Here is a 180,095-nt window from a genome sequence, read left to right as displayed (position 1 = left end):
GTCTAGGCTCCGTCCTTGCATGTTTGGTCCGCCTCCTGCCTGGCGGCAGATGCGTGATGGAACGGCGTAAAGCAGCCGAGCCCGAAATGGCAGCCGAAGCCCAGTGCCAGGGGGCCGTTCACCGGTTCGGGGAAGTTCAGATGAACGAACTGGCCACGGGTGTCCGGCTGGCGTATGCGCTTGCGGCTGTTCCGGAAGCGATGGAAATGCACGGGCCGCCGGGGGTGTTGATCCGGGCCTTCAAACGGGCTTTCCAAGAGGGTGACTTCCGGTTCTGGTATACCCCGTTCCCGGCACTCGCGCCGAATCTGATCTTCCACACCGAAGCGCTTCTTGCGAAACCAGGGATGCAGATAAGGCGTCACCGAGGACCATTCGCGTGCTCGCCCCAGCCAGGAGGAACCGGCAAGCTGGTCGACCGGGCCGAACTGCTCCAGCGTCACCTGCCATTCCTTGCCGTCATCGGTCCATAAGCGGGTCAGTTCTCCCAGGGCGCGCAGCGGCGCACCGGACAAGCCGTTTTCCGCGTAGACCAGGATGTGGTCGATCCGCCCGTCCCGGTCCGCATCCTCGGGCAAATAGAAGGCATGACCGTGGCGGTGGTTATGTTCCATGCCATGGCCGGATAACACGGGTGGCACATTATCCTTGCCCAGCAGCCGACCCGCCCGGCTGATGGCCGCGATCCGGCAAAGTTCCCCAATGCGGATTGCATCCTCTATCCGGGGCTGAGGCTTGCCCCATAGGACCAGGCGGGCGGCCGTAATCCGCTTGTCATCGTCCTGCCGCTGGCGCCGGGCCCGGGGCTGCGGCCGGAAAATACCGTAGGGTCGCTGGTAGGTCATGAACCGCGCCCCCGGCGGGCTGCTCCAGCCGGCTGCCTGCAGATCGCCGGTCTCGCATTGAAGGGCATGGAGGAACTGTTCCGGCAGGGTGGCAAGCAGTTGCTTTTCCGCCTTCTTGTGCTTGGGCCGATCAAGGCCGTGCTCGGCAATCATTCGTGGCCGCCAGACCTGGTATTCGGCCGCGGTGGTTGGCGTGATCAGGCGCACCGGTTCCAGTGCCTCGCCGCTTTCCATGTCCACGGACAGCTCCGAGGGCCGGCAATTGATCTCGCCCGGGAAGTCCGTTACGCGAACCGCCTCCACCCAGCTTTCGGCCCGCCCCAGAAAACCCAGGCGCGGTAGCAGGTGATCAAGCAGTTCTGTCTCCGGCGGCTCCAGCTCAAGATCCGGCCAGGCAATGATCAGCGCTGACTTGGGGTCCAGACGGACGAAAGCATCAAAGATCAGGACTGGCTTGTCTTTCTTGCCGTCCCGAACCGGCATGTAGTGGCGGCTGTGGGCGCGAACCGCCTCTGGCAGGGAGTAGACCGGCGGCTGTTCGGCCAGCCGCTCGACCAGTCGGGCCAAGCGGTCGTCGGGGAATGCTTCCTTGTCGCCCTTGCGATGCCAGGTGGCAATCAATGAACGAATGACACGCCAGGGCGATGGCGGCCATTCCACATTGGCCTCGTTTACATGCCGGCCCCAGGGCGTGGCGTGGTAACGGCCGACCGGAAATGTCAGTTTGATAGCCAGCATGGTTATTTCCTGTAGGTCACCGTTGTCACTCGGGGATCATTGAACAGTCCCGCGGAGGCAGCGGACTCAATTAGTCCGGGCATGGCATCTTCAATGGTCTTGGATTCGGGAATCTCGAAGCCATCCGGGCGGGTCACGCGCAGGTCCCGGCATTCCAGGTCACAGGCGGTGCGCAGACGCAGCCCCTGGTCGAGAAAGCGGCGAATCTTGAACAGGGACAGGCCGATCAGCAGATTCTCGGCGGCCTCGCCCAGGCCGAAGGCCCGAATCTGTGCCAGATCCAGGTTGAAGTAGGCGGTGATTTTAGGGGCCACGAATTCGTCGCGCGCATAGGGCACATTGCCGAAGCCCTTGCTGCTGTCACCGCTGGGGTTGACGCTGTCCAGCTTGACGCCGCCGCTGGCAGCAACCTTTACATCCTCTGCTTCAATGAAGCCTGACAACGCCCTTGGTAGGCGCAGTCGGCCACCGGCCAGATCCTTCTTCGCCAGGAACACGCCGTGCAGTACCGCATTGGTATCGATCTTCATGAGAGTGGCGGCCAGTTTGCGAATATCTACCCGGCCATCTTCCATATGAGCCAGTTCCTCCTTGAGCATGTTGAAGACTGTCTTGTCCTTGCCTTCCAGAATATAGGGTGAGTTGAGGCGATGGGCTGCCAGGACGGAATTGATCAATGGCTCGCCGTTTTCATCCGTGACCTTGACCAACGGCAAGCCTTTGAGCGGCTCTGCCCAGTCATCGGACGGTTCATCCCAACAGACTGCCTCCAGGCGGTTGGCCACGCTTTGAGCGGACTCCACCAGCAACATTCGAGTGGTACCGTCCGGACCGGTGTACTCGGCGGCACCCAGGTCGGGAAAGCCCGTGGGCTGGAAGCGGGTGCCCTGAATGGGGGCCAGGTCGGCCTCCATGAGAAGGCGTTGACTGTCCTTGAGGGCCTTGAAATCAATGCTCATGATGCTCTCCTTTATGCAATCTCTTCGGTTTGTTCAGTGAGGTGTTGTTGTTTCGGCAACAGTTGCTTGAGTGCCGGGTCGGAAATGGGTGTCATCAGCGCGGCCAGCAATCGAGGGCCATTCACGCCGCTGGTGTCCACGGACTTCGGAAGATTCCCGATTCCCGCGATACGAAGCCGACGCATGGCCATGGAAACGGCTCCATTGGTATCGCCTCGCATCAGCCGTCTTGGAATCTCCCGCGACAGCGGCAGATGCGTACCTTTCTCAATTAGCTTGCAGTCCGATAACTGTTCGTCTGTCGTGAACAATGGCTTGAGCAGTCGGTAGGCGACAGGTAGCGGGGGTATTTCAGGTTCGCCCCTGAAGTCGTACCGTGGTGGCAGGCGCACGAGTGCCAGTCCACGCATGAGTTCATCGAGGCGTCTTTCGTCAACATCACCCGCGAGCCAGACGCTGATGGCTGCCAGAGACGCGCTGCATTGCCCCCGCAGCGGCTTGTCGTGGTGGTCTTCCTGTTCGGCAACGATCAGGCGCTGAAGCAGCGTACGAGTCAGTCCCTGTATCAGCCCGCCGTGGCCCAGGGTCACATCCCGGGCGCCGTCGTTATCCCACTTCGGCCAGGTGTCATCCTTTTCTGGAGCCATGTGTCTCCGAAATGCCTGGCGGTCAACCTCGTGGCCTTCCTTCGACAGGACGCGAGCGTGCAATCCGGCCAATGCGGCGGCCAGTTGAAATTCAGGGCTGGCATCGTTGGCCTTTGTGAACCAGTCACGCCTTAGGGGCGGTATGGTTGGGCAGTTATCCCGGGCCTTGGGACTGGCAGCCATCTGTTTCTGGATATTTCCAAGCAGCCTGAGCAGGGTCTGTGTGCTGGGGCCGGGGTCATCCGCCGAGAGGTTCAGCGAGAAAATCGCATCCTCGAGCTGGCGTGTGAGCGAAGCAAGTTGTTGGCTGGCCGTGTCCGAACGCCCCAGTCGCCTAAATCGACTCAGCCAGGGCCAACTCCCCTTGTCCAGGTCCTCAATCAGCGAGCCAGCCGGATTCTGCTTTACGGGAACACGGTTCAGGGGGGTGGCAAGATAGGCCTTGCCGGAGCGCATCATGAAGGCATAGCGCTGAAATTCCCTGATGCCCCGGTCAACACCCAGGCTGGAGACGGCCCTGACAAAATCCAGGCCATCTCGGGCCGGTCTGCGCCCGAGGGTCACACGCCCTTCCGACAGAATCCCTTGCAGCTCGCCCAGGGTGCAGCCGTTCGTCCAAAGTGGCACCCAGATTTCTGCCCTGGCATTGCCCTCGTCACCAAGGGCAGCATTGCCCGCACCGGCCCCGGTGGGACGCACGGTAAAGGGATAACTGAGAGTGCCCGGTTCACTGCTGCCGAAGCGCCGGCTTGTGCTGGCTGCAAACAGCAGGGCGCCTTCAATCATCAGGTTGAAATCCCAGGGGTTGATCAGGGCGTCACTGCTGAATCCGCTTTGCTGATTGGCACCGCCGGCGTTACCCGGAGAGAACTGGCCGATGGCAGCCTTTTTCAGGCCGGGTTCCGCTTCTCCAAAAAGTGCCTGGCGCAGCTGACCGGTGGCCTGCGGTTGTGCATGACCGGTTTCGGGGTCAATCAGCTCGGTGATCCGCTGCATGAAATTGTTAGTGAAATCCAGACGGCCGTCATTACCGCCGGTGCCTAGCAGTGGTGGATATTTCGGACTGTCCTCGGTAAGAACGACCGCAGCATCCAGCCACTCGAGGACGATGTCCGCTAGCTCATTGCGCAATGCTGAAAGCAGCGCGTGCTTTCGATCCCCTTCAGGCTTCTTGTTGATGCCCATGTACGTGAGAGTCTTGCTGGCGGCATCGATCGCCTCGCGGTAGTTGGCGAATCTCTGAGTTTTCGACTCACGCAGGGCGGCAATCCCTGTCTGGTTGTCCCCGGCAAAGAAGCCACTGCCCCCGTTCCAGGGCGCAATGATCGGTGTCGGCTGATAGTCATCGCGAAAGTAGGACTGAATTGCTTCTTCGCTCAAGGAGGAATCAAGGACGAAAACTTCATTCTCCCAGCAGGCGGTAGCCCGTGTATCAAGATGGGTGGCAATGAGGCGAAAAATACCCAGCGCCTTGAGATAGGCAGACAGTGGCGTCGGTGTGCAGCCAGAGAGTATGACTGAATGCTTCATGATGATTTTTCCTCCTCCCGGCTGGCTCGCCAGTCGGCGATGCGTACCAGGGCTTCGAACCAGGCGAGCTTGAATGGGCCGTGTTCATCAAGCAGTTGGCGTGTCCGTTCGGTCCATGACGGGCCCTGGGGACCGCGGCCCAGTTTCATCAGGTCCAGTCGAAGTTCGGTTTCCGGGACGCTTTGGCCATTGAGGCGAAGTGGGGGCAGGCGGTCCCCTTCCCAGACCCCGCGGGCAAACAGGCGTTGACCGCCCGGCGGGGCGTTTTCATTGGGCAGCGCCCGCAGGCCAAGCCGTACCTTGCCGTGATGGGCGGCGATCAGATAGGCGATCAGGTCGCGCTGGGGATGGTCGCTCTGGTGTTCCAGCCAGGCCAGTGCCGAGGCGAGCTCATGGCGAAAGCCCCGGCGTTGCTGTTTCGTGCCGTCCTCATTGCGAACGTGAAAATTCGGACGGCCCCCGCGAGGCGACTTGGCCCAGGGGCCGCCGTCACCCGGGGCGTCGTCACCGGTGATGGCGTTCTGGAAGGCTTCATGGGCCTTGCCTACATCATGCCAGCGGCCGGCGGTGGCGATGATCTCGGCGAGGGCTTCGTCCTGTTCGAGCTTTTCGGCCAGGTCGGCGCCAGCGGCATCCACATCCTGCAAGTGTTCTGATAGCGGCACATAGCGCTTCATGACCGTCATGTCGTCACTGCCCTGGGATTCGGCTAGGATCGCGGTATCCATTTGGATGGGCTCGACGAAGCTCTTGCTGTCCGTGGCGTCGAAGCCGGCCGTGGCGGTGTAGCCACCGGCTCGGCTTTGCAGTAGGAGCTGCTGGCCGGGACGAATCCGATCTTTTCTGACGGGCTCCCATCGTTCGGAAATCGGATCCCATATCCAGGCCTTGCGTTTGCTCAAATAATCCTTGAGCTGGCCCAGGCCCACCGGGCAGAGTTCTTCCCGGGTTGGTGCCGGCTGTTCGCCGGGGTCGTCCTCGAAATCCCGCCAGAAGACCTGGGACTGGGCCTGGCCCGGGTCACGAATGTAGGCGGAGATGTCCACATCAAAGCCGCTCAGGTCCGGGTCCGTGTTGAACAAATCGATCAGATCCCGGCGGCGGATTACGCGGCGAATGCCTGTTGCGGCATCCACCGCTGGCAGGTCGCCGGGGCTGGCGGATTCGATGGCGGACAACTGCTCTCTAGCGGCCAGTAGATCCTCCATCTCGTAAGGCAGGGCCTCCTTGCTCTCTTCTTCGATGTCGATCCAGTAAATCGTCGCTTCTGGATGTTCTCCGCCCCGGTTGCAGCGGCCGAAGCGTTGGACCAGGGAAGACCAGGGGGCAAGTTCGGTGAATAGGACCCGGCTGGAGATGTCCACACCGGCCTCCACCGCCTGGGTGGCCACGATGATTCGCCCCTCCGCCGGAGTTTCCGCGCGGATGGCCGACTCGATCTCGTCCCTTTCCGGGGGCCTGAAGCGGGCGTGCAGGAGCAGCGGTGCTGTCTCCATTTGCTTGGCCAGGGCGGCATGGAGTGCCTGGGCGCGTTCAACCCGATTAAGGATTACCAATGTCTGGGAACCGGGCTGATGCTCTTCCAGGATTTCCTGTGCCAGCCCCTTGATATAGGCGGCGGCTTTCGATTTGTGGTTGTCCGCCGTCAGCCGTGTCCGGGCGGGCTGAAGTTTCTTTTTCGCTGTAAGACGCTGGGTGACCTGATCATGCCGGCGGTCCTCGTCGTTGAGCGATAGCCAGCCCAGCGTTTCCAGGTGTGGCCGAAAGTCCACGGTATCCAGCCAGTTGCGATGCAGGGTGGCAGAGGCCCACAGGCTGCGGGTGGACCGTTGGGTCCGCAGCGTGCGGCGAAAGGCTTCCAGCTGGGTGGAGGTGGGCAGGGCGGCGCCCATGAGCTGGATTTCGTCATACACCCACAGCGCATCGTTGTGGAGCAGTCCGAAATGCACAGGCCACTGGTAGCGACTCATGCCATAGCCGCGCATCAGACCGCGGGACAGCAGCATGTCCTGTGTACCGATCAGAATGGATTCTTCCTCGGGGTAGGATGCCCAAGTGGCGGTCCGAAGCGAGGGTTCCCCACCCATCAACAGGTGTGTGGAGACCTTGCCATCACCCGGCTCGCCCAGCAGGTCGAGTGCGGCCAGCCACTCGCGGATATTTCGGTGGGTTTGTTCCACTAGTACACGCATGGGCAGACACCAGACGAGCCGCCGGGGCATGTCCGTTTCCCCCTTTTCACGCCGGCGGTACAGCCAGCCCAGCGTGACCGCCGCCGTTTTGCCCAGACCGGTGGGGATGTCCAGGACCTCCGGCCAGTCGTCCTCCGCTAAACGGCTCTGGTAAGGGTAGGGTGTGGGTAGTCCCGTTGCTTGCCGGAAGAAGGATTCGAAATCTTTCACGGCGTTCTCCGAAAGTCTGTTTTCAGTTCAGTGTATTTGCTCAGGTGTCTCACCGAATGACACAGCGGGTATGAGTCCGCGATTGGCGTTATCACCAGGTTTGTGGCTACAATTGAGAAATGTGGCCACAAAGAGAGCTGGGTGATGGATGTATCAATCCGTGAGCTGAAGAACCATTTGTCCGAGTACCTGCGGCGTGTCCAGGCCGGCGAGGAGATTACCGTGACCTCGCGGGGGCGCGCCGTGGCACGGCTGTCGGCGGTTATCGGCCGGGAGGGCCGGGCGGAAAGCGATGAGGCGCTGGCGGCTCGGGTGCGGGCGCTTCCGGGTGTCAGGGCGGCCCTTGGTAAGAGGGTGAAGCTCCCCGAAAGACCGCTGGATTGGCCCGGCGGCGGACCATCTCTTTCCGAGCTGATATTGGAGGATCGGGATTGATTCTCTATCTGGATACCTCCGCTCTGGTAAAGCTGTACGTTAAGGAGCCGCATTCCGATGAAGTGCGGTCCTTGGTTCAGAAGGCGTCTCTGGTGGCCACGCATGTTATTGCCTATCCCGAGGCACGAGCCGGATTTGCAAAGGCGTGGCGGATGGGGCGGATAAGTGACGATGTATTGACGCAGCTCGTGGTTTGGTTGGACGAAGGTTGGGGGGGCTTCGATGTCATCAGTGTCGATGAGCCACTGGCGCGTCGTGCGGGGGTGCTGGCCGATACCTTTGGCTTGCGAGGCTACGATAGTGTTCATCTGGCCGCTGCGGAGAAACTCGCGGCAGGGGCTGGCGACGGGCGTCTGTGTTTTGTGTGTTTTGATACGTCTCTGACGCGGGCTGCGGAAGGCCTTGGATTGAAGACTCCGTGGTGACGAAAGAGCGGGTTCGGGGTGTTTCATGCTGTGCCTCCCTTGGCCCTGCTCCATTTACCGCTCCCCGCCGAGTATCTGTCTGCCGCACTGACCAGTCTTTCACGTACCCGCTTGCGCAGTAATTCGGGGGCAAGTACTTCCACTTCCGCGCTCCAAGCCAGGATTTCCCGAATCAGCTCGGTGGGGTCGCCATAGGGAATCTGCAGCTCGTAGTGCCCATCCTTCCATTGCCCGATCTGGTCGGGGGTGCCAGCGCTGCTCGGCGGCCCAGCGGGCCGCTTCCGGCGTGAAGCGCAGCACCGCCCAATGGTCTGCGGGCCGGTGAAGATGCCGAAATTGGCTTCCAGTTGCCGGTCCAGGGTGGCCGGGTCGATATCCAGGGCCGGCGTCTTGTCGGGCCTCGGGTCGCGGATGCGGTCCAGGGAGAACAGGCGCAGGTCGTCGGCATCGTGGCAGTGAGCGGCCAGGTACCAGTTATTGCGGTAGTGGATGAGGCGCTGCGGGCTGACATGGCGCTGCCTCATTTCGTCCCGGCTGCGTGAGCGGTAATCGAAGTGAAGCCGTTTGCGGTGGAGCACGGCTTCGGCGGCCTGGCCGAAGGCTTCGGTTTCCAGATGGCGGTGGGCGATGGGGCGGACCTGGATGCGCTGGTCGAGGGTTTCGGGGTCGAGGCCACCCTGGCCGAGGAGCTGGCGGATGCGGGTCTTTAAGGGGCCGATGTAGGGTTTGAGCAGGCCGGGCTGGATGGATTCCAATAGCTGCTCGGTGGCCAGCAGGCCGTGGAGTTCGCTGGGATTGAGCCAGAGACCGGGTAGTTCGAAGCGGTTCATCAGCATCCATGCTTTTGGGGGCTACCTTGTCCAGCATAGACGATGGGCGTGGTGTTTCAAGGTGGGTGAGACAGCGCGGGTGTTACGGTTTTTTTCGGGTGAGGGTTACTCTGGCTTTATGCTGCGCTGGCCGCGCTTGTTCCGGTTCTGGGCAAGCCGTTCGGCCAATTCCCCCATTTCCTCAACGGCCCGCATCTTTTCGTACAGGCTCAGTTTGCGCCAGCGACGCAATTGTTCCCGCCGTGCACCTTCCCAGGTAGTCTTGCTCCAGTCGATCTCATCCTCAAGCCGCGACATGATCGTTACTCCTTATTGTCACGCTGCTCGTGAAGAATGCGTAGGTGTTCAACATCGTCCAGGTCTCGCGGGCGGCCTACTGCCTCCTTCATAGTGATCAATGTCTCCAGGGAGACCAAGGGAGCTTCGATTCCGGGTGTCAGCGTTTCCCGGAGTGCTCGATTGTATTCTTGTGAGAAATCAAAGGGATGTTCGACAAAGATATCGATGGGTGTTTCCGGGTGGGCATCACTGAACAGCTGGAAGACTTTCATGCCCTTGTCCCTTGCCCAGCTTTCGCGGGTTTCACGGTCGGCGAAATCTTCGGCCTTCACCGGGATGGTGGGGCGATAGCCCAGGTCTTCCAGTGCTTTTATGGCGGCAAGGATGTTGTCCGGGGCCAATTCGATGACCAGGTCCGCGTCCTTGGTATAGCGAAGATAGCCATGGGCATTTACCGCCAGGCCGCCGGCGACCAGGTAGCGGACTCCCGCCTCGTTGAGGGCGGCAATGATGGCTTCGAGGCTGTGAACGCGCATGGTCCAAGCATACAACAAAAAAGGCCGGTCACTGGGACCGGCCTTTTTGGTCTAGCTGTGCGCGGGACTGGCTCAGGAAGCCATGTCCTTCAGGCGGGCATTGAGGCGGCTCTTGTGGCGAGCGGCCTTGTTCTTGCTGATGATGCCCCGGGTGGCCATGCGATCCAGATAGGGCACGGCAGCCTTGTAGGCTTGTTCGGCCTTGGCCTTGTCACCGGCTTCAATGGCCTTGATGATTTGCTTGATGCCGGTGCGCATGCGAGAACGCATGCTGGCATTGTGCTTGCGGCGCTCTTCGGCCTGACGGGCGCGCTTCTTTGCGGACTTGATGTTAGCCAAGACTAGCTCCTGATAATTCTGCTGACGCTCGGGGTTGTCGCGGCGCACGCGCGCGCGGTTTCGGTGACAGGGTCGCCGAAAGCCGCGTATCATGCGGAAAAACCGCGCGCCTGTCAAGGCCGGCAGGTGGCGTGAACGGTTCCCAGTGAACAGTGAACAGAGGGTGCCGGCCGGGGCCGAGTGCCATTGTCTGAACGAAGGGGTCAAGTTGCAGCGTTTGACTAGAAAAAACAATAACCTAGCCAGGTTTTCGGTAGCCCACTGCGCTGTGAGGTGGTCGCCGCGCCTGCCATTTGGCACGGCCCCCGCTGTTCACTGGGAACTGGGAACTGTTCACTCCAGGCCCGGCGAGGGCAGGGCATGAGTCTGCTGCGCTCCACCGGTCTGGTCGGCGGCATGACCCTGCTCTCCCGGGTACTGGGATTCGTCCGCGATGTGGTCTTTGCCCGCTTCTTCGGGGCCGGGCCGGTCATGGACGCCTTTTTCGTGGCCTTCAAGATCCCCAATTTCATGCGGCGGCTGTTTGCCGAGGGGGGATTTTCCCAGGCCTTTGTGCCGGTGATCGGCGAGTATCGCAGCCAGCGTGAACATGCCGAGGTGCAGGCGCTGGTGGACCGGGTGGCGGGTATCCTGGGGGCGGTACTGGTGCTGATTACCCTGATCGGGGTGGTGGCAGCGCCGGTATTGATTCTGATTTTCGCCCCCGGTTTCGACGGCGAGGACGGCCGCCGGGAGCTGGCCACGGCCATGCTGCGCTGGACCTTTCCCTATCTGCTGTTCATCTCCCTGGTGTCCCTGGCGGCCGGGATTCTTAATACCTACAACCGCTTCGGGGTGCCGGCCTTTACACCGGTCCTGCTTAACGTTTGCCTGATCGGGGCGGCGGTCTGGCTGGCCCCCTATTTCGACGAACCGGGCATGGCCCTGGCGGTCGGTGTGTTTGCGGCGGGGGTGGCTCAGTTACTGTTTCAGATTCCCTTTCTCAAGCATTTGCGCCTGCTGCCCCGGCCGCGCTGGGATCCGAAACATGAGGGTGTCAGGCGCATCATGCGCCTGATGGCGCCGGCCCTGTTTGGCTCCTCGGTGGCCCAGATCAATCTGGTGATCGACACCATCATCGCCTCCTTTCTGGTGGCCGGCAGTGTGAGTTGGCTGTATTACTCCGACCGCCTGATGGAGTTTCCGCTGGGGGTGTTCGGCATTGCCCTGGCCACGGTAATCCTTCCCGGCCTGTCGGCGCGATACGCGGAAAAAGACCCCAAGGCCTTTTCCGATACCCTCGACTGGGCCCTGCGTCTGGTCTGGCTGGTGGCGGTGCCGGCGGCGGTGGGGTTGTTCTGTCTGGCCGGCCCCATGCTCTCGACCCTGTTCCAGTATGGCGAATTTACGGCCCATGACACTCGCATGGCGGCCTGGAGCCTGATGGCCTATGCCTTCGGTCTGGTGGGCTTCACGCTGGTTAAGGTGCTGGCCCCCGGCTATTTCGCCCGCCAGGACACCAAGACACCGGTCAAGGCCGGGGTGGTGGCCATGGTCTCGAACATGGTGCTGAATCTCGCGTTCGTGCTGCCGATGGTGATGACCGGATTCGTCGCCCCGCACATGGGCCTTGCCCTGGCAACGGCGATCGCCGCCTTCATCAATGCCGGTCTCCTGTATATGGGGCTGCGCCGTCGCGGCGTATACCGGCCCGGGCCGGGCTGGGCCTCGTTGTTCTTCAAGGGGCTGGTGGCCAATGGGGTAATGGCCGCGGTGGTGCTGTGGCTTGCCGGCCCACTGGCGGATTGGCTGGATGCGGGCGTCTGGGAGCGGGTGGGGCTGCTGGCGGTCTGCATTGGCACCGGGGCCCTGGTTTATGGACTGGTACTCTTGCTGCTGGGGCTCCGGCGGCGGCATGTGATGGCCTGACGGCGGCCGATAGTTGATATAATGCCCCGTTTTGCATTACGGGAAGCCTGGACTTGCGGCTGATACGCGGACGGCAACATTTGAGCCACGCCCGTCGGGGCGGAGCGGTGACCATCGGCAATTTCGATGGCGTGCATCGCGGTCATCGGGCCATGCTGGAACGGGCGCGGGCTACCGAGCCTGCCGGTCCGCTGACGGTGATCAGTTTCGAACCGCGGCCGCTGGATTATTTCCTGGGTGAGCGGGCGCCAAGCCGGGTGGTCGGCTTCCGTGATCGCCATGAGCTGTTGGCCGAGGCCGGGGTGGATCAGTTGCTGCTTCTGCGCTTTGATGCCGCCCTGGCCGGAATGAGCCCCCGGGCCTTCGAACAGGATGTCCTGCAGCAGGGTCTGGCCCCGGCCTATCTCCTGATCGGGGATGATTTCCGCTATGGCCGGGACCGGGCCGGCGATGCAGACAGTCTGGCCGCGACGGCCGCGGATCAGGGTTTTCGCCTGGAGGTGATGCCCACGGTGGAAGGGCAGGGTGCCCGGGTGTCCAGTACCCGCATCCGCCGTCACCTGGAGCTGGGTGAGACCCGTCAGGCCGCGGCCTTGCTGGGTCAGTGGCCGCGAGTCACGGCGCGGGTGCGCCGGGGGCGGCAACTGGGGCGAACGCTGGGTTATCCCACCGCCAATCTCGCCGTCCACGAGCGGCTGGCGGCTCGGGACGGGGTTTACGCCGTGCAGGTCGAGGGGCTGGACAAGGCCGAACCCCTGCCGGCGGTGGCCAGTCTGGGGCGGCGACCCACGGTGGATGGTCGCAGGCGATTGCTGGAGGTTCATCTCTTCGATTGGCAAGGTGATCTCTACGGACGCCATCTGCGGGTCCGCCTGATTCGCCACTTGCGCGACGAGGAACGATTCGAGGATCTGTCGGCCCTGCGCCGCCAGATGGATGAGGACAGCCGGGCGGCGCGAGCCGTTTTGGCGGAAGAACAAGTGCCGGTGACATGACCGGCGAATTCACAGTTGATTGTTAGGGTGAAACGGTGACCGACTACAAGTCCACGCTCAATCTGCCCAAGACCGACTTCCCCATGCGCGGCAACCTGGCCAAGCGCGAGCCGGACATGCTGCGGGAATGGGAAGACAGTGGTCTCTATCAGAAGATTCGGGAGCGTTTTCGCGGGCGGCCCAAGTTCATCCTTCCGGATGGCCCGCCCTATGCCAACGGCGACATCCACATCGGTCATGCCGTCAATAAGATTCTCAAGGACATGGTGGTCAAGTCCCGCACCCTGGAGGGCTTTGACGCCCCGTATGTGCCGGGTTGGGACTGCCACGGCCTGCCCATTGAACTGAAGGTCGAGGCCAAGGTGGGCAAGGTCGGTGACAAGGTCGATGCCCGCGACTTTCGCCAGGCCTGCCGGGATTACGCTCATGAGCAGATCGACCGTCAACGCACGGATTTCAAGCGCCTGGGCGTGCTCGGTGACTGGGACCGGCCCTATCTGACCATGAACCCGCAGTACGAGGCCGACCAATTGCGGGCTTTCGGCAAGATGATTGAGCGCGGCCATCTCTACAAGGGCTACAAGCCGGTGCACTGGTGCATGGACTGCCGCTCGGCCATGGCCGAGGCCGAGGTCGAATACCAGGAGCACACCTCGCCGGCGGTGGATGTCCGCTTCCCGGTGACCGACAAGGCCGAGCTGGCCAAGCGTTTCGGCCTCGCGGCCGAGGCCGTCGATGCCCCGGCCTTCCTGCCCATCTGGACCACCACGCCCTGGACCATTCCGGCCAACCGGGCCGTGGCCCTGAGTCCGAAGCTGGAATATGGCCTCTATGCGGCCACCGGCCCCAATGGTCGCGAGATCACCGTGCTGCCGGTGGAAATGGTGGATACCGTGCTTGAGCGCTGGGGCTTTGGTGGTGCGGAGCGTCTGGCGGTCGCCGCCGGCAGTGAGCTGTTGCGCTTGTCCTTGCAACACCCCTATCTGGATCGCCAGGTGCCGGTGGTGCTTGGCGATCACGTCACCACCGAGTCCGGTACCGGGGCTGTGCACACCGCCCCCGGCCACGGCCAGGAAGACTATCTCATGGGCCTGGAGTACGACCTGCCCATGGACCATCAGGTCAATGAAAACGGCGTGTTCACCGACGAGGCCGAGCACATCGCCGGCGAGCATGTCTTCAAGGCCAACCCCAAGCTGGTGGCCCTGCTGGAAGAGCGCGGCATGCTGCTGCACCATGAAAAATACCAGCACAGCTACCCCCACTGCTGGCGGCACAAGACGCCGGTGATCTTCCGGGGGACACCCCAATGGTTCGTGAGCATGGATCGCGGCGGCATGCGTCAGGCGGCGCTGGATGAAATTGGCAAGGTGAAGTTCACTCCCGACTGGGGCGAAGGCCGTATCCGCGCCATGGTGGAAAACCGTCCCGATTGGTGTATTTCCCGTCAGCGTAGCTGGGGGGTTCCCATTGCCCTGTTCCTGCATCGGGAAACGGGTGAATTGCACCCCAAGACGCCGGAATTGCTGGAAGCGGTTGCCAAACGGGTCGAGAAGGAAAGCATTGATGCCTGGTTCGAGCTGGACCCGGCCGAGCTGTTGGGCGATGAAGCCGACAATTACGAAAAGGTCACCGACATTCTCGATGTCTGGTTTGATTCCGGCATGGTGCATTTCTGTGTACTGGACCGTCACGAGGATCTGCAGGTGCCGGCCGATCTTTTCCTGGAAGGCTCCGATCAGCACCGTGGCTGGTTCCAGTCCTCGCTTCTGACCTCCGTGGCCATCCGCGACACCGCCCCCTACAAGGGTGTGCTCACCCACGGTTTCACCGTGGATGAGAAGGGCCGCAAGATGTCCAAGTCCATGGGCAATGTGGTCGCCCCGCAAAAGGTCTTCAATCAGATGGGGGCCGATGTGCTGCGCCTGTGGGTGGCGGCCAGCGACTATCGCGGCGAGATCGCCGTCTCCGATCAGATTCTCAAGCGGGTGGCGGACAGCTATCGACGCATGCGCAATACCCTGCGTTTCCTGCTGGCCAACATGGCCGGTTTCGATCCGGCGAAGGACGCGGTGGAACCGTCGCAGATGCTGGCCCTGGACCGCTGGGCGGTGGCACGCGCTGCAGCCCTGCAGGAAGAAGTGCGTGGCGCCTACGATCGATACGAGTTCCACCATATCTATCAGCGCGTCCACAATTTCTGCGTCAACGATATGGGTGGCTTCTACCTGGACGTGATCAAGGATCGCCAGTACACCACCCAGGCCGACAGCCATGCACGGCGGTCCTGTCAGACGGCGCTGTATCATATCGCCGAGGCCATGGTGCGCTGGCTGGCGCCCATTCTCTCCTTCACCAGTGAGGAAATCTGGCGTCATCTGCCGGGTGAGCATCCGGACAGTGTCTTCCTGGAGACCTGGTATGAGCTTCCGACGGTGAAAGCCGAGGATGTGGACTGGGAAGCGGTCATAGCCGTCCGCGACGAGGTCAAGCGGGTCCTGGAACGCCTGCGTAATGAAGAAAAAATCGGTGCGTCCCTGGACGCCGACGTGACCCTGTTCTGCGAGCGCTCGCTCAAGGACAAGCTCGATGTGCTGGGTGATGAGCTGCGTTTTGCGCTGATCACCAGTGACGCCCGCACCGCAGCCGCGGACGGTCGTCCTGATGCGGCCGAGGCAGGACAGGAAGCCAAGGGTCTCTGGATCCTGGCCGAGCGCAGCGAGCATGAAAAATGCGTGCGCTGCTGGCATCGTCGCGCCGATGTGGGTGACAACGCCGAGCACCCGGACATCTGCGGGCGTTGCGTCAGCAATGTCGAAGGCGACGGCGAAGTTCGTCGTTTCGCTTGAGGAAAATAACAAGGCAAGCGGAGAAGCCACCGAATTCAGCGGACTCATTGCACTGCGTCAATGAGTCTGCGCTTTTCGGCGGCTTCGGTGCTTGAAGGGTTTTGTCTTTAAGGCCGGGAGAGCTGGCATGCTGGGTGTGGAGATCAAGAAACCGAAGGGCAGCGGGGCGCTGATCTGGCTGGCACCGGCCGCCGTGATCGTCCTGCTGGACCAGATCACCAAGATCTGGGTGAGTCGCAGCATGGAGCTCTATGACTCCATTGCCGTCATGCCTTTTCTCAACATTCGTCTGCTTCACAATCCAGGCGCGGCCTTCAGTTTCCTGGCCGATGCCGGTGGCTGGCAACGCTGGTTCCTCACCATTCTGGCCAGCCTGGTTAGTCTGGGCATCATTGCCTGGCTTTGGTACCTGCCTCGTTATGGTGAACGCCGTCTGGCTTGTGGTCTCGCCTTCATCCTCGGCGGTGCAGTAGGCAACCTCATCGACCGCATTGCCTACGGCTATGTGGTGGACTTCATCGACTTCTATGTGGGGGACTGGCACTGGCCGGCCTTCAACATTGCCGACGCCGCCATCACCATCGGTGCTGCCCTGGTCATCATCGACAGCTTCTGGCCACGGCGTCAGGGTTCCTAGGCGGCAAAAAGACGGAAAAGCGATCTCGCGCCAAGACGCCAAGACGCAAAGAAATTCAAAAGAATGCCTCGCGCAGAGGGCGCCAAGAACGCAAAGGAAAACCGTTTGTTTTTTAGTGTGCTGATCCCATTGCGGAACCAATGGTCCTTATCCGTGATCTTCGCCAAAGCCTCTCGCGGCGACAGCATCAACCCTTAGCGCTCTTAGCGATCTTTGCGCGAGGCCAAATCTTTTTCTTTTGAATTTCTCCGCGTCTTTGCGTCACTGCGCGAGGCATTCTTTTGAATTTTTTCCGTCTTGGCGCGGGACCCGTTTTGGGGTCTTTCGCTGAGCGCCGGATTTTCTCCCAGCGGCCCCCCTGCGGTACAATTGAGCCCTGATCGAAGCCCCCACCCCCTTGAGGTAAGCCATGGATATTCTGCTCTCCAATCCCCGTGGATTCTGCGCCGGCGTGGACCGGGCCATCGAGATTGTCGAGCGGGCCCTCGAGTTGTACGGCGCGCCTATCTATGTCCGCCACGAGGTGGTTCACAACCGCTACGTGGTCAATCGTCTGCGGGGCCTGGGGGCGGTATTCGTCGAGGAACTGGACGAGGTGCCGGATGACGCCATTGTCATTTTCAGCGCCCACGGGGTTTCCCGGGCCGTGGAAGAGGAGGCCGAGCGCCGTGGCCTGAAGGTTTTTGACGCCACCTGTCCGCTGGTTACCAAGGTCCATTTGGAGGTTCATCGCTACGCCCGCGAGGGCAGGGATGTGATCCTGATCGGTCATGCCGGCCATCCGGAGGTCGAGGGGACCATGGGGCGTTTTGATACCCAGTGGGGTGGGCAGATCCATCTGGTGGAAGTGCCGGAGGATGTGGCCGGGCTGGATGTGAAGGATCCGGAGAGCGTGGCCTTCGTCACCCAGACGACCCTTTCCATGGACGACACCGCCCGGGTGATCGAGGCGGTGCGTGCCCGTTTCCCGGCCGTGGCCAGTCCGCGCAAGGAAGACATCTGCTACGCCACCCAGAATCGCCAGGATGCCGTCCGGGGGTTGGCCAGCGAGGTGGAAGTGATGCTGGTGGTGGGTTCGCCCAACAGCTCCAACTCCAACCGTCTGCGCGAGATGGCCGAGCGGGAAGGGGCTCGGGCCTGGCTGGTGGATGGGCCCGGCGATCTGGACCGGAACTGGTTTGAGGGCGTGAACAAGGTGGGGGTCACCGCCGGCGCCTCGGCACCCGAGGTGCTGGTCCAGCAGGTGGTCCAGCAGCTTCGCGACTGGGGCGGTGAGACCGTCCAGGAAACCGAAGGCCGCGCCGAAACCGTCACCTTCTCCCTGCCACGCCTGCTGCGCACCCGACCGTCTGAGCAAGCTACTTAGGCTTTTTCGCCAGCTCTCTGGCGAGGAATACCTGGACCCCATTTCAGTCCCGGCCTAAGCGGCTTCGATCCGGTGGCTCCCGCAGGAGCCGGGGAGGCTTTTCCAGGAACGCCGTAGATACATCCCTGTAGGCTTTGGGGGCGACCGAAAGGCTGCGCTTTCCTGCTCCGCCTTCCGGTCCGGCCCGCACATCCTCGTGCGGGCGTTCGCCATGCTGCGATGGTCCACTGGACCATCGGTCTTGGCTCACCCTGTCGCCCACAATCCTGGAAAAGCCTCCCCGGCCCCTGCTACGCCACCTCACGCCGTGGCTCGCATTGTGTGGACTTGGCCTTATTGGGTAGGACAGGCAACTGAGCGCCGTCGTTAGCGCTCTTTAGCACTCAGGCGAAGGCATCCTCTGCGGGTCGCGGGTGCTGCGTGCGCGGCCGTTCACGTTGATGATGATCGCCCGGGCCGCCAGCGCCTCTCCCTCCCGGCAGACCAGAATGGAGCCATTGGTGCTGCGCCGCCCGTCCGTGCGCATGGTGAAGCGCTGGCGGTTGGCGCGCAGGCCCGGCACGCCCGCAGACTGCACACGCAGGATCTGATCCGGGTGGCTGAGACGGTTATTACCATGACTTTGCTGGTGGCGGTAGATCAGCCATCCCTCTGACCAGGCCTGTTGATCGGCCGCACAATGTCGTCCGTCCCGGCTTGGGCAGAGGCTGACCGGCACGCCCACGCGCAGGGATTCGCTGCGGGCGAATTGCAGGCTGCCGATCATCATATTGGTGCCGGTGGTGGCGCGGGTCTCCTGGACCCAGCGGTCAACCGCCGGGGTGGCAATCCCCATCAGCAGGCCGACCACCGCCAGGGCGATCAGCAGTTCCAGCAGCGTCAGGCCCCTTTCCCCCTTTTTCATGTTGATTAACCCTCCCTGATTGAATGACTCCCCCAGATTCATTGTTTTGCGGAGCTTATTCAGGCTCCGGTCGGAGGCTCAAGGCGGGGACAGACGGTGCCGGAATTTTCCGACAGGGATGTTCCAGAATGCTTTACGGGCAGGATTTCTTGGGAGGAAAAGAAAAGGCCGGGCGTGAGCCCGGCCTTTTCCGTGATCATTGCCGAATGGCGATGATCAGAGACCGCTGGCGTCGAGGAAATCCTCGTCGTGCGGGTTGCCGCTGGTGTTGGAAAAGCCGCTGCTGTCCTCGGCACTGTTCAACAAGCCAGTGCGGATATTGTGGAAGGCACTGGCATCCGCGGACTGCGGGTTGGAGCGAAGCAGCAGGGCTGCGGCACCGGCCGCATGCGGGGCTGCCATGGAAGTGCCGCTCAGGCTCTCGGTCCCACCGCCCATGGCAGTGGACTCAATCGCGGCACCGGGTGCGGCAATGGCGACGGGTGCGGACTGATTGCTGGTCCAGTCGGCACTGTCGTCACCCCAGTTGGACCAGCTGGTCCAGTCGTCGCTGGAGTCGGTGGCGCTCACCGTAATCACGGCATCGTCATAGGCCGCCGGCACGGACCCGGCCGCATCGGCGCCCTCGTTGCCGGCAGCGACGACGAAGACGACGCCCACGTTGGTGGCGTTGCAGATGGCTTCATGCATGGCATCATCGCCGACGAAACCATTCTCGGTGCACTCACCGCTCTTGGAACCGCCACCGCCCAGGCTCATGTTGGCAATGGCGGGTTCACCGCTGGCCTGGACCTGCTCGGCTACCCAGTCGATGCCGTCGATGATGCCGGCAAAGCTGCCGCCACCGCCACTATCGAGCACCTTGACCGAGTGCAGGGTGACATCCGGGGCAACACCCACGACATCAATATCATTGTCGATGGCGCCCACGGTACCGGCGACATGCGTGCCGTGGCCCTGGTCATCATCCCAGTCGGTTTCGCAGGTCCGACGGCTGTTGGGCGGACCACTGCTTTGGTCCTGGCAGGGCTCGGAGGCAAAGCCATTGCCCAGATTGCCGGCCAGGTCGTCGTGACTCGCGTCAATGCCGGTGTCCAGTACATAGACGCTGATGCCGTCACCGGTGTTGTTGTTCTGGTCGGCACCGACGCGTTCAATGCCCCAGGGCAAGGTCTGATTGCCCTGATCGTCATCATCATCGTCGTCGTCACCACCGCCACCGCAGTGGGGGCAGTTGCCCTGGGCAATGGAAACCCGGCCGTTCATGGTGACACTGGAAACACGCGGGTGATTGCGCAGGGCGTCCAGGCGAGCCTCGGGTACGGAGGCGGCGAAGCCGGTCAGGGCTGCGCCATAGACGCGCTCGGCGCGAACACCGAACTCGGCGGCGAAGTTGGCGGCATCTGCCCGGTTGGCTGCAGCTTCGGCTGCGGGACCGCCGTCATTCAGACTGACAATGACATCCACATGTCGATTGTTGGCATTGGCGGTGGAAAGGCCCAGAACCAGAACGGCCCCGAGCAACAGAGAGGTATAACGCATAAGTGACACTCCAGTTGAGGTTTATTTTTGGTAAACCTTCGCGCCTGCAAGCAGAAACCCCCCCGGCTTCTGTGCACCGTCCTGTGGTTAACTGCCTGCGCTGTCCCTGGGTGTCGAAACGCAAAGCGACGTCCGCGGACGCCAGTCAATAGGTTTAGTCGATCTTGCTGTGGATGCAACCCGAATTCGTGAATCCGGCTCCTGGGCACTGGGGTGGAGTTCCGGAGAGCCTTTTATGACGGGCCTTCCAGGTGAAGTTACCGTTCGTCGGGGAATGACATAATCCGGGGGTCAGATTGTTGTTGCGGTGCAACGATCAGCGGGGGGGGGTAAAAACCGAATGGGAATTGCGCGGATTTTTAACTCAGGTCGTAGGCGGACCGCGATTGTCCGCCCGGGGTGAATACCGCTATAATCTCCGCCTTGCGCCGGAGTAGCTCAGTCGGTAGAGCAGCGCATTCGTAATGCGAAGGTCGTAGGTTCAATTCCTATCTCCGGCACCAGTTTTTCGATTTCGGGGCCGCTCAGCAATGAGCGGCCCCTTTTTCGTTGAGTCACTTTTCGCCACCGCTCTTTGATTTGATCCGGTTTTGGTGGGTGGCTGTGTGGGGTATTCTGGGGTTGTCTCAGGGAGATTTTTTGGGGGGAGTGAGCAATGATGAATACGGCTTCCGGCCTCAAGGTTGAGTTTCGTAACAAGGTTTCCATGTTTATCGGGGCCTTTTTCGTGGTGCTGGGCTCCGGTATCTATTGGGTCTTTTCCCAGGCTGCGGTGGATCTGGTCTGTGAGCGGGCCAGTGGGGAGTGTGTTTACCAGTCGGTGGGGCCCTTTTCCAGCACCCATGATGTCTTCGCACTGTCGGACCTGCGCGGTGCTGAAGTAAGGTCTCGGCGCAGTCGCAATAGCGACGGGGGGACAAGCACCAATTACTGGGCCGTGCTCGATACAGCCTCTGGGTCCCGGGATCTGTCGGCCTTTCGCAGTTCCTCCCGGACTGCCCACGAGCGCATGGCCCAAGAGGTCAATGCGTTTGTGAACAATCCGGACCAGCCGCGTCTGGAGTTGAGTCATGCCGCGGGTGGCATGCTGAGCCTGTTCATTCTGCTGTTTCCGGCCATCGGCCTGTACATGCTTCTGGGTGTGCGAAATGTGGCCGAGGTCGAGGCCCTGCCGGGTAGCGGCTGGCTGATGCTCCGCCGCCGCCGCTGGTGGCAGTCCTCCGGTCGGGAGGAACGTCTGCCCCTGGCCGAGGTCGATGAGGTGGACGTGGAGACCAGTTACTCCAGCTCCCGGGGCGGCCGAAGTCGGCCCACGCATCGGGCGGTGATTCGGATGAAGAATGGTGAGACCAAGCCGCTGTTCGGCTTTTCCACCAGTGGCAACGGGGCCTTTAAACGGGCCTCTCAGATTCGCGATCTGATTGAGCGAGCGAGGACCGAATGAATCGATATGGTTTGCGCCCGGGCCTGGCGATCATCGCATTGCTGTTGCCTGGGTTGATGGCCTGCCAGGCGGATGAGATATCGCCTCCCGCACAGCAGGGCGAGGCGGACGACAATGGTTTCTATCTACAGCCGGCCTGGACCGATTACCGCCAGCGAGCTGCAGACAGTCCCTTCCAGCCCGCTCGCAGCGAATGGGTCCATGTGGAGGCCCTGGAGGACACCAGCCAGTTGCCCGAGGAGGCCCTCTGCGGCGAGATTGAGGATGTCGTGGAGGCCTGGGCCCGGGGGCGCGGTCTGCTGGGGGCAGCCCAGGATGATCGCATCGATGTGGACATTCGCGCCCGGGCGCTGTCGGAGGACAGTCATGAGGGCCTGTTGCAGCGTTGGGGGTTCAAGGACGATTCCCTGGCCGGCATCGACCATCGCCTGCGGTTCGAGCGTGACAATGAATGCTGGCAATTGACCCGGGTCGAGGCCCGGCATTATTGCCGGCGCGGTATTGAGCGCGGCGCGCGGTGCCTCTGAAGCTCGCGCTTGCCGGCAGCATTCTGCTGGCCGTGCTGCTTCTGGCTTCCTGGCTGTTGCGTCCCGCTGTGCCGGACGGGCCGGCCCTGGATGGCAGCCAGCCCCGCCCGCCGCTTGCCAGCGAGGATCTGCAATGGCGGGATTGCCAATTCCGCCTGCCCGCCGGCGTCACTGCCCGTTGCAGCGATTACGATACCGGTGTCCGGACAGAGGGCGGCGAGCCGATTCAGCTGCCCCTTGTCGAGTTGCGCCGGGACGGTGAGCCTCCCTACGCCCCTCTGACCATTCATCTGCCGGGCGGGCCCGGTGCCCCCGGCGGGACGGATGCGGACAGTGCCTGGCTGTGGGCAGCCTGGATGCAGGCCCATCGTTTTCCGGGGCGGCTATTGATTTTCGACCCCCGCGGCACCGGCAATGCCCGGCCCGGCACCGCCTGCCCGGACCGGGCCGCGCTGGTGAGCGATATCATGGCCCGGCCACTGACGCCTGAGGAGGAGGCGGTGGCCAGTCGCGAGATGCTGGCGGCGTGCCGGAACAGGCTGCAGGCCGACGGTCTGGATCCGGCCGACTTCGCCGCCCGTCACATGCTTGGTGATGTGCCCGGCATGCTCGCGGCGGTCGGTGATCAGCAGGCTCGTCTGCTGGGCCTTTCCCATGGTTCGCGCATGGCGCTGGCCCTGTTGCGGCAACGGCCCGAGCGCTTCTCGGCTGCCGTACTGGATGGTGTCTTTCCCACCGACCGGGATCCCATCATTACATTGCCGACGGTTTATGCCGATGCCTGGGATCGTCTTTTGGATCGTTGCCAGGCAGAGCCGGATTGCCCCGGCCCGGCCTTGGCTGAGGCCCATGAACAGCTCCAGTCGCGACTTGACCGGGAACCCGAGCTGCTGTTGCTGGAGCTGAACGGACGCCCGCCACAGCCGCTCTGGCTCGACGGCAAGCGCTATGCCGATCTCGTCTTCGCGGCCCAGGTATTTGACGACAGCCTGGCAGCCCTGCCGGCGGCCATCGTGGCTGCTGCCGGCGACGATTTCAGGGATCTTGCCGGCCTGCTGAGCCAGGTCGTGGGGCCGGCCCTGGATCCGGACCGACGGGATGCAGTTTATTGGGCATCGATCTGCGAGGAATCGGCGGTTTCGGATCCGGCGCGCATGGATCAGGCAGTCCAGGCTCTTGGGCTTGAGGCGAGCTTTCCCGAGTCCATCTGGCGCCATCATCCCTGCGTCAATGGCTGGGATAGCGGTCAATTCGATGGCGAGGCCTTTCGCCAGCCTGTGCAGGCCGATCTGCCGGTGTTGCTGTTGGCCGGCGAGTTGGATCCTGTCACCCCCAAGGAGTGGGCGCGTCACCAGCAGTCACATCTGTCCCAGAGTCATTTGCTGCTTGCCGAGGGTCGGACTCATGGTCTGGTTTTCGATAACGATTGTATTGCCGATGCGGTCGTCGATTTTCTACGGGCACCAGGACGGGCGCGGCTGCCTGACCGTTGCGTGGGCCCGGAGCAGGTCTTCAGGAACCTCTAGCGCTTTCCTTCGTCAGCCCCTGAGTGGGTCCTTGCTATCAGGATCGACCGCTTCCCCGCACTGGAAATCCAGCCGCCTTGCCTCGGCTAGGCTGTCACGGATCAGCCCTTCGTAGTCGTCAAAGGCGTCCTTTTCCTCCCGGCTCAGGCGCCCATGTTCGGAGCGTGTCTTGGGTGACTGTTCAATCAGTGCGCAACAGTCCTTGTAGGGCTGGATGGCATTCTCAAAAGTGCCGATCCGTCGAGCGATATCGATTATCTCCTGCTTGTCCATACCTACCAGGGGGCGGAGGATGGGCAGGGTCACCGCCCGCGACTTGCTCACCATGTTCTCCAGCGTCTGGGAGGCCACCTGCCCCAGACTGTCGCCGTTGAGCAGAGCCAGTCCACCGGTCTCCTGGCAGAGGCTTTCCGCCACCCGAGCCATGAAGCGGCGAAACAGAATGACGCCATAGGGGCTGGGAGAGGCCAGCATGGCCAGATCGAAATGGGTATAGGGCACCAGATAGAGTCGAGAGCGGATGGTAAAACGACTCAGGTGACGGACCATGTCCACCACCTTGTTGCTGGCCGGGTCGTTCTGTTGTTGGTGGGTCGCGGTGAAATGGATGAAATCCTGGCTACAGCCGCGTTTGGCCATCATCCAGGCCGCGACCGGAGAGTCTATGCCTCCGCTCAGCATGGTCATCAGCCGACCACCGCTGCCTACCGGCAGCCCGCCCATCCCCGGCAGCCGCTCACAGAACAGGTAGCAGCCCTCGGGATAGATATTGAGCTGAAAATTGCGCTCCGGGCGGCGCAGGCTGACCTGATCCCAATCGGTCTCCTGGATGAGGCGTGCGCCCCACTCCTGTTCCAGGGCGTTGGAGCGGCCCGGGAAACGCTTGTCGGCCCGATTGACCGTGACCCGGAAGCGATCACCCGGGCGGTAACTCGCCCGGGCCATTTCCAGCAACCAGGATTCCAGTTGAGGGAGGTGCTCCGTGCTGGGGCGCGGGTCGCCCGGCAACCAGCGGCAGGGATGAATCCAGGCCAGGCCCGCTACCTCCTGCAGCGCCGTCAGCACCGCAGGCAACTGTTCCCGCCCCTGTTCAGGGACTTCCACGAACAGGCGCTTATGTCGCCAGCGGACCGTCCAGCCGGGGCCCGCGAACGCCAGACGAAGACGCAGATTGTCCTGCAGACGGCGCTTGAAGTCGTCCAGGTTGCGGCCCTTGAGGGCCAGTTCACCATAGGTCAGCAGAATTCGGTTTATCTTGTCCTGAAGAATGGCCACGACGTTGACGGATCCGGTTGCTTGGGTCGCCACGCAGCATGCGTGGAAAGCCGCCCATGATAACATTCCCTTCCACCCAAGCGCGCGAGCAGGCCGTGAGCGAAACCCCGTACCAGCATCCCGCCGGGTCGGTGGAAACCGAGCTGGAGATCAAGCGCAGCCGTTTCATCACCCGCCTCGGCCGGGCCGACAGTCGAGCAGCGGCGATGGCCTTTGTCGAGGATTGCCGCCGCCGCTATCCCGATGCCCGCCATGTCTGCTGGGCCTTTGTGGCCGGCAATCCCCTGGGCGGTGCGGAGATGGGCAGCCACGATGCGGGCGAGCCAGCCGGCACCGCCGGCCGTCCCATGTTGTCGGTGCTGGAACACAAGGGGCTGGGTGACACGGTAGTAGTGGTGATTCGGTATTTCGGTGGTATCAAGCTGGGCGCGGGAGGCCTGGTCAGAGCCTACGGGGCCGCAGTGCAACGGGCTTTGGACGCCACTGAACTGAGCTGGCGGGAGCCCAGCCGGGAGCTGCAGCTGGTCCTGGATTTCGAGCACGAAAGTCTGGTGCGCCGCCAGCTGCTGGCTCACGAGGCTCAGGCGCTTGAGGTGGACTACGGTGAGCGGGTGCACATCCGCGCCCAGTTACCCGCACGCTGCCTGTCAGCCCTGGATAATGAATTGACCCAGGCCAGCAGCGGCCGCATTGAAATCAAACTGGAGGACGAAAGCCGGCATGAATGAGACCCCCACAAGTGCGCCAGATTCTCTGCGACTGGCTTCCGGTGAGTACCGGCTGGTCGTAGCGCCAGCGCTGGCGGCAGCGGCGGAGACCGCTGCCGAGCGCGGTGATCCTCACCTTTTCAATGACATGGCCTCCATGCTGGCCCTGGTCTGGATGGTTGAAGGTCTGGTGGCGCGTTATCGGCACAGCGTGCCCCTCGATCAGCAAACCTCCGAGGACCGGGCCCTGGATGCGGCGCCCCTGGGGGCCTGTGCTCTGGTTTTTACGGAATCCGAGCTGGATGAGGCCAGTGTGGATGAGTGCCTGGGTGCCTTGCGCCGTGCAGCACAGATGCTGGAAGACGACGGTATCGCGAGGACAGGTGAGGAATACCTGGATCAAGCCTGGGAAGCCCTGCGCACCGAGGCCAATGAAGACGCAATTGCGCATTTGCGGGCTTGTGCGCGTCGTCTTGGCACTGCTGTCGATGAGTGGGAGGCATCCCGGGGCTAGACGCTGGCTCCCTGTGCTTAATTGGGATACACACCACACTCAATCCACTCGGTTTCTTCCCAGCGGCGTTTTTCGCAGCGGAAATCACCCCTTTCGCTCGACGGGCGGTGGAAGGGGTCACGAACGCCGGCGCCCATGGGCTCTGGCTCCAGTATCTCCAGGGCGCGCAACTGACGCCACTCCCGTTGATCCTGTAAGGATTGCCGGCAGCGGGTGTAGGCGGTAGAGGGGAATTCACGGCCTTGCTGGCGGCAGGTGGCATCATCCTGAATGGCCCGTTCGATTCTCGCCTGGCGATCCCTGGTTTGTCGATCTTGAATGAAGCCCGCGCAGGCGGTCGTGAAAGCCAGAAGGCAGGTCAAGCCAATCAGCGTGATGCCGCGTCGCTGTTCCATCTCCTACCTCCTGATTTGCCCAACGGGCCGTTTTTGGGCATGTTGTTTACCTGACGGCAGTCTACCGCATGGACCTGGTGGACCAATAGGGGATTTCCGAAACCGGTTTCCCTGCATGGTCACGGCAAAGGATGGGTTCTCGGGTTGGCAATAGGTGGGACCAGATGGAAGCCAAGAAGGTCACCGTAACTGACAGGGATGTTAATGCGCGGGTCCAATCGGAGATGGTCCGGCGCTTGTTCAGCTATTCCCTGCCGGTCCACGTGGTCAGCATTCCTGCGGCATTCCTGCTTGCGGCCCTGTTCCGGGAAGTGGTCGAGACCGGTGTGGCGATGGCGTGGGCTATCACCCTGTGTCTGGTGGAGTTCTGCCGTCTGGCCCTGGCCCTGGCCTTTTTTCATTATCGCGGCCATATCAACCGACCACGAACCTGGCTGATCGCCTTTGGCGTGGGCCTGGCAGTTGCCGCGCCGATCTGGGGGGTAGCCGGCGCCCTGTTTTTCCCGCTGGATGAGCCAGAGTTCCAGGTCATAATTGCCCTGTCCATGGTGGCTATCTCCGGTGTTGCATTGCCTCTTCTGGCTCCGGCTCTGTGGATGTTTCAGTTGGCCCTGGCATGTTTTCTCTTGCCTGTTTTCCTTCGATTGGTTTTTGTGGGCGAGCCCTTGAGCCAGATTACCGCCGGCCTGGTGGCATTGGCGGCGGTGGTTTTGGGGCTGGCGGCGCCGCGCATCAACAGAGATCAGGTTGAAGCGACTAGTGCGCGTTTTTCTTATGCATCGGTGGCCGAGTCCTTGCGTACCGAAGTGGAGGAGCGGCGACGGGTGGAGTCGGAGCTGCGGCGGCGTGAGACCACCAACCATCGCCGAAAACTCATTCTCATGGAATTGGCGCGTAACCCGGTTATTGCCGAGGGTGACCTGGAAGCCGCTATTGTCGGGGTGGCTCGCGGGGTGGCACGGGGACTGGCGGTGACAAGGGTCTCGGTCTGGGATCTGAATCTGGACCAGGAGCTGTTTCGGGCCAGAATGATTCTGGACGGGGACCAGGCCAGGCAGCAGCCTGATGAAAGCTTCGATATCCGAATCGATGCCGAAAGCCGACGGGAATTGGAGAAGACCAGGACACTAGTGCTCTCCGACGTCAACGCTGATCCGAGAGCCGCCCTGTATCGAGAAGACTATTTTCGACCCAATGGGGTCTATTCTGCCCTGGTGACCCCCTTCCGGCGTGGTGGCCGCATTCGCGGTTTTCTCATGGCCGAGTCCCGGATTCAACGCTTCTGGACGGAAGACGATGACAACTTCATCAGTTCCGCCGTTGACTTCATTTCCCTGGCACTTGCCGCTGCCGACCGACGACAGGCTCAGCATCGCCTGCGGGAAATGGCAACCCTGGATGGTCTGACCCGGCTGCCCAATCGAAATGCCTTCCACGAATTCTTCCAGCGGTCCCTGCAATCGGCAGCCAGGGAAGGGGAGAGGGTGGGACTGCTGTTTGTGGACCTGGATCGCTTCAAGGCCGTGAATGACTCTCTGGGGCACCATGCCGGCGATGTGGTGCTGCAGGAGATTGCCCAGCGTCTACTGGACAGTACCCGGGAGGGTGATTGGGTAGCCCGCCTGGCCGGTGATGAGTTCACGGTGATTGTCCACGGGGTGGAAAGCCTGGAGACCCTGCGTGGCATTGCCAACCGCATCCGCAAGGGCCTGGTGAGACCGGTCATGTTGGGCAATACCGAAGTGACCCTGACCTGCAGTATCGGTATCTCCCTCTTTCCCGATCATGCCGAGGAAGCCGAACGGCTGCTGCAGAATGCGGATGCGGCCATGTATGAAGCCAAGAAGCAGGGGCGAAACCGCTACGCCTTCTTCACTCCTGAGCTTCGGGAGCGAGCGGTGCGTCGCCTGTCAATGGACAATGAATTGCGGCGAGCCGTGGAGGAGCAGGATTTCGTACTCCATTATCAGCCTATCGTGCAATCGGAAACCGGCAGCCTCATGGGAGTTGAGGCCCTGGTTCGCTGGCAACGCCCTGATGGCACCATGGTGTCGCCGGGTGAATTCATTCCCTTGGCCGAGGAAACCGGTTTGATTGTGCCCATCGGGGAATGGGTGTTGGACCGGGCCTTGGCTCAGTTGGGTGAGTGGGATCAGCTTGAGGGTGAAGACCTCACCATGAGCGTCAATTTTTCCATGGTGCAATGTCGTCATGGTGGCCTGCCCGGCATGGTGGATCGCAGTCTGAGTCGCAATGGCATTGATGCAAACCGCCTGGTTGCGGAGGTGACCGAGAGTGATGTGCTGATTGGTCAACAACAGTATCAGGCAGTTTTTGATCGCCTGCGGGAGCATGGGGTGCGGGTGGCCATGGATGATTTCGGCACCGGTAGTTCTTCCCTGGGTCAGCTGAAACGCCTGCCGGTGGATATTCTCAAACTGGACCGCTCCTTCGTTCGGGACATTGCGAGCTCAAGTGAGGACGAGGCCATTACCGGTGCGGCCATCAGCATGGCCAGCGCCCTTGGTCTTAAGGTGATTGCCGAGGGTATCGAACAGTCGGTCCAACGAGACCTGTTGATCGAAGCGGGCTGTCGTCTGATGCAGGGCTTTTACTTTAGCCGCCCCTTAATGGCCGAGGATGTGGCTGATCTGATTCGAACGGGAGAGCGCTTGCCCCGGGATGATTCGTGAATCCCTGAATCAGCATTTCCTTGGGGTTTTTCCTGAATGTTTAACGATAAAAAAGGCCCCACCGCAAGGTGGGGCCTTTGTGCTTGCAGCATGGTGGCAATCAATTAGCCGGTGGCTTTGGCTGCCTCACCCTGGCGGGCCGAGCTGCCATGGGCCTCCGGTTCCCGCTCGGCCGGCAGCTCATCCACGGCAATCGCGGCGGCCATCGCCTTGGCGGCTTCGAGGATGATTGCGCCCTCCTGTTCGGAGATAACGTCCTCGGCCACGCCGCGCTTGACGGTATCTTCCAGATTGGCTGCCGACAGCCGCACGCCCAGGCCTTTCTGAAGACGGGCCTCCAGCGGTTCGGCGGTAATCATGCGATCCATGGCATATTCCACCCTGCCTACCGGGTCCTCGGGGTCCTTGCTGCTCCAGACGCCACGAGTCAGGCGGTCGCGTGCCGCGGAGGGGGTCAGCAGCAGGGAAGCCACCTCGTGACCGAGACGGTCACTGGGACGACGGAAACTGCGTCCGGTGGGCATGACTACCAGCTTCACCAGCCGACCCAGCAGCGGGGACGGGAAGTTGCGGAAGATCTCGTTCAGCCGGTCTTCGATGATGTACAGCGATTCCTGACAGGCCCAGTGGAGCATGGGCAGGTCCGAAGCAGGACGACCCTGGTCTTCGAACTGCTTGAGCATGCTCGAGCCCATGTAAAGGTGGCTGAGGACATCACCGAAGCGGGCGGAGAGTTTCTCCTTGCGCTTGAGTTCGCCGCCAAGCAACAGCAGCGTCACATCGGCGGAGAAGGCGAAGGCCGCACTCATGCGAGAGAACTGACGATAATAACGGCTGACCTCACCCGCTTCAGGCGTGCGGATGAACAGACCCCGGGTCAGGCCGGTGACGAAGGCACGAACCGCATTGCTGATGGTGAAGCCCACGTGGGAGAAGAGGGCGCGGTCAAACTTGCGCACCGCCTGCTCCTCATCTTCCATGCCCACACACTCCATCTCCTTGAGGAGATAGGGGTGGCAGCGGATGGCGCCCTGGCCAAAGATCATCAGGCTGCGGGTGAGGATATTGGCACCCTCCACCGTGATACTGATGGGAATGGACTGGTAGGTGCGGGCCAGGTAGTTGCCTGGGCCCATCATCACGCCCTTGCCACCGTGGATATCCATGGCGTCACCCACGACCTGGCGCATGCCCTCGGTGCAGTGGTACTTGAGAATGGCCGAGAGCACTGATGGTTTTTCACCCAGATCCAGGGCGCCGGCAGTCATGCGCCGCATGGCTTCCATGCGGTAGGTGTAGGCCCCGATACGGGCTAGACCTTCTTCAACACCCTCGAACTTGCCAATGGGGGTCTTGAACTGCTTGCGAACCCGGGCATAGGCGCCCGTCGCTCGGCTGGACAGCTTGCCGGCACCGGTGCCCAGGGCCGGGAGGGAGATGGCCCGGCCTACCGACAGGCAGTTCATGAGCATGCGCCAGCCCTCACCGATGTACTCCTGATCCCCGATCAGGTATTCCATAGGTATGAACACATCCTTGCCGCGGGTAGGTCCGTTCTGGAAGGAGGCATTGAGGGGGAAATGGCGGTCGCCAATCTCCACGCCCGGCGTGTCGGTGGGGATCAGGGCCAGGGTAATGCCCAGGCTCTTCTTGTCACCCAACAGTCCATCCGGGTCATAGGCCTTGAAGGCCACGCCCAGCAAGGTGGCCACCGGGGCCAGGGTGATATAGCGCTTATCCCAGTTGAGCCGGAAGCCCAGCACTTCCTTGCCGTTGTGCTCACCCTTGCAGACGATCCCGGTATCGGGGATGGCGCCCGCGTCGGAGCCGGCATGGGGGCCGGTCAGGGCGAAACAGGGGATTTCCTCGCCCTTGGCCAGCCGCGGCAGATAGTAGTCCTTCTGTTTGTCAGTACCGTAATGGAGCAAGAGCTCACCCGGCCCGAGGGAATTGGGCACCATCACGGTCACACCGGCGGAAGGACTGCGACTGGCAACCTTCATCACCACCGAGGAGTGGGCCAGGGCGGAGAAGCCGAGGCCACCGTATTCCTTGGGAATGATCATGCCGAAGAAACGGTTGTCGCGCAGGAAATCCCACACCGGTGCGGGCAGATCGTTGAGCTCATGAGTGATCTGCCAGTCATCGATCATCTTGCAAAGCTCTTCGGTGGGTCCGTCCACGAAGGCCTGTTCCTCGTCAGTCAGCTGCGGCGAGGGATAGCTCAGGAGCTTGTTCCAGTCCGGCTGGCCGGTAAACAGGTCAGCGTCCCACCAGGTGTTGCCCGCATCCAGGGCCACCCTCTCGGTCTGAGAAATAGGGGGCATGACCGAACGGAACCAGTTCAGCAGCCGGCTGCTGAACACTGCCCGCCGCAGGGACAGGACGTTCAGGGGAATGGCCACAGCCAGGAAAACAATGGTGGCCACCAGCGGCAGGCTGCCGGAGATAAGCCAGTTGGCCCCGATCAGGGCGGCGAAGGCGCCGGTCCATACGGGGAGGCTCGCCCGGATATAGGCCAGGGAAAGGGCCAGGGCGATGGTGACGAGAAACCAGACAAGGCCGGACATGGTCGTCCTCCTGTTCGAGATGTCGAAATGAAGCTGTTGAGTGCCCGGAAGGGCAAAATTCAAACGCTTGTTTCACGGGCCGCTCAGCATACCATATTGGGCGGCGAGCGAAATCTGATTTGGGTCAAGCTGTGCCGGAATATCTCGCTGCCCCAGCGGCTCAGGGATCCAGCCGCATGGACAGGTCGATGGCGCGAATGTGCTTGGTGAGCGCGCCGACGGAAATGAAATCCACCCCGGTATCAGCGACTCCGCGCAGCGCCTCCTCAGTGAGCCCTCCGGAGGCTTCCAGCTTGGCGCGCCCGGCGTTGATTTTCACTGCCTCGCGCAGGCCGGGGAGGTCAAAATTGTCCAGCATCAGGATGTCGGCACCCGCTGTCAGGGCCGCATCCAGCTCGCTCAGGTCTTCCACTTCCACTTCCACCGCGACCCCGGGGTGGTGTCGCCTGGCTTCCGCCACTGCCGCACCAATCCCGCCGCAGGCAGCGATGTGGTTCTCCTTGATCAGGATACCGTCGAACAGGCCCACACGGTGGTTATGGCCACCACCGCAGCGTACGGCATATTTTTGCGCGGTGCGCAGGCCGGGGAGGGTCTTGCGGGTATCCAGAATACGGGTGTTGCTGCCAGCCACCAGGGCGACATAGCGGGCGGTTTCGGTGGCGGTGGCGGACAGAGTCTGGAGGAAATTGAGGGCAGTCCGTTCAGCGGTCAACAGACTTCGTGCCGGGCCGTAGAGACGGGCAAAGCGGGTATCCGCCGCCAACTGCTGGCCTTCCCGGGCAAGCCATTCCACCCTGATCTGGGGATCAATGCGGGAAAACACGGCCTCGGCCCAGGGCGTGCCGCAGAGAACCGCCGCCTCGCGGGTGAGAATGTAGCCCTGGGCCTGGCGGTCAGCCGGAATCAGAGCGGCAGTGAGATCGCCGTCGCCCAGATCCTCCTCAATGGCGCGGTCAACCTGTTTGTCCAGATCCTTGGGTAAGGGCAGCACAGCGGTCTCCTGGGAGAAATCGGGCGCGGAATTATACCGCCGATGGGCGTTCAGTGTCGGGCGGGTTGCCGGATCACCAGGGTGCCGTCGCGCTGCTCCATTTCCAGCGGGCCGAGAAAGCTCATGCCCAGCAGGACTTCATCCAGGTCCATATGGGGGTTGATGGTAGCGCGCACATCGTCCTGGCGGATGCCGCCCAGGCTGACACTCTCGAGCTGGGTGAGGTAGCTGTTCACCCGACCGCCGGCAGTGCGGGTGGGGATGGCGGCGCCACGTTCCAGTCCCAGCTTCCGGGCCAGGTGTCCGGGGACGGAAATGCCGGTGGCACCGGTATCGATGAGAAAGCGGACCGGCTCGCCGTTGATGTGACCACTGGCCAGATAATGACCCTGGGGATTTCGGTCGAGACGAATCTCCAGGCTGCCATCCTGCAGGGCCTGGGCGCTGACGGCCTGGTTGGGGTGCTGGCGTTGGTCCAGAATCCGCTCAAAGGCCAGGGTAAGCACGCCCAGGGCCAGCAACAGGCCCACCAGGAGCATGATGAATTCGGGGCGGCCACGGCCGGTTTGCAAGCGGATTGGCTTCATGGGGCCAGTATAGGGTGCCCGGGTTGGTGCGACAAAGAAGATCTGGTGAAGGGGGGGGATTTTGGTCGTGTTGGTGGGTGGCTTAGGTTTTGTCGAGAGCCCTTCGATGACGGATAGCCAAAAAAACGGCCCGCCGAAGCGGGCCGTTGCGCTTGATGGTCGGGGGTGCTCCGTTCAGAGGGCGAGCACCGAGACGCCACCCCTGGCGGCGACCATGAACATGAGCATGGGAATGGACAGGACCACATTGGTGCGCGAGGCCATCTTGGCGATCTGCTTGGCCTTGGTCTTTTCCTCGTCACTGGCCTCGACAATACCCAGAACCTTCTTCTGGTTCGGCCAGATCAGTGCCCAGACATTGATCAGCATGATGGTCCCGAGCCAGACGCCGATGCCCATGGGCAGGCCGTAGGCGGCGTCGAACCCGCCAGCAAAGCCCAGGGTGAAGACATTGGCGAACTGCTGGATGATGGCGAGATAGATGGCGCCGGACACCCAGGTAGCGACGGCGGCCCAGCGGAACCAGAGCAGTGCCGTGGGGGCCACGAAGCGGTTGATGGGGGCTGCCTCACTGCCGGCCTGGGCCACCGCCGGAATCTGGACGAAGTTGAAATAGTAGAGCAGGCCAATCCAGACAATGCCGGCAATGACGTGAATCCAGCGCCAGAACTCGGCGTGATTGAAGTCAAACCAGCTACCGGTGGCGGTGAGGTTGACCACCACGCCCAGAATCACCGCGAGCACAAAGCCCAGGATCCAGACACCCTTGATGGAATTGAGTGGATTCATTCTTGTGTACCTCTCGTTGGTTTCGAGACTTGACAGATGGTGGATAATGGAAACGCGTTCCAGGAGAGCGCTGGAACGTACCCCCTAAACCCTAGGACAGAACCGGTGGATTACAAGGCCTGCCCGGATTGCGGGCGCGGCCGGCCGGTATTATCCCAATGAGCCACACTAAGGAGGCCCGAGTGAGTCACGAGTTGATGCAGCTGCCCTATGCCATGGATGCCCTGGAGCCCCATATCAGCCGGGAAACCCTGGAATATCACTACGGCAAGCACCACCAGACCTACGTCAATACCCTCAATGGCCTGGTGGAGGGCACGCCCGATGCCGAGCTGAGTCTGGAAGACTTGGTGAAAAAGGCCAGCGGCAAACTGTTCAACCAGGCCGCCCAGGTCTGGAACCACAACTTCTACTGGCAGTCTCTCAGCCCCAATGGCGGCGGTGAGCCGGACGGTGAGCTGAAAGCCGCCATCGAGAAGCGCTGGGGCTCGGTGGATGCCTTCCGCAAGGAGTTCACCGAACAGACCGTGGCCAATTTTGCCTCCGGTTGGGGCTGGCTGGTGAAGAAAGCCGATGGCAGCCTGGATATCGTGCAGACGGATGATGCTGAAACTCCGCTGAGCGATGACAGTCTCACGCCGCTGCTCACCTGCGATATCTGGGAGCATGCCTATTACATCGACTATCGCAACGCCCGCCCCAAGTACATGGAGGCGTTCTGGAAGCTGGTGAACTGGGAGTTCGCCGCGGCCAATCTGGCCAAATAATGTACAATGCGAGGCCCGCGCAGCCCGCGCGGGCCTTCATTTGAGTGACCGAGACATCAGCCATGAGCAAGGCAGTCGTACGCCAGTACCTCAAATCCCCGGCCGACCACGAGCCTGACCGGCAGTCGCCGCGCGCCATGCCGGCCAGTCCCGAACCGCCGGAATCCCCCTGTGTGGGTGTCTGCACAATGGATGACGAGGGCTATTGCATGGGCTGCTTTCGCTCACTGACGGAAATTGCTCAATGGAGTCAGTTGAGTCCCGAAGAGCAGTGGGAAGTGGTGCGCCAGTTGCCCGAGAGGGACCCTGCCGGCTAGACAATCCATGGCCTCATCCTTGGCCGTTTGTTTCCCGCCCCCCGGCCAAGTACCCTTGAGGTCCATTCATCGGATGGGGGGTCAGCTTGGATCCGGTTCGACTGTCCGTTTTCATCAATCGCATCAACAGCATTTGTGAGCAGATGGGCGCAGTGCTGCGCCGGGCCGCCTTTTCCCCGAATATCCGTGACCGGCTGGATTTTTCCTGTGCCCTTTTTGATGCCCGTGGTGAACTCTGCGCCCAGGCGGCCCATATTCCCGTCCATCTGGGCAGCATGGCCCATGCCATGCGAGATGTGGTGGATGTCCGCGACTGGGCGGCAGGTGACATCCTCGCCCTCAATGACCCCTATCTCGGCGGAACCCATCTGCCGGATGTAACCGTGATCATGCCGGTTTTCGAGGCGGGGCGGCTGCTCGGCTTTGTCGCCAACCGCGCCCACCACTCCGACATTGGTTCCAGCAGCCCCGGTTCCCTGCCGCTGTCCCGGGACCTGGATGACGAGGGCGTCATCATTCCGCCGACCTTGATTGGTCGCCATGGTGATCTGGATCAGACGGTGATGGCTACCCTGACAGGGCGAATGAACAACCCCGCCCTGGTGGCGGGCGATTTTGCTGCCCAGGTCGCCTCGGTTCGCGCCGGGGTCGAACAACTCCGATTGCTGGCGGCCGATCATCAGGGGGCGCAATGGGATCAGGCCCTTGCCGCCATAAACGATTATGCCGAACGCATGGCCAGGACCACCCTGTCTCGCATCCCTTCGGGTCGGTATTGTTTTACCGATTACATGGATGATGATGGCTTTGGTGCCGAGGATATTCCCATCCGGGTATGCCTGAAGGTGGAGCGGGGCGATGTGACGGTGGACTTTGATGGCACTGCCGATCAGGTGGCGGGAAACATCAACTGTCCTCTGTCGGTGACCGCGGCTGCGGTACTGTACGTCTTCCGTTGTCTGATGCCGGCGGAGATGCCGGCCTCGGCAGGCGCCTTTCGAGGTGTCAGCATCCAGGCGCCGGTCGGCAGCCTGGTCAATGCCCGTCCCCCCGCAGCAGTGGCGGCGGGCAATGTGGAAACCAGCAGCCGCGTGGTGGATACACTCATTGGCGCACTGGCTCAGGCCATACCGGATGAAATGCCCGCGGCCAGTCAGGGCAGCATGAACAACCTTGCCATGGGGTCGCTCAGCGGTCGGCGATGGGATTACTACGAGACCCTGGGCGGTGGCGGCGGGGCCCATCGGGCCGGGCCGGGCCTGGATGGGGTGCATACCCATATGACCAACACCCTCAATACCCCGGTGGAGGTAGTGGAAATGAACTGGCCACTGCGGGTTCTGCGCTATGCCTACCGGCCGGATTCCGGTGGGCGGGGCCGCCATCGGGGCGGTTGGGGCCTGGCCCGTGAGTATCAGTTTCTCGACAAGGCAGAGGTCAGCATCATCAGCGAACGTCGACGCCGTGGTCCCTGGGGCCTCGCCGGCGGGCGCGAGGGCCAGGCCGGGCGTAATCATCTCAATGGCCGGGCATTACCGGGCAAGGCGAGTTTTTCCGTCGTCGACGGTGATCGACTGTTGCTGGAGACACCGGGCGGGGGCGCTTGGGGGGACCCCGGTCCGGCATGATAAAATGCCCCATTAGATTCCCCGCAACCATTGGGACGCCGACCATGAATCCTTGGAAATCGCTGTTGCCTGCCATGCTCCTGGGAATGCTAATGGCCCTGTCCGCTTGCGCCATGATGGGCCCGGGAGAGGTGGATCCGGATGACGACCGCTCCATCCAGCGGGCCGTGCAGTCGGAAATCCGTAATGCCCCGGTCCGTGGCGCAGGGACCGTGCGAGTCGCGGTGGAAGAGGGTGTGGTCACCCTGACCGGTTCCGTGCCCGAGCCGCAAGCCATTGGCGATATTGTGATGCGTGTCGAGGGCGTGCCCGGTGTGCGCCGTGTCATCACCGATGTGGATTTTGACGGCAGTGACGAGCGCCGGGATATGGAGCCCGTCAACGGCGGCTGACGAAACGCCCAACCATTTTCATTCATGCAGGACTTGCCATTATGACTATTGAAGACAAGATCAAGGAACAGCTGGACAGCAACGACATCCTTCTCTACATGAAGGGAACGCCGGACTTTCCCCAGTGTGGGTTTTCCGCCCAGACCGCGCAGGTACTCAAGCAGGTCGGTGTGCCTTTTTCCTATTTCAACATCCTGGAGGATCAGGAACTTCGGGAGCGTCTGAAGGAGTATTCCAACTGGCCTACCTACCCTCAGCTCTACATCAAGGGTGAGCTGATCGGTGGTTGCGACATCATCATGGAGATGTTCCAGTCCGGCGAGCTAGAGAAGGAACTCAAGGCAGTCGCCAGCGACTAAGCCCTTGTGTAAAGGGCATTGAAAAAGGCCGCAGCCCGAGTGCTGCGGCCTTTTTTATTCCCTGTTGCCGATGGCTTCCTGATAGACGGGCTTGAGGCGATTGATGATGTCGCAGAATAGTTCCGCGGTCTGCTCCGCGTCATAGGCGGCCGAATGGGCGGCCTTGTCATCCCATCGTAGCCCCGCTGCCTTGGCTGCCCGGTGGAGTACGGTCTGGCCGAAGGCAGCGCCGCCCAGAGTGGCGGTATCGAAGCTTGAGAAGGGATGGAAGGGGTTCCGTTTGATGCCACAACGTTCCACTGCGGCATTGAGGAACTGGAGGTCGAACCAGCTGTTGTGGCCAACCAGTATTGCTCGGGTACAGCCAGTGTTGCGGACTTCCGCGCGGATCGGCTTGAAAAGCCGGCCCAGGGCGTCCGCTTCCTTCATTGACGGGCGCAGGGGATGATCCGGGTCGATGCCCGTGACTTCCAGTGCCGCCGCCTCGATGTTGGCGCCCTCGAAAGGCGCAACATGAAAACGATAGGTCTCACCGCGATAGAGCTCGCCGCGATCATCCATGTGCACCAGTACGGCAGCAATTTCCAGCAGGGCATCGGTGGCCGGGTTGAAACCACCTGTCTCCACATCCACCACTACCGGTAGAAAACTCCGGAAGCGGTCAACAATCCGGGGATCCTGGTTCTGGTAGTCCTTCTCGCAATCCTCTTTCATGCCTGCTCCAGCTCTGCGGTCCAGGCGACTGTTTCGCCGGCCCGAAATGGTACGACCACATCCGGCCCCATGGGCAGGTCAGCCGGGACTTGCCGAGGCTGCCGTGAAAGCCTGACCTTGCCCTGGTTTCGTGGCAGGCCATAGAAGTCAGCCCCGAAATGGCTGGCAAACCCTTCCAGTCTGTCCAGGCGTCCCACGGCCTCAAAGGCCTCTGCATAGAGCTCCAGGGCGGTGTGAGCCGAGTAAATGCCGGCGCAGCCGCAGGCCGATTCCTTGGCGCCACGGGGGTGGGGGGCGCTGTCCGTGCCGAGGAAGAATGAGGGTGAGCCGCTGGTGGCCGCTTCCAGTAGGGCATGACGGTCTTCCTCCCGCTTCAGGACGGGGAGGCAGAAATGGTGGGGGCGCAGGCCACCGCGAAACAGGGCGTTGCGATTTTCCAAAAGGTGCTGGGGAGTGATGGTGGCCGCCACCCGTGCCGGCGCCTGGTGCACGAAGTCCACTGCTTCCTGAGTGGTGATGTGTTCGAAGACCACCCGCAATGGAGCATGGTCCTCCACCACCTGCATGAGTACTTCGTCGATGAAGCGCTTCTCCCGGTCGAAGAAGTCCACTTCCGGCCGGGTTACCTCGCCATGAACCAGCAGGGGAATGTCATGTTCCGCCATGGCCTCCAGGGCGCCTCGGACATTGCGGATGTCGGTGACGCCCGAGGCCGAGTTGGTGGTGGCGCCCGCCGGATAGAGTTTGAAGGCGTGGATGTCATCATGCTCGGCGGCGGCCTTGATGGTGTCTTCGTCCGTATTGTCCGTCAGGTACAGGGTCATGAGCGGCCGAAAGTCACTACCTTCAGGGATCGCAGCCTGAATGCGGTCCCGGTAGGCTTCCGCCTCAGCGACGGTGGTCACCGGGGGGTTCAGATTGGGCATGATGATGGCGCGGGCAAAGATGCGGGCCGTCTCCGGGACCACGGCCTGCATGGCGGCCCCATCGCGCACATGCAAATGCCAGTCATCGGGGCGAGAGATTACGAAGGTGTCCATGAGCTTCCTGATTTGCATCGGATACGGCGGCCATTGTACCAGCCCCCGTTCCGACTACTTTTCTCCGATCAGGGAGTTGTCCAGGAAACTGAGCCATTCCACGCCGAAACGGACACCAAAACCGGTCACATCGCCGGGGACGTGGGCCAGGCCGCCCTCCCGTTTGCCGGCGGAGAGGTCTATATGTACCCAGCCGATATCCTCAGCGACGAAACGGCCAAGAAAGCGGGCCGCATAGAGGTGATCGGCCTCGGCCGGGGGGCGACACTGGATGACGTCGGCCACGGACGATTCCAGATCTTCGTCGTAATCCGCTTCCCAGGGCAGCGGCCAGACCCGCTCACCGCTACGCTCCCCGGCGCGAATCAGGGCTTCGACCCAGTCGCGGCGGTTGCTCATGGCACCGCTCATGCGTTGCCCGAGGGCGGCTACACAGCTGCCGGTGAGGGTGGCGTAATCCAGGATTGCCCTGGGTTGCTGGCGACTGGCCAGGGCCAATGTATCGGCCAGCACCATGCGGCCCTCGGCATCGGTGTTGACGATCTCGATGGTGGTCCCGTCAAGGGCGGTGACCACGTCATTCGGTCGCGTGGCACGGGACCCAATGTGGTTTTCCGCCAGGGCGAGCCAGCAGTCCACGGCATGGGGGAATTTCAGGCGGCTAAGGGCAAGCAGGGTGCCCAGCGCTACCGCACTGCCCTGCATGTCACCATGCATGCCGTACATGCCGCTGGCATTTTTCAGGTTTGTGCCGCCGGTATCGAAACAGATTCCCTTGCCCACCAGGGCCAGAGGTGCGCTGGTCCCGCCAGCCGGGCGGTAGCTGAGGCGGAGGATGCCGGCGTCCCGGTTTGGACTGGCGGCGGTGACCGAGAGAAAGGCACCGGCGCCCAAACGGTCCAGCTCCTGCTCATCGTAAAAGTGGCTGTCCCAACCTTCCTGGCGCGCCAGGCTTTCGGCCAGTTCCCGATATTGACCGGGAGAGAGGTGATTGCCCGGTAGCTGGGTCAGCCATCGGGCCAGCTGATTGCCTTCCGCCGTGGCCTCTGCCCGACTGATGTCGGGCGCCCGGTGGGGACCAAACAGGTCAAGGCTCTCCACGCTAAGCGCTTCCAGGGTAGTGCGGCCGCTGCGGGGCGGCTGGTAGAGGGCAGCGTAGAGGCCCGCAATGATGGCTTCGGTCATCCTCTCGCCCTGGTGGATGTCGGCGGCAAGATCAATCACCGCCAGTTTCCGGGGCCGGTCCGAGAGCAGCAATTCCAGGGTCTTGCGGGCCAATGACAGGGCCTGGAAGGCATTCAGCCCCTTGTCCACGCGCAGCCGGGCGATGCGGCAGCCGCCGCGGCTGCCAACGGCGGGATTGCTGCTCTCTGGATGCTGTTGGAAACAGTCCGCCTCTATCCCGCCGAGCCAGGCGGGTTGCCGCGTTTGAATGCCGGCCGTCTCCTCCGCCCCGTCAATGATCAGGATCATGGCATCGAATTGCTGCTCCGGGCTTTCATCCGGGAGCCTTGTGTCCTGTTTTATCTGGATTTTCGGCAAATCGGGCAGTTTCAGGGGCATGGTGTTGTCCTTGACCTTGGCAGTGCAAAAAACGATCATACTCGCTGTTTGAACGGTGGGTGGCGGCGGTCAGCCCAATGTGTCGCGTGGCCGTCGATGCGCCCGACCTTCCTCGGCCCGGGGCATGTCGGCGCCGCAATCCACGCCCGCCCCACCGGGCCCAGCCTTCCTTCGCGTCTTCGTCACGCTGTTCAAACGGCTTCGGCGAAGGCTGCAACCCGGCATCCTACGACAGATGCCGGAAAGATGAATAAAAATTCCTGCTGATTAAGGATTCAACATGGCGGACAACGAACGCTTCAAAGATGTGGACCCGGACGAGACCCGGGAGTGGATCGAGTCCCTGGAATCCGCCCTGGCCGTGCACGGCCCGGAGCGTGCCCACTTCCTCCTGGAACAACTGATCGATCACGCCCGGCGCTCTGGTGCCTATTTGCCCTATCGGCCCAACACGGCCTATCTCAATACCATTTCAACCGCTCGCGAACCGGGTTATCCAGGCGACCGGGAGCTGGAGAAGCGTATCGAGGCCATGATCCGCTGGAATGCCATGGCCATGGTCGTGCACGCCAACCGCAAGGGCACCGAACTGGGCGGTCATATTGCCAGTTACGCCTCCTCGGCCATTCTCTATGAAGTCGGTTTCAATCACTTCTGGCGCGCCCCCAGCGATGACCATCCTGGTGACAAGGTCTATATCCAGGGCCATTCCTCTCCCGGTATCTATGCTCGGAGCTACCTGGAAGGCCGCCTGAGTGAGGAGCAGTTGCTGCATTTCCGAGAAGATGTGGATGGCAAGGGGATTACGTCCTACCCCCATCCCTGGTTGATGCCCGATTACTGGCAATTCCCCACCGTTTCGATGGGGCTGGGCCCCATCATGGGCATCTATCATGCCCGCTATATGCGCTACCTGGAGCATCGCGGTCTGATCGATCCCAAGGACGCCAAGGTCTGGTGTTTCCTGGGTGATGGGGAGATGGACGAGCCGGAATCCCTGGGTGCCATCAGCCTGGCTGCCCGGGAAGGCCTGGATAACCTGATCTTCGTGGTCAACTGCAACCTGCAGCGCCTGGATGGCCCGGTGCGGGGCAACGGCAAGATCATCCAGGAGCTGGAAGCCGATTTCCTCGGCTCCGGCTGGAATGTGATCAAGTTGATCTGGGGTAACCGTTGGGATCCGCTGCTGGAAAAGGACACCAAGGGTCTGCTGCGTCGTCGCATGGAAGAAGCCGTGGATGGCGAGTACCAGAACTTCAAGGCCAAGGGCGGCGCCTACACGCGGGAATATTTCTTCGGCAAGTATCCCGAGCTCAAGGAAATGGTCGCCAACATGTCCGACGAGGAGATCTGGCGCCTCAACCGAGGTGGCCATGATGCCCGCAAGGTCTACGCGGCCTACCACCATGCGGTGAATCACAAGGGGCAGCCCACCGTCATTCTGGCAAAGACCGTCAAGGGCTTCGGCATGGGCAAGGCTGCCGAGGCGAAGAACATTGCTCACCAGCAGAAGAAGCTGGGCGAGGAAGACCTCAAGTACTATCGGGATCGGCTCAACCTGCCCATATCGGATGAGAAGATCAATGACGTGCCGATCTATCGTCCCAAGGAAGACAGTCCCGAAATCAAGTACATGAAGTCCCGGCGCGAGAAGCTGGGTGGGTACCTGCCGGCCCGGGAAGATAAATCACCGAAGCTGGAAATCCCGGCCATTGATATCTTCAAGCAGCACCTCAATGGCACGGATCGGGAAATCTCCACCACCATGGCCTTTGTGCGGATGCTGACCGCGCTCACCAAGGACAAGCAGATCGGTAAGTACATTGTGCCGATCATTCCGGATGAGGCCCGCACCTTCGGCATGGACGGGCTGTTCCGTCAGTTGGGGATCTACAGTTCCGTGGGCCAGCTCTACAAGCCCCAGGATGCCGACCAGCTGATGTTCTACAAGGAAGACAAGAAAGGTCAGATTCTGCAAGAAGGCATTACCGAGGCGGGTGCCATGTCCTCATGGGTGGCGGCGGCCACGGCCCCGGCCAACTGGGGTGTGCCCACCATTCCCTTCTACAGCTACTACTCCATGTTCGGCTTCCAGCGCATCGGTGATTTCGCCTGGGCCGCCGGTGACATGCAGGCCCGCGGCTTCCTCATGGGCGGCACCGCCGGTCGAACCACCCTGAATGGGGAAGGGTTGCAGCACCAGGATGGCCACAGCCATATCCTGAGTTCCACTATCCCCAATTGTGTGGCCTATGATCCGGCTTTTGCCTACGAAATGGCGGTCGTGGTGCACGATGGCCTCAAGCGCATGTACGAAGACAAGGAAAATGTCTTCTACTACATCACCATGATGAACGAGAACTACACCCACCCGGCCATGCCGGAAGGCGCCGAAGAGGGCATCCGCAAGGGCTTGTATCTCTTCCGTCAGGGTGACAAGCGCAAGAAAAAGCGGGTGCAGCTGCTAGGTTCCGGCACCATCTTCCGCGAAGTCATTGCGGCGGCCGAGTTGCTGGAGAAGGACTTTGGCGTCAGCGCCGACATCTGGAGCGCCACCAGCTTCACCGAGCTGCGTCGGGACGGCATGGATGTGGATCGCTGGAATCGCCTGCATCCGGATGCCAAAAAGCCGCGCCGTAGCTGGGTGGAAAAACAGATGGAAGGCTTCGATGGCCCGGCCGTGGCGGCCACGGATTACATTCGCGCCTTCCCGGATCAGATTCGCCCCTGGATGGATCGCCATTATCTGACCCTGGGCACCGATGGCTACGGCCGCAGCGACAGCCGCGACAATCTGCGTCGTTTCTTCGAAGTGAACCGCTATCACATCGCCGTGACCGCATTGAAGGCGCTGGCCGATGAGGGCGGGTTCGACAAGAAGAAAGTGGCCGAAGCCATCAAGAAATACGGCATCGATCCGGATGCGCCGAATCCCGTCACCGTGTGACGGAGAGCTCCGAGCCACGAGTAACGAGCTTCGAGCAGCCGGCTCGTCGATCGTTGCTAGTGGCTCGTAGCCCGGTACTCGAAGCCAGTACAAGAGAAACCTGAACAAAACCTGAAGAAGGCAACCCCATGGCGGACAAAATCCAAGTCAAGGTCCCGGATATCGGTGATTTCGATGAAGTGGAAGTCATTGATGTGCTGGTGGCAGAGGGGGACAGCGTCGAGGCTGAGGATGGCCTGATTACCCTGGAAACGGACAAGGCAGCGATGGATGTGCCGGCGCCCCAGGCGGGCAAGGTGCTTAGCCTCAAGGTGGCCAGTGGAGACAAGGTCTCTGAGGGCACGGTAATTGCCGAGCTTGAGGCAGTGGAAGGTTCAGAATCGGCTCAGGACAAGGGTTCTGATGAGCCATCTGGATCCGATGATTCTGATACCGATGAGGATCAGTCCCAGCCTGCCAGCGATGCGACGGAAGAGGCGACGCCGGCCGGCGAAAAGCAGGAAGTGGAGGTCACGGTCCCTGATATCGGTGACTTCGATGAAGTGGAATTGATTGATGTTCTGGTGGCTGAAGGGGACGAAGTCGAAGAAGAGCAGGGCATCGTTACCCTGGAAACGGACAAGGCGGCCATGGATGTGCCTGCGCCCCATGCCGGCACTATCAAGTCATTGAAGGTCAAGGCCGGAGACAAAGTGTCTCAGGGCAGTGTGGTTGCCGTGATGGAAGCGGTGGTGGGTGGTGTTGAGCCTGAACATTCCGCCTCCGAAAGTGAGCCGAAAAAGGCAGACAAGCCTGAATCTCCGAAGCCCGGTCAAGACAAGAAAAGCGAGCCCACCGGTGATGCAGGCGGTGGTACGGATAAGGGGCTGGATAGAGGCTCCCTCCAGGCCATTGACGAATCTGGCTTCGCCAAGGCCCATGCCAGCCCCTCGGTACGCAAGTTCGCCCGGGAACTGGGTGCGGATCTGGTCAAGATTCACGGCTCCGGCTATAAGGGCCGGATCACCCATGATGATGTGAAAAAGTGGGTCAAATCTCAGCTTCGTGGTGCCGGTGGCGGTGCTGGTTTGCCCCAGGTGCCGGATATTGATCATTCCAAGTTTGGTGATGTGGAGCGGGTGCCGCTGGGCCGAATCAAGAAGATCTCCGGTCCCCGTCTCCAGGCCAGCTGGGTCAATGCGCCTCATGTGACGCAGCATGATGAGGCTGACATCACCAAGATGGATGCGGTACGCAAGGCCCTGAAGTCTGACGCCGAAGCCATGGGCACCAAGATGACGCCCCTGGCCTTCATCATGAAAGCCTGTGTGCATGCCTTGCGGGAATTCCCGGATTTCAACAGCTCCCTGGATCCGGATGGCGAGCACCTGGTGATGAAGAAATACTTCCACCTGGGTTTTGCCGCCGACACGCCCAACGGTCTGGTGGTGCCCGTCATTCGCGACGTGGATGATAAGTCCGTCTTTGATGTGGCCCGTGAACTGGGCGAGCTGGCCGAGAAGGCCCGCAATGGCAAGCTTCAGCAGAAGCATATGCAAGGCGCCTGTTTCACGGTCTCCAGTCTGGGCGGTATCGGTGGCACGGCCTTCACCCCCATTGTCAACGCCCCGGAGGTGGCTATCCTCGGCGTCTCCAAGGCCGAGATGAAGCCGGTATGGAACGGCCAGGATTTCGAGCCAAGGCTCACGCTGCCTCTGTCCCTGTCCTATGACCACCGAGTCATCGACGGCGCCGCCGCCGCCCGCTTCACCCGCTACCTGGCGGATGTGCTGGGCGAATGCAGGAATCTCGTTATGTGAGCAGCGAGCACGAGCAACGAGCCAAGAGCAATCGGCTCGCCGCTCGCTGCTCGTAGCTCGCCGCCCGGCGATCGAAGTCCGTACAACAGAAACTTGAAGAGAACCCGAAGAAGGCAAACTCATGGCGGATAACATCCAAGTCAAAGTCCCAGACATCGGCGATTTCGATGAAGTGGAAGTCATTGATGTGCTGGTGGCGGAAGGCGACAGCGTGGAGGCGGAAGACGGGCTGATTACGCTGGAGACGGACAAGGCGGCCATGGATGTTCCTGCGCCTCAGGCGGGCCGGATCATCAGCCTGAAGGTGAGTACCGGCGACAAGGTTGCCGAGGGCTCGGTGATTGCCGAGCTGGAAGCCGAGGAAGAAGACACCAAGAGAGATGCCGGAACGGCTGCCCAGGAGAAAGCGGAAAGCCGGGCGTCCGGGTCCGAGAAAAAATCTGAAAAGGCCGAGAAACCGGCGCCGGCAACCGCCCAATATTCCGGCGATGCCGACAAGCATTGCGATCTACTGGTGATCGGCTCCGGGCCAGGCGGCTATACCGCCGCCTTCCGTGCAGCCGATCTGGGTCTGAAAGTCATTCTGGTTGAGCGTTATGAGTCCATTGGCGGTGTCTGTCTTAATGTGGGCTGTATTCCCTCCAAGGCCTTGTTGCACGCGGGCAAGGTCATCGACGAAGCGGGCGCCATGGCCAATCATGGGGTGGATTTCGGCAAGCCGAAGATTGACCGGGACAAGCTACGGGAATGGAAGAACCAGGTAATTGGAAAGCTCACGGGCGGTCTGGCGGGGCTTGCGAAAAAGCGTAATGTGGAAACGGTCACCGGCCTGGGTCGTTTTGCCGATGATCGCCACCTCGTGGTGGATAAGGACGGAAAGGAAACTGTCATTCATTTCGACAAGGCCATCATTGCCGTTGGATCTCAGCCGGTGAAGTTGCCCTTCATCCCGCACGATGATCCGCGAGTCATGGATTCCACCGATGCCCTGGAGCTGGAAGAGCTGCCCAAGAAGATGCTGGTGGTGGGCGGCGGCATCATTGGTCTTGAAATGGCCAATGTCTATTCTGCTCTGGGGGTGGTGATCGATGTGGTCGAGCTCACTGACCAGCTTATGCCGGGGGCCGACAAGGACATCGTCAAGCCCTATGAAAAGTATGTCTCCAAGCGCTACGCGCGCATCATGACCGGCACCAAGGCCAGCAAGTTCGAAGCTCACAAGAAGGGCATCAAGGTGACCTTTGAAGGCAAGGACGTTCCCGGGCCTACCTATTACGGGCGGGTTCTGGTAGCTGTGGGCCGTGCTCCCAATGGCGGCAAGATCGATGCCGAGAAGGCCGGTGTGCAGGTGGATGATCGTGGCTTCATTGCCGTGGATCGTCAGATGCGAACCAATGTGGACCACATCTTTGCCATCGGCGATGTGGTAGGACAGCCCATGCTGGCCCACAAGGCCACCCATGAGGGCAAGGTGGCGGCCGAAGTGGCGGCGGGGGAAAAATCCTATTTTGACGCTCGCGTCATCCCCTCTGTCGCCTATACCGATCCGGAAGTGGCCTGGGTTGGCCTGACGGAACAGCAGGCGAAGTCGGAGGGGATCGATTACGAAGTCGGCAGTTTTCCCTGGGCCGCCAGCGGCCGAGCGCTGTCATTGGGGCGCGATGAGGGGCTGACCAAGCTCTTGTTTGATCCCAGGACGGACAAGATCTTGGGGGGTGCCGCAGTGGGCCCCAACGCGGGCGAGTTGGTAGCAGAGATGGCGCTGGCCATAGAGATGGGGGCGGATGCCGCCGACATCGGACTCACCGTTCATCCTCACCCAACCCTGAGTGAAACCGTGGCATTCAGCGCCGAGGCCTTCGAGGGCAATCTGACCGATCTGTACGTGCCAAAGCGGAAAGCCAAGCGCGAATGAATTAATCAGAGGTTCCCTAAGACACGCTCCGCCCCTGAGTCAGGCAGCCAGAAGTCGATGCGTGATGTGGGCCAGCAGCTCTCCCTGTTTCGGGTGTGCGGGGAGTGGCCGTTCAATTCGATGGCGGCAGCCTGGCATGGACAGATCGGTCAATGCCATGCTCTCCGGCGCCTGGCCTGCAGCCTTTTCGTGGATGACCACGGTTGGGCGGAGTCGGGTCTGCGGCTGGCTCATGATTACCACGGCCTTGTCCCCGCTGGTTAGCAATACCTGGGTGCCTGGTGGGTAAACGCCCAGAGCACGACGCAGGCCTTCCATGCATTCCCGGCCCCAGCGATCGGCTTGAATACGGTTAAGCCGTACCGCCGCTTCATGACCCGATAGGGCAGGTCTGCGGGGCCAGTCAGCGGTCATCGCATCGTAAGCATTGGCCAGACCAAGTATGCGGGTCTCCAGTGACAGCTCACGGGTGCCGCGGAGCTGTCTGGGAAAGCCGTCGCCATTCAGGTGTTCCTGGTGGCGGTGGACCATCTCAATGACCATTTCGGACAGTCCGCAGCGTTTGAGTCGTTCAGCGCCCCTTACCGGCATGGCGTGAATCTGTTCCCAATCGTCCATCCGCAATTGCAATGGCTCAAAGACGATTCGGTCGGGCAGGCCGAGTTTGCCCACGTCATGCAGAAGCGCCGCCATGCCCAGGGCTGTACGGTTTTCCATGGACAGGTTCAATTGCTCGGCCATGAGCAGCGACAGGGTGCAGACGTTGAGCGAGTGCGATATCAGCCGTTGGTCCGGCTCATACAGGGCATTCAGCCACAGCATGGCATCCGGATGATTGATCAGTTCCCGGTTGAGGTTGTTGAGGCTTTCACCCAGCGTCTCCACCGAGGCGGCCGTGTCCTCACTGAGTTGCTCAAAGACGGGTCGCAGGATGGCTTTGGCCTGTTGTCTTCGTTGTTGGCAGCGGCTCAAGCCGGCACCGAAGCCCGGGGGTTGTTGTGAGGTGGTCGATACTGGCTTGCTGGCTGCGGGAATGGGCACCCGGCTGCGGGCCGCGTCCACCCAGACATAGCGGCAATAATCTCTAAGGATGCCAAGTTCCTGCTCGTCGCGGAGTTCGAAACCCTGAAACAGGAAGGGGGTTTCCGTCCACGGCCGGTCAAGCTGGCTTATGTATAATCCAGGGACCAGATCGTGAACGGCCACCCGGACTTGTCCCGCGCTCGGCATGAGAGTCCCCTCGCCAATTTTATCCTCCCGGAATGGGTTGGCGGGCCCAATTCTACCCGGAATGCTGCTTGAATACTCTTACTTGAGACTAGCAGGCTGCTCGGGTATTGCCGTCGTCGAGTGACGGGCGGGCCAGATTGGCGACGGACGGGGGGATTCCGGTGCCGGGCGGTGACTTCCGGTAGAATAAGACGCCCATTTTTCAGGAATTCTGAGAGATCCATGAAGCAGCAGCAGGCCGCCTCCGGCAGGGGAACCGTCAGCCATTCCAGTGAGTGCGACATGCCGACCGCCCATGGTTGTTTTCGTATGCATGTCTTTGCCGAAGCGGGGAGTGGCCGTGAGCATGTGGCCTTGGTAATGGGGGATCTGGGCGGCGAGCCGGCACCGCTCTGCCGGGTTCATTCGGAGTGCCTGACCGGTGAGGTGTTGGGCAGCCTGCGCTGTGATTGCGGCAGCCAGCTTGATGATGCCCTGGCCCGCATCGCCGCCCTGGGCCGCGGGATTCTGATTTATCTTCGCCAGGAGGGGCGTGGCATCGGCCTGACCGAGAAAATCCGGGCCTATGCCCTCCAGGACCAGGGTCTGGACACGGTGGAAGCGAACGAGCGCCTCGGTTTTGATGCCGATCTGCGCAATTATCGTCCCGCCGTTGATATTCTGGCCTGGTTTGGGCTTCCGCAGGTCCGGTTGATGACCAATAATCCGAGCAAACTCTCGGCGCTTCGTGCGGAGGGCGTGGAGGTGGTGAACCGTGAGCCCATCATTGCCGATCCCACTGCTCATAACGAAGCCTACCTGCGCACCAAGCGAGACCGCATGGGCCACCTGTTTGACCCCCTGGACGGCGGCGAAGACTGAGGTCATAATGGTTCAAACATTCGTTTGAATCAGGAGGCAGTATGACCGGGCTTCGCCAGTCACCGGAGGAACTGGCCAATGTGGCAACCCATGGCCTGGGCGTATTGGTAAGCCTGGTGGCCGGCACGGTGCTGATTACCCTGGCCGCGATTTACACAGGGCCGCTGGAAGTGGTGACTGCGTCGGTTTTCGTCACTGCCCTGGTCCTGCTGTATCTGGCTTCCACTCTCTATCATGCCGCCAGCCGTCCGGCACTGCGTCGCCGCCTCAAGGTTTTGGATCACTGCGCCATCTTCCTTCTGATCGCCGGTACCTATACGCCGTTCACCCTGGTGGGGCTGAACGGCGGCTGGGGGTGGAGTCTATTCGCTGTTATCTGGGGGTTGGCGGCGTTCGGCATCGTGCTCAAACTGTTTTTCACCGGACGCTACCGACTGTTATCCACGGCCACCTACGTCACCATGGGCTGGCTGGCAATGGTGGCTTTCGTGCCCATGACCCGGGAACTGCCGCCGGCGGCGCTCAGCTGGCTGATCATAGGTGGCGTCACCTACACCGCCGGCACGGTTTTCTATCACAATGAAAGAGTGCCTTACTCCCACGCCATTTGGCACCTTTTCGTTCTGGGCGGGAGTATCTGCCATTTCACTGCTGTCAGTTTCCAGCTGTTTGGGTAGGCTTACGGAAGGGCAGTGATTGAGCGCCTAGTAGATGTTGGGAGAGCGCCGCTCCAGCAATAGGGTGTCTCGCCAGATGCCGTTCATGCGGGCGATATTCTCCCGTCGGCCTACGAGCCGAAAATCCCGGGATTGAAACAGGCCAAGACTTGCCTGATTTTCCGGGAACACGATTGCCTGCAGGGTCCAAAGAGACCTGGCTTCGGCATAGTCGATAAGGGCATCCAGCAAGCGTTGGCCCAGGCCTTGGCCACGGCAGCTTTCCGCGACATACAACTGCACTTCCGCCACCCCCTGATAGCACCGTCGTTGGCTGGTTGGGGCCAGTGCAGCCCAGGCAGTCACACCCTTTGTGCTCTCATGAACCAGGATCGAATCCGGATGCTTGTAGGATCGCCACTCGGACCAGTCCCTGGGAATACTGTTTTCCGTTTCGAAGCTGGCCTGGCCGGTCGCTACACCTTGCAGGAAAATGGACCGCATAAGCGGCCAATCGCTTTCCTTCGCCGCTCGTATCCCCCCTGCTGAATTTCTATCCCGCGCATTCATGAGGCTGCAGCCCGTGGGGTCAGTTGTTCCAGGGCCTCCTGCGGGCTGTGAGCGACCACCAGCATGTCGCGATGCTCGGGGTCCATGAACCCTTGTCGGCAGGCATGGTCCATCCAGCTGCGGATCCCGGTGAAATCCTCGAAGGGGTCGAGCAGGATAATGGGCTCATCAATCAAGCCCAACTGGCGCCAGGTGAGCACCTCGAACAGCTCATCCAGCGTACCGAGGCCGCCGGCTAGGGCAATGAATGCGTCTGATAGCTCGATCATCCGTTGCTTGCGGCTGAGCATGTCAGACACAACTTCCAGTCGCGTGATGTTGCGGTGGCCAACTTCGCGACTCTCCAGAGACTCGGGGATGACGCCGAGCACTTTGCCCCCGGCTGCCATTGCGGCGTCGGCCATGACGCCCATCAGGCCCACACGACCGCCACCATAAACCAGGCCATGGCCTTGCTCTGCCAGCGCCGCGCCCAGATTGTGAGCGAGGCGGGTGTAGTCAGGATTCCGGCCATGCCGCGATCCGCAGAAGACGCAAACATTGCTCAATTGCTGCACTCCATCGGCTTTTTACACTGATCCGCAGTGTAACCGACTGCAGGCCGTTGGAAGAATTCAGCCTTGGCCAGCACCGAGTTGCCGGCATGAAAAGTCTGCGCCCTTGTACGCAGCGGGTCTTGGGCAATATGACCATTTTCCATGCCTGTTTCCGACGAATGGCCAGCTGAATTGGATGGCCGTTGGGTCAACGGGCTGTTGTCTCAGGTCTTCTTGCTGATAGACTTTTTAGGGCGTCCCAAGGGACGGTTGGGGAAGCCGGCGGCATCATAGCGCTCGGGCCAGATCTGCTGTGGCTTGAGTCCGATAGCCTCGGCAATTGCTCTTTCCATGCGTGGGTAAGGTTTTCGCAAGGCCAGGATCGCTGCATCACGGCTTACGCCATGCCGCCGGGCCACGTCGGCAAGCGAGGAGCCGCGCAAACGAAGCTGGTATTTGATCCATTCCCGTCGCTGCCGCGGCTCGCTGGGGATATCTGGGGCGTGGCTTTTGGTCATTGGCGGTTACGTAGCAGAGTACTGCTCCAGTAGAGCGCAACATCTTGCCAAGACTGGGCGGCAATTACCAGTTTCGACAGTGAAAGATGAGGAATGTCCCATTCGGCCATCCGCCGGGCGGGCAAATAAGCAGGGCAGCTCGGAGTCAATGGATATGCTCAAACAACGATTAAGGCGATGTGCGGAATTGGCGGGTAATGGTGCCTGCCTGGCCCGCGAGACGGGGATTCCCCGGCGTACTCTGGAGACCTACCTGTCCGGTAATGCCGAGCCCAAGGCATCCCGCCTGGCCAGTATTGCCCGCGCCGCCGGGGTGTCTGCGCATTGGTTGTTGACTGGTGAAGGCCCGGAACGGGAAGGGGATCTTGGGCCGGCGGTGGATTTTGTCGCCCTGGAGCAACCTGCCGTGGCTGATCCGGCGGAGTCCAATCAGGATCTCCAGGGCGGACGGAGCGAGCCGCTATGGATTGCATTTCAGCCGGATTGGCTGCGTGAGCGTGGCTGGAACGAGAAGCACTTGCGCTTGCTTGAGAGCCGTAGCGACTGCATGACCCCGACCGTGCAGGATGGGGCACTCCTGTTGGTGGATGCTTCTCACGATGAGTTGAGTGAAGACGGTCTCTACGTACTCGAGGTGGATGGCGCCCTGCTTGTCAGGCGCATCCAGCTTGATGTTGAGGGTGGTGTCCTCGCCACCAATGACAATCCCGCCTACCGGGAACAGTATTTGCGCCAGGAACGCAAATCGGACCTGTCCGTTTTCGGCAAAGTTGTCTGGGTGGGTAATCCCCTCGACTGAGCCTTCCCGTCCCCCTTTGTAATCCAGGCACCCCCTTGCTTCGGTCATTCGCTGCCGGTATACGCCCGTGGTTGACGATGATCGATCCATAATAAGTTAAAAAGTGATATAAAATCGATACAGAAAATTCCCAGGCAGCGTAACGCTTTGTCAAAAAAGCCTTAAATGTTGTTGACTTCATGTACAAAGCATGTACATTTGGGGCGTGGGCACGTGGGTGTCTACGCACGCCAAACGAACATGGGTACCAACGTGGGGCGGCTGCGCTTCGCTTCCAGGAGGTCAAATCATGAAGAAACGGCAGTTTTTGCTTAGTTTGTTGCTGGCTGCGTTTTTTGCGCTTGCCGGCTGCTTCAGCTCCAGCAGTTCCAGCGATGATGACGACGATGCTGGCAATGGTAATGGCGATGCCGGTGAGGTTGCCGAGCTTCGCGCCTACCACGCCTCGCCCGATGCGGGGCCGGTGGACATCTACGTAGGTGGTGAGCTGGTGCTGGAAGAGGTTGGCTTTCCCCTGGCGAGCCCTTACCTGGAGGTGCCGGCCGATGAGCTCACCGTTCAGGTGGTCCCTGCGGGCGGCGAGCTGGAAGATGCTGTTATCGATCAGGCAGTGACACCCTCGGCTGACGGTCGATACAGCTTTATCGTCTGGGGTTCGGTTGAAGCCGGCAATCTGGACGTGGCCATCATCAGCGATCTCAATGATGGTGTGGCTGATGGCTTCGTGAAGCTGCGACCGGCTCACCTGGCTGTCGGCGCGCCCGCGGTGGATCTCTATCTGACGACCGTGGATGCCGATCTGGACGATGCCGAGCCGGCGGCGACCGATCTGGCTTTCGGCGATATTGCCGACGAGTTTCTCGAAGTGGCTGCCGAGACCAGTCGTATTCGGGTTACGGTCAGCGGGACAACCGACGTGGTCTATGACTATGTGGCTGAGCTCGGCGATTTCCCGGGCGTCTCCATGCTGGCCGCCGCGGTGAACACCGATCAGGGCTTTTCCCCGATTCTCATCGGTGCTGCCACTGATGTGGGTGCCGCCCCCTTCCTGCCGCTCATTGATCAGCAATCGGAGGTGCGCGTTGCCCATGGTAGCCCGGATGCCGGTCCGGTGGATGTGGAAGTAAGCACGGATGAGGGTGATTCCTGGATTCCCCTGGTTGAGGGCTTGTCCTACTTCGAACACACCGGCTATGTCCGCGTGCTGGGCGAGCTGGATTATCTCGCCAGAGTGCTGGATGCAGACGGCAATGTTGTCGGTGAGCTTGATCTGTCCCCTGAGCCGGGCAATGCCTATTCCGTCTTTGCCCTGGGTGAAGCGGGTGCTGGAAGTCTGACCTTCCTGCCTACCCTGGACCGTTCCGGGCCGGTGTCCGGAGATGATTTCGCCATCCGCGCCGTCCACGGCATTATTCCCGGGCCCACGGTGGATGTGGAGGCCGACGGTGGAGCGCTGATCGAGGAATTGTCGGAAGGCGAGGCCAGTGATTTCGCCGAAGCCGCGGCCGGCACCTATTCGGTGGCTGTGGTTACCTCGGACGGTGGCGATCCTGTTATCGGCCCGCTTGATCTCGAGTTCGATGCAGGCAGTGTGTATACCGTGGTTGCGCTGCCGGAAAGCGAGGAGGGCGACGAAGAGCCGACGCCGTGGCTGATTGTTGACCGCGAAGCAGATTGATTTGATCTGATTGTGGAGGAATCCAGGGCCCGGCCGTGAAGGTCGGGCCCTTTTTTGCTGTGATTGCCGGTCGTCCCCCATGGCGCGCCACCCGTCAATCCGGCTTTTCATTTACCGCATTCAGCGCCATACTTTGGGTGGATCGGCAGGGGCGATAAACACTCTCCATTGTCGATACGGGGGATTTTCTCAAGTTTTAGTCAGGGGGAGCCCATGTCTAGATCACGCACTGCCCTGGTCGCTGGTATCGCCGTTTTTTCTCTGCCGGCGATCCTGATCGCCGATCCCTTCCTGCCGGCGGAGCCGCGGGCCTTGGGGATGGGGGGGGCCGCCGTGGCCACTGCCGATGGGCCGAATTCAGTGATGTATAACGCCGCTCTGGCAGCACCCTCCATGCGCCGTTACCGGACCGGGCTGACTTTTCCCTCCTTCGGGGTCTCCCTGGCGGATCAGGAGGAATTCATTGATGCCTTCGATGAGTTCGATGACTCCAATGTCATTGATCGGGCTGAAATCGATATCAGGGCCTTCAATGACACCTTCAGCCTGATCCAGCAGCGAATCGATAACGAGGAATATGACAGCAACGAAGCCCTGGAGCAGGACATCAGTCTTTTGTCCGCCGACCTCAATACCCTGGATGGCACCCGCGAGGAATTAAAGCAGCGTATCGAGGCCATGTCCGATAAGCCGATTACCTTTGAAGCCAGGGCCTCCGGTGCTTTCGGTACCCGCCTGGGTGCCTGGGGAACGGGCCTCCATTACCAGGTGCGGGGTCTGGGGGGCGGTCTCTTCCTGCTTGATGAGCAGGATTTCGGCTTGATCGATGGCAGTTTCGGGCTTGCGGCGAATGTGGTCTCCTGTCTGGAGGAGGCCGCTTCCGGCGATGAGCCGGACCAGGATCGTCTGGAAGAATGTCGTGATGCGGACCTGCCCGACGAGGACACTACCGACGATTTCGTTTCCGAGTTCCAGTTCCAGGGTGCGGTAATGCAGGAGCTTGGTTTCACCCTGGCGCGGGACTTTCATGTCGGTGGCCGTACTCTGGCGGTCGGTGTAACCCCCAAGCTGGTGGACGTTGATACCTTCGATTACATCGTCACGGTCCAGGACGAAGACGATGTGGATTTTGATGACCGGCGAGACAGTCATAGCAACATGAATGTGGATATTGGTGTTGCCATGGCTATCCGGGACGACATGCGGGTCGGTGCCAGCCTTCGTAATCTCTTCCCTCAATCCTATGGGACCGTGGAGGGCCGTGACATCGATCTGGATCCACAGCTTCGAGTGGGATTCAGCTGGGATCGCCGCATGTTTACATTGGCCGCTGATCTGGATATTACCGAGAACAAGCCTCTGGGCTTTGGGCCGGATACCCGCTTCCTGTCCTTCGGCGGTGAGTTGCGGCCTCTCTCCTGGATCCAGCTGCGTGCCGGCTACCGGATCAATCTCGCCTCTGACAGTTTGATCGAAGACGTGGCCTCTGTTGGTGTCGGTCTTTCCCCCGGCCCCATACACGTGGACATCGGCGCAGCCGGGAACAGCAATGAAGTCAGCGGCTATTTTCAGTTCGGTTTCCGCTTCGGCAGTTGATGCAGGTGACAGACCGCGGTGAGCCATCTGCCGGTGTCGGCATCCTCGTCTTTGACGGGGTAGAGGTGCTGGATTTTGCCGGGCCCTTCGAGGTTTTCTCCGTCACCCGGCGGTCGGGTGAGAGTCGCCTTGACGGGCAGTCACCCATGCCACCCAGGCTGCTCTCGTCGGGCCGCCGCGAAATCACGGCTACCGGGGGCCTGCGCGTGACTGCCGACGCTTCGCTGGAGGACGCGGCGGGCCTGGACGCATTGGTGATTCCAGGCGGATACGGCGTCCGCGCTCTGATGGCCGACGAGGCCTTCCTTGCCCGTCTTCTGCAGTTGTCCCGCGATGTCGAGCTGGTGATGTCGGTCTGCACTGGTGCCGGCGTCCTGGCCCGCGCGGGCCTGCTTCGCCAACGGCGGGTCACCACTCACCACGCCTACCTGGAGTGGTTGGCCGAGCTGGCGCCGGACTGTGAGGTGGTCGGGGATTGTCGAGTGGTGGACGAGGGGGATCTGGTAACCGCCGGTGGTATTTCAGCCGGCATCGATGCGGCTCTGCACCTGGTCGAGCGTTGGCAGGGGCGCGCTGTCGCGGATGAGACCGCGGCTTACATGGAATATCGGCGTCAGCCCGTCGGGCCCGGTGCCGCTTGAGTTGGCATGGCTGAAAAAGAAAGCCGCTGCCGGCTGCGGCCGGTAGCGGCTTGTCGATTGCGCATCGTGTTTGGGCTCAGCGCTCCAGCATCTCCAGCTTGCCTGACTTGCCGTCCCAGTCGTCGGCGTCTTCCGGCGGATCCTTCTTTTCGGTCAGCACCGGCCAGTCCTGTGATAATTCTTCATTGAGCTCAAGGAAATGCTCCTGCCCCTCCGGCAGGTCATCTTCCGAAAAGATCGCTTCTGCCGGACATTCCGGTTCGCACAGCGTGCAGTCGATGCATTCTTCCGGATCAATGACCAGCATATTGGGGCCTTCGTGGAAGCAGTCCACGGGGCATACTTCGACGCAGTCGGTGTACTTGCACTTGATGCAGTTTTCGGTGACGACGTAGGTCATGAGGTCTGGCTCCCCTGACTGGGTGATTGCTGTTCTGAGTAAAAGCCTATTGTGCCACAGCTGACAAGGGTCTAGCTGCCCGGACGACGGACATCCTGGATGTGAAAACCCTCAGTGCCCCGGTCCAGGTCCTGGTAGTAGCGTTCCAGGCAGAAGCGAACGCTCGGGAAGGCGAGTTCCTCCCAGGGGATATCCTCACGTCGGAACAAGGCCACTTCCAGGCTCTCGCTGCCGGCAGCATAACGCTCATTCACCAGCCGTGCCCGGTACATCAGATGGACCTGGTTTACATGCACCACATGGGTCATTGAGACGGCGCTGCCGATCTCCACTTCGGCGCAGGCTTCCTCGCGGGTTTCCCGGGCCGCGCCCTCGCGGGTGGTTTCGTCGTTCTCCAGAAAGCCCGCCGGCACGGTCCAGTAGCCCAGCCGCGGTTCGATGGCTCGCCGGCAGAGCAGGATGCGGTCGCCCCAGGTCGGCACGCAGCCCACCACCAGCAGGGGGTTGCGGTAATGGATGGTACCGCACTGCTCACAGACATAACGGGGCAGGCTATCCCCTTCGGGGACTTGTACGCTAATGGGCTGGGCGCACTCGGAGCAGAAATTCATGGAGTCATCACTGGCTTGGCGGTTGGCGACGGCATTGGATGGGCGGGAGAAAATGGTGCCCGGGGTCGGACTCGAACCGACACGGCCTCGCGGCCGGGGGATTTTGAATCCCCTGCGTCTACCAATTTCGCCACCCGGGCGGGTGAGCGCGAAAGATACCATGAATCCCCGGTGATCCGCAGCCCCCGACTGCGGGTCGGGCCGTATACACGGCTCGCCCGGGGGTGAGCTGGCCTTCCCTTACGCCCGGCGGGGGTGGGTGGTAATATCCGCCCGCCATGAAGAAGCGTACTGACTATCATTTCGAGCTTCCCGAAGCGCTGATCGCCCAGACACCGCTGGCGGAGCGGTCGGCCAGCCGTCTGTTGTGCCTGGATGGTGCCACCGGCCGGCTTGCTGACCGGCAATTCCGTCAATTGCCCCAGCTCCTGGAGCCCGGTGATCTGCTGGTCTTCAATGACACGCGGGTGGTACCCGCACGCCTTCACGGCCGAAAGGAAACGGGTGGTCGCGTGGAAGTGATGGTGGAGCGGGTGATTGGTCCGCGTCACTGTCTGGCCCATGTGCGTGCCAGCAAGACGCCTGGGCCGGGTACGCGCATCCAGGTGGGGGATACGCATTGGCTGACGGTGGTCGGGCGTGAGGAGGGTCTGTTCGAGCTGAGTCTGGCCGCAGGCAGCCTCACCGAGCTGATGGATGCCCAGGGGCATATGCCGCTTCCACCCTATATTCGCCGCGAGGACGGCGCCGATGACCGGACTCGCTACCAGACCGTGTATGCCCGCGAACCCGGGGCGGTGGCCGCGCCCACTGCCGGTCTCCATTTCGATGATGCGGTAATGAGCGCCCTGGCCGAACGGGGTATCGCTCAGGCGCGCGTCACTCTGCATGTGGGCGCCGGCACTTTCCAGCCAGTGAGGGTCGATGACCTGGATCAGCATCGCATGCACAGCGAGTGGCTGCGGGTGGATGCGGACTGTTGTCGCCAGATCGCCGAGACCCGGGCCCGTGGCGGACGGGTTGTCGCCGTGGGCACCACCGCCGTGCGCTCCCTGGAGACTGCGGCCGCAGGTGGGGAGCTGGAGCCCTTTGAGGGCGAGACGCGGCTGTTCATCCGTCCCGGTTATCGCTTTCGGGTGGTGGATCGACTGATTACCAATTTTCACCTGCCGGAGTCGACCCTCCTGATGCTGGTCTGCGCCTTTGCCGGTTACGAGCAGACCCTGGCGGCCTATCGCCACGCGGTTGAGCAGGCGTATCGTTTTTTTAGCTATGGCGATGCGATGTTGATTGATCCTGCTCCGGGGGCCCGGCAGACAAGGAGAGAGGCGTGAAATTCGAACTATTCAGCCGTGAGGGCAGGGCGCGGGCCGGCCGCCTGCGATTTGAGCGGGGCGAGATCGACACCCCGGCATTCATGCCGGTGGGGACCTATGGCACCGTCAAGGCCATGCTGCCCGAGGAGCTCCGGGATCTCGGTGCCCAGATCATTCTGGGTAATACCTTTCACCTGATGCTGCGCCCCGGGACCGAGATCATCAGCCGACACGGGGATCTGCATGACTTCATGAACTGGCAGGGGCCGATTCTCACCGATTCCGGGGGCTTTCAGGTCTTCAGCCTGGCCGAGCGACGCAAGATTACCGAGGCCGGGGTGGAGTTCGCCTCGCCCGTGGACGGGGCGCGGGTTTTCCTGGGCCCGGAAGAATCCATGCAGGTGCAGCGGGAGTTGGGCTCGGACATCGTCATGATCTTTGACGAGTGCACGCCTTATCCCGCCAGTGAGGAACAGGCCCGGGAGTCCATGGAGCTGTCGCTGCGCTGGGCCCGGCGCTCCAGGACCGCCCACGGCGACAACCCCGCCGCCCTCTTCGGTATCGTGCAGGGCGGCATGTATCCGGATTTGCGGGCCCGTTCCCTGGAAGGTCTGCTGGAGATCGGCTTTGACGGCTACGCCGTCGGCGGACTGTCGGTGGGGGAGACCAAGGAGGAACGGGACCGGGTGCTGGATGCCCTGGACCCGCTGTTGCCGGCGGACCGGCCCCGCTATCTCATGGGTGTGGGCACCCCCGAAGACCTGGTGGAGTGCGTGCGTCGGGGTATCGACATGTTTGACTGCGTCATGCCGACCCGCAATGCCCGTACCGGTTTCCTGTTCACCCACGAGGGCATCGTCAAGATTCGCAATGCCCGTCATCGGGATGATATCGGGCCGCTGGATCCGGAATGCGGCTGCTATACCTGCCGCCATTACAGCCGGGCCTACCTCCGCCACCTGGATAAATGCGGTGAGGTGCTCTCCGCCCGGCTCAATACCATCCACAATCTGCACTACTACCAGAAACTGATGCAGGGAATGCGGGAAGCGATCAAGTCTGGTACCTTTGGGGATTTTGTCGCGGACTTCTACGAGAAGCGGGGGAAAACCGTGCCGCCGTTGCGGGAGAATCCCGTCTGACTGGCGAAAAATTCCCTAATTTTCAAGTGACTTAATCGAGGATTCAAACATGGATTTCTTCATTGCCAGTGCCTATGCCCAAGAGGCGGGCGCCGCCGAGGGCAACCCCTGGGTCAGCCTGATGTTCATGGGCCTGATCATTGTGCTTTTCTATTTTCTGCTAATCCGTCCCCAGACCAAGCGCCAGAAGGAACACCGCCAGATGGTGGACGGTCTCAAGGAAGGCGATGAGGTGGTGACCCAGGGCGGCATCCTCGGCAAGATCGAGAAGGTCGACGACCAGTTTGTGACCCTCAATGTGGGTGGCGGCCAGAAGCTGTATATCCAGCGCCACGCCGTGGGCTCACTGGTGCCCAACGGGACTTTTGAAGACAAGTAATGCGGCCTCGGTCGCCGATGCGGACAGCAAGCCATGATCAATAAATTTCCCGCCTGGAAAAATCTGCTCGTCGTCGTCGTGCTGGCGGTGGGCTGCGCCCTGGCCATGCCCAATCTGTTTGGCGAGGATCCCTCGGTTCAGGTTTCCGGCACCGACCGGGCCGAACTCAACGAGCAGGCCGTAGAGCGCATCCTCTCCATCCTGGAAGAATACGATGAGCCCATGCCTCATCGCTATGGCATGGAGGAAGGCCAGCTTGTGCTGCGCTTTGCCAACAGCGATGAGCAGGATCGGGTTCAGCTCAGACTTCGTGCCGAGCTGGGCCGGGATTTCGTCGTCGCGGTTCATCAGGCGCCGGCCATGCCGGACTGGATGCGGGAGCTGGGGTTCAAGACGCTGAACCTGGGCCTGGATTTGCGTGGTGGTGTGCACTTCCTCTTGCAGGTGGACATGGACGCAGTCCGTGAGCAGGAGGTGGAACGTGTGGACGGCAATGTCCGCAACCTGCTTCGAGATGCCCGTCTGCGCTTCACGGGCACGGAGCACGAGGATCAGGGCGTCGTGGTGCGGCTGCGGGACGCCGGGGAACGTGAGTCGGCCATCCGCCGCATCCGCAGTGAATTCCCCGAGCTGGAAGTCACGGCAATGGATGCGGAAGACGCCATCCGCGTCCGCATCAGTGACGATGAGTTGGAAGAGGCCAAGCGCAACGCCCTGGAGCAGAACCGGACCACCCTGAGAAATCGTGTGGACGAACTGGGTGTGGCGGAGCCCCTGGTGCAGCGCCAGAACCCGGATCGCATCGTGGTTCAATTGCCGGGTGTCCAGGACACCACCCGAGCCAAGGACATCCTGGGGGCCACGGCCCAGCTGGAATTCCGTCTGGTGGACGAGGACAACGATCCCTATCTTGCCCAGGAAACCGGGCGTGTGCCGGTGGGCTCGCGGTTGTATCAGCATCGCGATGGCTTCCCCGTATTGGCCAAGCGCGATGTCATCGCCACGGGTGATCAGCTGACCGGCGCCAGTTCCGGCTTCGACACGGAAACGGGTGCGCCCCAGGTCAATGTGACCCTTGATTCCCAGGGTGGTCGCCGCATGACGGATGTGACCCGCCAGAACGTGGGGCGTGGCATGGCGGTGGTCTTCCGGGAGCGAGTCACCGAGACCCGCATCGAGAACGGCGAGGAAGTCCGCGAAAGCACCGAGGTGGAAGAGATCATCAGTATCGCCACCATCCAGACCACCCTGGGCAGCCGCTTCCGCATCACCAATCTGGAAAGCAGCGAGATGGCCCGCAATCTGGCACTGTTGCTCCGGGCCGGTGCCCTCGCTGCACCGGTGGATATCATCGAGGAGCGCACCGTGGGCGCCAGCCTCGGGGCCGATAACATCCAGGCCGGGATCATGGCCATCAGCTTCGGTTTCCTGCTGGTGGTTCTGTTCATGCTGATCTACTACAAGGTCTTCGGTCTGGTGGCCAACCTCGCCCTGTTCTTCAACCTGGTCATGGTGGTGGGGCTGCTATCTGCCTTGCAGGCCACCCTGACCCTGCCGGGCATCGCCGGGATCGTGCTGACCGTGGGCATGGCGGTGGACGCCAATGTGCTGATCTTCGAGCGAATACGAGAGGAGATCAAAGCGGGTAATACACCCCAGGCGGCGATCCACGCCGGTTACGAGAAGGCCTTCTCGACCATTGCCGATGCCAACATCACCACCCTGATTGCGGCGGTGGTCTTGTTCAGCTTCGGCACCGGCCCCATTGCAGGTTTCGCCGTGACACTGTCGCTGGGCATCATCTGCTCCATGTTCACTGCCATTCTGGGCACCCGCGCCGTGATCAATCTGATTTACGGCGGCCGGAAAGTGCAGTCGCTCGCCATTTAGAGGTCAGTCATGGATATCATCAAGAAAGACACAAAGATCGATTTCGTTGGCCGTGGCAAGCGCATACCCGCATTGGTGCTCTCGGCTGTGCTGATCCTGCTGTCCATTGGGGCGCTGGCCACCAAGGGGCTGAATTTCGGCATCGATTTCACCGGCGGCTTCGTCGTTGAGGTGGGTTATCCCGAGGCCAAGGACGTTGCCACTGTTCGGGAAACCCTGGTGGCTGCCGGCTACGAGGAAGTCGTGGTCACCACCTTCGGTACCGAACGGGAGATCCTCATTCGTCTGGGACCGGAAGCCGGGGGCGTGGATGATCCGCAGGCCGATGATGCCGTGGAGGCTCAGGCCATGGTCAGTGATCATGTCCTTTCGGTGCTGCGGGATCAGAACCCGGAAGTGGATATGCGCCGGGTGGAGTTCGTTGGGCCTCAGGTGGGTGCCGAGCTGGTGGAGCAGGGTGCGCTGGCGGTACTGTTTGCCCTCATTGGCATCCTGATCTATGTCGCCTTCCGCTTCCAGTACAAGATGGCGCCGGGCGCCATTGCCTGTCTGGTTCATGATGTCATTATCGTGCTCGGCATCTTTTCCGTGACCCAGATCCAGTTTGATCTCAGCGTGCTGGCGGCCATCCTGGCGGTGATTGGCTACTCGCTCAATGACACCATCGTGCTCTTCGACCGCGTGCGAGAGAACTTCCCCAAGATGCGCAAGGCCGATGCGGTTGATGTGGTCAACCGTTCCGTCAACCAAATGCTCTCACGGACCGTGGTGACCAGTGGTACCACCCTGCTGGTATTGCTCTCACTGCTCAATTTCGGCGGCGAGGTGATCTATGGCTTTGCCCTGGCCCTGACTGTCGGCGTGATCGTGGGTACTTACTCATCCATTTACATCGCCGGTACGACCCTGATTGTCACCAATCTCAATCGCGAGGATCTCCTGCCGCCCAAGAAGGAAGGCGAGGATCACGAGAACACGGAAAGCGTGCCCTTCCAGCCGTGAAGACAAGTACCGAGTACTGAGTTCTGAGTACGAAGTGCAAAGAAAAAAAGCCCGGTTCCGCCAGGAACCGGGCTTTTTTCACTCAGCACTCAGCACTCAGCACTACTTTTTCATCTCCGCCGGCAGATGCGGTTGAATCAAGCGGCCGAGGGCGGCAAAGACCTTGGGATTGCCGGCGAGGATGTGGCCGGTCTTGAGGTAATCCGTACCGCCGGAGAGGGTGCCGACAATGCCACCCGCCTCGCGGATGAGCAGGGCGCCGGCGGCCATGTCCCAGGGCTTCAGGCCCATTTCCCAGAAGCCGTCGATGCGCCCGGCTGCAAGCCAGGCCAGGTCGATGGCGGCGGCCCCGGGCCGGCGGATGCCCGCGGTTTTCTCGACCACGGCGCGGAACATGGCCATGTACTCGTCCAGATAGCGGTGGTCGGTGAAGGGGAATCCGGTGCCGATCAGGGCGCCGTTCAGATCCTTGCGCCCGGAGACACGAATCCGCCGGTCATCCAGGAAGGCCCCCGAGCCGCGGCTGGCGGTGAACAGTTCCTGTCGGATGGGATCGTAGATGACCCCGTGCTCCAGCCGACCCTTGTACTGGTGAGCAATGGAGACAGCAAAAACCGGCAGTCCGTGGAGGTAGTTGGTGGTCCCGTCCAGGGGATCGATGATCCAGACATGGTCCGAATCACCTTCCTGGCCTCGCTCTTCGGCGAGAAAGGCATGGTCCCGATGGTGACGGCGGATGCTGTTGATGATGATCTCTTCCGCCTCATGGTCCACTTCGCTGACGAAGTCATTGCGCTTCTTGCTGGCCACGTTCAGGGAATCCCGGTCCGCCATCCGGCGGATGATCTGGTCGCCAGCGCTGCGAGCGGCACGGACGGCAATATTCAGAAACGGGTGCATGGGCTCCCGGCCTCCATCTTGGACTTGTTAATACCCCAGATCGGACGGCTTGCTGGGGTCAGGAAGCCGGGTAGGATACCATAGGCCGCGCCGCCATCCCGGTATTCCCGTCGCTGAGAGGAAAAGACGCTTGCAATTGAATACGCGCATCGTACTGGTGGGAACCACGCATCCCGGCAATATCGGTTCGGCCGCCCGGGCCATGAAAACCATGGGCCTGCACGATCTGGTGCTGGTCTCGCCCCGCCATCCCCCGGATGATGAGGCCCGCGCCCGGGCCTCCGGTGCCGACGATGTGCTTGCCGGGGCCCGCATAGTGGACAGCCTGGACGAGGCCATTGCCGATTGCGAGCTTGTCGTGGGCGCAAGTGCCCGCACCCGGCGCCTCGGCGCGGAGCCGGTGGGGCCTCGGGAGGCGGTGAATCAGGTCATGGCCCTGCCCGACGGGGCCAGGGCCGCGCTGCTGTTTGGCCGTGAGCGGACCGGACTGACCAATGAGGAGCTGGACCGCTGCCATCGCCTGCTGCATATCCCGGCCAATCCGGACTACAGTTCACTGAATATTGCCGCGGCGGTTCAGGTGATGTGCTACGAATTGCGCATGGCTGCCATTGACGGCGCCTTGCCGGAAACGGGCGGTCGCAATCAGCCCTACGCCACGGCCGGGGAGCTGGAGCAGCTCTACGACCACTTCGAGCAGGTCTTGCTGGAGATTGGCTTTCTGGACCCGAACAATCCCCGTCAGTTGATGCGCCGCATCCGCCGCTTCTTTGCCCGCGCCACGCCTGACCGCAACGAGGTCAATATTTTCCGCGGCATCCTCAGCGCCGTCGAAGGCCGCGGCTCCGCGCCTCGTCGGCGGCGGGATCGGGAGTAGGCTTTTGGGAGTTGGTGTTTGTTCGGGTTGCTTCGGCGGCTGGCTTCGATTGGGTTAGTGCCCTTCGATGTCGGTGACGGGTGGCGTTCCGGCCTAGGTGGCGACAGGCCTTTCCAAGAACGCCGTTAATACATCCATGTAGGCTCTGGGTTCGCCCGGAAGGCTGCGCATTCCTGCTCCGCCTCCCGGTCCAGTCCGCACATCCCTTTGCGGGCGTTCGGCAAGCTGCGATGGTCCACCGGACCATCGGTCTTGCCTCACCCTGGCTCACACAGTTTTGGAAAGGCCTGTCGCCACCTAGGCCTACCGTTGGTTGAGGTCACCTCGGCCGTGCTCGCTGAGGATGCTTTCAAAGGGATGAGCTGATTGCCTTCGATTTGGCCGCTGAAATCGCGGATATATTCGCGATCAAAAGCCTCCGGATGGCACCAAGGCATAAGACTGAACCAATCCCTCCGCTAGCACGGCCCAGGTGATCACCACCCAAGGTAGGCTCCGGACCGGGTGGGTTTGCTCATGTCTGAACTCTTCACGCCGTCTCGAAATAACGCCGAACGTAGGTTTCGAAATCCACGTCATCCTCGGCTTCTCGCCGGGCCTGAGCCGCCAGGGACTCTTCCGCCAAGCGTGTCAGCTCCGCCTCCCGTTCGCGGCTCAAGGGCTGTGCCAGGTGATGTTCCATGGCCTGGCGGCTGAGACGGTGGGCATAGTCGAAAAAGCCCTCCCCATGTTCACGCATCTCCCGCAGCATCCTCGCTGACGGGGTCAGATCGGGGTTGGCCAGCTTGTCTTGCTGGGCCTTGAGCGCCGCCTGGTATCGGCCCTGTCCGTGATTGGCATCCAGCAGCTCACAGACCCCGATCATGCCGTCCAGAATCTCCCGGGTCCATTCGCTCAGGCGCACCGCTCGACCATCCCGGAGCAGCTCCAGCCCCGGTTGGCGACCCCGGCAGGCCACTCGCTGCTGGTTGACGTCGATCTCTCGTTCTTCTTCCTCGCTCAGCGGTGGGCTCTCCTGCAGTAGGCAATAGATCAGAAAGGCCTCCACGAAACGGAGCTGGCTCTCGTCTACTCCCAAAGGGTCGAAGGCACTCACGTCCAGGGCACGGACCTCGATATATTCCACCCCTCGTTCACGCAAGGCCGTCACCGGCCGTTCCCCGGGCCGGGCATTCTGCTTGGGCCGGATGAAGGAGTAGTATTCGTTCTCGATCTGCAGCAGGTTGCAATTGAGCTGCCGCCATTGCCCATTGTCCTTGGTGCCGACCCGCTCGTATTCCGGGTCCGGGGTTCGTGTGGCCCGCTCAAGCGAGCGGGTGTAGCTCTCCAGGTCGCTGTAGGAGATGCCCAGTCCGGCCTGGTTCTTGTTCTTGTAACCGATGTCGCTCATCCGCAGCGCGGTGCCCCAGGGTTCGAACAGGGTGTGGTCGTCGAACTCCTCGAAGTGACTGCTGCGGCCTTGCAGGAAAGACTTGCACACCGCCGGTGAGACACCGAACAGGAAGGGGATCAGCCAGCCGGAGCGCTGGAAGTTGCGGATCAGACCGAAATAATAGATGTCACGATGGTTCCGCAAGACCCCGGCATCATCGGAGTTGGCAAAAAGCTGCCAGAATCGCTGTGGCAGAGAGAAGTTGTAGTGCACGCCCGAGATCACCTGCATCGCCCGCCCGTAGCGATAGGCCAGACCCCGCCGATAGACATGGCGCATCCATCCACCGTTCGAACGGCCGTACTCGGCAATGGGGATGCCCTCATCACCGCCGATGGCGCAGGGCATGCTGGTGGCCCACAGCATCTCTTCCTGGCGGGCCAGGACGCGGGCGGTGAAGCTGTGCAAATCCTGAAGATGGGCCAGGGTTTCGCTGACATCCGCAAACGGGGGCGTGACGAATTCCAGCAGAGCCTCGCTGTAGTCCGTGGTAATGTAGGGGTGGGTAAGCGCGGCACCCAGGGAATTCGGGTGGGGAGACAGCGCGATCCGGCCCTCGCCGGTGACACGGAGGCTTTCCTTTTCTATCCCGTGACGGCCATTTCGCAGGCAGCTGATGCAGCCTTGTTTTCGCAGGCGGGACAGGCGTTTCTCGACGCGATCAGGCACCACGGTCTCCTCGGTAGCGGGCTTAGGGGCCTGCAATGATCGGGCGCGCGAAACGGGCCGTCAAGCGCCGACGGACGGCGACCGTGGGAGTGTTGACCCACTTGTCGGGATTTTCGTCCCGCCCGTTGAGGCAGGTGCTGAAAACCGCTGGCCATTGAATAGAGTAGGTCTCATGAAACAAAACGGCTTTACATTGCTGGAACTGATTATCACCGTGGCAGTGGCGGCGACCGTGATTGCCCTGGCGACGCCCAGCTTTATCGCCATGGTCCAGAATAATCGCGTCACAGCGCAGGTCAACGACTTCGTTACCGCCGTGACCATGGCCCGTTCCGAGGCCATTCGCCGCGGTGGGCTTGTGACCCTCTGCCGCAGTACCGACGAAGATACCTGTGCAGGCAGTGGCAATGACTGGGCCAGCGGCTGGATCCTGATCGAAGGCGAGCCAGGCGATTATGGCAATGTGTTGCGGGTCTGGTCGGCGCCGACCGGTGAGCCCAACATGATCGAAGATGACGGGAAGAGCCTTGTAACCTTTCTCGGTAATGGCGCGGTCACTGATAGCCTGAATATCGAGCATCGGATCCCAAATTGTACGGGGGACCAGGTCAGGCAAATCCGGCTCAATCGCACCGGCCGGACCAGCGTTACGCGCGAGGAGTGCAATCCATGAATCTTTGCGTCGCATTCCGTGATCGAGTCTCCTCTCGCAAGGAAGAAGGCTTCAGCATGCTGGAGATTCTCATCTCCCTGCTGATATTGAGTATCGGCCTGTTGGGTTTGGCAAGCCTGCAGGTAGTCGGTCTGCAGAACAACCACAGCGCCTACCTGCGTTCCCAGGCCACGATCTTGAGCTACGAGATTGTCGATTCCATGCGAGCGAATCGTCAGGCAGCTCTTGAGGGTGCCTACAATATCGACAGCTATGGCGATCCGCCGGGCGGGCATTCCAATCAGGCGGTGGAGATGGATCTGCAGGATTGGTGGACCAATCTCCGCAATGCCTTGCCGGATGGGCAGGCCCGGGTCAGGGTGGATGGCCAGGGCAATGTGATCGTCCGGGTTCGCTGGTTGGATGAACGCCGGCCGGAGGATGTAGATGGCGAGCAGGACTGGACAGCGGAAGATCAGAGGCGGGAATTCCGTTATGCGACGCAACTCTAGAGCAATCAAACCGCGCACCTTGCGTAGCCAAGCCGGCCTGACCCTGGTTGAGCTGATGATCGCGGTGGCTATCGGCACCATATTGATGATTGGCGTGATCCAGCTGTTCTCGGGCATGCGGGGTGCCTATACCCTCAACGAGAGTATGTCTCGCGTTCAGGAAAGTGGCCGCTTCGCAATCGATTATATGACGAGTGATCTGCGGATGGCCGGCCACATGGGGTGCATGTCGAATCCCGAACGCATCGATTTTTATTCGCATATCGATGGCGAAGACGATTTTTTCACCCGGTTCATGCAGGGAATCGAAGGTTTTGAGGCAGTGGGGACCGGGCCGGGAGACAATCTCCCGATTACGGCCCTGACGCCCGAGACGCCAAACGATGGTGATCAGTGGTCTCCAGCCTTGCCCTCCGTCCTGGCGGGTCAGGTCGTTGAAGGAAGCGACGTGCTCGTTGTCCGCTATATGTCGAACGATGGCGTAGATCTCGTCCCTCCCGTTACCAATGGTTCTCAATGGCATACGGATGGTGGTGGAGTTTTTCCCAAGGGGACCATGCTATTGACGACCGATTGTGCGGGTCGGGCTTTTCTCTTCCGCCGCAATAACAATTGTGGCAGCTGTGATAGTGGTGGGAACTCCAATATCCAGCCCGGTGGTTCTATCCCTGGTCGGTTTCGGAATATGGGCGAAGAGGGTGAGGTGGCACGAGCAATGCAAGCTGCCTACTTCATTGGCGTCCCTGCAAGCACCGGTGTACCAACCTTAATGCGTCAGGTCTTTGCCGACGAATTGGATGATGATGACGATGCTGACGACGATGAGCTTGGCGTGCGGGCGGTAGAGCTAGTGCCGGGAGTTGAAAGCATGCAGGTGTTGTACGGCATCGATACCACCGGGACGCGTGATGCCAGTGGTAGTTTCAATGTCAATCGTTATGTTACCGCGGATGAGGTAACGGATTGGGGTAGTGTGCGGGCGGTTCGCATCAGCTTGCTGGTTCGCTCTGAGGAAAATCTTCGTGAGATTGACGAGCCGATTCGGGATTTCTCGCTTCAGCGCACCAATGTGAATGTGGATATTCAGGATGAGTTCGACCGCAGGAATCGGCGCACCTTTAGTACAACGATTCGGCTGAGGAATCGCTAATGGATTGGCAGAGAGCACAATCTGTCCCCGACGGGCTACCGGTTCGCCAGCGTGGCGCAGTGCTGTTGTTCAGCTTGATCGTGTTGCTTCTGCTTACGGTCCTGGGGGTCACTGCAATGCAAACGACCACCCTGCAAGAACGCATGGCGGGTGGGCAACGGGATCGTCACCTGGCGGTCCAGGGTGCCGAAGCAGCGATTCGCGAGGCGGAGAACTTTCTTTCGGAGTCAGCGACCCTTCCGCCATTTGACAGTTTGAATTGGCTCTATCATCACGCTGATTCACCAGCACCGCACTGGCGGGACTTCAATTGGGCTGGTGGAGTGAGGCCCTATGCCGGGGGCGATATGGACGGCCTGTTGGCCGAAGCGCCCGCTTTTTACATCGAGCGTCTGCCGCCTGTTGCGGACCCCAGCGGGTCATTGGCAGCAGACGAATCGCTCGAGGATACTCAGTATTATAGGATCGTCGCCCGTTCGACGGGCGCCAGCGGGCAATCGGAAGTCATTCTTCAGGTGGTTTATCGTCGATAGTGCCACCAAAGATTCTCTTGGCCGATACGGCGAGGGCATCAGATATGCAACAACCAGGCTTGCGGGTCGGTTGGCTGCAGGATACCGGGAGCAGGACCATGAAGAAAAATCCATCTAGAATGATGAAGCGTCTTACCGCAGTTATCTCAGCGGTGCTGTTTTCCCTGTTGACCGTTCCGCTGGTAACGGCGGATATCGCACGGGTTCCACTTTTTGTTACCGAAGGTGGACTGCCCCCCAATATCCTCTTTATTCCTGATACTTCCGAAAGTATGCAGGAAGGTCTCAGCGCCGGGCGTGTGGCTCTGGACTGGGATAACTGCAATCCTGGGGAGGATCTGGATCCGGATGAGTGTCCCGCAGGTGCCCGCTACGAAAACAGCAAGGCCAGTATAGTCAAGAGAGTGACCCAGTCCGTAGTAGATGATTACGGTAGAACCGGGCAAATCAGAATGGGCTTGCTTTCCTATCAGCAGTATCCGCCCAGTACTGATCGTGATGACGTGTTTGATGACAATAATCCCAGAACCGTTCAATGGCGGTTGACACACCGACCGGCAGACCTGCGTTATGCGGAGGAGAAATGTCCTTCGTTCTACCGTCCCTACGAGCCTGACCCAGACTGTCCGCTGGCAACTGCCTGGGATTCGGATTTGCCCTGGTACTCGGAAAATAAACGCTTCCGGGAGGAACATCCGACACTGGACGACGTTTGGGTCTTCTATAATGTGGCCGTTCCCGGTTATTACCGGAATACTGGTGATACTCATCCCCCGACCACTGACCGTAATACCTTCGCCCATGAGGAGCGCGATCACGAGACCCACAGCTACCGCATATATCAGGATATGAGTAAGTCCAATCCCGGCCAGGGCAATGCGGAACAGGACGATGATAGTGGTCTCTGGTTCTTTAACCGAGAAGGTGCGTGGTGGTGGATTACACTGACCGACAGTATGCGTCAGAGGGGCGTTGACAGTTGGGGCGACCGTGTCGGATTCTTCTCACTGAATCAACCGGAGTGGCGCGCCAACGCTTCTCCGGGCCTGGGTTATCTTCATGTTCCCATTGGTGGCAGGGATGAGGACGGCAATGTCGATGATGATCACTGGGCACTGATTGAAAATAAACTTAAGCCCCAGCGCCATGACTGGGGGCCGGGTGACGGCAATATCATGATTGATGAGACCTGGCCTCTCATTTCTTCAGGGTTGACCCCCCTGGAAGGAACGATTCTGACAGCTCGCGATTACTTTCTTGGAGAAAACGATTATTTCGGCTCTGATCAGGGTCGGCAAGGCAATATGTCCGTTCCAGAGAGCTGTGATGCCAATGCAGCGATCTGGGTGACTGACGGACTGCCTTCAGTTGACAAGGATGGCGATGCCCTGGGTGAAGATCCAGTGGAAGCCATGCGTAGTGCGCGTGAGGCCCTTGAAAAGTTTTCTGTGGATACCGGTGTAAGGACTTTTATCGTGGGGTTTGCCATGCCGCCGGGTGTCGCAGAGCTTTTTGAGGATGAAGACGATTTCGAGACGGATAATCCACTTGATTTTCTGGCAGAGGCTGGTGGTACCGGAACCGCATTTGATGCCCAGGATGAGGATGATCTGGACGAAATCATGGACGCAATTTTCGAGCAGATTGTCCGTGATGCTCGTTCAAGTGCGGCATCCATTGCAACTAATTCAACCCGCCTGGATACCGATACCCTGGCATTCCTGGCCAGTTTTGACACGACAGACTGGGCTGGTGAGCTTCGGGCCTATCGTATTACCGACGAGGCCACTTTGGGAGACCTGCATTGGGACGCCGAAGAAATGCTCCCGGGGCCCTTTCAAAGGCACATCATCACCTGGGACCCTGAATCAGAGAATACGCGACGATTTCGGTGGGATGTGGCCGATGGATTGACAGATGATCAAAAGGAATTGCTGAACGTCAACCCGGACACGGGTGATGTGGACGGCTTGGGCATGGAGCGGCTTTGGTGGCTCCGTGGTGATCAAAGCGACGAAGGCGCTGGTGAGGGTGAGCTCCGGCAGCGGGAGCGGTTGCTAGGGGATATCGTCAATTCGGATCCACTTTTCGTGCATGCCCAGGATTTCGGTTACCGGAACGACGAAGATTTTGATGGTGGTGGCAGCTACAGCCAGCATGTTCATGACATGCGCGAGAACCGCCCCATGCTTTATGTGGCGGCCAATGACGGCAAGCTACATGGGTTTGACGCTGAAACCGGGGAGGAGGTTTTCTCCTATGTTCCGGATGCAATCATGCACAAGTTGAATCGCCTCACATCCCAGGATTATCAGCGCGAGTACTTTTTCGACGGCTCACCCAGGGTGAATGATGTCTGGGATGGTAGTAACTGGCGGCGGATTCTTGTGGGCTCCTTTGGTGCTGGTGAGCGCGGGGTTTATGCGCTGGATATTTCTAACCCGGAGGATCCGGAAGTGCTGTGGGAGCGTGTTGGCGGCCCTACAACGGGTCCGAATGCTGTGGACCATGCCCACGAAGACATCGGCTATGTCCTTGGTCAGCCCTCTGTCGGTAAAACGGCCAGTGGTGACTGGGTGGTGATGGTGCCCTCGGGTTACCAGAGTGAGAATGATCGTGCTGCCCTGGTCTTCCTGGATCCCCTGAACGGTGAGGAAGTGGATGACCCCTTTCTGCCTGATGATGACGATAATCCGGCGGGTAACGGCATGGCTACGCCGATCCCGGTGGACATCGAGGGTGATCGCTTGATCGATAGAATCTATATGGGCGATCTCCAGGGTCAGCTATGGCGTGTGGATGTGAGTGGCAACAACTGGCGTGCGCCAGGTGGCTTGCGTTCCGGTAATACGCCAGTCCCGCTCTTCACCGCGGAAGGGCCCAATGGCGAGGTACAGCCCATCACCGTTCGGCCACAGGTGGCGCGCTCGCCGGATGGGGATGTCTTCGTCTTCTTTGGGACAGGAAAGTACTTTGAGAATGATGATAACCTTGTTGTCAGTAATCCCGATGTCCAGTCCTTTTACGGTATCAGGGACCAGGAGTCGGAAATTGAGCGGGATGATCTGCTGCAGCAGGAAATTATCGATGAGCTTGAGGATTTCGATTTCGAGCTTCGAGTCACGACCGATCACGAGCTGACAACGGAAGATGGTTGGTATCTGGATTTGATTTCTCCTCTTTCACATCGTGGCCGAGAGGGTGAGCGAGTAATCTTCAACCCGATTTTCCGAAATGGCCGTATCATCTTCCCAACCATGATCCCGAGTGAGGACCCCTGTGCCGCCGGCGGTGACGGTTGGCTCATGGAGATGGAAGCCTTCAGTGGTTCACGCCTGGATTTCTCGCCCTTCGATCTGGCCGGAGACGGTGAGTTTGGTGAGGAAAGCTATGTCGAAACCACAATCGACGGCGAAACCGTCAAGGTGCCGGTGAGTGGCATTCGCTCCAGAGTCGGTATTCCCACGACACCGGCAATTATTTCTTCAGGACCGGGCATCGAAGGCAAGATGATGATGGGGTCCGAGGCGGAAATGGAAGAGCTGCCCATGGAGAAAGGGGATGATTCATTGGGCCGGCAGAGCTGGCGTCAGAATAGATAAGGACGGAAAGGATGAGCATGAATAGGCAGCGTCAAGCTGGGTTCACACTGATTGAAGTCATGATTGTGGTTGCCATACTTGGCATCATTTCTGCTCTCGCCTATAACAGCTATCAGCGTCATGTGGTGACCACCTATCGGGCAGATGCGCAGCGCAGTCTAGTGGAGATAGCCCAACGGCTGGAGCGCTGCTTTACCCAGCGCAATGATTACAGGGAGTGCGTGGATGATGGTGGCGGTACCACCTGGGATTCGCAGGATGGGCATTATGAAATCTTCATCGGCGATCTCGAGAGAACCACCTTTACGCTGACAGCCCGTCCGCAAGGCGTTCAGGCGGAGCGTGACGGTGATCGCTGCAGCACGCTGACACTGACACATACTGGTCGGCGAGACTCTACCGGATCGGAAGAGCGTGACGATTGCTGGGGGCTCTAGTCCCACGTCTCTGCTATAGATCGAAGGGGAACAGGCCCTGCCGAGGCGACTTGGCAGGGCTTGTTCGTTTTCAGTGGGAGTAAGGCAGTAAAGCCCCTGATATCTTTTTGATGGAATTGAGTTGCTGCGCCGAGTGGGGCAATGTGGTCACGGTGGATTGCTTGATGGCAGGAGAGGCGCATGAGCAGTTTCTTTCAGCAAGGTCCGGTCCTTGACGGCGACTTGCTGGCGGACAGGGCCCTGGCAGATTATCTCCAGCTTCGTTTGCCCGTGGACTGTAAGAGTCGCTGGGAACCGGGCCTGCGACAGTTATGGCGTCGGGCTCGCGATGAGATGCCCACACTGGCGGCGGAGGCCGAACGCGATCCCCCCGAGCATGTCCCTTATGACCCCTGGGGGCGGCGCATCGACCGGATTCGCGTCAGCGAGGCCTGGCGGCAATTGGAAGCGATTGCCGCCGAGGAGGGGGTGGTGGCAACCGCCTTTGAGCGGGCTGACGGTGCCTGGTCCCGGGTTCATCAATTCCTGCGGCTTTATCTTTACCACCCCAGCTCCGCCATCGCCTCCTGCCCCATGGCCATGACCGATGGGGCCGCGCGGGTGATCGAGCTCTATGGTGATGGGGATCTGCGTGAGCGGGTCCTGCCCCGTCTGTTGAGTTGCGAGCCTGAGTCCTTCTGGACGGCAGGGCAGTGGATGACCGAGCGCAGTGGGGGCTCGGATGTCTCACGCTCGGAAACCGTGGCCCTGCCGGAGGAGCAGGGCTACCGCCTTCACGGGGTAAAGTGGTTCACTTCCGCCACCACCTCCCAGGTGGCCATGACGCTCGCCCGGGTCAAAGAGCGGGGGGGGGAAGACGAAAAGCTGAGCCTGTTTTTTGTCGAGCTGCGAGACGCCGACGGGGCGCTGCGCAACATCCAGGTCAATCGGCTCAAGGACAAGCTCGGTACCCGGGCCCTGCCCACTGCCGAGCTGACCCTGGCGGGTACCCCGGCCCGCATGGTGGGTGAGCGGGGCCGGGGCGTGGCCACGATCAGCAGTATTCTCAATATCACCCGTCTCTACAATGCCTGCTGCGCGGCCGGCTATATTGGCCGAGGACTGATGCTGGCCACCGACTATGCCCGCAAGCGCCAGGCCTTCGGCCGTGCCCTGATCGACCAGCCTCTGCACCGGGAAACCCTGGCGGATTTGACCGTTGAACATCAGGCCGCCTTTCAACTGGTGTTCGAGGCGGCCCGGCTGCTGGGCCGTGATGAATGCGGAGCAATCAGCGAGGACGAGGCCGCGGTGTTACGCCTGCTGACGCCGGTGGTGAAGCTCTATACCGGCAAGCAGGCGGTGGCCGCCTGCAGCGAGGTGCTGGAGGCTTTCGGCGGGGCCGGCTATGTGGAAGACACCGGCCTGCCTTCCCTGCTGCGTGACGCCCAGGTTCTGTCCATCTGGGAGGGCACCACCAATGTGCTCAGCCTGGATCTGCTTCGGGCCATGGGGGACGGTGAGGCCTGGCAGACTTTCACGGGCTTCTGGCAGGCGCGCCTGAGTGCCCTGGGGGCCGGAGACGAATCCCTGAATGCCCTGGCCGATGAGCTGGAAGCACTTGCCCGCTGGCCACAGGCCTTACTGGCCGAAGGCGAAGCCCGGCTGCAGGCCAATGCCCGCCAGCTTGCCTACCGGATCGCCAGGCTGGTGGCCGGCATCCTGCTTGCCGAGCAGGCTCGGGCGGGAGACGAGGGGCCTGCCCGATCACGCCGAGAGGCCATTGCCGGGCGTTGGATACGGCAACATGTAATGCGGGGCCCGGCCGGCTACCCAGCCGACGAGGCCGAGCGGATTCTTTCACTTTGAGAGGTTGACTATGTGGCCAGTGCTGGTGGCCCTGGGTGGATTTCTGTGCTTTTTTCTCGGCTGGCGGTTCTATTCCCGTTTCATTGCCGAGCGCCTGTTCCGGCTGGAAGCCGATTTCCGGACACCCGCCCATGAATACAATGACGGCCTGGATTTCGTGCCCACCAACCGCTTCGTCCTCTGGGGGCATCATTTCACCTCGGTGGCGGGGGCCGCCCCCATCATCGGCCCGGCCATCGCCGTGATCTGGGGCTGGGGCCCAGCCCTGGCCTGGATCGTGCTCGGCACGGTACTGATTGCCGGCATGCATGACTTCGGCACCCTCTGGGCCTCGGTGCGCCACCGGGCCCGTTCCATCGGCAGTATCGCCGCCGAAGTCCTGGGGCCACGAGCCCGCAGCCTCTTTCTCTTGATCATCTTTTTCCTGCTGTTGATGGTGAACGCGGTCTTCGCCGTTTCCATCGGCACGCTCTTCGTCAATTTCCCGGAAGCGGTTCTGCCCTACTGGTTCCAGCTGCCCATTGCCATGGTCATCGGCTTTCTGGCCTACCGTAGCCGCATGCCGCTGCTCCTGCCCTGTCTCATCGGCCTGGCGCTGATGATCGGTCTGGTCTTCGTGGGCGCGCAAGTGCCCCTGAGTCTACCGGAGGAGCCGGGTGGGGTGCCGGACATCGCCTGGTGGGTACTGATCATGCTGGGCTACGGGGCACTGGCCTCGCGTCTGCCGGTCTGGTTGCTGTTGCAGCCGCGGGATTTCATCAATGCCCACCTGCTGTTCCTGGGGCTGTTCGTCATCTATCTAAGCCTGTTCGTGGGCCGGCCCGAGTTCGCCGCGCCCTTCATCAACCAGGATCTGCCGGCCGATACCCCGTCCATCATTCCCCTGCTGTTTGTCACCATCGCCTGCGGCGCCATTTCCGGTTTCCACGGCCTGGTCAGCTCCGGCACCAGTGCCCGGCAGCTGAACAAGGAGACCGATGCCCGCTTCGTCGGCTACCTTGGGGCCACCGGCGAGGGCCTGCTGGCACTGGCCGCCCTGCTGGCGGTCTCCGCCGGCTTTGCCGGTCTGGCCGAGTGGCAGGGCCATTACGATTCCTGGGCGGCGGCCAGCGCCGGGGGCATTGCCGCCTTCGTCACCGGCGGAGGCAATCTGCTTGGCAATCTGGGCATCCCGGCGGTGATCGGCACCACCATGATCGCCATCATGGTGGTGGCCTTCGCCGCCACCACCCTGGACACCAGCATGCGCCTGCAGCGCTTCATCCTGGCCGAGATCGGTCGCCAGTATCGACTGCCGGCTTTGAGCAACGTCAACCTGGCCACCCTGATCACCTTCCTGGCCTGCGCCGGGCTCGCCTTCGGCGCCGACCCGGATAATCCCGGTGCTGGCGGGATGGTGCTCTGGCCCCTGTTCGGGACCACCAATCAGCTCACCGCCGGCCTGTCCCTCCTTGTCCTGAGCCTGATCCTGGCACGCCTGGGCCGAGCGGTGATCTTTACCGCCATACCCTTTCTGTTCGTCGCCAGCATGACCACCTGGGCGATGTTGGTGAATCTGTCCCGCTATCTGTCCGACGGCAATTGGTTGCTGTTGGTGATTGGCGGGCTGATTTTCGCCCTCAACATCTGGCTGATCCTGGAAGGGGCCCTGGCGGCCCGGCGACTGCAAAAGACCAGATCCGATGTCCCTGAGTGATCGCCTGCGCCAACTGGCCCGGGCCTACCGGGACTTCTACGAACTCCCCATGCGTCGGGCCGTGGCCCTGGAACAACGCCGACGCGAGGACTTTCTGCGTCTGCTGCTCATGTCCGAAAGCCTGGGCCTGCCCAACCCGGCCGCCTGGTATTGCCTGGAACTCATGCCCTTCGTGATCGAGGACTACCACGCCTGGCACCGGCGCATGGGCATGGAGCACGCACCGCCGGGGGGGATTGGGTGTTGTTGAGCAGCGAGCTACGAGCTACGAGCAGCGAGCTGGCCGTGCAAGATCGATGGCCAACTGTTTTCTGCAGAACCCGAGCTTTCCGCAGGCCCTTGGCCGGTACAACCTTTCCGGAGGGGCAGGGCGATATCGTTGGCACGCCCAGCTCGCCGCTCGCCGCTCGTAGCTCGCTGCTTTCTCCTAAGGAGCACTCCCATTGATCTTCCGACCCGATACACCGCAAGCCATCTCCCTGCCTCCCATCGTCCTCCTCGGCGGCAAAGGTGGCGTGGGCAAGACAACCTTGTCGGCGGCTTTGGGCCTGGCGCTGGCCGAGCGGGGAAAGCGGGTGTTGCTGGTGTCGACGGATCCGGCCCATTCCCTGGCGGATTTGCTGGAGCAGCCGCTGGGGGATGCGCCCCGGCGGGTACAGGGTGGTTTGTTTGCCCGTGAGATTGATCCGGAAGCGGCCCGGGCGGCTTATCTCGATACCGTTCGGGACAATATCCGACGCTTCGCCCAGCCCGAGTTTCTGCAGGAAGCCGAGCGCCAGGTCATGTTCGCCGGCCAGCACCCCGGGGTGATGGAGTCGGCCCTGTTCGAGGCCCTCTGCCGCTGTCTTGATCAGATCGGGCAATGGGATCACATCATCGTCGATACCGCGCCCACCGGTCATACCCTGCACCTGCTCACCCTGCCCCAGGCCATGGGTGCCTGGACCGAGGCCCTGCTGGCGCGTCAGGGTGAAGGGCAGGGTGGGCCCGAGGAGGAGCGCTGGCAGAAGGCACGCGAGGTATTGCAGGCCCGCCGGGCCCTGTTCGAACGCACCCGTGACAGGCTCCAGAATCCGGCCACCACCGCCTTCCTGCTGGTTGCCAACGACGATCGCCTCAGTTTGCTGGAGGCCGAACGTGCCCGTCAGACCCTGGAGCAGGCCGCCGTCAGCATTCCCTATCTGCTCATCAACCGCAGCCAGGATGACGCCGACAGCCTGCGCCAACGCCTCCAGCACCACTTCCCCGGGCAAACCATCCACCCCCTCCCGAACGCCACCCCGCCCCCCCTCGGCCTGACTAGCCTGGGTGACTTTGCCAGGCAGTTGGCAGACGTTATGGACTGGTTATGAGAAACAGGACAAGGTCTGCCCAATTCCCCTCGCCCCTCGCCCTTAACTTCTTGCCCCTTGCCACCTCACCTAAAATCAATGACGACCGGATCATGATCGGAACTCCGCCAGGGGCCGGGTTGTTGGAACTGCAGGAAACGGGGTTCATCGGCGTTGATGTGCCAGAAGCGGACGGCTTCGATGTCTTCTGCCAACGCCGGAGAGGTAATGGCGGTATCCAGATAGCCGGACTCGCCGTGAAAGACATAGCTGTAGCGCTGTTCGGGCTCGAGTCGTTTGGCAACCATGTCCCTATAACCGGCCTCGACCAATGCCATGACCGGATCCTCGCCACCGTAGCTGTTGATATCGCCCATGATCAGTACCCGCTCGGTGCCGGTCTGTTCCTGCTTCTTCGCGAGAAACTCGGCCAGTGCCTCGGCCTGGCGGGTGCGCCGCTGGTTCCAGCAGCCCTGGCCTCGGTCGATATCCCCTTCCTCAGGGCAGCCCGTCTTGGCCTTGAAGTGGACGACTGCCACCAGTTTCCCGGGCCCGTCCTCACCAAATCGGAAATGGCCGGCAATGATCGGGCGATGATGAACCCGGCGCTTGTCAATGAAGGGGCCAGCCTTCAGTGTGACGGTATCCTCCCGCCACAGTAGGGCCGTGCGAATGGCATCGGTGCCGACCGGTTGATCAATATTGAAATGGGTATAGGCCGGCCCGGCACCGGCCAGGCGTATCGCCAGGTCGTCCACTACCTTGGGCTGATTCTCCAGCTCGATCAGACTCAGGAGGTCGGCATCCAGGCCCTCGGCGACCGCGGTCAGGGCTGATTGTTGGGCGTCCAGCGCCGAGGAGGTGTCGGCACCGCGCTCGCCGAGGGTGAGAAAGTAGTTCTCCACATTGAAGGCAGCGATCCTTGGACCTGCCCCACGCGAGGGCAGGCTTGGTCGCGGGTTGCTGGCCTCGAATGCCAGCTCGACCGGGTCCAGGGGATGGATTCGCCAGTTGCCGAAGGCGTGTGTGAGGACGCCGGTCAGACCCGGCAGTCGGTCGCCCACTCGCCGGGTACCGTTTTCATCCAGGTAGGGGATGGGTTGGGGGTCACGGCGATAGTGGGCATCATCAAGAATGATGCGCCGAGCCGCATTGCGGTCTGCCTCGTGTTGCTCGGCTTCCTCGCCAGTGAAATTACTGGGTCGGAACAGGCGTCCGTCGACGGCCAGGCCCAGGCTGCCATAACGGGCCAGATCATGATTGTCGATCACCGTGAGTGGCTGCTCGATTTCAACCAGCCGGCCTTCCAGTGCTTGCCAGCGCTCACGCTCGGTTTCGGGCAGATTGAGAGTGTAGGGCTCGGGCAGGCCGGGATGACCGCACTGCATCAACTGGCTCACCCGGCTGATCTGGCGCTGGCCACGAAACTCTCCGGCACGGCCGGCCACAACCACTTCCCGGCCCGACTCTATAATGCTCTCGTCGGCATCCAGGCCCGGGGCGTAAACAAAGATGCCCGCAGCGGGTGCCTCGCTGTTCGTCAAGCTCTGCAGGTAGAAGCCGTTGAGCCGGTCTTCACCCAGGTAATTCGCGGTGACCACGCCCCGGGCGAGCACCCGCTGGCCCTCCAGGCGGCCGTCGGTCTTGAGTTGATGAATGTCGGTGAGGCCGTCACTGGGGCAGTCGGCCAGGACCATGCCGGGCGGTGCCAGGAAGACAAGTACTACGATGCCGGTGAGAAGATGGTGCTTCATCTGGTAGTTCCCCAATTCATTTTCCGCTTCAATCATCCGGTTTCAGTGCGACAGGTTCTGTCGGACAATACTGATATCATTTGTGGGAAATTGGCAGAGGGAATCAAGTTAATGCCGCAACGACTGGATAACCGACTCGTGATCGGCATCTCCTCCAGGACCCTGTTTGACCTGGAGGACAGCCATAGACGCTTCGAGGAAGAGGGCGTGGAGGCCTATTCGGCCTTCCAGATTCGGCATGAGAATGATGTGCTCAAGCCGGGGGTCGCCTTTCCCCTGGTGCGCAAGCTGTTGCGCCTGAATCAGGGGCGGGACGAGCCCCTGGTGGAAGTGATTCTGCTGTCGAGAAACAGCGCTGATACGGGGCTGCGGGTATTCAACTCCATCGAGCACCACGAGCTGGGGATCACTCGGGCAGCCTTCACCAACGGTGAATCCCCCTGGCGCTATATCGGCCCTTTTGGCGCCGATCTCTTTCTCTCGGCCCACGGCGAGGATGTGGGCGCCGCCCTGCAGGCCGGCTGTGCCGCCGCTACCCTGGTACCGGCAGCGGCCGAGGCCAATGACAGTGATCAGATCCGAATCGCTTTTGATGGTGATGCGGTGCTGTTCTCCGACGAGGCCGAGCGGATTTTTCGTGAAAAGGGTCTGGACGCTTTCCGGGAATCGGAAAAAAGCGCCGCCCGCCGGGCCCTGTCCGGCGGTCCCTTCCGCAATTTCCTCTCCGCTCTGCATCGCATCCAGCAGGCCTTCCCGGCTGAATCCAGCCCCATCCGCACGGCCCTGGTCACCGCCCGGGATGCGCCCGCCCATGAACGGGTGATTCGTACCCTGCGGGAATGGGAAATCCGCATTGACGAGGCCCTGTTCCTCGGCGGCATGGACAAGACCGCCTTTTTGCAGGCCTTTGGTGCCGATATCTTTTTTGATGACCAGCGTGCCCATGTGGAACGGGCCAACGGCAAGGTGGCCACCGGCCATGTCCCCCACGGCATTGCCAATGAAGGAGGTGGGGCCAGCGGGCAGGGCAGCGCCTAGCTTCTAGCCCCTGACCCCTAGCCCCTGGGCTGCAACAGGCAGCGCCTGAGTAGGGCCAGACGCTGTTTCGGCACGCCCAGATAGTGCCCCAAGAGGACCAGGCGGTGGGCGAGAAAGACCCGCCAGAAGCCCGCCTGTTCCCAGTTTCGGGGCGAGCTGGTGGCGGCCAGCGGGAGCATGGCGAGCCGGCCCAGGCGGCGCAGGCGGCCGACGAAGACAAAATCCTCCATGACCGGCTCGTCCGGAAACCCGCCCAGGCGCAGAAAGCTTTCGTTGCGACAGAACAGGCCCTGATCTCCGTAGGGGCGGCGCAAAAGACGGCAGCGAAGGGCCACCAGGGCCTCGGTCAAGCGGTAACGCCAGCGCGGGCTGTCCAGACGAAAGCGAAAGGCGCCGCCGACGACCCGGGGTTCGGCCAAAGCGTTCATGAGGGCATCGTGCCAGCCGGGCCCCAGTTGGGTGTCCGCGTGAAGGAAGAGCAGGGCGGGAAAACGGGCGGCGCGGGCGCCACGGTTCATCTGGCGGGCCCGGCCCGGCTGACTTTCCAGCACGCGGGCACCGGCCTCTGCCGCGAGCGCCCGACTGGCGTCCCGGCTGCCGCCATCGACGACGATGACTTCCTCCGCACCTTCATCCAGCAGTGCCCGTACGCGCCGGCCGATTCGGTCGGCCTCGTTGAGTACGGGCATAACCACCGAGACCCCATCCCGGGGCCGCAGGCGCGGCCAGCGGCGGGCTCGTTGATACCAGTGGCGGAGCTCATGGGGCTCGTCGACATCATCCAGGGCGGGTAGCCGATGCACGGAAAGTCCCGCCGCACTGGCCCGCGCGAGGGTCTGATCAAGAACTGCCGACCCGCCCCAGGGCATATTGCGGAACAGGCTCGCGGGTGGCGGCACCGACAGACCAATGAGGTAATAGCCGCCGTCATGGGCCGGGCCGAGGACCAGCGCCTTGTCCCGAAGCGCCTCCAGCGCCTGCTGTATGAGCGCGGCATCGAGACCGGGGGCGTCGGTGCCGATGATCAGATGGCGCTGAATGCCATCCTGGTGCCCGGCCCGAAAACAGGCCAGCATCCGCTCGCCCAGGTCGCCCTCGGGCTGGGCCTTGGCGGGTAGCAGTTGGCCGAACCAGTCCTGGGCCTCGTCGACCGCCTTGGTCACCGCCAGGCGGGTTTCCAGGCCGGGACGACGGCACCCGGCCAGGGCGGCCTCGGTGATGGCCCGCAAGGCCATCTGGTGATGCAGGGCGGCAGCCCGCTCGGCGCCCACGCCGGGAATCAGCCGGGTCTTGCTGACCCCGGCCTGGGGCAGACGGCAGAATACCGTCAGCCGCTCGCTGGCGGGCGTCTCAGCCGGCACCCGGCAGCTCGCCGGATTCAAGCAGTTGGCGCACCTCGTCTTCCAGCCCGGTCATGCCGTGCTTGCGGCCAATGTCCAGGGCAACCTCGACTGGCTGGTCCTGCAGAATCCCGGCGCGCAGGGCAAACATGGCCCCCACCCGGTTGCCGCTGGCACAGTGGAATAGGGCCGGTTCGTCATTGGTCGCCTTCACGGCTCGATCGAAGGCTTCAACGGCGGGGCGGGTGAGCCCGTTTGCGCCATCGACGGGGATATGGATGTAGAGCATGCCCAGATCGGTGACTACCTCGCTTTGGGCCCAGTCATCGAATTCACCCACGCCCCGGAGGTTGACCACCGTGCGAATGCCGGCCTCCTTTGCCTGATAAAGGTCTCTCTGGTCAGGCTGGCCGCCAATCAGGGTTTTTTCGTCAGGCTGTGTCTTGTCGGGGATGTCGGGCATCATTGATTCGTTCTCCGGGCTGGCAGCCACCTGGCCGCCAGCAGCGAGGAATAGCAAGGTTGCAGTAATGGCAAGGATTCGCATGCTTGTTACTCCCGCCGCACTCGCGGCTGTCTGTAGTATTCGGACTTACTGTATATCAGTATAATCTAATACTCAATCCCCTGTCCCGAGAATGCTCTGTTATCCTCCCAAATGATGACCCACGGATAACAGAAGGAGCCCGGCTTGCCCAGCATACAATTCCATGGTGCCGCCGGTGGCGTGACTGGAGCCTGTTTTCTGGTCGAAGCGGCCGGTCGCCGCGTCTTGCTGGACTGCGGCATGGTTCAGGGCAACGCGGAGGAAGAAGGCCGTAACCGCCAGCCCTTTCCCTTCGATCCGGCCGAACTGGACGCCGTGGTCCTGAGTCATGCCCATCTTGACCATTCCGGACGCCTGCCCCAGTTGATTCGTTACGGTTTTCGGGGCTGGATTCATGTCCATAGTGCCGGCCGGGACATCACCGAGATTCTCCTGGAGGATGCGGCGTGGCTGGCCGAGAAGGAGGCCGAGCAGGCATCCCGTGACAGCAATAATAGGGATGAGCCGCCGGTGGAGCCCCTGTTTACGCGGGAGGACGTGGCCCAGTGCCTGGCGCAGATGAGCCCGCTCGACTACGGCAAGCTTTACGAAATCCTGCCGGATATTCACCTCAAGCTCCACGATGCTGGCCATATTCTGGGGTCGGCGGTAGTTGAATTGCGCAGCCAGGAGGGTGGTGCGGAGAAGCGATTGGTCTTCACCGGGGATCTGGGTCAGCGCGGGGGCGCATTGCTGCCGGACTGGAAGCCCCTGGAGCAGGCCGATCTGGTGTTGATGGAAAGCACTTATGGCGACCGCCTTCATCGTAGTCGGAAAGACACCGAACAGGAGATCAAGGAGATCTTGCAGTCTGCCGCCAAGGGGCGTGGCAATGTCCTCATTCCGGCTTTCGCGGTGGGGCGTACCCAGGAGCTGTTATATCTTCTGGGCAACCATTATCAGGATTGGGGCCTGGAGAAATGGCATGTATTTCTCGACAGCCCACTGGGCATTCGCGCCACTGAAGTGCATGCGCGACACCATCGTTATCTGCGCTCGAAGGCAGCTGACTGGGTCCGCCAGACCCGCTTTCGTTTTCCCAATCTGCGCATTACCGAAACCGCCGAGCAGTCCATGGCAATCAATCGGATCCAGAGCGGGGCGATCATCATCGCCGGCAGCGGCATGTGCACGGGCGGCCGCATTCGTCACCACCTCAAACACCAGCTGAGCCGTTCGGTGACACAGATCATGATCACCGGTTTCCAGGCTCAGGGCACACCGGGTCGTCAGCTGGTGGACGGTGCTGATTCCATCAACATCTGGGGTGAGGACATCCGTGTCGGTGCCCAGATTCATACTGTCGGCGGCATTTCCGCCCATGCCGATCGTGACGAGCTCTGTGCCTGGCTGGAGGGTTTTCGCCTGCCGCCGGCCGTGGCTCTGGTGCATGGCGAGGACGAGCCCCGTCAGGCCCTGGCAGCTACCCTCAAGGAGCGTTTTGCCATTGATGCAGCCATACCGGCATTGGGTGATCGGCTCGAGTATTAGCGAACTTCGGACTGGATGTCCTGAGATTGATCCGAATCAAGAAAGTCTTTGAGTTATCTTCTAAGCTATCGTAAGTATTTCAGGGAAGGGGATTCGGGAACATGCTGGCAATCGTATTGCTGTTGTCCGGTGCCTACGCCGCCGAGGATTTTCCAGCAGAGGCCGGTTATGCCCCAGGGGGGGAGCGGGCCTGTGTCATGTGCCACATGCCGGATGATGAGCATCCCCTGGCTGCCATTCGGCATACACCCCATGGCATGTCGGGGGATCCGCGCAGTCCGGCGGCGGGCTTGCAATGTCAATCCTGCCACGGTCCCAGTGCCGCCCACCTCGAAGTGAAGGACGGGGTAAGGCCGCAGACCGCCGTTCCCTTCGACCAGGATACCCCCGCCAAGACAGCCAACCGCGCCTGCCTCGACTGCCATGACGATTACAGTCAGCGTCACTGGCACGGCAGTGGCCACGAATTCGCCGAGGTCACCTGTGCGGACTGTCACCAGTCTCACACGGCCGTGGATCCCATGATGCGCCCCGGGCCTGCTCGCGAGGCGGTTTGTCTTGAATGCCACAGCAATGTCCGCAGCGAGATTCACCGGCCCTCCACCCATCCCATGCGGGCGGGGCAAATGAGCTGCATGGACTGCCATGCAGCTCACGGCAGTCCCAGCGAAGGGGAGCTGGTGGCGGCCTCTCTGAACGAAACCTGCTACGGCTGCCATGCCGAGTTCCGTGGCCCGGTCCTTTGGGAGCATCCGCCGGTTCGAGAGAGTTGCAGTAACTGCCATGAACCCCATGGTTCGGTACATGACAATCTGCTCAAGACGCGGGCGCCTCAACTCTGTCAGCAGTGCCACTCGGCCGCTTTCCATCCCAGCACGGCGCCGGATGGCAGTGGCGTTCCGCCCCAGGGCGCATCGGCTTCCATGCTGCAGCGCAATTGCATGAACTGTCATACCGATGTTCATGGCTCCAACCATCCCTCGGGTGCGGGGCAGACCCGATGAGTCGGCGACGGTTTGCCGCCAAGGGCCTGGTTCCCTTCTGCCTGTTGGCGGCAGGGGTCGCGATGGCCGAGACCGGTGAGCAGACGGAAGAGGCCGAAACCGGTCAGTGGCATGAACTCCATCTGGACCTGGGCCTCGGTGTTCAGACAGGGCAGGTCGATGGCATGGGGCGCAGTGACAATCTGAGCGGTGAGGGTCTGCGTGGTATTGGTGGTTTTCGCATGGACTGGCGTACCCTGACGGATGCCAAAGAGCCTGCGTCCCTGTTCCTGGCGGCGGAACAGCCCGGGCCGGGTATCACCCGACTGGACCTGGATTACAACCGCCAGGGTGAACATCGCACGCGTTTCAATTTCCGCGAACTGCCGCGCCGGCTGGGGGACGGTCGGACCCCCTTTCTGGGCGCGGGCGGCTATCAACTGGGATTGCCCGAGGACTGGGTCGGTGCGCCGGGAACCGGCGGCATGGAGCGATTGACCGAGTCCCTACGTCCGACAGCCTATGAACAGCTACGGCGCAGCATGCAGCTGGCTCATGAACGTCGCCTGTCCCGGCACTGGCAGCTGCACGGTGAAGTCCGTGAGCATCGCCGTACCGGCACCCGGCCGGTGGCGGCGGTGATTGGCAGTACCGGTGGCAACTCCCGCGCGGCACTGGTGCCCGCCCCGGTTGACTACACCACCCGGGAGGCCGAGCTGGGGCTTCGTTATCAGCGTGATGCCTTTCACCTGGAGGCCAGCTACTTTCTGTCCCTGTTCGACGGCGGCAATAACATGCTGCGTTTCGACAACCCCTTCGCCGGCGTCGGCGGCTGGGCGCCGGGGGTCTCCTATCCGGATGGGCAGGGACACCTGGGCCTGATGCCGGACAATGAGAGTCACCAGTGGCGCGTCGGCCTGGGCTATGTCTTCTCGCCCACCCTGCGACTGTCCAGCGACCTGCAGATCGGGCGCAGTGAGCAGGACGAGGACTTCCTCGGCTACACCATCAACCCCAACCTCGACGTGGATGAGGCCCTGCCGAGAGACAGCCTGGAAGGGCGGATTGACCTGCTTCGTGTCGCCACGCGCCTGAATTGGCGGCCCATGAATCGACTGCGGGTGGATATCCGTCATCGCTACGAAGATCGTGACAATCGCACACCGGTGGATGTGTTCAATTACATCGGCGGTGACGCGGTCAATCAGAACAGTGGTGAGGCCCATTCCCGGGCTCGTCTGAATCTGCCGGTGAGTTTTACCGAGCAGCATCTGGAAACACGCATGGCCTGGCGTCTTGATGGCGGTGGACAGGTGCACGGGGCCTGGCGGCGTGAGCGTATTGACCGTGATTTTTCCGAGGTGGGTCGAACCGAGGAAGATCGCTTCACCCTGGGTCTGCGCCAGCGCCTGGGTGACAACCATGCCTTGTCCATGGAGGCCCAGCGGGCACGGCGCAGCGTGGATGACTACGATGCCACCGCCGTCTACTTTCTCACCCGGACCGAGGTCTATACCGACGGTGTGGCTGAGGCGGTTCGTTTCGACAACCACCCCCTGCTCCGTCGCTACAATCTCGCCGACCGCAATCAGACCCGAGCAAGAATGCGCTGGGACTGGACCCTGAGTGACAGTGTTCACTTTGGCAGTGACGCGGCCTGGTCACGGGATAATTACCGCAACTCCCCACTGGGCCTGGAAAAGGGCAGCAGTCTGGGGCTGGCCTCGGATCTGGTCTGGCAGTTCAGCTCGGCCTGGAGTACCGACACCTTCCTGTCCCTTGACCGCATTCGCGCCCGTCAACGCAGTCGCAGCTTCCGTGGCTTTGCCAAGGAGGTGGAGTCCCAGGATCCGGATCGTGATTGGTGGATGGACAATGAAGATCGCATTGCCACTCTCGGGGGCGGCCTGGAGTGGGAGCCGGACGAGGGTGATTTCAAGTTGCGCTTTGAGTGGGCGGAAAGTGCCAGCCGCAGCGAGTTCGCCATCGCCTCGGGCCCAGCCCTGGATCTTGAGCCAATCCCCTCGGTTCGCAGCCGGGGCCGTACCCTGTCACTCAACGGTCAGCATCGTCTCGGAGACGGCCTCAGCCTGCAGTGGAACTGGTACCACGACCGCTTCCGCAGCAATGACTGGGCCTGGGATGACGTGGAAGTGGATACGATCAACTCCGTCATCGGTTCCGCCCAGGACTTCGGCAATGAAAGCGTTAACTGGTATAGCCTGAGTCTGCGCTGGGACCTGCGGCCGGGCTGAGTGGTAGGACTCTCTATTCAGAGGGTCCTTAGGGGTGAGGAGTCAGGGGCTCCCTGGTCCCCACCCAAACATTTCCTCCGCGTCTATGCGTCTCCGCGCGAGGCCCCGCTTTTCCTCACCCCTGACTCCTTACCCCTCACTCCTCACTGTCTTCCAGCCGTCCCACCAGCATATCCTCAAGCATCGCTTCGGCGGCCTTGGTATGGGGGCGGCCATAACCCTTGGTGTCCCAGCCCTCTGTGCTTTCCTTGCCACACCACTCATACATGACTGAGGGCGGGGTGGGGTGGTCGGGGATGTAGTCGGTGACGTCATAGACCTTGCCGTGGATGGCCTTCCAGCAGCTATCCGGGTTGTCGTGCTTGGCCAGTTCTTCCTTGCTGATCACGGGCAGTTCATCGTCGTTTCCTTCGGCACCGGCATCAGGTGCCATCAGCCCGACGACCAGAAGCGTGCCGATGACGCTCCAGAAAGCAACGAATGCGGTGTAGGCAAGTTTGTTCATAGGAAATCAAACTCCTCTGAATGAAATGAAGTTTTGGGAACACCCAGTTCACGAGCAATATCGCGAGCTATGCGGACCAGCGGAGTCGGCCCGCAGACGAACCACTCACGCTCTGCCGCATCCGGACAATGTTCGACAACAAAGGCACGATTCAGTGCACCGTGTGTCTCGAAGAAATGATCCAGGCAACGAAGATTGCTGGAAGCCTCCGCGGCAGCCTGAAGCTGGTCGTGATAATAGGCCCGCGAGGGGTCATTGGTGCAGTTGATCAGGAAGCTGTCACCCCAGTGGCCGCCCATGCGGATATGTTCGGCGGCGCTGACGAATGGGGTGATACCAATGCCGCCGCCGATCCAGAGTTGAGGGCGTTCGCGGCTGGCGGGTGGGAAAAACAGGCCGTAAGGCCCTTCCACGTCCGCCTCGGTGTCGGTCTGCAGGGACTGCAGGGCGCGGCTGGCGTCGCCCAGGTCCTTGACCGCGATTCTCAGCACTTCCTCCTCTGGCGCCGAGCTGATCGTGAAGGGGTGTTCCTCGCCGCGACCGTTGGCCAGCGTTGAATCATGGGGCGTGAAGTAAATGAACTGGCCGGGTTCAAAAGCCAGGCGGCGACCACGCAGCGGGAGCAGGCTGATTTCCACCACGCGATCAGCCAGGGTTTCCACTCGGCTGACCCGGTAGGGCCGGCGCTGGACTCGTCGGGCAATGGTAGCCCGCCAGGCAAAGACCAGCACCGCCAGGCCGCCCAGTCCGCCCCAAACCGTGAGACTGAGATGGGTCGGCAGGCTGCGGGTCAGTGGCAGGGTGTGGACCAGGCCTGCTACCAGTGCCAGACCGGCGAGAAAGTGGAGCGCCTTCCAGCGCTGGTAGTTGGGCCGGCCAAAGAACTGAAAACTGGGCGCGAGGAAGATCATCATGGCCATCAGGCCCAGCCAGCCGGCCCACATGGCCCAGTCGGCCGCCGGTGGCAGTAGCACTTCCAGCATGGCCGGCTTGCCATAGGGCAGCCGTGACAGGGCCATCAGCGGTGGATGCAGCAGGAGCAGCAGAAAGGCGCCCAGGCCGAGATAATGATGCTGCTGCCACAAGCGGGTCAGGCCACCGAAGGGGCGGTCGAAGCCGGGAATACGCACACTGAGAATGGCGGCGGCCAGCAGGCAGGCGAGGCCGGCCACCCCCGCCAGGCGCCCGAGATAGGCCAGCCATTGGCCGGCATCGGCCGCCCCCGGCCAGGCAAGCAGTCCGGCCAGCAGGGTGGGGATGAGAACAAGCGCCAGGCTCAACCAGTCTCCGGGATAGCGCACTGCCTTGCTCCTTGGGTTTCCTCAAACTCCCAGTCTAGTCACTCCACAGGGCTGGGGATTGATCTTGATCAAGCCGCCTTGCACTCTGCTGCCTGAGACAGACGCCAGCGCATGATTATCTTTTCGGCCTCGACGATGAACAGAATGGGTAGACTGACCGCCAGGATCAGCGCCCAGCTCTGCCAGGGCAGGGCCTGGGTTCCAAACAGCACCTGCATGGGCGGCAGAAAGGTGAAGGCCGCCTGCAACAGAATCACTAGGCCGATGGCCGCTGGCACCCAGGGGTTGCCCAGCAGCCCGCCCTTGCGAAAGATGGATTCATGTAGCTGGCGGCAGTTGTAGAGGTAGAAGATCTCGCAGGCCACCACCGTGTTGACTGCCGCCGTGCGCGCGGCCTCCAGGCCCAGCCCCGTGCTCATGTGCCAGTTGAACACCCACAGGGTGGCGGCCAGGATGAGCCCGGAGACGAAGACTACCCGCCAGACGATCATGGGGGTGAGCACCGGCTCGCCGGGTGGTCGCGGCGGTCGTTCCATGATCCGCGCCTCCGCCGGTTCGAATGCCAGCGCCAGTGCCAGGGTGACCGCAGTGACCATGTTCACCCACAAGACCTGCACCGGCGTCACCGGCAGCACCATGCCCAGCATGACCGCGGCCAGAATCAGCAGGGACTGGCCGCCATTGGTGGGGAGGATAAACAGCAGGGATTTTCGTATGTTGTCGAATATGGCACGGCCGGTGCGAACTGCCGTGGCAATGGTGGCGAAATTGTCGTCTGCCAGCACGATCTCCGATGCCTCGCGGGCGGCGGCCGTGCCCTTCTGTCCCATGGCTACACCCACGTCCGCGCTGCGCAGGGCCGGCGCGTCATTGACCCCATCCCCGGTCATGGCAGTGACCTGCTCCCGGGACCGCAGGCCCCGGACCAGGCGCAGCTTGTCGTCGGGGCTGAAGCGGGCGAAGACATCCGTGTTCATGGCGGCCTCGGCGACCGCGTCGTCATCCAGGGACTGGAAGTCCTTGCCGTTCATGCCGCTTTGGCCATCGCCGATGCCGAGCTGGCGACCGATGGCCAGGGCGGTACCCAGGTGGTCGCCGGTGATCATCTTGACCCGGATCCCGGCCCGGTGACAGTCGGCTACCGCCTGGATGGCCTCGTCCCGGGGTGGGTCCTCCAGGGCGATAAGACCGAGCAGAATCAGCTCTTCATCAATATCCGATTCGTCCAGGGTGGTCATGTCCGAAGCAACCGATTTCATCGCCAGTGCCAGGGTGCGTTGACCCCGCTCGGCAAAGGCGTCCTGTCGAGCTTGCCAGTCCCGGACGTCGAGGGCCTGCCGGCTGCCATCGGCGGCCAGGGCCTGGCCGCAGCGTTCAAGCAAGAGTTCCGGGGCCCCCTTGACCAGGATCAGGCCCTTGCCGTGGTGATCGTGGTTGAGCGTGGCCATGTAGCGGCGCTCGGACTCGAAGGGGATGGCATCGGTACGGGGCCACTCGCGCTTGCAGTGACTGCGATCCAGTTGCGCCTTTTCCGCCAGCACCAGCAGGGCCGCTTCCATGGGGTCGCCGCTGATCCGCGTCCCTTCTTCGGTGCGCTCCAGGCCGGCTTCATTGCACAGACATCCCCCCAGCAGGAGCTTGTCCAGGGCCTGGTCATCCTCCCCGGGGCGCTCCAGCCGACCCTCGGCGGTATAGCCGGAGCCGCTGACCGGATATTCGCCCCCCAGCGTGGCCAGTGCCCGCACGGTCATTTCATTGCGGGTCAGGGTACCGGTCTTGTCGGAGCAGATGACGGTGACCGAGCCCAGGGTTTCCACCGCCGGCAGCCGCCGCACAATGGCCTGGCGGCGGGCCATGATCTGGACTCCCATGGCCAGGGTGATGGTGATGATGGCGGGCAGGCCTTCCGGGATGGCGGCCACCGCCAGGCTGACGGCGGCGAGAAACATTTCGGCGGCGGCCATGTCCCGCCAGAATACACCCAGGATGAAGACCAGCGCCGCGAGTGTCAGGATTACTACCGTCAGTTGATGCCCGAACTGGTCGATTTTTTTCAGCAGCGGTGTGCTGATCGATTCCACATCCTCGGTGGCCTGACGAATCCGGCCCAGTTCGGTGTTTTCACCGGTGGCCACCACCACGGCGCGGACCTGACCGGAGGCTACCAGGGTGCCGGACCAGAGCATGCTGCTGCGATCCGCCAATACCGCGTCGCCTTCCACCGAGTCGCTTCCCTTGTCCACGGGGACTGACTCACCGGTGAGGCTGGATTCATCTGCCCGCAGTCCCCGGGCCTTGAGGATGCGCAGGTCGGCGGGGATTCGGTCACCGCTTTCCAGCAGCACCACATCTCCCGGCACCAGTTCGGCGGCGTCGATCTCACGGCTCTCGCCCTGGCGTATCACCCGTACGCGGGTCACCAGCAGCTTGCGGATACTGTCCATGGCGCGTTCGGCGCGCCCTTCCTGTATGAAGCCGATCAGGGCGTTGATTACCACCACGCTGAAGATGACGGCTGCATCCAGCCAATGGCCCAGCAGCACGGTGATGACACCGGCTGCCAGCAGGACGTATATGAGGACGTTGTTGAACTGGCGCAGGAAACGGCGCAGGGGGCTCGGCCGCTGAGATTCCCGAAGGCGGTTTTCGCCATATTGATCGAGCCGTCGAGCGGCCTCGTCGGGACTCAGGCCTTCGTTGCCTGAGGCCAAGGCCTCGAGTACCTGCTCCTTGGTCTCGGCGTGGGGACGGGCAATGGACTGTTCCTGCATGAACGGCCTTGTCCTTCGTTGGGTTTTATCAGCTTGTGATTATGTCCGATGGAGAAGGCAAGAGAAAGGTGGCCCGGGAATCAATCGATGGTTCCCAGGGAATGATCTACAGTGGCTCAGGCCTGTGCAGCGCAAAGCCCTGGGCACGATGGATGCCGATTTCCCGCAAGGGCGCCAGCAGTTCAGGGCGTTCCACGAACTCGGCCACCGTCTGCATGCCCATGGTCTGGCCGATGCGCTGCATGGCTTCCACCATCGCCCGGTCCTCGGGGTTCTTGTCCAGCTTGCGAATGAAGCTGCCATCGATCTTGAGGCAATCGAATTGCATGTTCCGCAGATAGCCGAATGAGGACAGACCACTGCCAAAGTCATCCAGGTGAATTTCGCAACCAAGCTGGCGGAGCTCCCGGAACAGGGCATTGGCTCTTGCATAATGGGTCATGGCGGCGGTTTCGGTGATTTCGAAGGCGAGCCGCTCGCCCTTGATACCGTAGTGACGACAAGACTGGCGAATGAAGCTGAACAGCTCGGAATCATCCAGGGTAAGACCTGACAGGTTGATGGAGAGCATTTCACCTGTGCAGAGACCATCGGCCAGGTGCCGGAGAACCCGGTCGATTACCCATCGATCCAGATCTGGCATGATTTCGTAACGTTCCGCGGTGAGGATGAAGTCTCGCGGCAGGATCAGTTCACCCTCCTCATTACGCATTCTGAGCAACACTTCTCGCCGGGCTTGACCTTCTTTGTTCAGGGGGATGATTCGTTGCCCGAAGAGCAGGAAGCGGTCTTCCTTTAGTGCATGGCGCAGACGTTCGAACCAGCCGATCTCCTGATGCCGCACTCGCAGCAGCTGATCGTCTGCATCATAAACCCTGACCTGGTTCCGTCCGCTTTCCTTGGCGGCATAGCAGGCCAGGTCCGCCTGCCGCAGCAGCTCCGCGCTGGACTCTTCGCCACCGGAAAAATGGACCAGTCCAATGCTGGCCCCGACATCGAAGTGGCGGTCCCCGACCCGGAATTGAAAATGGCGCAGTGCCTCCATAATCTTGCTTGACAGGTGCAATCCCTTGTCTCGACTGCAGTTCTGCAGCAAGACGCCGAACTCGTCTCCCCCAAGCCGGGCCAGATAATCGCTGCCACGGACGCATTGGCTCATGACACCCGCCACCTGCCGCAGCATGTCGTCCCCGGCCACATGGCCGCAGCTGTCGTTCACAATCTTGAAACGGTCCAGGTCAATGTAGAGCAGGGCATGTTCCGTGCCGGCCTGCTCGGCTCGGGTCAGCGCCCGCAGGCGTCGGTCGAATGCGCGCCGGTTGAGCAGGTTGGTCAGGTGATCATGGCTGGCTTCATAACTGAGCGCTTCCTGCGCCCGAATTCGTTCCAGTTCGGTCTCCACCCTGGCAGCAAAAATGCTCAGGATGTTGCGAATCTCACCGGATTGTTCTTCCGCCATGGGGCGGTCATCAATCACCACCAGGAAACCGAGCACATTGTCGTCAGGATCGCATAGCGGCAGCGCGGTATAGCTTTCTGCGGACAGTGTTTGCAGCAGCGCATCTTCGGGGTAATGCCGTGCCACTTCTCGGCCAATATGAACGGTCTCCCTGCCGGTATTCATTGCCAGGGGGGAGTGACTCAGTTCGTAGGTGATGGTGGACCTGAATTCCCGACCGTCCCAGAAGGCCAGAGACTTGAGCTGGGGGCGGGTGCCCTCGAAGAGCTCGCCGACCAGGGCGTAGCGGGCCCCCAGGGCGGTTGCCAGCTGACGGGCGATCAGGCGAAAGAAATCCTCGCCACTGCCGGAGGCTGTTCCGGTGGCAATGGCCTGGAGTGCGTCCTGGGCCCGTTTTTTCTCAGTGATGTCCCGTAGTACAAGGCTTGTGCGCTCACGGCCCGACGAATCCAGATAACGAGTACAGACCACATCACCGGGGAAGGACTCGCCGTTGCGGCGTCTCAGCGGCAGCTCTCCGCGCCAGAATCCACGCTCTCGACGAGCGTCCAGGGCTTTCAGAAAATTCTCGTCATCCTCGATGAATACGAGGCTCCGGCCGCCAGCGCAGAGCTCCGCTTCGCTGTAACCGAAGAGCGTTTCCGCCGCGGGATTGGCATGGAGGATGCTGCCGCCCGGCTCGGTAATCAGGGCCGCGTCCATGCTGTTTTCGAAGAAGGCCCGGAATCGGGCCTCGCTTTCCTGCACAGCCCGTTCGGCGGCTCGTAGCGGTGCCAGATCCTGAATCGTGGTGACCAGGCAGGGGCCGCTGCCAGCCAGCTCGACGCGAGCATATGTCACCCAGACCGGAAGGAGCCTGCCCTGGGTTGTCCGTACGACCTGCTCGGAGGGGAGGTGCTTGCGATTGATCGCGCCATCAAGATAGGCACGCAACTGGCGTTGGACCGGGCCGGGTGTCTCCTGGGGAAGTAGAAGCTCGATGCCCTGGCCGCTCAGCTCATCGACAGAGTAACCGGTCATTTCCGCCAGTTTGCGATTGCTCCGAAGTATCCGGCCCGAGTAGTCCAGTACCAGCAGGCCGGTCTCGGCCGAGTTCAGGACCGCCTCCAGCAGCGACTCCTTGTTGAGCGACAGGCCCAGTCGGGTGCTGAGCTCGAGTTCGCGGTCGAGCAGCCTTGTCAGGCCCCGGATCAGGGTTTCCGCTTCCGGGCTCCATTCCTCCGGGGTGCTGCTGTGTAGCAGTCGCAGGCGTCCAAGGCCCTGGGCCAGTTGAAAACGGCGCTCAAAGCAATTGCCGCTTGCCTGTTCGGAATCAGTGCCCAGGCAGGCCGTGCCGGGTGGGCGGCCTTCTTCGATCCGCAGGGGCGCGGCACCCGGGCGCTGAAGGCGCAGGCTGAGCCATTGGCAACCCGATTGCTGGCGAATAATCGTGCACAGCAGTTCCACCGCCGCCGTTTCAGCAGCGTCATAGGCTTTGCCGTGCAGATCCACGACCTTGTTCACCGTCCCTGATTCAATGGCGAGTCCTCCTGCTGCCGACCTTGGGGCCGGGCCAGGGATGCCTGGAATCCTTGCTCCTAGAGTGATTCAAATACGGATACCATGGGGGATCAAGGAGGAAAGGAATGAAAGGCGCTTTTTGGGAGGGGTTGCCGTAATTTAGTGGGTAATTGGTTTAGAATCGCCTTTCTCTGATCCTCACTGTCGATAAAATCCGACAGGCGGAGGGCCGCCAGGCCGTCCGCTTTGCGGTAGGATGCAGCCCCATTCCATCAAGCAGGGCAGATCAGGCAGCGGTATGAGCGAATCCCCCCACGAGGTATTGCGGTCGGTATTCGGTTATCAGGCCTTCCGTGGCCATCAGCAATCGGTGATTGAGCAGGTCCTCTCCGGCGGTAACGCCCTGGTGCTCATGCCCACCGGCGGTGGCAAATCCCTCTGCTACCAGATTCCGGCCCTGATTCGACCCGGCACCGCCGTGGTGGTCTCGCCCCTGATCGCACTGATGCGCGATCAGGTGGAAGCCCTCCGTCATAGCGGCGTGAAGGCGGCCTGCCTCAATTCCTCCTTGCCCCCCGACGAGCGCCGGGCGACCGAACAGGCCCTGCAGGCCGGGGAACTGGACCTGCTCTATGTTGCCCCGGAGCGTCTGCTGCAGGGCGCCTTTCTGGCCCGTCTCAGCCAGTTGCGGATCGCTCTTTTTGCCATCGATGAGGCCCATTGTGTATCTCAGTGGGGACACGATTTCCGTCCTGAGTACATGCAACTGGATTGCCTCAAGGAGCGCTTCCCGGGGGTGCCCCGGATTGCCCTGACTGCCACCGCCGATGCCCGAACCCGGCGCGAAATCGAGGCACAGCTCTTTCCCGACGGGGTGGAAACCTGGATCAGCAGCTTTGACCGGCCCAATATTCGCTACGGTGTTGGGTCCAAGCAGAATGCCCGTGACCAACTGCTGGGGTTCATCCGTGAGCGTCACGCCGGCCAGTCCGGCATCGTTTATTGTCTGAGTCGGAAGAAAACCGAAAGTCTGGCCGCCTGGCTGGCCGATCAGGGTGTCAATGCCCTGCCGTATCATGCCGGCATGTTGGCCGAAGAGCGCCAGTACCACCAGCGTCGTTTCATCCAGGAAGAGGACCTGGTGATTGTCGCCACCGTTGCCTTCGGCATGGGTATCGACAAACCGGATGTACGGTTCGTGGCCCATATGGACCTGCCCCGGAGCATCGAGAGCTACTATCAGGAGACCGGCCGGGCCGGTCGGGATGGTCTGCCGGCCGATGCCTGGATGGTCTATGGGCTTCAGGACGTGGTCCAGATTCGCCAGATGCTGGCCCAGTCAACTGCCCCCGAGGCTCAGAAACAGGCTGAACGTCGGCGCCTGGAGGCTTTGCTGGGCTTTTGCGAGTCCACCGACTGTCGCCGCCAGACGCTGTTGGCCTATTTCGGTGAGGACCATGCCGGTCAGTGCGGGAACTGTGACAATTGTCTGCAACCGCCTGATACCCGTGATGTCACCGAGCAGGCTCGCATGCTGCTGTCCTGTGTCTATCGCACCGGGCAGCGCTTCGGCGCCCACTACGTCATTGATGTCTTGCGCGGCAAGGATGATGAGCGGATTCGGCGCAATGGTCATCACCGCCTCAGCACGTTCGGGATCGGCGAAAAACTGTCCCGCCGTCAGTGGTTCACCGTCACCCGCCAGCTATTGGCTCGTGGTTATCTGGAAGCGGACGCGGAGGGGCACGGCAGTCTCTTTCTAAGTGAAGCCTGCCGGCCTTTGTTGCGGGGTGAAGAAAGCCTTCGGGTAAGGGAGGATAAGGCCAGTCAGCGTCGCAGCAGAAGTCGGGCGACGGGGGAGGCCGCACCGGCTGGCTGGGAGGCCCTGCGCCGCTGCCGCCGGGAGCAGGCAGAGGCCGAGGGCGTGCCGCCCTATGTGATCTTTCACGATGCGACGCTCATGGAGATGCTGCGCATGCGTCCCCGTAGCCTGTCGGACATGGCCCGTGTCCCCGGTGTCGGCCAGGCCAAGCTGGAGCGTTACGGGCAGCAGTTTCTCGATGTCATTCGCGGCCTGATGGAGGCCGAGGCGGGCGGTACGGCGAGCCACCATCAGACCTTGACCCTGTTCCGTGAAGGCCACAGTGTGGATGCCATCGCTGCCCGCCGCGAACTTGCCGTGGTCACCATCCAGGATCATCTGGCCCGCTGCGTGGAAGAGGGCAGCCTGGAGTTGCAGGATGTGATTACACTCGAAGCAGCGGAACTGGAGACCATTCGTGATGCCCTCATGCAGGAGGGCGAACCCGCGTCCAGACTAAGGCCCGTGCACGAAGCCTTGGACGAAGTCTATGACTTCAAGACGCTTAAGTTGGTGCGCGCCGCCCTGATCAGGGAAACCTCGGAGCAGGCTGCTGTGGAGACCGTTTCAATCGGGTAGAATGCTGCTTTCGGAAGGGGGGAATCCTATGCAAGCTTGGCATCTTTGGGCTGTCGTGGCTCTGCTCTTGGCGCTGGCCGAACTCATGGGCGGGCAGTTTATTCTGCTGGGCCTGGGCCTGGCCGCCGCTCTGGTCGCTTTGGTCTTGGCCTTTCTGCCTGGCATGGGACTGGCGGGGCAGCTTCTGATCTTCGGTGTTGCCGCCGCGGTGATCGTGCCCGTGATCGTCATGATCTTCCGTCACTATTTTCCCGAAGGTGGCGTGTCGGTCATGAACGAGCCGGGCGGCAAGGCGGGACAACCACGCACCGTGGTGGAACGCGACGGGCGTGTGGGCGTGGAGATCTATGGTGATTTTTATCCGGCGGAGTTTCCCAGTGGTCTGAAGCCGGAGCCCGGCATGGAAGTGGTGGTAACCCGTTTCCGAGGAATTGTCGCCATGGTTCGTGCAGTCAGCGCTGATTGAGTTGTTTTGTCGTTACTGAATCCTTAAAGGGGTAAGCAATGGAAGCAAGTATTATTGTCATTGGCCTTTTGGCCGTTGTCATCGCCATCTTTCTGGCCCAGGGTCTGCGGATCGTCCAGCAGTCCGAGTGCATGGTCATTGAGCGGCTCGGCAGTTTTCATCGGGTCCTGAATCCCGGCATCAATCTGATCATTCCCTTTATTGATCAGCCGCGCCAGGTGACGGTCCAGGCCTATACCCGCAGCGGCCAGCGGATCATGAGCAACACCAACCGTATCGATCAGCGTGAGACGGTGCTGGACTTTCCGGGGCAGCCCATGATCACCAAAGACAACGTGGCCGTGCGGGTTAACGGCGCCATCTATTACCAGGTGGTGGATCCCAAGTCCGTGGTTTATACCGTGGAGAACTTCGTCCTCGCCGTGGAAACCCTGACCCGCACCACCCTGCGTTCCGTGGTGGGTAACCGGGAACTGGATGACCTTCTGGAAAACCGGGACGAGGTCAACCAGCGTCTGCTGGAGATCCTGGACGAGGCTGGTGAGAAGTGGGGGGTCAAGGTGACCCGTGTGGAGATCCAGGATATCGATCTGCCGGTTGAGATCGAAGAGGCCATGCGGGCCCAGATGACCGCCGAGCGTAAGCGCCGCGCCACCGTCACCGAGGCCAATGGTCATCGTGAAGCGGAAATCAAACAGGCCGAGGGTGACAAGGAGGCTGCCGTGCTGCGGGCCGAGGGTGATCGGGAAGCGGCCATCCGCCGGGCGGAAGGTGAGCGCAAGGCGATTGAAACCATTCTCGCCGCCGGCGGCGATCGTGGTCTGGATGCAGAACGGGTGACCGGTTACCTGCTGGGCCTGGAGTATCTGCGTACCCTGCCGGACATCGCCAAAGAGGGCGACCGGGTCTTCCTGCCCACGGAGTTCAGCCAACTCGGCAGCACCATCGGTGCCTTCAGCGATCTGGCCGGCAAGTTGCGTCAGCAGGGCTGAACCGCTCTTCTCTGAGAGTCATAAAACGGCGCCCCAAAAGGGGCGCCGTTTTTTTTGGAACCTCTGGTCGGAGGTTCCTTAGTCGAATTCCGGGAAATTGCCCGGGCTGTTCAGGTTCCAGTCGTAGTCGATGTAGCGGATACGATTGGTCCCATCAAGCTTGTCCGCCACTCGCTCATCGCCGTGCTTGCGAATCCAGTCACGGACCGACCCTTCTTCCCGCTCATAGTCTTGCTCATACCAATCGAAAAGACTGGAAAGCATCAGGGTGTTACCGTCCACATGCAGTTGGCGGTCAGTGTTAAGGGCACGGCGGGTATTTTCCGCATACAGGTCATCGACATTATCCGTCGTGTACATCTGGGCACGGAGCGGGGGACAGCCCACAGAGGCGCAGTTGACCGCGAAGTGGACACGGGCATCCGCCCAGCCTTTGTCCCAGGCTTCTTCACCGAGCAGGATGCCCTTCTCCATCTGGTCCAGACTGTATTTCTTGCCGCCGATATCGAACAGTTCACGCTCAAAGACATTTTTCCGGAAGGGGTTTACCCGGCCGCCATAATCCCAGACCGACTCCACCACTTCGCCGTCCGGGCGCTCTTCCAGAATGTGGGCGATCATGAAGAAGTTGTAGGCGTTCAACCAGAAGGCATTGAAGCTCTCCCGGTCGTCTATCCGTGAAGGGTCAAAGTCTGCAAGCGCCGCCCTTTGCTGCTGGACAAGCGCCATGGTCTCGTCCTTGGCCAGTGCCTGATGATAATCGAAAGCCGTCACCAGGCCGTCATGGTCCAGGTCTTTCTCCGTCAAGTGTCGATCCAGGATCTGCTGGAAGTCATTGAACACCTTTTCCAGGGAGGTCGCACTGGCGGGCGCAGCCACAATGGCCAGTGCCAAAACAATCACGCCGGCCCAGGGGGTGGTTCTTGCTGATTTCATCGTATGCTCCATTTCCAGTCGGCCAGGATTTGCTTAGACGGGGCAGACGCGGGGCTTGTTACAGAGAGCGCTGACGAAGTTTCCATTTCACCAGTCCGGCGATGAGCAACAGAACAGCAAGGATGAACAACGGCAGCAGTTCTCGGCCACCCAGCGCCTCATCGCCCCGGGCTGCGGTGGCAAGGCCATGGATGGCGCTGGCATACACCCACCATTTGACCCCCAGCCCCACCAGGGCTGCGGCGATGAAGCCGGGCAGGGGCAGACGGAGGATGCCGCCGGCATAGTTGACGATGGAATGGGGAAAGCCGGGCAGAGCCCGAAGGGCTGTCTGGGTCAGGAAGTCTCCGCGTTGTTCCAGCAGCCCGATCACCCGTCGGGAGGCAGGGCCGACACGCCAATCCCGGCTGAGCCGGCCGGAGAGAAAATAGGCCCCGACGGCCCCAGCGGTCGCACCGGATACCAGAACGGGGACGGCGATCCAGGGGGGCAGAAAGGGCGCGATTGCCCAGATGACGGTGCTCCCCGGCAGGGCAAAGGTGAACAAGAGGATCTGCACCACAACCAGTAGGGCCAGAGTCAGGGGGTTGCCCGCCAGCCTCTCTCCCCAGGCAAAGACCGTGTCCACCTCCACCGGTTGCCATACAGCGAAGATCAGGCCAACGGCAACAATCAGAATCAGCAGCAGTGGGCCGGCAGTGGTGCGTCGATCCATTGTCAGGTATCCGGGTTGGCCCGGATGACGGCGCCATCGGCCGAGTCGGTCAGGATATAAATCGCGCCTTCCGGGCCGGTTTGCACGGCCCGGATACGGGCGCCGATGTCTTCAAAATGACGGTGGGTCGCAACCACCTCCTCACCCTCCAGTTCCACCCGAATCACCGCCCGGGCCACCAGACCGGCAATCAACAGATTGCCTTGCCAGCGGTGAAAGGCTTCGCCGCGATACTGGCTCATGCCGGCCGGGGCAATGGCCGGTGTCCAGACGTGAATCGGATCCTCCATTTCCGGAAGGGATTTGTGGGGCGTGATGCGGGCGCCTGAATAATCCACCCCGTGGGTCGCCGCGGGCCAGCCGTAGTTCGCCCCGGGCCGGATGATATTGAGCTCGTCACCGCCCCGGGGACCATGCTCGTGTGACCAGATGAGGCCGGTCTCCGGGTCGTGGATGATGCCCTGAATATTGCGATGGCCGTAGCTGTAGATCGCAGGAAGACTATCCTGATCGTCCACGAAGGGATTGTCGGAGGGGATGCTGCCGTCGGCATTGAGGCGGATCAGGCTACCCAGGTGACTGCCCCTGTCCTGGGCGGCTTCGCGGTAGTCGAATCCATCGCCCAGGCCCAGCAGCAGGGTTTCGTCGGGGAGGAAGGTCATCCGTCCACCGTAATGGACGGGGGTATCCTTGCTTGGCTCACTGTCGAAAAGTACGTCCAGATCCGTCAGTGCGTGGTCTTCCAGACGGGCACGCACAACCCGGGTGGTGTTGGCCTTGGGGGTGCCATGGGCCAGGCTCAGATAGATCCAGCCGTTATGCTCATAATCAGGATGGAGCATGACCTCGAACAGCCCACCCTGGCTGGCCACATAGGCTTCGGGTACCTCGGCGATGGGCTCCGGGTGCAGGATCCCGTCCTCGATCAGACGCAGGCGGCCGGCACGCTCGGTCACCAGAATGCGGCCATCAGGCAGAAAGGCGATGGACCAGGGGTGCTCAAGGCCCTCGGCCACCGTTTCCAGATCATAGTCATGGGCCGTGGCCGTGGACAGGGGAAGCAGGCAGATGAAGAGAATTGCTGGCAGAATGCCTTTCATGGTCGCATCATCCGGTTAAGCCAGATTTGGGAACCGCTGTACGGAGGTTCCGTTAACTTATCAGAAAGGAAGGATTGGATGAATCGGCAACGCCTGCTTGTTCCCATTGCCTGGCTGGCCCGCTGGCTGGCGGCCACCGCGGTGACCGCAGCGCTGGGTTCGCTGGTCCAGACCCAGTTCAACATGAATGCCATCGCCGCCCTGGGCGCACCTGTGGACATGTGGACACGGGTGGTGGTCAGCGTCCAGGATCTGACCGGGTTTGCCCCGTTGTGGGGGGTGCTGGTGGGGATCAGCCTGTTGCTGGCCTTTGCCGTGGCCGCTGGCATCAGCCGTCTGAAGCCGGACGTGGCAGGATGGCTGTATCCCATCGGCGGTCTGGCGGCGCTGCTGACCCTGCTGGGCCTTTTGCACGGCCTGCTGCCCATGACTCCCATCGCGGCGACCCGCAGCCTGAGCGGCACCCTGCTGATGGCTCTGCCGGGTTTGGTGGGCGGATGGCTTTTTCTTTATTTGAAACAGCCGTCGGCCGAGCAAGTCCAATCCACAAGCAGCTGACAGGAGAGTGCGTGATGGCCGATGAGAAACAGCCCCTGTTCGCCCGGGAGGTCAAGGAGGCGGCGGAAGAGGATGAACTGGTCTCGGAATTCAAGGCCGGCAACCGCTACCTCGCCGTGCCGCCAGAGATGGCCGGCTGCAGCTTCGGCCCGGACATGAACGCGATCCAGGCTGAAAAGCCGGAGGTGAATGGAGACGATTTCCCCCTCACCCCCGGCAGTTCAGAGGGCACCGGCCTGGAATAGCCCGCTGGCCTAAAAGTTCGGCGGTCGTGCCTGATGATGCTCGGTGGCGACCTGCCAGGCGCTGACCACTTCCAGCAGGCGATCGTCTTCAAACAGGCCGCCGGTGAAGGTGATGCTGGTCGGGCGCTCCCCTTCGTCAAGGCCGTTGGGGACGGTCACGGCCGGGTGGCCGCTGAGATTGGTGGTCAGCAGGTTGAGATTGCCATGTGAGGGCGCGACATAGACGTCCACCTCGGCCACCATCTCATGCATTTCCTCGATCAGCCGCTGGCGTAGACGATTGGCCTGCAGGTATTCCACCGCGGGAATGAAGCGCGCTGCCCGGAACACATTGGGCCAGGCGAATTCCTCCTGGCGGACCAGCTCGTCTGCCTGACTGTCTCGAGTGAAGGCATCAAAAGCGGTGGCCGCTTCCACATCGAGGATGAGTTGCATGGCCCCCAGGGGTAGATTGGGCAGGGCAACGGGGCGCAGTTCCGCGCCGAGCGCCTCCAGATCGTCCAGAACCGCTTTATCCTGTTCGCTGGCGCCTTCGAAGGTGTTTTCCAGATAGCCGATGACCACCCCCTCCAGGCCTTCCCGGGGCTGATAGTCGAAAGCCACCGGGTGCAGGCTGACATCCTTCCCATCCGGTCCGTCGATGACGGCAAAGACCCGGGCGGCATCATCCACACTGCGGGTCATGGGCCCGACCTTGTCCATGCTCCAGCTCAGGGCCATGGCCCCATGCCGGCTGACCCGGCCGAAGCTGGGACGTAGTGCAGTGGTGCCGGTCCGGGTGGCGGGGGAGACCAGCGAGCCCAGGGTTTCGGTGCCCAGTGCAAAGGGCACCAGCCCTGCCGCGGTTGCAGCACCCGAGCCTGCAGAGGATCCGCTGGCACCCTGTTCCAGCTCCGGGTCCCAGGGATTGCGGGTGGTGCCGCCATACCAGACATCCCCCCAAGCCAGCGCCCCGAGAGTCAGCTTGGCGATCAGCACGGCGCCGGATTCATCCAGCTTGCGGATCACCGTGGCGGTTTCATCAATCACCTGCTCTTCGAAGGGTGCCGCGCCCCAGGTGGTGCGGGTCCCCTCCACGGCAAAGAGGTCCTTGGCGCCATAGGGGATGCCATGCAAGGGGCCCCGGTCGATGCCGGCCGCCAGTTCCCGGTCGGCGGTCTCGGCCTGAGCCAGGGCACGGTCCTCGGTGAGGCTGATGACCGCTTCCAGGCGGTCGCCGTGCTCGCGCAGGCGGCCGAGAAAGAATTCGGTCAGTTCCACCGAGCTGATTTCGCCGTTGCGCAGCAGCGCGCCAAGCTCCGACAGCGACAGCCAAGCCAGCTCGGCATCGTCCGCCGGGCGGCTGAAGTCTTCCGGATAGGACCATTCCGGTTCCACCGGGTCTGAGCGATAGTCATAGCCGATGGGCCGCGGATCGAAGACCAGCGCCGGTGCCTGCGGGTTGGGAATGAGCGTCTCGCGCATCTGCTGGTAGCGGCTGCGGTGGCTTTCCAGGGTGTTCTGCATCAGCTCACGGTCCTCGGGCCGGAAGGCCAGGTCCATCAACTGTTCCGCGGCAGCGGCATTGGCTTTGGAGACGCCTTCATCCGGGGCGGGGTCGGGGGCAAGCCAGTAAGCACCCAGCCCGCCAAGGGCCAGGCCAAGGAAAAACAGCAGGGGCGCCAGTAGTCGCATCGCTCACTCACCTTGTTAGCATCAACAGGAGCCTGAGTGTGCCACAGACGGGGCGAAGGAATCCCAGGGCAAAGGGAGAAAAGACGCCCCGGGGCCGAAGCCGCCGGGGCGCTTGTGTTACCGGGCCAGCTTTATTGCCTAGCGGGCCGGTTCCGCATACTCACCAATCCAGTCACGCACTTCCTTGTACCAGCGAATGGAGTTGTTGGGCTTGAGAATCCAGTGGTTCTCATCCGGGTAGTAAAGCATGCGGCTGTCGATGCCCTGATGACGCAGGGTTCGGAAGATCTCGAAACCCTGCCCCACCGGCACCCGGTAGTCTTTCTGGCCGTGGATGACCAGTGCCGGTGTGTGGAAGTCGCCGGCCAGGTAATGGGGCGAGATCTGCTCATAAATATCATGCTCCCAGAAGTCGCCGAAGCGCTCACTGTGGACGGCAAAGTCCGCCGACATTTGCGAGTACAGGTTGTACACCGGGGCATGAATCACCAGGGCATTGAAGGGGTGCTCCTTGGCCAGCAGCACGCTGGACAGATAGCCACCGTAACTGCCGCCACCGGCCACCATGCGATCGGCGTCAATCCAGGGCTGCTCGGCAAACCACTCCGCTGCCTTGACCGTATCGGTGTAGGGTTTGGTCATCCAGTCCGGGTTGATGGCATCGGTAAACTCCTGGCCAAAGCCGGAGGATCCATGGAAGTTGTGCCAGGCGGTAACATAGCCCCAGGAGGCGAAGGTCTGGGCATTCCAGCGGAAATGGAAGCCGTCGGTGATGCCGTTGTGGGGACCACCGTGGATGAGCAGGAAGAGCGGGTACTCCTTGCTCTCATCGAAACCCGGCGGGTAGTGGACCCACATCTGGATTTCCTGGCCGCCGTAGCCCTCATAGGTCACCGACTCATAGCTGCCCAGATCCACGTCGGCCAGAACCTCATCATTGAAGTCGTCCAGTCGGCTGGCTTCGCCTCTGTCGCCGTCCACCCGAACGGTACGAGGCGGGTAAAGGAAGCTCTGGTTGCTGGCCACCAGAACGCCGTCGTCGGAGATGGACAGGCCGCTGAAGTTGGTATCACCGGTCACCGCGCGCGGCTCACCGCTCTCGCCGTCAATGAAGTAGATGCGGTTGGTCCCGGCATCGTCGATGGCGCCGTACAGGCCGCTGCCGTCCGGGGCCCAGATCAGACCGGACACCGAACGGTCCCAGTCCTCGGTCATCATCCGCTGCTCGCCACTGTCCACATCGTGGAACATGAGCTGTGCCTGGTCGGCATAAAAACCGCGAATATGCTGGCGGGTGAAGGCCAGGGTGCGGCTGTCCGGGCTGAACAGCGGGTTGCTATCGGGCGCTTCATTGTCGGCGGTGATATTGCGGGCCTCATCATCGCCCGGGGTCACCAAGAAGAGATCGTATTCCGGGCTGACTCCGTCCCGGGCACTGTCGGCCTGAAAGGCTAGCAGTGATTCATCGGGGGCAACGTCATAGCTGCCGGCACCGGCTCCGGAGCGGGACAGTTGCAAGCCGGTGGGCTGGGTAATGGCCTCGATGTCGCCGCCATCCGCCGGAATCCGGAAGATATGGTTCTCCCTTGCCTCATCCAACCAGTGGTCCCAAAAGCTGTAGGGTAGGTCGTCCCAGGCGTGAGCGGAGACGGGGTCCTCCTGCTCTTCCTGGATTTTCTCGGCCATCTCGTCCCAGTCCTTATCGGGCCAGATGCTGCTGACGAAGTAGATGTGCTCGCCGGCCCATTTGATGCCGCCGGCCCCGGTGGGCACCTCGGTGATCTGCTCGGCTTCACCGGGGGCATCCATGGGCAGGCGGTAGACCTGTGGCCGCTCATCGTCGCCCCGCACGCTGGTAAAGGCCAGCCAGGAGCCGTCGGGGCTGAACACCGGATTGCTGCCCCCCGCCTCGTGGCGGGTGAGCTGTCGCTGGCGCTCACCGTCCTCATTCAGCAGCCAGAGATGCGTTGTGGCTTCGTCACTGTCCACATCATAGGACGTCACCGGCACCACCACATGGCCACCCGCCGGCGAAATCACCGGGCTGCCCAGGCGGTCCATTTCCCACAGAACCTCCTTGGACAGGGGATTGAAATCTTCATTATTACCATTGGCCTCGGCACAGCCCGTCGCCAGGAACAGGGCCAGCCCGACCATCAAGAAACGTTTCATGTTTCCCTCCATTGTCTGCGCAGTCTCGGGATAGGGGAGGCCGCATTGTTACACAATAACGATGCTGGGCGGCAAGTCTTGGCAGGAATGGTTGGCCATGGATGGCCTGCCCCGGGTTTTCAGCGCAGAGCTGCCATCGTCCGATTTGTCGAAAATGAGGGGAAAAATCGACACGATGGCTTGATGTGTCGAGCCCATCGACATAGGCTGGTCCTGAGAGGCCATTGTGTCGAAAAATGATGAGAAAATGAACATGAGCTGGCGTCCGGATCAGGCATATAACGAGCTGCCCCCGCTGCCGCCGCCGATAGAGGCGGTGGAGACCCGGGCAGTGCTCAAGGCCTGTATTCCGGCCCGGGCCGCGCTGGCCGAACTGCGCCAGGCGGGTGAGCTGCTGCCGGACCAGGGCCTGCTGGTGAATCTCCTGCCCATGCTGGAGGCCCGCGACAGCTCAGAGATCGAGAATATCTTTACCACCACGGAGAAGCTATTCCGCCACGCCCGCCATGAGCGGGGTGCCGATCCGGCGACCCGAGAAGCGCTTCGCTACCGAAAGGCGCTGGAGGAGGGCTGTCGACTGCTCGATTCACGGCCGGTCTGTACGGCCATGGCCGTGGAGCTTTGTAGCCTGATCCAGGACCGGCCCATGGAAATCCGCCGTTTGCCTGGCACGGTGATTGATGATGCGGCCCGGGACGAGGTGATCTATACCCCGCCCGAGGGCGAAGACCGTATTCGCGAGCTTCTGGCCAACTGGGAGACCTTCGTGCATGGCGAGGATGACCTGGACCCATTGATCAGAATGGCGGTCAGCCATTACCAATTTGAGGCCACTCACCCATTCATGGACGGCAATGGCCGGACGGGGCGGCTCCTGAATGTGCTGATGCTGATGGAACGGGGGCTGCTGACATTACCTATCCTCTACCTCAGCCGCTACATTGTGAAGAACAAGGCGGATTATTACCGCCTGTTGCTCGGCGTGACTCGGGACGGGGCGTGGGAAGAATGGATTCTCTTCATGCTGAACGGGGTCGAACAGGTATCGACCTGGACTTGCGACAAGGTCGCCGCCATTCGTGCGCTGATGGATGACACATCCGCTTATGTCCGCCAGCAATTGCCGCGGATATACAGCCACGAGCTGATGCAGGTGATTTTCGAGCAGCCCTATTGCCGGATCAGCTCGCTGGTGGAGCGTGACATCGCCAAGCGTCAGACGGCGTCGGTGTACCTGAAGGACCTCGCCTCTATCGGGGTTCTGAAGGAGGAGAAAGCGGGCAAGGAAAAGCTATTCGTGAATCCGAAACTGATGCGGCTAATGTCGCAGGAAAGCCACGAATTCGAGGCCTGGAAGACGTCATAGGCGCGTCAGGGGGCTGCGAACAACCGAGCTTGGGACTGGGGCTGGCCAGAGGCTCGTGTCAATCAGAGCTTTTAAGCAAATCCCTCCGCTGTCAGGCACAAAAAAGCCCACTGCCTGAAACAGTGTGCCCCGCAATTCGTCCATGGGATACGCTAGCCTTCCTCAAAGGCGCCCTCGGCCTGCAACTGCGCCAGCAGCTCATCCCAGGTGTCCAGGAACAAATCCGTGGTGATTCGCTGTGCGTGGTAGCAGACGGCTATCAGCGGCTGGGGATCCCGGTCTCTGGATAGTGCCCGCAAGGCCGCGATATAGCGATGGCGGTCGGCGGTGGTCACAATCAGCCGGGCCTGCTCGGCCGCGCTTAACTCCGCATTGGCAGTGAGCCGGGCCACGCGCCCGTTCCCGTCGAGGAAGGGATGAACTTCGTTCACCAGGAAAAGGGTGAAGACCGCCCGAGCAAAGGGATTGTCCAGTGACGCCAGGTAGTCGTAGCCCAGTGCCAGGGAGCCCTCGACCAGAGCCTCGTCCATGAAGGTGTGAGCACCGGCGCCCACTGGGCCAGTCCGGAACTCACCGGGGCGCCATTCCGGCCGTTGTGCCATCAGTGATTCGTGTCTCTCCCGGATGAGTAGCTGCAAGTCCTGGCTGCTTTCGGGCGTGGTGTCGGCAAGCTGACGGCGGGCGAGGGCGAAGGTGCTGGTGATGTCATGGCTGTCGGCAACGGGGCGACCCGGTGCCGGGCCGCCCTGGAAGACCAGCGCTTGAGCTTCCTCGATTAGAAAGCGGGTACCTTCAATGTAATTAGAGAAATAGGCTTCGATGAAGGCCCGCCGGTCGGCCTGATCCGGGGTCTCGTTTGTCGGCCGGGGCGGTGTGGTCGAATGCCGCAGGGCCTGTGCCAGGCGATCAAAGCGGTCCTCGGCGGTGGGGCAAACGGGGCGGCCCGCAGCGCGGGACAGGACGGCTGATGGGCCCAGAATCCGCCGTGATCGCCGTTTCCCGGTAATGGCCCCGATCATTTCCTCGAGCAATCGGGCCTCGCGGTTCATCCTCAGATCTTGCCCGAGGCGGCTTGCCTGGTGTCCCAGGTCCTCAAGGGCGCCAAATCCTTCCCGTAGCGCGTAGCGTTCGCAGTGTTCCTGAACCGCCTTGCTGCCCAGGGAGCGGGGCAGCCCCTTTTGAGCCCGGCTCACCGTCAGGTTTTCCAGAAGCGCTCTGGGGGTGGATGCCCAGTAGAGCTCGCCGACGAACGGTCTGTCGCCGGCAATCGGCCCGGGCCCGGGCGCCAAGCGCACGGTAATACCTGGCAGCGTTACCGACTGGCGATGACGGGCGCCGACCAGAAAGATTTCGCTGGCGCCGATGGGGGCGGCTTCGAGGGCGGAGCGGTAGCCGACCACATAACCGGGGTATTTGTGGGCGAGAACCCGCCAGAGCCTCGGGGAGCGCAGGATCTCGGCCGGCGTCTGGTCTAGGATGGTCGTATAGATGCCGGGCGCGATGCGCTGCAGTTCACCGGCCTGGGCAGCCCGACGAAGACGCTTGTCATGGGCTTGTTCGCCGCTTGCGAAGACCAGATCACTCGTCGATGTGTCCGCCCTCGTCATATTTGCGCCCCAGACGGTCAAGAATCTGTCCAGGATTCTCTCATTTGGGCGGTAAAATGTCCATATTATTCGTATTGAGACAATTGCTGACTTGCAGTGGTTATTGCGTGCGCCAGCTTTGCTCCTGATTCAATCCATCAGAAGTGCTAAATGCACCGGATTTTTGAGCATGCACGAATGGGCTGGATCAGGCGTTTACCGTAGGTTCAAATCCTCCCCTCTAGTGGCACCAGACACAAAAAAGCCCACCGTCGGGAACGGTGGGCCGCAGATTAGTGGTCGGGGTGAGAGGATTTGAACCTCCGGCCCCTGCCTCCCGAAGACAGTGCTCTACCAGGCTGAGCTACACCCCGACGACAGGCGCGGAATAATACGGTATTGACCGCTGAGTTGCAATCCGGGCAGATCGCTTGGGACGGGCTCGGGCCTCGGGCAGCGGTGGCTCCGGGCTGGGGTAGGGACGACCGTAACGGGGCCCAGGGCGGGGCGTCCGATGCCTATCCTTACAAGTGGAGATGATCGCCATGGATCATGCAAAACGCCTGAGAGTTTCCCTGCTGGCCCTGCGGACCGGGGTCTTTATCGTCATGTTCATGTGGGCTCTGGACAAGATCGTGGCGCCGGATCACGCCGCGGCCGCGTTCGAGAATTTCTACATGCTTGAGGGCATGGGGACCGGCATTCTGGCGGCGATCGGGGGGGGTGCAGATACTGGTCTACCTGGCCTTTCTGCTGGGGCTGTTCAAGGCGGTTAGCTACGGCCTGGTTCTGGCCATGCATGGGGTGTCGACGCTGTCCAGTTGGCAGCAGTATCTGGCCCCCTTCGATCACCTGCTGTTCTTCGCCGCCTGGCCCATGCTGGCGGCCTGTCTTGCCCTGTTTCTGCTGCGGGATTCGGACACCCTGTTCAGCATCGACGCGTCCCGTCGCTGGGGCTAGACTCGAAGGTCGAGCTGCTGAACGGTGCCGATCTCGCCGTTGAGGCCAAGATACAGGCCGGTCTTACGGGTCTGGCCCAGGGTGTTGCCCTGGGGGTCCGTTAGCGTGAAGGGGGTGTCGGTCCGGTCCAGGGAGATGGCGCCGATGCCCATCTCGCTGAGATCGCTGACGTGAAAATTCCCGGCGGCATCCCGGTGCCATATGGCCAGATCCTGGTAGATGCTGTCGCCCGCATCGATCCAGCCGTTGCCGTCGTCATCATGTCGGGCCAGCTCCTGGAAGCCCTGCCCGGTCTCGGGCCCGAAAAGCTGGGCGCCACTGGTGATCTGACCCTTGCCGTCCGGGTCGTGGACCAGGAAGCCGCTGCCCGGTTGCAGGAAGGGCATGCCTTCCAATTGGCCATCAATGGTCAGGTCGAACTCGATAGGGTCCGGGCCAAGCTGGGCCGCGGCTGCGTCGAAGTTGATCACCAGGGGGTCCTCCAATGGCCCGCCCCGGGTGGTCAGACTGTTAACGCTGAGCGATTCGAAGTCCCTCGCCATGTCCAGGTGCACGATAAAACTGATTTCCCGACCATCCCGGGTCTGGACGATGCCGATGGCCTGAAACTCGCTGTGTTCCCGCTCCCGTCGCCACTCTATTTCCTTGAGCTCCACGGACCAGCGAATCTCGGGGAGCAGCGGCTGGTCCAGAACCGGCCGGCTTGCCGTCAAGGGACTCTCTTGATTGGGTGTCTGCGGATTCAGCGATTCACCTTCAAAGACCTGGAAACGATGCCCGGCAAGGCGTTCCAGGATTGCTTTCATGATCGATAATTTGAGGGCGTCCCTGGCAGAAAGCCGCATACCCTCTTCCGAGAGCTGGCTTTCTTCAAGCGGGCGCTGGCTGGCTTCTGTGGTTGTGGCAGGGGTCTCAGCAGGCGGCACGATTTCCACCTGCATGCGGCTAAAGGTCACATTAAGGGAGCGCGATTCCTGGTAATGACGGGATTCAAGCCGCAGGGCAGAGTTGGCAATTTCCACGATAGGACCTCCCCGGGACAGAGTCCCTGAGAAGGTTAACGGCCCCAATCCTGACAACTTGAGTTCTGGGGGCTGGAAAGGCTCAGCTCGCCCGTGCCACGGAGAAGCGGGCCAGCTCGGCCAGGGCCTTGCGGTAGGGGGAGTCGGGCAGTTGACCCAGGGCGGCTTCGGCCCGTTCGGCGGCCCGGCTGGCCTGTTGGTGGCAGTAGGCCAGGGCGCCGGTTTCATCCAGGGCCTTGATGATCGCGTCGATCTGGTTGAGGCCACCCTCTTCAATGGCGCGACGAATCATGTCCCGGTCTTCCCGGCTGCCCTCGCGCATGGCGTGGATCAGGGGCAGGGTTGGTTTGCCCTCGGCCAGGTCGTCGCCCACGTTCTTCCCCATGTCTTCGGCCGAGGCGCTGTAATCCAGCACATCATCGGTGATCTGGAAGGCCTCGCCCAGGGCCATGCCGTAGTCATACAGGGCCTGCTGCTCTGATTCGCTGCTGTCAGAGAGGATGCCGGCGCAGCGGGTGCCGGCGGCAAACAGGGTGGCGGTCTTGCGCCGGATCACCTCGAGGTAGCGTTCCTCGGTGGTGTCTGGGTCATTGCAGTTCAAGAGCTGCAGGACTTCGCCTTCCGCGATCTGGTTGGTGGCGTCGGCCATCACATCCATGATCAAGGGGCGCTCCAGGGAGACCATCATCTGGAAAGAGCGGGAATAGAGGAAATCCCCCACCAGCACGGCGGCCTCGTTGCCCCAGAGGGCATTGGCGGTATCCCGACCGCGGCGCAGCTCGGAGGCGTCGACCACATCGTCATGGAGCAGGGTGGCGGTGTGGATGAACTCGATGACCGCGGCCATGGTGACCGGATGCGGGCCGTCAGCCCCGGCGGCGCGGGCGCTCAGGAGCACCAGCAGCGGGCGCAGGCGCTTGCCGCCGCTATTGACGATGTAGTGGCCCAGTTGGTTGATCAGGGCGATATCGGAATTGAGCTGGCGGTGGATTTCGCAGTCTACGGCGTCGAAATCGTCCTGGACGAGCTCACGAATCTGCTGCAGCGACATGATAATTGGTTCAGGGTCCGGTGCCGTGAAGGCCGCTGATGCTAGCAGCCCCCGGCGGGTGCGACAATGGCGGCGGGGCAGGAATTGCCCATGATGTGGCGGGGGTTTGACCCGCGGGCCGGAGAGGGCTAAAATGCGCGGCTTCGCTCTAGGGCCTTTAGCTTTCTTTGGAGACAAGACCCGATGTACGCCGTAATCAAGACAGGCGGGAAACAGTACCGCGTCAGTGAAGGTGACATTATCCGCGTCGAGACCCTTGGGGCCGGCGAGGGTGATTCCGTCGAATTCGACAACGTCCTCATGATTGGTGAGGAAGGCAAGGAGCCGAAAGTGGGTGCTCCCTATGTCGAGGGCGGCAAAGTGACCGGCACGGTCAAGGCTGAAGGCCGCCACAGGAAAATCGACGTGATCAAGTTCAAGCGGCGCAAGAACTATCGCCGCCACTATGGTCACCGCCAGCCTTATACCGAAGTGGAAATCACCGGTATCAAGGGCTGATTTGTTTCGAACCGTTTGCGACGAGGTAAGTCGAGATGGCACATAAAAAGGCAGGTGGTAGTACACGCAACGGTCGCGATTCCGAGTCAAAACGGCTTGGTATCAAGCGCTTCGGCGGCCAGGCCGTGAGCGCCGGCAGCATCATCGTGCGCCAGCGCGGCACCCAGTTCCACCCCGGCGAGGGTGTGGGCATGGGCAAGGATCACACTCTGTTCGCCACGGTGGACGGCAAGGTGTCCTTCGTCACCCGTGGCGCCAAGAACCGCAAATTCGTCTGCATCGAAGCAGACTGAAGATAAGCGGTTTTGCTAGCTTCGCAGGCCCCGGTAGCGTCGCTGCCGGGGTCTTGTCGTATGGGCCCCGTTGATGGCGGGGAAAGATCCGGCGTCCAGGCGGCGCTCGGATGTCCCCGCTATCAACGGAGCAGTAATTGGCGGCGAGCCACGAGCAGCGGGCTCGTGGCTCGCCGCTCGCAGCTCGGAGCTTCCCAGTGAAATTCGTCGATGAGGCGACAATCAGGGTTCAGGCCGGGGACGGCGGCAGCGGCTGCGTCAGTTTCCGTCGTGAGAAGTACGTGCCCAAGGGTGGGCCGGACGGCGGTGACGGCGGTGACGGTGGCAGTGTCTGGCTGGTGGCCGATGAGGGCGTCAACACCCTGGCGGACTTTCGTGTCTCGCGCACGTTCAAGGCCCAGCGCGGCGAGGACGGCATGGGCAAGAACCGGACCGGGCGTAGCGGCGAGGACCTGGAAGTGCCGGTGCCCGTAGGCACCATTGTCCATGAAGCCGATACCGGTGAGCTGATTGGCGATCTGGTGGAGCATGGGCAACGGCTGCTGGTGGCCCAGGGTGGCTGGCATGGATTGGGCAACACCCGCTACAAGTCCAGTACCAATCAGGCCCCCCGCCAGTTCACCACCGGCACGCCCGGGGAGAAGCGGCGCCTGGCCCTGGAGCTCAAGCTGCTGGCGGACGTGGGTCTGCTGGGGCTTCCCAATGCCGGCAAATCCACGCTGATTCGGGCCCTGTCCAATGCCCGGCCTCGAGTGGCGGATTATCCCTTCACTACCCTCCATCCCAACCTGGGCGTGGTCTCCCTGGGGCCCTTGCAGAGCTTTGTGATCGCCGACATTCCCGGCCTGATCGAAGGGGCCGCCGAAGGGGCGGGTCTGGGGATTCGCTTTCTGAAGCACCTTCAGCGCACGGGGCTGTTGTTGCATGTGGTGGATGTCCAGCCACTGGAGGGGGACCCGGTAACCAATGTGCGGACCGTGGTCCGGGAGCTGGAAAAGTTCAGTGCCGAACTTGCCGGACGAGAGCGTTGGCTTGTGCTCAACAAGATCGACACGCTGGCGCCGGAAGAGCGAGAGGAAATGCAGCGCCTGATCGTGGACGAGCTGGACTGGCAGGGGCCGGTTCACCGGGTCTCGGCCGAGTCGGGCGAAGGCACAGAGGTCCTGGCTCAGGCCATCATGCAGCGTTTGGAAGAGAAGCGTGCGCTGGAGGCCGAGCAGGCGGGGAAGGTCACTGGTGATACTGAAGCTGATCGTGAACCGGGGCAGGCCGATTCGTCTGAAGAATAATGAATGGCCGCCCACAAAAAAGGCTCCCCTCAGGGAGCCTTTTCGAAGATGGTGCCGAGGAGAGGACTTGAACCTCCACGGGGTTGCCCCCACCAGCACCTGAAGCTGGCGCGTCTACCAATTCCGCCACCTCGGCAATGATCGGCGCTGCCGATCAAGGCCGCGAACTTTACCGTTGCCGGTGGCGGTTGTCAACGCGTTGCGACAAATTATCGGCTGCCGGCACCTGTTGGTGCGGCGGCGAACAATGAGACAATAGATTGTATGAGTACAGAAAATACCAAGAAACGACGCTGGAAGAATGACCCCAAGGCGGGCCGCGAGGCCCAGCGCTACGAGAACCCCATCCCTTCCCGGGAATACATCCTGAAGGTCATGGAAGAGCTGGGCGAGCCCCAGGACTTTGATGATCTGGTTGAACAACTGGGTCTGGTAGAGCCGGAGGAGGTGGAAGCCCTGGGATTCCGCGTCCGGGCCATGATCCGTGACGGTCAACTGATCACCAACCGCCGTGGCGCCCTGTGCCTGGTGGATCGGGTGGGCCTGGTCACCGGCACGGTGGTGGGTCACCGGGACGGTTTCGGCTTTTGCACCCCGGACGACGGCGGCGCCGATGTCTTCATGCCTCCCCGCGAGATGCGCGAGATCATGCATGGTGACCGTGTGGCGGTGCGTGTTGTGGACGTTGACCGCAGAGGCCGTTCGGTGGGCTCCCTGGCGAGGATTCTGGAGCGCAATACCGAGGATTTGATTGGCCGTTATTTCGAAGAGTCCGGCATCAGTTATGTGGTGCCGGATAACAGCCGCTTCAGTCAGGATCTTTTTGTTCCCCCGGAGAAGCGGGGTGGCGCCAGGCACGGACAGATCGTGCGGGTGGTACTGGAAATGTATCCCTCCCGCCGCAACCAGCCCATCGGCCGGGTGGAACAGATTCTCGGTGATCACCGGGATCCGGGCATGGAAATCGATATTGCCGTGCACTCTCACGGTCTGCCGCGGGAATGGCCGGAGGGCGTGGAAGCCGAGGCCCAGCGCTTCGGTGGTTCGGTGTCCGAACAGGCCAAGGCCGGACGCAAGGACTTCCGCGAGCTGCCGCTGGTGACCATTGATGATGAGACCGCCAAGGATTTTGACGACGCGGTCTTCTGCGAGAAGACCGACAAGGGCTTTCGTCTCCTGGTCGCCATTGCCGATGTTGCCGAGTATGTGCAGCCGGACAGCGCCCTGGATCAGGAGGCCTGGCGGCGAGGGACATCCGTCTACTTCCCGGGGCATGTCATCCCCATGTTGCCGGAAGTGCTGTCCAACGGGCTTTGTTCGCTGAATCCCGAAGTGGATCGGCTGACCATGGTCTGCGAGCTCTTTCTGGATGAGGAAGGCAAGGTCACCGGCAGCCGTTTTCATGAGGGCGTGATCCGCTCTCATGCCCGTCTGACCTACAACAAGGTCTGGGCCATGGTGCAGGGGGATAAGCAGCTGCGCTCCGAGTACGAGCATGTTCTCGGCAACGTGGAAAATCTGCACACCCTGTTCCGCAAGCTGATCAAGCGTCGGCGCAAGCGCGGGGCGATTGATTTCGAAACCATCGAGACCAAGTTTGTATTCGATGATTTCGGCAAGATCGAAAAGATCGTGCCGGTGGAACGCAATGATGCCCATCGTCTGATCGAGGAATGCATGATTGCCGCCAATGTGGCGACCGGACAGTTTCTGGAAAAGCACGGCATGCCCACCCTTTACCGGGTGCATGAGGGACCGGAAGAGGAAAAGGTCAGCGAGTTACGCGACTTTCTGGGCAAGCTCGGGCTCAAGCTGGGTGGCGGTGAGAAACCGGAGCCCAAGCATTATGCCCAGGTGCTGGACCAGGCCCGGGAAAGGGAAGATGCCGCTCTCATCCAGACGGTATTGCTGCGCTCACTGAAGCAGGCGGTCTACAGTCCCAGGAATGTGGGCCATTTCGGTCTTTCCCACGGCACCTATCTGCATTTCACTTCACCCATTCGCCGCTATCCGGATTTGCTGGTTCACCGTGCCATCAAGCACATCCTGCGCAGGTTGCCGGAGGACGAGTATCCCTACGGCTTCAAGGACATGGAGCGCATCGGCGGGCATTGTTCCTCGACCGAGCGGCGGGCCGATGAGGCCACCCGCGATGCGGCCGATACGCTCAAATGCGAGTTCATGCAGGACAAGGTCGGTGAGGAATTCGAGGGCATGATCGTGGGCGTTACCTCCTTCGGTCTGTTCGTGAAGCTCAAGGAGGTGCATATCGAAGGCATGGCCCATGTCACCTCCCTGCCCAACGATTACTACAAGTTCGATCCCGTCGGCCACCGCATGGTGGGCGAGCGCTCCGGCCGCGTCTTCCGGCTCACCGACAGCCTACGGGTCCGCGTGGTCCGGGTGGATCCGGATGAGCGCAAGATTGACCTGGAGCCGGCGGAGGCCGAAGCCGAGGCCGGTGGCAAGAAAAAGGGCAAGAAGGGCAAGAAGGCCCGGAGGCAGCGGGGATGACGGAGTTCCTCGCCGGTATCCACCCGGTACGGGCCGCCCTTGCCGCCGGGCGGGTGCGGGAGCTCCATGTGGCTGCCGGCAACAAGCGTATTCGTGAGTTGAGTGATCAGGCCCGGGCGGCGGGGATTCCGGTGCTGTCCACTGACAAGCAGCAGCTTACGATCCTTGCCGGCACCGATCGCCATCAGGGCGTGGTGGCCCGGGCCGAGCCGGGAGAGAACGTGACCGACCTGGATGATCTGGTCGCCCGGGCCGAGTCCGGGGAAGCACTACTGCTCCTGGTGCTGGATGGCGTGCAGGACCCGCACAACCTGGGTGCCTGTCTGCGCACCGCCGATGCCGCCGGGGTGGATGCGGTAATCGTGCCCAAGGACCGCTCCAGCCCACTCACGCCGGCCGCTCGTAAAGTGGCTGCCGGCGGCGCGGAAACGGTGCCTTTCCTGCCGGTTACCAATCTGGTCCGGGCTCTGCGTAGCCTTCAGGAGGCCGGTGTGTGGACAGTGGGACTGGCCGGTGAGGCCGGCCAGAGCCTCTATGAAACCGATCTAACCGGGCCTTTGGCCATTGTTATGGGTGCCGAAGCCGATGGCTTGCGGCGCTTGACCCGCGAGCAGTGCGATTTCCTCGCCGCCCTGCCCATGGCCGGGCAGGTGGAGAGCCTCAATGTCTCGGTCACCGCCGGGGTGTGCCTGTATGAGGCAGTGCGGCAGAGGGGGGAGAGTTCCCAGTGAACAGTTCCCAGTGAACAGTTCCCAGTGAACAGTTCCCAGTGAACAGTGGGGCCGTGCCTACACGAGCGCCTACTGTTTTCTGTGGATTTTGTGGGTGCTGAGTAGGCAAGGGATATTTCGAAGCAGCACGGCAGCCGGTGCTGGCACGGCCCCACTGTTCACTGGGAACTGTTCACTATATCTATCACCCCTTCGTCGAAAGGCCTTGCGCCCGCCGGCGGTTTTCCCTAAAATTTGTCGATTAATCCCCGGGCCGGCTCCGGGGCTTTTATTTTTCTGCGACGTTAACCCGCCGGCGGGCCGTTGCACTCTCTGCTTCACCGCGTCTGCGGGAGGCCGAACCCGAAGGGAGTTTTTGCAAGATGCGTCATTACGAAATCGTTTTTCTGACCCATCCGGATCAGAGTGACCAGGTCCCGGCCATGATCGATCGTTACAAGTCGATCATCGAGTCCGCCGAGGGCCAGGTTCATCGCCTCGAGGACTGGGGGCGGCGCCAGCTCGCCTATCCGATCAACAAGGTGCTCAAGGCCCATTACGTGCTGATGAACGTGGAGTGCACCAAGGAAGCTCTGGACGAGATCCTGTCCGCATTCCGCTTCAATGATGCCGTCATCCGGCATTTGGTCATCGGCCGTGAAGAAGCCGTCACCGAGCCTTCTCCGCTGTCCAAATCGGAAAGCGAAGAGAAGGAATCCGCCGCAGCCTCTGCCTGAGCGCGGCCTGACTGATCGGATATAAGAGGAGTTAGAGCAATGGCACGTTTTTTCCGCCGTCGTAAGTTCTGTCGCTTTACCGCTGACGGGGTCAAGGAGATCGATTACAAGGATCTCAACACCCTCAAGGCCTACACCACCGAGACCGGCAAGATTGTCCCGAGCCGGATCACGGGGACTGCTGCCTTCTATCAGCGTCAGCTGTCCAAGGCCGTCAAGCGCGCCCGCTATCTGGCGCTACTGCCCTACACCGACAGCCACTCCAACTAAGGGGTGCCGGTGGTCGGATCGCCGGCCACCGGATGACGGAGTCCAGTATGCAGGCGGTACTCGGCTGGATAATGAGCAGCCGCTGGCGGGCCGTGATCGGCGTTTGGCTGATGGGCGCGATTCAGTGGCTGAGTCTGCTGGGTGGTGGCCTCGTGGCTCTGGTGGCGCTTCGCCAGGGGCCCGCCGAGGGCGCGGGCGTTGCCTTCCTGGCTGCCCTCGGCTTGATTCCATTTGCGATCATGCTGGGGGCACCGCCCTGGGTCCTGCCAGTGGCTGCACTGTCGCTGTGGTTGCCGGTACTGGTGATGGCTTGGGCACTGTTGCGTACAGCGTCCCTGGCGCGAAGCTTCCAGTTGGCGGCGCTTTTCGGCGCCATGGTGGTCCTGGCCCTGCACAGCGGCGATGATACTGCCCGCCAGGTGGGCCGTGAGATGATTGACCAGTGGCTCATGCCCTTCCTGGAAGGCCGGGAACAGGGTGTGCCCGATGAGGCAGCCCTGGATCGTCTGGCCATGCTGGTCCCCGGTATGATGGCGGCGGCTCTGACAGCGGCCCTGATCATCAGTCTGATTCTCGGGCGCTGGTGGCAGGCGATCCTGTATAATCCAGGGGGATTTCGCGCAGAGTTTCACGAGCTGCGCCACGGCCAGTTTGCCGTGCTGACCGGCGGGGTTGTTTTCATCCTCGCGGCGGTGACCACGACAGTGCCCCTGCTGGATAACCTGGCCTTGGTGGCCATCCTGGTATTGATGTTCCAGGGGCTGGCCGTCTGCCATGCCTTCGTGCACCGGCGCAAGCTGGGCGGGGTTTGGCTGGTGCCGGTGTATGGCCTGCTGCTGCCGTTCACCGTGCCGGTGATGAGTGTCATGGCCGCCCTGGCCATACTGGACAATGTGCTGGATTTGAGAGGCCGTTATGCCCCTGCGCCGCAGGTCAGTGACGGCAGTGACGATTAACCGCAGAACCATCAGGTAGATGTTATGGAAGTCATACTTCTCGACAAGGTTGAAAATCTGGGTGGCCTGGGCGACCGCGTGACCGTCAAGCCCGGTTATGGCCGCAACTATCTTATCCCCTACGGCATTGCCAAGCCGGCGACCAAGGAAAACATCGCCGAGTTTGAGGCCCGCCGCGCCGAGCTGGAAAAGCAGGCCGCCGAGGCCCTGGAGGCCGCCAAGGCCCGGGCCGAGAAGCTGGAAGGCCTGAGCCTGGAGATCACCGCCAATGCGGGCTCTGAAGGCAAGCTGTTCGGCTCCGTGGGTCCCATCGACATCGAGGCCGTGCTCAATGAGCAGGGGCACGAGGTCGAGCGCAAGGAAATCCGCATGCACGACGGCCCCATTCGCGTGGTCGGCGAGCACCAGGTGGACATCCACCTGCACTCCGACGTCGACGTGACCATCACGGTCAACGTCATCGGCGAAGAGTGATCCAGGCGTGATACTGTGAGTCCGTGGTCGGCGCCTGCCGACCACGGACTCAATTGCCGGGCAGCTGCGCCCGGCCGCTTCTTTCAGTCCGCTTGTTCGTCGGGGAGGCGCAATGGTCGGTTCGGCTGAATCCTTGCCCAATTCGGAGCAGGCGGACGCGCTCAAGGTTCCGCCCCATTCCATCGAGGCCGAGCAATCGGTTCTCGGAGCCCTGATGCTGGACAACAGCACCTGGGACCAGGTGGCGGACCGGCTCTCCGACGGCGATTTCTATCGCCGCAATCACCAGATCATCTTCCGGGCCCTGGCCCGTCTCTCCGACCGTGGCGACCCCTCTGACGCGGTCACCGTCTCCGAGTACCTGGAAAAGACCGGCGAGCTGGAAGAGGCCGGCGGGCTGGCCTATCTCGGTGCCCTGGCCAAGGACACGCCGAGCGCGGCCAATGTGCGCGCCTATGCCGATATCGTGCGGGAACGCTCGGTGCTGCGGCAGCTGATCCGGATCGGCCATGAACTCTCCGAGAGCGCCTTCGCCCCGGACGGCCGCGACAGCAAGGAATTGATCGAGGAGGCTGAAAAGCGGGTCTTCGAGATCGCCGAGCAGGGCATGCGGCGCAGCCAGACCTACAGCCCCATCAAGGACCTGTTGCGTCAGGCGGTGGATCGCATCGACGAGCTTATCCACTCGGATGCCGACACCACGGGCATTCCCTCGGGGATCGACAAGTTCGATGAAATGACGTCCGGGCTGCAGCCCAGCGACCTGATCATCCTGGCCGCCCGTCCCTCCATGGGCAAGACCTCTCTGGCCATGAACTTCGCCGAGCATGCGGCGATTCAGGCCAAGCAGCCGGTGGCCATCTTTTCCATGGAAATGTCCGGCGACCAGTTGGCCATGCGCATGATTTCCTCCCTGGGTCGGGTGGACCAGTCCAAGGTGCGCACCGGGGATATTTCCGAGGAAGACTGGCCGCGGATCACCTCCGCCGTGGCCCTCATGTCCGAGGCGCCCATTTTCATCGACGATACCCCGGCCCTGACGCCGACGGAGCTGCGGGCCCGTTGCCGGCGCATCAAGCGCGAGCACGGTCTGGGTCTGGTGGTGGTGGACTACCTGCAGCTGATGCGGGTGGCGGGGATGTCAGAGAACCGGACCAACGAAATCTCGGAAATCTCCCGGGGGCTCAAGGCCCTGGCCAAGGAGCTTAACGTCCCGGTAATTGCCCTCTCCCAGCTCAACCGCAACCTGGAACAGCGCCCCGACAAGCGCCCGAAAATGGCCGACCTGCGTGAATCCGGGAGTATCGAGCAGGATGCCGACGTCATCGTCTTCATCTACCGGGACGAGGTCTATAATCCGGACACGCAGCACAAGGGCATGGCCGAGCTGATTATTGAGAAACAACGAAACGGCCCCACCGGCAAGGCCATCACCACCTTCCTGGGCAGCTACACCCGCTTCGAGAATTACATCAGCGAAGAGTACATGGAGGAGTACTGAGCGGGCGAGCAGGCGGGGGAAGCGATCTGTACTGAATAGCTGGGGAAAGCACTGACATGACGCGGGCCACGCGGGCGCGAATCAACACTGATGCCATCCGACACAATCTCACCCGGGTGCGGGAGATTGCCCCCGATTCCAGGGTCATGGCCTGCATCAAGGCCAATGGTTATGGCCATGGCCTGGTGGATGCAGCGCGAGCGCTGAAGGGCGCGGATGCATTTGCGGTTGCCTGCCTGGAAGAGGCACTGGAAATTCGTTCCGCCGGTCTCAGTCATCCCGTCATCCTGCTGGAAGGCATCCACCGGGCGAGCGAGATCCCCGTGGTGCGGGATAACGGCTTCGAGATGGTGCTGCATGACCCCGCTCAACTGGCCTTGCTGGAGTCTGCCGGCCTTCCTCAGAAGCTGTGGCTGAAGATTGATACCGGTATGCATCGCCTGGGTTTTCGTCCGGAGGATGCACCCGCCATCCGTGAACGCGTTCAGCGCCAGGGGTTGGCTGAAGGCCCCTTGCGCTACATGACCCATCTGGCCTCGGCTGACGAGAAGGATGGCACGCCCGACCCGGCGGGTCAGATTGATCGTTTTCTCAAGCTGGTGCAGGACTGGCCCGGGGAGCGTTCCATCGCCAATTCCGCCGGGGTTGTGGACTGGCCCCAATCCCGTCAGGACTGGATTCGCCCGGGAATCATCCTTTATGGCGTCACGCCTTTCACGGATCGCTGCGGCCAGGACATCGGGCTCAAGCCAGCCATGACGGTCAGCACCGAGCTGATTGCCGTCAAATGGGTGGAGAAGGGTGGTCGTGTGGGCTACGGCGGTGGCTGGTCCTCACCCAGGGACATGCGGCTTGGCGTAGCCGCCATTGGTTATGGAGACGGCTATCCCTGGCATGTGGCCAATGGCACTCCGGTCCTGGTCAATGGCCGTCTCAGCCGGGTCATCGGTCGGGTCTCAATGGACATGATTACCGTGGACTTGAGTGATCACCCTGAAGCCGGAGTGGGGGACGAGGTTATCCTCTGGGGCGCTGACCTTCCGGTGGAAACCGTCGCCCGCCATGCCGGCACCATTCCCTACGAGCTCCTCTGCGGCGTCACCCGCCGGGTCAAGTTCGACGTCGAGTGAAGGGCATCCGCAGAGGCACGGCAGTGCTAAGAAATTCAAAAGAATGCCTCGCGCAAAGACGCCAAGACGCTAAGAAAAACCAAAAAATTTTGCCTCGCGCAGAGTGCGCCAAGGTCGCAAAGAAAGAATTTCTTATTGTTTTGGCGGGGGTAATGGCTGCCGGGCTTCAATCGAGGTTCCAGACTCTCCAACAACTCAACTGTATAATTCTTGGCGTCCTTGGCGCACTCTGCGCGAGGCCCCGCTTTTGAATTTCTTTGCGGCTTGGCGTCTTTGCGCGAGGCCGCCTTTGATTTTTATCGAATTTCTGTGCGAGATGGCCCTTATTGCCTGAAGGCCAGTCGCACGCCCGCGACTTCCAGTTCGTCGCCGTTGTTCAGGCGGCAGGAGCGGGGGCCGTTGTCGCGGCCATTGACCTTGGGGGTGCCGCCGTCCACGGGGACCAGGTAAAAGCCGTCCCGTCGGTGGCTTACTGCTGCCACCTGGCGTCCGGGGACGCCTATGGTGGTGACATCCTCCTCCAGAAAGAGGGTTTCGCCGGCATTTTCGCCATCAAGGACTTCGATGCGAGCGTTTGCCTTGCTCTTGCCATTGAGCTCACTGGTCTGCTCTTTTTGAATGGCTTCGCGGCCACCCGCAATATCGTCCAGCTTGAGAATCATGGTGTCCTGGAAACTGGGCGGGGCACTGGGCCCTTCGAAACGGATGCGGAAATGCCCGATGCCGAATTCATCGCCATCCCGCAAGCCCACCCGACGAATACGCCGTCCATCCAGACGGGTGCCATTGGTACTGCCCAGGTCTTCGATACAGAAGTGGTCGCCCCGTTGTTCCACCAAGGCGTGATGCCCACTGACCGCGCCATCATCCAGATGGATATCATTATCTTCCTGTCGGCCCAGGGTCAGGCGCTGGCCAAGATCAAACTCTCCAAACAGCTGATCACGGTAATGCACGACAAGCTTTGCCATCAGAAAATACCCCTTTGGATCAAGATGGGTGCCGAATCAGCACCATGTTCAAATATCGGCGGGGTTCCCTTCCCGGCGGAAGAGCTTTTGCAGTCTATCCCGAAACCGGGACAGAAGCGGCCGCCGTTCGCTGGCGCTGCCGGCGCCAGCCAGGGTCAGAATGACGGATATATTGTCCCGGCCGCCCAACTCATTGGCTCGGTCCACCAGGCTGTCCGCCAGTTCTTCCAGTGCCCCGGATCGGGATTCCAGGGCATAGCGGATACTATGATCATCCATCATGTCTGTCAGGCCGTCGGAGCAAAGCATGAAGAGATCACCTTCGGCCACCGACTCTTCCCGCAGGCTCACATCCACGCTTTCTCTCACGCCAAGGGCTCGGGTGATGACGTGCCGATTGCCGGCACGGCGAGCTTCCATGCGGGTGTAGTAGCCCCGGTCCAGCAATTCCTGATTGAGAGAGTGGTCGGTAGTCAGTTGCTCCATTCGCCCTCGCCGCAGTCGATATGCTCGGGAGTCACCCACATGGCCAATGGTGACCCGGCGGCGGCGGAACAGGCAGGCCACGATGGTCGTGCCCATACCCTGACGCTCCGGGTCGGAGCGGGCGGTATCGAGAATGCTGCGGTTGGCTTTCTGGAAGGCTTCCTCGAGGAGGCGATCACCCCGTTCCAGGGGGCTGGCATTTCGGACTGTACTCACCACCGTGTCCACGGCGATCTGACTGGCGACTTCCCCGGCGCTATAGCCGCCCATGCCGTCGGCCAGAACCAGAAGGCCCAGTCCTGGCTCCAGACGGATAGCGTCTTCGTTGTGCGGGCGCTTGCGCCCGGTATCAGTGCGACCGGCAGCGGTCAGTCCCGTCTCGGATCCCATGATCCCTTCCTGTCGATACGCGCCTTGCCTTGCGCCAGAGACTGCCCGGCCGGGGTCCGAAGCTCAATCACCAAGGCTTTGAGTTCTGGGCAGCTCATCTAGTCCGGCATCCTTATCTCGCCCGAGTATACCGGTAGGTGAGGGTGTCGCGGCAAGTCCGGCGCTCTATTGCCGCCATGATAGTATGCGTTCGCTTCCACCAAACAGCGGCGATGGGACTGGATATGGCCAGGGCGAGAACGGTCTATGAGTGTGAAAACTGTGGGGCTCAGGCACCCAAGTGGTCCGGGCAGTGCATGGATTGCGGGGCCTGGAATACCCTGAGTGAGGCGGTGATTGCTCCCGCGGCGACACCGGCCTCGGCGCGTGCGGCCAAGGGCCGCGGAAGCGCCCAATACGCCGGGGCCAGCAGTGGTGTGGTCAATCTGTCAGATGTCCGTGGTCGGGAGGCGGCCCGCACCGGTACCGGCCTGGGGGAGCTGGATCGGGTTTTGGGTGGAGGACTGGTGGCCGGCTCCGCGGTCCTGATCGGCGGTGATCCGGGAATCGGCAAGTCCACACTCTTGCTGCAGGCCTGTGCCCGACTGGCCAGGGAAGAGGGGGTGCTGTACGTCACTGGCGAGGAGTCCCTTGAGCAGGTCCGTCTGCGGGCTGAGCGCCTGGAGGTGGGGGAGACCAGCTTGCGTCTGGTGGCAGAAACCTGTGTGGAGCGCATAATCGCCACTGCCGAGACCGAAAAGCCCCGCGTTCTCATCGTGGATTCGATTCAGACGATCTTTTCCGAGGCCGTGCAGTCTGCGCCGGGGGCCGTGGGCCAGCTGCGCGAGAGCGCGGCCCAACTGGTGCGTTTTGCCAAGCAGACCGGCACTGCGGTGTTTCTGGTGGGGCATGTCACCAAGGAAGGGGTGATTGCGGGCCCTCGGGTCCTGGAGCACATGGTGGATACGGTGCTCTATTTCGAGAATGATGCCGGCAGTCGCTACCGGGTGATAAGGGCCGTGAAGAACCGCTTTGGTGCGGTCAATGAGCTGGGCGTGTTCGCCATGGATGATGTCGGGCTCAAGGAAGTCCGAAACCCTTCGGCGATTTTTCTCTCCGGCCACCAGAGCGATGTCAGTGGCAGCGCCGTGATGGTGGCCCGGGAAGGAAGTCGGCCATTGCTGGTTGAAGTCCAGGCCCTGGTTGATGCCACCCAGACCCATAACCCCCGCCGAGTGGCCCTTGGTCTGGATCAGAACCGCCTGTCCATGCTGTTGGCCGTCATGCACCGCCACGGCGGCATTGCCATGGGTGATCAGGACGTGTTCATCAATGTGGTCGGTGGGCTCAAGGTGGAAGAAACCGCCGCCGATCTGCCGCTACTGCTGGCAGCCTTGTCGAGCTTCCGCGACCGCCCGCTGCCTCCCGGCCTGGTGGTCTTCGGCGAGGTCGGCTTGTCCGGCGAGGTCCGTCCCGTCTACAACGGTGAGGAACGCCTGAACGAGGCGGCCAAGCATGGTTTCCGCCAGGCCATCGTTCCGCGCGCCAATGCCCCCAGAAAACCCCCAGAGGGCATGGCGGTCACCCCCGTCCGACGCCTGAGCGACGCCATCGATGCCATCCTCCGCGATTGAGGTTTGGGCCTCGCCGAGAGACGTGGAGAAATTCAAATGGATGCCTCGCGCAGAGACGCAAAGACGCGGAGAAATTCAAAAGCTTGATGGCCTCGCGCAAAGCGCGCCAAGGTCGCTAAGAAAATGCGTTTTTAAGCCTGAGAGTTGCAAGCCTTGAATCGAGGCTGAAGCCTCTCCCACAACACACCCCTTAAACCCTTGGCGTTCTTGGCGCCCTTTGCGCGAGGTAATATTTTTTTGGTTTCTCTGCGTCTTTGCGTCTCTGCGCGAGATAATCATTCCTTTGACTTGGGTTCCTCGTCCAGGCGGGGTTTGAGGCGGACGGTTTTGACCGCGTTGGCCGAGCTTTGCACGATTTCGATGGGGTAGCCGTTGATCTTGATGCTGGTGCCTGGTTCAGGAATGGTTTCCAGGTATTCAAGGATCAGGCCGTTGATGGTCTTGGGGCCGTCGGTGGGGAGTTCAACTCCCAGCACCCGGTTGATGGTGCGCAGGTGGAGCGTCGCATTGACCAGGTTCGTCCCGTCCTCCTCGGTGACAATACCCTTGACCCGGGTGGCCACCGGGTCGGTGGTGAATTCGCCCACGATTTCCTCGAGGATATCCTCCAGGGTTACCAGCCCCTGGATGTCGCCGTACTCGTCCACCACCAGGCCGATGCGGCGCTGACTGTTCTGGAAGTTGATCAGTTGCCGGTGCAGGGGGGTATTTTCCGGAATGAAATAGGGTTCCCTGACGATCGCTTCCAGGGTTTCTCGGTTCATCTCGCCCCGGGTAATGGCATTCAGAACCCGGCGACTGTGAAGAATGCCAACGATATCATCGATGTTGTCCCGAAAGACCGGCAGGCGGGTGTGCTGGCTGTTGGTCAATTCCTCCAGGATCTCGTCCCAGGGGTCTGACAGATCGATGCCCACGATCTCGTTGCGGGGCACCATGATGTCCTCCACCGTCGCCTGTTCAAGATCCAGAATACTGATCAGCATATTCTGGTGCCGCTTGGGTATCAGGCCGCCGGCCTCTGTGACGACCGTGCGCAACTCGTCCGGGCTAAGGCGATCGTCGAGTGTCAGCCCGCCCGGCCGGACGCCGAAGGGGCGCAAGAGCTGGTTGGCGACCAGATTGACCAGCCAAATGATGGGGTAGAGCACCCGAATCAGCGGGGTGTAGACGAACGCTGCCGGATAGGCCAGACGTTCGGGGTGGATGGCCGCCAGGGTCTTGGGAGCCACCTCGGCAAAAATCAGGATCACCAGGGTGAGCAGGCCGGTGGCAATGGCGATGGCGGCCTCGCCGCCGAGGCGAAGCGCGATCAGGGTGGCCAGTGCCGAGGCGACGATATTGACGAAGTTGTTGCACAGCAGAATCAGGCCCAGTAGGCGATCGGGGCGCTGCAAGAGCCGCTCCGCGAACTGCGCTGCCCGGTACCCCGCTTCGGCCCGGTTCCGCAGGCGGTAACGATTGAGGGTCATCAGGGCCGTTTCCGAGCCCGAGAAGAACCCTGACAGGACGATCAGCCCAGCCAGGATGCCAAACAGACCACCTAAAGGAATGGATTCCAAGGTCTCAGGCGTCCCTTTTGCGGAGTGGAGGGCTATTGTCTCCGAGGCCTCGCGGGCCTGGCAAGCGTGTCCGATGAGTGTTGGCTGTTAGCCCCAGCGCTGCCCCAGTACCAACTCGAGGACAATGCGACTGCCGAAATAGGCCAGTGCAAGCAATACGAAGGCCGACAAGGTCCAGCGGATGGCGATTCTTCCCCGCCAGCCAAATTGATAACGTCCCCAGAGCAGAATCCCGAAGAGCAGCCAGGCGGCGGTTGAGAGAATGGTCTTGTGAGCCAGATGTTGTGCCAGCAGGTTATCCACAAAGAGCAGGCCGGTGAACAGGGCCAGGGTCAAACCCACGAAACCGATCAGGATCAGCTGGAACAGCAGACGCTCAGTGATCTCCAGCGGTGGCAGGATGCGAAGAACTCCGCCCGGATGACGGCCTCGCAGGCGCGATTCCTGAAAACTGAGGACAAGGGCCAGTACCGCCGCCACACTGAGCAGGCTGTAACTGGCAATGGAAAGGAAGATATGACTGACCAGTATGGCGGAGGGTGAGTCCACCAGGGTCGGCAGGCCGTCCAGGGGCAGGGCACCGAGCACGGCGCAGAAGGCCCCGAGGGGCAGCAGGGGAATGGAGAGGTTAAGCACCCGCTGGCGAAGGGCGGATAACAGAATCACGACGGTCACCACCCAGCCGATCAAGGAGACGATGTTGGGCAGACCAAGACTCAGGCCTTCGGGCGTGACAACCTGCCCCCACAGGCTGAGCAGGTGCAGCAGTCCGCCACCCAGTCCCAGAAACAAGGCCGTCCCCCGCATGGTGTCCGGCGCCAATGGCGAGGCGGTACGCCGTACCAGACGGATGATGAGTAATGTCATTGCCACCAGATAGGCGGCGGCAGCCAGAATGGCGATGGTGATGCCCGGCATGAATCAGTGGTCCTCGGCCTGACAGACTTTGGCGAGCAGCCAATTCGGCCAATTCGCCCATGTTCTCCCCAGATTACCCGTAAAACAGCCTCAAGGGGAAGCAGGAGGATGCGGGAGGGTCGGTGGAAACGGTAGAATATCCCCTTCGTGGTCAAACTGAAGAGTTTTATCGATGTTCAAGGGACTCAGCGAGCGCATTGGCAGCACCCTGGATCGGGTCAAGGGGCGTGGCCGGCTTAGTGAAGACAATATCAAGGAGACGCTGCGCGAGGTCCGCATGGCCTTGCTGGAAGCGGATGTTGCCTTGCCGGTGGTCAAGGAGTTCATCTCCCAGGTGCGCGCCCGTGCGGTGGGTCAGGAGGTTCTGAAGAGTCTGACCCCGGGTCAGGCCCTGGTTAAGGTCGTCAACGACGAGCTTGTCCGGATCATGGGCGAGAATCGTGAGCCCTTGAATTTCCGGGGCCGTCCACCGGTGGTGATCCTGCTGGCCGGCCTGCAGGGCGCGGGTAAGACCACCAGCGCGGCCAAGCTGGCCCGTCACCTGATGGAAGCCGAGAAGAAAAAGGTTGCCCTGGTCAGCACCGACGTTCGTCGACCGGCCGCCATCGAACAGCTTGAGACCCTGTCCGGCGAGATCGGCGCCGGGTTCTACCGCGCAGCCGAAGGTACGGCACCGAAGAAGATTGCCGACCAGGCCATGGACTTTGCCCGCAAGCAGCATGCCGATGTGCTGATTGTCGATACCGCGGGTCGCCTGCACATCGACGAAGAGTTGATGCAGGAGGTTCAGGATATTCATGCCGCCGTCGAGCCCCTGGAGACCCTGTTTGTCGTCGACGCCATGACCGGTCAGGATGCGGCACGCTCCGCCGCTGCCTTCGGCGAGGCACTGCCGCTGACCGGCGTGATTCTCACCAAGGCGGATGGTGATGCCCGCGGGGGTGCGGCACTGTCCGTGCGTCAGGTCACCGGCAAGCCGATCAAATTCATGGGCGTGGGGGAGAAGACCGATGCCCTGGAGCCCTTCCATCCCGATCGGGTGGCCTCGCGTATCCTCGGCATGGGGGATGTGCTCAGCCTGGTGGACGAGGTCCAGAGCAAGGTTGATAAGGAAAAGGCCGACAAGCTCGGGCGCAAGCTCAAGAAAGGCAAGGGTTTTTCTCTCAACGACTTTCGCGATCAGCTGGAGCAGATGCAGAACATGGGCGGGGTGGGTGCCTTGCTCGACAAACTGCCCGGAGCCGGTAAGCTGCCTCCCGGCGCGGCCAGCCAGTTCGATGACAGGACCATCAGCCGCCAGGTGGCGATCATCAATTCCATGACCAAGGAAGAGCGCCGCAAGCCGGCGGTGATCAATGGTTCCCGCAAGCGCCGGATTGCCCAGGGATCGGGGGTCCAGGTTCAGGATGTGAACAAGCTCCTGAAACAGTTCACCCAGGCCCAGAAAATGATGCGTAAGATGGGCAAGAAGGGTGGCATGAAGAAGATGATGCGCGGCCTGCAGGGCAAAATGCCCCCGGGGATGGGGTTTCCCGGGCAGTAAGCGGCGAGCTTCGAGCTACGAGCGGCGAGCTGGCCGCGGTTCCGCGGGGCCGTGCTGAAAAGCCGGGCCTCATCCAGATCTGCCCCGCGGAACCACCGAGGGTCAGATATCAGCACGGCCGTACCCCTGGCACGGCCGGCTCGCCGCTCGTAGCTCGCTGCTCGTAGCTCATTTCTCTTGTAGCTTTTATGTGCTTCGCGTAGAATGCGCCGTTTACCGCCAGATCGGCCGGTAGCGGCCGCCAGTGCCCAATTTTTGCGAAACGGAAAAGAGTAACGGCATGGTAACGATTCGTCTTGCCCGGGGTGGCATGAAAAAGCGCCCCTTCTATCACCTGGTTGTCGCGGACAGCCGCAAGTCCCGTGACGGTCGCTTCGTTGAGCGTCTGGGCTTTTTCAACCCGGTTGCCCGTGGCGATGAAGAGCGCCTGCGGGTCGACCTGGAGCGGGCTGACTATTGGCTGTCTCAGGGGGCCCAGCCCTCCGAGCGTGCCGCAGCGCTGCTCAAGCAGGGCCGCAAGCAGGCTGAAAGCCAGGCCGAGGCCTGATATCGCCAGCCATGGCGGACCAGGCCGAAGGCCGGACTGTAGCGGTGGGTGACAGCGGACACGTCAGTGACAGTGACATGGTCACTCTGGGCCGGATTTCCGGCCTTTTTGGCGTTCGCGGATGGGTAAAGATCTTTTCCCACACCCGACCGCGGGAATCCATTGTCGACTTCGGTACCTGGTATCTCAAAGGACGGGGCGGATGGGAAGCCATCACTGTCCTGGACGGGCGCCGACACGGCAATGGTGTGGTGGCCCGCCTCGAAGGTATTGAGGACCGGGACCAGGCCGCCGAGCTGCTGAAGCGGGATGTGGCGGTGCGGCGGGAACAGTTGCCGCCGGCCGAGGAAGGTGAATACTACTGGCTGGATCTCATCGGTCTTCAGGTTGAAACCCTTGAGGGCGTCGAGCTGGGACGGGTGACTGGCCTGCTCGAGACAGGCGCCAATGACGTCCTTGTGGTCAAGGGTGATCGGGAGCGTCTGTTGCCCTTTGTTCAGGGGCAGTTCATCAAGACGGTGGACTTGTCGGCAAAGAGGATGGTCGTCGACTGGGATCCGGACTTCTGAGATGTTCCGGGTAGCTGTTATCTCGCTGTTCCCGGAGTTGGTGGAAGCCGTTACCCGGGTGGGTGTCACCGGGCGCGCCGTGGAACGGTCTCTGCTGTCGGTGGAAACCTGGAATCCACGGGAGTTCGCCCAGGACAGGCACCGGACGGTGGATGATCGCGCCTATGGCGGCGGACCTGGCATGGTGATGCGGGTCGAGCCCCTTGGCGAGACCATTCGCAGCGCCCGTGCCAGTTTGCCGTCAGGCACAAGGACGATCTATCTGAGTCCTCAGGGGCGAGTGCTGGATCAGGCCCTGGTGGAAGAGCTGGCGCAGGCGCCGGGAATGCTGCTGGTGGCCGGGCGCTACGAGGGCGTTGATGAGCGTCTGCTGGAGAACGAAGTCGATATGGAAGTCTCCATCGGCGATTACGTTCTCTCCGGTGGCGAGCTGCCGGCCATGGTGTTGATCGATGCCCTGGCCCGATTGCAGCCAGGTGCCCTGGGGCACGCTGAATCCGCCAGTCAGGATTCTTTTTCGGCGGATGGTCTGCTGGATCATCCCCATTACACCCGGCCGGAGACGGTGGTCGGGAAGCCGGTTCCGCCGGTGCTGTTGGGTGGTGATCACGAGGCCATTCGGCAGTGGCGCCTGAAACAGGCGTTGGGAAGGACATGGCAACGTCGGCCGGATTTGCTGGCGCGGCGTGAGCTGAATGAAGAGGAGCGCCGTCTGCTGGACGAGTTCATCGCCGAGCAGCACGGAGATCAAGGGGCGAGTTAGCAGGACGGCTGCGGGCTCCGGTAATTCTGAAAATGAAGCGAGCAGGGTGAAGTCATGAGCGACATCATCAAGGAAATCGAGAAAGAGCAGATGAAGACCGATGTGCCCGAGTTTGGTCCCGGGGACACGGTGCTGGTTCAAGTGCGTGTGGTGGAAGGCGACCGCGAGCGCCTGCAGCCCTTTGAGGGCGTGGTGATTGCCAAGCGCAACCGGGGCCTGAATTCGGCCTTCACGGTTCGCAAGACCACTCACGGTGAAGGCGTTGAGCGGGTGTTCCAGACCCACAGCCCCAATGTGGCCGAGATCAAGGTCAAGCGTCGGGGTGATGTGCGTCGCTCCAAGCTCTATTATCTGCGTGAGCGCCAGGGCAAGTCCGCCCGAATCAAGGAAAAGGTCAAGTAAGACCGATTGCTTGTCTGATAGAAAGGGCGGCTTCCCATGGAAGCCGCCCTTTTTTCTGGGCGACCGGAATTTTCCTTCGTCGTCGTAATTCGGGATACTGTGCTTTTGCCCTCGACTGCCCAAGGATGAAGCCATTGCGTCGCCTGATTGCCAGTCTGTTGCTAATGATTTCCCCGGCTCTGAGCGTGGCCGAGGTTTCCGCGCTGTCGGAGGTTTCTACCCTGGCCCGGTCCGGTGCTACGGAGTTGGCGCTGGGACTGATGGATCGACATCAGCCGGCGCTGCAAGAAGACCCGGTTGCCTGGATGCAGTGGGAGCGTGAACGGCTGTTTCTGTATCGTAGCCGCGCCCAGTGGCAGGCCCTGGCGGATCGTGCGGCCGAGCATCCGCGGGGCTTGCACCCGGAATTCATGCGTTGGGCCCAGGGAGAGAGGGCCCGTGCGCTGCTGGCTCTTGGTCGTGACGAAGAGGCCCGCACCGTCCTGCGTGAGCAGATCTGGTTCAGCGATCCCGGTGAACGCTTGCCGCGATGGCGCCAGATGATCGTCGAGTCCCACCTTGAGGGAGGGGATTCAGAAGCGGCTCGCAGTGCCCTGAGGCGATTGCGTCAGGACCATGGCGATGATGACGGTGAGACCCGGGTGATGGAGGCCCGCCTGTATTTGCAGCAGGGGCAGGGCCGGGAGGCTCTGGCCGTTCTGGAGGCCTTGCCCGAAGACGAGCATCGACCGCTACGACTCGCTGCCAGACTGGCGGCGGACTCCGCTCAGGCCGGGGACGTGCTCAGTGATGCCATTCGTTTCGGCTTTGACGATCAGACCCCGGCACTTGATCGCCGATTGACCTGGTCCGTGGCCGCTCAGGCGGCGGAGAAGACGGGCAATCGATCCGCCCGAATCGGGGCCCTGGAGCGGGGTCTGGGGCTTTACGATGAGGGTGGCCGGGTTGACCCTGTATTCAGCCTGGCGCCGGAGCAACTGTGGGCGGCCTATCAGGATTTCGGTGAACGCCTGGGGAATGAGGCCCAGATACTGGTGGGGGATGACCCCATGTGGTTCGAGCTGGCCGAATCCTACGCCGACTCCGAGCCGGTCAAAACGCGCGCGCTCTTGAGTGTCATCGCCTTCAACAGTTTTGAAACCAAGCAACGAGAGCGTGCCCACGGCGAACTGGCCGCCACCCTGGTCAACCGTCGGGAAGGCCCCGCCATCATTCGTCAGCTCTACCTGGAGAGTGGCCATTTCCAGGCACTTGATTCGATTCCGCAAACGGTGCGCTACCTGCTTGCAGACCTGGTTATGGAAGAGGCCGATATTCCATTGGCCTCCCGTCTCATGAGAGGTCTGGACAAGGCCCCGGACGGGGTAGAGGAGCTGGATTGGGGCTTACGCCGCGCAAGGGTGCTGTTGCTGGGCGGGGCCAGGGAAGAAGGGCTGTCTGCACTGGATGCCCTTTTCGATAAGGACGTTGAGGATTTTCCGGTGGAGCGTGTGCTGCAAGTCCTGTTCGATTTGCAGAACATGGGAGATCACGAGCCAGCCTTGGCGTACTTGAAGCGCCTCCTGGAAAAGGATCTGGAAGACCGGCAGCATCGGGAAATCCTGTTCTGGATGGCAGAATCCGCCGAGGGGATGGGTGACCGTCTGGAGGCCGCCCGTCTCTATCTTCGCTCGGCCGGCTTTCATGACCCCTTTTCCATGGATCAGTGGGCGCAGACGGCCCGGTACCGGGCTGCAGATGCGCTCGCCGATGCCGGGCTCACCGAGGACGCGCGCAGGCTCTACCAGTCCTTGTTGAATGCAACCGAGGATGAGGCGCGTCGTTCGGTCTTGCGTAACCGGATTCAGCGACTGCGCTTGCAGCCCGCCAGTCCACCAGGGCCGGAGATCGATCCCTAGCTGACCGTGGGTGGTGCTCCAAGGCTGAGGCAGGGGCAACACGCGGCAAGGTATGCAATGGCAGTCGCGGCCCCTTGAAATGGCCTCTGCTGCCCCCACCTTTTTCTCCGTTCATCCCCCGCTCCCTCACGGGAGTGGAGTGCTTTTACCGTTCGATTCCAGGAGGTTGTACAGCGTCATGGCCAAGGCGAACGTCGAAACCCGGCATTTTGAGGCGGAGGTTCAGCAGCTGCTCAAGCTGATGATCCACTCCCTGTATTCCAACCGGGAAATTTTTCTGCGCGAACTCGTATCCAATGCCTCTGATGCCTGTGATCGTCTGCGATTCGCCGCTCTAAAGGATGACACGCTACTGGAGGGGGACGGTGAACTGGAAATCCGCGTCGAGGCGGACAAGGATGCCGGTACTGTTACCGTGAGTGACAACGGTATCGGCATGAGCCGCCAGGAAGTGATCGACAATCTGGGCACCATTGCCCGTTCCGGCACGCGCCGCTTCCTCGATTCCCTTTCCGGCGATCAGAAAAAGGACGCCCAGCTGATTGGCCAGTTCGGCGTCGGCTTTTACTCCAGTTTCATCGTTGCCGACCAGGTCTCGGTGGAGACCCGCCGGGCCGACGAAAAAGCCGGCGTGCGCTGGTCTTCTGACGGCACCGGCAGCTATACCCTGGAGGAGATCGAGCGCGAGTCCCGCGGCACTACGGTGACGCTGCAACTGCGGGATGACGCCGTGGAGTTCCTGGAGCCGGCCCGTCTGCGCCACATCATCCGTCGCTATTCCGACCACATCGGTCTGCCCATCCTGATGCCATCCGAGAAAGAGGGCAGTGAGGCCTGGGAGAAGGTCAATGAGGCTGCGGCCCTGTGGACCCGGCCGAAGGAGTCACTCAAGGACGAGGATTACCAGGGCTTTTACCAGCACCTGAGCCATGACCCGGAAGCGCCGCTGGCCTGGACCCACAATCACGTGGAAGGTCGGCAAAGCTACAGCTTGCTGCTCTACATCCCTTCCCGGGCCCCCTTCGATCTCTGGGATCGGGAGCGTCGCCGGGGCGTGCGCCTGTACGTGCGCCGGGTGTTCATCATGGACGAGGCCGAGCAGCTGATGCCGGCCTGGCTGCGCTTCGTGCGTGGGGTGGTGGACTCCGATGATCTGCCCCTCAATGTCTCGCGGGAGATTCTCCAGGACAACCGCCTGGTCCGCAGTATCCGCGCCGGTGCAGTGAAAAAGGTCCTGGGCCTGCTGGAAGACATGGCCCGCAATCGGCCGGAGGATTACGCCCGCTTCTGGGATGAATTTGGCCAGGTGATCAAGGAAGGCCCGGCGGAAGATCCGGAGAACGCCGAACGCATTGCCGGGCTGCTGCGTTTTGCCAGCACCCGGCATCCCGACGGCCAGACCGTCTCGCTCAAGGACTATGTGGACCGGATGCAGCCGGACCAAAAGGCCATTTACTACGTCACCGCCGACAGCCACGCCACGGCGCTCAACAGCCCGCATCTGGAGGCGTTCCGCAAGAAGGACATCGAGGTGCTGCTGTTGTCCGATCGGGTGGACGAATGGCTGGTGGCGCATTTGCCCGAGTTCGAGGGCAAGACGCTGAAATCGGTGGCCCAGGGCGATCTGGACGCCGACGAAGTGGACGACGACAAGGACGCCGAGCAGCAGGCCGAGGCCCACAAGGACCTGCTCGAGCGTCTCAATAAGGCACTCGACGAGCAGGTCAAGGAAGTGCGCGTCTCCCGCCGCCTGGTGGATTCTCCGGCCTGTCTGGTCGCGGAGCAGGACGGCATCAGCCTGAACCTGCAGCGCCTGCTGAAGGAAGCCGGTCAGTCGGTGCCCGAGTTGCGTCCCATCCTGGAAGTCAATCCGGATCATCCCCTGCTGACCCGCCTGTCTTCCATGGACGAGGGGGAGACCTTTGCCGACTGGGCGCGGGTGCTGTTTGACCAGGCTGTCCTCGCGGAAGGGGGGCAGCTCGACGATCCGGCGGGCTTCGTTCGCCGCCTCAACACCATGCTGGTACGCGAAGCCAACGCATGAGTCCCTGAGTGGAACCACATGGCCCTGTCGCCGCCGCCTGGGCGTTCGCCGCGTGGTGGTCGGCGACTGCGGCCTGTGTTGTCACCAGATAGGTGCTGCCTATCCAACCTATTGAAACGATTTGCTTGAGCGAGTTTCGGGTGTGCGTTTTAATAGCACCCGAAAATAAAAGTGGCTATTTCGATAGCAAAAATGAAAACCCTAGGAGGAGGTAAATAATGCTTGGAATTGGTGAGAAGTTCCCTGAGTTTTCCGTGAATGCGACTGTTTCCACGGATGAAAAGAACGCCTTTGAAGAAATCAATAACAAGAGTTTCCCGGGCAAGTGGACCATTTTCATGTTCTACCCGAAGGACTTCACCTTCGTCTGCCCGACCGAGATCCAGTCCTTCGGTGATATGGCCGACGAGTTCGAGGACCGTGATGCCCAGCTGATGGTCGCCAGCACTGACAGTGAGTTCGTGCACCTGGCCTGGCGCCAGAACGACGACCGCCTGAAGGATCTGCCCGTGCCGATGCTGGCCGACCTGAACCGCAAGCTGGTCTCCCAGCTCGGTATCCAGGATCCGGAAGAGGGCGTTGCTCAGCGGGCGACTTACATCGTCGATCCGGACGGCATCATCCGTCACGTGTCGGTCAACGATATGAGCGTGGGCCGTAACCCCAATGAAATCCTGCGGGTTCTGGACGCGCTGCAGACCGACGAGCTCTGCCCCTGCAACTGGCAGAAGGGCGAAGAGACCCTCAACGCCGCCTGATTATCCGGTGGGTGAGTGAGATCGAGCGGCCCCCGGTATCCGGGGGCCGCTTTTTTCGGAACAACGGGAGGTGACCCATGAGCGTCACGGAACTCAAGCAGGCACTGCCTGATCACGCCAAGGACATTCGTCTGAACCTGAGCTCGGTACTCAAGACCGAAGGTGCGCCCGGCCTGAGCCAGGAGCAGATCTACGGCACCGCCCTGGCCTCGGCCTATGCCGCCGACAATGTGGCGTTTGCCCGTCAGGTGGAAAGTCTGGTCGCCGAACAGGCCGATGAAGCCACGACCAATGCGGCCAAGGCCGCTGCTTCCATCATGGCCATGAACAACGTCTACTATCGCTTTCTGCACCTGGTGGAGGACGAGGAATACGGCCGCATGCCGGCCAAGCTGCGGATGAACGTGATTGGCCGCCCAGGTGTCGACAAGACCGACTTTGAGCTCTATTGCCTGGCCGTGTCGGCTATCAACGGCTGTGGACTGTGTGTGCAGAATCACGAGAAAGTTCTGCGTCAGGCGGGCCTCGGCCGAGAGGCCATTCAAAGTGCCGTCCGTATCGCGGCTGTCATCAACGCCGCCGCGACGACCACAAGGTTCGCCGCCTAAGCGACATTCTGACGCAACGATACAGCAGAACGCCGTTCCCATGGGGCGGCGTTTTCTTTACTTATCAGTGAGTTATGGGTTGATTGCCTTATTCCCCGGTAATCTGGTAAGGGCGGGTCAGGAATTTTGGCTTGCCGGGAGCTGTCAGGCGGGCTAGAATTCAGTTCGAGATCGTAAGATTTTCAAGGTCATCTATTTTGCATAATCTGGCTACGCTCTGCAATGTCGGAGGTAAGGCCAGGGGGAGGCCCGGGGGGGGCTCCGGCAGGCTGCTTTCAGGAGTGAATTGGCAACCTGTTTTTTTGACATAAGAGAGATGCGTATGAATGAGAACAGCCCCCTTAATCAGGCATTGGTGTCAATGTTGAGGCCGCTGGCCCGTCTGTTGCTGCGCAATGGCGTCAGTTACAAGGCTTTTGCTGAACTGGCCAAATCGGTATTCGTGGAGGTGGCACGGGAAGAATTCCGTATTCCGGGCCGCAAGCAAAGTGATTCTCGGGTGTCGGTGATCACCGGGCTATCCCGCAAAGAGGTCAAGAGGGTCCAGTCGGTGCCCGAGAACAACGGTGAAGCAACCTTGCGACTGTTCAACCGTGCAGCCCGAGTCATCTACGGCTGGGTCAATGACCCGGATTTTGTCGATGGCCAGGGCGAACCGGTGCGCCTGAAGATGGAAGACGACCAGGCGGCAATCGATTTCGTTAGCCTGGTGCGCCGCTACAGTGGCGATGCGCCGCCCAGGGCCGTGCTGGACGAGCTTGACCGCGTCCGGGCGGTGGAGCGACACGATGACGGTCACCTCTCCCTGCGAACCAAGACCTATGCCCCGCCTGCGGATGCCGCGCCCGACAAGCTGCAGTTCCTTGGCGATGCCGCGGCCGCGATGATCGAGAGCGTGGACCGGCATTGGAAGGACAGTCAGACACCGCACTTCCATGGCATCAGCGTACGTGAAGTCCCGGAGTCTTCCCTGGAAGCATTTCGGAGGGCCGGCGCTGAGGAGGGAAAACAGGCTGTCGACAAGTTGGCGGCTTGCCTGCCGAGTGAAAAGTCCGACAGCAGTGGCCGCTCCCGTCGAGCCGGGGCGGTGGTCTTCACCTTCGAGCAGTAACCTTTTCGGACAGCAGACGCATTGGGTGGCTGCCGGCCGGAGAGCTCCGGCCGGCAGCCTGCCGCTTTGCCTGCTGCTTTTCCCCCGGTATAGTCCCTATCTTGCTTCCCTAGGCGGAATGTTAGCTGTCAGGGCGCGTTCAAGTGACTCCTTCGGAGTCAGGCGAGCCCGGCAAGGGTCAATCGGAGGAATCTTTCATGAGTAAGGACTGGGAAAATCCGGGGCTGCTGGCCCGGATCGGTGGCGCGCTAACGACTACCCGTCGCGTCATCGTAAACCTGCTGTTTTTCGGGGTGTTGATCCTTTTATTGTTTCTGATTTTCTCTCCCGACGACAAACCCCAGGTGGATCGGGGCATGGCGCTGGTGGTCAATCCAGGCGGCATGCTGGTGGAGCAGCGTTCGGGGACCATACTGGATCGTGCCATCGATCGAGCCCTGGGGCAGGAGCGCCCGGAAACCCTGGTGCGCGACGTGGTTCGAAGCATCGAACTGGCCACTGAGGACGATCGCATCAGCGCACTGGTACTGAGTCTTGATGAGCTCTGGGGTGGTGGTCTGAGCAAGCTCGAGACCATCGCCGAGGCGATTGAAGGGTTCCGGGAAACTGATCGTCCCGTCTATGCCATCGGGGACCGTTATAGCCAGTCCCAGTATTTTCTGGCTTCCCACGCCGACGAGATTTTCATCCACCCCAGCGGCCAGGTCATGCTGACCGGTTTTGGCTCCTATCTAAATTACTACAAGGGGGCCATCGACATGCTGGACGTGGAGTGGAATGTATTCCGCGTCGGTGAGTACAAGTCCTTTGTCGAGCCTTACATGCGTGAGGATATGTCCGACGAGGACCGTGAAGCTCGCCTTGCCTACATGAATGACCTGTGGGACGCCTGGCTTGCCCAGGTTGGAGAGCGCCGCCAGCTGGGCCCGGATGATATCGAGGCCTTTATCGATGGTATCCCGGATAATCTTGAAGCAGTGGACGGAGACTTTGCCACGCTGGCATTGGAGATCGGTCTGGTGGACGCGCTCTTGCCTCGGGATGGCATGCGGGATCGCATCATTGAGGTTAGCGGCCGTGATGATGAGCATGGCAGTTTTCGGCAGATCAATATGGAAAACTACCTCCTGGCTCATGGCGATGACAAGAAGCAGGGACGCGGTAAGACCATTGCGGTGATCCCGGCAGTCGGTCCAATCATGGACGGCAATCAGCCGCCCGGTGCCATCGGTGGTGATTCCACTGCCCGCCTGATTCGCGATGCCCGGCGCGACGATTCTGTCGAGGCGATTGTATTGCATGTGGACAGCCCTGGTGGTTCGGCCTTTGCCTCCGATGTCATCCTCAGGCAGCTGGAACTGGCCCAGGAAGACGGCAAGGTCGTGGTCGCCTCAATGGGTAGCGTGGCGGCGTCTGGTGGTTACTGGATTTCCATGGCTGCCGATGAGATTTGGGCCCATCCCACTACCATTACCGGTTCCATCGGCGTCGTCGCCATGTTCCCGACCTTTGAGGAAACCCTGAAAAAGATCGGGATTACCAGCGATGGCGTAGGCACCACGGAGATGGCGGGGTTGTTCCGTCCTGACCGGGCCATGAGCGACGATGCTCGTGATGCTCTCGAGCTATCCATCCAGCACAGCTACCGTGAATTCATTGAAAGGGTCGCCGAGCATCGTCAGATGTCGGTATCTGAAGTGGATGCGGTGGCCCGCGGGCGGGTCTGGAGTGGTATTGATGCCCACCGGACCGGTCTCGTGGATGAGCTTGGCGGTCTGGAGGAAGCCATTGATGCCGCGGCCAGTCTGGCAGAGCTGGAGCAGTGGCAGGTTCGCTACTGGGAACGAGAGCCGAGTTGGCGGGAGCAGTTCATGGCCGATCTGCTCGGTGGCGCCAGCGCTGAGGTGCTTGGCCTGAATGAAAGTCGCCTGCGCCAGGCGCCTCACCGTGCTCTGCTGGAAGATCTGAAAGCAGACCTGGAGCGGCTGGATAGCTTCAATGATCCCAACCACCTGTATTACTACTGTGCGGCCTGCGATTTACGCCAGTGACGGTCGTTGCTTGCTAAGGCTTAAGGCCCCGGTTTCTGCCGGGGCCTTTTTCTTGGGAGCTCATATAGGGAATTGCCCTTAGTCGAAATCCACGCCCATTTCTTCCAGGGCGGCACGGGCGCGGCGGCCTGACTCGGAATCGGACTGGGCGGCGATGCGGTAGTGGCGGATGGCCTGATCTCGGTCGGCCGCACGTTTATGGATATGGCCCAGCTCCAGATGCGCCGGGGCAGTAGGCAACAACTCGATGCTGCGTTCCAGGGCGGGGCGGGCTTGCTCATCATCGGCCAGCGCTACGGCAGTCAAGCCAATCATCAGGTGGTGCTGGAAGTAATCGGCCTCTCGTTCCACGGCACGCTGGTAATGGCGCAGCGCCTCCCGGTGAGACCCCCGCTCGCGATGGATGTCACCTACCAGGGCGTGGAATCGCGCTTCCGTCGGTACCTGGTCACGGGCCTCGTTGGCGAGCCGCAGGGCCTGGTCCAGCTCACCCTGGCTTAGATGGCGGCGGGCCGTGTCCGCCTTGTCGTAGCTTGGCTGGTGGGCGCGCAGCAGGGCCATGGCCGATTCAAAGCGTTCCCGGCCCCATTCGCCCTCGCGGCCCAGACGCTCGGCGGTTGCCTCGTTGGCCCGGACCCGCTCTCGGGAAGGGGGGTGGCTGGCGAAGAGGCCATCAAGCCAGCCCTGGCGCCGATCCTCCGATAGCCGCAGGAAACGTTCCATGAGGTCCACTGCACCATCGGGGTGGTAGCCGGCACGGTGCATGTAGAGGGTGCCGAACTCATCGGCTTCCAGCTCATCACTGCGACTGAAGCGCTGGCCAATCAGGCCGGCGCCGATGGCAGCCGAGCCGACGATGGCGCCGGCATAACGGCTGTCACTGCTGGCGGCGGCCACGGCCAGAACGCCGGCCTGGAGAATCAGCTGTCGTTCCATGCGACGGGCACTGTGGCGGGCCGCGGCATGGACGATCTCATGGCCCAGCACGGCGGCCAGTTCGGCTTCGCTTTCGAACTCGGTCAGAAGACCGCGGTTGATGGCAATCTTGCCGCCGGGCAGGGCCCAGGCATTGGGCACACTGCTGTTGATGACGGTGAATTCATAGGGCAATTCCGGGCGGTCACTCTCACGCGCAACCCGCTGACCCACCTGGTTCACATAGTCCACCAGCCCCGGGTCCACCTGATAGTCCCCGCCCTGCATCTGGCGCAGTGGCGCGTATTGCTCCTCGCCAATGCCGATCTCCTCACGCTCGGAAATCAGCCGCAACTCCCGATCACCCGTGACCGGGTTCACCGCACAGGCAGCAAGGAGCAAGGGAATAATCACCAGAGAGAATATCCGCAATCTAAGCATGCCCGACCTCCACTCAACATGGATCCGATTCTAGCATTGGAGGAATGCGATATAGACAAACAAAAAGCCGGCCATCAGGCCGGCTTTTTGCAACTGACGATTAGCCAGGAATATCCGTTTTTTCGCAGCTCGCAGCTCCTCACCCCCAGTCCAGGACCACTTTGCCTGATTGTCCGGACCGCATGATGTCAAAGCCCTTCTGGTACTCATCGGCGCCCAGTTCGTGGGTCAGCACCGGGGATATGTCGAGCCCTGAATCCAGCATGGCCAACATCTTGTACCAGGTCTCGAACATCTCTCGCCCGTAGACCCCCTTCAGGAACAGACCCTTGAAGATCACCTCGTTCCAGTCGATGGCGGTATCGGAGGGCGGTATGCCAAGCAGGGCAACGCGGCCGCCATTGGTCATGGCGGAAATCAGCTGACGGAAGGCGGGGCCGGCGCCGGACATTTCCATGCCCACGTCAAAGCCTTCCTTCATGCCCATCTCCTGCATGACCTGTTTTAGGTCTTCGTTCTTGACGTTGACCGTGCGGCTGGCGCCCATTGTCCTGGCGAGGTCCAGTCGGTAGTCATTCATGTCGGTCACCACCACGTGGCGGGCACCGGCATGTTTTGCAATGCCGGCCGCCATCATGCCGATGGGCCCGGCACCGGTAATCAGGACATCCTCACCCACCAGGTCGAAGGACAGGGCCGTGTGGGTGGCGTTGCCGAAAGGATCGAGAAAGGCGGCGATCTCATCAGGCAGGGAATCCGGCAAGGGGTAGGCGTTCTCGGCCGGGATCACCAGATACTCGGCGAAACAGCCAGGGCGATTGACGCCCACGCCCACGGTATTGGGGCAGAGGTGGCGACGTCCGGCGCGGCAGTTGCGGCAATGGCCGCAGGTGATGTGGCCCTCGCCGGAAACCCGCTGGCCCTTTTCATAGCCTTTCACTTCCGAGCCCATGTCCACCACCACGCCGGAGAATTCATGGCCCACGGTCATGGGCACCGGGATGGTCTTCTGTGCCCATTCATCCCAGTTGTAAATGTGGATGTCGGTGCCGCAGATAGCGGTCTTTTTCACCTGGATCAGCAGATCATTCGGACCCGGCTCCGGCTCGGGCACGTCCTGCATCCAGATCCCTTCTTCAGCATGTTGCTTTACGAGAGCGCGCATAAGCCTTCCTCAATCGATTATGTTCATTTCGTGCCCGACCTTGGCGAAGGCCGCGATGGCACGGTCCAGGTGCTCCCGTTCCAGGCCCGCGGACATCTGGGTGCGGATGCGGGCCTTGCCCCGGGGAACCACCGGGAAGGAGAAACCGATGACATAGACACCTTCGGCCAGCAGGCGGTCCGCCATTTCGCTGGCCAGCTTGGCATCGCCCAGCATGACCGGAATGATGGGCGTCTCGCCCGGCAGCAGTTCAAAGCCCAGCTTTTCCATTTCCTGCCGGAAATAGCGGGTGTTGTCCCAAAGCCGCTGGCGGAAGCTGTCATCGCCGGAGAGCATGTCCAGTACCCGGATGGAGGTCTGGGCGATCACCGGGGCGAGGGTGTTGGAGAAGAGATAGGGCCTGGAGCGCTGACGCAGCCATTCCACGATTTCCTTGCTGGCTGAGGTGTAGCCGCCGGAGGCGCCGCCCAGGGCCTTGCCCAGGGTGCCGGTGAGGATGTCCACCCTGCCCATCACCTCGCAGTACTCGTGGGTGCCGCGCCCACCCTTGCCGAGGAAGCCGGTGGCGTGGCAGTCGTCCACCATTACCAGGGCCTGGTACTTGTCCGCCAGATCACAGATGGCCTTCAGATCGGCAATATAGCCGTCCATGGAAAAGACACCGTCAGTGGCGATCAGCTTGAACCGGGCGCCCTGCTCATCGGCCTCCTTGAGCTTGGCCTCCAGGTCAGCCATGTCGTTGTTGCGGTAGCGGAAACGCTTGGCCTTGCAAAGACGAATACCGTCAATGATGGAAGCATGGTTGAGCTCGTCGGAGATCACTGCGTCTTCCGGGCCCAGCAGGGTCTCGAACAGGCCGCCATTGGCGTCGAAGGCGGAGGGATAGAGGATGGTGTCCTCCTGCCCAAGGAATTCGGATATCTTCGCTTCCAGGTCCTTGTGGATGTCCTGGGTGCCGCAGATGAAGCGCACCGAAGACATCCCAAAGCCATGCTCGTCCAGTGCCTGGTGGGCCGATTTGACCACTTCCGGGTGGTTGGACAGGCCAAGGTAGTTGTTGGCGCAGAGGTTGATGACCTCCTTGCCGTCGGCCAGGGCGATCTCGGCCTCCTGGGGGGTGGTGATCACCCGTTCGGCCTTGTAGAGGCCTTCCTCGCGGAGGGTGTCCAGTTCCTTGCGGAGATGGTCGCGGATGTCCGAGTTCACGTGGCTGCCTCCAGAATTGTGGGAAAGCGCCAAATTATAACAGTTCGGCTGCTGCGAGCCGGCCTCGCCCTGCTTCGATTGAAATAATTTGCAATCGAGATGTATAACCCCTGTATAGTCCGGGTATCGCAAATAAGGCTGGAGAAGACACAATGGACCGTCTCATCGCCTTGGTGGAGAAGGGCTGGATCCCCGATATGCTGACTCGACTGGGTATTCGTCAGCTGCTGCGACAGCGGGCTGACCGGCTGCGACCGGCGGACTGCGAGGAACGGGCGGCCTCGGTGGAGAATTTGCTGATGCAGATGTCCCAGGGCCCGATTGCGGTGGCGACCGATACCGCCAACGAGCAGCATTACGAGTTGCCAACCCGCTTTTTCGAGGGGGTGCTGGGGCCGAACATGAAGTACTCCGCCTGCTGGTGGGGCGGGGATACCTGGCACCTGGCTCAGGCCGAGAATCGGGCACTGGAAATCAGTTGTGAGCGGGCGGAACTGGCTGACGGGCAGGGCATTCTGGAGCTGGGCTGCGGCTGGGGTGCCTTGAGCCTGTGGATGGCCGAGCGTTATCCCGCCGCACGAATTACCGCAGTCTCGAATTCCGCGGGCCAGAAGGCATTCATTGAGGCCCGGGCCCGGGAGCGGGGTCTTGGGAACCTCCAGGTCATTACCGCCGACATCAATGAATTCCAGACGCCCCAGTCCTACGACCGGGTAATTTCTCTGGAAATGTTTGAGCACATGCGCAACTGGTCCGAGTTGCTTGCTCGGGTCAATAGCTGGCTTCGGCCCGGTGGCGCCTTGTTCATTCATATCTTTTGCCACAGAGATTATCCCTATTTCTTCGAGACCGAGGGCAGCGGCAACTGGATGGCGCGATATTTTTTCACGGGCGGATTGATGCCCTCGGATGAATTGCCGGGGCGTTTTCAACAGGCCCTTCGTCTTGAACAACACTGGCGCTGGAATGGCCGGCATTACGCCCGAACCTGTCGTGCCTGGTTGGATAACCTGGATCAGAATCGATCCGAACTCATGCCGCTCATGTCTGACACCTATGGGCAGGAGGATGCTGCTGTCTGGTTCAATCGCTGGCGCATGTTCTTCCTCGCCTGCGAGGAGTTCTTTGCGTTCCGGGGTGGAGAGGAATGGTGGGTTTCCCATTACCGCTTTCGCAAGCCGGAAGAGGAGGGGCAGAAATGAATGGCATTGAATCCCTCGGCAGCGCGGCCCTGCTGGGCCTGGTTCCAGCCCTGGGTCTGATGTTCGTGGTCTGGGTATCCAGTCTGGTATTGCGCGACGCCAGCCTGGTGGATCGTTGCTGGGGGTTTGGTTTTGTGCTCCTGGCATGGTTCTGGTGGCTGACAGGCCCCCGGGAAAGCCTGATGCTGATTCCCGTGGTCCTCGTCACCCTCTGGGGCTTGCGCCTGTCCCTGTATTTGAGCTGGCGCAACTGGAATCACGGCGAGGATTACCGATATCGACAGATGCGCGACAAGCATGGCCCGCGCTTCTGGTGGGTGAGCCTGTTCACGGTCTTTGTTCTGCAAGGCCTGATCATGTGGCTGGTGGCCTTCCCCCTGTTGATGGTGGGGCACGGCAGCCCGCCTGACACGCCCTGGGTCTGGCTCCTGGGGATTGGGGGGCTGTTATGGCTGGTGGGATTTGTTTTTGAGAGCGTCGGTGATTGGCAGCTGGCTCGCTTCAAGGCTGATCCGGCAAACCGCGGTCGGGTCATGGATCGCGGCCTGTGGCGTTATACCCGGCACCCCAACTATTTCGGTGATGTCTGCGTCTGGTGGGCCTATTGGCTGATGAGCGTGCCGGTCGGCGGATGGTGGACCTTTTTCGGGCCGGCTCTGATGACCTTTTTCATTGCCCGCGTTTCCGGCGTGACCTTGCTGGAAAAAAGCCTGGCCGAGAAAAAGCCGGAATATGTCGATTATGTCCGCCGCACCAATGCCTTGATCCCCGGTCCGCCAAGGGCCCGTGGAGGTGACTCATGAGATCAGCCTTGCTGGCGCTATTATTGTTTCTGCTGCTGCCGCTAACCGCGAGGGCCGAGGGGACGGGTGAATTGCCCGCCGAAATCCGTGACGCCGGAGACTGGCAGCTGAAAGGCAGTGCCAGGTTGCGGGTCTATCTCTTTCATGTCTACGACGGTGCCCTGTGGGCGCCGGATGGAGAATGGGGCTGGGAGCAGCCATTCGTGCTGGATTTCAAGTATGCCCGGAACCTCAAGGGCGAGGACATCGCCGAACGAGGGGCAAAGGAAATGAAGGAATTGGGTCATTGCGATCTCCTGGAAGATTGTTGGCTGGATGAACAGAAACAGGCCTTTCCGGATGTCTCCGACGGTGACCGCATTACCGGATGGTATCGGCCTGGGGAATCCGTTCGTTTCTATTTCAATGGCGAGTTCCGTCATGAAGTGGACGATCCGGACTTCGCCCGTCCCTTTTTTGAAATCTGGTTAAGTGAACATACCACTGCTCCCGCCTTCCGCCGCCGCCTGCTGGGGAAGTAGGATCGTCTGTAGTGCTCTTGAGCTCCGAGGCCATTCCCTGTGTCCTGATAGAATGGCCCCATGAGTGACGTCAGAGTCGACAAATGGTTGTGGGCGGCGCGGTTCTTCAAGACCCGCTCTCTGGCTCAGCAGGCAGTGGCCGGGGGCAAGGTGCATGTCAATGGTCATCGGGTGAAGCCGGCCCATGGCTTGAAGCCCGGAGATGCGGTGCGGATCACCAAGGGGCCGCAGCAGTTCGAGGTTCGGGTTCAGGTCCTGTCCGAGAAGCGGGGCCCGGCGAAGGTGGCCGAGACCTTGTATGAAGAGACTGCGGAAAGCCTGGAACGGCGGCGCAAGAATGCCGAAATTCGCAAGATGGAGCGCCTGGCACGGCCCATTCCCGAGAGACGTCCTGACAAGAAGCAACGGCGCCAACTGCGTCGCATGACCGGCAAGGACTAGCGCCGGCCCGCCAGGAGGGTAGCGCCGACGTGCGCAGGCAACGGGAGCCATATTCCTGTTATCCTGCCCTGCGAGGCAGACAGGAGTCCCCATGCCAAGACCCGAGACCCCCTTGCTCACCGTCGATGTGGTGATCGAAAAGCCGGACCGCAACGATGGCAGTATCGTGCTGATCGAGCGCCATCATGAACCCTTGGGCTGGGCCTTGCCGGGGGGCTTCGTGGACATCGGCGAGACCGTGGAGCGGGCGGCCATGCGCGAGGCCTGGGAGGAGACCGGCCTGGAGGTCCGTCTGGTCACCTTGCTGGGTGTGTATTCCGATCCCCGCCGCGACCCGCGCGGCCACAATGTCAGCGTCGTCTATGTCGGCCGGGCGGTGGGCACGCCCCGTGCCGGAGACGACGCCCGCGCCATCAAGCTGGCCGACCCCGCCAAGCCCCCGCCCCTGGCCTTTGATCATGGTCTGATCCTGCATGACTACCTGCGCTGGCGTGACAAGGGCGAGTGTGCCCCGGTCAGGCCCTTGCCAGTGCCGGAGAAGCCCTGAAAGTGCCACCAGAGTAATTTTCCGTTACCGGGAAATCATGGTCCAGATTCGGTATAATTGACGTTTTCTCGCCCCCGATGCGTCGGGGGCGGTCTCGTATTGTCAAAACTCCAAGGAGCACTCCATGGCTTATCAGCATGTCGTCCTGCCTGAAGGCGGGGAGAAGATCACGCGTGAAAATGGCGAGCTGAAGGTGCCGGACAACCCCATCGTCGGCATGGTGGAAGGTGACGGCATTGGCGTCGACATTAGCCCGGCCTGCCGCAAGATCTGGGATGCCGCCGTGGAGAAGGCCTATGGCGGCAAGCGCAAGATTCACTGGGCCGAGCTCTACATGGGCGAGAAGGCTGCCGGCAAATATGACGGTGACTACTTCCCGGCCGAGACCCTGGAAGCCATCAAGGACCTGCGGGTGGCCATCAAGGGCCCGCTGACCACCCCGGTGGGTGAGGGCTTCCGTTCCCTGAACGTCTCCCTGCGCCAGCAGCTTGACCTGTTCGCCTGCGTGCGTCCGGTGAAGTACTACGAGGGCGTGCCCTCGCCGCTGAAGAAGCCCGAAGACATCGATGTAGTGATCTTCCGTGAGAACACCGAAGACGTTTATGCCGGCATCGAATACCAGTCCGGGTCCGATGAGAACAAGAAGCTGTCCACTTTCCTGCGTGATGAGATGGGCGCCAACTTCTTCGACGACGCTGGCCTGGGTGTGAAGCCCATCAGCCCCTTCGGCTCCAAGCGCCTGGTGCGCAAGGCCATTGAGTGGGCCATTGAGCAGGGTCGTGAGAGCGTGACCCTGGTCCACAAGGGCAACATCATGAAGTTCACCGAAGGCGCCTTCCGCAACTGGGGCTATGAAGTGGCCAAGGAAGAGTTCGGTGACAAGATCATCACCGAGGATGAGCTGTGGGACAAGTACGATGGCAAGCGGCCGGAAGGCAAGGTTGTCATCAAGGACCGCATCGCCGACATCATGTTCCAGCTGATGCTGCTGCGTCCGGAAGAGTTCGATGTGCTGGCCACCATGAACCTGAATGGTGACTACCTTTCCGACGCCTGTGCCGCGGAAGTGGGTGGCGTGGGCATTGCCCCCGGCGCCAACATCTCCGATGAAGTGGCTGTCTTCGAAGCCACCCATGGCACCGCACCCAAGCATGCCGGCAAGGACAAGGTGAACCCCGGCTCCCTGCTGTTCTCCGGCACCATGATGCTGGACTACATGGGCTGGACCGAGGCCAGCGAACTGGTACAGAAGGCCTACGAAAAGACCGTGGCCAGCAAGACGGTGACCTATGACTTTGCCCGTCAGATGGACGGTGCAAAGGAGGTCAAGACCAGCGAATTTGCTGAGGCCCTGATCGGCAACATGTAAGCATCTTTCGCTGATGCTGTTTGAAAAAAGCCGCTCCCTCGGGAGCGGCTTTTTTCTTTCTGAGTATCAGTCAGTCTTTCTTCCCGGTTTTTCAAACGTTCCGAAAAGACGCTGTTGACCATCTCGCCAATGCCACTGACCCCGGGCCATCACGTCTCTCACTGCATAGTCCTCCTCGAGCACGACCAGATCTGCATCCATGCCCACATCCAGTCTCCCCTTGCGAGGCAGTTTCAACAGCTCGGCGGGATTGCAGGTGAAGGCCGGCAGTACGGTTTCTGCCGGCCTTCCACTGCGCAACAGTTTCTGGAGCGTTAATAGCAGGGAATCAGGTCGTCCCACATCCAGGCTGTGCAAATGCCCGTGGTCATCGAAATGAGGCAGGCAGCCGCCGCCGTCGGAACTCACGCTGATCCGCCCGCTGGGACCGTTGTCATCCAGATAACGGGCCAGAGCCTCGGCGGCCGGTACATCAGCATGGCTTGGATCTTCTGGAAAGGCTGTGATGTCAACGTGACAGCCTCGTCTGGCAGCCTCCATTGCCTCATCCATCAAGGCAGGCTGGCGATTGATATGGGTGGGCTGCAGGACTCGGGCGGGAATATCCGAATCGCGCAGAACCCGAAACAGGGGGTCCATGCCCTGTTTGCCGTCGCCGAGGTGCAGGTGCAGGACTCCGGCCTTGTTGGCCATCAGCCCGGCCACATGAGCTTCGCTGGCGATGCGGATCAGTTCCTGATCGGTGGGATGGCTGGAACGGTGGTCACTGACGGCGAGTTCGCCCACACCCACGACCCGATCGATATGAACAATATCGGCGCGGATGCTGCCGGTAAGAGTCACGGGCGGGACATGATAGCCGCCGGTGTAGCACCAGGCAGATAGGCCCTCTGCCATCAGAGCGCGGGCGCGGACCACCAACTCACCGGTGGTGCGTACCAGGTCATCAGTACCAAGCAGTCCCACCACGCTGGTGACGCCTGCAGCGGTGAATGCGCCCAGGTCGACTGAAGGCACCCGGCTTTCCGGACCATCCTCGCCACCACCGCCGGTGATGTGGGCATGGCAGTCCACCAGGCCGGGGATCACCATGCGACCCTCCATGTCCGCGCTCTCAATACCGCCAGAGCCCTCCAGTGCCAGGGCCTGTTCTCCGCGCAGGACGATTACCTCCCCGGCTACCAGCAGGTGATCCATGCCTTCATCCATCGGTGAATGCAGTCGGCAATTCTTGAGCAGTTTCATCATTTCCGGGCCTCCTTTCCACGTTTGCTGTCGGCGGCAGATTCAGGGCCAAGGGACAAGGATAGGCCGTACCAGCCGACGTGTTGGTTTCGATCCGCACTCAACCACTGCGTCTGCTCTGTTTCTTCAAGCTCGATTTGCCAGCGCTGCGGTGATGCATGGTGCTCTGCCGTCAGGCGAGCCTGCTTGCTGCAACGGAGTTTTCCGGCCATCTTCGCAACGCCCTGATCGCCCAGCAGATCCGCGTCAGATGGTGAGTCGCAGCTTGCCTGTTCTGTGCTGCTTTCCGGGGCAATGTGGAAACGCCCCTTTGCATCGATTGTCATCCCATTGCCCGATGTCAGGCGGTGGAGTAACACATTGCGGGCGGCCAGACCTGATTCGTTCAGGGATAGCGTAGACTCGCGAAAATCCATGATCATGGCAGCGGCGGCACCCAGAACATGAAAATGCCGGTCTCCGCCAGGACTTTGGCCCACAAGCAGGGCTGTGGTCTCATCGACTCCAAAGCTCAGGTCAGCGCCGGTGGCAGCTGCCAGGGCAATGGAGCGGACTGGACGGCCCCGTTCGCCATAATGGGTATCCAGCAATCCGAAGGAGAAAAGGCCCAGGCCCCCCGCTTGCTGCCAGGTCAGCGTATCCGGATCAGTGCCTTCCGGGCAGTCACCATGAAGGCCGCAATCCGGGGCGGGTGGGGGCGATGTCACCATGTTACCGCGCAATGCGGCCTCCGGAGTGCCACTGGCAATCATGGCCATGTCCTGCCCTGTTTGTACCGCCGTGCCGGCGCTGGTCCCGCCGACAACCAACGCCTCCGCCTGGAATCGCTCACGAAGTCGAGTCAGGGCAGCGCCGGCCGTGCGCTCATCCTTGAACAGCGTCGCCCGATGTCGAGACTGGTCGCCGCCATTGAAGAACACCCCGTCGGCCCAATCCATCAGAGAGGTCAGAGTGTCGGGGTTCAGGCAGGCCTCTGTCTGCTTTGCGGCCAGGTCAGGATAGATGTGGGCACGGTTCCAGGCGTTGCTGACTCCGGCACGCCATTGGTCCAGGTCGTCGCATTCTCCGGCCCGTGTAGCGGCATGGACCGCAGGGCCGGTTGGTGCCCAGCGTGCTTCGGCGCCACTTTGTTCGAAGGCGCCCAGGTAATAGTCCACCACGGACAGAGGGTCTCGGGCGGCTGAAGTGAAGACCAGTATCCTGGGTTGATCCCTGCCGGAAACCGCGGATGCCATTTCCACAAACTCCTGGTAAATGGCAGGCCGTTCGTGCTCGCGAGTGTTGGCGGCGCTGACCCATTCCCGGGCGCGTTCACCGTCCCGGGCCGGGTCTTCGCTGAATGCTTCCAGTAAATCGATGACCCGGTCCCGCTCTCGCGGGCTGAGCTCATCCGGAATGAGCTCTCTCAGCTCCTTGTGAGCAAAATCGCTGCTACCGCTCTTCAGACTGGCCTTCAGGCGTTGTTCCAGTTTTGCCCTCTGCGGCTCCCGCTTTTCCTGCCAATAGGCAGGATCCAGAATCCGCTTCAGGCGCTTGCGGTCCAGTCGATAAACCGTCGCGGTATGCGCACTGGTGGGCCAGTCTGCCTCGTCGCGGCGCTCATCGTCGCAAGCGCTGCGATAGCGGCTGGAGCACAGGCTGATGCTGCCGCCGGCAAGCAGCAGTGACCATTGAATGTCATTTTCCGGGTTGTCGTTTTCTTGCAACGGCTGCGGGCCGCAGGCCGTTAGCAACAGCGCTGCGAAGGCAATGAATGCAAGCCTTTGGCGGGTTTTCATGGTCTTCCCCATCCGTCCAATTGCAGTGAATCAGTGTCGCCTGGGCGACACAGTGACTTGACTTTGGCAAAAGGTCGTGGATAGTCTGAGGGGAAGGCTGGCAGGGGAGGCCAATCCAAGGCCAGCCTTCTTTGGAGAAGACCAAGTGGGTAGTATGACCCCGGGAGCGGTCTGAAACAATGGCCATCCAGACACTGACAGGCTTGGCTACCTTCCACGGCCGCTTTTGCAAGTCGCCGTATCGGTACAAGCCGCACTATCTCAGCGAGTGGTTCGACGAATAGATCGTCAGGTCACGCAGTGACCTGATGGTGCATTCCCGCCCGGTGCTCTCGGCACCAGTCGGACCCGCGCCATCCCCTAAACCGCCTACATCCCTCAGGATGCTGCTGCGTCTTCTGTCCGCAGTGGGCGTTCGGATGACAGCTGGAGAGCTGCCTCTGGCTGATGGTGGCCTTGAATCCCGATGAGATCAGGGGGATTTATGAGCAATCAAAACGCTTTTGATACAAAGTTGGCCGTAGCTGTGTTCGCCAGCCTTGCCTGGATGACGACAGCGAACGGCTTAGCCGTTGCAGAGACAGATGACACCGATGATGAAAGTCAGGCGGAGCTGGAGCGGGTCCAGGTGACCGGTTCCCGTATTCGCGGTGTTGACCTGGAGGGTGTGCAGCCTCTCCTCAGCTTTGACCGCGAAGATCTGGATGCCTCCGGGCAGGATTCGCTGATTGACTTTCTTCGTTTGCTACCTCAGATGGGAGGCGGTGAAGGGACTTTCACCACGGCCCAGAGCGGTACATTGACGGGCGATAGTCCTGCGGGGGCTGCCGGTGTTTCCCTGCGCAGTCTCGGTACCGCATCCACCTTGGTGTTGGTGAATGGACGCCGTACGACAGTGGCTTCCTTCGCCAATCAAAGCGAATCATTTGTTGATATCAACTCCATCCCCATGGCTGCCGTGGACCGGGTGGATGTATTGGCAACCGGCGCTTCAGCCATTTACGGCGCGGATGCTGTGGCCGGTGTGGTCAATGTGATTCTCCGCGATGACCTGGACGGCGGTGAGGTAAGGCTCGGCTATGGTGACTCGGCGGCGAGCAGCAATGACAGTCGGAGCAGTATCAATGTGGCATTCGGCCGGAACTTCGAAAACGGCAATGTGACAGGCTTCATCGACTATTATGACCGTTCCGCCCTCCGGGACCGTGACCGTTCCATTACGGCGGTAGAGCCGTTTCCCTCTCAGCAGGGCCGCTGGCCAAGCTTCAATGTGGACCCTGACTTGATCCAGGAAGACTTCATTGAGGAAAGCTGTCCTCCTGAGCTTCAGGACGTCGGACGTTTCGGGGAGTTCTGCTCCTTCAACCGCAATGCCTTCACTGACACTGTGCCACCGACCGAGCGGATTGGTGGGGGTGTGTTCGCTCATTTTGACATCACTGATCGCACCCGCTGGTATGCCGATTTCATCTACCAGCAGAACAGGAGTGAAGCGAATTCGGCACCGGCACCCTGGTCTGGTGAGATCATTTCCCTGGACCACCCGGATATCCCCACCGACGTTCAGGAAGAGATCGATGAGCGAGCCGATGAGCTGGACCAGTTCGGTATCGATCCGCTATTCCAGGGCTGGGGGCGTTTCAATGAAGCCCGCGCCATTGATTTGGAAAGCGATACCTGGCGTCTGGTCACCGGTTTGGACGGCATTACCGACGGCAACTGGGAATGGGATACCGCCCTGACCGTTGCCCGTAACCGTTCCGTGCAACGAGCCATCAGCGGGATCATGAATCGGGAAAAGTTCCGCGCCGGCCTCTTTGGTGAACTTTGCCCGGATGGCAGTGTGGGTTGTGACCCCGAGACGGACGGTCTTTGGTACAACCCTTTTGGTGGGCAGGATGCCAATAGCCCGGAAGTCCTGGACCTGGTCCGAGAGCGTGTACCCCGGCGCGGTGAGTCCGGCCTTTACGGCATTGACTTCAGTCTGGCCGGTGATCTGGCCAGCCTTCGTCATGGCGCCTTGTCGGCGGCCTTCGGTGCCGAGTTCCGGCATGAATATGCCGAAGACAATCCTTCGCCTCTGGCAACGGCCGATCCGGATGACAACTTCCAGGTGCCCGTGTTTGGATTCGGTTCCACGGATGTGGAGGCGGACAGGAATGTGGTCGCCGCTTATGCGGAGTTCAACGTGCCCCTGGCTGAAAATTTCGACATGCAGCTTGCGGGGCGATTCGACCATTACAGCGACTTCAGCGGTGCCTTCAGCCCGAAGGTGGGTTTCCGCTGGCAGCCCCATGAACGCTTCCTGATGCGGGGCTCCTGGGCCCAGGCATTCCGGGCACCCTCCCTGGCCCAGGTGGGTGCAGGTATCACCCTGTCGTCAGGGACGTTGCCCTGTTCCGAGGATTCGGAGTTTTTCGACAATTGGTGTGAGGGCGAGGCCGACGATCTCTCCTATCTGTCCCAGATCACCGGCAACCCGGATCTGGAAGCGGAGGACTCCGATTCCTGGAACTTCGGCATCGTGACAAGCCCCACGGATGATCTGACCATCAGTCTGGATTATTGGCGTTTCGAGCACACCAATCTGGTCGATATCGACGATGCCGTGGTGTTTCGTGATGCATTGAACGATCCGGATCTTATCGCTGAACCCGGTGGGATTGGCCCTGGAAACGTGGGTATCGAAACCATGAGCGGCGATCTGGAAAGCCGCTTGTGGGAGGTTTTTGTCCAGCTCATCAATGTGGGTGAGCAGAAAACCGATGGTGTGGACCTTTCCATTGAGCAGCGAATCGACCTGGGGCAGGCGGGTAATCTAAGGCTTTTCCTGGACGCGACCTGGATCAATTCCTTCAAGCGCCGTCTGTCCACCATCGAGCCGGAAGAGAGCCTTGCCGGTACCTGGCGTTATCCTGAAATGCTGGTCAATGCCGAGGCGAGATGGAACACCGGGCCATGGCAATTTGGCCTGCTTTTGCGCCATACCGGCTCCTACGAGGATGACATCGAACGGGCGGATATTGGGGATCTCGCTCGTGTCTCCTCCTGGAACCGCTGGGATGGCAGCGTGAGCCTTGATTTCGACAATGAATCCTGGCTCTCGCTACATGTGGACAACATCCTTGATGATGAGCCGCCCAGGGTGCTTGGTTCCTCGGCTAACGTGGACCTGGTAAATCACACCACCATGGGCCGGTTCTACTGGCTCCGGTATACCATGCCCTTTGGTCGTTAATCAGAGTGCAGCAACCCCCGGCCCCTGGGGTCGGGGGTTTGCCGGAGCCATGAAATGAGTCAGTCAGCCGCATCAGTCACACCGCAGGCCGGGGCCAGTCGCGTTCCCGATACCTTCGTGATCCTGTTCTTCATCGTCATTGCAGCGGCGATGCTGAGCTTTGTGGTTCCCAAGGGCGCTTTTGAAACCCGGGTGGTCAGCTATGAGCAGCAGGGTGTGGAGCGGTCTCGGGAAGTGGTCGTGCCCGGCAGCTTTCAATATCTTCAGGATGAGGAAGGCGAGCCGGTCCGGCGCGGTGTGCGCCTGTTCAGTGATGAGGAGGGCAGCCCTGGGCTGTTGAATTTTGCCTTCGAGGGGCTGGTTGCAGGTGACAGACACTCCGCGGCCGTGGGAGTGATTGCCTTCATCCTCCTGATCGGTGGCGCCTTCGGGATCATTCTGCGTACCGGCGCGATACAGACTGGTCTGATCAGCGTGGTCAAGGCCATGCGGGGTCGAGACATGGTCCTGTTGCCACTGATTACGGTCCTGTTCTCTCTGGGGGGTGCCATCTTCGGCATGGGGGCGGAAGCCATTGCCCTGGCCATGATCATCATTCCCTTGATCGTGGTGTTGGGCTATGACGTCCTGACCGCCATTTTGATCACCTATGTGGCGACCCAGGTGGGTTTCGGCAGTTCCTGGATGAACCCCTTTAGCGTGGGGGTTGCTCAGGGAATCGCCGAGGTGCCGGTGTTATCGGGTGCTGGATTCCGGGGCGTACTGTGGACAGTGTTCACGGCTACCCTGATCCTTTTTGCACTGTGGCATGCCCGTCGGGTCAAGACTGATCCAGGGCGATCGCCGGTGCCGGAGGCCAATGCCTGGTTTCGTGACCGCTTCGAAGAACAGGTATCGGATCGTTTCACCGTGGCCCATGGTCTGGTGATCCTGGTGCTCGTGGCGGGGATCGCCTGGATTGTCTGGGGCGTTACGGCTCGCGGCTATTACATCGCCGAGATTGCTACCCAGTTCTTCACCATGGGGCTGGCCGCCGGCGTGATAGCCACTGTCTCCCGACTTAACGGTATGGATACCAATGCCGTAGCGGTCTCCTTCAAGGAAGGGGCTGCCGCGCTTCTGCCTGCGGCACTGATTGTGGCCATGGCCCAGGGGGTCCTGGTGGTGCTCGGGGGCAATGATCCCACTTCGCCCTCGGTCCTCAACACCATCCTGCACGCCATGTCCCAGGCCATGGAGGGGCAGGGCCCCATAGCATCGGCCCTGTCCATGCTCGGCTTTCAGGCGGGCTTCAATTTCTTCGTGGCTTCAGGCTCGGGACAGGCTGCGCTGACCATGCCCATCATGGCGCCACTGGCAGACCTGGTGGGGGTGAGCCGTCAGGTGGCGGTTCTGGCTTTTCAGCTGGGTGACGGAGTGACCAACCTGATTATTCCCACTTCCGCGGTGCTCATGGGCGTTCTGGGTGTGGCCCGGGTTTCCTGGTGGACGTGGGTCAAGTTCATCGTTCCTTTTGTGCTGCTGCTATTGGGGCTTTCCATGGCCTTCATGGTGGGAGCCGTTTTGATTGGGTTCAGCTAGGTGTTACAGCCTTGGCTGAGCCGAGGAGGTCTTATGCCTTATCTTAAGTTTGCTGTCCTATCGCTATTTTTCGCGCTTTCTGCCGCCTGCTTTTCCGAAAGCGATGCCTCATCGGGCAATGGCGAGACGAGTAATGGCGGGGAAGCACTTCTGGTCCTTGCCGGCGGTGGCGCTGAAGGTGATGTAGGAGATACCAGTAGCTGGTCATACGGGCTGTATTCCCGGTTGCTTGATAACGGCGATATTCACGGCGACGGGGTGGTTCGTGTAGCCATCCTTGCGACCAGTTTCCCCAGTAACCCCAGTGATAGGGACTGGCTGGGTGAATACTTTGTCTGGATTGGCGACACCCTCGGGAAAGAAGTGAGTTTCGAGAATGTGGAAGTTGACAGTCGCAACCGGGCTGATGATCCCGCTGTGGTTGATGGTGTAGCCGATGCCGATGTGATCTTTATTCGCGGTGGTGACCAGTGGGAGTATGTGACCTGGTGGAAAGGCACGCTGTTGGAGTCCCATATTCGGGATGTGCATGCCGCCGGCGGTGCAATCGGTGGTACCAGCGCCGGGGCCATGAGTCTGTCCTCACTGAGCTATGCCTCGGGGCAGGACATGATCAGCACGGATGTTCTATACGACAGCCACAGTAGCTACCTGGATGACCGGGACGGTGGCAGCGGCATCCACGAAGATTTCCTGGCCTTCCTCGACAATGCCGTGGTCGATACGCATTACACCTGGCGGGGACGAATGGGTCGTCTTCTGGGTATTCATGCCAAGGCGATTGACGATGGCGCCTCGGACAGCCTGGTGGGTATTGGCATCGAGGAATACAGTGGCATTGTGGTTCAGGAGGGTGAAGCGGAAGTCATCGGTCACGGTGGGGTGAGCTTCTTTACCAGCCTGCAGGAGACCGAGATGGTCCGGGAGCCCGGTCGCCCATTGATCTATACCGATGTGCGTCTGGACCGGCTGTCAGATGGCTGGCGATGGAGCTTTGATGAAGCCGAGGCCATCCCGCCGATTGATGCCGAGTCCGTGGATACGGTTGGCGAGGGTCCTGCCAATGATGGTGCCCTTTTTGTGGATGGCGCCGTTGTGAACGATGCCGACTATTTCCAATGGCTCATTTTCGACAGCCCCTTTGAGCTTGAGGAAAGCACCCGGGGCACCGTGATTCTGGAAGCGGCCGGCCACACCCATGCTCTGGAAGATGGGGAGCGGGGGTATCGCCAGGAAACGGTTTTCTCCGCATTGGGGGATGGGCGGGTCCAGCTGGGCTTGTTGCTCTTTCATGATGACTACAATGGCGTCAGCGGTGCCGTTGAGCGATCTGCCGAGGTGCCGGATCAATTGCTGGCTGGGCCCGATCTGGCGAGCATCTTCATCAATGCCCGCTCGGCGGAGTTCCAGGCAGAGGCAGCCAACTTTGATTCCAAGAATGGCGTGGATGCCACCCTGGGCATGAGTGGGTTGCGGGTTCATGTCCTGGCGGATTCAGACAACCGCGACATGGCCCTGAATTCCCGAACCGGGCAGGTGGAGACCATTGCTTCCGGCGGGGAGCCCGGGAACGGGGATGATAATGGCAACGGTGATGATGATGGTAACGGGGGCGACGACGGCGATACAGACTCGGTGGAGCTAGAGCTTGACCCCTACAGGGTACGTGGCCGCCATCATGTGGATTTGTCCTGGACTGGCCTGGAGGACGAGACTGCGGTGGTCTTCCGGGATGGCGAAGAGGTGGCCGTGGTGAATGATTCCGACAGCTACACGGATGTCCCGGGCGGCCAGGGTGGCGGTAGTTATGTGTATCAGCTATGCGATGCCGAGGGCGCGCGCTGTTCTGACAGCGTGACCGCCGAATTCTGACCTTGTCCCCGGGCCCGGTGCCGGCCCAGGTGGCCGGCACCGCCTTCCAAACGACCCTGTTTGGAAAAAAACCTTTTGGAACAAACCCCTGTCGTATTTTTTCCAACAAGATGGACAGCCCCGACGGGCTGTCACGGACGGGCGTTTGAGCTAGAATAGTCGCCTTGACGGCTGCCCCGGCCACTTTTGCTGGGAGTCGCCGGGAGAGTCGTCAATCGCATTCATGCCGCCCCTATGGGGCGGTGGTCCTTATTTCCGGATATCAGCGGGAGTCTTATCGTGGCACTACCCGAACGCAGCCAGCCGGCAACCACCCCTTTCATTTTCGAGAATGGCCGCCCCGCCATGGACGAACGGCGGGCTGAAATGAACAAGCTCTACCTGGCCGACGAGGCGGAATGCATGGAACGCCTGCTGCCCGCGGCGCGTCTGGATGACGCCACCCGGCGTCGGATCGTGGCCAAGGCCGAGTCCCTCGTGGAACTGGTTCGCAAGAAGGGCGTGAAAAAGACAGGTATTTCCGCCTTCATGCAGCAGTATGACCTGTCTTCCCAGGAAGGTGTGGTGTTGATGTGCCTGTGCGAGGCCCTGATTCGGGTGCCCGACGCCATTACCGCCGACAAGCTCATTCAGGACAAGATCGCCTCCGGTGATTGGCGCTCTCATTTGGGTGAGAGCGACTCCCTGTTTGTCAACGCGTCCACCTGGGGCCTGATGCTGACCGGCGGGGTCGTCAAGGTCGACAAGCGCACGCGCAAGGATGTCTCCGGTTTCATGAGTCGGCTGACGGCGCGCCTGGGTGAGCCCATGATACGGGGCGCCATGCGCCAGGCCATGCGTATTCTGGGCTTCGAGTTCGTCATGGGGCGGACTATTGAAGAGGCCCTCAAGCGCGCGCGCAGCAAGGAGCACCGGTATTATCGCCATAGCTTTGACATGCTGGGCGAAGCGGCCTTGACCTGGACCGATGCGGATCGCTATTTCGAGGCCTATGCCGAGGCGATCGACAAGACCGGCGAGGCCGTGGGCAAGGATGAGTCCATCTGGCAGGCCCACAGTATCTCGGTGAAGCTGTCTGCCCTGCATCCCCGCTATGAATACGCCAACCGTGAAGCCGTGCTGGATGAACTGGTGCCGCGGCTGCTGCGCCTGGCCGAGCGCGCCCGGGACGCTGGTATACAGCTGACAGTGGATGCCGAGGAGGCCGATCGCCTGGATATCTCACTGGAAGTGATCGAAGCGGTCTATCGCTCCCCCTCCCTGGAAGGCTGGGAAGGCTTCGGGCTGGCCATCCAGGCCTATCAGAAGCGCTGCATCCGGCTGATTGACTGGCTGAATGCGCTCACCAGCGATGTCGGTCGCAAGATGCCGGTGCGGCTGGTCAAGGGGGCCTACTGGGATAATGAGATCAAGTGGGCTCAGGTGGAAGGCGAACACGCCTATCCGGTTTTCACCCGCAAGGTGAATACCGACGTTTCCTATCTTGCCTGCGCTCGCAAGTTGCTGGAAGAGTGCGACCAGATCTATTCCCAGTTCGCGACCCACAATGCCCATACCCTGGCCAGCATTCTGGAGATGGCCGGTGGTCGCAGCGATTACGAGTTCCAGCGCCTGCATGGTATGGGGGAGGAACTCTATGGCGAAGTGATGCGGGAGAGGCCGGAAATCTCCTGCCGGGTTTATGCCCCCGTGGGTCGGCACAAGGAGCTGCTGCCTTATCTGGTCCGTCGTCTGCTGGAGAATGGCGCCAATACCTCCTTTGTGAACCACATCATGGATCCCAAGGTGCCGGTGAGTCAGATCACCAGGGACCCGGTGGCCGAAGTGGAAAAACTTAAGCAGATTCCCCATCCGAAAATTCCCCTGCCCAAGGACTTGTACCGCAGCTTCGGCCAGGAGCGGGAGAATTCCCTTGGCGTGAACCTCACGGATCCGGACGAGTTGGCGCCGCTGGCTGAAGCCATGGAAAAGGCCATGCAGCAGCAATGGGAGGCCAGGGCGATTATTGGTGGCAAGATCCACGGTGGTGGCAAGGAAGTGCGGGCGGTGGACCCAAGCGATAACCGCCGTTCCCTGGGTGTCTATTACGAGCCGGAGGAGTCGGCGGTTCGTGAAGCCATCGACATTGCCCACAAGTCTCAGCCGAGCTGGGATGCCACTCCGGCCGCCGAGCGGGCAGCCATTCTGCGCAAGGCGGCGGATCTCTACGAGGCGCACATGGGGGAACTCATGGCCCTGTGTACTCGCGAAGCCGGCAAAACCATTCCTGACGGCGTTGCCGAGGTTCGCGAGGCGGTGGACTTCCTGCGCTACTACGCCAACCAGTGTGAAGAAAAGTTTGGCGCGGAAATACCGCTGCCGGGGCCCACGGGCGAAAAGAATACCCTGCGATTGACCGGCAAGGGTGTGTTTGTCTGCATCAGCCCCTGGAATTTCCCTCTGGCGATCTTTACCGGTCAGGTCACCGCCGCCCTGGCCGCCGGCAATGCCGTGTTGGCCAAGCCGGCCGAACAGACTTCCCTGATTGGCTCCCTGGCGGTCAAACTGCTGCACAAGGCCGGCGTGCCCGGCGATGTGCTGCATTTCCTGCCCTGTCGTGGCAGCACGATCGGCAAGATTGTCACCCCGGATGAGCGTATCGCCGGTGTGGCCTTTACCGGCTCCACCGAGACCGCCAAGCTGGTCAATCGCACGCTGGCCGAGCGGGAAGGCATCATTCCCACCTTGATTGCGGAAACGGGCGGCCAGAACGCCATGATTGTTGACAGTTCGGCGCTGCCGGAACAGGTGGCCGACGACGTCGTACAGTCTGCCTTTCACAGTGCCGGCCAGCGTTGTTCCGCGCTGCGTATTCTCTGTCTCCAGGAGGAGATTGCCCCCCGCGTGCTGGAAATCCTCAGCGGCTACATGGACACCTTGACGGTGGGTGATCCTGGTCTGCTGAGCACCGATATTGGTCCGGTCATCGACGAGAAGGCCTACAAGGGGCTGAGTGAGCACGTGGAGTGGATCAAGGGCAAGGGCAAGTTGATCAAGGAAGCGCCTCTGGGCCCGAACTGCGCCAATGGCACCTTCCTGGCACCTGTGGCGGTGGAGATTGACGACATTGCCATGCTGGAGCGAGAGCAATTTGGCCCGGTCCTGCATGTGGTGCGTTACAAGGCCAAGGATCTGGATCGGGTCATCGACGCGGTCAACAAGACCGGCTACGGGCTTACCCTGGGCATCCACACCCGGATTGACAGCGAGGCGGATTACATCCAGCGTCGCATCAAGGTGGGTAATGCCTATGTGAATCGCAATATGGTGGGCGCAGTGGTGGGCGTGCAACCCTTCGGCGGGCAGGGCCTTTCCGGCACTGGCCCCAAGGCCGGCGGCCCCCACTACATGCTACGTTTTGCCAACGAGCGTACTCTGACAGTCAACACCGCCGCCGTCGGTGGTAATGCCAGCCTGCTGGCGTTGTCGGATGATTAAGATAAAGTGAACAGTGAACAGATGAAAGTGAACAGTGGGCCGTGCCCTCGGAGATAGAGTGCCGCTTTGGCAAGATACCAGTGCACTCAAGGCTCCAGTCGGCAATGGCCTTTCAGGAAATGGACAGCGGTTGAGTAGGTACGGCCCGCTGTTCACTGGGAACTGTTCACTTTCATCTCCAAAAGAACGGAGTTCTTATTGTGGCAGTCAGCGTATTCGACATGTTCAAGATTGGCATCGGGCCGTCCAGTTCCCATACCGTGGGGCCCATGCGGGCGGCGTTGGCCTTCTGTGAAGACCTGGTGGAGAAGGGCGGGCTGGAACGTACCGCCCAGGTGGTCGTCAAGCTCTATGGTTCACTGGCGCTGACCGGTGTGGGGCACGGCACGGACAAGGCCGTGATTCTGGGGCTGCTTGGCGAGACGCCCCGGGATGTCAATCCCGACGCCATCGATGACATGTTGGCAGCGGTTCGGCAGGCCAAACGTATCAAACTATTGGGACAGCATGAGATCGCTTTCGATCCAGCGGAGAAGATTGAGTTTCACAAGGGCGAACGTCTGCCCCGGCATTCCAATGGGATGGGGCTGGTGGCGTTTGATGCCGATGGAGGCGTCGTTCACGAGGAGATCTTCTATTCCATTGGTGGTGGCTTTGTTGTCCGTGAACACGAAGAAGAGGGCGATGGAGCCAGTGACGATCAAGCACCGATTCCCCATCCCTTCAACACGGCTGAAGAACTGCTGGCCCAATGCCGTGACAACAATATGTCCATCTGGGCCCTGATGCTGGAGAACGAGAAGATCTGGCGGGATGAAGACACGGTTCGCCAAGAGTTGCTGGCGATCTGGCAGGTCATGCAAGAGTGTACTCAACGGGGGTTCCGCGTCGAGGGGAATCTGCCGGGCGGATTGGAAGTTCGACGGCGGGCGCCTCGTTTGTATCGAGAGCTACAGGAACAGAATGCCGACGAACATCTGGACCTGCTGGACTGGGTCAATGTCTTTGCCCTGGCAGTGAATGAGGAAAATGCCGCTGGTGGTCAAGTGGTAACCGCTCCTACCAATGGTGCGGCGGGAATCATTCCGGCGGTACTGCACTACTACAATCGATTTGTAGACGACGCCTCGGATGAAGGGGTTATCCGCTTCCTGCTTACTGCCGGGGCGATTGGGATTCTGTATAAGAAAAATGCCGGTATCTCCGGTGCCGAGATGGGCTGTCAGGGTGAGGTCGGGGTGGCATGCTCCATGGCTGCGGCCGGGCTCACGGAGGCAATTGGTGGCAGCCTGTCGCAAGTGGAAAATGCCGCTGAAATTGGCATGGAACACAATCTGGGTCTTACCTGTGATCCAGTGGGTGGCCTGGTGCAGATCCCCTGTATTGAACGCAATGCCATGGGATCGCTCAAGGCCATCAACGCCTCACGCATGGCCATGCGCGGGGATGGTCAGCACAAAGTGTCCCTGGATCAGGTCATTCGGACCATGCGCCAGACGGGCAACGACATGAAGAGCATTTACAAGGAGACTTCCCAGGGTGGTCTGGCCGTCAACGTCCCGGAATGCTGATTTTCTTATAGCTGTACGCAACTCCTTTCTCCTCTTTCCATGCCTGTTTGCCCTGGCTGCTTGCAGCCAGGGCCGGCTGGATCAAGCTTATCCGGCCAGTGGATTACTGGCCGGGGAGACCTTCACTGCGAAACTGGATTCACCCATTGCCCGCTATTATCTGGAAGATTATCCGGATGTACACCCCGACGGCTGGTACGAAAAAATTGCAGAGTTTGAGTCTCGACTGTCCGATGAGGGCTTGTCCCAGGCGCTCCTTGGCGAGGTGACCCGGGCAACGGACTCTGTCGATCTGGCAGCCCTGATGTTTGCCCGCCACATACGCGCTGGTGAAGGTAATCGCCACTGGCAGGCCTGTGTTACTGAAGCCAGCCAGGGTTTACGTTCCGCCGATGACTTGCGGGATCTGCTGATATTCAACGCCGCCGATAACTACAAGATCCTGTTCGCCCCTGGCTGGCTGTATGAGGATAATGCCCAGACCGAAGCGGATTTCGCCCGTACCCGTGCCAGCCTGGATCACACACCCCTGGAGTACCATTTCGTGCCCACGCCGCAGGATGGCAGCGTGGAATCCAATGCGGAGATGCTGGCCGATGCCATACGCGACTATCAGGGCACGGATTTGAACCTGATCGTTGTGAGCGCCAGTAAATCGGCTGCGGAGGTCCACTGGGCCCTGGGGACATTATTGACGCCGGAAGAGGGCGAAGCGGTAGTCGCCTGGGTCAATGCCGGCGGGGTCCTGGGCGGGACGCCACTGGCGGATCAATGGACCCGATTTCCCAGGAACCTGATGGCTCGTCTCGTCTTTCTTCGCTATGGTTGGAACTGGAATAGCCTCCATTCCCTGCGAACTGACCGAAGTAGAGAGCGTCTGGAAAAGGCTCGACTCCCAGAAAACCTCCCTGTGATCAATTATGTGGCCGTACCCATGACTACGCAGGTCAGCGAAGGTGCCAGGGGACGTCACCGTTTTCTTGCTCGGTACGGACCCAATGACGGCTTGGCGCCACTGATGTACACCAAGGTTGCGGGGCAGATTAGTCTGGTAGAGAGTGGTGCTGACCATTATTTCCTCACAGTGGATATTGGCACCCGGACTCTGGCCATGACCGAAGCGGTGTTGGCTTTCCTTGAAGGTAAAGACTGCGGTGGCGGGCGGCTTCCGAGGCCTTGAAATTACTGGGGAAGCCGAGATTGGGGGATGGATTGGTGCAGGAAGAGGAGAATGGATTAGACTTGGGGAAAAAGGGGCCGAGGCTGGGAAGCCCGGAGTGAGTGTCATGCGGTGAGGTCTTACGGCCAGGAGGGCGCCAACTCACCAGGGGCATCCAGATGCGGCCAGTCGAAAACAGCGGAAGCCGGTCATCAGGCATGGGCGAAAGACCCGTGCAGACTGCCTTGTTGTTGACCTTGTTGCTTGTTTTATTGGCTCTGGGCTTTGGTGCCTGGCGTCTCGCCCTTGAGGCCGAGCGAGTGGAGCAGACCAGTGAGCTGCATACCCGCCTCGGTGTTGTGCAGCGAGAGCTGGAAGCCCGCACCGGACGTTATCTCTCCCTTCTGAGGGCGTCGTCTGCATCCCTTGAGTATATTGGCCCACCTGATGCCAACGCCTGGGAGCAGTTTGTTAGGCGTCTCAATCTTGAATTCAACTATCCCCAGGTCGATAGCCTCAACCTCCTGCGACATCTGTCGCCAGATGAGGTTCATGATTTCGAAACTGAAATTCAAGCGCAGCTGGACTCTGATTTTGCTGTGATCAGTGATTCAGGGAGAGATTTCCTCTGTGTGATCACCTATTCGTCGGCACCAGGCGGCGGGCAGCCAGGCTACGATGCATGCCAGGCGGGTACGCCCCGGGATGCTCTACTCCAGGCGGCAAGCCTTGAAGAACCCGTGCTATCCGCGCCCCTGCAGTTTTCTCCGGCCGGCAACGAAACGGAATTTCCTGAAGAGCGTCTTATTCCGGGTATGATATTCGTTTCCCCTTTATTCATGGAAGGCCGGGGGCCTGATCAGGCCCTGTTTGGATGGCTTGCGATAACGCTAAGCACTGAGAGCCTTTTCGCCGGTCTCGAAGAGAGGCTGGACTCCTACCATTTGACGGTAAACGATCGTGGTGTAGATGACGGACCAACACCCATTTTCGATAACCGGGCCGATCAGAACTTGGAAGGAGGGGTGAGCGTCATTGGTACCCTGGAGGCTGGAAATCGGCAATGGGAATTGCAGCTCAGCCGGTCGTTTCACCCAGGACCTTTCCCCTATGCCGTACTGGTCGCCAGCTGGCTGGTCAGTGTTTTGCTCGTTTTCCTGGTTCGCAATGGTTATCAGACCCGCTACAGGGCCGAGGAACTGGCCGAACAGATGACTCGGGCCTGGGGAGAGAGTGAGGCGCAGCGCAAGCGAACCGAAGAGCTTTCCCTGATCATGGTTACCCATGTGGATATAGATGGACGCTGGTCTCGCGCTACGCCCAGACTGGGAAGTCTGTTGGGGGTGGATGAAAAGGAAATGGTCGGACGGCCGGTATTGGAGTTTGTTCACCCTGATGATCAGTGGAACCTGGAAAATGAATTGCAGTCTCTGATCGCCGGGACGGTGCAGTCTGCGTGGCTGGAGGCTCGGCTGCAGAGCAGGACTGGGGAGACCATTTGGTCCGAATTCAATGTTTCTCTGGTAAGAAACGACGAGGGGGAGCCGCAGTATTTCCTGGCGTTTATTCAGGATGTCAGTGACCGCAAGGATTGGGAGGTTGAGCTGGGTCAGCGGGATCGCCTGTTGGGAGCCATTGCGGAGAGCCTGTCCCATTTGATTGCGCCGCGCCAGTTCGATGCGGCCGTGGAGGAGATGTTGTCACTGCTGGGACGGGCTGCTGGCGTCGATCGGGCATATATATTCGTCAATCATCCGCATCCGCAAACGGGGCTGCCCGCGCACTCCATGCGATATGAGTGGGTTGCAGGAGGGGTCACGCCGGAGATTGACAATCCGGATATGCAAAACCTCCTTTATTCCCTGTTGCCCGAGGAGTGGTATGACAGTCTGAATCAGGGACGTCCGGTCCGTGCAATGCCTCGGAATCTTGGAGAGTCTGCCAGGGAGATTCTAGAGTCTCAGGATATCAAATCGTTATTGCTGGTGCCCATTATGCTTCGGGATGGTTTCATGGGGCATATTGGCTTCGATGACTGTCATCAAGAGCGAAGTTGGCCGGAGAGCCAGGTGTCAGCGCTTATGGCTGCCGCGGCCAGTCTTGGCAATGCCTTTGAGCGACAGGAGACAGAGGAAGCGCTTGACCATAACCGCCGGCTCCTTGTTTCCATAACCGACAATATTTCAGAGGGAATATATAGAAGTACACCGGAAGGCGAGTTGGAATACGTCAATAGCGCCTTGGCGGAAATGTTTGGTTACGATTCGCCTGAGGAAATGATGCAGGTCCCGGCACCTATCCATTATTGCTCCAGGGAAAGGCGGGAAGAGCTGCAAGAGCATCTCAAGGAATATGGGCATTACAGGGACGAGGAAGTTGATTTCATGCGTCGCGATGGTTCTCGCTTCGTGGCGTTGAACAATGCGGTTGCCCTTAAAGGTGATTCCGGACGGATCATTTATCTCGATGGTGTGATTTCTGATATCACCGAAAGAAAGGAAGCAGAACGGAAGATCAATTATCTTGCCCATTACGATACGCTGACCGGTTTGCCCAATCGGACCATGTTGCGCGATCGCATGCATCAGGCGCTGGCCAAGGCAAAACGTCATGGCTACCTGGCTGGTATTCTGTTTATTGATTTGGACCGCTTTAAGAATGTAAATGACTCACTTGGGCATGCAGTGGGTGACCGTTTGCTTTCCGAGGTTTCAAGACGGCTCCAGTCTGAAACACGCGCCGAAGATACCGTCAGTCGGCAGGGAGGGGACGAGTTTATCGTTCTCTTGCCAGAGATCGGAGAAGCCAATGAGGCAGCACAGGTTGCCACCAAGCTGCTTTCCGCTCTGGGAGAGCCATACCGGATTGGGAACCATGAGTTGCATGTGACGCCCAGTATCGGAATCAGTATTTATCCGGATGATGCCGAAGAAATTGACGAGCTGATTCGGAACGCGGATGCCGCCATGTATCAGGCGAAGGAGCGGGGGCGTTTCAATTTTCAGTTCTTTACCCATGATCTCAGCGTGCAAGCCTGGGAAAGGTTATCTCTGGAGAATCAGCTGCGGCGAGCGATTCAGCGGCAGGAGTTCGTGCTCTACTACCAGCCTCAATTGAGTCTGGAAACTGGAGAGATCATTGGGGTAGAGGCTTTGGTGCGCTGGCGTCATGAGGGTAGGCTGATCTCACCCAATGTGTTCATTCCCGTTGCCGAGCAGACTGGCATGATCATTGAGATCGGCGACTGGGTCTTGACAAGAGCCTGTCAGCAGATCCAGGAGTGGCAGGAAGAGGGTCTCCCACTTATTCCGGTCTCAGTGAACCTTTCGCCCATGCAGTTTCGCCGGAGGGATATTAGGAATCATATTCAACAAGCACTGGCCGGCTCCGGGGTCTCGCCGGAATATCTGGTGCTGGAGCTGACAGAAGGTACTGTCATGGAAGAGGTGGAAGAAAGTGTCCGCATGCTGGGTCAGTTAAGCCGCCTCGGAGTCGGGTTGTGTATCGATGATTTCGGAACCGGTTATTCCAGTCTCAGTTATCTGAAGCGCTTTCCCATCGACAAGCTGAAGATCGACAAATCCTTTGTCTCCGATATCCCAGATGACCCCGATGACATGGCGATTACCGCAGCGGTAATTGACATGGGGCATAACCTCAATCTAAGGATCGTGGCCGAGGGTGTGGAAACGCGTGAGCAGCTTCAGTTCCTGCGTCAGAGAGGATGTCAGGAAATGCAGGGATTTCTGTTCAGTCGTCCGGTTCCCGCTGATGAGATGGCTGAGATGCTGAAACACCGCTCTCGTCTGGACGTTGCCTCATGATCAAAAAAGGCCCGCCGTAGCGGGCCTCTCAGGGTGGACCATACCCTGTTTCAGCAATCGTTAGTGCGCATCACTGCGGTACTCCGCAAGCATGCTCATGAAACGGTCCCGGGTTTCCGGGTCAGCTCGCTTGGCGCCGAGAATTTCATTGTAATCTTCCAGTACGAGTCCGGCTTCCTCAATGGCAGATAGCTTCTTGTCATGCCCCTCCTTGTGGAGGCGCGTGGCTTCATCGCTGTCGTCGGCCTGTTGAACGCGCTCAGCGGTGTCGCGGCGAATTGCTGCGATGGCTTCATAGGCTTCGACAAAGCGCTCCAGTTCGCCATCATCCACATCAATGTCCACTTCCGGCAAATCACCCGCGCCTTCTTCCTCGGGTGTGATATCAGGTGCCTGTTGTCCGGCTTGCCCCGCATCCTGGGCCAAAGCATAAGGACTGGTTGCCAGACCAAGGATCAGCGTGGCGAGAAGGGTATAACGTGGTTGTGACATGGTTTCCTCCTGTCGCTTTGGTATCTGCCTTTTTCTTTGCAGATGCCATGCCAGATATTGCCGGCAAGACGAGACTTGGGGGGAAATCCAGGAAATTCAGTTGGTTAGTGTTTTGCATGCGGCAGGCAGCCGGACTCTGTGGGCCACTCAAGGGTGTGGCACGCTGTGACATGTCCACCTGTATCACGCTCCGAGGATGTCCGCGACTTCGTCGAACCCCTGATCGATGGCAAGTTCCGCGGCCCGCAGGCCTTGTTCGCTCCTGGCGTCGGAATCGGCGCCGTGATCAAGCAACAAGGCAACCATCTCAATTTGCCCGGTTCCGGCGGCCGCCATCAATGCTGTCAGGCCATCTCCCTGACGGCGGTCCACGCTGGCGCCGGCATCCAGGATCAGTTCCGTACTCTCCAGGCTGGCCCCTGCCACGGCCGCGTGAAGGGGCGTAAAGGCGAGGGGGTTTTCACTCACAAAGTCCGGGTTGGCGCCTCGGTCAAGTAGCAGGCCGCAGATATCCGGCTGATTGAAACGGGCGGCGAAATGCAAGGGGCTCATACCGTCGGCGCTGATGTGCATCACCGCATCGGGATCCATTTCCAGACTGCGCTCAATGACTGCTCGGACACCCAGGGCGGATGCTTCAAAAATATCCAGCCCCATCCGGTGAGCAGCAATACTGCGGGCCAGGTGTCGTTGGCCGGTATAGAGGGCAAGCATCAGGGCACTGACGCCCGCATCCGTGCGGGTATCGGCCAGGCCCGGGTTGGCCGCCAGTAAGCTGGCCAGCTCACTGCTGTCCTGGTTCTGAATGCAATAGATAATCGCTTGTTCGTCGGGTGTCATGGCCTGGCTCCCGGAAACGGGTCTGGCATTGTATCAAGTCATCGCTGTTGCTGAACGGGGAAGGCCTGAAGAGGTCACACGGGGCGGTGGGCTGAGTTGCAGGCCCAAAAATGTCACAATGTGAGACATTGCTCAAGCAAACGGTGATCCCATGCAATGGATGTCCCGGCTATTGGCCGGATTTCGCCTCAGTCTGCGTGCCCGACTGGTCTTTGGCATCGTGGTCCCACTGTTGGTGGCGGTGCTGCTGACCATGACGGCGGTGCTGGCCACCATGGAGCAGCGGGCCGAGCAGCGCATGCAGGAGGATGTCGAGCTGATTGCCCAGGCGATTCGGCTGCCTGTGAGCTACAGCATGGAGCGGGATCGACGTGGTTCAGTGCATCAGGCGTTGGAGTCCGTGTTTCAACTGGACCAGGTCTATGGTGCTTTCGTTTACGACGCCGAAGGCGAACAGATCGCCGCCGTCGGTGCCGTACGTCCCCGTCAGGAGCCGGATTTCGTTCACGATGTTACCGTGACGCCGGATGAGGATGCCGGTCAATACGAAGAAATCGATGGGCGTGATGTCTATTCCCATTATGTGGCCCTGGCCGACGAGGCGACCGGGCAAATTATTGGCTGGCTTCAGGTCACACGCCGTGCCAGTGATTTTGAAGAACACATGCGCCAGGTGCAGCGCCAGATGCTGGCTGGGCTGCTGGCCGGCACTGTCGTCGTACTTCTGTTGGTAATGCTCGGCCATCACCGCGCGGTGGGCCGCCATCTGGGACGGCTCACTGCTGCCATGGCCCGTGTGGAGCGCGGGGAACGCGGAGTGCGTGCGGAAATGGACGGGCCCCGTGAATTGGCGATGCTGGCCCGTTCCCTCAATACCATGCTCGATGCAGTGGAGCGAGCGGAGCGGGAGATTCAGCAGCGGCGCAGTGCCCAGTTGGAGCTGGAAGAGCGCCTCCGGCATTCCGAGAAACTCGCCGCCATTGGACGCCTTGCCGCCGGTATTGCCCATGAGCTGGGAGCGCCGCTGTCGGTCGTTGATGGTCGCGCCCGGCGGGTGCTGCGAGATGAGGGGCTGGATCAGCGCCAGCGGGGCAATTTGGAGGATGTTCGCAGCGAGGTCCAGCGCATGAGTCATATCGTGCGCCAATTGCTGGATTTCGGTCGTGCCTCCAGCCGGGAGCGTAAACCGGTGCCGGCGGGGGAACTGCTTGGCGGCTGTCTGGATCGGGTTCGTGAATTGGCCGAGGCTTCGGATATCAGCCTTGAAGTCTCTGAGGACACTCCGGACCGGACGGTGGAAGTAGACCGGATTCGGATAGAACAGGTTTTTGTGAACTTGCTCCGCAATGCAGTTCAGGCTGAAGCGGTCAGCCAGGTCAGGTTGTCCTGCCGGGAAGAGGATGAAGGGATCCGCTTTCTGGTGGAGGATGACGGCAAGGGGATTGACCTGGAGAACCGATCCCGCTTGTTCGAGCCCTTCTTTACCACCAAGTCAGTAGGTGAAGGCACAGGCCTGGGTTTGGCGGTAGCCCATGGCATCGTCAATGAACATCATGGTTGGATCGATGTCAGTGAAAGTCGCCTGGGTGGTGCCGCTTTCATGGTCTGGCTGCCGTTTCAGCGTCGACGTGCAGAAGATGTGGGTGAGGCGTTGAGCGCTGGATTGCCTGAGCGGATTTCCCAGGACTGACACGAGATTGAGATGGTAGCAATAATGACAAAAGCCGAGCATATTCTGGTGGTGGAAGACGACGCCTCTCTGGCACGCCTGATGCGGGAAGAGCTGGAAGAGGAAGGTTGGCAGGTGGCAGTGGCGGAATCGGCCGAGGAGGGTGCCGAGTTGCTGGCCCGCCTTCAGCCGCAATTGGTGCTGAGCGACCTTCGGCTGCCTGGTGCCGATGGCATGAGTCTCTTGCGGGAAGCCAGGGCCATGCCCCATCCTCCATCCTTCGTCATTCTCACCGCCTTTGGCAGTATCGAGCAGGCAGTAGAGGCCCTCAAGGCAGGCGCAGACGAGTTTCTCACCAAGCCCATTGATATCGATCACCTGTTGCTGACCGTCAGTCGGGTCATGGAGAATCGGCGGCTGCGCTCGGAAGTGCAGCGATTCCGGGAGGCGTTCAGCGGTGACGATTTTCACGGCATGCTTGGCGACAGTCAGGCCATGCAACGCCTCTACAAGGAAATCAGCAGTGTGGCTGTTGCCAGTGGACCAGTGCTGGTGATCGGAGAGAGTGGTACCGGCAAGGAATTGGTAGCCCGCGCCATTCATGAGGAAAGCGAGCGCAGTCAGGGGCCCTTTCTGGCCGTCAACTGTGCGGGTATTCCGGCCGACCTGCTGGAAAGTGAATTCTTCGGACACGCTGCGGGGGCGTTTACGGGCGCCACCCGGCGACACAAGGGGATCTTTGCCCAATCCGACGGTGGCACCTTGCTACTGGACGAGATTGGAGAAATGCCCATGAATTTGCAGGCCAAGCTCTTGCGGGTTCTGCAGGAAGGCGTTATCCGCCCTGTTGGTGGTGAGTCCGATGTCGAGGTGGATGTCCGCATCGTGGCTGCCACCAACCGGGATATGGAGCAACTGGTTGCGGATGGAGAGTTCCGGGAAGACCTTTTCTATCGCATGGAAACCTTCGCCCTGCATATTCCGCCACTGCGGGAAAGGGAAAACGATATGGAGCAACTGGCCGTTCGCTTCATGGAGCGTTTCAGTCTTCAGCAAGGCCGGGATATTCAGGGCTTTTGCCCTGCTGCCGTCGAGGCCCTGAAGCGTTATCCCTTCCCGGGCAATGTGCGGGAGCTGCAGAATGCGGTCGAGCGAGCGGTGACCTTCTGCCACGACGGCGAGATACAGACCGAGCATTTACCCACCCGCATCCGCAACTACCGTGATGATGGCCGCGGCGGCACCGGCAGCGAGGTTCGAGCCGGGCTCATGGATCGCCTGGCCAGTGGGCAGAGTCTGCCCACCCTGGAAGAGCTCCAGGACCGCTATATTCGCTATGTCCTCGATCAGGTGGACGGTAACAAGCGCCAGGCCGCCGGCATCCTCGGTGTCAGCCGCCAGACCCTCTATCGCAAGTTATAGAAACCTCTGTACGAAGGTTCCCTTACCCCTTACCCCTTACCCCTTGCCTCATCCGGAATACTGTATATACTGACAGTAACTGTCAGTCCATACACCCATCCGGAGGTGGGCAATGAGCGAGTTGACTGCAAGACAGGCAGAAGTGCTGGATCTGATCCGCCAGGTTATCGAAAACACCGGGCGTCCCCCCACCCGGGCCGAGATATCAGAGCATCTGGGTTTCAGTTCCGCCAATGCCGCCGAGACCCATCTGCGCGCCCTGGCCCGCAAGGGGGCCATTGAGTTGGTCCCCGGTTCCTCCCGGGGGATTCGCCTGATGATGGAAGAAGAGCCCGGCCTGCCGGTGGTGGGGCGGGTAGCCGCTGGCACCCCCATCCTGGCCGAGGAGCATGTGGAAACCCGCTACCGCATGGACCCCGAGGTTTTTCAGCCCCGCGCCCACTACCTTTTGCAGGTCAAGGGCATGAGCATGAAGGATGCCGGGATCTTCGAAGGCGACCTGGTTGCCGTGCACCGGGCCACGGATGTGCGTAACGGCCAGATCGTGGTCGCTCGCCTGGATGACGAAGTCACCGTCAAGCGCTTCAAGCAACGCGGTAAGCAGATCTGGCTGCTGCCGGAAAACGAAGACTTTGAGCCCATCGAGGTGGATCTGGAGACCCAGACCCTGGTCCTGGAAGGCGTCGTGGTCGGCGTCATCCGCAACGGCCGTATCCAATAGGGGGAGGAACCACTGATGGCCCCCCGTCGGCACGCTCCCGCGCTTGAGCACGGCTGCTCCTGCGTTACTCCGGCCGTCCCTGGCCTTCGCCCTTCGGGCCTGCAAGCGGAGCTTGCAGTTCAAATGCGTTCCAGACGCATTTGTGCAGCACTTGCCCGTAGCGCTGCTACTGTGCTGCGTGCTGTGCCTTGGATCAGCAGCCCACAGACGCGGAATCGCACAGCCGGGAACCCATCCGTGCTTCCTGGGGGTGACAGGCTTTCGGTGGTGTAGCGTGTCGGGGCTGGAGGCGTTGTTGCGGGATCCGCGGGTGTTTCGGCCGCGGCGGGGTGGGGCCTCGGGTGCCTCGAGCCTGTCCACCGGCTTCGAGGCGCTGGATCGGGTATTGCCTGGTGGTGGCTGGCCCACGGGGGTGCTGATCGAGCTGCTGGCCGGGCGTTGGGGGGTCGGCGAGCTGCGCTTGATCATGCCGGCTCTGGTGTCGGTGAGCCGTGCCGGGCGCTGGGTGCTTTGGGTCTCACCGCCGCATGTGCCTTATGCCCCCGCCCTGGCCGCCATGGGCCTTGATCCTGGTTGCTGCATTGTCACCCGTCCCGATAGCCGCGAAGAAAGGATCTGGACGGTGGAGCAAGCCCTTCGCTCCGGTGCCTGCGGCGCCGTCCTTGCCTGGCATTGTGAAGGCGCGGCCCGTCATGCCCGCCGCCTGCAGTTGGCCGCCGAGGCCGGTCAGGCCCTGGCTCTGCGCTTTCGCCCGCCGTCCTCGGCCGGAAGTCGTTCACCGGCAGCCTTGAGATTGCTGCTTCAGGCCTCGGGCACGGGCCTGCATATCGACATCCTCAAATCTCGGGGTGGGCAAACAGGGGGGCTTGAACTGAATATTTGAATCACTGGGTGTTGCCGATGACTCTGCCCCTGTTCCCCGAGCTCACAGCGCCTAAGGAGAAGCCGCCACCGCAGGCCAGGCATGGCCATCTGTCTTCCGTGGTGGTCAGGCCCCTGCCGTCGCGAAAAACGTATTCCGTTCTCTGGCTTTGCCTGTACTTTCCCGATCTGGTGATCGAATCGCTGACCCCCGGTGATGAGCGGCCCTGTTTGGTCGTGGCCGGTGAAGGCGGTGCTGCCCGTGTCGTCGGGCTCAATACCCGGGCCCGGCAAGCCGGTGTTTCAACGGACATGCGCCTATCCTCCGCTCTGGCTCTGGTGAAAGCCCCCAGTCTGTGTCGCCGCGATTCGGCCAGGGAGCGCGCCTGTCTGGCCGCGGCCGCGGATGCCGGAATGGATTTCACAGGCCGGGTCAGCGTGTTGCCGGGAGAGGGCTTGCTACTGGAGGTGCGTGGTAGTTTGCGTTTGTTTGGCGGATTGGACGTGCTCAAGGCGCAAGTGCTTGAGCGCATGGAAGGCCTTGGGCTGACGGCGATGGCCGCAGTTGCCCCCACACCGCTGGCGGCCCAATGGCTGGCCCGGATGGGCGATGAGAAACCGGTCACGAATCCGGCTAACTTGCCCGGTCGCCTGGGGCGTCTGCCTCTTGCGCCCCTGAGACTGAATGACAAGACGCGCCGGAGCATGGCCGGCATTGGCCTGCGTCGTCTGGCGGATCTGCTGCGCCTGCCCAGGGATGGCATTGCCCGGCGCTGGGGCAATGATGTCCTGAACGGTTTGGACCGGGCACTGGGCAGGGCCCCCGATCCACGGATCTGCTGGCGGGGCCAGCTCCGTTTTCATGATCATATGCTTCTGCCGGCCGAGACCCGGAATGCTGACCATCTGATGCAGGCTGCCCAGCGCATGCTGGAAAAACTGCACCGTTTCCTTCGACGACATGACAGCCAGGTGGAATGGCTGGAGTTGGGCTGTCATCATCACCGGCGGGAGACGAGCCGGTTACGTTTGCGTCTGCTGGGGGGGAGCAGTGATCCGAAGCATCTGGGCCGATTGTTGGCCATCCGAATGGAAGCACTTCGTTTGCCGGAGCCGGTTATTGAGCTGAGTCTGCAAAGCGGGCCGCTACGCCAGGCTGTTGCAGTGAGTCGCGGCCTCTTCATGGAAGCAGGGGATTCCGCTCGCAAGCTGGACTTGCTGGAACAACTTCGAGCCCGCCTGGGAGACAAGCGTGTATTCAGTCTCGCCAGTCGAGCCGTGCATCATCCTGAGCAGGGCTGGTGCCGGAGTGACCCCGGTGGGGGAGGCCAGGCCTATCCACGTGATGACCGTCCCCTGTGGTTACTGGCCGAACCCCAGCCCCTGAAATACACGGCGGGTTTTCAGAAGGTGTCGGGGCCGGAGCGAATAGAGACCGGCTGGTGGCAGGGACGGGACATTGCCCGTGACTACTATCGGGTCGTTTCCGAAGACGGCCGATGCTTATGGATTTTTCATGACCGACGCGGCAATCATTGGTTCATGCACGGCCTGTTTGGCTGAACAACAAAAAGGCTTTCATCATGCATAACCCGAAACAGGCCATGATTTTTCGTGCAGCGGAAGCCGAGGCCTTTGACTTTGTGGAGCGCTGCCATATCAGCGAATGGCTCAATAATGAGGCCGACCCGGCCTTGTCCGTTGCCCGCGCGGCGGTGGCGGCAGGAGTGACCACACGCTGGCATCGACTGCGGGGAATCGCGGAGCGCTATGTCGTGTTGTCCGGCGAAGGTGAGGTGGATGTGGCGGGGCTGGAGCGCCAGGTGGTTGGGCCCGGCGATGTCGTCGTGATACCTGCCGATACCGCCCAGCGTATCAGCAACATGGGTAGTGAGGAGCTTGTTTTCCTCGCCATCTGTACACCGCGATTCAGGCCCGAGTCTTATGAAGACCTTGATCCTGATCCCATGCCGGATGGCGAGGATCAGTCGCGGCGTTCGTAATCCCCTTCAATGGTGCGCTGATGGTCTTGCGGGGTGTGCTGCCGGGACCAGGCCGGGCCATACTGCACATGCATGCGGGACAGGCCCGAGCGGATGGCAAGCCGTCGCAGCGGCGGCACCAGCAGCATGAAGCCGAGGGCATCGGTGGCGAACCCCGGGGTCAGCAACATGGCCCCAGCCATCATCAGCGCCAGACCTTCAAGCATCTCCATGGCCGGGGCCATGCCCCGGTTGAGATTCTGCCGCGCACGGGACAGTGTCTGGATCCCCTGCAGACGGATCAGGGCAGCGCCAATGACGGCCGTCAGAATGCAAAGACCGATGGTGGACAGGGCACCGATGGATTGCCCCACCTGGATGAGCAGATAAAGTTCCAGCAGGGGAACGCCGACAAAAAGCAGCAGCAGAATTAAAGGCAAGACAGACCTCGGCAGCCAGTGGTCGTTCAGTGATCTCACGTTTGGTGCCATTGTATATGGCGATGTTCCCGTGAAAATCAAGACAGGGACCGATAGATGGCAGATTCCTGGTGGCTTTATGTGCTCGACTGCGATGGTCGCTTCTACACCGGCGTGACCACGGATGTGGCGCGACGGCTTTCAGAGCACCGCCAGGGCCGTTCCCGCGGCGCCCGTTTCACCCGCGGCGCCGGCCACATCACGCTCGTCTATCAGGTCGCCCTCCGGGACCGCAGCGAAGCCCAGCAGGCCGAGGCCCGGCTGCGGCGTTTGCGGCGGGCGGGAAAGCTTGAGGTGATTACGGCGGGGTTGGATCGGGATGAGTTGTTGGTTCGGCTTGGTTTGGTTTGATTTATGCAGGACTCTGCGTTGTTGGTGGCGGGGGTATTTCGACCGGCTTAGAGCTGTCTAGGACCCTTCGACGTCGGTGACGGGTGGCTTCCCGGCTTCGGTCCTGGTGGGCTTGCTCAGGAACGTATATGGTCTCCTCCCCCATTGCAAGGCTCCGTGAACTGGATGACAGGGACAGGATTGCTGCCGTATATCCGGCCTCTGGATGAGGGCGCTTTCGGGCCCTCGGGCCTCAATGAAATTCGCGCGCATCGTCCCAATCGCCGTAGCGGCCTACACGGCCCGCGTCCCTGTCGGGTTTTCGATGCGCCGGTCTGACCTGTTTTGTCATCGCGGCTCACTGAGCCATCGCAATTCCGGGCGGGAACCTCCTCTGAAACCTGTCTTTCGCCAGCCTATGCCGATTTAAGCGGTGACGGCTCGGCTTGGGTCATACGCTGCATCATGTCGTAGCACGGCCCAGCCGATCCGGGCCAGTTTGTTGGCCAAGGCCACCACCGCCTTGTTGCGACCTCGACTGGCCTCCACCCGCCGCACCCAGCGGCTGAGTGCGTCCTCCTTCTTGCCGGCCTGGCGGACCACCGAGCGGGCGCCATGGATGAGCTTGGCCCGCAGGTAGCGGTCACCGCGTTTGCTGATCCCCAGCAACCGCGCCTTACCCCCTGTACTGTGCTGAGCCGGCACGACCCCCAGTGAGGCGGCCACATCCCGGCCCCGCCGGAACGCCCGGCCGTCGCCGACATGGCCCCGAAAGGCGCTGGCCACGATGGGGCCAAAGCCGGGCACTGCCAGCAAGGCCTTGAGGGCCGGGTCCTGGCGGGCCTGTTGGCTGATCAACTGCTCAAAGCGGGCAATCTGCTGATCGAGTTGCTTAAGTTGTTCATACGCGGCCGCCAGCATTTCTCGGTCCAGCACGCCCAGGCCATTGCCGGCGTCCTCCAGCAGCGCTGGAATCTGTC

At 61.2% G+C, this 180,095-nt stretch carries 153 protein-coding genes, 4 tRNA genes and 1 pseudogene; 99 read left to right on the top strand and 59 right to left on the bottom strand.

Annotated elements, in window-relative coordinates:
* Positions 1–2: 2 nt before the first annotated feature.
* Genes csb2 through cas3g form a run of 4 tightly spaced genes read right to left on the bottom strand, consistent with a single transcriptional unit; the run spans position 3 to position 7,121 of the window.
* Complete coding sequence (csb2, locus tag VCB98_RS02905; protein ID WP_346050302.1) at positions 3–1,583, bottom strand: type I-G CRISPR-associated protein Csb2; 1,581 nt, start codon at positions 1,581–1,583, stop codon at positions 3–5.
* A 2-nt stretch (positions 1,584–1,585) separates the two neighbouring features.
* Positions 1,586–2,542 carry a type I-G CRISPR-associated RAMP protein Csb1/Cas7g gene (cas7g, locus tag VCB98_RS02900; RefSeq protein WP_346050300.1) on the bottom strand — a complete coding sequence of 319 codons (957 nt, stop codon included), beginning with the start codon at positions 2,540–2,542 and terminating at the stop codon, positions 1,586–1,588.
* An 11-nt stretch (positions 2,543–2,553) separates the two neighbouring features.
* Positions 2,554–4,719, bottom strand: a complete 2,166-nt coding sequence (gene cas8g1, locus VCB98_RS02895) for a type I-G CRISPR-associated protein Cas8g1/Csx17 (RefSeq protein ID WP_346050298.1) — start codon at positions 4,717–4,719, stop codon at positions 2,554–2,556.
* Positions 4,716–7,121 (bottom strand): type I-G CRISPR-associated helicase/endonuclease Cas3g, encoded by a 2,406-nt coding sequence (cas3g, locus tag VCB98_RS02890; protein WP_346050296.1) that lies wholly within the window; start codon positions 7,119–7,121, stop codon positions 4,716–4,718. The genes cas8g1 and cas3g overlap by 4 nt, the downstream gene beginning before the upstream one ends.
* Positions 7,122–7,265: 144 nt before the next feature.
* Here cas3g and VCB98_RS02885 point away from each other — a divergent pair, with 144 nt between their 5' ends.
* Both VCB98_RS02885 and VCB98_RS02880 read left to right on the top strand, forming a co-directional pair.
* Complete coding sequence (locus VCB98_RS02885) at positions 7,266–7,556, top strand: type II toxin-antitoxin system Phd/YefM family antitoxin (RefSeq protein WP_346050294.1); 291 nt, start codon at positions 7,266–7,268, stop codon at positions 7,554–7,556.
* Positions 7,553–7,981 (top strand): type II toxin-antitoxin system VapC family toxin, encoded by a 429-nt coding sequence (locus VCB98_RS02880; RefSeq protein ID WP_346050292.1) that lies wholly within the window; start codon positions 7,553–7,555, stop codon positions 7,979–7,981. Before VCB98_RS02885 ends, VCB98_RS02880 begins: the two co-directional genes overlap by 4 nt.
* Before the next feature lie 23 nt (positions 7,982–8,004).
* On the opposite strand, the gene VCB98_RS02875 is transcribed toward VCB98_RS02880, so the two are convergent.
* From VCB98_RS02875 to rpsT, 4 genes are all read right to left on the bottom strand, one after another.
* Positions 8,005–8,811, bottom strand: coding sequence for a helix-turn-helix transcriptional regulator (locus tag VCB98_RS02875; protein WP_346050290.1), 807 nt, complete (start codon positions 8,809–8,811; stop codon positions 8,005–8,007).
* 105 nt (positions 8,812–8,916) lie between these two features.
* Positions 8,917–9,108, bottom strand: coding sequence for a hypothetical protein (locus tag VCB98_RS02870; protein WP_346050288.1), 192 nt, complete (start codon positions 9,106–9,108; stop codon positions 8,917–8,919).
* 5 nt (positions 9,109–9,113) lie between these two features.
* The gene (locus tag VCB98_RS02865) at positions 9,114–9,626 is read right to left on the bottom strand and encodes a hypothetical protein (protein WP_346050286.1); all 513 of its coding nucleotides are present in this window, start codon (positions 9,624–9,626) and stop codon (positions 9,114–9,116) included.
* A gap of 72 nt (positions 9,627–9,698) precedes the next feature.
* Positions 9,699–9,965 carry a 30S ribosomal protein S20 gene (gene rpsT / locus VCB98_RS02860; RefSeq protein WP_346050284.1) on the bottom strand — a complete coding sequence of 89 codons (267 nt, stop codon included), beginning with the start codon at positions 9,963–9,965 and terminating at the stop codon, positions 9,699–9,701.
* Between the two features lie 360 nt (positions 9,966–10,325).
* On the opposite strand from rpsT, the gene murJ reads away from it, so the two are divergent.
* From murJ to ispH, 5 genes are all read left to right on the top strand, one after another.
* Entirely contained in the window at positions 10,326–11,873 is a 1,548-nt protein-coding gene (murJ, locus tag VCB98_RS02855; protein WP_346050282.1) for a murein biosynthesis integral membrane protein MurJ, read from the top strand.
* A gap of 53 nt (positions 11,874–11,926) precedes the next feature.
* Entirely contained in the window at positions 11,927–12,868 is a 942-nt protein-coding gene (locus VCB98_RS02850) for a bifunctional riboflavin kinase/FAD synthetase (protein ID WP_346050280.1), read from the top strand.
* A 35-nt stretch (positions 12,869–12,903) separates the two neighbouring features.
* Positions 12,904–15,717, top strand: coding sequence for an isoleucine--tRNA ligase (gene ileS, locus VCB98_RS02845; protein ID WP_346050278.1), 2,814 nt, complete (start codon positions 12,904–12,906; stop codon positions 15,715–15,717).
* Between the two features lie 127 nt (positions 15,718–15,844).
* On the top strand, positions 15,845–16,354 hold the full coding sequence (gene lspA, locus VCB98_RS02840) for a signal peptidase II (protein WP_346050276.1): 510 nt from the start codon (positions 15,845–15,847) through the stop codon (positions 16,352–16,354).
* A gap of 409 nt (positions 16,355–16,763) precedes the next feature.
* Complete coding sequence (gene ispH, locus VCB98_RS02835; RefSeq protein ID WP_346050274.1) at positions 16,764–17,720, top strand: 4-hydroxy-3-methylbut-2-enyl diphosphate reductase; 957 nt, start codon at positions 16,764–16,766, stop codon at positions 17,718–17,720.
* Between the two features lie 376 nt (positions 17,721–18,096).
* On the opposite strand, the gene VCB98_RS02830 is transcribed toward ispH, so the two are convergent.
* Together VCB98_RS02830 and VCB98_RS02825 are read right to left on the bottom strand one after the other, a co-directional pair.
* Positions 18,097–18,624 carry a GspH/FimT family pseudopilin gene (locus tag VCB98_RS02830; protein WP_346050272.1) on the bottom strand — a complete coding sequence of 176 codons (528 nt, stop codon included), beginning with the start codon at positions 18,622–18,624 and terminating at the stop codon, positions 18,097–18,099.
* Positions 18,625–18,840: 216 nt separating this feature from the next.
* Positions 18,841–20,166 carry a S8 family serine peptidase gene (locus VCB98_RS02825; RefSeq protein WP_346050270.1) on the bottom strand — a complete coding sequence of 442 codons (1,326 nt, stop codon included), beginning with the start codon at positions 20,164–20,166 and terminating at the stop codon, positions 18,841–18,843.
* Positions 20,167–20,593: 427 nt separating this feature from the next.
* Between VCB98_RS02825 and VCB98_RS02820 the strand changes: the two genes are divergently transcribed.
* The 4 genes from VCB98_RS02820 to VCB98_RS02805 all read left to right on the top strand — a co-directional run bounded on the left by VCB98_RS02820 (position 20,594) and on the right by VCB98_RS02805 (position 23,663).
* Positions 20,594–20,669, top strand: a tRNA-Thr gene (locus VCB98_RS02820).
* 152 nt (positions 20,670–20,821) lie between these two features.
* Positions 20,822–21,610 carry a hypothetical protein gene (locus VCB98_RS02815; protein ID WP_346050268.1) on the top strand — a complete coding sequence of 263 codons (789 nt, stop codon included), beginning with the start codon at positions 20,822–20,824 and terminating at the stop codon, positions 21,608–21,610.
* Positions 21,607–22,137, top strand: coding sequence for a hypothetical protein (locus VCB98_RS02810; protein WP_346050266.1), 531 nt, complete (start codon positions 21,607–21,609; stop codon positions 22,135–22,137). Before VCB98_RS02815 ends, VCB98_RS02810 begins: the two co-directional genes overlap by 4 nt.
* Positions 22,128–23,663, top strand: a complete 1,536-nt coding sequence (locus VCB98_RS02805; protein WP_346050264.1) for an alpha/beta fold hydrolase — start codon at positions 22,128–22,130, stop codon at positions 23,661–23,663. Before VCB98_RS02810 ends, VCB98_RS02805 begins: the two co-directional genes overlap by 10 nt.
* 12 nt (positions 23,664–23,675) lie before the next feature.
* Here VCB98_RS02805 and thiI read toward each other — a convergent pair whose 3' ends face one another.
* Positions 23,676–24,971, bottom strand: a complete 1,296-nt coding sequence (thiI, locus tag VCB98_RS02800) for a tRNA uracil 4-sulfurtransferase ThiI (RefSeq protein ID WP_346050262.1) — start codon at positions 24,969–24,971, stop codon at positions 23,676–23,678.
* A gap of 62 nt (positions 24,972–25,033) precedes the next feature.
* On the opposite strand from thiI, the gene VCB98_RS02795 reads away from it, so the two are divergent.
* A complete protein-coding gene (locus VCB98_RS02795; RefSeq protein ID WP_346050260.1) occupies positions 25,034–25,666 on the top strand; it encodes a YigZ family protein in 633 nt (210 codons plus the stop codon).
* A complete protein-coding gene (locus tag VCB98_RS02790) occupies positions 25,659–26,159 on the top strand; it encodes a hypothetical protein (RefSeq protein ID WP_346050258.1) in 501 nt (166 codons plus the stop codon). Before VCB98_RS02795 ends, VCB98_RS02790 begins: the two co-directional genes overlap by 8 nt.
* 17 nt (positions 26,160–26,176) lie before the next feature.
* On the opposite strand, the gene VCB98_RS02785 is transcribed toward VCB98_RS02790, so the two are convergent.
* On the bottom strand, positions 26,177–26,554 hold the full coding sequence (locus VCB98_RS02785; RefSeq protein ID WP_346050256.1) for a hypothetical protein: 378 nt from the start codon (positions 26,552–26,554) through the stop codon (positions 26,177–26,179).
* 164 nt (positions 26,555–26,718) lie between these two features.
* Here VCB98_RS02785 and VCB98_RS02780 point away from each other — a divergent pair, with 164 nt between their 5' ends.
* A complete protein-coding gene (locus VCB98_RS02780) occupies positions 26,719–29,247 on the top strand; it encodes an EAL domain-containing protein (protein WP_346050254.1) in 2,529 nt (842 codons plus the stop codon).
* Between the two features lie 104 nt (positions 29,248–29,351).
* On the opposite strand, the gene VCB98_RS02775 is transcribed toward VCB98_RS02780, so the two are convergent.
* From VCB98_RS02775 to VCB98_RS02760, 4 genes are all read right to left on the bottom strand, one after another.
* Positions 29,352–31,817 (bottom strand): acyl-CoA dehydrogenase, encoded by a 2,466-nt coding sequence (locus VCB98_RS02775; RefSeq protein WP_346050252.1) that lies wholly within the window; start codon positions 31,815–31,817, stop codon positions 29,352–29,354.
* A 160-nt stretch (positions 31,818–31,977) separates the two neighbouring features.
* Positions 31,978–32,811 carry a carboxylating nicotinate-nucleotide diphosphorylase gene (gene nadC / locus VCB98_RS02770; RefSeq protein WP_346050250.1) on the bottom strand — a complete coding sequence of 278 codons (834 nt, stop codon included), beginning with the start codon at positions 32,809–32,811 and terminating at the stop codon, positions 31,978–31,980.
* 50 nt (positions 32,812–32,861) lie between these two features.
* Positions 32,862–33,383 (bottom strand): retropepsin-like aspartic protease family protein, encoded by a 522-nt coding sequence (locus VCB98_RS02765; protein ID WP_346050248.1) that lies wholly within the window; start codon positions 33,381–33,383, stop codon positions 32,862–32,864.
* Positions 33,384–33,572: 189 nt separating this feature from the next.
* Complete coding sequence (locus VCB98_RS02760; RefSeq protein ID WP_346050246.1) at positions 33,573–34,187, bottom strand: urate hydroxylase PuuD; 615 nt, start codon at positions 34,185–34,187, stop codon at positions 33,573–33,575.
* 182 nt (positions 34,188–34,369) lie between these two features.
* Between VCB98_RS02760 and VCB98_RS02755 the strand changes: the two genes are divergently transcribed.
* The 5 genes from VCB98_RS02755 to grxD all read left to right on the top strand — a co-directional run bounded on the left by VCB98_RS02755 (position 34,370) and on the right by grxD (position 37,650).
* Positions 34,370–34,954 carry a superoxide dismutase gene (locus VCB98_RS02755; protein ID WP_346050244.1) on the top strand — a complete coding sequence of 195 codons (585 nt, stop codon included), beginning with the start codon at positions 34,370–34,372 and terminating at the stop codon, positions 34,952–34,954.
* Between the two features lie 62 nt (positions 34,955–35,016).
* Positions 35,017–35,271 (top strand): DUF1289 domain-containing protein, encoded by a 255-nt coding sequence (locus VCB98_RS02750; RefSeq protein WP_346050242.1) that lies wholly within the window; start codon positions 35,017–35,019, stop codon positions 35,269–35,271.
* An 86-nt stretch (positions 35,272–35,357) separates the two neighbouring features.
* Entirely contained in the window at positions 35,358–36,899 is a 1,542-nt protein-coding gene (locus VCB98_RS02745; RefSeq protein ID WP_346050240.1) for a hydantoinase B/oxoprolinase family protein, read from the top strand.
* Between the two features lie 44 nt (positions 36,900–36,943).
* On the top strand, positions 36,944–37,291 hold the full coding sequence (locus VCB98_RS02740) for a BON domain-containing protein (RefSeq protein WP_346050238.1): 348 nt from the start codon (positions 36,944–36,946) through the stop codon (positions 37,289–37,291).
* Between the two features lie 41 nt (positions 37,292–37,332).
* Positions 37,333–37,650, top strand: a complete 318-nt coding sequence (grxD, locus tag VCB98_RS02735; protein ID WP_346050236.1) for a Grx4 family monothiol glutaredoxin — start codon at positions 37,333–37,335, stop codon at positions 37,648–37,650.
* A gap of 54 nt (positions 37,651–37,704) precedes the next feature.
* Here the strand turns inward: grxD and rnt are convergent, their stop codons facing one another.
* Genes rnt through VCB98_RS02720 form a run of 3 tightly spaced genes read right to left on the bottom strand, consistent with a single transcriptional unit; the run spans position 37,705 to position 40,967 of the window.
* Positions 37,705–38,364 carry a ribonuclease T gene (gene rnt / locus VCB98_RS02730; protein ID WP_346050234.1) on the bottom strand — a complete coding sequence of 220 codons (660 nt, stop codon included), beginning with the start codon at positions 38,362–38,364 and terminating at the stop codon, positions 37,705–37,707.
* Positions 38,361–39,404, bottom strand: a complete 1,044-nt coding sequence (pyrC, locus tag VCB98_RS02725) for a dihydroorotase (protein WP_346050232.1) — start codon at positions 39,402–39,404, stop codon at positions 38,361–38,363. Before pyrC ends, rnt begins: the two co-directional genes overlap by 4 nt.
* 54 nt (positions 39,405–39,458) lie before the next feature.
* Positions 39,459–40,967, bottom strand: coding sequence for a M17 family metallopeptidase (locus VCB98_RS02720; protein ID WP_346050230.1), 1,509 nt, complete (start codon positions 40,965–40,967; stop codon positions 39,459–39,461).
* A gap of 280 nt (positions 40,968–41,247) precedes the next feature.
* Here VCB98_RS02720 and aceE point away from each other — a divergent pair, with 280 nt between their 5' ends.
* The 3 genes from aceE (at position 41,248) to lpdA (ending at position 47,628) form a co-directional block, all read left to right on the top strand.
* Positions 41,248–43,914 (top strand): pyruvate dehydrogenase (acetyl-transferring), homodimeric type, encoded by a 2,667-nt coding sequence (aceE, locus tag VCB98_RS02715; RefSeq protein WP_346050228.1) that lies wholly within the window; start codon positions 41,248–41,250, stop codon positions 43,912–43,914.
* A gap of 128 nt (positions 43,915–44,042) precedes the next feature.
* Positions 44,043–45,713 (top strand): dihydrolipoyllysine-residue acetyltransferase, encoded by a 1,671-nt coding sequence (aceF, locus tag VCB98_RS02710; protein WP_346050226.1) that lies wholly within the window; start codon positions 44,043–44,045, stop codon positions 45,711–45,713.
* Positions 45,714–45,834: 121 nt separating this feature from the next.
* On the top strand, positions 45,835–47,628 hold the full coding sequence (gene lpdA / locus VCB98_RS02705; RefSeq protein WP_346050224.1) for a dihydrolipoyl dehydrogenase: 1,794 nt from the start codon (positions 45,835–45,837) through the stop codon (positions 47,626–47,628).
* A gap of 39 nt (positions 47,629–47,667) precedes the next feature.
* Here the strand turns inward: lpdA and VCB98_RS02700 are convergent, their stop codons facing one another.
* Complete coding sequence (locus tag VCB98_RS02700; RefSeq protein ID WP_346050222.1) at positions 47,668–48,858, bottom strand: cyclic di-GMP phosphodiesterase; 1,191 nt, start codon at positions 48,856–48,858, stop codon at positions 47,668–47,670.
* Positions 48,859–49,080: 222 nt separating this feature from the next.
* Between VCB98_RS02700 and ribA the strand changes: the two genes are divergently transcribed.
* Positions 49,081–49,719, top strand: a complete 639-nt coding sequence (gene ribA / locus VCB98_RS02695) for a GTP cyclohydrolase II (RefSeq protein WP_346050219.1) — start codon at positions 49,081–49,083, stop codon at positions 49,717–49,719.
* Positions 49,720–49,760: 41 nt separating this feature from the next.
* A complete protein-coding gene (trhA, locus tag VCB98_RS02690; RefSeq protein ID WP_346050217.1) occupies positions 49,761–50,396 on the top strand; it encodes a PAQR family membrane homeostasis protein TrhA in 636 nt (211 codons plus the stop codon).
* Positions 50,397–50,423: 27 nt separating this feature from the next.
* Here trhA and VCB98_RS02685 read toward each other — a convergent pair whose 3' ends face one another.
* From VCB98_RS02685 to VCB98_RS02670, 4 genes are all read right to left on the bottom strand, one after another.
* Positions 50,424–50,879: a GNAT family N-acetyltransferase gene (locus VCB98_RS02685; protein ID WP_346050215.1), complete on the bottom strand. Its 456-nt coding sequence runs from the start codon at positions 50,877–50,879 to the stop codon at positions 50,424–50,426.
* A gap of 62 nt (positions 50,880–50,941) precedes the next feature.
* Entirely contained in the window at positions 50,942–51,493 is a 552-nt protein-coding gene (locus tag VCB98_RS02680; RefSeq protein ID WP_346050213.1) for an LOG family protein, read from the bottom strand.
* Positions 51,490–51,645: a hypothetical protein gene (locus VCB98_RS02675; protein WP_346050211.1), complete on the bottom strand. Its 156-nt coding sequence runs from the start codon at positions 51,643–51,645 to the stop codon at positions 51,490–51,492. Before VCB98_RS02675 ends, VCB98_RS02680 begins: the two co-directional genes overlap by 4 nt.
* A gap of 60 nt (positions 51,646–51,705) precedes the next feature.
* Positions 51,706–51,999 carry a helix-turn-helix domain-containing protein gene (locus VCB98_RS02670; protein ID WP_346050209.1) on the bottom strand — a complete coding sequence of 98 codons (294 nt, stop codon included), beginning with the start codon at positions 51,997–51,999 and terminating at the stop codon, positions 51,706–51,708.
* A gap of 154 nt (positions 52,000–52,153) precedes the next feature.
* Here VCB98_RS02670 and VCB98_RS02665 point away from each other — a divergent pair, with 154 nt between their 5' ends.
* The 4 genes from VCB98_RS02665 to VCB98_RS02650 all read left to right on the top strand — a co-directional run bounded on the left by VCB98_RS02665 (position 52,154) and on the right by VCB98_RS02650 (position 56,713).
* Entirely contained in the window at positions 52,154–52,798 is a 645-nt protein-coding gene (locus VCB98_RS02665; RefSeq protein ID WP_346050207.1) for a S24 family peptidase, read from the top strand.
* Positions 52,799–53,087: 289 nt separating this feature from the next.
* Positions 53,088–54,476: a DUF4397 domain-containing protein gene (locus VCB98_RS02660; RefSeq protein ID WP_346050205.1), complete on the top strand. Its 1,389-nt coding sequence runs from the start codon at positions 53,088–53,090 to the stop codon at positions 54,474–54,476.
* Between the two features lie 213 nt (positions 54,477–54,689).
* Positions 54,690–56,072, top strand: coding sequence for a conjugal transfer protein TraF (gene traF / locus VCB98_RS02655; protein WP_346050203.1), 1,383 nt, complete (start codon positions 54,690–54,692; stop codon positions 56,070–56,072).
* A 5-nt stretch (positions 56,073–56,077) separates the two neighbouring features.
* Positions 56,078–56,713 (top strand): DJ-1/PfpI family protein, encoded by a 636-nt coding sequence (locus tag VCB98_RS02650; RefSeq protein WP_346050201.1) that lies wholly within the window; start codon positions 56,078–56,080, stop codon positions 56,711–56,713.
* 76 nt (positions 56,714–56,789) lie between these two features.
* Here the strand turns inward: VCB98_RS02650 and fdxA are convergent, their stop codons facing one another.
* The 3 genes from fdxA to VCB98_RS02635 all read right to left on the bottom strand — a co-directional run bounded on the left by fdxA (position 56,790) and on the right by VCB98_RS02635 (position 57,864).
* Complete coding sequence (fdxA, locus tag VCB98_RS02645; protein ID WP_346050199.1) at positions 56,790–57,113, bottom strand: ferredoxin FdxA; 324 nt, start codon at positions 57,111–57,113, stop codon at positions 56,790–56,792.
* Positions 57,114–57,184: 71 nt separating this feature from the next.
* Positions 57,185–57,724: an NUDIX hydrolase gene (locus VCB98_RS02640; RefSeq protein WP_346050197.1), complete on the bottom strand. Its 540-nt coding sequence runs from the start codon at positions 57,722–57,724 to the stop codon at positions 57,185–57,187.
* Positions 57,725–57,777: 53 nt separating this feature from the next.
* Positions 57,778–57,864 (bottom strand) — tRNA-Leu (locus VCB98_RS02635).
* Between the two features lie 138 nt (positions 57,865–58,002).
* Here VCB98_RS02635 and queA point away from each other — a divergent pair.
* From queA to secF, 5 genes are read left to right on the top strand one after another with little or no spacing between them, the layout of a single operon-like run.
* Positions 58,003–59,058, top strand: a complete 1,056-nt coding sequence (gene queA / locus VCB98_RS02630; RefSeq protein WP_346050195.1) for a tRNA preQ1(34) S-adenosylmethionine ribosyltransferase-isomerase QueA — start codon at positions 58,003–58,005, stop codon at positions 59,056–59,058.
* Positions 59,055–60,182: a tRNA guanosine(34) transglycosylase Tgt gene (tgt, locus tag VCB98_RS02625; RefSeq protein WP_346050193.1), complete on the top strand. Its 1,128-nt coding sequence runs from the start codon at positions 59,055–59,057 to the stop codon at positions 60,180–60,182. The genes queA and tgt overlap by 4 nt, the downstream gene beginning before the upstream one ends.
* A 49-nt stretch (positions 60,183–60,231) precedes the next feature.
* Complete coding sequence (gene yajC, locus VCB98_RS02620) at positions 60,232–60,561, top strand: preprotein translocase subunit YajC (protein ID WP_346050191.1); 330 nt, start codon at positions 60,232–60,234, stop codon at positions 60,559–60,561.
* A 33-nt stretch (positions 60,562–60,594) separates the two neighbouring features.
* On the top strand, positions 60,595–62,451 hold the full coding sequence (gene secD, locus VCB98_RS02615; protein WP_346050189.1) for a protein translocase subunit SecD: 1,857 nt from the start codon (positions 60,595–60,597) through the stop codon (positions 62,449–62,451).
* Positions 62,452–62,460: 9 nt separating this feature from the next.
* Positions 62,461–63,453, top strand: coding sequence for a protein translocase subunit SecF (gene secF / locus VCB98_RS02610; RefSeq protein ID WP_346050187.1), 993 nt, complete (start codon positions 62,461–62,463; stop codon positions 63,451–63,453).
* A 102-nt stretch (positions 63,454–63,555) separates the two neighbouring features.
* Here secF and VCB98_RS02605 read toward each other — a convergent pair whose 3' ends face one another.
* On the bottom strand, positions 63,556–64,353 hold the full coding sequence (locus VCB98_RS02605; RefSeq protein ID WP_346050185.1) for an inositol monophosphatase family protein: 798 nt from the start codon (positions 64,351–64,353) through the stop codon (positions 63,556–63,558).
* Between the two features lie 130 nt (positions 64,354–64,483).
* Between VCB98_RS02605 and VCB98_RS02600 the strand changes: the two genes are divergently transcribed.
* The gene (locus VCB98_RS02600) at positions 64,484–65,230 is read left to right on the top strand and encodes an RNA methyltransferase (protein WP_346050183.1); all 747 of its coding nucleotides are present in this window, start codon (positions 64,484–64,486) and stop codon (positions 65,228–65,230) included.
* Between the two features lie 529 nt (positions 65,231–65,759).
* On the opposite strand, the gene gshA is transcribed toward VCB98_RS02600, so the two are convergent.
* Positions 65,760–67,331 (bottom strand): glutamate--cysteine ligase, encoded by a 1,572-nt coding sequence (gshA, locus tag VCB98_RS02595; RefSeq protein ID WP_346050181.1) that lies wholly within the window; start codon positions 67,329–67,331, stop codon positions 65,760–65,762.
* A gap of 172 nt (positions 67,332–67,503) precedes the next feature.
* Here gshA and VCB98_RS02590 point away from each other — a divergent pair, with 172 nt between their 5' ends.
* The 10 genes from VCB98_RS02590 to VCB98_RS02545 all read left to right on the top strand — a co-directional run bounded on the left by VCB98_RS02590 (position 67,504) and on the right by VCB98_RS02545 (position 79,113).
* Positions 67,504–68,004 carry a GspH/FimT family pseudopilin gene (locus VCB98_RS02590; protein WP_346050180.1) on the top strand — a complete coding sequence of 167 codons (501 nt, stop codon included), beginning with the start codon at positions 67,504–67,506 and terminating at the stop codon, positions 68,002–68,004.
* Positions 68,001–68,495, top strand: coding sequence for a type IV pilus modification protein PilV (gene pilV, locus VCB98_RS02585; RefSeq protein WP_346050178.1), 495 nt, complete (start codon positions 68,001–68,003; stop codon positions 68,493–68,495). Before VCB98_RS02590 ends, pilV begins: the two co-directional genes overlap by 4 nt.
* Positions 68,479–69,645, top strand: coding sequence for a PilW family protein (locus VCB98_RS02580; RefSeq protein WP_346050176.1), 1,167 nt, complete (start codon positions 68,479–68,481; stop codon positions 69,643–69,645). The genes pilV and VCB98_RS02580 overlap by 17 nt, the downstream gene beginning before the upstream one ends.
* The gene (locus VCB98_RS02575; RefSeq protein WP_346050174.1) at positions 69,645–70,178 is read left to right on the top strand and encodes a pilus assembly PilX family protein; all 534 of its coding nucleotides are present in this window, start codon (positions 69,645–69,647) and stop codon (positions 70,176–70,178) included. The genes VCB98_RS02580 and VCB98_RS02575 overlap by 1 nt, the downstream gene beginning before the upstream one ends.
* 98 nt (positions 70,179–70,276) lie before the next feature.
* Positions 70,277–73,780, top strand: coding sequence for a pilus assembly protein (locus VCB98_RS02570; protein ID WP_346050172.1), 3,504 nt, complete (start codon positions 70,277–70,279; stop codon positions 73,778–73,780).
* A gap of 17 nt (positions 73,781–73,797) precedes the next feature.
* A complete protein-coding gene (locus VCB98_RS02565) occupies positions 73,798–74,217 on the top strand; it encodes a type IV pilin protein (RefSeq protein ID WP_346050170.1) in 420 nt (139 codons plus the stop codon).
* Between the two features lie 180 nt (positions 74,218–74,397).
* A complete protein-coding gene (locus VCB98_RS02560) occupies positions 74,398–76,065 on the top strand; it encodes an acyl-CoA dehydrogenase family protein (protein ID WP_346050168.1) in 1,668 nt (555 codons plus the stop codon).
* 10 nt (positions 76,066–76,075) lie between these two features.
* Positions 76,076–77,761: a carbon starvation CstA family protein gene (locus VCB98_RS02555; RefSeq protein ID WP_346050166.1), complete on the top strand. Its 1,686-nt coding sequence runs from the start codon at positions 76,076–76,078 to the stop codon at positions 77,759–77,761.
* Positions 77,748–78,011, top strand: coding sequence for a cory-CC-star protein (locus tag VCB98_RS02550; protein WP_346050164.1), 264 nt, complete (start codon positions 77,748–77,750; stop codon positions 78,009–78,011). Before VCB98_RS02555 ends, VCB98_RS02550 begins: the two co-directional genes overlap by 14 nt.
* Positions 78,012–78,204: 193 nt before the next feature.
* Positions 78,205–79,113 carry an ArsA family ATPase gene (locus VCB98_RS02545; protein ID WP_346050162.1) on the top strand — a complete coding sequence of 303 codons (909 nt, stop codon included), beginning with the start codon at positions 78,205–78,207 and terminating at the stop codon, positions 79,111–79,113.
* Positions 79,114–79,178: 65 nt separating this feature from the next.
* On the opposite strand, the gene VCB98_RS02540 is transcribed toward VCB98_RS02545, so the two are convergent.
* Positions 79,179–80,846 carry an ExeM/NucH family extracellular endonuclease gene (locus VCB98_RS02540; protein ID WP_346050160.1) on the bottom strand — a complete coding sequence of 556 codons (1,668 nt, stop codon included), beginning with the start codon at positions 80,844–80,846 and terminating at the stop codon, positions 79,179–79,181.
* A gap of 111 nt (positions 80,847–80,957) precedes the next feature.
* Here VCB98_RS02540 and VCB98_RS02535 point away from each other — a divergent pair, with 111 nt between their 5' ends.
* Positions 80,958–81,884, top strand: coding sequence for a 5'-nucleotidase (locus VCB98_RS02535; protein ID WP_346050158.1), 927 nt, complete (start codon positions 80,958–80,960; stop codon positions 81,882–81,884).
* 17 nt (positions 81,885–81,901) lie between these two features.
* Here the strand turns inward: VCB98_RS02535 and VCB98_RS02530 are convergent, their stop codons facing one another.
* Both VCB98_RS02530 and VCB98_RS02525 read right to left on the bottom strand, forming a co-directional pair.
* Positions 81,902–83,245: a TIGR04283 family arsenosugar biosynthesis glycosyltransferase gene (locus tag VCB98_RS02530; protein WP_346050156.1), complete on the bottom strand. Its 1,344-nt coding sequence runs from the start codon at positions 83,243–83,245 to the stop codon at positions 81,902–81,904.
* Complete coding sequence (locus tag VCB98_RS02525; protein ID WP_346050154.1) at positions 83,235–83,771, bottom strand: protein tyrosine phosphatase family protein; 537 nt, start codon at positions 83,769–83,771, stop codon at positions 83,235–83,237. Before VCB98_RS02525 ends, VCB98_RS02530 begins: the two co-directional genes overlap by 11 nt.
* A gap of 144 nt (positions 83,772–83,915) precedes the next feature.
* On the opposite strand from VCB98_RS02525, the gene VCB98_RS02520 reads away from it, so the two are divergent.
* The 3 genes from VCB98_RS02520 to VCB98_RS02510 all read left to right on the top strand — a co-directional run bounded on the left by VCB98_RS02520 (position 83,916) and on the right by VCB98_RS02510 (position 88,539).
* Positions 83,916–85,301 carry an MBL fold metallo-hydrolase RNA specificity domain-containing protein gene (locus VCB98_RS02520; protein WP_346050152.1) on the top strand — a complete coding sequence of 462 codons (1,386 nt, stop codon included), beginning with the start codon at positions 83,916–83,918 and terminating at the stop codon, positions 85,299–85,301.
* Between the two features lie 101 nt (positions 85,302–85,402).
* Positions 85,403–86,305 (top strand): DmsE family decaheme c-type cytochrome, encoded by a 903-nt coding sequence (locus VCB98_RS02515; protein WP_346050150.1) that lies wholly within the window; start codon positions 85,403–85,405, stop codon positions 86,303–86,305.
* Positions 86,302–88,539, top strand: coding sequence for an MtrB/PioB family decaheme-associated outer membrane protein (locus VCB98_RS02510; protein ID WP_346050148.1), 2,238 nt, complete (start codon positions 86,302–86,304; stop codon positions 88,537–88,539). Before VCB98_RS02515 ends, VCB98_RS02510 begins: the two co-directional genes overlap by 4 nt.
* 136 nt (positions 88,540–88,675) lie before the next feature.
* On the opposite strand, the gene VCB98_RS02505 is transcribed toward VCB98_RS02510, so the two are convergent.
* From VCB98_RS02505 to VCB98_RS02490, 4 genes are all read right to left on the bottom strand, one after another.
* Complete coding sequence (locus tag VCB98_RS02505; RefSeq protein ID WP_346050146.1) at positions 88,676–89,044, bottom strand: cytochrome b5 domain-containing protein; 369 nt, start codon at positions 89,042–89,044, stop codon at positions 88,676–88,678.
* Complete coding sequence (locus tag VCB98_RS02500) at positions 89,041–90,345, bottom strand: ferredoxin reductase family protein (RefSeq protein WP_346050144.1); 1,305 nt, start codon at positions 90,343–90,345, stop codon at positions 89,041–89,043. Before VCB98_RS02500 ends, VCB98_RS02505 begins: the two co-directional genes overlap by 4 nt.
* Positions 90,346–90,413: 68 nt before the next feature.
* Positions 90,414–93,116, bottom strand: a complete 2,703-nt coding sequence (locus VCB98_RS02495; protein WP_346050142.1) for a cation-translocating P-type ATPase — start codon at positions 93,114–93,116, stop codon at positions 90,414–90,416.
* A gap of 106 nt (positions 93,117–93,222) precedes the next feature.
* Entirely contained in the window at positions 93,223–96,078 is a 2,856-nt protein-coding gene (locus VCB98_RS02490) for a sensor domain-containing protein (protein WP_346050140.1), read from the bottom strand.
* Between the two features lie 295 nt (positions 96,079–96,373).
* On the opposite strand from VCB98_RS02490, the gene recQ reads away from it, so the two are divergent.
* Genes recQ through VCB98_RS02475 form a run of 3 tightly spaced genes read left to right on the top strand, consistent with a single transcriptional unit; the run spans position 96,374 to position 99,973 of the window.
* Positions 96,374–98,515, top strand: coding sequence for a DNA helicase RecQ (gene recQ, locus VCB98_RS02485; RefSeq protein WP_406672931.1), 2,142 nt, complete (start codon positions 96,374–96,376; stop codon positions 98,513–98,515).
* 28 nt (positions 98,516–98,543) lie between these two features.
* On the top strand, positions 98,544–98,981 hold the full coding sequence (locus VCB98_RS02480; protein WP_346050136.1) for a hypothetical protein: 438 nt from the start codon (positions 98,544–98,546) through the stop codon (positions 98,979–98,981).
* Between the two features lie 38 nt (positions 98,982–99,019).
* Positions 99,020–99,973, top strand: a complete 954-nt coding sequence (locus tag VCB98_RS02475) for an SPFH domain-containing protein (protein ID WP_346050134.1) — start codon at positions 99,020–99,022, stop codon at positions 99,971–99,973.
* Between the two features lie 78 nt (positions 99,974–100,051).
* Here VCB98_RS02475 and VCB98_RS02470 read toward each other — a convergent pair whose 3' ends face one another.
* Genes VCB98_RS02470 through VCB98_RS02460 form a run of 3 tightly spaced genes read right to left on the bottom strand, consistent with a single transcriptional unit; the run spans position 100,052 to position 102,724 of the window.
* A complete protein-coding gene (locus VCB98_RS02470) occupies positions 100,052–100,909 on the bottom strand; it encodes a DUF547 domain-containing protein (RefSeq protein WP_346050132.1) in 858 nt (285 codons plus the stop codon).
* 58 nt (positions 100,910–100,967) lie between these two features.
* A complete protein-coding gene (locus VCB98_RS02465) occupies positions 100,968–101,624 on the bottom strand; it encodes a TVP38/TMEM64 family protein (RefSeq protein ID WP_346050130.1) in 657 nt (218 codons plus the stop codon).
* 2 nt (positions 101,625–101,626) lie between these two features.
* Entirely contained in the window at positions 101,627–102,724 is a 1,098-nt protein-coding gene (locus VCB98_RS02460; RefSeq protein ID WP_346050128.1) for a PQQ-dependent sugar dehydrogenase, read from the bottom strand.
* Between the two features lie 78 nt (positions 102,725–102,802).
* On the opposite strand from VCB98_RS02460, the gene VCB98_RS02455 reads away from it, so the two are divergent.
* Positions 102,803–103,282: a hypothetical protein gene (locus VCB98_RS02455; RefSeq protein ID WP_346050126.1), complete on the top strand. Its 480-nt coding sequence runs from the start codon at positions 102,803–102,805 to the stop codon at positions 103,280–103,282.
* A gap of 14 nt (positions 103,283–103,296) precedes the next feature.
* Positions 103,297–103,527, top strand: a complete 231-nt coding sequence (locus VCB98_RS02450; protein WP_346050124.1) for a hypothetical protein — start codon at positions 103,297–103,299, stop codon at positions 103,525–103,527.
* Positions 103,528–103,536: 9 nt separating this feature from the next.
* On the opposite strand, the gene VCB98_RS02445 is transcribed toward VCB98_RS02450, so the two are convergent.
* Both VCB98_RS02445 and VCB98_RS02440 read right to left on the bottom strand, forming a co-directional pair.
* Positions 103,537–105,201, bottom strand: a complete 1,665-nt coding sequence (locus VCB98_RS02445) for an amidase (RefSeq protein ID WP_346050122.1) — start codon at positions 105,199–105,201, stop codon at positions 103,537–103,539.
* A gap of 138 nt (positions 105,202–105,339) precedes the next feature.
* Positions 105,340–107,373 carry a prolyl oligopeptidase family serine peptidase gene (locus VCB98_RS02440; RefSeq protein WP_346050120.1) on the bottom strand — a complete coding sequence of 678 codons (2,034 nt, stop codon included), beginning with the start codon at positions 107,371–107,373 and terminating at the stop codon, positions 105,340–105,342.
* A 253-nt stretch (positions 107,374–107,626) separates the two neighbouring features.
* Between VCB98_RS02440 and fic the strand changes: the two genes are divergently transcribed.
* On the top strand, positions 107,627–108,739 hold the full coding sequence (gene fic, locus VCB98_RS02435; RefSeq protein ID WP_346050118.1) for a protein adenylyltransferase Fic: 1,113 nt from the start codon (positions 107,627–107,629) through the stop codon (positions 108,737–108,739).
* 152 nt (positions 108,740–108,891) lie between these two features.
* On the opposite strand, the gene VCB98_RS02430 is transcribed toward fic, so the two are convergent.
* Both VCB98_RS02430 and VCB98_RS02425 read right to left on the bottom strand, forming a co-directional pair.
* Positions 108,892–110,346 (bottom strand): Fic family protein, encoded by a 1,455-nt coding sequence (locus VCB98_RS02430; RefSeq protein WP_346050116.1) that lies wholly within the window; start codon positions 110,344–110,346, stop codon positions 108,892–108,894.
* A 276-nt stretch (positions 110,347–110,622) separates the two neighbouring features.
* A tRNA-Pro gene (locus VCB98_RS02425) sits at positions 110,623–110,699 on the bottom strand.
* Positions 110,700–110,870: 171 nt separating this feature from the next.
* Between VCB98_RS02425 and VCB98_RS02420 the strand changes: the two genes are divergently transcribed.
* Together VCB98_RS02420 and VCB98_RS02415 are read left to right on the top strand one after the other, a co-directional pair.
* Entirely contained in the window at positions 110,871–111,101 is a 231-nt protein-coding gene (locus tag VCB98_RS02420; RefSeq protein WP_346050114.1) for a hypothetical protein, read from the top strand.
* On the top strand, positions 111,049–111,285 hold the full coding sequence (locus VCB98_RS02415) for a hypothetical protein (RefSeq protein ID WP_346050112.1): 237 nt from the start codon (positions 111,049–111,051) through the stop codon (positions 111,283–111,285). Before VCB98_RS02420 ends, VCB98_RS02415 begins: the two co-directional genes overlap by 53 nt.
* Here VCB98_RS02415 and VCB98_RS02410 read toward each other — a convergent pair.
* Positions 111,282–112,307, bottom strand: a complete 1,026-nt coding sequence (locus VCB98_RS02410) for an SPM autocatalytic domain-containing protein (protein WP_346050111.1) — start codon at positions 112,305–112,307, stop codon at positions 111,282–111,284. The two genes, VCB98_RS02415 and VCB98_RS02410, sit on opposite strands and share 4 nt — an antisense overlap.
* A gap of 82 nt (positions 112,308–112,389) precedes the next feature.
* On the bottom strand, positions 112,390–113,358 hold the full coding sequence (gene ispB / locus VCB98_RS02405) for an octaprenyl diphosphate synthase (protein WP_346050109.1): 969 nt from the start codon (positions 113,356–113,358) through the stop codon (positions 112,390–112,392).
* A gap of 183 nt (positions 113,359–113,541) precedes the next feature.
* On the opposite strand from ispB, the gene rplU reads away from it, so the two are divergent.
* The 3 genes from rplU to cgtA all read left to right on the top strand — a co-directional run bounded on the left by rplU (position 113,542) and on the right by cgtA (position 115,438).
* Positions 113,542–113,856, top strand: coding sequence for a 50S ribosomal protein L21 (gene rplU / locus VCB98_RS02400; protein WP_346050107.1), 315 nt, complete (start codon positions 113,542–113,544; stop codon positions 113,854–113,856).
* Between the two features lie 35 nt (positions 113,857–113,891).
* Positions 113,892–114,149, top strand: coding sequence for a 50S ribosomal protein L27 (gene rpmA / locus VCB98_RS02395; RefSeq protein WP_346050105.1), 258 nt, complete (start codon positions 113,892–113,894; stop codon positions 114,147–114,149).
* Between the two features lie 197 nt (positions 114,150–114,346).
* On the top strand, positions 114,347–115,438 hold the full coding sequence (cgtA, locus tag VCB98_RS02390; RefSeq protein WP_346050103.1) for an Obg family GTPase CgtA: 1,092 nt from the start codon (positions 114,347–114,349) through the stop codon (positions 115,436–115,438).
* Between the two features lie 49 nt (positions 115,439–115,487).
* Here the strand turns inward: cgtA and VCB98_RS02385 are convergent.
* A tRNA-Leu gene (locus VCB98_RS02385) sits at positions 115,488–115,574 on the bottom strand.
* Between the two features lie 128 nt (positions 115,575–115,702).
* Between VCB98_RS02385 and rnr the strand changes: the two genes are divergently transcribed.
* The 8 genes from rnr (at position 115,703) to alr (ending at position 123,730) form a co-directional block, all read left to right on the top strand.
* Positions 115,703–117,952, top strand: a complete 2,250-nt coding sequence (rnr, locus tag VCB98_RS02380) for a ribonuclease R (RefSeq protein WP_346050101.1) — start codon at positions 115,703–115,705, stop codon at positions 117,950–117,952.
* Positions 117,949–118,683: a 23S rRNA (guanosine(2251)-2'-O)-methyltransferase RlmB gene (gene rlmB, locus VCB98_RS02375; protein WP_346050099.1), complete on the top strand. Its 735-nt coding sequence runs from the start codon at positions 117,949–117,951 to the stop codon at positions 118,681–118,683. The genes rnr and rlmB overlap by 4 nt, the downstream gene beginning before the upstream one ends.
* Positions 118,684–119,045: 362 nt before the next feature.
* On the top strand, positions 119,046–119,399 hold the full coding sequence (rpsF, locus tag VCB98_RS02370) for a 30S ribosomal protein S6 (protein WP_346050097.1): 354 nt from the start codon (positions 119,046–119,048) through the stop codon (positions 119,397–119,399).
* A 39-nt stretch (positions 119,400–119,438) separates the two neighbouring features.
* Positions 119,439–119,669, top strand: a complete 231-nt coding sequence (rpsR, locus tag VCB98_RS02365; protein ID WP_346050095.1) for a 30S ribosomal protein S18 — start codon at positions 119,439–119,441, stop codon at positions 119,667–119,669.
* Between the two features lie 47 nt (positions 119,670–119,716).
* Positions 119,717–120,625 carry a YybS family protein gene (locus VCB98_RS02360; RefSeq protein WP_346050093.1) on the top strand — a complete coding sequence of 303 codons (909 nt, stop codon included), beginning with the start codon at positions 119,717–119,719 and terminating at the stop codon, positions 120,623–120,625.
* A gap of 24 nt (positions 120,626–120,649) precedes the next feature.
* Positions 120,650–121,099, top strand: a complete 450-nt coding sequence (gene rplI / locus VCB98_RS02355) for a 50S ribosomal protein L9 (protein WP_346050091.1) — start codon at positions 120,650–120,652, stop codon at positions 121,097–121,099.
* Positions 121,100–121,211: 112 nt separating this feature from the next.
* Entirely contained in the window at positions 121,212–122,600 is a 1,389-nt protein-coding gene (gene dnaB, locus VCB98_RS02350) for a replicative DNA helicase (RefSeq protein ID WP_346050089.1), read from the top strand.
* Positions 122,601–122,656: 56 nt separating this feature from the next.
* Positions 122,657–123,730 carry an alanine racemase gene (alr, locus tag VCB98_RS02345; protein WP_346050087.1) on the top strand — a complete coding sequence of 358 codons (1,074 nt, stop codon included), beginning with the start codon at positions 122,657–122,659 and terminating at the stop codon, positions 123,728–123,730.
* A 323-nt stretch (positions 123,731–124,053) separates the two neighbouring features.
* Here the strand turns inward: alr and VCB98_RS02340 are convergent, their stop codons facing one another.
* Both VCB98_RS02340 and VCB98_RS02335 read right to left on the bottom strand, forming a co-directional pair.
* Positions 124,054–124,701, bottom strand: a complete 648-nt coding sequence (locus VCB98_RS02340; protein ID WP_346050085.1) for an FHA domain-containing protein — start codon at positions 124,699–124,701, stop codon at positions 124,054–124,056.
* 48 nt (positions 124,702–124,749) lie between these two features.
* Positions 124,750–125,577, bottom strand: coding sequence for a Stp1/IreP family PP2C-type Ser/Thr phosphatase (locus VCB98_RS02335; RefSeq protein WP_346050083.1), 828 nt, complete (start codon positions 125,575–125,577; stop codon positions 124,750–124,752).
* A gap of 224 nt (positions 125,578–125,801) precedes the next feature.
* Between VCB98_RS02335 and radA the strand changes: the two genes are divergently transcribed.
* A complete protein-coding gene (radA, locus tag VCB98_RS02330) occupies positions 125,802–127,190 on the top strand; it encodes a DNA repair protein RadA (protein WP_346050081.1) in 1,389 nt (462 codons plus the stop codon).
* A 275-nt stretch (positions 127,191–127,465) separates the two neighbouring features.
* Here the strand turns inward: radA and VCB98_RS02325 are convergent, their stop codons facing one another.
* Positions 127,466–128,752 carry an HlyC/CorC family transporter gene (locus VCB98_RS02325; protein ID WP_346050079.1) on the bottom strand — a complete coding sequence of 429 codons (1,287 nt, stop codon included), beginning with the start codon at positions 128,750–128,752 and terminating at the stop codon, positions 127,466–127,468.
* Between the two features lie 87 nt (positions 128,753–128,839).
* Positions 128,840–129,670: a cytochrome C assembly family protein gene (locus VCB98_RS02320; protein WP_346050077.1), complete on the bottom strand. Its 831-nt coding sequence runs from the start codon at positions 129,668–129,670 to the stop codon at positions 128,840–128,842.
* 172 nt (positions 129,671–129,842) lie between these two features.
* On the opposite strand from VCB98_RS02320, the gene ffh reads away from it, so the two are divergent.
* The 11 genes from ffh (at position 129,843) to sppA (ending at position 141,964) form a co-directional block, all read left to right on the top strand.
* Positions 129,843–131,213 carry a signal recognition particle protein gene (gene ffh / locus VCB98_RS02315; RefSeq protein ID WP_346050075.1) on the top strand — a complete coding sequence of 457 codons (1,371 nt, stop codon included), beginning with the start codon at positions 129,843–129,845 and terminating at the stop codon, positions 131,211–131,213.
* Positions 131,214–131,493: 280 nt separating this feature from the next.
* Positions 131,494–131,760, top strand: a complete 267-nt coding sequence (gene rpsP, locus VCB98_RS02310) for a 30S ribosomal protein S16 (protein ID WP_346050073.1) — start codon at positions 131,494–131,496, stop codon at positions 131,758–131,760.
* Between the two features lie 11 nt (positions 131,761–131,771).
* Positions 131,772–132,329 (top strand): ribosome maturation factor RimM, encoded by a 558-nt coding sequence (rimM, locus tag VCB98_RS02305; RefSeq protein WP_374729184.1) that lies wholly within the window; start codon positions 131,772–131,774, stop codon positions 132,327–132,329.
* Position 132,330: 1 nt separating this feature from the next.
* A complete protein-coding gene (trmD, locus tag VCB98_RS02300) occupies positions 132,331–133,092 on the top strand; it encodes a tRNA (guanosine(37)-N1)-methyltransferase TrmD (RefSeq protein WP_346050071.1) in 762 nt (253 codons plus the stop codon).
* Between the two features lie 54 nt (positions 133,093–133,146).
* Positions 133,147–133,494: a 50S ribosomal protein L19 gene (gene rplS, locus VCB98_RS02295; protein WP_346050069.1), complete on the top strand. Its 348-nt coding sequence runs from the start codon at positions 133,147–133,149 to the stop codon at positions 133,492–133,494.
* Positions 133,495–133,628: 134 nt separating this feature from the next.
* Entirely contained in the window at positions 133,629–135,392 is a 1,764-nt protein-coding gene (locus tag VCB98_RS02290; RefSeq protein ID WP_346050067.1) for a tetratricopeptide repeat protein, read from the top strand.
* 178 nt (positions 135,393–135,570) lie between these two features.
* Positions 135,571–137,436, top strand: coding sequence for a molecular chaperone HtpG (gene htpG, locus VCB98_RS02285; protein ID WP_346050065.1), 1,866 nt, complete (start codon positions 135,571–135,573; stop codon positions 137,434–137,436).
* Positions 137,437–137,654: 218 nt separating this feature from the next.
* The gene (locus VCB98_RS02280; RefSeq protein ID WP_346050063.1) at positions 137,655–138,194 is read left to right on the top strand and encodes a peroxiredoxin; all 540 of its coding nucleotides are present in this window, start codon (positions 137,655–137,657) and stop codon (positions 138,192–138,194) included.
* A 77-nt stretch (positions 138,195–138,271) separates the two neighbouring features.
* A complete protein-coding gene (gene ahpD, locus VCB98_RS02275; protein ID WP_346050061.1) occupies positions 138,272–138,802 on the top strand; it encodes an alkylhydroperoxidase, AhpD family in 531 nt (176 codons plus the stop codon).
* A gap of 322 nt (positions 138,803–139,124) precedes the next feature.
* Positions 139,125–139,913, top strand: coding sequence for a DUF6502 family protein (locus VCB98_RS02270; protein WP_346050059.1), 789 nt, complete (start codon positions 139,125–139,127; stop codon positions 139,911–139,913).
* Between the two features lie 197 nt (positions 139,914–140,110).
* The gene (gene sppA / locus VCB98_RS02265) at positions 140,111–141,964 is read left to right on the top strand and encodes a signal peptide peptidase SppA (protein ID WP_346050057.1); all 1,854 of its coding nucleotides are present in this window, start codon (positions 140,111–140,113) and stop codon (positions 141,962–141,964) included.
* Between the two features lie 78 nt (positions 141,965–142,042).
* On the opposite strand, the gene VCB98_RS02260 is transcribed toward sppA, so the two are convergent.
* The 3 genes from VCB98_RS02260 to VCB98_RS02250 all read right to left on the bottom strand — a co-directional run bounded on the left by VCB98_RS02260 (position 142,043) and on the right by VCB98_RS02250 (position 145,691).
* The gene (locus VCB98_RS02260) at positions 142,043–143,320 is read right to left on the bottom strand and encodes a M48 family metalloprotease (protein WP_346050055.1); all 1,278 of its coding nucleotides are present in this window, start codon (positions 143,318–143,320) and stop codon (positions 142,043–142,045) included.
* A gap of 139 nt (positions 143,321–143,459) precedes the next feature.
* A complete protein-coding gene (tdh, locus tag VCB98_RS02255; RefSeq protein WP_346050053.1) occupies positions 143,460–144,485 on the bottom strand; it encodes an L-threonine 3-dehydrogenase in 1,026 nt (341 codons plus the stop codon).
* A 9-nt stretch (positions 144,486–144,494) separates the two neighbouring features.
* On the bottom strand, positions 144,495–145,691 hold the full coding sequence (locus tag VCB98_RS02250; protein WP_346050051.1) for a glycine C-acetyltransferase: 1,197 nt from the start codon (positions 145,689–145,691) through the stop codon (positions 144,495–144,497).
* 152 nt (positions 145,692–145,843) lie between these two features.
* On the opposite strand from VCB98_RS02250, the gene VCB98_RS02245 reads away from it, so the two are divergent.
* The 6 genes and pseudogenes from VCB98_RS02245 to icd all read left to right on the top strand — a co-directional run.
* A complete protein-coding gene (locus VCB98_RS02245; RefSeq protein WP_346050049.1) occupies positions 145,844–146,893 on the top strand; it encodes an SAM-dependent methyltransferase in 1,050 nt (349 codons plus the stop codon).
* On the top strand, positions 146,890–147,696 hold the full coding sequence (locus VCB98_RS02240; protein WP_346050047.1) for a DUF1295 domain-containing protein: 807 nt from the start codon (positions 146,890–146,892) through the stop codon (positions 147,694–147,696). Before VCB98_RS02245 ends, VCB98_RS02240 begins: the two co-directional genes overlap by 4 nt.
* Entirely contained in the window at positions 147,693–148,217 is a 525-nt protein-coding gene (locus VCB98_RS02235; protein ID WP_346050045.1) for a chalcone isomerase family protein, read from the top strand. The genes VCB98_RS02240 and VCB98_RS02235 overlap by 4 nt, the downstream gene beginning before the upstream one ends.
* Before the next feature lie 60 nt (positions 148,218–148,277).
* On the top strand, positions 148,278–148,658 hold the full coding sequence (locus tag VCB98_RS02230; protein WP_346050043.1) for an Hsp15 family ribosome-associated heat shock protein: 381 nt from the start codon (positions 148,278–148,280) through the stop codon (positions 148,656–148,658).
* A gap of 91 nt (positions 148,659–148,749) precedes the next feature.
* Positions 148,750–149,205 (top strand): NUDIX domain-containing protein, encoded by a 456-nt coding sequence (locus tag VCB98_RS02225; RefSeq protein WP_346050041.1) that lies wholly within the window; start codon positions 148,750–148,752, stop codon positions 149,203–149,205.
* Between the two features lie 124 nt (positions 149,206–149,329).
* Positions 149,330–150,571: pseudogene (gene icd / locus VCB98_RS02220) on the top strand (isocitrate dehydrogenase (NADP(+))); the annotation flags it as partial.
* Positions 150,572–150,640: 69 nt separating this feature from the next.
* Here the strand turns inward: icd and iadA are convergent.
* Together iadA and VCB98_RS02210 are read right to left on the bottom strand one after the other, a co-directional pair.
* Positions 150,641–151,822 (bottom strand): beta-aspartyl-peptidase, encoded by a 1,182-nt coding sequence (gene iadA, locus VCB98_RS02215; protein WP_346050037.1) that lies wholly within the window; start codon positions 151,820–151,822, stop codon positions 150,641–150,643.
* A complete protein-coding gene (locus VCB98_RS02210; RefSeq protein ID WP_346050036.1) occupies positions 151,819–153,597 on the bottom strand; it encodes a cyanophycinase in 1,779 nt (592 codons plus the stop codon). The genes iadA and VCB98_RS02210 overlap by 4 nt, the downstream gene beginning before the upstream one ends.
* Positions 153,598–154,081: 484 nt before the next feature.
* On the opposite strand from VCB98_RS02210, the gene VCB98_RS02205 reads away from it, so the two are divergent.
* The 7 genes from VCB98_RS02205 (at position 154,082) to VCB98_RS02175 (ending at position 170,319) form a co-directional block, all read left to right on the top strand.
* The gene (locus VCB98_RS02205) at positions 154,082–156,835 is read left to right on the top strand and encodes a TonB-dependent receptor plug domain-containing protein (protein ID WP_346050033.1); all 2,754 of its coding nucleotides are present in this window, start codon (positions 154,082–154,084) and stop codon (positions 156,833–156,835) included.
* 54 nt (positions 156,836–156,889) lie between these two features.
* Positions 156,890–158,416 carry a putative basic amino acid antiporter YfcC gene (gene yfcC / locus VCB98_RS02200; RefSeq protein ID WP_346050031.1) on the top strand — a complete coding sequence of 509 codons (1,527 nt, stop codon included), beginning with the start codon at positions 156,890–156,892 and terminating at the stop codon, positions 158,414–158,416.
* A 33-nt stretch (positions 158,417–158,449) separates the two neighbouring features.
* Positions 158,450–160,288, top strand: a complete 1,839-nt coding sequence (locus tag VCB98_RS02195; protein ID WP_346050029.1) for a cyanophycinase — start codon at positions 158,450–158,452, stop codon at positions 160,286–160,288.
* Between the two features lie 234 nt (positions 160,289–160,522).
* Positions 160,523–163,765: a bifunctional proline dehydrogenase/L-glutamate gamma-semialdehyde dehydrogenase PutA gene (gene putA, locus VCB98_RS02190; protein ID WP_445353988.1), complete on the top strand. Its 3,243-nt coding sequence runs from the start codon at positions 160,523–160,525 to the stop codon at positions 163,763–163,765.
* Between the two features lie 200 nt (positions 163,766–163,965).
* Positions 163,966–165,336, top strand: coding sequence for an L-serine ammonia-lyase (locus VCB98_RS02185; RefSeq protein WP_346050025.1), 1,371 nt, complete (start codon positions 163,966–163,968; stop codon positions 165,334–165,336).
* Entirely contained in the window at positions 165,305–166,516 is a 1,212-nt protein-coding gene (locus VCB98_RS02180; protein ID WP_346050023.1) for a hypothetical protein, read from the top strand. The genes VCB98_RS02185 and VCB98_RS02180 overlap by 32 nt, the downstream gene beginning before the upstream one ends.
* A 158-nt stretch (positions 166,517–166,674) precedes the next feature.
* On the top strand, positions 166,675–170,319 hold the full coding sequence (locus VCB98_RS02175; protein ID WP_346050021.1) for a bifunctional diguanylate cyclase/phosphodiesterase: 3,645 nt from the start codon (positions 166,675–166,677) through the stop codon (positions 170,317–170,319).
* 60 nt (positions 170,320–170,379) lie between these two features.
* On the opposite strand, the gene VCB98_RS02170 is transcribed toward VCB98_RS02175, so the two are convergent.
* Positions 170,380–170,811, bottom strand: coding sequence for a DUF4168 domain-containing protein (locus tag VCB98_RS02170; RefSeq protein ID WP_346050019.1), 432 nt, complete (start codon positions 170,809–170,811; stop codon positions 170,380–170,382).
* Positions 170,812–170,994: 183 nt separating this feature from the next.
* Positions 170,995–171,651: an ankyrin repeat domain-containing protein gene (locus tag VCB98_RS02165; protein WP_346050017.1), complete on the bottom strand. Its 657-nt coding sequence runs from the start codon at positions 171,649–171,651 to the stop codon at positions 170,995–170,997.
* Between the two features lie 151 nt (positions 171,652–171,802).
* Here VCB98_RS02165 and VCB98_RS02160 point away from each other — a divergent pair, with 151 nt between their 5' ends.
* From VCB98_RS02160 to VCB98_RS02135, 6 genes are all read left to right on the top strand, one after another.
* On the top strand, positions 171,803–173,341 hold the full coding sequence (locus VCB98_RS02160; protein WP_346050015.1) for an ATP-binding protein: 1,539 nt from the start codon (positions 171,803–171,805) through the stop codon (positions 173,339–173,341).
* 24 nt (positions 173,342–173,365) lie between these two features.
* Complete coding sequence (locus tag VCB98_RS02155; RefSeq protein ID WP_346050012.1) at positions 173,366–174,742, top strand: sigma-54-dependent transcriptional regulator; 1,377 nt, start codon at positions 173,366–173,368, stop codon at positions 174,740–174,742.
* A gap of 112 nt (positions 174,743–174,854) precedes the next feature.
* A complete protein-coding gene (lexA, locus tag VCB98_RS02150) occupies positions 174,855–175,463 on the top strand; it encodes a transcriptional repressor LexA (RefSeq protein ID WP_346050010.1) in 609 nt (202 codons plus the stop codon).
* Positions 175,464–175,737: 274 nt separating this feature from the next.
* Positions 175,738–176,346, top strand: coding sequence for a translesion DNA synthesis-associated protein ImuA (gene imuA, locus VCB98_RS02145; protein ID WP_346050008.1), 609 nt, complete (start codon positions 175,738–175,740; stop codon positions 176,344–176,346).
* A gap of 17 nt (positions 176,347–176,363) precedes the next feature.
* Complete coding sequence (locus VCB98_RS02140) at positions 176,364–177,887, top strand: Y-family DNA polymerase (RefSeq protein WP_346050007.1); 1,524 nt, start codon at positions 176,364–176,366, stop codon at positions 177,885–177,887.
* Between the two features lie 41 nt (positions 177,888–177,928).
* Positions 177,929–178,327: a cupin domain-containing protein gene (locus VCB98_RS02135; protein ID WP_346050005.1), complete on the top strand. Its 399-nt coding sequence runs from the start codon at positions 177,929–177,931 to the stop codon at positions 178,325–178,327.
* On the opposite strand, the gene VCB98_RS02130 is transcribed toward VCB98_RS02135, so the two are convergent.
* Complete coding sequence (locus VCB98_RS02130; protein WP_346050003.1) at positions 178,309–178,746, bottom strand: FxsA family protein; 438 nt, start codon at positions 178,744–178,746, stop codon at positions 178,309–178,311. The genes VCB98_RS02135 and VCB98_RS02130 overlap by 19 nt on opposite strands.
* 96 nt (positions 178,747–178,842) lie before the next feature.
* On the opposite strand from VCB98_RS02130, the gene VCB98_RS02125 reads away from it, so the two are divergent.
* Positions 178,843–179,136 carry a GIY-YIG nuclease family protein gene (locus tag VCB98_RS02125; protein ID WP_346050001.1) on the top strand — a complete coding sequence of 98 codons (294 nt, stop codon included), beginning with the start codon at positions 178,843–178,845 and terminating at the stop codon, positions 179,134–179,136.
* Between the two features lie 405 nt (positions 179,137–179,541).
* Here the strand turns inward: VCB98_RS02125 and VCB98_RS02120 are convergent.
* Positions 179,542–180,095: IS110 family RNA-guided transposase (locus VCB98_RS02120; RefSeq protein ID WP_346049999.1), on the bottom strand; the 554-nt coding region annotated here is incomplete at its 5' end.

This window comes from Natronospira elongata (genome assembly GCF_034931365.1).
Taxonomy (GTDB): domain Bacteria; phylum Pseudomonadota; class Gammaproteobacteria; order Natronospirales; family Natronospiraceae; genus Natronospira; species Natronospira elongata.
This window is presented reverse-complemented; position numbering and strand designations above follow the sequence as displayed.

Excerpts from the sequence above, each read along its gene's own strand:
- dnaB (WP_346050089.1), top strand. The coding sequence starts at position 121,212 with ATGGTCGGTTCGGCTGAATCCTTGCCCAATTCGGAGCAGGCGGACGCG.
- VCB98_RS02575 (WP_346050174.1), top strand. The coding sequence starts at position 69,645 with ATGGATTGGCAGAGAGCACAATCTGTCCCCGACGGGCTACCGGTTCGC.
- VCB98_RS02785 (WP_346050256.1), bottom strand. The coding sequence starts at position 26,554 with ATGGAACAGCGACGCGGCATCACGCTGATTGGCTTGACCTGCCTTCTG.
- VCB98_RS02560 (WP_346050168.1), top strand. The coding sequence starts at position 74,398 with ATGAGCAGTTTCTTTCAGCAAGGTCCGGTCCTTGACGGCGACTTGCTG.
- VCB98_RS02205 (WP_346050033.1), top strand. The coding sequence starts at position 154,082 with ATGAGCAATCAAAACGCTTTTGATACAAAGTTGGCCGTAGCTGTGTTC.
- VCB98_RS02505 (WP_346050146.1), bottom strand. The coding sequence starts at position 89,044 with ATGAACAAACTTGCCTACACCGCATTCGTTGCTTTCTGGAGCGTCATC.
- murJ (WP_346050282.1), top strand. The coding sequence starts at position 10,326 with ATGAGTCTGCTGCGCTCCACCGGTCTGGTCGGCGGCATGACCCTGCTC.
- ribA (WP_346050219.1), top strand. The coding sequence starts at position 49,081 with ATGAAGCAGCAGCAGGCCGCCTCCGGCAGGGGAACCGTCAGCCATTCC.
- VCB98_RS02675 (WP_346050211.1), bottom strand. The coding sequence starts at position 51,645 with ATGGAAAATGGTCATATTGCCCAAGACCCGCTGCGTACAAGGGCGCAG.
- VCB98_RS02475 (WP_346050134.1), top strand. The coding sequence starts at position 99,020 with ATGGAAGCAAGTATTATTGTCATTGGCCTTTTGGCCGTTGTCATCGCC.
- lexA (WP_346050010.1), top strand. The coding sequence starts at position 174,855 with ATGAGCGAGTTGACTGCAAGACAGGCAGAAGTGCTGGATCTGATCCGC.
- ispH (WP_346050274.1), top strand. The coding sequence starts at position 16,764 with ATGGATATTCTGCTCTCCAATCCCCGTGGATTCTGCGCCGGCGTGGAC.
- VCB98_RS02815 (WP_346050268.1), top strand. The coding sequence starts at position 20,822 with ATGATGAATACGGCTTCCGGCCTCAAGGTTGAGTTTCGTAACAAGGTT.
- putA (WP_445353988.1), top strand. The coding sequence starts at position 160,523 with ATGGGGCGGTGGTCCTTATTTCCGGATATCAGCGGGAGTCTTATCGTG.
- lpdA (WP_346050224.1), top strand. The coding sequence starts at position 45,835 with ATGGCGGATAACATCCAAGTCAAAGTCCCAGACATCGGCGATTTCGAT.
- VCB98_RS02510 (WP_346050148.1), top strand. The coding sequence starts at position 86,302 with ATGAGTCGGCGACGGTTTGCCGCCAAGGGCCTGGTTCCCTTCTGCCTG.
- rimM (WP_374729184.1), top strand. The coding sequence starts at position 131,772 with ATGGCGGACCAGGCCGAAGGCCGGACTGTAGCGGTGGGTGACAGCGGA.
- alr (WP_346050087.1), top strand. The coding sequence starts at position 122,657 with ATGACGCGGGCCACGCGGGCGCGAATCAACACTGATGCCATCCGACAC.
- VCB98_RS02570 (WP_346050172.1), top strand. The coding sequence starts at position 70,277 with ATGAAGAAAAATCCATCTAGAATGATGAAGCGTCTTACCGCAGTTATC.
- VCB98_RS02885 (WP_346050294.1), top strand. The coding sequence starts at position 7,266 with ATGGATGTATCAATCCGTGAGCTGAAGAACCATTTGTCCGAGTACCTG.
- pyrC (WP_346050232.1), bottom strand. The coding sequence starts at position 39,404 with ATGGACACCTTCGTAATCTCTCGCCCCGATGACTGGCATTTGCATGTG.
- VCB98_RS02170 (WP_346050019.1), bottom strand. The coding sequence starts at position 170,811 with ATGTCACAACCACGTTATACCCTTCTCGCCACGCTGATCCTTGGTCTG.
- rplU (WP_346050107.1), top strand. The coding sequence starts at position 113,542 with ATGTACGCCGTAATCAAGACAGGCGGGAAACAGTACCGCGTCAGTGAA.
- sppA (WP_346050057.1), top strand. The coding sequence starts at position 140,111 with ATGAGTAAGGACTGGGAAAATCCGGGGCTGCTGGCCCGGATCGGTGGC.
- rpsP (WP_346050073.1), top strand. The coding sequence starts at position 131,494 with ATGGTAACGATTCGTCTTGCCCGGGGTGGCATGAAAAAGCGCCCCTTC.
- VCB98_RS02780 (WP_346050254.1), top strand. The coding sequence starts at position 26,719 with ATGGAAGCCAAGAAGGTCACCGTAACTGACAGGGATGTTAATGCGCGG.
- VCB98_RS02480 (WP_346050136.1), top strand. The coding sequence starts at position 98,544 with ATGCAAGCTTGGCATCTTTGGGCTGTCGTGGCTCTGCTCTTGGCGCTG.
- VCB98_RS02470 (WP_346050132.1), bottom strand. The coding sequence starts at position 100,909 with ATGAAATCAGCAAGAACCACCCCCTGGGCCGGCGTGATTGTTTTGGCA.
- VCB98_RS02270 (WP_346050059.1), top strand. The coding sequence starts at position 139,125 with ATGAATGAGAACAGCCCCCTTAATCAGGCATTGGTGTCAATGTTGAGG.
- VCB98_RS02590 (WP_346050180.1), top strand. The coding sequence starts at position 67,504 with ATGAAACAAAACGGCTTTACATTGCTGGAACTGATTATCACCGTGGCA.
- recQ (WP_406672931.1), top strand. The coding sequence starts at position 96,374 with ATGAGCGAATCCCCCCACGAGGTATTGCGGTCGGTATTCGGTTATCAG.
- tdh (WP_346050053.1), bottom strand. The coding sequence starts at position 144,485 with ATGCGCGCTCTCGTAAAGCAACATGCTGAAGAAGGGATCTGGATGCAG.
- radA (WP_346050081.1), top strand. The coding sequence starts at position 125,802 with ATGGCCAGGGCGAGAACGGTCTATGAGTGTGAAAACTGTGGGGCTCAG.
- VCB98_RS02235 (WP_346050045.1), top strand. The coding sequence starts at position 147,693 with ATGAGATCAGCCTTGCTGGCGCTATTATTGTTTCTGCTGCTGCCGCTA.
- VCB98_RS02740 (WP_346050238.1), top strand. The coding sequence starts at position 36,944 with ATGAATCCTTGGAAATCGCTGTTGCCTGCCATGCTCCTGGGAATGCTA.
- rlmB (WP_346050099.1), top strand. The coding sequence starts at position 117,949 with ATGACGGAGTTCCTCGCCGGTATCCACCCGGTACGGGCCGCCCTTGCC.
- VCB98_RS02535 (WP_346050158.1), top strand. The coding sequence starts at position 80,958 with ATGCCGCAACGACTGGATAACCGACTCGTGATCGGCATCTCCTCCAGG.
- VCB98_RS02830 (WP_346050272.1), bottom strand. The coding sequence starts at position 18,624 with ATGAAAAAGGGGGAAAGGGGCCTGACGCTGCTGGAACTGCTGATCGCC.
- ispB (WP_346050109.1), bottom strand. The coding sequence starts at position 113,358 with ATGTCGCTGCAGCAGATTCGTGAGCTCGTCCAGGACGATTTCGACGCC.
- fic (WP_346050118.1), top strand. The coding sequence starts at position 107,627 with ATGAGCTGGCGTCCGGATCAGGCATATAACGAGCTGCCCCCGCTGCCG.
- VCB98_RS02605 (WP_346050185.1), bottom strand. The coding sequence starts at position 64,353 with ATGCACCCGTTTCTGAATATTGCCGTCCGTGCCGCTCGCAGCGCTGGC.
- VCB98_RS02810 (WP_346050266.1), top strand. The coding sequence starts at position 21,607 with ATGAATCGATATGGTTTGCGCCCGGGCCTGGCGATCATCGCATTGCTG.
- VCB98_RS02335 (WP_346050083.1), bottom strand. The coding sequence starts at position 125,577 with ATGGGATCCGAGACGGGACTGACCGCTGCCGGTCGCACTGATACCGGG.
- VCB98_RS02125 (WP_346050001.1), top strand. The coding sequence starts at position 178,843 with ATGGCAGATTCCTGGTGGCTTTATGTGCTCGACTGCGATGGTCGCTTC.
- csb2 (WP_346050302.1), bottom strand. The coding sequence starts at position 1,583 with ATGCTGGCTATCAAACTGACATTTCCGGTCGGCCGTTACCACGCCACG.
- VCB98_RS02240 (WP_346050047.1), top strand. The coding sequence starts at position 146,890 with ATGAATGGCATTGAATCCCTCGGCAGCGCGGCCCTGCTGGGCCTGGTT.
- rnr (WP_346050101.1), top strand. The coding sequence starts at position 115,703 with ATGAGTACAGAAAATACCAAGAAACGACGCTGGAAGAATGACCCCAAG.
- VCB98_RS02445 (WP_346050122.1), bottom strand. The coding sequence starts at position 105,201 with ATGCGACTACTGGCGCCCCTGCTGTTTTTCCTTGGCCTGGCCCTTGGC.
- VCB98_RS02875 (WP_346050290.1), bottom strand. The coding sequence starts at position 8,811 with ATGAACCGCTTCGAACTACCCGGTCTCTGGCTCAATCCCAGCGAACTC.
- lspA (WP_346050276.1), top strand. The coding sequence starts at position 15,845 with ATGCTGGGTGTGGAGATCAAGAAACCGAAGGGCAGCGGGGCGCTGATC.
- VCB98_RS02825 (WP_346050270.1), bottom strand. The coding sequence starts at position 20,166 with ATGCGTTATACCTCTCTGTTGCTCGGGGCCGTTCTGGTTCTGGGCCTT.
- VCB98_RS02700 (WP_346050222.1), bottom strand. The coding sequence starts at position 48,858 with ATGCCGAGCGCGGGACAAGTCCGGGTGGCCGTTCACGATCTGGTCCCT.
- VCB98_RS02160 (WP_346050015.1), top strand. The coding sequence starts at position 171,803 with ATGCAATGGATGTCCCGGCTATTGGCCGGATTTCGCCTCAGTCTGCGT.
- VCB98_RS02420 (WP_346050114.1), top strand. The coding sequence starts at position 110,871 with ATGGATCATGCAAAACGCCTGAGAGTTTCCCTGCTGGCCCTGCGGACC.
- VCB98_RS02870 (WP_346050288.1), bottom strand. The coding sequence starts at position 9,108 with ATGTCGCGGCTTGAGGATGAGATCGACTGGAGCAAGACTACCTGGGAA.
- VCB98_RS02140 (WP_346050007.1), top strand. The coding sequence starts at position 176,364 with ATGACTCTGCCCCTGTTCCCCGAGCTCACAGCGCCTAAGGAGAAGCCG.
- rplI (WP_346050091.1), top strand. The coding sequence starts at position 120,650 with ATGGAAGTCATACTTCTCGACAAGGTTGAAAATCTGGGTGGCCTGGGC.
- trhA (WP_346050217.1), top strand. The coding sequence starts at position 49,761 with ATGACCGGGCTTCGCCAGTCACCGGAGGAACTGGCCAATGTGGCAACC.
- VCB98_RS02455 (WP_346050126.1), top strand. The coding sequence starts at position 102,803 with ATGAATCGGCAACGCCTGCTTGTTCCCATTGCCTGGCTGGCCCGCTGG.
- VCB98_RS02685 (WP_346050215.1), bottom strand. The coding sequence starts at position 50,879 with ATGCGGTCCATTTTCCTGCAAGGTGTAGCGACCGGCCAGGCCAGCTTC.
- VCB98_RS02320 (WP_346050077.1), bottom strand. The coding sequence starts at position 129,670 with ATGCCGGGCATCACCATCGCCATTCTGGCTGCCGCCGCCTATCTGGTG.
- VCB98_RS02450 (WP_346050124.1), top strand. The coding sequence starts at position 103,297 with ATGGCCGATGAGAAACAGCCCCTGTTCGCCCGGGAGGTCAAGGAGGCG.
- ffh (WP_346050075.1), top strand. The coding sequence starts at position 129,843 with ATGTTCAAGGGACTCAGCGAGCGCATTGGCAGCACCCTGGATCGGGTC.
- VCB98_RS02155 (WP_346050012.1), top strand. The coding sequence starts at position 173,366 with ATGACAAAAGCCGAGCATATTCTGGTGGTGGAAGACGACGCCTCTCTG.
- rpmA (WP_346050105.1), top strand. The coding sequence starts at position 113,892 with ATGGCACATAAAAAGGCAGGTGGTAGTACACGCAACGGTCGCGATTCC.
- aceE (WP_346050228.1), top strand. The coding sequence starts at position 41,248 with ATGGCGGACAACGAACGCTTCAAAGATGTGGACCCGGACGAGACCCGG.
- cas8g1 (WP_346050298.1), bottom strand. The coding sequence starts at position 4,719 with ATGAAGCATTCAGTCATACTCTCTGGCTGCACACCGACGCCACTGTCT.
- VCB98_RS02440 (WP_346050120.1), bottom strand. The coding sequence starts at position 107,373 with ATGAAACGTTTCTTGATGGTCGGGCTGGCCCTGTTCCTGGCGACGGGC.
- VCB98_RS02555 (WP_346050166.1), top strand. The coding sequence starts at position 76,076 with ATGTGGCCAGTGCTGGTGGCCCTGGGTGGATTTCTGTGCTTTTTTCTC.
- aceF (WP_346050226.1), top strand. The coding sequence starts at position 44,043 with ATGGCGGACAAAATCCAAGTCAAGGTCCCGGATATCGGTGATTTCGAT.
- VCB98_RS02790 (WP_346050258.1), top strand. The coding sequence starts at position 25,659 with ATGAATGAGACCCCCACAAGTGCGCCAGATTCTCTGCGACTGGCTTCC.
- ahpD (WP_346050061.1), top strand. The coding sequence starts at position 138,272 with ATGAGCGTCACGGAACTCAAGCAGGCACTGCCTGATCACGCCAAGGAC.
- VCB98_RS02135 (WP_346050005.1), top strand. The coding sequence starts at position 177,929 with ATGATTTTTCGTGCAGCGGAAGCCGAGGCCTTTGACTTTGTGGAGCGC.
- secD (WP_346050189.1), top strand. The coding sequence starts at position 60,595 with ATGATCAATAAATTTCCCGCCTGGAAAAATCTGCTCGTCGTCGTCGTG.
- VCB98_RS02660 (WP_346050205.1), top strand. The coding sequence starts at position 53,088 with ATGAAGAAACGGCAGTTTTTGCTTAGTTTGTTGCTGGCTGCGTTTTTT.
- VCB98_RS02665 (WP_346050207.1), top strand. The coding sequence starts at position 52,154 with ATGCTCAAACAACGATTAAGGCGATGTGCGGAATTGGCGGGTAATGGT.
- VCB98_RS02775 (WP_346050252.1), bottom strand. The coding sequence starts at position 31,817 with ATGTCCGGCCTTGTCTGGTTTCTCGTCACCATCGCCCTGGCCCTTTCC.
- fdxA (WP_346050199.1), bottom strand. The coding sequence starts at position 57,113 with ATGACCTACGTCGTCACCGAAAACTGCATCAAGTGCAAGTACACCGAC.
- VCB98_RS02195 (WP_346050029.1), top strand. The coding sequence starts at position 158,450 with ATGCCTTATCTTAAGTTTGCTGTCCTATCGCTATTTTTCGCGCTTTCT.
- VCB98_RS02760 (WP_346050246.1), bottom strand. The coding sequence starts at position 34,187 with ATGAATCCACTCAATTCCATCAAGGGTGTCTGGATCCTGGGCTTTGTG.
- VCB98_RS02210 (WP_346050036.1), bottom strand. The coding sequence starts at position 153,597 with ATGAAAACCCGCCAAAGGCTTGCATTCATTGCCTTCGCAGCGCTGTTG.
- VCB98_RS02865 (WP_346050286.1), bottom strand. The coding sequence starts at position 9,626 with ATGCGCGTTCACAGCCTCGAAGCCATCATTGCCGCCCTCAACGAGGCG.
- secF (WP_346050187.1), top strand. The coding sequence starts at position 62,461 with ATGGATATCATCAAGAAAGACACAAAGATCGATTTCGTTGGCCGTGGC.
- VCB98_RS02525 (WP_346050154.1), bottom strand. The coding sequence starts at position 83,771 with ATGCGAATCCTTGCCATTACTGCAACCTTGCTATTCCTCGCTGCTGGC.
- VCB98_RS02430 (WP_346050116.1), bottom strand. The coding sequence starts at position 110,346 with ATGACGAGGGCGGACACATCGACGAGTGATCTGGTCTTCGCAAGCGGC.
- VCB98_RS02225 (WP_346050041.1), top strand. The coding sequence starts at position 148,750 with ATGCCAAGACCCGAGACCCCCTTGCTCACCGTCGATGTGGTGATCGAA.
- VCB98_RS02565 (WP_346050170.1), top strand. The coding sequence starts at position 73,798 with ATGAATAGGCAGCGTCAAGCTGGGTTCACACTGATTGAAGTCATGATT.
- VCB98_RS02165 (WP_346050017.1), bottom strand. The coding sequence starts at position 171,651 with ATGACACCCGACGAACAAGCGATTATCTATTGCATTCAGAACCAGGAC.
- queA (WP_346050195.1), top strand. The coding sequence starts at position 58,003 with ATGAAGAAGCGTACTGACTATCATTTCGAGCTTCCCGAAGCGCTGATC.
- VCB98_RS02580 (WP_346050176.1), top strand. The coding sequence starts at position 68,479 with ATGCGACGCAACTCTAGAGCAATCAAACCGCGCACCTTGCGTAGCCAA.
- grxD (WP_346050236.1), top strand. The coding sequence starts at position 37,333 with ATGACTATTGAAGACAAGATCAAGGAACAGCTGGACAGCAACGACATC.
- VCB98_RS02750 (WP_346050242.1), top strand. The coding sequence starts at position 35,017 with ATGAGCAAGGCAGTCGTACGCCAGTACCTCAAATCCCCGGCCGACCAC.
- pilV (WP_346050178.1), top strand. The coding sequence starts at position 68,001 with ATGAATCTTTGCGTCGCATTCCGTGATCGAGTCTCCTCTCGCAAGGAA.
- cas7g (WP_346050300.1), bottom strand. The coding sequence starts at position 2,542 with ATGAGCATTGATTTCAAGGCCCTCAAGGACAGTCAACGCCTTCTCATG.
- iadA (WP_346050037.1), bottom strand. The coding sequence starts at position 151,822 with ATGATGAAACTGCTCAAGAATTGCCGACTGCATTCACCGATGGATGAA.
- VCB98_RS02230 (WP_346050043.1), top strand. The coding sequence starts at position 148,278 with ATGAGTGACGTCAGAGTCGACAAATGGTTGTGGGCGGCGCGGTTCTTC.
- VCB98_RS02245 (WP_346050049.1), top strand. The coding sequence starts at position 145,844 with ATGGACCGTCTCATCGCCTTGGTGGAGAAGGGCTGGATCCCCGATATG.
- VCB98_RS02340 (WP_346050085.1), bottom strand. The coding sequence starts at position 124,701 with ATGGCAAAGCTTGTCGTGCATTACCGTGATCAGCTGTTTGGAGAGTTT.
- VCB98_RS02640 (WP_346050197.1), bottom strand. The coding sequence starts at position 57,724 with ATGAATTTCTGCTCCGAGTGCGCCCAGCCCATTAGCGTACAAGTCCCC.
- VCB98_RS02720 (WP_346050230.1), bottom strand. The coding sequence starts at position 40,967 with ATGCCCCTGAAACTGCCCGATTTGCCGAAAATCCAGATAAAACAGGAC.
- rplS (WP_346050069.1), top strand. The coding sequence starts at position 133,147 with ATGAGCGACATCATCAAGGAAATCGAGAAAGAGCAGATGAAGACCGAT.
- VCB98_RS02465 (WP_346050130.1), bottom strand. The coding sequence starts at position 101,624 with ATGGATCGACGCACCACTGCCGGCCCACTGCTGCTGATTCTGATTGTT.
- rnt (WP_346050234.1), bottom strand. The coding sequence starts at position 38,364 with ATGAAAGAGGATTGCGAGAAGGACTACCAGAACCAGGATCCCCGGATT.
- traF (WP_346050203.1), top strand. The coding sequence starts at position 54,690 with ATGTCTAGATCACGCACTGCCCTGGTCGCTGGTATCGCCGTTTTTTCT.
- VCB98_RS02280 (WP_346050063.1), top strand. The coding sequence starts at position 137,655 with ATGCTTGGAATTGGTGAGAAGTTCCCTGAGTTTTCCGTGAATGCGACT.
- VCB98_RS02540 (WP_346050160.1), bottom strand. The coding sequence starts at position 80,846 with ATGAAGCACCATCTTCTCACCGGCATCGTAGTACTTGTCTTCCTGGCA.
- yajC (WP_346050191.1), top strand. The coding sequence starts at position 60,232 with ATGGATTTCTTCATTGCCAGTGCCTATGCCCAAGAGGCGGGCGCCGCC.
- VCB98_RS02495 (WP_346050142.1), bottom strand. The coding sequence starts at position 93,116 with ATGCAGGAACAGTCCATTGCCCGTCCCCACGCCGAGACCAAGGAGCAG.
- VCB98_RS02460 (WP_346050128.1), bottom strand. The coding sequence starts at position 102,724 with ATGAAAGGCATTCTGCCAGCAATTCTCTTCATCTGCCTGCTTCCCCTG.
- yfcC (WP_346050031.1), top strand. The coding sequence starts at position 156,890 with ATGAGTCAGTCAGCCGCATCAGTCACACCGCAGGCCGGGGCCAGTCGC.
- htpG (WP_346050065.1), top strand. The coding sequence starts at position 135,571 with ATGGCCAAGGCGAACGTCGAAACCCGGCATTTTGAGGCGGAGGTTCAG.
- VCB98_RS02550 (WP_346050164.1), top strand. The coding sequence starts at position 77,748 with ATGTCCCTGAGTGATCGCCTGCGCCAACTGGCCCGGGCCTACCGGGAC.
- VCB98_RS02360 (WP_346050093.1), top strand. The coding sequence starts at position 119,717 with ATGCAGGCGGTACTCGGCTGGATAATGAGCAGCCGCTGGCGGGCCGTG.
- rpsF (WP_346050097.1), top strand. The coding sequence starts at position 119,046 with ATGCGTCATTACGAAATCGTTTTTCTGACCCATCCGGATCAGAGTGAC.
- VCB98_RS02515 (WP_346050150.1), top strand. The coding sequence starts at position 85,403 with ATGCTGGCAATCGTATTGCTGTTGTCCGGTGCCTACGCCGCCGAGGAT.
- trmD (WP_346050071.1), top strand. The coding sequence starts at position 132,331 with ATGTTCCGGGTAGCTGTTATCTCGCTGTTCCCGGAGTTGGTGGAAGCC.
- VCB98_RS02175 (WP_346050021.1), top strand. The coding sequence starts at position 166,675 with ATGCGGCCAGTCGAAAACAGCGGAAGCCGGTCATCAGGCATGGGCGAA.
- VCB98_RS02260 (WP_346050055.1), bottom strand. The coding sequence starts at position 143,320 with ATGCTTAGATTGCGGATATTCTCTCTGGTGATTATTCCCTTGCTCCTT.
- rpsR (WP_346050095.1), top strand. The coding sequence starts at position 119,439 with ATGGCACGTTTTTTCCGCCGTCGTAAGTTCTGTCGCTTTACCGCTGAC.
- VCB98_RS02670 (WP_346050209.1), bottom strand. The coding sequence starts at position 51,999 with ATGACCAAAAGCCACGCCCCAGATATCCCCAGCGAGCCGCGGCAGCGA.